The organism is Brevibacterium sp. MGP-B1 (assembly GCF_057766545.1).
Map to the genome: position 1 here is coordinate 1888467 of NZ_CM173407.1, position 230686 is coordinate 2119152.

Sequence of the window (230686 nt, forward strand, 5' to 3'; positions counted from 1 at the left end):
GCCTGCTGTTCCACTTCCGAGCGAGACGCTCAAGCCTGGGCTCACCGCAGTCACTGCTCCTTGCCGTGATCATCGCAGCGGCACTTGTACTCACGACCACTCCCCCAACGGCGAGCGCCGCCTCCGGGGCTGCGTCGACACGGACACAGGTCAGCCTTCAGAGGAGCGCACCGACGAACTGGGTCACCCCAGTGCCGGCGATGGAGATCATCGAAGCCTTTGATCCTCCGGACAAGCCGTGGCTCAAGGGGCATCGCGGAATCGACGTGCTCGCTGTCGTTGGCGAACCGCTGCGGGCACCGACGGAAGGGACGATCCGCTTTGCCGGCACGGTGGCGGGGACTGCGACCGTCAGCATCCTCACCGAGTCCGATCATGTGCTCACGTTCCAACCGGCCGCGACGTCGTTGAAGAAGGGTGAGGGATTTGCCGCCGGCGAGAAGATCGGCACGGTGGGCAGCGGTGGCCACTGTCAGCGTTCGTGCCTGCATATAGGAGCATGGCCGGCCGCGAGCGATCAGAGGTACGTCGATCCGGGCAAGTTCTTCGGCCAGGAGCAGTCGGCGCTTCTGCCTCTGTCACGGAAGCCCGCGAAGGAACCGAAAGGCGGCGGAGATTCGGCCACCTCCGGTGCCGGAGCGTGGGGCGGTCACAGCAATGGGCAGATTCCCGCCTCGGCGATGTGCCAGTTGGAGTCGGCCCCCGGGCAGATGCTGCGCTGCGATGCTCAAGCGGCTTTCGATCGGCTCTCGTCGGCGTTCGAGGCTCGGTTCGGCGCCCCGATCTCGGTCACCGATGCTTACCGGGACTACGCCACGCAGGTGATCCTCAAACGGCGAAAGGGGCGGATGGCGGCGACACCGGGAACGTCGAATCACGGGTGGGCGCTGGCCGTCGACCTCGGCAGCGGGATCAATTCCTTCGGCACCGCGCAGCATCAGTGGATGCGGGCGAATGCGCCGAAGTTCGGGTGGATTCATCCCGGTTGGGCACGGCAGACAGGGTCCCTGCCCGAGCCCTGGCACTGGGAATTCCGGAAGTAGGAGGCCTCGGCCAGGCCGACGCTTCCGCCATGACTCTGCCGGCCAAGTCCGTCTCTGTGAGTCTCAGGCTCGCGGGTGTGCTCGCCGGTAGGTGTCCTGCAGACGCTGCATGGATACCTGAGTGTAGATCTGGGTGCTGCTCATCGTGGAGTGGCCGAGCAGCTCTTGGATCTGACGCAGGTCGGCACCGCGGTCGAGCATGTGTGTGGCCGCAGAGTGTCGCAGTCCGTGTGGTCCGATGTCTGGCGCGCTGGGGTCGCCGGAGCCGTAGCGGTGAACGAGTTCGCGCACCTGCCTGGCGCCGATGCGTCCTCCACGAACGCCGAGGAACAGTGCGTCGCCGCTGTGGGGACCGGTGAACAGTTCGCGGGCGGCGAGCCAGTCGTCGAGGGCTCTGCGTGCCGGGGTCCCGAACGGGACGCGACGTTCTTTGTTGCCCTTGCCGAGCACGGTGATCATCGATGCGCGGTGATCGATATCGCTGCGGTCGAGTCCGGTCAGCTCCGAGACGCGCACCGCAGTGGCGTAGAGCATTTCCAGGATTGCGGCATCGCGGATGCGTTTGGCCGCATCGAGTGGATCGTTCTTGCCGTGCTGTGCGGAATCACCCCTCGTGGAGTCGTCTGCCGCCGGGTCGCTCGTCGAGGAGTCGTCTGCCATCAAGCCACTCGTATCCATGCCGTTGTCGGCGATTCCCCCTTTCCGTCTCCGCCCCACGCCGGTGACTCCGGTTCGGTGCTTCTCAGCTGCGGAGATGAGGTCGGCGGCCTGCTGAGGTTTGAGCACCGTGGGCAGGCGGGAGTCCTTCTTCGGAGTCCGCAGCCGCGCGGCCGGGTTGTTCGGCAGTCCCAGATTGCTCACACCGTAGGCGAAGAAGGAGCGCACAGCAGCGATCTTGCGAGCCACCGTCGATTTCGCGGCACCGGCATCGTCGAGGGCGATGAGCCAGGACCGCAGATCATCGAGTTCGACGGTTTCAATGTCGATGCGTGCGCCAGATGCCGTCGCGAGGTGCCCTTCTCCGCTCCCCCGTCGGAGCTTCGTCGAATGCACAGCGTGTTCGAGGAAGTCAGTGACGTCGGAGACGTAGGCTCGAGCAGTGTGTTCGGAGACGTCACGAGACCGCAGATGGCCGGCATAGCCGGACACCACCTCGGCGACGGTCGATGATGTGCTCACGTCCCCAGGATACGCGGCGCCGAAGGACGCCGCCGTTTTCCGTCGGCCATCAGGCGTCAGGCGTCGGCCGTCAGGCCTCAGCTGAGGATGAACGGCAGCCGGTCGCCTATGTCGTCGCCGAGGACCGTTCGGTGCGCCGCGTTCGGTGGTCGTCGTCCCGTGCCGATGAGCAGCGCTTCGGCATCGGTCAGTTCCGCGGGGATCGTCAACCCGATAGCGTCCTCGAACGTCGTCCGGCTTCGAGCGACGCAGCCTGTCGGCGGAGTCGGCGCATCCGGCAGGTGTGCGATGAGGTCGAAGTGGTGAAGGGTCCACTCGAGGACATACGCGTTGAGGAAGTCTCCGATCGTGAGCACCATGTGCTGGGTCTCCACCCGTCGTTCGGGATCGGCGAGCCGAGCGGCCCGGTCGGCGGCTGTGCCCACATCGTCGAGGTGGAACTTCAGCAGCTGCGGATCCTCGTAGGCTGCGGCCAGTCGCGGGATGAACGCGTCGAGGGGATCATCCCCGGTCGGCGGTGAGTCCGTGACAGTCCAGTAGCTCGCTGCGTCGTGGGTCGGTGCGCCCTCGCTCGGTGTCACGAGGGTGATGAGGACGTCCTGGGCATCGATGATGAGGTGGCACACGAGGTCTTGGACGCGCCACCCGGCACAGCCGGAGGCTCGTTCGAAGTCGCCGTCGGGCAGTTCGGCGATGGTTCTCAGCAATGCCGTCCAGCCCTGAGAGAAATGGTCGGCGGGAGAGTCTGTGCTCACGTTCTCAGGGTACGCGGCCTCCGCGGCGGACTAACGGTCGTCGCCGGCATCAGGGGCGCGGTCTGCGCAGCTTCACCCAACCGGTGTCACGGCGTGCGGCCAATCCGGCCAGGTCGAGCGCGGTGAGAGAGTTGAGCGCATCCGCGATCGTCAGCCCTGCCCGGGAGGCGATGGTGCCGACATCGAGCGGCTTCGACACGGTCAGCGCATTCAGACAGATCTTCTCCCTCTCGTCGAGCCCTTCGCGGGGATCGAGAGACGGCGGGCGTTCTCCACTCCCCGAGGCAGCACTGAGCACGGCCGTGTCGAAGAGTGCCGGGGTGTCATCGTCCATGAGCGCGATGACATCGTCACTGCAGGTGACGAGTTCCGCTTCGTGCTCGCGCAGGAGTTTGTGTGCTCCGGTCGAGGACGCCGAGTACACGGATCCGGGGAAGGCCGCTACCTGCCGGGAGAGTTCGAGAGCATGCCGGGCGGTGTTGAGCGCCCCGCTGCGCCACCCGGCTTCGACGATGACGCTCACCTGCGACGAGGCGGCGATGAGTCGGTTGCGCAGCAGGAACCGGTGGCGCATCGGCGTCATTCCGGGTGCAGTCTCGGACACGATGGCACCGGTGGCGAGGATCTGTTCGAACAGGTCGGCGTTCGCTGCCGGATAGAAGCGGTCGACTCCCCCGGCCATGAATGCCACGGTCGGTGCTTCTCGGGCGATGGCGGCACGGTGGGCGGCAGCGTCGATGCCGAACGCACCGCCGGATACGACGGTGATTCCGCGAGCGGCAAGATCCCACGCAAGGTCAGAGGCGCATTTGGTTCCGTAGTTGCTGGCTGCTCTGGCCCCGACCACGGCAACGGCACGAGTCAGTGCGGCACTGAGGGAAGCTGCTCCTCTCACCCATAGGCCCAGCGGTGCTTCAGGGCCGAGGTCGTCGAGCATTCGGGGCCACTCATCGTCATCGGGAATGACCAGTCGGCCGCCGATTCTCGCGATCTTGTCCAGATCGCTCCCGACCGCGTCGGTTTCCCCGGCTCGAACCGCCCACCGGTCGATGGCCGCTGGCATCTGACCGTGTTCGGCCGCCTCGGTGCCGGTGTCGGCCAGACCGTGGACGACATCGTGAGCGGTGGTCTCACCGCGACCGACGGCCGTGATGATCGCCAGCGCGGCGACCGGGCCGATTCCGTCGACGAGCCGTTTGAGCAGTCCGTCGCCGGGCTCGCCGATGCGCAGCAGTGAGGCGATGGCCATGCGTACGTCCTCATGTGTGTTCACGGTCATGACTCCTGTGTCCTCAGGGCGAGCGCCATTCTCATCGTGTCGGGATCGGGACCCTGCTTTCCCGCCAGGTCGGCCAGAGTGGTTGCGACACGCAGCACCCTGTCATAGCCGCGCATGGTGATCCGGCCGGTGTCGAGTGCCCGGTCCAGGTCCGTCAGGTCTGTCGGTGTGAGTGCGAAATGTTCGCGCAGCCAGGTTCCGGGCGCTTCGGCGTTGAGCCTCCAGTCGCATTCGGCGAAGCGTTCCGACTGTCGCTTCCGTGCGTCGAGTACGCGGGCGGCCACCGTGGTGCTGGTCTCCTGGTCCCCGCCGAGCCGAATGTCGGCGGGAGAGACCGGGAAGAGCTCTAGCTGCAGGTCGACGCGGTCGAGCAGCGGTCCGGAGAGCCGATTGCGATAGCGGCGTTTGTCCAGAGGGGTGCACCGACAATCCCCGCCGGCACCGGCCATCCCGACTCCGCAGGGGCAGGGGTTTGCGGCCATGATGAGCTGGAAGGATGCCGGAAGCACCATCGATCCCCACGCACGGTGGATGTGAACGCGACGGGATTCCATCGGCTGTCGCAGGGCTTCGAGCACATCGCGTGAGAATTCGGGTGCCTCATCCATGAACAGCACCCCTCGGTGGGCGCGGCTGAGGACTCCGACCGTTCCGGGGCGGCGTCCGCCGATGAGCGCCGAGGCGGTGCTGCGGTGATGAGGTGCCTCGAACGGTGGGCGGTGATCGAGTCCGTCGCTGCCGTCGAGTTCTCCGCGCAGGGAACGGACCGTGGCGACTTCGACGGCTTCGTCGTCGTTCAGCGGCGGCAGGATTCCGGGCAGGCATTGGGCCAGCAGGGTCTTGCCCGCTCCGGGTGTGCCGCGCATGAGCAGGTTGTGACCCCCTGCTGCGGCGACCTCGAGTCCGAAGCGCCCTTCGGCCTGGCCTTGGACTTCGCTGAGGTCGTGGAGTTCCGGGGTGACCGGGACGGGCCGATCCATCTCGAGGACCGCCGGCAGTGCCGGTACGGCCATCGATCCTCCGTAGGCATTGACCACTTCGGCCAGCGAGGCGACCGGGAGGACTCGTGCCTGTCCGATGAGTCCCGCTTCATCGGCATTGCCGATGGGGACGACGAATCGGTCGAACCCGGCTTGCAGCGCTGTGTGCAGGGACGGCAGCACCCCGGTGACGGGACGGATTCTGCCGTCGAGCCCGATCTCGCCGCAGTGGATGACGCTGCCGGTGTCGTCGTTGGTGATCAGCGAGAGTGCTCGGAGCACGGCGACGGCGATGCCGAGGTCGAATCCGGTGCCGATCTTCGGCACGGTTCCCGGGGTGAGGTTGATCGTCAGGTGTTCTGTGGCGACGGGTTTGCCGAGGTAGGACAGGGCCGCACGAAGCCGTTTCCGTGATTCGCTCACCGAGGCATCCGGCAATCCGACGATGTCGATTCCCGGCAGACCGGCGCTCACGCTGGCTTCGATCGACACGATCTTCCCGGTCAGTCCCCACAGAGCCACGGCGGAGGCCCGCCCGATGATGTGCGCCGAGGATGTCGGTTCGACGTCGTCGGCCTCGGCCGGCGCGACCAGCTCCGGCGGATCGACCGGCTCTGGCGGTTCGACCGGATCGCCCGGCGGTTCCTCCCGTCCCAGGGTCTCATCGTTCACGAGTCGACCTGGATGTTCGGGCAGTGGAAGTACTGGACGCGCGGTTCCATGATGATCCCGAGTGCGTCGATGCGCGTTGAGGGAAAATATTCGTCCTGTCCGCTCAGCCAGATCCCCGCAAGTGTGCGGATGCGGGCCAGTTTGGTTCGGGTCACGGCTTCCAGCGGTGAGCCCAGCATGGCGGTGCGACGCGTCTTGACCTCGACGAAGACCGCAGTGTGACCGTCGCGGGCGATGATGTCGAGCTCACCACGGGGGCACCGGAAGTTGCGTTCGAGAACGACGAGTCCAGCGTCTTCGAGGAACGCAGCAGCGAGGTCCTCTCCCCTGCTCCCGAGCGCCTGCTTGCGAAGGCCCTTCACGGTCCGCGTGCTCTTCGACGCTCGTGTCCGACCGGGTGTTGGTATTCGTCCCATACCGGTCAGATGACCATGCCGGCAATACTTCAGGGAAGAGCAGAAAAAGGGTCTGTGGACGAGGCTGCCTCATCCACAGGCCGAGGACGGTCGAGTCAGTGTCTCGTCAACAGCAATCGGTGCCGGAGTGAGTGAGCCCAGGGTTCGTCGGTGGCCCCGGCGCCCCGTCTCAGCCGCGGATCGCCGTCGGCGGCTCGAGATCGGACTTCGCGATCTCTTCGATATTGACGTCCTTGAACGTCAGCACGTGCACGGTCTTGATGAACCGCGCCGACCGGTAGCTGTCCCACACCCACGCGTCGCGCAGGGTGAGTTCGAAGTACACGTCGCCGGCATCGTTGTGAGCTTTGAGGTCGACGTGGTTGGCGAGGTAGAACCGGCGCTCGGTCTCGACGACATAGGCGAAGAGACCGACGACGTCCCGGTACTCCTTGTACAGCGCAAGCTCGAGTTGTGCTTCGTAGTCGTCAAGATCATCGGCGCTCATAACAGGCCCTCCTTCGCTCCTGAGTCCGCGGTCAGGCGGAAGCTTCTCCGGTGGTGGATGCTGGGTCCGAGTTCGATGATGCCCTGTCGGTGCTTCACCGTCCCGTATCCCACGTTCGATTCCCAACCATAGTGCGGATGGGCCTCCGCGAGCGCGATCATCGTCTCGTCGCGTGCCACTTTCGCCACGATGCTCGCCGCCGCGATCGCCGGAACGGAGCCGTCCCCCTTGATCACGGTGCGCACAGGCGGCAGTTCGAGGTCGACACAGTCACCGAATATCCCCAGGCAATCGAGGGTGAGTGGGGCCGAAAGCCAATCGTGTCGACCGTCGAGGAGCACCATCGTCCGGCCCGGGAAATCCCCCGCCGAGGCGGCCGTTCCGTTGACATCGACACCGACCGAACCGTTCCTTTCGGAACCGCCCGAACCGTGCCCATCGGAACGAGCGTCCGCCCATTCGCGCAGCATCGAGATCATGGCGCGACGTCCGGCGAGGTTGAGCGCCATCGTCATCCCCACCTCGTCGAGTTCGGCAGGCGTCGTCGACCCCACTGCCGTAGTAGTTGCCCACGACCGCACGCGGTCGGTGGCTTCCTGCCTCGACTGCGCACTCAGCTGCTTCGAATCATGGATGCCGGCGGGCACCTCGGCTGCGGTGAGTACACGCAGATCGAACAGGGCGACACCGACGCTGACGGGCCCGGCCAGGGCGCCACGGCCCACCTCGTCGACACCGATGACGTAGTCGAATCCCGCGCTCAGCAGTTCCCGTTCGACGCTGAGGTCGGTCAGTCCACGTGCGGCCATCAGTTCCCGCTGAGTCCCTCGGCGGTGTCCGGCACCTGCGCGAAGACTTCGTCGGGGGTGGAGACCCAGCTGAAATGCTTGAACGGCCAGTTGATGAGGAACACGGTGCCGACGACGTCGTCTTCGGACACGAACGGGTCGGTGTCCATGTGGTATCGCGAGTCAGCGGAGTTGCTGCGGTTGTCGCCCATCACCCAGTAGTGTCCTTCGGGCACGGTGACTTCGAATTCGACCTCCGAGGGGGCGGTGCCCTCATCGAGATAGGTTTCGTCGATCGGTTCGCCGTTGACCAGCAGGCGTCCTTCGGCGTCACAGCACTTGATCGTGTCGCCGCCGACGCCGATAACCCGTTTGATCAGCTGATTGCCCGAGTCCGCGGGGGCCAAGCCGATGAATTCGAGTACCGGGTTGGGCGTGTATTCGGCGGTCTCGGCGGCCGAGAGCCAATGGTCCGGGTCGTCGAAGACGATGATGTCGCCGCGGTCGGCGGGTCCGAAGCGGTGAGCCAGCTGGTTGACGAGCACCCGGTCATCGACCTGGAGGGTCGTCATCATGGATTCGGACGGGATGTAGAAAGAACGGACGACCCACGTCTTCAGGGCCGTCGAGATGAGCAGGGCGACGACGATGATCGCCAGGGTCTCCAGCAGACCGCGCGCGAACCGTTTCGAGGCGGGCGGCGGGGAAGCTTCGGATTCGCTTGTCATTCGTTCGCTTTCACATCGGACCAGGGCTGCGGCTGTGGACTGAACCGAGCGTATCAGCACGACTCTCGCCGCACACTCAGCCGCAGTGCAGTTCCGTGCGAACGCTCAGCCGTCCGTGCAAATACTCAGTCGACGACGATTGCCCGCACCGAGGCGGCATTCTGTGGACGACGGTTCCTCGCACCGAGGCGGCGCTCAGTCGATCGAGGAGCCGTGCCCGATCACGGGGCCGATGATCCGGTCGGTGGGGATGAATCCCCCACCTGGCCGTCCCAGCAGCGACCTGGAGTCAGCGGAGTCGTTGCGGTTGTCGCCCATCACCCACATGGTGCCCTCGGGGACCTCGACGGAGAATTCCACCGCCGAGGCGGGGGTCGGCGCATAGTCTTCGCTCAGAGGCTTGCCGTTAAGCAGCAGACGGCCCTTCGCGTCGCAGCATTCGAGGCTGTCACCGCCGACGGCGATGACGCGTTTGACGTAGTAGACGTCCCGAGGGCCGAGTCCGACCCAGGAACCGATCTTCTGCAGAGGAGTGGGCAACGCATCGTCGACGAACGATCCGCGGCCGTCGAAGACGACGATGTCTCCGCGTTGGAGGTCTCCGCGCAGGGCGTCGGGACGCCACACCGTGATCGAATCATCGACCTTGAGCGTCGGCTCCATCGAGGCACTCGGAATGGTGAAGCGCTGAATGACGAATCCGCGGATCGATCCGCCGAGCACGATGATGATGACGACGATCGCCGCGATCGCCTTCCAGAACCGTGCCGAAGACAGAAGACGCGACCCGAAGGTCGCGTCTTCATGTCTGTTCGTCACCGTGTGATCATCGCCCACAGTGCCGGGCAAATCAGGCCTTTTCGCGGATGCGAGCAGCCTTGCCGCGCAGTTCGCGCAGGTAGTACAGCTTCGCACGACGCACGGCGCCGCGGGTGAGGACCTCGATCTTGTCGACGTTGGGCGAGTGCACCGGGAAGGTACGCTCCACACCGACGCCGAAGCTGATCTTACGGACGGTGAAGGTCTCGCGAACGCCGTCGCCCTGGCGACGGATGACGATTCCCTTGAAGACCTGGATACGCGAGCGCGAACCTTCGATCACCTTGACGTGAACGTTGAGGGTGTCGCCCGGACGGAATTCGGGAACGTCAGACTTCAGCGAGGCTGCATCTACAACATCGAGCTTCTGCATTGTGGTTTCTCCTGTGGCCTCTGCTTCAGGTCGAGGACACGCATATCGGACCGGTGTTCCGGTAACTGGATCGTCTGTCGGGATCTCTCCCCGTCGACCCGCCGATTCGATGCGACGGGCCACCGTGGGCACTCATCCCCCTGAAGCAGGTGAGTGCCAACAAACGCGACGCTCTATTCTGTCACGGTTGAGCGCTCAGACTCAAACCGCTCGAGCGCCGCCAGGTCGTCTTTGCTCAGGTCATCGAGCTTCTCAAGCAGATCCGGTCTGACATCCGCGGTGCGTTCGAGACGTCGGTCACGTCGCCACCTGGCGATCGCGGCGTGGTTGCCGCTGAGCAGGATCTCGGGCACTTCGCGTCCGCGCCAGGACGCCGGCTTCGTATAGATCGGGTATTCGAGCAGTCCGTCTTCGTGGCTCTCCTCGGTCAGCGACTCGGGGTTTCCGATGACGCCGGGGATGAGGCGGGTGACCGCTTCGATCATCACCATCGAGGCGACTTCACCGCCGTTGAGGACGTAGTCGCCGATGCTCATGGGCAGCAGGTCGAAGTGCTCCCCGGCCCAATCGATGACGCGCTGGTCGATTCCTTCGTAGCGTCCGCAGGCGAAGACGAGGTGGTCGCGGGCGGCGAGATCCTCGGCGATGCGCTGGTCGAACACCTGCCCGGCGGGGCTGGGCACGATGAGCGTCGGCTTGCCTCCGGCTGTCGGACCGGCGGTCCGAGCACCGTCCGCACCTTCGCCCACCGCAGCGCTGCCGCGTTCCGCGAGGATGTGCTCGAGAGCCAACGCCCAGGGTTCGGCCTTCATGACCATTCCCGCTCCCCCGCCATAGGGTGAGTCGTCGACGGTGTTGTGCCGGTCGAAGGTGAAGTCCCGGAGGTCATGGACGCCGAGGCTCAGCTGACCACGATCGACGGCCTTGCCGATGAGCGAGAGCTGCAGTCCGGCGAGATATTCGGGGAAGATCGACACGACATCGATCGACATCTGCGGTCCGACCGCCTCGGCGGGTGGCGCACCCTGGGGCACCGAGTCCGTTCCGGTCGCCTCGGCGGGGGTGTCGCCGCCAATCATCAGGGACGATTCGGTCATCGGGAACGGTTCGCTCATTCGGCGTCGAAGAGGCCGGCGGGCGGGGTGACGGTGACGCGTCCTGAGTCGATGTCGACATCGGGCACGATCTCGGTGACGAAGGGGATGAGCACAACGTGACCGGCGGTGTGCTTCATGTGGAGCAGATCCTGAGCGGTCCCGTTCGTGACGTCGACGATCTCGCCGACGAGGGCGTCGTTCTCATAGACCTTGAGGCCGATGAGGTCGTCGAGGTACCAGGCGTCGGTTTCGTCTTCGTCCTCATCCGCCTCGGCGAGGATGAGGGTGTTGCGGATCTCCTCGGCGCGGTTGCGGTCGGGGACCTCATCGAAAGCCAGGAGCAGGCGATCGCGGTGCCACCTCGCCGACTTCAGCGTCAGCAGTCCGATATCGGGATCCGTGACGAAGGTCGCCCCTGGATTGAGCCGGTCCTCGGGTCGGTCGGTGCGCACCTCGACGGTGAATTCGCCCTTGATTCCGTGCGGCTTGCCCAGCCGGGCGATCACCGTGTCCATACTGCTCCTCGAAGTCTGCTGTCGCTGTCTGTTCGGCCGGCCCTGCACTGAGGTGACTGCGCTTCTGCGGTCGCACGGCGGGCCGCCGTGTTCAGGCACCAGTGTAGTCGGCGACGGTTAAGTGAATGCACGAGAGGGGATGCAGCGCACGTGCACTGCATCCCCTCTCGGATGTTGGAATTACGCCTCGATGAGGTCCACTCGCACCGACTCACGGCCGGCCAGCGAGTTCATCACGGTGCGCAGGGCCTTGGCGGTCCTGCCTGCACGGCCGATGACCCGGCCGAGGTCTTCGGGGTGAACCCGGACCTCGAGGGTCGTGCCGCGCTGCGAAGAACGCGAACGAACGGAGACGTCGTCGGGATGATCGACGATTCCGCGGACCAGATGTTCGAGCGAATCAGGCAACATCTCAGGCTTCAGCGCTTTCTTCAGCGGCCTCAGGTGCGGCTTCGGCTGCTTCCTCGGCCGGAGCCTCGGCAGCTTCAGCGGACTTGCCGCCCTTCTGCGTGATGGCTTCCTTGATCACCGATTCGGCGTTCGGGGCCACATAGGCTTCCTTCTCAGGCTGCGGCTTCACGGTGTTGACCGCTTCACCTTCGCCCTTGAACTTCTGCCAGTCGCCGGTGAGCTTGAGCAGAGCCTTGACCTGGTCGCTCGGCTGTGCGCCGACGCCGAGCCAGTACTGCGCGCGCTCGGAGTCGATCTCGATGACCGAAGGCTCACGGGTCGGGTGGTAGATGCCGATCTGTTCGATGGCCTTACCGTCACGACGGGTCTTCGAGTCAGCGACGACGACGCGGTAGAAGGGTGCACGGATCTTGCCCATGCGGGTCAGACGAATTTTGACTGCCACTTTAGTGGTGTCTCCTTTTGTGTTCTGTGTGCACAGCTGTACCAGAAGAATCGTGGGGTTGATCTGCTGGAAGCCGCGGCTCGGACTATCACTTCGGCGCGGATGAGAGGGCCCGGACCGAGAGCAAAAGTACAAGAGTCAATTGTGCCAGAAGGCTCTACTTCTTGCCACCTGGGAAGATTCCGCCGAAGCCCTTGGGCAGGTTCGCCGGATCGAATTCCTCGTCCTTGCCCAGATCGACTCCGCCGAAGGCCGAGCCGACCGGGTCCTGGGTCTTGCCCGCCTTCTTGTCCGCCAGCGCCTGCGCCTCCTGCGCACGCTTGGCCGGGTTGCCCGACTGACCGCCCTTGCGGCCCTTCTTCTTCCCTGCGGGTTTCTTCTTCTTACCACCGGCGGCACCAGGCATTCCGCCCATTCCGGGCATCTGCGGCATACCTCCGCCACCGGGCATGCCGGGCATTCCGCCGCCGCGGGTCATCGACCGCATCATCTTCTGAGCCTGGGTGAAGCGCTCCATGAGCTGGTTGACCGCGGTGACCGTGGTGCCGGCACCCTTGGCGATGCGGGCACGGCGGGAGCCGTTGAGGATCTTCGGGTTGGAGCGCTCCTGGGGTGTCATCGATCTCACAATCGCTTCGACCCGGTCGACCTCACGCTCGTCGAAGTTCGCCAGCTGCTCCTTGTACTGGCTCATGCCGGGCATCATGCCCAGCATCTTCTTCATCGAGCCCATCTTCTTCAGGCCCGCCATCTGCGTGAGGAAGTCGTTGAGGTCGAAGTCCTCGCCGGATTCGACCTTCTTCTTGAGCTTCTCGGTCTCTTTTTCGTCGAAGTTCTTCTCGGCCTGCTCGATGAGCGTCATGATGTCGCCCATGTCGAGGATCCGGTCGGCCATCCGGTCCGGGTGGAACTGCTCGAAGTCCTTCATCGATTCGCCCGTGGAGGCGAACATGATCGGCTTTCCGGTCACCTCGGCGACGGACAGCGCGGCACCGCCGCGGGAGTCACCGTCGAGCTTCGAGAGCACGACGCCGGTGAAGTCGACGCCGTCGAGGAACGCCTCGGCGGTCTTCACCGCGTCCTGACCGATCATCGCGTCGATGACGAAGAGGACCTCGTCGGGGTTGACCGCGCTGCGGATGTCCGCGGCCTGCCGCATGAGCTCCTCGTCGATGCCGAGACGCCCGGCCGTATCGACGATGACGACGTCGTGGAGTTTGGACTTCGCGACCTCGATCGAGTCGGTGGCGACCTGGATCGGATCACCGACACCATTGCCCGGTTCCGGGGCGTAGACCACGGCACCGGCACGCTCGCCGACGATCTGGAGCTGGTTGACGGCGTTGGGGCGCTGCAGGTCGGCCGCGACGAGCATCGGCCGGTGGCCCTCGGACTTCAGCCAGTGCGCGAGCTTTCCGGCCAAGGTGGTCTTACCTGCACCCTGGAGGCCGGCGAGCATGATGACCGTCGGCGGCCGCTTGGCGAAGTTGAGTCGACGGGTCTGACCGCCGAGGATGCCGACGAGTTCGTCGTTGACGATCTTGACGACCTGCTGGCCGGGATTGAGTGCGCCCGAGACTTCCTCGGACAGGGCGCGTTCACGGATCCGGCCGGTGAAGGCACGCACGACAGGCAGGGCGACGTCGGCGTCGAGCAGGGCACGTCTGATCTCACGGATGGTGGCATCGACGTCGGCTTCGGACAGCCGGCCCTTCCCGCGCAGATTCTTGAAAGTCGCGGTGAGCCTGTCGGACAGAGAGTTAAACACGTACAAGCCTTCTTCACGATGGTTTGGTCGACTCTCTAGACTAGCAACTCACCCGGGTCCGGCTGAAACCGCGCATGCTGGCAAACCCCGGTGAGCCCCGGTGAGTCACAGTGAGCCTGCCTCGGGGACAGGAGCCGCTCCGACCAGATCACTGGGTCGCCCGCAGGAATCCTGCGGAAACTTCTCAATTCCTTCGCCGAGGCGGCCCACCGTTCGCATTCTCCGCTGAGCATCGTTCGCCCTTCCTTTCACCCCCTACCCTTCTGCGCAAATGGCGCCGGTGGTCGCAAAACCTCTCGTTCCACCAGGGCGGGTTGCGAGGAGTGGTGAGGGGTGCCCGACTGGCTGTAGGAGATAGAACAAGCGGTGAGGGATGCTGCTCGCCGCAGAGGTGATCGCAATAAGGCGAAAAGTGGCTTCGAGGGGTGCCGTCGCGGCGAAGACTCGCCTGCGCGTGGGGTATTTCTGCGGCCAGAAACGGGCATCCCCCACCGGTAGTCACACACCACCCTGATGCAGCGGGGTGGTGTGTGAGGACCAGTGAGGGATGCGTCAGTACCTGTAGGAAGCGACCGCGTGGGGAAGAGTTGCCGCCAACGGTGCCAGGCGGCCAGCAGCGGTCGGGGAAGCGGCCACCTGCGAGGTAGTGGCCGAAATTCAGCAGCCGACCGGTGACCGGGGAAGCCAGCGCCGGCGGCCGCGATCACCGGAAGGAGTAAGCCTGCTCCGCGTGTTCGTAGGTGTCGATGCCCTCGAGTTCCTCGCGCGGGTCGATCCGCAGCCCCATCGTCCGCCGCAGCACCAGCGAGATGGCCAGGGTGACGAGTCCGGCGAAGACGATGGCCACGAGGCAGGCGAGCACCTGCGCGATGAGCAGTTCGAGTCCGCCGCCGTAGAAGAGACCGGCCGGTCCGTCCTCGTGCGGGAAGGCGAAGAAGCCGATCATCACGGTGCCGATGATTCCTGCGACTAGGTGGACGGCCACCACATCGAGCGCATCGTCGTAGCGCAGACGGTTCTTCGCTTCGACGGCGAAGATCGCTCCCGCTCCTGCGGCGATGCCGATGAGCACGGCGGCGTAGGGATCGACGTTGGCGCACGCCGGGGTGATGGCGACGAGGCCGGCGATCGCGCCCGAGACGCTGCCGATGCTGGACGGTCGCGAGGCCCGCAGCCGTTCGATCATGATCCAGGTGATCATGCCGGCGGCCGGTGCTGCCAGGGTGTTGATCCAGATGAGCCCACCCTGTTCGATCGTCGAGGCGGCACCGCCGTTGAAGCCGAACCAGCCGAACCACAGCAGGGCCGCTCCGAGCACGGTGATAGGAATGTTGTGCGGTTTGTGCGGGGTCGAGAAGCGGGCGCGGCGACCCATGACGACGACGAGGACGAGCGCCGAGATGCCGGCATTGATATGAACGACGGTGCCGCCGGCGAAGTCGATGGCGGGTCCGAACAAGCTGCCGATCGCACCGGATTCGCTGAGCAGTCCGTCGCCCCAGACCATGAACGCCAGCGGGCAGTACACGAGCGTCACCCAGGCGGCCGAGAAGACCAGCCAGGTGGAGAATTTCGCTCGGTCGGCGACGGCACCGGCGATGAGTGCGATCGCGATCATCGCGAACGTCGAACCGTAGCCGATCGAGATCAGCGAGGCGGGATCGTCGGCGACGGCACCGGTGAGTCCGAGCTGGGACAGCGGATTGCCGACGAGCCCGGCGATCGAATCACCCGAGCTCAGCCCGTATCCGTAGAGCACCCAGACGAGCCCGCCGACGGCCATTGCGGAGAAGACCATCATCATCATGTTGATGGCCGAGGTGATGCGCGTCATCCCGCCGTAGAAGAACGCCACCCCGGGGGTCATGAGCAGGACCAGCCCTGCCGCGACCATCATCCATACGTTCACTGCATCGAGTTCCATGTCGTCTCTCATCTGTCGAAGCCGGTTCCGGATCGAACCGCGCAGAGACAGTTTCCATGACGCATGTCACAGTGATGATTCGGCTATGTTTCGTGATTATGACAAGCCGGGTCTCTCCCAGCATTTACAAGGGTGAGACCCGGCAGAATCCATCCGCAGATTCGGTGTGCGAAATCAGTCGAGCAGTGCGTCGACGAACCCTTCGGCGGTGAATGGCGCCAGGTCGTCCGCGCCTTCGCCGAGGCCGATGAGCTTGACCGGCACCCCGAGTTCACGCTGGACGGCGACGACGATTCCGCCTTTCGCGGTGCCGTCGAGCTTGGTGAGAACGATTCCGGTGATGTCGACCGCCTCGGCGAAGACCTTCGCCTGCTGCATGCCGTTCTGTCCGGTGGTGGCGTCGAGGACGAGGAGCACCTCGTCGATCTCGTGGCCCTCCCCCAGCGGTCGGGTGGCCACACGCTTGACCTTGCCGAGTTCGTCCATGAGTCCGCGTTTGTTCTGCAGACGTCCGGCGGTGTCGATGAGGACGACGTCGGAACCGTCGGCCTGTCCCTTCTCGACGGCAGAGTAGGCCACCGAGGCGGGATCGGCGCCTTCTTCCTTGCGCACGGTTTCGACGCCGACGCGTTCACCCCATGTGGACAGCTGTTCGGCCGCGGCGGCGCGGAAGGTGTCCGCGGCGCCGAGCAGCACGGACTTGTCCTCGGCGACGAGCACGCGGGCGATCTTGCCCACCGTCGTCGTCTTCCCGGCACCGTTGACCCCGACGACGAGGATGACGGAGGGGTCACCGTCCTTGCCGGTATCGGCGAGCGAGCGGTCCATCGTCGGATCGACGAGTTTGATGAGCTCTTCTCGCAGCAGCCCGCGGACCTCTTCGGGATCCCGGGTGCCGAGCACCTTGACGCGTTCGCGCAGGCGGTCGACGAGCTCGGTCGTCGGTTCGACGCCGACGTCGGCGAGGATGAGCGTATCCTCGATCTCCTCCCAGGCGGACTCGTCGAGATTGTCACGGGAGAGGAGGTTGAGCAGTCCGCGTCCGAGCCCGCTGTTCGACTTCGCCAGGCGTTCACGCAGGCGGACGAGGCGGCTGGCCGGTTCGGTGGGGACCTCGGAACCGCGCGCTTCGGCTTTGTCCTTCTCGACCGCCTCGGCGACGTCATCGATGCTCAGCTCACCGGTGACCTCCGCATCGATGCCGCGCTTGTCGTCGAGGCCCTTCTTGCGCGCGTTGACGCGCAGCGAGATGCCCACGCCGACGACGAGAGCGAACACGATCGCCGCGACGATGAGCAAGATGATCGGCTGATCCATGGTTCTTCCGTCCTCCTTTGAGTGCCGCCGTTAGGGCCGCCGGCACTCGAGTTCCCGGACTCTTCCGGTGGTGTCAGTGTGTCGGTGAGCGCGCCGGAATCAGTCGGCGCGGTCTCCATTGTCGCGGGCCTCGACCGCTCGAGGCCGCATGAGTCTCAGGTCAGGATCCGCGGCTACCGAAGAGCAGCCCGGCGGTGGTCTTCCACCCGGTTCCCGACTCGGGGATCTTCCAGTGGCGGGTGCGCGGGCGGACCGTGATGAGTGAGGGCGCCGCATGGCGTCGGGGCTGGGGGCGGAGCACATAGGAGTGATCGCGGATCGCGGTCACCGCCGCCTGTTCCCTGGTCGCCAGGTGCGAGGTGCCGTCATCGTGCCCGAAGAATTCGTGGACTTCGTCGTCGTAGCCGGTCCACTCGGGCGGCAGACGGAATCGCTGCACGTCGGAGGAGTATCGCAGGCGTCCTTCGGCGCGCAGGCCGGGCAGAGCCACGAGGAGGACGACGACGAGTGCCAGGGCGAAGGAGATCGCGAGTCCGACGATGACGACAAGTACCGAGTTCATGCCCTCGAGCCACCTCGCAGTACAGCAGCCTCGGCCATGGACGTCCCGCTCCTCACATTCTTCGAATACCTGTGTCTCGGCCCAAGTCTATAGTCCCCGGCCACGACAATTGTGCTCGCCCGCCGTACGGCAGTTGCAAAATTCCCTGGGACTGTCCTGGGCATCACCGTCAAATGGCCTTGTGCCCCAGCGGCGGGCCTGTCACCTCGGGCGCGCCGGCCGAAGAGCGGACTGCCGATCACGGAATCCGCTGCGATATGACTTTCGACACCCCGTCGCCGTGCATCGTCACTCCGTAGAGGGCATCGGCGATCTCCATCGTCCGCTTCTGGTGTGTGATGACGATGAGCTGCGAGGAGTCCTGCAGTTCTTTGAACACCGTGAGCAGGCGCGAGAGGTTGAGATCGTCGAGGGCTGCTTCGACCTCGTCCATGACGTAGAACGGGCTCGGCCGGGCCTTGAAGATCGCGACCAGCATGGCCACGGCCACCAGCGACCGCTCCCCTCCGGAGAGCAGAGACAGACGTTTGACCTTCTTGCCGGCCGGGCGGGCGTGCACGTCGACGCCGGTGGTGAGCATGTCGTTCGGATCGGTCAGGCTCAGTGCGCCCTCACCGCCGGGGAAGAGGCGGGAGAAGATGTCCTCGAACTCCCGCGCCGTATCCGCATAGGCTTCGGCGAAGACGCGTTCGACGTGCCGGTCGACCTCCTCGACGAGCTGCATGAGGTCCTTGCGGGAGGATTCGATGTCCGCGATCTGCTTCTCGAGGAACTGATGCCGTTCCTTCAGCGCCTCATACTCCTCGAGCGCGAGCGGATTGACCGTGCCGATGCGCTTGAGCTGCGACGCCGCCTGCTTCTGCCGCTTCTCCATTTCGGCGCGCACATACGGCCGGTCCTCGACGTCCTCCTCGAACGACGGAACGGGCAGATGCGGCCCGAATTCGTCGATGAGGCGGTCGATTCCCAGCCCCGTCTCCTCCTCCGATCGGTGCGCGATCTCCTCGAGCCGAAGTCGGAAACGCTCCTTCGCCAGTTCGGCTTCGGCCGCGGCGTCCTTGAGCTTCTGCAGCTGGGTACGCGTCGATCCCAGTTCCTCGCCGAGGCGGCCCTTCTCTTCGCGCAGACCGCCGCGTTCATCGACGAGGACCTGGATCGCCTCACCGAGTTCGGCCACCGTCGAGGCGGCCAGCTCCGCGGCTTCGGCTGCGGTTTCGGCGATGAGCTGCACCGAGGCGGCCGCCCGCTTCTTCTTCGCGATCGTGCGCTGCGTCTGCTCCCGCGCCGCTTCTTCGGCCTTCGCCGCCCGCAGGAGGGAGTCCACCCGGTCGCTGAGGAACCGCGCCCGGTCGGCAGCCGACCGGTGGCTGATACGGGCTTCGACGAGGTCTTCCGAAGCTTGGGCGACCTGTGCGCTGAGTTCGTCCCGAGCGGCGGTATCGACGACTTCGTCGACCTCGGCGGCTCCGGCCAGTGCTGCCGCGGCCGACTGAGAGTCGCGTTCGGCGGCGGCGAGGCGGGATTCGAGTTCGGTCGCGTTCTCCTGCGCGCGCTGCAGGCGAGTGCGAGCCACACCGATCTCGCCGGTGATGCGCGAGACTTCTTCGGCCGCGGCCATGATCTTCGCGTCCGAGGAGTGGAGAGCATCGAGGGCTGCGGCTGATTCCTCACGTGCCGCGGTCAGGCGCGGTTCGAGTTCGGTCAAGGAGGCGTCGAGCTTCCCCGCCCGGTCGTCGAGGTCGGCAATGAGGGAATGGGTGTCCTCGAGCGCGGTCTGTGAGGCCAGCCGTGTGCCCGAGGCAGTGCGGGCCCGGCTGATGCGGGTCGCGGTGAGCACTTCACCGTGGACGGTGACGGCGGTGAGTTCGGGCCGGGCCACGGTGAGTTCGATTCCGGTGCGCGCATCGGGGACGCAGACGACACCGTGCAGGGCCCGGGCCAGCAGAGCGCGCAGTTCGGGGACGTCGCTGTCGACGACGTCGGAGAGCCATCGCAGGCCGTCCAGCGCAGGCAGCTCGGGAAGAGTCTCAAGGGCGCTCCCACCGCCCTTCCCGGCCGCTGGTTCGACCCCGGCGGGGATCGTCAGCGACACGTTCGTGTCCTCGCCGAGGTGGTCGAGCACTGCCAGCGCCGCTGCGCTGTCATCGACGATGACACCGGAGACCGTCGTCGACAGAGCCGCTGCCGCGGCCATTTCGAACCCATGGTCGACACTGAGCCGTTCGGTCACGGCCGTGCGCACTCCCGGCAGGTCCGCATTGACGATGTCTTCGAGGTCGGCTTCCAGGGCGGTGCCCAATGCCAGGGCCTCCGCGCGGGCTTTCGCCGATGACAGTTCGGACGCCACCTGCGCCCGCTGCTCCTGCAGCTCAGTGCGTTCGGTCTCCAGCTTCTCGAGGCTGGCCTGCGCCGCCTCGTACGCGGAGTCGAGTTCGGTCTCACCGGCTTCGACGTCCTCGACACCGGTCTCGGCCGATTCGAGTTCCCTGCTGCGTTCGGCGATGCGGGCGGTGACGGTGTCGATCTCCGCGCGGTTGGCTTCGATCCGGGACTTGAGGTCAGTGATCCGCTCGGCCGCCTGGGTCTGCTTCGACTGCAGCGCCGAGCGGTTCTTCACCGCTTCGGTGATGGCGATCTGTGCGGCCTTGACCTCGTCTTCGGCGGTGCGCAGGGCTTGGGTGAGCTCTTCCTTCCGCTCCTGGCTGGCCTCGAGTGCGTTCGTCTTCTCGGTCACGGCCGCCTCGGCGTCGCTGAGTTCGGAGCGGTTGCGTTCGGCCTGGGCGCGCAGCTCCTCGGGTGACTTCGCTTCCCTCTGCCCCAGGCTCGTGATCTCCGAGAGCAGGTGGGAGCGTTTGTCCTCGGCACGTTGGCTCAGACCCTGAGCACGCACGACCTGTGTCTGTGTCCGCGATTCGGCGGTGCGTTGGACTTCGAGTTCGCTGTCGAGTTCGGACAGCCGGGCTTCGATCTCCGACAGCCGCGCCTCGGTGCGGGTGCGGCGGTGGTCAAGTTCGGCGATGCGGTCGCTGTGGTCTTCGCCCTCGCTCGTCGATGCCAGGGAGGACTGCATCCTCACAGCGTCGTCAGCGAGCAGCCTGGCGGTGGCGTCACGCAGCGTCGCCTGCACGGTCGCTGCCTTCGCGGCCGCTTCGGCCTGCCGTCCCAAGGGCCCCAGCTGCCGGTTGAGTTCGGTGCGCAGATCGGTGAGCCGGTCGAGGTTCGTCTGCAGTCCGGTGAGTTTGCGGACCGCTTTGTCCTTGCGACGTCGGTGCTTGAGCACCCCGGCGGCCTCTTCGATGAAGCTGCGCCTCTCCAGCGGGTCGGCATGGAGGATCGCGTCGAGACGGCCCTGGCCGACGATAACGTGCATCTCCTTGCCCAGGCCGGAGTCGTTGAGCAGCTCTTGGATGTCGAGCAGCCTCGCCGGTGCCCCGTTGACGGCGTATTCGGATCCGCCGGTGCGGAACAGGGTCCGCGAGATGGTCACCTCGGTGTAGTCGACGGGGATGACTCCGTCGGTGTTGTCGATGGTCAGGGTCACCTCGGCGCGTCCCAGGGCCTGCCGTTTCGAGGTTCCGGCGAAGATGACGTCGTCCATCTTTCCGCCGCGCAGATTCTTCGCACCCTGTTCGCCCATCACCCAGGACAGAGCGTCGACGACGTTGGACTTGCCCGAGCCGTTGGGTCCGACGACGCAGGTGATTCCCGGCTCGAATCGGAGGGTCGTCGCCGAGGCGAAGGACTTGAATCCCCGCAGTGTCAGGCTTTTGAGATGCATATTGGGCACCAGCATATCCGCAGGCGGCGGCGAGATCCCGAATCTTTTGGTAGAGTTTCTCCTCGTGCGTAGACGACTGCGCCGTTTTCCTCCGTAGCTCAGTTGGCAGAGCATTCGACTGTTAATCGAAGGGTCGCTGGTTCGAGCCCAGCCGGGGGAGCTGGAAGGGGCCCTGTCGTGCGCGGCAGGGTCCCTCACTATTCACCGCACCTGTGTGACGGTGAAGCACAGCGAAAGGCGACCGATGGTGGTCCGAGATGAGGGAATTCCGACCATCATCGCCCGTGGTCTGTCATGATCATGTGTGAGAGGTGTTCGGGTGCACTCGGCTCGGATCCCTTCGGCCACCTGTCCGATGCAGTCCATTCAAGGAAGGAACGCCGAGGCGGCAGCTCGTTCTCATTCGTGTCACCGAGGACCCGCCCCCGATCGGCCCGATCACTATGAGCAGTGAACATACCAAGATTCAGGAGCTCATCGAGCACCTGAAGAATCCGACGACCGCGCTCCGGCCCTTCAAACGTGAGGGTCTGGACAAGGTGGTCTTCTTCGCGGCCGGCCTCCTTGCCGTCGCTTTCGTCGTCTGGGGCTTCGTCTCTCCCGACAGCCTCGGCAATGTGGCTGGCACGCTGCTGACCGGAGTGATGGACAACTTCGGCTGGCTCTTCGTCATCGCCGCCACGATCTTCACGATCTTCGTCATCGTCGTCGCCGTCAGCCGATTCGGCCGGATCCCGCTGGGCAAGGACGATGAGAAGCCGGAGTTCAAGACCTCCTCGTGGATCGCGATGATGTTCGCCACGGGCATGGGCATCGGACTCGTGTTCTCCGCGGTCGGCGAACCCCTGTTCTTCTATATGTCCCCTCCTCCGAACACCGTCGACGGCTCCACTGCCGAGGCGATGGGCACGTCCATGGGAACGACTCTGTTCCACTGGACGCTCTACCCGTGGGCGATGTACGCCATCGTCGGTCTCGGCGTGGCCTATGGTTCGTTCCGTCTGGGACGCTCGCAGCTGTTCTCGTCGATGTTCACTCCGCTGTTCGGTGAGCGCGCCGTCAACGGTTTCGGCGGCAAGGTCATCAACATCCTCGCGATCCTCGCGACCCTTTTCGGTTCGGCCTGCTCGCTGGGTCTGGGTGCCATCCAGATCGGCGGCGGCATCGAGTCCGCAGGCATCATGTCCGAGGTCACTTCACCGGTGCTCGTCATCATCATCGCGATCCTCACGGCCGCATTCGTCGCCTCCGCGGTCTCGGGCGTGGAGAAGGGCATCCAGTGGCTGTCGAACATCAACATGGTGCTCGCCGTCATCGTCGCCCTCATCGTCTTCATCGGCGGTCCGACGCTGTTCATCCTCAACGTCATCCCCTCCTCGGTGGGTGCGTTCATCCAGGATCTGCCGCAGCTGGCTTCGCGTACCGCTGCCGACGGGCAGGGTGTCAATGAATGGCTGTCGTCGTGGACTGTCTTCTACTGGGCATGGTGGGTGTCATGGTCGCCGTTCGTCGGCCTGTTCATCGCCCGCATCTCGCGCGGTCGCACCGTCCGTCAGTTCGTCACCGGCGTGCTCATCGTCCCATCCGTCGTCTCGACCATCTGGTTCGCGATCTTCGGCGGCGGTGCCATCGGCATCCAGGAACGCGCCGAACGCGGCGAAGGCACGGTCAAGGCATTGGCGAGCATCGTCGACGGAGAACCGGACATCAACATGGACACGGTTCTGTTCGACCTCCTCGGCGCTCTGCCGCTGCCGAACCTCATCGCGATCATCCTCATGATCGTCACGGTCATCCTCATCGCGATCTTCTTCGTCACCGGCGCGGATTCCGCGTCGATCGTCATGGGCACCCTGTCGGCCAACGGCATGCAGGAGCCGGGCAAGGGCCTCGTCATCTTCTGGGGCACCGCGACCGGTGCCGTGGCTGCGGTCATGCTGTTGGCGGGCGGTTCCGATCCCGCCGAGGCGCTCGACGGGCTGAAGAACATCACCATCGTCTCCGCCCTGCCGTTCGTCATCGTCATGCTGCTGCTGTGCGTGGCGGTGTGGAAGGACCTGTCGAAGGACCCGCTCATCATCCAGGAGCAGCTGGCCGCACACGTGCTCGAGACCTCGGTGGCCACCGCGGTCGACGAGTACGACGGCGAGATGTTCGGCCTCGAGACCTCGGAACTCCAGATCGAGGACGAACCGGCCGAGTCTTCGGAGGATGCCGCAAAGTCCACGGAAAAGGGCACCTCGGCAAAGAACTAACCCCAATTGCTACCTGACGGCGGCCCAGCAACCTCGCGCGAGGTTGCTGGGCCGCCGTCAGGTGGTTTGAAGGAAAGGAAGTCGAAAGATGAACAGAGTCATCAGACGCGAGGGAAACATCTCGACATTCGTCGGCTGGATGCTCGTCGTCATGGCGATTCTCGCGTTCATCACGGTGATCATCCTGGCGATCTTCGCCGAACCGTTTTTTCTTTTCTTCCTCTTCGGCCCGGTCATCCTCCTCATCGGCGCGTGGGTGAATTTCCACATGGGGTCACGGGCCCGGTTGGAGATCACTCCTGAGGAGTTCATCTGGTGCGGCTTCACCGGCAGACCTCATCGAATAGCCTGGCGGGATCTCGACCGCATTCTCATCCCGGCTCCCGGTTCACGTTATCGACTGGCTGCGGCAGCGCGCCTGAGAAACGGTCGGATCGTCGAAATCGACTCACTGTGGTTGTCTCCGACGAACCCCGCGAACATTCTCTCCCCGCCCGACCACACCCAGGCGCAAAGGGCCCTCATCGACGGCCACAAAGCGTATCTCGCGAGAGCATTCTGACACTGACGTCTTGATACTGTGTTCGCAGGCGGCACTGCTGAAGGCGAGAGACGGAGGGCGAGACTGGTGATCGTGGTCGACAGCATCGAGGCGCTGCGTGAGCACACTGCCGACAAACGCTGCGTTCTCGCCACCCCCGAAGACCGAGAGCTGACGGATGAGGCGTCGAAAGTCCTCGACCTGAAGCTGCACGGCACACATCATCCTGCGCCGAGGCGGCCGATGGCTGCGGTCGTCGACGACCAGATCAACCTCGTGCTGCAGGTCCTCGACAAGGATCGTGCCCACCATGCGCTGCAGCTCCACGCCCGTGAACGCGGCCTGCTCGTCATCGGCGAGAGGAAGGCCCTGGACTCCATAGCGGGAAAGCTTCCTGCCGATGCCGACGATACGTGGACAGCGCTCGTCGACCTCATTCTCATCGTGGCACGCCGCTGCGAAGAGGCGCTCGACGAGATCGATGATCGGTGCCAGGAACTCGAGTCACAAGCAGTCGGCTACGCGTCTTCACCGCGGCGGCGGACGATGGGGAGACTGCGAGCCGAGCTCTTCCGGATCGGTGAGACTCAGGCGGCCCAGCAGAGGCTGCTGTCGAACGAGGAAGAGCTCGCGCAGAGTCTCGGCGAGGACCATCAGCGGCTGCTCGCCCGTGCTGCAGCGGCGTTCGGGGCGAACCAGTCGATGACCACGCGTCTGTATGCGATGCTCGGCGACATCCTCAACGAGCAGGACTCCGTCGTGTCCGAACGGCTGACTCTGGTGGCGACGATCTTCCTGCCGCTGACTCTGGCGACGGGATTCTTCGGAATGAACTTCCAGTGGATGCTCGATCGTCTGGGCAGCCTGCCGGCGTTCATCGTCTTCGGCCTCGTCATCCCCGGCCTGCTCACGGTGGCGACCCTCGTCTTCATCCGCCGACTGACACGTTCGTCCTGAGCCGGCCGAACCCAGTCTCGGCTACATTCCGAACAGCGTCGGAATGGCGATCGGTCCGGTGCCGAATGCGGTGATGACGGCGGCCAGCACCAGCAGGAGCAGGTCGTATTCGGGACCGCCCGCCGAGGCCCAGTACTTCGAGTGCCATTTGAAGACGTGCAGGCTCGTCGTGATGAGCATGAGCACGACGACGCCGAGACCGGCCCATTGGGCGAGGACGCCGGTGGCGAATGAGACTGCGGCGGCGAGCTCGGCGATGGTGACGAACCATGCGGTCGGGACGTTGAGCCCATCCGCTTTGGCGAACTGCGGAATATCCTTGGCCTTGACCATGAACTCGCGGACGAAAGCCACCGTCAGAACCGCCCTGACGAGCAGGAGTACTATCGCTGCAGCGATCGTTGGAACCGTGAACATGAGCATTCCTCTCCGCCTGAGCGCCGAGTTGGCGATCTCTCGTCCGAGTCTACGCTTCACTGCATTGAGGCCAGAGGTCTCGACAGCCTCTCCTGCCCGGCATCCCTCACCCTGAGTTTCATCTCACCGCGTTGCAACGGTGCATAATGCCTCTGCCGATGACCGATGGACCGTTCACTGTAGGACTTGCGGCGAAGGCGAGGGACTGCGAGCAACGGTGCAGGATGCTCTCGGCAGCTGGAGTGCACCGTGCCGGAGACACGGAGGCCGGATCACCCCAGCGTCGTCACCGCAGACGGTACCGCGGGGGCTTCTGGCACACAAGACAGTAGTGAGTTCCGCGCCCGCTGACGGTGATCTTGACGATCTCGGTCCCGCAGCGCACGCATTCCTGTCCCCCGCGCCCGTAGACGAGCAGGGCGCGATCGAAGTATCCGGATTCGCCGTTGACGTTGACGTAGAGAGCGTCGAAGCTCGTCCCGCCCACGGCCAGGGCATCGCTCATGACTTTCGTCGCGGATTCGAGGACCGCGACGAGGCGGCTCTTCCGTGTCCGCGCGGGTGTCGCCAAGGGATGCACCCCGGCCCGAAACAGGGCCTCATCTGCGTAGATGTTCCCGATTCCGCTGACCAGCGTCTGGTCGAGCAACGCTGCCTTGATCGCCGTGCGCTTCCTCGCAAGGTCCGCAACCACCAGTTCCGGATCGAATGCGGGCTCCAGCGGATCCGGGGCGATGTGGATCGCCGAGGCGGGGACGAGCCGTCCGTACCCGTGGACGAGAGGTTGGACGCCGATATGGCCGAAGATCCGTTGGTCGACGAACCGCAGTTCGCGTGGCTGTCCTCCACCGTCCGAGAGATGCAGAATCGCCCGTGTGTGGCGGTGGATCTCATCGCCGGGCGAGTGGATGCGCAGCTGTCCGCTCATGCCCAGATGCACGAGGATGCCGAGTTCGGGCCTCGGCACAGATGAAGCGACCGAGTCCGAAGTGGAGAGATCAGTCCCGTCTCCCAGGCTCAGCCACATGAACTTCCCGCGCCGTTCGGCCCTAAGGATGTGCGCCCCGGTCACGGCCGAAGCGAACCCGGAGACCGCGGACGGATCGATGCGCCGCTGGGACGTCGTGCCCAGGATTCGGGGGTCGGCCACCTCGGCGCCGGTGATCGTGGTCCCGGCCGTCCATTCGTCGACGCCGCGACGGACGCTTTCGACCTCGGGAAGCTCAGGCATCAGTGACCCTCGATTCGATCAGGCATGCGCCCGTGAGCGCACAAAGAGAGCACGGTGAGGCTCAGCGCCGGTAGTCCGGGTAGATGGTGCGGATGGCTTTGACTGCCACCTCGGCGGCCGCGGCTTCTGCGGCCTTCTTCGAGGAACCGTCGCCGGCGCCCCAGTTGTTCGCCCCGAGCATCGCGGTGGCGGTGAAGACCATCGCGTGGTCGGGACCCGCCGAGGTGATCTCGTAGCTCACGGCACCGAGGTCGAGGTCGGCAGCCGCCTCCTGCAGGGTGGTCTTGAAGTCCATCCCGGCGCCGAGATTGACCGCGTCGTCGAGCATTCCGTCGATGAGACGGTGGACGAAGGCGAAGGCCTCTTCGCGTCCGCGGGAGACGAAGGTCGCGCCGATGAGCGCTTCGACCGTGTCGGCGAGGATCGAGTCCTTGTTCCGGCCTCCGGTCAGCTCCTCACCCTTGCCCAGCAGAATGTGCTCGCCGATGCCGTACCGGCGGGCGATCGACGCGAGGGCACGCGTGTTGACGACGGCCGAGCGCATCTTGGCCAGCTGGCCTTCGGGCAGGTCCGGGTTGTCGTAGAACAGCGACTCGGTGGCGACGAGGCCGAGAACGGAGTCGCCGAGGAACTCGAGGCGCTCGTTGGTGGGGATGCCACCGGCCTCGAAGGCGAAGGAGCGGTGCGTGAGCGCGAGACGAAAAGTCTCGGGATCAATATCGATCCCGAGACTCTTCTGCAGTGCTGCTGTGGTATCAGTGTCCACAGTCTCAGACGTCAGCGACTTTGCGGCCCTTGTACTCGAGGTACAGCGGGGTGCCGGCTGCGTCTTCGACGACCTTGGCCTGGTGGGGGCGCGAGTACACAACGCGACCGTTCTCCACAGTCTTGACCAGGTTCGGAGCCTTGGCCTTCCACTGCGAACGACGGTGGCGGGTGTTGCTGCGCGACAATTTACGCTTCGGAACAGCCACGTCTAGCTCTCTTTCTTCTCTTCCAACAGATTCTTCAATGATGCGAACGGCGATTCGGATTCGTCCTCGTCCACCTCGAGGTCCTCCCCCAAGGTGTAGCTGAACTCCTCGCTCTCATCCCGCGAGGGATTGAACGGCAGAGCCATCACGACGGCGTCTCTGATCGCGGGCTCGAGGTCGAGCTGATCCCGGTCGATGACGTAGGAGTCCTCGTCCCCTTCGGCCTGCTCATAGACGTACATCTCCTGGATGTCCACATCTATAGGCAGCTCGATGGGTTCGAGCGTCCTCGCGTCTTCGCCGCGGGCCGTCGCCGAGACTGTGCCCGACACGTAGATTCCCTCCGACACACTCTCGAACATGAGCTCGAGCGTCAGTGGTGAACCTTCCGCAACCCCGATCACTTCGATCTTGAGATCCGCTGGAGCCGACAAGGTGGTGTTCACCCGTTCCCACTCACCCGGATGACCGAGCAGTCCCATGGATCTGAGATCATAGACGAATTCAGATCTGTTCTTCATGCCCTGTCCTCCTGGTGCGTTTGAGGATGTCGCTCCTGCGTTCACACGCGACTCACCATTCTAATCATTGTCAGCGGCCATTACCAATCGGGCCCGTCCCGCCGCGCAGGTGTTCCTGCTCACCATTTCTCGTGTTGGTTGCGCCAGGTGACGCCGCCGGCCAGGAGGAGCAGTGCGCCGGAGATCGTGAACACGATCCCGGAACCGGCGATGACAGTGAGCGCCGAGGCGGCCGATGGGATCGCGACCTGGCTGAGTCGGTTGCCCGCCAGTCGGATCGACAGCACCGCGGCCCGGTTCGCCGGATCCGAGAGCGTCGACACCCAGGTCATCGTCAGCGGCTGGGTGAGACCGAAGCAGAAGCCTGCGATCGTGAGCAGGATCGCCAGCGTCCACGGTTGGCTGAGCACGGGGATGAGGACCACACAGAGCCCAGCCGCCGCCGAGGCGGTCCACAGCAGCGAGAGATTCCGCCACTTCCGTGTGAGGACACCGATGAAGAGCCGGGAGATCACCGAGGCGAAGGTCCGTGCCGCGAGCAGCCACGTCACCGTCGTCACCGACAGTCCGTTCTGCTGACCGATGAGCGGCAGGTAGGCGGTCATCAGGTCCACGGCGGCGAGCGTGGCCATGGAGGCGAAGATCGCGGGCTTCATCCCCCGCACCGACAGCAGAGCCAGCGGGGCGATGGCGCCTTCGGCCGCCTCGGCGCGGGAGACGTGGGGTGTGCGGCCCCGCAGCATGACGATGACGGCGGCGATGAGGGTGAGCGCGGACAGTGCGGTCATGAACCACAGCGCGTTCGTGATCGCGGCATCCCCCGAGGTGGCGTCGGCGACCATGCCGGCCAGGGGCAGTCCGATGGTCTGTCCGATCGAGACCCCGAGGGTGAGGTGGCCGAACTTCGCGGTGAGCTTCGAGGCGGGGAAGCTCTGCGGGATGAGCGCCTGGGAGGCGACCGTGGTGAGCAGCTGGCCGAAGCCCAGGCTCATCGTGGCGACGAGGAGCACGCCGAGGTTGGGTGCGGTGGCCGCGAGCGCGACGGGCAGGATCGACAGAGCGGTGCCGACCCACAGCACCGCTGTGGCGTACCCGCGGTCGACAAGACGGCCGACGAAGAGCGCGGTGAGCAGCGGGACGAGTGAGTACACCGCGGTCATGAGTCCGAGGACGACTCCTGATCCGCCGAGCTCCAGAGTGCGGTAGGAGATGAGGACGCGGACGCCGTTGTACGTCGCGTGCGCGATGACGGTGTGGATGACGAGGCCCGGGAACCAGGCCCGGTTGGCTGGAGTCGCTGCGCTCATCCCTCAGACGACGCTGTCGTCGATCGCGTCCGCGGGTCCGCGGCCGCCCAATGCCTCCAGCACCGAGGTGGGGACGAGGCCTTCGATGTTCCCGCCGCCTGCGTGGACTTCCTTGATGAGTGAGGAGGAGACATGCTCGAACTTCGGATCACCGGGGACGAAGATCGTCTCGAGTTCGGACAGGTGCTTGTTCATCAGCGCCATCGGCAGTTCGTAGGCGAAGTCGGTGCCCGACCGCAGGCCCTTGACGACGGCGGGAGCGCCGATGCTGGTGCAGTAGTCGACGAGGAGGCCCCCGGAGACGAGGTCGATCGTGATGTTCTGAGCATCCCGGGTGCGTTCGTCTTCGGCCAGGGACCGGCGGATGAGGTCGGCACGGACCTCCGGGTCGAAGCGACCGGACTTCGAAGGATTGTGGACCACTGCCACGACGACTTCTTCGAACATCCGAGAGCTGCGGGCGATGATATCGAGATGACCCATGGTGATCGGGTCATAGGAACCGGGACAGACGACCTTCATGCCCTCATCGTATCGTCTGCCCCGATCAGAGGCGGGCAGATCCGGGTGACGGACACTCGAGGGGCCACAACCGTCAGTGCGCCTGCTCACGCAGTCGCAGCCACTGGTCATCGGCGGCCGACTCATCGTCGTGGCCTCTGACGAGCTGGGCGTCGAAACCGTCGCCGGGCCCGTGCAGACGGGAGGCCGCCTCGGCCATGATCCGGGCGACGATGGCAAGGGAGCGGGGTTCGTCACCGGCGGCGACCGCCTCGGCCAGGTTCTTGTGACTGTCCAGGACATCGCAGCGGACCTCGTAGCCGCGCGTCTCCGACAGCGACAGCAGACGGGTGTGAACCATCGAGACCTTCATGAGGTCGGTCAGCCGTGCCGATCCGGAGCACGCGACGATCGAGTGATGGAAGTTGAGGTCGGCGTCGCCGATCGAGCGCGCGACGTTCTCCTCGATCGCACGCTCGAGCTCCCTCAGCGCGCGGCTGATCCGGGAGGTAGCGAAACCACGCCGAATGACGAGCTTGACCGCCTGCGATTCGATCGCCTCGCGCACGGCATAGACATCGTCGATATCGGCCGTGCGCATCCGTCTCACATGCACACCGCGTCCGGGAGCATGCGTCATCACTCCTTCGCTGATGAGACGCTGCAGGGCCTCCCGCAGAGACGGCCGTGAGACTTCAAGCAGCTCGGCCGTGCGCACTTCGCTGATCGACTGACCGGGCTCGAGCGAACCGGAGTAGATGGCGTTGCGGATCTGATCGACGATGAGGTCGATCGTCGAAGAGCGGACCACTTTGCGCAGCACCGGCAGCTCGGAAGTCGGAGGATTCGTCACGGTCACGATCATATAACGTTGTCAGACAGTGTGACATTCGGACAACATGAGTATTGAATACTGTTTCAGAGACGCACGTCACGATGATGTGTCGACGTTCAAGGAAGGAACAGCACATGAAACTCAAAGGACTGGCCGCCGCGACATCGATTCTCGCGCTGACGCTGACCCTCGGTGCCTGCGGTGGAAGCGACTCCGACAAGTCGACTCTGCAGAAGGCCATCGACGATGGAAAGATCTCCGTCGGCTTCGCCGGTGAAGCCCCGTACAGCTTCGAAGAGGGCGGTGAACTCCAGGGAGCGTCCGTGGCTCTGGCCAAGGCCGTGTTCAAGGAGCTCGGCGTCGACGACGTCGAAGGCGTCAACACTGAGTTCGGCTCCCTCATCCCAGGTCTCAACGCCGAGCGCTTCGACGCGATCTCTGCGGGCATGTCGATTCTTCCCGACCGTTGCGAACAGGCCGCCTTCGGCGACCCCGAGTTCATGTACACCACGGCTCTGATGACGAAGAAGGGCAAGCAGGAAGGGATGAAGACCCTCGACGACGTCAAGGAGAAGGGCCTCAAGCTCGCCACCATGACCGGTGCCATCGAGTCCGACTACGCGGAGAGCCTGGGCATCAAGGCTCAGCAGGTCGGCACCCCACAGGACGGCATGGACGCTGTGACGACCGGGCGCGCCGATGTCTTCGCCCTCACGGGGATCTCGCTCAACTGGATGGCGAAGAACAACAAGGACGCCGACGTCGAAGTCAGCGAATCCTTCGTCCAGGAGATCGATGGAGTCCCGCAGGTCGGAGCGGGTGCCACTGTGTTCCGTACCGGTGACGACGAGCTGCGCGACGAATGGAACAAGGCCCTGGAGAAGATCGTCTCCGACGAGAAGTCCTACCTCGACATCGTCGGGGACTACGGCTTCACTAAGGAGGAGCGTCCCGACGGTTCGATCACGACCGATCAGCTCTGCAAGGGCGAACTCCCCACCGCTGACTCCTGAGCCGACGCGAACTGAAGCACCATGACCGAAAACCTCACGACGTTGCTGAACTTCCTCCCACAATTGTGGGAGGGAGTTCGGGTGACGATCATCCTCACGGTCGTCGGAAGCCTCGGCGCCGTCATCATAGCGCTCGCTCTCGGGCTCGCGATGACGTCCACACACGCGTGGCTGCGAGTTCCTGCCCGGATCATCGTCGAATTCTTCCGCGGCACTTCCCTGCTCGTGCAGCTGTTCTGGCTGTTCTACGTCTTCCCGCTCCTCGGCGTCGAGCTCGATCCTATGATCTGCGGCATCGGGGCGCTGGCGCTCAACTACGGCGCCTATTCCGCCGAGGTGGTCCGTTCCTCGATCACCACCGTCGACAAAGGGCAGTGGGAGGCCGCCATCGCCCTGAGCCTCTCCCCCACCCGGCGGATGATCCGCGTGATCTTCCCGCAGGCCTGGGCCCTGATGATCCCGTCGCTGGCCACACTGCTCATTCAGCTGCTCAAGGGCACCGCGGTCGTCTCATTCATCACTCTCCAGGACCTCACCGACAAGATCACGCAGCTGCGTCAGTCCACGAACGACACGTACTTCGCCTTCACCGTCGGCCTCATCATCTATTTCGTCATCGCCTGGCTGATCCAGGAGTTCATGAACTTCCTCGAACGCAGAGCCACGGCCGCTCTGGGACGCAGGCGGCCGAACTCGCGCACCGATCGTCGTGAAGCCCGTCGCCTCGCTCGCGCAGATGCCGTGCGCAAGGACCGCTTGACCTCACACGCTGTCGCGGATGACGGCGGCGGCGACGGACTCGGGACAGGTCCGGAGTCTGGACCCGCTTCGGGACAAGGGGGCCGCCTGTGATCTGGAACTGGGAATTCGCCGCCGAAGCACTGCCGATCCTGCTCCGCGGCTTCGTCAACACGCTCATCGCGACCGTCGTGGGCACGATCATCGCCACGGTCCTCGGTCTCATCATCGCCGTGGCCATCCGCGGACTGCCGCGCTGGATCAATTGGATTGTCCGACTGCTCGTCGCCTTCGTCCGCAACACGCCGCTGGTCGTGCAGCTGATCTTCGTCTACTACATCTTCGCGGGCATACCGGGCCTGGTCGATGTTCCGGCGCTCGTCATCGGCTTCATCGTCATCGGCATCCACTATTCGACGTACATGTCCGAAAGCTACCGTGCCGGGATCGATTCGGTGCCGCCGGGCCAGTTCGAGGCTGCCACCGCACTGTCCCTGCCGCCGGTGAGGACCTTCACCGCGGTCGTGCTGCCGCAGGCTCTGCGTGCGACCATCCCCTCGCTGGGAAACTACGCAGTCGCGATGTTCAAGGACACACCGTTCCTGTTCGCGATTTCCGTGGTCGAGCTCGTCACCTCGGCGCAGCAGTTCGGAGCAGCGAAATTCGCCTATACCGAAGCCTTCACTCTGGCCGGAATCATCTTCCTCGTCGCCAGTTACCCGACCTCACTGCTCATTCAGAGATTGGACCGACGCCTTGCCCAGTACTGATAACACCCCAGCCAATTCCTCCACTCCCGGCGCAGGCACACCGGCGATCGAGTTCAAGGATGTGGAGAAGAGCTTCGGACCGACCACCGTGCTCAAGGACCTCAACTTCACGGTGGCTCCCGGCGAACGCGTCACCCTCATCGGGCCCAGCGGTTCGGGCAAGACGACGATCCTGCGCCTGGTGATGACGCTCGAAGAGCTCACCGGCGGATACATCTTCGTCGACGGTCAGCCGCTGACTCACGAGGACCGCGGCGGCAAACGCGTGGAACTGCCGAAGAAGCGCACGCGTGAGATGACCACGCGCATCGGGATGGTCTTCCAGCAATTCAACCTGTTCCCGAACATGACCGTGCTCGAGAACATCATCGAAGCTCCCGTCCATGTGCTCGGCAAGTCCAAGGCAGAAGCGACCAAGGAAGCCAAGGAACTGCTCGAACGGGTGGGATTGGCCGACAAGGCCGACGCTCACCCGACTCGTCTCTCCGGCGGTCAGCAACAGCGTGTGGCGATCGCCCGCGCGCTGGCGATGAACCCGGAGATCCTCCTCCTCGACGAGGTCACCTCCGCCCTTGACCCCGAGCTCGTCGGGGATGTGCTCGGGGTTCTGCGCGATATCGCCGAGACCACGGACATCACGATGCTGCTGGTCACCCACGAGATGCAGTTCGCCCGCGACGTCTCGCACCGGGTGATGATGTTCGACGGCGGTCAGGTGCTCGAAGAGGGCCCGCCGGATCAGATCTTCAACAACCCGCAGCACGAGCGCACGCGCAAATTCCTCTCCAGCGTGCTCTAGTCCTCTGCGGCTTCACGCCTCTTCTGAGTCGTCAGCAACGTCCTCCCCGACGAGCTGGACGAAGTGGATCGCGGTCTCGCCGAAGGTCTTCGCCCGAAATACCTCGAGCCCGTCGGGCATCGTCGGCTCCGGCGAACGCGCGGCACGTTCGACGACGACGATGGACTCCATGTCCAAGTGCGTTCGCAGACGCCTGAGGATCTGCGTGACAGCGTCCTCCCCCAACGGATAGGGCGGGTCCATGAACACGAGGTCGAAGACACGTGACTCCGGATTCTCCGGTCCCGGCAGTCCGCCGAGAAAGTGGAGCACGTCCCCAGTGTGGACTTCGGCCGAATGGTCGAGACCGAGCTTGTCCGCATTGGATTCCAGAGCACGGGTCGCCGCCAGGGAGGAATCGACGAAGTCGACTTGTGCTGCGCCCCGCGACATCGCCTCGAAGCCGAGTCCACCGGAACCGGCGAAGAGGTCGAGGACGTTCGCTGCGTGCAGCACCCCGTAGCCGTCGAGCATGGAGAACAGGGACTCCTTGACCCGGTCGGACGTCGGCCGGGTGTTCGCCCCCGAGGGGGAGGCCAGTTTGGCGCCTTTGTGTGCGCCGGCGATGATTCTCATATCTGCTCCCTCAGCCTGCCTCGATGAAGTGGGCGTCGTCCTCGGGCAGGACGCGCCTGATGAAGGCCTTGAGCGCGGGCACCGCCTCGAGAGTGGGGTCGATGGCGACGATCTGCTCAGCGATCGTCTTCGCTTCGGCGACCATCTCGGAGTCGCGGAGGATCGACAGATGCCGCAGCGACGACCCACCCCACTGGGAACCGCTGAGCACATCGCCTTCGCCTCGGGCGTCGAGGTCGTATTCGGCCAGAGCGAAACCGTCGAGCGTCTCGGCCACCGCCTGCAGCCGTCCATAGCTCTCGTCCTCAGCACTCATCTCGGTGAGCAGAAAGCACAGGGCCGAGCTGCCGTCACGGCCGACGCGTCCGCGCAGCTGGTGCAGCTGTGCGACACCGAAGTTCTCGGCTTCGATGATGACCATCATCGTCGCCCTCGCCACGTCGACGCCGACCTCGATGACCGTCGTCGAGACGAGGATCTCGATGTCGCCTCTGACGAAGTCCGCGAGCACCCGGTCCTTCTCCGCCGTCGACATCCGACCGTGCAGCAGACCGAACTTCAGACCAGCCAGTTCCGGGGTCTCAGACAGCTTCCGTGTGATGTCCTCGATACCCTGCTTCTGTCCGACGACGTCCCCGGATTCCGGATCTTCGATGTCCGTCGGTTCGATCCGCGGGAAGACGACGAAGACTCCCTTCCCAGCCTCGGCGGTCTGCCGCATGCGCTCCCGCACCCGGACGTACCACGCAGGATGGTCGACGATCGGCACCACATGAGTGGCGATGTCCTTCGGCCCGGCCGGCATTTCGTTCAAGGTCGAGATATCGAGGTCGGCGAAGACGGTCATCGCCACGGTGCGCGGGATCGGCGTCGCCGACATCACGAGAGTGTGCGGGGTGGTGTCCCCGCCCTTCGCGCGCAGCGCTTCCCGCTGTTCGACACCGAAGCGGTGCTGTTCATCGACGACGATGAGACCGAGATCTGAGAACATCGTCGACTCCGACAGCAGCGCATGCGTCCCGACGACGATGTCGATGTTGCCGGCGACGAGGTCGAGGGCGAGTTCGCGACGGTCCTTCGCCGGCATCGACCCGGTCATCAGCGCCACCGTCACCTGGTCGTCATCGGCCAGCAGCGGCGACAGCGCCATCTGCTCGTCGAGGAATGTCTGGATCGAATGGAAATGCTGAGTGGCGAGCACTTCGGTGGGGGCGAGCATGGCGGCCTGGGCACCGGAGTCGACCGCAGTGAGCATGGCCCGCAGTGCCACGAGGGTCTTACCGGAACCAACGTCACCGTGCAGGAGCCGGTGCATCGGCCGGTCTGCGGCCATGTCCTCGGCGATCTCCTCACCGACCCTGACCTGGGATGCGGTGAGGGTGAAGGGCAGGTCTTCGTCGAATCGGCGGCTCTTCGTCCCCTGCGTGAGCAGCGGCGTCGCCTTTTCGTCGGCCAGCTTCGCTTTGCGGGCGGCGAATTCGGTCTGCAGGGCGAGTGCCTCTTCCCATTTCCACCTCAGCCGGGCCCGTTCGACGTCCTCGATCTTCCGCGGCCGGTGCATGTCCTCCAGCGCTGTGCGCAGATCCGGCAGTTCATGTGCCTCCCGCAGTCCCTTCGGCAGCGGGTCCTCGAACTCCTCGGGCCCAGCGACGGTGAGCAGGGTCTTGATCGAACTCCACAGCCGGGACTGCGCGATCTTCTTCACAGCCGGGTAGATGGGGAACGGCGAGTTGAGGTCCTCGGGTGTCCACTCATGGTCATCCTCGGTGCGGTTGAGCCACACCGGAGACGCCAGCGTCAGCTGCCCGCGGAACGATTCCACCTTGCCGCCGAAGACGACGGTCAGTCCCGGCTTCAGCGCTTTCTCCAACCAGTGCTGGTTGAAGAAAGCGATCTTCATCGACTGTGTTCCGTCATGGACGATGACTTCGGTGATGGTGCCTTTCCGCTGCTTCATCCGCCGGGTCTCCACCCGAATGACTTCAGCCTGGATGATCGCGGTCTCCCCCAGGGGCAGATCCCCGAGTTCCGTGCGCTCCCCGGGGACGAGGTAGCGCCGAGGGAAGAAGCGAAAGAGGTCGGTGACCGAATGCACCCCGCGCTGGGCCAAGTTCTTCCGATCGGCCGGCCGGAAGTTGTCTTCGAGCCGGGTCGTCATTCGACCCCCATGATCACGAGCACCCCGGAGTCTCTGGCAGCGATGTCCTGGAAGTGGACGGTCTCATGTGACTTCTGGATCCAGTCACGCAGGTGGTCGAGCACCTCCGGTGCGCAGTCGGGTCCGTGGACGACGGTGAGCAGCTCTCCCCCGGCCCCGAGCAGCCGATCGGCGAGCTTCTCGACCAGGGTCCGCAGCTCCGTGCTCTGGGTCTTCGCGCGGCCTTCGATGAAGACCCGGTAGAACTGTGCCGGATGAGCCGCCACTGCCGTGCCCCCGCTCGGACGATCATCCGTGGCCACACCCGGAACGCCGCCCGCGGTCGATCCTTCGTCCTCGCGGATCACCGGCAGCATCCCCGTCGGCGGGTCGGTGGCGAGCTGATCGGCCGAATAGATGGTGCCCACCCTGGTCCCCGCGGCCGCTTCGGTCATATCCGCGAAGATCTCCCCCGCCGGAGCGAAGGGATCGTAGACGGCCAAGGCCGAGAGCAGGGTGCCGACGTTGCGAGAGCGCACGACGTGCGCCCCCAGCCCGGCCAGGGACTTCAGCGCCGAGGTGGAACTGGGGATGACGATGACCTCCCGGTCCTCGGCGGCGATGAGTTCGGTCATCGTCTCGAACAGGTCCCCCACCTCCGGAGTCAGCGCCGTGGCCCCGTTGAGCGCGGTGTGCATGAGCAGTCCCGTGCCCTTGACCAGGGCGATGAGCTTCGTCTCGCCCTCTTCCTCGTGCATCCGCAGGTCTTCCATATCGAGCCGGGCGATCCCATATTCGCCGAGGCGGTCGATGACGGTCGCGGCGGTCGTTTCGTCGGCGACGTGGACGTGGACCTTGGCCGCGTTGATGACGATCGAGGTCCCGCCGAGGCGGTCGAGATCCGCGGCGAGTGCATCCGCGGGGGTGTCGGAGAGGATGGCGACGATCTCGAGTTCGTCGGCGGTGGCTTCGTGGATGATCTTCGGGGCACGGGCCACCTCGGCGAGCATCGAATCCTGAGGAGTGCGGCCGGTGACGGTGGCGTAGAGGAGGTCGAAGAGTTCGACGATGCCCGTCGATCCGGCGTCGACGACCTCGGCTTCGCGCAGCACGGTGAGCTGTCCGGTGGTCTCACGCAGCGCCGACCGGGAGCGTTCCCGCACGGCCGCGATGACGTCGATCAGAGAGGCTCCGTCGTCGGCGCGTTCGCGGGCCTCGGTGGCCATGGCGTCGAGCACGGTGAGCATGGTGCCGTCGACGGGTCGGGCGACAGCGGCCCGCGCCCGGTCGGACGCGGTCTCCAGGGCGGTGGCCATGGCGTCGGCGGTGGCCACGGTGACTCCGGCCAAGGCATCGGCGACGCCCTGCAGAGCGACGGCGAGGATGAGTCCGGAGTTGCCGCGGGCACCGCGTCCGGCTCCGGCGGCCAGTGCGGCGACGACCTGTGGGAGGGTGACGGGGCCGGTGAGCTCTTCGACGGCGAGATAGGCGGCGCGCAGGGTGTGGTACATGTTCGTGCCGGTGTCGCCGTCGGGGACGGGGAAGACGTTGAGCTCGTCGATCTCGGTGCGTTCCTTGCGCAGCCGGTCGACCGCACGGCGGGCCCAGCGGGCGGCCAGACGACCGTTGAGGCTGATGGCGTTGCTCATGTCACTTCCCGAAATGGCTGAAACCGCTCGCCGGCACGGGTGTGCCGTCGAGGCTGACATCGTGTCCGGTGCGGATCTCACCGATTCTCCGCCAGCCTACTCCAGGCACGGCGGCAGGCGGCGCAGACGCGGCGAAGCCGTGGTCCTCTCCCCCGTCGAGCACCCAGGACAGCGCCAGATCCTCTGCCGTCGTGGCCACCTCGATTTCACCGACCCCGTCGCCTGACCCTCCAGTCGCTCGGGCATCGAGCACGAATTCGGCTGCGGGCAGCAGCGGGTCGATGAGGTCGCGCAACAGGGAAGGGTCAAGGTCGATGCCCACCCCCGAGGCGGTCGCCACCCGGGCGAGGTCGAGGCTGAGTCCGTCGGAGACGTCGATCATCGCAGAGGCCCCGACCGTGCGCAGCGCACCGTAGTCAGGCTGTGGCGCCAGCTGGATGTCGATGAGCGAGCGCAGTTCCGGTCCGGCGGTGTCAGGTCGCGCTCCGGCGAAGAGCAGGTCGAGCCCGGCGGCGGCTCGCCCGACCGTTCCGGCCAGAAAGAGCGAATCTCCTGGCCGGGCGCCGGAGCGCAGAATTGCGGACTCCTCCCCCACGGTCCCGAGTGCGGTGATGGCGATGACGATGAGACCCGAGGACGACAGATCCCCGCCGATGATCGGCACCGTGCAGTCCAAAGCCGTCCCTGCTCGTTCCGCTTCGTCGAAGAGCCCAGAGTAGAGGGCTTCGAGGCAGGCGATGTCCGTGTCATCCGGAACGGCGACGGAGACGAGCAATCCGTGCGGGGTCGCGCCCATGGCACAGACGTCGGCGAGGTTCTGAGCCGCCGCCTTGACTCCGAGCTTCTCCCAGTCCAACCACTCACGAGTGAAGTCCTCGTTCTCCACGAGCATGTCCGCGGTCGAGACGAGTCGCCCCTCCGGTGCGGTCACGGCCGCGTCGTCCCCGGGTCCGACGATCACATGCGTGCTGCTGGGGTTGCGGCCCAGCACGCGGGAGATGATGTGTGATTCGCCAAGTTCGGACAGTCGGGTCATGGCTCCAGGTTATCGGGCGATACGGTAGTCCTATGAGATCTCGCCCTGCTTCGACGCGCCGCAACGCCCGGCCCGCGCACCGTCGTCGTTCTCTCGCCTTCATCGCTCTGGCCACGGTGCTCACCGGTCTGGCAGTGACCGGGTGTTCGCGCACCGTCATCGTCGAACCGGCCAAGGATGCGGCGAATCCGAAGTGTGCCGACATCCTGCTCACCCTGCCCGATGAGATCTCGGGCGAGAAGGCACGCACCACCTCCTCGCAGGGCACGAAGGCCTGGGGAGATCCCAACGTCGCGGTGCTGCGCTGCGGAGTCACTCCTCCCGGCCCGACGACGGATCAGTGCGTGAGCGTGTCCGGGGTCGATTGGATCTCGAAGCCGGTCGAGGACGATGATTCGACGTGGAGGTTCACCAGCTACGGGCGCACCCCTGCTGTCGAGGTGCTCGTCAATCGCAAGGCCGAGTCCGGCAACGATGTGCTCGCCGCGATCTCACCGACCCTGTCGAAGTTCCCTCCGGAGAACGAGTGCGTCGGGGCCGAGGACATCGCCGGCTAGAGCGCCCGCCGAAGACGCGGCTGCTCCGCGGACGCGATAGCTCCGCGGCCCGAGTGCCTACTTTGCGCGGGCGTGGTCGATCAGGGCGATCGAGATGAGTTCGCCGATGAGTTCGGAGTATTCGAGTCCCGACTGTGCCCACATGAACGGGTACGCCGAGGTGGGGGTGAACCCGGGGAGGGTGTTGAGTTCGTTGATGACGACCTCGCCGGTCTCCGTGACGAAGGTGTCGACGCGGGCCAGACCGGTGCAGTCGAAGAGACGGAACACCGAAGCGGCCAACTCCTGAAGGCGGGCGGTCACCGTCTCGTCGAGATCGGCCGGACAGGTGACCTCTGCGGCGGCGAGGTCGAGGTACTTGGCGTCGAAATCGTAGAAGGAGTGGTCTCCGCTCACTCGGATCTCTCCGGGAGAGGACACTCGCAGCTCCGTGTCATAGACGGAACCGAGCACGGCGCATTCGACCTCACGACCGCTGACCTCGGGTTCGACGATGACCTTGGAGTCATGCTCGAAGGCGCCGAGCAGGGCGGCTTCGAGGTCGGCCGCCTCGGAGACCCGGCTGACTCCCATGGACGATCCGGCACGGGCGGGTTTGACGAACACGGGCAGGCCGAGCGCGGCCACTCGCCTCTCCGCCTCCGCGCGGTCTGCGGCCCACATCGTCTCGGTCACGAGCTCCCACGGGCAGGTGGGGATTCCGGCGTGGGCCATGAGTGACTTCGTATAGTGCTTGTCCATGCTCGCGGCGGAGGAGAACACTCCGGAGCCGACGAACGCGGTGTCGCTGAGTTCGAACAGTCCCTGCAGCGTTCCGTCCTCACCGAAGCGGCCGTGCAGGAGCGGGAAGAATACGTCGACCGCACCCAGTTCGGTGTAATTGCCCTCGGCATCACGGTGCAGCAGCGATGACCCGTCGGCGGAGACCGGGGGGATCACCTCGGTGTCGTTGTCCGCGACCTCGGGCATGTTCTCCGGGTCGAAGCGCATGCTCGCCCAGTCGTCGACGACCCGCCACACACCGGTCTTCGTGATGCCGATCGGCAGTACGTCGAAGGCATCGGCGTCGATGGCACCGATCACACCGGCCGCGGTGACGCAGCTGACGGAGTGCTCGCTCGAACGGCCTCCGAAGAGGACTGCGACAAGAGGCCGGTGATCGTTGTCTGCCATGAGTTTCCTTGCTGAAGTGGTACTCCCGTGCACTCGGACCGGACACGGGTGCGCACAGCGGGTCAGGTGTGCGCGGACTGAAAGACTTTAGCTCACTTGGCCTCGTACGTGCATTCCAGCCACGCCCGGCCGATGCCCTTGAAGAACATGTTGAAGCCGGCGAAGGCAGGTGTTGCGGATTCGTCGATGCCCAGCGGTTCGGCCAGAGCGGTGACGATGAAGAAATAGCGGTGCGGTCCGTGGCCCTCCGGTGGGGCGGCACCGACGAAGCGGGGTTCGCCGGCGTCGTTGCGCAGGGTCACGGCTCCGCTGGGCAGGAGGTCGGCGGCCGGGTCGCCGGCGTTGGCCTCCAGGCTCGTCACCGAGGCGTCGAGGTCCGTGACGACCCAGTGCCAGAAGCCCGAACCGGTGGGAGCGTCAGGATCGTAGCAGGTCACGGCGAAGGCCTTGGTCTCTTCGGGGAACCCGGACCAGGACAGCTGCGGTGAGACGTCCTCACCGCCGGGCACGCCCATGGCGCCGGAGAGCTGGGGGCCGGTGAGCACCCCACCGTCTTCGATGTCGGTGCTCGTCAGCGTGAAGGTGGGAAGTTCGGGAAGGTTGAAGAACGGTGAGTTGGCGCTCATGAGTGCTCCTAGTTTTCCAGCGGGTGACTGAGATTCGGTGTGAATCAGGCGGGTGGTCCTTCGTGCTTACGCTTCCGAGACAACAGCAATCCGGCGAGTTCGTCAACCTGCAGTTTTCCGGCGAGAACCGCACAGACCGCCTCGGTGATGGGCAGGTCGACGCCGTTGCGGCGACCCAGGGCGAGGACGGCAGGAGCCGATTTCACGCCTTCGGCCGTCTGTGAGGTGTGGGCGATGACGTCCTCGAGGCTCATCCCCTCACCGAGGTGGCGTCCGAAGGTGCGATTGCGCGACAGGGGCGAGGCGCAGGTGGCCACGAGGTCGCCGAGCCCGGCGAGTCCGGACAGAGTGTGCGCCTCGGCGCCCATGGCCGCGGCCAGGCGAGAGGTTTCGGCGAGCCCGCGGGTGATGATCGACGCCTTCGAGTTGTCGCCGAGCTTCTGCCCGTCGGCGATGCCCACGGACAGGGCGATGATGTTCTTGATCGCACCGCCGATCTCGACGCCGACGACGTCGGTGTTCGTATACGGGCGGAAGTACGCGTTCGCGCTGATCTCCGCGACCACCTCGGCGGTGGTGATGTCGGAGGATGCGACGACGGTGGCGGTGGGCTGCCGGTCGGCGATCTCACGCGCCAGATTGGGTCCGGAGACGACGGCGATCTGGGATTCGTCGACCTCGGCGACCTCGGCGATGACCTCGGACATGCGCTTGCCGGTGTCGACCTCGATGCCCTTCATCAGGCTCACGAGCTTCACACCCTCACGCAGATGCGGCTTCCACCTGGTGAGGTTCTCCCGCAGGGTCTGGGCGGGGACGGCGAGGACGATGACCTCGGCGTCGGTGACCGCAGCGATATCGTCAGAGGTCGCGCTCAGTCCCTCGGGCAGGACTCGCTCGCCCAGGTAGCGCTCATTGGTGTGCGTGGAGTTGATCTCTTCGGCGACCTCGGGACGGCGGGCCCACAGGGTGACGGGGAATCCGGCGTCGGCGATGACCGCGGCGTAGGTGGTTCCCCACGATCCGGCTCCGAGGACGGTGATCTTGTCGACGCTCATTCGCCTGTCTCCTTAGCTGTGAAACGCTGCGGCAGTTCGCGTTCGGACAGTTCGGCCACCATCGCCGCCACGGTGTTCTTCACACGTTGGGAGAGGTCTCCCATCGTCTTCTTCTCATCCCGGTGCTCCCACAGGTCCGAATAGTCGATGGCGGGGCCGAAGGCCACGACGGAGTCATGGCTGAAGGGGCGGAAGCGGACCTTCTTCTGCCCACGCGGGTAGACCGTGTCCAGTCCCCAGTGGGCGACGGGGATGATCGGGGCTCCGGTCTCCAGCGCCAGTCGGGCGGTGCCGGTCTTGAAGTGCTGGGGCCACAGCTCCGGATCCTTCGTCAGCGTGCCCTCGGGGTAGATGACGACGGTCTGGCCGTTCGCCAGGGCGTCCTTCGCGTATTCGAGGGAGTCGCCGGCCGAGGCCGAGGCGCGCAGCACGGGGATCTGGCCGATGGTCTTGAGGATCTTGCCGAGCACCCCGGTGAACAGCGTCGACTTCGCGAGGAAGTGCGGCATCCGGCCGTTGCGCTTGAGTGCCAGCCCCACGAGGATCGGGTCGAGATGGTTGGAATGGTAGGCGGCGGCGATGATGCCCGTGCCGGCCGGCGGCAGGTGCTCGGTCCCCCGCACGCTCATCTTCGTGGCCGTGCGCATGAGCCCGAAGGCCGCAGTGGCGGCGACGGTGCCAGCCCGGTTCTGGGAGCGCACCGAGGCGGGATCGAAGGAGACGAGATCGTGGTCGTTCGCGTCCGGTTCGGTGTCGGCGCTCATGCGGAGACCTCGGCACCGAGTCCGGTGAGTTTGTCGAGGAAGTTCTCGTAGCCGCGGTTGATGAGTTCGATGCCGTGGACTTCGCTCGTGCCCTGGGCCGCCAGTGCGGCGATGAGGTGGCTGAAGCCGCCGCGCAGGTCGGGAACGTCGATGCGGGTGCCCTTGAGGTCGGTGGGTCCGGAGATCACGGCCGAGTGCTGGTAGTTCCGTCGTCCGAAGCGGCAGGGAGTGCCGCCGAGGCATTCGCGGTAGAGCTGAATCTGTGCACCCATATCGCGCAGGGCGTCGGTGAAGCCGAACCGGTTCTCATACACGGTCTCATGGATGATCGACAGACCTTCGGCCTGAGTCATCGCGACGACCAGCGGCTGCTGCCAGTCGGTCATGAAGCCGGGGTGGACGTCGGTCTCGAGGGCGAAGGATCGGAGTTTGCCGCCGGGGTGGCGGAAGCGGATGCCGTTCTCCTGCACATCGAATTCGCCGCCGATCTTGCGGAACACGTTGAGGAACGTGATGAGCTCCGGCTGGCTGGCGCCTTCGACGAAGATGTCTCCGCCGGTGGCCAGTGCCGCCGAGGCCCAGGATGCGGTCTCGTTGCGGTCGGGCAGGGCGCGATGGATGAACCCGCGGAGGGTGTCGACGCCTTCGATGCGCACCACGCGGTCGGTGTCGACGGTGATGATCGCGCCCATCTTCTGCAGCAGCGCGATGAGGTCCATGATCTCCGGTTCGATGGCCGCACCCCGCAGCTCGGTCACGCCTTCGGCGCGGACCGCGGTCAGCAGCACCTGCTCGGTGGCCCCGACGGAGGGGTAGGGCAGTTCGACCTTGGTGCCCTGCAGGCGGCTGTGCGCCTTGAGCATGATCCCGCCGGGGGTCTTGTCGACCTCGGCTCCGAACTTGCGGAGCACATCGAGGTGGAAGTTGATGGGGCGGTCGCCGATATGGCAGCCGCCGAGGTCGGGGATGAACGCCTGACCGAGGCTGTGCAGGAGAGGTCCGCAGAAGAGGATCGGGATGCGGGAGGATCCGGCGTGGGCGTCGATGTCGACGATGGAGCCCTGAGCCACATCGGCCGGGTCGAGGTGGAGTTCGCCGTCGGGCTGGTCCCCGTCGGGGCCGGAGGTGACGCGGACTCCGTGGAGTTCGAGGAGTCCGGTGACGATCTCGACATCGCGGATGTTGGGCACGCCGCGCAGCACGGACGGGGTCTCACCGAGCAGAGAGGCCACCATCGCCTTGGGCACCAGGTTCTTGGCGCCGCGGACTCGGACGATGCCGTCCAGCGGATTTCCCCCACGTACTTCGAGCATGTTCCTCCCTGATTCCGATGATCGGATCCGGGCGGGATGCCACCCGGAGACGGTGCCCCACGATTGCCGCGGGCACCGTCCTAGACTAACCCAGCCGACGGTATCGCACCGATTCGCCGAGGCGGCCCCGAGGTCACGTTCGAACGTGACGGTGGGCCGCCTCGGCGAGGGTGGATCGGTGCAGGGTGCCGGCTTAGGTGAGGGTCAGACCTTGGCGGGCAGGGTCGTCGGTTTGAAGGCGAAGCGGGAGGATTCGTAGGCGACGATCTCGTCTTCCTTGGCCAGGGTGAGGCTGATGTCGTCGTGGCCTTCGAGCAGGCGCCAGCGCGTGTAGTCGTCGATCTGGAAGGACACGGTGACGGTGTCGCACGTCACGGTCTTCTCGTTCAGGTCGACGGTGATCGAGGTGCCGGGATGGTTCTCGAGGATCTTCCAGATCAGTTCGATATCGGCCTGTTCGAGCTGGGCGGCCAGCAGGCCCTCTTTGCCGGAGTTGCCGCGGAAGATATCGCCGAAGCGGGAGGACAGGACGACGCGGAAGCCATAGTCCTTGAGCGCCCAGACGGCGTGCTCGCGGGAGGAGCCGGTGCCGAAGTCGGGGCCGGCGACGAGGACGGAGCCGGATGCGAAATCGGGGTCGTTGAGGACGAAATCGTCGTTGGTCCGCCACCGGTAGAACAGGGCGTCCTCGAAGCCGGTGCGGGTGACCCGCTTGAGGAACTTCGCGGGGATGATCTGGTCGGTGTCGATATTGGATCGGCGCAGAGGAACGCCGATGCCGGTGTGGGTGGTGAAAGCTTCCATGGCTCGTCCTCCTTTGTCAGTCGTTCGCCGAGACGGGTGTCAGGTTGAGGGACAGGCGGTTGTCGGCCCATTCCACGGGTTCGGCATCCCGCGGCAGGTCGGCGACGTCGCCCGGTGAGGACAGCGTGCCGCGCACCGCGGTGGCCGCGGCCACGAGCGGTGAGACGAGGTGGGTGCGCCCGCCCTTGCCCTGGCGGCCTTCGAAGTTGCGGTTCGACGTCGAGGCGCAGCGTTCGCCTTCGGCCAGCTGGTCCGGGTTCATCCCTAAGCACATCGAGCAGCCGGCGAAGCGCCATTCGCCGCCGAAGTCCTTGAAGATGATGTCGAGGCCCTCTTCTTCGGCCTGGAGGCGGACCTTCGCGGAGCCGGGGACGACCATGAAGCGGACGTTGTCGGCCTTCTTGCGGCCGCGGACCACCTCGGCGGCGGCCCGGAGATCTTCGATCCGGGAGTTCGTGCAGGACCCGAGGAAGACGGTGTCGACGTCGATCTCGCGCAGCGGCGTGCCCGGGGTCAGGCCCATATAGGCCAGCGCATTGGCGGCCGCGGCCTTGTCGTTCTCGTCGGTGAAGTCGTCGGGGCTGGGCACGCTCGCCGACAGCGGCAGGCCCTGGCCGGGGTTCGTTCCCCAGGTGACGAAGGGTTCGATGTCTTCGGCCTTGAGGACCACCTCGGCGTCGAATTCCGCGCCTTCGTCGGTGTAGAGGGTCTTCCAGTACTCGACGGCCGCGTCCCAGTCTTCGCCTTCGGGGGCGTGGGGACGGCCCTTGACGTATTCGAAGGTCGTCTCGTCGGGGGCGACCATTCCGGCGCGGGCGCCGGCTTCGATCGACATATTGCAGATCGTCATCCGGGCTTCCATCGACAGCTGGCGGATGGCCGAGCCGCGGTATTCGAGCACGTAGCCCTGTCCCCCGCCGGTGCCGATCTTCGCGATGATGGCGAGGATGATGTCCTTGGCGCTCGAGCCTTCGGGCAGGTCGCCGTCGACGGTGATCGACATCGTCTTGAAGGGTTTGAGGCTGAGCGTCTGCGTGGCGAGCACGTGCTCGACCTCGGAGGTGCCGATGCCGAAGGCGAGCGCTCCGAAGGCGCCGTGGGTGGAGGTGTGCGAGTCGCCGCAGACCACCGTGGTGCCCGGCTGGGTCAAGCCCAGCTGCGGTCCCACGACGTGGACGATGCCCTGATCGGCGTCGCCGAGGCTGTGCAGGCGGATGCCGAATTCCTCGGCATTCTTGCGCAGGGTGTTGATCTGCGTGGCCGAGGTCGGTTCGGCGATCGGCTTGTCGATGTCCCACGTCGGGGTGTTGTGGTCCTCGGTGGCGATGGTGAGGTCGGGGCGGCGCACGGGGCGCCCGGCGAGTCGGAGTCCGTCGAAGGCCTGCGGGCTGGTCACCTCGTGGACGAGGTGGAGGTCGATGTAGATAAGGTCCGGCGCACCGTCAACACCTCGTGAGACGACGTGATCGGCCCAGACCTTCTCGGCCAATGTGCGTGGCATGGTTCCTCCCGCCGGTGCAGGGATCTCTGCACCCGATGTAGACCTGACGGGCCGAGGTACGGCGCGTCGATGAACTGCGATGTGCGCACTGGAGTGAGTGCGTATTCGAAATCTACTCGCCCGTATCGCAATGCGAACTTGCATCTCGCCCACTGAGACGCGCACAATGGTGCCTATGACAAGCAATGGTAGCGGCGTCGGGGTCATCGACAAGGCCGCAATGGTTCTCTCCGCACTTGAGGCCGGACCCGCCTCTCTCGCCGAATTGGTGACGCTGACCGGACTGGCACGCCCCACTGCCCACCGCCTGGCTGTTGCCCTCGAATTCCACCGCATCGTCGGTCGCGACCTGCAGGGACGTTTCGTCCTCGGGCCGCGTCTGGCCGAGCTGTCGTCGGCCGCCGGCGAGGACCGCCTGTTGGCCGCGGCCGGGCCGGTGCTCGGTCAGCTGCGCGATCAGACGGGTGAGTCCGCTCAGCTCTTCCGCCGTCAGGGCGATCTGCGCCTGTGCGTGGCCGCGGCCGAGCGCCCCGTGGGTCTGCGCGACTCCGTGCCGATCGGCGCGACACTGTCGATGCGCGCCGGTTCTGCGGCTCAGGTGCTGCTGGCTTGGGAGGAGCCGGACCGTCTGCACACGGGTCTGCGCGGTGCCCGATTCTCCGCAACCATGCTCTCCGGGGTCCGCCGCCGAGGCTGGGCCCAGTCCATCGCCGAACGCGAACGGGGGGTCGCCTCGGTGTCGGCTCCCGTGCGCGGTCCGAGCAATCGGGTGGTCGCAGCCGTCTCGATCTCCGGACCGGTCGACCGGCTCACCCGCCAGCCCGGCCGCCTGCACGCGAAGTCGGTCATCGACGCCGCGCGTGCGCTGACCGAAGCACTCGTGCGCGGCTGAGTCCGACTCTGCTCCCATCGCACCCCGCCCGGCTGCGAACGGTCTGACCGCGGGCCCTGAGGATCATCCCTCCGGGCCCGCGGTCGTGCATCGTCCTTGAAGTCGGCCCGGCCTCCGGGCTTGTACTATGGCCCCATGATCGCCGCTCAGAGACGCAACATCATCGTCGATACGATCGAGAGAGACGGCGCCGTCTCCATCACCTCCCTGTCGGAGAAGCTCGATACTTCGGCCGTGACCATCCGCCGTGACCTCGATCAGCTCGCCGAGGAGGGCAGGCTCATCCGCACCCACGGCGGCGCCGTTCTCGCCTCGAGCGCGCGGGAGTCGAGCTATGCGGAGAAGCTCGAGCAGGCTCTGGCCGAGAAGACGGCGATCGCGCGTGCTGCAGCGACCCAGGTGCGCAACGGCGACGTCGTGGCCCTGGGGCCGGGAACGACGACCGAACTGTTGGCCAAGGAGCTCGTGACGCGTTCGGGTCTGCGCGTGGTGACGAATTCGCTGCTCGTCGCCGAGGCCATGGTCTCCTCCCCCGACAATGAAGTCATCGTCGTCGGCGGTCTGCTGCGCCATTCGATCCGGGCCTTCGTCGGCGGCGGCACGGTGTCTCAGCTGCTCGGCCTGCGCGCCGACACCGTCTTCCTCTCCGGGAACGGACTGGCCGCGGACTTCGGGCTCTCGACTCCCGCCTTTCCTGTCGCCGATACAGATCGGGCCATGGCCGCCGGGGCAGGGCGCGTCACTGCACTCGTCGATCACACGAAGGTCGGTCTCCGCTCGTCGGTGCTCACTGTTCCGACCGAGCAGATCCAGCAGCTCATCACCGATTCGAAGAGCGAGGAATCCGAACTCGCTTCCCTGCGCGAGGCGGGGGTTGAGGTCGAGGTCGTCTGACTCCCGCCAGCAAACGATCAAAACTGTTCAGGTTCGATCACTAGCGATCAGGCTCACAATCCTCTAAAGTGTCCACTCGGGTGTCATACACCACACGCAGCCATGCACTGACGCATTACGAAGCGATGCACTGACGCATATGGAGGAACCTTGGAAGCAATCCGCTTGGACGCACAGTGGATCGACTATCTGCTGATAGCGATCTACTTCATCTTCGTCCTCGGCATCGGGTGGTTCGCCAAGCGCGGGATCTCCTCGAGCATCGAGTTCCTCCTCTCCGGACGGAACCTGCCTGCTTGGGTCACGGCTCTCGCGTTCGTCTCGGCCAACCTCGGCGCCGTGGAGATCATGGGCATGTCCGCCACGGGCGCCCAGTACGGCATGCCGACGATGCACTACTTCTGGATCGGCGCGGTCCCGGCGATGCTGTTCCTCGGCGTCGTGATGATGCCGTTCTACTACGGATCGAAGGTCCGGTCGGTTCCGGAGTTCATGCGCAAGCGCTTCGGCACGGGCGCCCACCTCGTCAACGCGCTGTCCTTCGCGGTCGCACAGCTGCTCATCGCCGGCGTCAATCTGTTCCTGCTCGGCACGATCGTCAATCGACTGCTCGGCTGGCCGCTGTGGATCACCCTCATCGTCGCCGCCGCCATCGTCCTGTCCTACATCACCCTCGGCGGGTTGAGCGCGGCCATCTACAACGAGGTGCTGCAGTTCTTCGTCATCGTCGCAGCCCTCCTGCCGCTCACCCTCATCGGCCTCAACCGCGTCGGCGGCTGGGACGGGCTGGTCGACCGAGTGAGCAATGACGGAATGCTCGGCGCCGAACAGCTGAGCAGCTGGCCCGGCGAGCAGCTCTCCGGCTTCTCCAACCCCGTGCTCTCGGTCGTCGGCATCGTCTTCGGCCTCGGCTTCGTCCTCTCCTTCGGCTACTGGACGACGAACTTCGTCGAGGTCCAGCGCGCCATGGCGTCGAAGTCGATCAATGCCGCGCGCCTGACGCCGATCATCGGCGCATTCCCGAAGATGCTCATCCCCTTCATCGTCGTCGTCCCCGGCATGATCGCCGCGGTCCTCGTACCGCAGATGACGCAGTTCAAGGAGATCTCGGCCTCCATCGACGAGGCGACCGCGCTGGAGCAGACGGGCGTGACGTACAACGATGCGCTCCTGCTGCTCATGCGCGAGGTCCTGCCCAACGGTCTCCTCGGTGTGGCGATCGCCGGCCTCCTCGCCGCGTTCATGGCCGGTATGGCCGCGAACATCTCCGCGTTCAACACGGTCTTCAGCTATGACCTGTGGCAGCAGTACGTGGTCAAGGACCGCGAGGACGACTACTACCTGAAGATCGGCCGCTGGGCGACGATCGGTGCCTGTGTCGTCGCGATCTTCACGGCGCTCATCGCGGGCAACTTCTCCAACCTCATGGATTACCTGCAGACGCTGTTCGGCTTCTTCAACGCCCCGCTGTTCGCCACGTTCATCCTCGGTATGTTCTGGAAGCGGATGTCGGCGACCGCCGGTTGGGTCGGCCTCGTCGGCGGCACGCTCTCGGCCGTGTTCGTGTTCATCCTCGCCGAGACCGGAGGCCTCGATCTGCCCGGTCAGGGTGCCGCGTTCCTCGCGGCCAGCACGGCGTTCGTCGTCGACATCGTCCTGTCGGTGATCGTCACCCTGTTCACCACCCCGAAGCCCGCCGCGGAGCTGCGCGGACTCGTCTACTCGGAGACACCGAAGTCCGATTTCGAGGACCTCAGCGAACCGAAGGCACCGTTCTGGAAGCGCCCCGTGCCCGTCGCGGGTGTCGCTCTGGTGCTCGTCATCATCCTCAACGTGACATTCGGCTGAAGGAGCCAGTGAGACCCATGAGCAATTCCAACGAACTGACCAAGACCGCAGGCGCCTTCGACGTCCGCAACTTCATCGGTGCGCTGCTGGCGATCTTCGGCGTCATCCTCACGATCGCCGGAATCGTCGGCTTCACTCCCGACGAAGCCGAGCGCACCGGCGGGGTGGATGCGAACCTGTGGACCGGGATCGGCCTCATCATCGCCGCGGCCGTCTTCCTCATCTGGGCGAAGCTGCGCCCGATCCGCATCGTCGAAACTCCCGACGACGCCGCAGGCGCGGCCGGCACCGACTGATCGCCTCAGTCTGCGTCGATCCGCTCAGAGCGCTGCCATCGCCGCCGCAACCTCGGGGAAGTCCGCGACCGGTACGGCCGTCGAGGCCTCCTCGAGGGTCAGCAGCCGGGCACCGGGAATCTCCCGGGCGAGCGCCTCCGCATTGCCCACGGGGAAGAACGGGTCACGCCTGCCGTGCACGACGAGAGTCGGCACCGTCAGCTGCGGCAGTCGTTCTCGCCAGCGTGGCCGGCAGTCGAGGCGGGAGAACACCATTCCCAGCTGATCGGCCAGGTAAGCTTCCGGATCTGAGTTCTGTGTCGGATCTGGGGCCTGTTCTGAATCAGAGCTCTGCGTACGTGCCCAGATCCGCGCGGCGACTGCCCGTGCCTCTTCAGGGTCGTCGCCGAGGATCCGTGCACCTTCGGCCATATAGTCGGCCACCGAGCCGACGTCCGTCCAGTCCGGCTGCGGACGGGAGAACAACGCACCCATCGTCGCCTGATCATGATCCGGCAGGTCATCGTCGACGGGTCCGGGAGCGACCGGTCGGGTGCCGACGAGAGTGAGTGCCGAAAACGCCTCCGGATGGTCAAGAGCCGCGACCTGCGCGACCATCCCGCTGATACCGATTCCCGCGAGATGAGTAGGCAGACCGTCGAAGGTCCGTGCGAGTTCGGCGGCGTCAGCTGCGAGGTCTCGCAGAGTGTAGTCCGGTGATTCGAGATCACCGTGGCTCGAGGCTCCGGCATCGCGGAGATCGCAGCGCACAACGTGACGTCCCTGCTCTGCCAGCTGCTCGCACAGGGCATCGGGCCAGGACAGCATCGTCGGGGCGCCGAGGCAGAGAACCAGCGGCGCGCCCGTCTCACCGAACTCGTCGACACCGAGGCTCACTCCATTGACGCAGATACCCATGCCGCTCCCCCGCTCCGAGTTCGTCGTCATCTGAGGTTCAAGCATGAACTGCGAAGGCTCGGGAGGTCAACGCCAGCCTAGCCGGCCGAATCAGGAGCTCAGTCGAACCGAGCAGCGCCCCTGCCCGCGCTGACGGCGAAGATGTCCGGCTCCCCGTAGCCGTGCTCGGCGAATGCCGAGGTGACGGCGTCGCCAACTTGAACAACCTGGTCTGCGTGGATGAGGGCGATCGCGGAACCGCCGAAGCCGCCGCCGATCATCCGCGCGCCGAGCGCCCCGGCGCCCATCGCGGCAGCCACCGCCACATCGAGTTCGACACAGGAGACCTCGTAGTCGTGCTGCAGCGATTCGTGGGAAGCCACCAACAGGTCGCCGATTGCTCTGATACGCGCGTCATGGTCGTCGCCGGTTGATCGTTCATTGTCCTCGAGCAGTTCGACGGTGGCGCGGACCCGGGCGTTTTCGGCGATGACATGGCGCACCCGCTTGCGCTGCTCCTCTGTCAGACCGCTCAGGTCGACGTCGTCGGCGAGTTCCCGCAGACTGTCGACTCCGAAGATCGCAGCGGATTCCTCACAGGTCCTCCGCCGGGCGCCGTACCCGCTTTCGCTGTGCGAGTGAGAGACTTTCGAGTCGATGACGAGGAGTCTGAGCCCCTCGGCGTCGAGGTCGAAGGGAATCTGGCGGGCGCTGAGGTCGCGGCAGTCGAGGAAGAGCGCATGCCCGGCCTCGGTCATGATCGACGCGGCCTGGTCGACGATTCCTGTCGGTGCACCGACGAAGTCGTTCTCGGCTCGCTGAGTCAGCAGGACTTTCTCCCGGTCGTCGAGACCGAGGCCATACACCTCGTCGAGGGCGATGAGCACCGCGACTTCGAGTGCGTGCGATGAGGACAGTCCGGCACCGACGGGCACGGTGGATTCGATATAGAGGTCGACTCCGCCGACCACCGTGCCGGTGGTCTTCGCGATCTCATCGACGACTCCGGCAGGATGGCTCAGCCATCCGGGCAGGGTTCCGGGCACGAGGTCCGCGGCCGCGAACTGGCCGGACATTCTCTGGCCGGTGTCATCGCGATGGTCGGAGACGATGCGAATGCTCTCCCCACGCCGAGGCGGCTGCACAGTCCCCGGGTTCTCTGCGTCATCGACCTGCCGCTCTGCGGCGTCCCCGCCTCGCCCGGCAGCGCCGTTGTCGGGTCGCCGACCGATGGCGACGTACACCGCCCGATCAATGGCGATCGGCAGGACGAAGCCGGCGTTGTAGTCGGTGTGTTCGCCGATGAAGTTCACCCTGCCTGGAGCACGGAAGGAACCGATCGGACGGTATCCGAACAGGGACTCGAACTCCTCGGCGAGGTGTTCGGGGGTCGGTGTGGATACGGCCTCGGGGGTCTCTGTGGTCATGGACGATCGTCTTCCGGGTCGAACGCCGAAGCCGTGCTCGCGTTCGCGCTCACGGGTACGGCCTCCTCGGCGAGGGGTTCCAGGGTCACGGCACGCAGTCTGGCTGCAGTCTCCTCGGCGGAGACGTCGCCGACGAAGGCACCCATGGCGGCCTCCGAACCGGCGAGGAACTTCAGCTTGTTCTCCGCACGACGGGGGCTCGTGATCTCGAGGTGGAGCCAGTCGGCGCGGCGGTCGGCACTGTTGACCGGTGCCTGGTGCCAGGCCGCGATATACGGGGTGGGGCTCGGGTAGAGGCCGTCGATGCGGCGCAGCACCTCCGGATAGACGCGGGCCAGGTCGTCACGTTCGGACTCGTCGAGCTCGTCGACGCTTCCCACCTGGCGGTGCGGAACGAGGTGGACCTCGATCGGCCAGCGGGCCGCGAAGGGCACGAAAGCGGAGAAGTGGTCGGTCTCAAGAATCATTCGCTCTCCTGCCTCGCGTTCGAAGGCGAGCACATCGCCGAGCAGCGGCCGACCGGTCCGGCGCAGGTGTTCATGCGCCCGGGCCGAGGTGATCGCGGTGTGCGGGGTGACATAGGGGTAAGCATAAATCTGACCGTGCGGGTGGTTCATCGTCACACCGATCTCCTCCCCGCGGTTCTCGAAAATGAATACCTGTTCGATGCCCGGCAGGGCAGAGAGTTCGGCGGTCCGATTGGCCCAGGCGTCGATGACGGTGCGGGCGCGGGCGGTGCCGAGGCATGCGAAGGAGCCGGTGTGCTCCGAGGAGAAGACGACGACTTCGCAGCGGCCGTATCCCGGTCCCGACAGCGCGGAGGTCACGGTTTCGGCGGAGTCGGCGGCCGTCTCGGCGAAGGTGGTGTCCACGCTCTGAGCGGACGGAACATCACCGAGGCCGGGGCCGAGGGAGGGGAAGCGGTTCTCGAAGACGGCGACGTCGAAGTCCACTGCCGGGATCTCTGTAGGACGGTCCGTCGTCGACGGGCACAGCGGGCACTCGGCGGCGGCGGGCAGGTGGGTGCGGGTCTGTCGGTGAGTGGCCACGGCGACCCATTCGCCGGTGAGGACGTCGAAGCGCAGGGTTCCGCTGTCGGGGCGCGAATCGTGTGGCCGGGGGTCGGCGGCGATCGTCGGTGCAGGTGAGTCGGGGTCCTGGAAGAATAGGATCTCACGACCATCGGACAGGTTCGCCCGGCGATGCGACGCTGGCATCAGACCTCCCAAAAGTTATCATTTTCGATCATAATGCTAACATCTGGCGGCCCGGATGCGTGCGGACAGCGTAGAATATCTGCAACTGTTCTTCCCGCGCTCGAGCACCCTGGAGACCCATGACCGCCACCATCGAACTCGCCTGTGACGAGTCAGCGGCGGTCATCTCCCCCATCGGCGCGAGCCTGGTTCGCTTCAGCGTCGGCGATCGTCCGGTCGTGGTGCCGATGAACGCCTTCGACGGAGCCGTGCTCGCCCCCTGGCCGAATCGGATCGATGGGGGTCGTTACGACTTCGCCGGAGACAGCCACCGGCTGCCGATCACCGAGCCCGAGCGGGATACTGCACTGCATGGCCTCGTCGCCGATGTGCCGTGGTCCGTGGTCGAGCGCACCGAGTCGACGGTCAGTCTCGAATACACGTTGGAGCCGACCGAGGGATATCCGTTCGCGTTCGATCTGCAGGTGGATTTCGAACTCGCCGAGGCGGAGCTGCGCATGCGCGCACGTGCCCTGAACACGGGGTCGGCTCCTGCACCGTTCGGTTTCGGATTTCATCCGTGGCTCTCCCCGGGCGCCGCCGCATCGGGTGCAACCGACCCCGTTGACGGTGCCCTTGTCGATGAGGCACAGCTCGTCATTCCCGCTGCGCGCTGGTACGAGACCGATGAGCGGCTCATCCCCACGGCTGTTCGTCCCTTCGATGACGGCACTGCCGTCCCGGCCGATCATGCCTCCGATGATTCCGCATGCATGGTGTGCAAGGACTTCCGGGCGCTGCGCCTCATCGGCGGCACGATCCTCGATGATGCGTACGGCTCGCCTCGGTGCGGTGACGACGGTTGGTCGCGGGCACGGCTGAAGGGTGCAGATCTGCGCGAGGTCATCGTCGGGATGGGGCCCGGGTTCCGCACCTGGCAGGCGTGTACGGGCGACGGGCTCGATGAGGATCTGGCTCGGCGGGCGATTGCGATCGAGCCGATGACGTGTCCCCCGAACGCGTTCGCAGCGGGCGAGGCAGGCGAGGACTTCGACGTCGTCGCCCCGGGTGACGAGCTTGTCGTCGAGTGGAGCATCGCTCTGACCGGGGTCGACGGCGGCGGGATTGCCGATTCGGGCTCGTCCGTCTCCGACAATGCTTCCGCTGACTCCGAAGAGGCTTCGTCTGACCCTGACGATGCTTCCGTTGACTCCGACGCCTAGCATCTCCCGCCTCAGCCTGGACCTGCGGGCTGCGGGCTGCGGGCTGCGGGCTGCGGGCTGCGAGCCAAGTCAACACTTCGCTGTTCCTTCCACAATGACAGTCGCCCTGCCGCGAGTCGGCGCATCCTGATAGGTTGCGACTACAGGCAGATATCAGGCGAGCGTGCCCTGCCCTGGGTACGTTCCATTCTCGAAGGGGACACCATGTCGACACCGCAGAACCCGAACGACCCGAACAGCAGCTCGGCTGAGCAGAATCTCGACGGCCAGAACCCCGGCGCGAGCGACCAGCCGGAGAGTGCCCAGTCAGCCTCGGACCAGTCAGCGCAGAACCCTCAGGACACCCAGTTCCAGCCCAGCCAGGATGCACCGGCATCGCAGCACGGCCAGGACGCACAGTTCCAGCCCGATCAGCCCACCTATCAGCAGGGCACCTACGATCCCAATGCCTACCAGGCACAGGGACAGCAGTACCAGCAGGGCGGATATTCGCAGCCCGGCGCTTATCAGCAGGATCCCTATCAGCAGGGCGCATACTCGCAGGGTGCAGCCCAGCAGCAGGCGTACGGCCAGCCCGCCTACGGTCAGCCTGCGTATGGTCAGGCTCCGCAGTCGGCGCCTCAGCAAGCCGGGTTCTTCAAGTCGCTGTTCGACATCCGCTTCGACAACTTCATCGCAGTGAAGTGGGCGGGCTTCATCTACATCATCGCGATCGTGGTCGCGGTCCTGTCCTACCTCGGGACCATCGTGGCAGGCATCACCACGGGAATCGCCGCGGGTTCGGCGTCGAGCTACCTCAACGGCGGCCCGAGCTTCAGCGTGCTGCCGCTGATCCTGTCGATCATCTTCGGCTGGATCATCCCGGCTCTGTGGGTCATCGGCGTGCGTCTCGTGCTCGAACTCATCGTCTCCAACATCAAAACGGCCGAACATACGAAGCGCATCGCCGATTCCGTCGGCCGCTGACTCACTGCATCAGAAGAATAGGTCGCTATCGGATACTTTTCGCGCAAGAAAGTATCCGATGGCGACCTAAAGTTTGGCGGAAGCATCCGATAGTGACCTACGTTTTGGCGGAAGCATCCGATAGTGACCACTATTTGGGGCGAGTGAGTCCCGCCACCTACAGCCTCCCCACACCCGTGCTTCCCATGGGCTCTATGATCGGATCCGCGGACTGGCGAACGAGGGAAAACGCCCGTGAATTAGAGTGAGCCCCGCACCGAAATTCGATGCGGGGCTCAACCGTACCCCCGAGCAGATTCGAACTGCCGTTACCGCCTTGAGAGGGCGGCGTCCTAGGCCACTAGACGACGGGGGCTAGAACAACACTCCTGGACTGATCCAGACTGTGTCCGCTGGGCTACCAGGACTTGAACCTAGACTAAATGAACCAGAATCACTCGTGCTGCCAATTACACCATAGCCCAATGTTTTTCAAGGATATCCCCGAGGAGATTTCCCTGAGCAACGAGATATAACTCTACACAAGCACCCCGCCTCCCGACAAATCCGAGAGGCTCCTTTTCAGTGTGACCTTCTTAACACAACGGGCTCCCCGCACCTGTCCCGCCGACAGGCCAGTAGTCCCGCGCGCGCAGGCTCGGTCTGCCTGCCCCGACAGGCCCTGGCCTCACCCGCGGGCGAGGCCGATGAGCCGGTCGAAGACCCGGTAGCCGTCGGCGCGCAGACCGTTGTGTTCGTACTCGTTCGTCACCCACGGCTGCACCCCGGAAAGATGCTCGGCCGTGGCCAGCGAATACTCCACCGGCACGTAGGCGTCTTCGAAGTACACTGCCGCCGCACCGCGCACCGAGGCGGCCCGCAGAGCGTCGACATCGTAGAGACCGGGCCACTGACGTGCGGCGACGAGCTCGGCCACCTCGGCGAAGGGCGTGAGTTCGGGATCCTCATGCAGCGACTCCGGACCGGCATGCTCGCCGGCCAGCAGCGTCGGATCCTTGACCACGGCATCGGGCATCGCCCGCCTGGCCGCCCAGTTCGTCACCGTGCCGTCGGCCCAGCAGGATTCGTGGATGACGGCATAGAGCGGATTGCGCCCCGAGAACGGCAGGGACGCGGCAAGGTCATGCCGGAATGCCCCCGAAGAGAAGTCGAGGTCGAGCAGATAATGCAGCTTCTCCGGACCATCCGAGGCGCCGAGGAAGTGCCCGAGCAGACGGATCCGCTCCGGCGTCGCCCGCGCGCCCCCGGGCAGGGCGAGACCGTCACCGACAGACGCAAGGTCGACGAGGCGCCGCATCTTCTCACGGTCGCCGGGGAACGCTGCGTAATACTGCTCGGACTTGCGGATCATGCCCTCCCACGTGCGTCCGTAGACGGTCACCGGGTCGAGGCCGATCGCCGGCAGACCGCCGGTGAAGTAGACCTCGTGAAGGGCATTCGAATGCGCGGAGATGTAGCGCAGAGTCGTGAAGCCGCCGAAGGACTGCCCCAGCAGGGACCAGGTCTCCGCGCCGAGGTGGCGGCGCAGGATCTCCGCGTCCTCGACGATCGAATCGGCACGGAAGAAGGACAGCGCCTCGGCGATCGCGGCCGGGTCGCCCCCTACCGTCTTCAGTCCGGTGATGGCCCCATCAACAGAGCCGATCGGATTCGATCTTCCGGTTCCACGCTGATCGAGCATGACGACCTGGAATTCCTCGAGGGCACGCTTCACCCAGCCGCCGGGACCGCCGACGATGCCCGGGCGCGGGGCTCCCACGCCGGGCCCGCCCTGCAGGTACACGAGGTAGGGCTTCTGACTGTCCGCCTCGGTGGCGATGATCCGGGCGAACACGTCCATCGTGTCCGGCAGATTCACCTTCCCCGAGGCGGCAGACGCGGCGTTCTCCCCCGCCGAGGCGACATCCCCCGACCGTCCGAAATGGTCGAAGGGCACGGTGACCGTCACGTCACGGAAGTGCAGTCCCCCACGGGTCCAGTTCTTCTGCTCGACCATGGTCACAGCTGCGCCGCGAGTGCCTTGAGGCGCTTCAGCGAGGAGTCCTTGCCGAGGATCTCCATCGACTCGAACAGCGGTGGTGAGACCTTGCGGCCGGACACGGCAACACGCAGGGGTCCGTAGGCCAGGCGCGGTTTGATCTCCATCTCGTCGACGAGTTTCGCCGACAGCACCTCTTCGAGCTTCGCCGTGGTCCAGTCGTCGAGCCCTTCGAGGACCTCGATGGAGGCGGCGAGCACCTCGGGTGCAGAGTCCTTGAGCGTCTTCAGTCCGTCTTCGGCCATGACGAGGTCGTCGTCGGAGGTGAAGAGGAACGCGAGCAGGTCGGGAGCCTCTCCGAGCAGCTTCATGCGGGTCTGCACGAGCGGAGCCGCCTCGTCGAGGATCTGCAGCTGAGCTTCGGTCGGGGACTCCGGGAGCACCTCGGCGGCCTGGAGATACGGCACCAGACGGTCACGGAAGTCATCCGGCTCGAGGAGGCGGATGTGGTCGGCGTTGATGGCGGTGGCCTTCTTCACGTCGAAGCGGGCCGGGTTGGGCAGGACATCGTGGATGTCGAATGCCTCGGTGAATTCCTTGACGCTGAACACGTCGCGGTCGGGTCCGATGGACCAGCCGAGCAGGGCGAGGTAGTTGATGAGTCCCTCGGGGATGAATCCGTTCTCGCGGTGGAGGAACAGGTTCGATTCGGGGTCGCGCTTCGAAAGCTTCTTGTTGCCTTCGCCCATGACGTAGGGCAGGTGGCCGAACTCGGGGGTCGCCTCGGCGATGCCGATGGCCTTGAGGTGTTCGTAGAGAGCGATCTGACGCGGGGTCGAGGACAGGATGTCCTCGCCGCGGAGCACATGGGTTATGCCCATGAGCGCGTCGTCGACGGGGTTGACCAGGGTGTACAGCGGCTGGCCATTGGCACGGACGACGACGAAGTCGGGAACGGTGCCGGCCTTGAAGGTGATGTCGCCGCGCACGAGGTCAGTGAAGGTGATGTCCTCATCGGGCATGCGCACGCGCCATACGGGTTCGCGGCCCTCGGCGCGGAAGGCGGCCTTCTGCTCGTCGGTGAGGTCGCGGTCGTAGCCGTCGTAGCCGAGCTTCGGATCACGGCCTGCGGCCTTGTGCCGGGCTTCGACTTCCTCGTTGGTCGAGTAGGACTCGTAGATGTGGCCGCCGGCCTTGAGCTTCTCGATGACGTCGGCGTAGATCTCGCCGCGCTGCGACTGGCGGTAGGGTCCGTTGTCGCCGCCGACCTCGATGCCTTCGTCCCAGTCCAGGCCCAGCCATTTCAGCGCCTCGACGACCTGGCCGAAGCTCTCCTCGGAGTCACGTGCCGCGTCGGTGTCCTCGATGCGGAAGACGAATTTGCCGCCGGTGTGCTTGGCGTAGGCCCAGTTGAACAGGGCTGTGCGGACCATACCGACGTGCGGGGTGCCGGTGGGTGATGGGCAGAAACGAACTTTGACGCTCACGATTGTCCTTTGCGTGATCTTCTCGGGTGTGAGTCTGTGGTGTGCGCGGTGGCGCTGGTGGTGTGGCGGCTCAGGCGTCCATGACCGGGTTCGACAGGACACCGAGTCCTTCGATGGCGATGTCGACGCGGTTGCCGGACACGATCTGGCCGACCCCCTCCGGGGTTCCGGTGAGGATGACATCGCCGGGCAGCAGGGTGATCGTCTCCGACAGGTGTTCGATGATGGTCGGGATATCGAAGATGAAGTCGGCGGTGGTGCCGTCCTGCTTGAGATCCCCGTCGACCCAGGACCGGATGCCGAGGTCGTCGACGTCGAGTTCGGTTTCGATCCAGGGACCCAGCGGGGCCGAGGTGTCGAAGCCCTTCGCCCGAGTCCACTGCTTGTCGGACTTCTGGAGGTCGCGCAGGGTGACATCGTTGCTCGCGGTATAGCCGAGGACATGGTCGAAGGCGTTCTCCGCCTTCACACCCTTGGCCACACGGCCGATGACGACGGCGAGTTCGGCCTCATAGGAGACGTATTCGCTGATGGCGGGCAGGCGGATGGGGTCGCCGGGGCCGATGACCGCGGTGTTCGGCTTGAAGAAGGTCACCGGGGTCACGGGAACCTCATTGCCGAGTTCGGCTGCGTGTGCAGCGAAGTTGCGGCCCACGCCGATGACCTTCGAACGCGGCAGGATGGGGCTGACCAGACGCACATCGTCGATCTTCAGCCTCTCCCCCGTCGATTGGGCCGGAGAGAAGAATGGGTCCGAGTCGAGAACGGCGAGTTCGAGTCCCGATGTGTCCCAGCTTCCGTCGGTGATCGGCGGCACTTCACCCTCGACGACTCCGTATTTGGGTTCGTCCTGATGTACAAATCTGGCGATACGCATGTGTCACAGTCTAGTCAGTGCCTGGTGCCTTCCGCGCGTCGGTGCTCATCGATCCGCGATCGGGTCTCCACAGATCCCCCGCTGTGTCCCGTGTGCGGGCGGGGCCGCCCTGCTGAGAGACTGGTGGCATGCCCGATCCGCACCTCCCGCACACCTTCGATCTCGCCCGTATCGGGGCCGGCTTGCCTGCCGCCGCGCTCATCGATGAGCTGGGCCTCGCCGAGGCGACCCCCGCCCCGAGAGTGGTCGTGGAGGCTCCTCCCGGAACCGGTAAGACCACCGTGGTGCCGCCGATGATCGCTGAGCACCTGACTGGTCCGGGACGCATCATCGTCACCCAGCCCCGGCGGATGGCGGCCCGCGCCGCGGCCAGGCGGCTCGCGTCGTTGACGGGGACCCGCCTCGGCGAGGTGGTGGGGTTCACCGTCCGCGGTGAATCGCGGACTTCGCAGGCCACACGGATCGAGTTCGTCACCACGGGTGTGCTGCTGTCCCGGCTGCTGCGCGATCCGGAGCTGACCGGTGTCGACGGCGTCATTCTCGACGAGGTGCATGAGCGGCAGCTGGATACGGATCTCGCGTTCGCGATGTGCCGGGAATTGGCGGATCTGCGCGAGGATCTGTCCGTCGTCGTCATGTCGGCGACCTTGGATGCGCAGCTGTGGGCCGCGCGCCTCGGCGACGGGCCGCAGGCACCGGCGACCCTGGTGTCGGTGGCTGCAGATACTCATCCTCTGGAGGTCCGGTGGGCACCGGCCAAGGAGCGGCCGCTCGATGCGCGGGGTGTGACCTGGGATTTCCTTGATCATCTGGCGGCGACGACGGTGCGTGCGCTGACTGAGACCGGCGAGGGCGACGTCCTCGTCTTCGCTCCCGGTGCACGCGAAGTCGACGAGGTGGCCTCCCGCGTGCGGCGCCGTGTGGAATCAGATGGCGGTTCGGGAGCCAGTGGTGGACCGATCGGCTCTGGTGGTTCGGGGACCGGTGGCACGATCGAGGTGCACACTCTCACGGGGCGGACCCCCGCGAAGGAGCAGGACGCGATCCTGCGCCCACGCACCGACCAGGGTCGGAACCGACGTGTCATCGTCTCGACCTCGGTGGCGGAGTCGGCGCTGACGATCGACGGGGTCCGCATCGTCGTCGACTCCGGGCTCTCCCGGGGACCACGGCTGGATACGCGGCGGCGCATGTCCGGGCTGGTCACGATGCGGGAGTCGAAGGCTTCGGGAACACAGCGTTCCGGTCGTGCCGCCCGGCAGGGACCGGGTGTTGCGTATCGGTGCATGTCAGAGGCGGATTGGGCGAGCCTGCCCGAGCACACTCCTCCCGAGGTCGCGACCTCCGATCTCACCTCGGCAGTGCTCGCGCTGGCCGTGTGGGGCGGCGACGATACCCTGCTGCCTGATCCGCTGCAGGCCGGACCGAAACGGCAGGCGGTCGACAACCTGGTCGCCTTGGGAGCCGTGGAGATCTCGGCGGCGGCAATGGACGGTGCAGGAGGCGAGCGCTCCGCCGATGGGCGCCAAACCGGTGAGCGCCCCGACACTGCCGAGTTCCCGACATCAGCACTGCACGTCACCCAGACAGGGCGGGCGATCGCGGCGGTTCCCGCCTCGGTGTGGTCGGCACGTGGTCTCCTCGACGGGGCCGCCCTGCTCTCACCCGCGCGTGCGGCAGAAGCGGTCGCCGTCATCGAATCCGATCAGAGGGCTCCCGGCGCCGATCTCTCCGCGCTGCTGCGGCAGCTGCAACGCAGCAGGGATACCCGCTTCGCTCAGGACCGCAAACGGTTGGCGTCGATCGCACGCGAATTCGCCTCGGACCGCGATGGCGGCGACACGGGAGACGACACCGGGAACGGTGGAATCGGCGACCGCACTGAAGTCACCGGCGGTTCCGGCACTGCGCTGACTCCCGAGGACCTCGGGCTCGTCACGGCGCTGTCGTATCCTCTGCAGATCGCGCGTCTGCGCAGCGCCTCCGATTCCGAATACCTGCTCGCCTCAGGCACGGCGGCGAGCCTGCCCCGAGACTCCTCATTGCAGGGCAGCCCATGGTTGGCCATCGCCGAGGTGAGCCTGGCCGGATCGCGGGCGATCATCCGATCTGCTGTGCCCATCGACGTCGACACCGCGGAACTCGCCGGAGCCGGGCTGCTGCACACGGAGGAGACGGCGACGTTCGAGTCCGGGAAGGTCCGTGCGGTACGGCGCAGCCGCCTCGGCGGAATCGAACTGACCTCCACCCCGATCCAGGCCGGTCGCGAACTCGCCCGCCGTGCCATCGCCGAATCGGTGCGCGAACGAGGAGCCCGCGAGGTTCTGCGTCCCTCCGAGGCTTTCGAATCTCTGTGCGCCAGGCTGGGACTGCTCCGCGCGGTCTTCGGGGACCCATGGCCGGACGTCACGTGGGAGCACCTCTCTGAGACGCTCGATCAGTGGTGTCCTGATGCGCTCGACCGGATCGCGAAGGGCTCCGATCCAGCTCGCGTGGACCTCGTCTCCGCGCTGCGCGGCCTGCTGCCGTGGCCCGAGGCGGCTCGGCTCGATGAGCTTGTGCCGACCCACATCACAGTCCCCAGCGGATCACACGTCCGCCTCGAGTATCCGGATCCCGATCTCCTCGAGCCGACCCCGATCCTCGCGGTCAAACTCCAGGAGTGCTTCGGCTGGACCGATGTGCCTCGCATCTGTGACGGCCGGGTGGCGGTCACCGTGCATCTGCTCTCCCCCGCCAGGCGGCCCCTGGCGGTGACCAGTGATCTCGCGTCGTTCTGGGCGAACGCGTATGCCCATGTGAGGGCCGAGAACCGGGGCCGTTACCCGAAGCATCCGTGGCCTGAGGATCCACTCACCGCACCTGCTGCGAAGGGCACGAAGCGCTCGGGTCGCTGAGCTGGAGCCCGACTCGACCGTCTGGGACAATGGTGCGGTGACTTCCGCACCCTCGACCACGACTCTCGCCCCAGCGATGGCGGCGACCGAGCATGCCGACGCATCGTCGGGCCGCCTCGGTGACGGTGTCATCCCTGCCGAGATCTGGCGCGAGCTGCGTGACGAACACGAGCATCGGATCGCCGAGCGCACCGATGCGCATATCGAACGGCGGATGCGACAGGAGACCCACCCGGTCGAGGACTTCCTCTTCACCTACTACCCGTTCAAGGTCGGGCAGCTGAAGAAGTGGCATCCCGGGCCGGGTGTGCGCGTCACGCTTGAGACGGCCGCTGATCGTCGGTATTTCGACCGTCGATGGTATCGCATCGACGATGCGAAGAATGTCGCCGAGGTGGACCTCGAGTCCTGGCACACCGACCGTGGGGACGGGGCGAAGTTCATCGCCTCCCTGCTGTCGTCGACCTTGGGTCGGGAAGCGAACTTCGGGTGCTTCGGCATCCACGAATGGGCAATGGTCTACCGTCTCACCGACGAGCAGCGCCGCCATCAGCAGGTGCCGCTGCGGCTGAGCCCCGCCGAGACCGACGCTGTGGTCGAAGGCCACCGCATCCAGTGTTCGCATCATGACGCGTTCCGCTTCTTCACCGAACCCGCGCGGCCCCTCAACACCTTGCAGCCGAGCCGCGAGGGCATGATCGCCAACGAGCAGCCCGGGTGCCTGCACGCGGGGATGGATCTGTACAAATGGGCGATGAAGATCTCGCCGATCGCTGATTCGGATCTCGTCGTCGACTGCTTCGACCTCGCCCTCGACATCCGCACCCTGGACATGGAGGCCTCCCCCTATGACCTGCGCGGATGGGGCTACGGGGTCGTCGCCATCGAGACCGCAACGGGCAAGGCCGAGTACATGGAGCGACAGAAGTCGTTCTCGGCGCGGGCACAGGCACTGCGGGGTCGACTGCTCGATGCTTTGGCGTCCGCCGGAGTTCATCCGCGCTGAGTCGCCTGGGGGCTGCGCTGGCTAGCCGCTGCGGCTGCGCCGGGCCCGCTGCACTGGCGAACCGCTGCGGCTGCGCCATTTCGTGGACGTCTTCGCGGTCGCGGCACTGCCGAGCCTACGATCGGCGGTATGCGCGCCGTCCTCTTCGACCAGTTCTCCGTCCGTCCCGAACTCACGGACATTCCCGCCCCGACCGCACCTGGTGCGGGAGTCGTCATCGATGTCGAAGCCACCGGAGTGTGCCGCAGCGACCATCACGCGTGGGCCGGCCACGATTCGACGATCACTCTGCCCCACGTGCCCGGGCATGAGCTGGTCGGTCGGGTCGCCTCGGCGGGTGTGGGCATACAGGACTTCCGTGTCGGCCAGCGTGTGACCGTTCCTTTTGTGTGCGGGTGCGGCAGCTGCCGGTGGTGCGTCTCCGGCAATGCGCAGGTGTGCCCCGATCAGACGCAGCCGGGATTCACACATTTCGGATCGTGGGCGGATCAGGTCGTCATCCACAATGCCGATGCCAACCTCGTGGCCGTGCCCGAGGATCTGCCGGCCGCGGCCATCGTCGGGCTCGGGTGTCGATTCGCCACGGCCTTCCATGGTCTGCGAGTGCGGGCTCGCCTTGCCGCGGACGAGACTGTCGCCGTCTTCGGCTGCGGCGGGGTGGGGCTGTCGACGATCATGATCGCGAGGGCCCTCGGCGCGAAGGTGGTCGCCATCGACGTCAGCGATGCGGCCTTGGAATCCGCCCGTGAGTTCGGTGCCGCACGGACCGTCAACGCTCGCGATCTCGGCCCTGAGGAGCTGAGCGCAGAGGTGGTCGCGCAGTTCGCGTCGACCGATCCGGACGGGGTGGCTGTGACCGTCGATGCTCTGGGCAGGGAGGACACGATCCGGGCGGCGATCGGTGCTCTGGCACCCCTGGGTCGGCATGTGCAGATCGGGCTGCTGCCTGCCGATCCGGTCGTCGATCTGCCGCGGGTGATCGCTCTCGAACTCAGTGTGCTCGGCTCTCACGGAATGGCTGCAGCCGAGTACCCAGAGCTCGTCGATCTTGTCGTTCAGGGACGGCTGCGACCGCAGGACCTCGTCAGCACTGTCATCGGCTTCGACGAGGCACCCGCGGCGATGGAGGCGATGGGGGCGCCCTCCGCCTCGGCGGGGATGACGATCATCGACCTGACCAGGTGAGACGGCCGACGGCCCGGGCACTGTACCTCACCTCGGCGAGGTCGAGCACAACGGCGGCGATCACGGCAATGCCTCACTCGTCGCCGAGTGACTCCCGCATGCTCGCGGCCAGCGATCCGATGAGCTCCTGATCTCCGCGGATACCGGGTTCGAACGGCAGCCGCAGGCGGTCCTTGTCCTTGTCCCGGTAGCGCGGAATGACATGCATATGGAAGTGGAAGACCGTCTGCCAGGCATCGGCACCACAGCAGTTGAGGAGATTGACGCCGTCGGCGCCCCACACGTCGAAAACGTGCTTGGCGATGCGCTGGGATTCGAGCACCACGGCAGACAGATCCTCGGCCGGGATGTCCCGCAGGTCCGTGCTGTGCCGTTTCGGCACGACGAGCAGATGCCCGTCCGACCCGGGCTGGATGTCCATGAACGCGAAGGTCGATTCGGTCCCGGCGATCGGCGCACTCGGCGCGTCACCTGCGACGATCTGGCAGAAGATGCAGTCGCTGCTCATGAGTTCCGATTCCTCCCCTGCTGTCAGTCAATTGTCCAGTTCGGTGCTGGGTCGAGTCCCTCAGATCGTGCCGGCAAGTCCCTCAGACCATGATGGCGAGGGCGACGTTCGTGTCCTGACCGTCCCAGCGGCCCAACAGCAGACCGGCGTCGGACTTCTCCGCCGGAGACTCGGGTGACAGACGGTAGAGGATCTCGACGTCGCCGGCGCCCGGGAGAGGTCCCGTCCCGAAGGCGTGGGCCACCTCGGTGATCTCTTCGACCCGGTTGCCCTCAGCGTCGACGCGGTACTGCTTCGCCGCGGTCGATGCGGTGGCGATGGTGTGGTCGAGGCGCTGCCGGAACAGAGGATCACCCATGCCGGCGTAGACCCACCGCTTGCCGAGCACCGAATGCTCCATATTCGCCACGAATGCTTCGTCGGCGCCCTCGAGCGGTGCTCCGCGGTAGGTCAGAGGCACCTGCAGCAGCTGGTCGCCGCTCTTCACGATGTGGATCTCGATGCCCACTTCGCCGGCGGGGTCGTCGAAGCGGTACGCGGTGACTGCCTCGAGCGGGTTCGCCGCGAGGTCGAGCTCGGCGGCCCAGTCCTGCTTGGCTACCCAGTCGGTGACGACGTCGAGCTTGCCGGGGTTGAGCTGAGCTGCGTAGATATCTGCCATGACGGTTCCTCCTGAAATCTGTCTGACATCGGCGTCAGGTGTGGCTGGGCGTGTCAGGTGTCTGTAGGTGCGAGGCGCTCGAAGGTCTCCGAAAGCTTCGCATCAGGCCTTGCGCGGTCTCAGGCCTTGCGTGGTCTCAGGCCTTACGGGTGCCGGGGATCCATTCTCCGTCAACGACTTCGTAGTCGGCGAAGACTGCCGGGGCCTCTTCGCGCATGACCTCGCCGATCTTGTTGAAGATGAGGCGGATCTCCTCTTCAGCGCCCTTTGCAGTGCGCATTTCGATGACGTGGCGCAGAGAACGCAGGTTCGCGGTGTAGACGATGCCGGTGGCCAGGCCCTCGGGCGCGAAGCGGCGCATGAACGAGGTCATGTGCTTCTTGTGGGAGAACTTCGTGCCCTCCTCGTCAAGCTCGAAATGATCGGCCATCCACTGCTGGTGCTCCTCGAGGGTGTCGAGGACCTTGAGGCTGCGTTCCATGAGTTCGGGATCTTCGCGTGCCCACTCGGGGAACCAGAACGGGATGTCCGTGAGGCGGACGTAGCGCAGCGATTCCTGCGAGAACGCCGATCCCGCGCGGTGGCGGATCAGTTCGTGGGTGAGCACGCGCGAGACGTTGTGGAGGACGAAGGTGAAGTTCGCGTGTTCGAGCACGGATCCGTGCTGGGACTTCACGACGTTGCCGAGGTACTGCGCGGAGTCGGTGCGCACGCGCGAGACGTTCGGGTTGAGTCCCGGCTCCCACGAGCGGTAGCACATACGTCCGGAGAACTCGAGGAGATCCTCGGCGTCGGGAGATTCCGCATCTTCGACCCGGTCCGCCCAGGAGGTACCGCCCACCTCGTCGAGGTAAGTCCTCATCGCTTCCCAATCGATATTGGGCTTGGCGAGCAGTTCAACGGACGGTTCGACCTGGCGCATGGCTCTCCTAGTGAAGGGGACGTGATTGATTCCCAATCCTACAGACAGCCCGGCTGGTTTCAGCGACCGGTCCGCACCGAAATTCTCCTCGCCTCAACCGTCTTGGCTGACAGGTGCGACGGGGCCCTGTACGTCGAGGTTGTGCAGGCGACCGCCCGCATCGACGACGAACGCCTGCGCCCCTGCGGATTCCACCATCACCGAGGTGGCCGCACCGTCGACGTATACGGCCGCGGCATGATCATCGATGGCGATTCCGGGGCCGGGAAGCCGGCCCTGTGCGATCCATTCCCGGAAGGATTCCTTCCGTCCGGGTTCTCCATGGAAGTGCGGGCAGGCACTCCCCCGCAGGAATCCGAGCCCGTCGTTCAGCGGTGCCAGCGGACCGAACGAGTCCGTCGAGGATGCTTCGAACCAGCAGTTCGCACCGGCGCTGATGCCGGCGAGGATCGTTCCTCCGGCGGCTGCTTCTCTCATCCGTTGGTCGACGCCATGCCTCCGCCAGAGGCTGAGCAGGTTCGCCGTGGAGCCGCCGCCGACGTAGATGAGGTCCATGTCGAGCAGCATCGCCGGATCCTGGTAGTCCCACGGACTCTGCCCGAACAGGGAGAGGACATGGGTTCGTGCCCGCGCCGCGAATGCCGCTTCGAACCTCTCGATGTAATCGCGGCTGTCACCGGATGCCGTCGGGACGAAGCAGACGTGTGGGATGCGGAGGGCTGTGCCTGTGCCTTCCCGATGGGCGGCATGGGCTCGTCGAGTCGCCATCTGCAGAAGCTCGTCGTCAATGGCCGATTCCCCGGTGTCGGACATCGAGAATCCACCACCGCCGAGGGCCACGATCGTGCCCCGGAAAGCGGTGGATTCAGAGGTGCTCACGGCACTCGGTGCGTCCACTTCTCGGTCCCGAACTTCTCATCGACGAGTTCCTGCGCCCGCTTGAGCTCCTCATCTGTGTAGGTGCCGTAAGTGGCCCCGTAGCGGGTGGCGAAGGTGTCCGCCATGACATCGATGATGTCCTTGCGCGCCTCACCGGTCTGACTCCGCAGCGGATCGACGCGTTTCTTCGCGCTCGCCACTCCCTTGTCGGAGATCTTCGCTTCGCCGATGCGCAGAACTTCGACCATCTTGTCCGCGTCGATGTCGTAGCTCATCGTCGCGTGGTGGAGCAGTGTGCCGTCGCGATTGCGCTTCTGTGCGGCACCGCCGATTTTGCCTCCGGTCGAGGAGATGTCGTTGATCGGCTTGTAGAACGCTTCCACGCCGAGAGTCTTCAGAGCCGCGAGCACCCACTGGTCGAGGAACACATATGACTCCTCATAGTCGAGGCCGGCGACGAGAGCAGGCGGGACGAACATCGAATAGGTGATGCAGTTGCCGCCTTCCATGAACATCGCACCTCCGCCCGAGATGCGACGCACGACCTGAACGTCGTACTTCTCCACGCCTTCGGGCCGCAGCTCGTTGACGTAGGATTGGAAGGCCCCGATGACGGTGGCCGTGTCCTCCCATTCCCAGAACCGCAGGGTCGGCTGCCTGCGACCTGCTGCGACTTCTTCGAGCAGGACCTGATCGAGGGCGACATTGAGCTGAGTGGGCAGCACCTCGCCGCGAATGACCTGCCAGTCGAAGTCAGTGAAGTTCGCCGCCGATCCCAACGCCCGACGCACGACGGTGGCGATATCGGCGGTGGAGAAGCCGTGCATCGCCAGTTCCGAACCGTAGCCGGCCAGTGCCTCGTCGAGGCGGTTGCGCAGCGCCGCATTATCGGCAGTGACGCTGGCGCCGACGAGGGCCGGTGCAAGGTCGAAATAGGCTTCCTCGGGTTCGAGGAAGAAGTCCCCGGAGATCTTCACCTCGGTGATGGTCTGACCGTCGGTGGTGACATCGGCGACGACGAGTTTGCCGCCGATGACCTTGTACTCGCCGTGGAAGTGCTGCGTCTCGTTCGTCATGTCTCCCAACCTACTCCCCTGTCAGTGCGTTCCACATGAACCGGTAGCTCAGCGCCCGGGTGAACGCGGTCTGTTCATTGTCCGAAGCGGCGGAATGTCCGCCTTCGGTGTCTTCGAAGAACCACACGTTCTCGATTCCGTGCGCCTGCATCCGGGCGGCCATCTTCCGGGCCTGCACCGGCCCCACCCGATCATCCGACGTGGCCGTCCAGAACAGCACCGGCGGATAGGCCTGTCCGTCCTCGAGGAGGTGGTAGGGAGAGAACTCTCTGATGAACGCCCAGTCCTCGGCCACGTCCGGGTCTCCGTACTCGGCCTTCCACGAATAGCCGGCGCTGAGCTTCGTGTATCGGGCCATGTCCAGCAGCGGCACTCCGCAGGACACAGCACCGAAGAGCTCGGGATATTGGGTGAGCATATTGCCCACCAGCAGGCCCCCGTTGGATCCGCCGGCGCAGGCGAGAGTCTGCGGGCTCGTCACGCCGCGGGCGATGAGATCGCGTGCCACGGCCGAGTGGTCCTCATAGCAGCGCATGCGGTTCTCCCGCATCGCCGAGGTGTGCCATTCGGGTCCGTATTCGCCTCCGCCGCGGATGTTCGCGAGGACATAGACGCCTCGGCGACCTGCCGGGAGGGTGTTGCCGGTGGTGCTGCGGCTGAGCCAGCCGATGCCGACGACGGGTGAGTATCCGGGAGTGCGGCTGACTTCGAAGCCGCCGTAGCCGTCGAGCAGGGTGGGATTCTCTCCGTCGAGTGCGAGGTCGTCGGCTCCGATCTGGAAGTACGGGATCTTCGTTCCGTCGGCGCTGGTGGCGAAGTGCTGCTCGACGCTCAGCCCTTCGGCACCGAACATCGCCGGTGCTGACTTGATCACCTCGATGGTGGACTCGTTCGTTCCCGCAGCTTCGTCCGAGGGGCCCAGGGTGCCGTACGACAATGTCGAGGGCGTGAGGAAGCCGGTGCTGACCATCCAGAAGTCGTTGGCGGTGGCCGGATCGTACTTGTCGACCGCGCCGAGGCCGACCATATGGTTGGCCGGGACTCCGGGCAGAGCGGATTCGGCGAAGTCGTTATTCAGGTCGAGGACCGTGAGCTTCGACTGCACGTCGGCGAGCAGCTCGAGCACGAGGTAGTCCCGGGTGAAGGTGAAGGACTGCAGGGAGGTGCGGGCGTCGGGGGTGAAGATCACGCGCGGAGCGATCTCGCCTGCCTTGACCACATCGATATCGGCGATGGCGAGGCCGCCGGCGGCCACCTCGGTGGTGGCGGACGTCCACGTCGACTGGGGTCGGAAGAGCACGAGGTCGCGCTCGAAGCCGACCTCGACGTCGGTGGGGACGTCGACCCTGTTGAGCGCGTCGGCCCATGCCGTCGGTTCGACTGACAGCGAACCGTCTGCGCCCGTGATGTCGGCGAGGTCGAGGAAGCTCATCGTCGAGTTGAAGAAGTCGATGGCGTCGATGATGACGGCGCGGTCGGTGGCCTCGGTGTCGGGGCGGATGTCGCTGCCGACGAAGATCGCCACATGGTCGCGCGGCACTTCGGCGACGATCGGGGCGTCGTCGAGGCTCTGACCGCGGCGGAGCGCTCGGGCTTGGCGTGGGTAGGACGAGGTCGTCAGTGAGTCGGCGTCGGTTTCGGTGGCGACGAGCACGGTGTCGTCGTCGAGCCAGGCCAACCGCGTCTTGGCGGCGGGGATGTCGAAGCCGCCGTCGACGAAGGCGCGGTCGTCGAGGTCGAATTCGCGGACTCGGTGTGAGTCGCCTCCGTCCGGGGACAGGAGGACGAGTGCGCGGCGGTTGTCGCTGCGGCGCACTATCGCTCCTGACCAGACCCAGGCGGTGTCTTCCTCTGCGGCCAGTTCGTCGAGGTCGAGCAGCACCTCCCAGTCGGGGGTGGCCGTGCGGTAGCTGTCCCAGAAGGTGCGTCGCCACAAGCCCTTCGGGTTCGTCTTGTCCCGCCAGAAGTTATAGAAGTGATCCCCGCGTTTGGCGACCATCGGGATGCGGTCGTCGGAGTCCAGCGCAGTGCGCAGATCATCGGAGATATCGTCGAAGAGTCCATCGTGAAAACGTTCGAGGGTCTTCGCGTTCTGGTCCTTCACCCAGGCGATCTGCTCCTCGCCGTAGATGTCTTCGAGCCAGATGTTTTCGTCGTCGGGCAGTTCGGCGTTCACCGTCGAGGCCGTCTTTGAGGAGTCTTCTTCACGCATGACCCCATCCTAGTGACCGCCGCTGACTCAGCCGCTCGGTGCCGCTGACGAGGAACTGTTCAGACGAGGATTTCTCACCGCGGGCTGCGGAACATGACCAAGCCGGGGTGCCCGTTGGGAGCCTCAGGCCCGTGGCCGAGTTCGATGAAGCCGAGTTCCTCGTAGAGCCGTCGTGCCGGGCTGTCGATATCGTCAGTCTGCAGCCAGCAGCCGAAGCGTCCGGCCTCCCCGATCCACGCTTCGAGAGTGCGCCGTCCCAGTCCTCGTTCGCGCCGGTTCGGATCACGGGCGAGCAGGTTGAGAGCGAAGGTCGCTTCGAGTTCGGTCGAAGCCTCGCCGAGGCGGCGCTGCAGTTCGAATGCCCACGGATATTTCTGTTCTTCCCATTTCCAATGGTGTCCGTAGGCGAATGAGCTCAGCCGTCCGTCGGGCTGGGTCCGCGTCAATGTCATGAGGACCTGTCCGTTGCGGACGGAGACTTCGTAGACGTCGGCGAACACTGCCGCGAACCTCGGGTCCTCGTTCAGCGGCGGCTCGGCGGCAGCGGCCCCATAGACTGCTTCGACCTCGTTGCGGGGCGGGAGGACTCCGGCGATTCCCGGCTCCGAGGGCATGCCCTGCCACAACGGGCCCATTCCCGTCGGCATCCCCCACACGATTTCGACCGCGGGATCGTCTGCGTGGCCGGAGGGCGCGATGTAGTCAGCGGGCGACGGCTGCCCGTTGAGGTCGTTCATGACTATCACCATAGTCCCGTGATGGAGCGGGCAGTTGAACTTTCGGTGACCACTTGTCATCGCTTCGGCAGACTCGGTTCACAGCCTGCCTCGGTGTTCGAGGATTGCGGCGCACAGGAGTTCTTCGGTGGGGCTCATCGGGCGTTCGTCGGCATCGAAGATGTCGATTCCGATGGTCGACCCGCCGACTTCGACGGTTGCCGAGTGCGAGGTCCGGCGAACGTACCGCCATGGGATCAGCACCGAAAACGCGTGTTCGGCTTCATCTGGTGAAGCACCGTCACGGTCGCTTGGAGAAATGGCACGAGCTCTGTCGCCCGGCGGCGCGGCACGGGTTCCGTCGCCGGGCGGCGCGGCACGGGTTCCGTCGCCGGGCGGCGCGGCACGATCTCCGTCATCGGTCGACGCCGTCGCCTCCGCTGCTTGAGCGTGCCCGCGTCCTGTTTCGGCGCCATGGCCTCGTCCGGTTCCTGCGCCATGGCCTCGTCCCGGTTCGGGGCCATGCTGTCGGCCGGGAAGTTGCTGCCGTTCCCGATCGTGCTGCTGATCAGGAGAATCCTGTTGGCCGGGGCCATGCCTCGCACCGAGTCCCCCGTCCTGAACGGAGGCGAATCCGGGATCGGGGTCGCTGAGTGGTCTGGTGCGGGTTTTGTAGTGGTGACCGGTCGGTGTGACGACCTCGAGGGCGTCGGCAGTTGCCTTGTGGCGCCAACCGCCGAGTTCTTTGAGATAGTTGCAGGCCGCGCACAGTCCAGAGGCGTTGTCCCAATCGGTTTCGCCGCCGCCGGCGGCCGCGTCGGCATGATCGGCGTGCTGGATGGGGGCCTCGCACCAGGGCGAGCGGCAGACGTCGTCGCGGAAGACGACCATGCGTCGAAGCAGCCCGGAGAATTCCCTGCGGCGCGAGTCCATCCTCACGAGCTGCCCGTCTTCGGGCCGCGTGTAGAGCCTGCGGATGAAGGTGGCGGCTTCGTTCTCGGCAACGACGGCCCTGGCGGCTTGCGCCGGGATCGGGCCGACTCCGGGGAACCACGCCGATTCTTCCCCGGGCCCGAACAGACTGCTGTCCTGCATGATGAGGTGGACTTCGGTGGGCACTGCCGCAGCAGCAGCCTGCCCGGTCAGTCGCTCGACCAAGAGATCCGCAGCGATCTGATTCTGACCTCGACCGTCGGCTCTGCCGGTGGCGATGACAGTCTGCGCCGACTTCTTGAGGTTGGCGAATGCGGCGACAGCCTGCGGCATCGGCAGCAGAGCGGTCAGATAAGCCATATTTCCCGGTGCCGGACGCACACTCACCGAGCGCTCTTCGACACAGCGCTCGAGGTGGTCGACTGCAGCCTTCTGATCGAGTCTCTGCGCGAGAGCCCTCACTTCGTTGCCCAGTCGCCTCACACCCACCTCGGCCAGGCGTCCGGCCATCCGCTCGTCGAGCTCGTGCTTCTTCTCCCGGGGAAGCCAGTCGGATTCCTTTGCGACTGTGCGGGCCTTCTCCTCCGAGATGTCGCCGCCCTTCATCGCCGTGTAGACATTGGGCAGATCCAAGAGCAGGGTCCGAGAGAATTTGAGCAGCGCGTTGCCACGGTGCCGGGAGACCTTTCTGGCCAAGCCGATCTCCGCACCGACTCCGAGGCCCTGCTTCTTGCTCGGGACTCCGTCTTCGGCTTCCCGATTCCTGCGGTGCATATCGAACGTCAGGGTTTCGCGGGCCTGCGCGGCGGCGCAGGCGGAGGTCAGCTCCTCGAGAGCCGTGATGCGATCGATCGCTTCTTCCTCGGTCGCGGCAGGAGGCATATCGGCCAGGCTCTCACACCACCGAGCGATCTCGGTGGGTACGTCTGGAACCTGCTTTGCCTCCATGTCCAGAACACTATCGTTCGCCACTGACACGAGACTTCGCGCGACCATCTGTGCAGGTCACCGCCTCATGGAACCAATTCCGTTGCCAAGCGACCCGAAGCGGAATTGCCCCGCTGCTTTCGCGACTGCCTCAGCTCAGTTCTTCACCGGTCGTCTCTCGGGCGAGGAAGCCCATGAGCAGCACGGCGACAACGACGAGCGCTCCGGTGAGGACGAACGTCAGCGTCAGTCCGAGCACGGGCCACATGAACGCACCGAAGACGATCGGAGCGATTCCTGTCGCCAGTCGAGACGCTGCCGAAGCCCACCCGAAACCGGATCCGCGCAGTCGGGTGGGATAGAGCTCGGAGACGTAGGTGTAGAGCGTCGGGATGGCGATCTGGATGACGAAGCCGAAACCGATGATTGCGGCCTTCGCGGTCCAGGTGAGGTCGGCGCCGGAGGCTTCGATGAATACGGCCGATCCGACGAGGAGGATGGCGGCCACGATCGACGAGACCCCGAGCACCCGTTTGCGACCGAATCGTTCGACGATGAGCGCGGAGACGATCACGCCGAGGATGCCCACCGCGGTCATCGACCCGGTGACGAGGAATGCCGCCTGATCGGCCAGCCCCTGCTTCTTGAGGATCCCTGGCAGCCATGTCAGTGCCGCGTAGTAGACAAGAAGGACGGAGACGAACAGCGACCAGGCGACGAGAGTCGTCCTCGCGGAATGCTGCCACAGCTGCACCAGCTGACCACTGGCCGCACGCAGCTGCCCACTGACCTTCGGTCCTGTGCCCGAGGTCGGCGTCGCAGCAGTCCCGCTGACTGGTTCGTGGGTCCATTCGGTGACGTCGGCGCCGGTGCGCTCGACCAGTCGCTTGATGATCGCATCGGCCTCTGCGTAGCGTCCGACCGAGGCCAGATAGAGAGGTGATTCAGGAATCCCGAAACGCACCGCCACCGTCAACAGAGCCGGCACGATCATGACGAGCATGATCAGGCGCCAGTCCCCGAAGCCGAGGAGGTAAGCCGACACGAACGCACAGAGCGAGGCACCGATCGGCCACCAGCCGTCCATAGCCGTGAGCACGCGTCCGCGGTGACGGCTGGGAGTGAACTCCCCGACGAGGGCGTAGTCGACGGGGATGCATCCGCCGAGCCCGAATCCGGCGAGGAAGCGGAAGAGGATGAACCATCCAAATGCGGGCGCGAAGGCTCCGGCGACGGTGAAGACCGAGAACACGAGGAGCGTGAGAGTGAATGCCTTCTTCCGCCCGATGACGTCGGCGATGCCGCCCCAGATGAAGGCACCAAGTGCCATGCCGATGAGGTTGGCGGTCGCGATCCAGGCTGCCTGGCCGACGGAGAGACTCCAATAGTCGCTGAGCAGCGGAATGAGGAATCCATTGAGCGCGACGTCCCATGCGTCGAACATGAAACCGAGCCCTCCGATGATGAAGATGGCACCTTGAGTGCGCCACTTCCATGGCAGGTGAGCGATGACTTCGGAGGCTGTCGGTACCGACGCCGAGGTGGTCGTGTGCACGAGGCCACAGTACCCCATTTAACGCACGGCTGAGTAAAATAACTGCCGACCGGTCACCCCGAAATCAACGGCTCCGCAACAGTAGACGGACAGACACAAAGGGCCGGACTCCGCGATCATCGCGACGCCCGGCCCTCCAGAGCCCCGACCCTCAGGCCAGTCGCACGAGCCAGTTGTTCTTGTCCTCGACGCGTCCGTACTGGATGCCGAGCAGCGTCTTGCGCAGCTCCATGGTCGTCTCACCGGCCTCTTCACCGTGGTCGATGGTGAAGTCTTCGCTGACGAGCTTGCTGATCGGCGTGATGACCGCAGCGGTGCCGCAGGCGAACGCCTCGACGATTTCGCCGCTGGCCGCGCCCTCGCGCCACTCCTCGATGGAGATCTGACGCTCTTCGGCCTCGAGTCCGAGCTGAGGAGCCAGTTCGAGCAGCGAACGGCGGGTGACGCCGTCGAGGATCGAATCGCTCAGCGCCGGGGTGAGCAGCTTGCCGCTCTTCGTCACGAGCATGAGGTTCATGCCGCCGAGCTCGTCGATGTACTTGTTCTCCACCGAGTCGGTGAATAGCACCTGCTGGCATCCCTTTGCTGCAGCTTCGTTGGTCGCCACCAGCGACGATGCATAGTTGCCGCCGCACTTGGCGAATCCCGTGCCGCCCGCGCCGGCGCGCTTGAGCTTCGGCGAGAGCCAGATCGACACCGGTTTGATGCCGCCGGAGAAGTAAGGTCCGGCCGGTGAGGCGATGGCGTAGTAGTCGACTTCGTGGCTGGCCCGCACGCCGAGGAACCGCTCCGTGGCGATCATGAACGGTCGCAGGTAGAGACTCGACTCATCGGCGTCCGACTCCGGCGTCGGAACCCATGCCTGGTCGAGGCTGACCAGGTGCTTGAGCGAGTTGATGAAGTCCTCTTCGGGCAGCTGCGGCAGCGCGAGACGCTCGGCGGACTTGTTGATGCGCGCGGCATTGCGCTCGGGTCGGAACGTCCATACCGATCCGTCGGCATGACGGTAGGCCTTGAGCCCCTCGAAGATCTCCTGGGCGTAGTGGAGGACGGCGGCTGCCGGGTCGAGCAGCAGCGGACCATACGGCCGGACCTCGTGTCCCTGCCAACCGTCATCGATCGTATAGCGGATGTGCGCCATGTGGTCGGTGAAGTACTGGCCGAAGCCGGGATCCTTCTTGATGTTCTCGCGCACCAGCTCGGGTTGCGGCTGGAGGTTCTTAAGAACGGTGAAATCTGTCATGAAAACTCTTTTCTCACTTGTGATGAGTGACACTTTCAGGGTAGTCCATCACCCCGGCGCTCGTCGCACCGGGGTGATGTCGTCAATCCTGAGATCGGGCGTCGCTCGGTTGGGTTCATCCTCGCAGAGGTGACCTTATGGCTACCCACCCGCCCCTCCGCCGAGGCGGTCGGTCCGGTCAGCCGAGGCGCGCCGCGATCGCGTCGCCCACCTCGGCGGTGGACCGCTTCGTTCCGTCGCGCTCGGCGAGGTCGGCCTCCACGGCCGTCTCGATCGCCTTGGCCACTGTCTCGAGCCCCAGCTGGGAGGCCATGAGCGCCCCCGAGAGGATCGAGGCGGTCGGGTCGGCGATCTGCTGCCCGGCGATGTCCGGAGCGGATCCGTGGATCGGTTCGAACAGGCTCGGCGCCGTTCCTTCGACGTTGAGGTTCCCCGAGGCGGCCAGACCGATTCCGCCGGTGACCGCGGCTGCGAGGTCGGTGAGGATGTCACCGAAGAGGTTGTCGGTGACGATGACGTCGTAGCGCTCGGGATTCGTGACCATGTAGATCGTGCACGCATCGGTGTGCTCGTAGTTGACGGCCACCTCGGGGAATTCCTGCCCGACCTTCTCGACCACGCGACGCCACAGGTGACCGGCGTGGACCATGACATTGTGCTTGTGCACGTAGGTGAGCTTCTTGTTCCGCGCCTGAGCGCGGGCGAAGGCATCGCGGACGGCGCGCTCGACGCCGTACCAGGTGTTGACCGAGACCTCGGTCGCAACTTCCTGCGGAGTGTCCGTGCGCACGGAACCGCCGGATCCGGTGTACGAGCCCTCGGTGCCCTCACGGACGACGACGAAGTCGATCTTCCCGGGCTCGGCCAGCGGGCTGGTGACTCCGGCGAACAGCTTCGAGGGACGCAGATTCACCGCGTGGCCCAGCCCGAAGCGCATCTTGAGGATGACCCCGCGCTCGAGCACGCCGGAAGGCACGGACGGATCTCCGCAGGCGCCGAAGAAGATGGCATCATGTTCACGCAGCGATTCGAGCTCTTCGTCGGTGAGCGTCTCACCGGTCTCGTGATAGCGCTGAGCACCGACCTTGTAATCGGTGAGTTCGAGCTCGACGGGTTCGCCTGACACCTCGATGGCGCGCTTGAGGACTTTGAGGCCTTCAGGGACGACCTCGTTGCCGATTCCATCTCCGGGCATGACTGCGATTGAGAACTTCATGCTCACAGAATAAGACTCAATCTCACGATACAACTACAGCGTCTTACAATGTGAACCGTCGTCTGCGCCGTCACAGAGGCGCGGAGGCGCAGCGACGTCGGCGCAACAGCGGCGCGAACACATCGGACGATGACCGCCGCACCCGCCGCTGCCCCGCGCTCCGTGTGCCGACATGAACAAATTCACGTCTCAATCACTGTTCTCGGCTACACATCCGACGCCGCAGGGACGAAAATGGAGACAGCACCCCAAACCCCGTGGGGGCCGCACGCAATCAGCCCCGAGAGAAAGTCGATCATTGACCGAAATCATCCGCAACGCCCGCGCCGCAGCTCTGCCCGCCAAACTCTCCCGGTCCTGGCTGCTCGTCAATGCTGCGAGGGAGGAGCTTTTCACTCCCGCGCAGACCTCGGAAGCGGATTCCGTCATCTTCGACCTCGAGGCCTCTGTCGCCGATGACAAGAAGATCGACGCCCGCGACAATGTCGTGCGCGCCCTCGATTCGGGAATGTCCGCCTGGGTGCGGATCAACAAGATGGAATCCGAGTTCTGGGCCGACGACCTCGCCGCTGTCGCCATGCTTCCGGGCCTGCGCGGAGTCATGCTGCCCGAGACCGAACGCCCCGAGCAGGTGTCCTACACCGCGATGCGTGCGAAGGCCGGCCTGCCCGTCCTCGCCCTCCTGGAATCGGCCCGCGGAGTGGAGAACGCCACCCGCATCGCCGAGGCGCCCGGCACCTTCCGCCTCGCCTTCGGCACCAATGACTTCCGCAAGGACACCGGCTTCTCCGGCGATCCGATGGCTCTGGCCTATGCCCGCTCACGTCTGACGATCGCCTCCCGCATGGGCGGCCTGCCCGGACCCATCGACGGCCCTTCGGCCGCCGATGCCGATGATGAGAAGGTCTGGGCCGATGCCGAAATCACGCACATGATGGGCATGACCGGAAAGCTCGTCCTCACCGTCGACCAGGTCAACACCCTCAACGAGGCTATGAGCCCGAGCGAAGACGAACGCGATTGGGCCCGCCAGATGCTCGAAGCCGCCGAAGGCGGATCCGAGATCACCGACGGCTCCTACCTGCCGCGCCTGGCCCGCGCCAAGAAGATCGCGTCCATGGCCGACGCCTACGGTCTCTGGAACGCTTGAGCCGACAGCCGCCTTGGCTGCTGTGGGCAACACTGCCCGCCGTCCTGCTCGTCATCGCCTTCGGGCTGTGGCTGCACCTCGACCGCATCGGCCCCACGCCGGTCGATCAATCCTGGTTGGAGTTCGTCGGCCTCGATAGGGGCTCGGTGCCGTATTGGATCGCCGTCGTCCTCGCCGAGGTCGGCGGCGGTACCGGTGTGGTCATCTGCACCGCACTGCTCACGGGCATCTTCGTGTTGCGCAGACGCCTGCGCTCGGCGCTCTTCCTCGTCACCACGATGCTCGCCGGCATCGCCGCCTCGGAGATCCTCAAGGCCATCGTCACCCGGCTGCGCCCCGGCGACCAGCTCTACGAATCCTTGGGATTCTCCTATCCCTCGGGACATTCGATGGGCGCGGCCGCACTGGCCATGAGTCTGGCCATCATCGCCTGCCGCCGTCATCAGCTGCGCGGATCGGCAGCCCAGGCAGAAGAAGTAGCAGAAGAAGTACAAGCACAAGCACCGAGGATGGGCTTCCATTGGTCGTTCATCCTCGCCGGGATCTGGATCCTCGGCATGATGTGGTCGCGGACCGCACTTCAGGTCCATTGGCTCACCGACACGATCGCCGGTGCCTTCATCGGCATCGCCGTCGCCGTTCTCGTCGACGAATTCTGGACCCTGACAGCGCAGAGGACCCGTTCACCCCGCTTCGCTCTGTGGCTTGCGGGGTGAACGGGTCCAGCTGCTGAGGGGCTCAGTCCTCCTGGAGTGAGACGCCGGTGAAGGCCGAGGCGTTTACGGCACCGGCCACAGCCTTGACGACCTCGTCCGAGACGACCGAATCCACGGCGAGCACGGACAGCGCCTCGTTGCTCGTCGACGCGGGCGAAACCTGCATTCCGGCGATGTTGACGTTGTTCGCACCGAGCGCCAGACCCAGCTGACCGATGATTCCCGGACGGTCCTCATAGCGGAAGATCAGCAGGTTGTCGGTCAGTTCGATCTCGAGGGAGTACCCGTCGACCTCGGTGAGCTTCTGCACGAGCTTCGGACCGGTCACGGTGCCGGACACGGAGATGCGCTGCCCGGTGCTCGTCGTCGCGGTCAGACGGGTGATGTTGCGGAACGATTCGCAGTACGGATCGGTGACGAGCTCGACGCCGATTCCGCGCTCTTCGGCCAGCAGCGGAGCGTTGACATAGGAGACCTGATCGGACACGACGTCCTTGAACAGGCCCTTGAGCGCGGAGAGCTTGAGGACGGAGACGTCCTTGTCGGCGATCTCGCCGTTGACCTCGACCTTGAAGTGCGTGACCGAGGAGTCGGCCAGAGCGTTGACGACCCTGCCCAGACGCTCGGCCAGCGGAATGCCCGGACGCACATCCTCGTGGATGGCGCCGCCTGCGACGTTGACCGCATCGGGGACGAGTTCCCCGGCCAGGGCCTTGCGCACGGACTTCGCCACGGCGACGCCGGCCTTCTCCTGGGCCTCATGAGTCGAGGCGCCCAGATGCGGGGTGACATTGACGGCATCGAGGTCCATGAGTGCCGAGTGCTCCGGCGGTTCGACGTTCCAGACATCGATTCCGGCACCGCCGACCTCGCCGTTGGCCACGGCCTCGGCCAGGGCCGCCTCGTCGATGATGCCGCCGCGGGCGACGTTGATGAACCGCGCTCCGGGCTTGGCCGCCTTGAGCTCCTCGGTGCTGATCATGCCGACCGTCTCCGGCGTCTTGGGCATGTGCACGGTGACGAAGTCGGACACGGCGAGCAGGCCGGGCAGGTCGAGGACCTCGACGCCCATCTGAGCCGCTCGGGCCTGAGTGATGTAGGGGTCGTAGCCGACGAGTCGCATGCCGAAGGCCTTCGCGCGTTCGGCGACGAGTCCGCCGATGCGGCCGAGGCCGACGATGCCCAGGGTCTTCTCGTAGAGTTCGACGCCGGTGTACTTCTTCCGGTTCCACTCCCCCGCCTTCAGCGAGGTGTTTCCGGCTCCGAAGTAGCGAGCCGAACCGAGGATGTGTGCCATCGTCAGCTCGGCTGCGGAGATAATGTTCGACGTGGGTGCGTTGACGACCATGACACCCGCCGAGGTGGCTGCGGGGACATCGACATTGTCGAGTCCGACTCCGGCGCGGGCGATCACCTTGAGGTTCTTCGCAGCGTTGATGGCTTCGGCGTCGACCTGCGTGGCAGACCGGACGAGGATCGCATCGGCGTCGGCGATGGCGGGCAGGAGCTGGGATCGGTCGGCGCCCTCGGTGTGACGGATCTCGAAGTCTCCTCCGAGAGCTTCGATGGTGGCCGGTGACAGTTCTTCGGCGATGAGCACGACGGGCTTGGGCACTGATTTCCTCCTGTTGCGTCCGGGACGCGTCCACCTTATGAGACTTTCAGGATTCCTTCACAAGGTCTCAGATTCTGGGAAGAATCGCTCAACAGACCGTGCTGCAGGCTCAGAATCCGTGGCGTGCTCAGAATCCGTTCGGCGAATACGGCGCGCGCCCCAGGCTGAACATTGCGCTGGCGAGTACGGCGGATCCCGGCGTCTGCTCATCGATGCGTCCGGCCCGCGCGAGGATGACGGGATCGGCCCCGCCGAGGTACAGGGACCCGAGCTCAGCGATGCCGAGCCCCAGGTCTGCCGGCGTCGAGTCGGAGGCAGGGGTCACCTCGGCGCTCTCACCATCAGAGGTGATCGTGAAGCGCCCCCCGGCGAGGTCGAGGGAATCGTCGATGTCGATCGTCAGCGTTCCGGGCACGTACCAGGGCCGGGCTTCGAGTGCGGCCTTGACGTCGAGGATGCGGATCCAGATATTGTCCTCGCTCGCGACGGTCTTCACACGCCTGGAATCGGTGAGCAGCCACGGCAGCGGGGAGTATTCGGCGGACTCGCCGAAGGTCACGCGGGTCGACAGATCGATGGCGGCGAGGAACGACCACAGGGAGGCGTAGGCCGCATCGGTGACGGCCACGAAGTCGATGATGTCGACGGTCGGCGGGGTCTTCGACCAGCCGGCGAACTTGTAGGACACATAGCCGTCGGGCTCGCCCTGTTCGTCGAAGTGCAGGGCCGCGCGGACGCCGCGGTCCTCTTCACCGGTCTCAGTGTTGAGGGCGCCGGTGGCGCGTTCGATGTAGGTCTGCTGACGCTCCATCGCTCCGGGCGAGGTGCGCATGAAACGGTCGTAGATCTTCGGAGCCAGTTCGCGCAGCTCGCTGGGCAGGCACATCTCGACCCGGCGATCGGGTTCGCGGACCATTTTGAACCCGGGCGAGGTGTCGACCTCGATCGAACGCAGCCAGGTGGCCACGCCGAAGCCGAAGCGCGAGTAGATTCCGCCTTCGGTCGCGGTCAGCGCGGCGAACGGGTAGCCGCTCGCCTTCGCCTCGGCGAGGTCCGTTGTCATCAGCAACCGCAGCAGACCGCGCCGGCGGTGGGTCGGTCGCACCGTGATCCAGGTGATGAGGTGACCCGGGACCAGCCGACCGCCGCCGACGTTGACGAGTTTTTCGAACCAGGCGAAGGTCGCGACCGGGATCGACGAATCCAATCCGTGGCCGAACTCCTGGTCGGCGTAGACGGCAGTGAGCTTGCGCCCATCGGCGATCGCCCGCTTCACCCTGCCCACCAGGGCCGCATCCGTCGAACGCGGGTCGTGGAAGCCCACACTCGTCGAGGCGAAGTACGCCTTGGTGCGCTCATCCGGCTCGCCGGTGGCTTCGTCGATGGTGGGCTCGAAGTCTTCGAATCTGTAATTCGTCACACATCCACAGTAGTCCAGATCGGTGCCGCCGTCGGTAGATTCTCCCGATCGATCGAAGTCTGGTGCCTTGGGATTGCTGAGTGAAGGAGCCCTGGACACCGAATGGTGTCCAGGGCTCCTTCTCTCAGCTCTCCCGGCTGGGGCGGTCACAGCATCGCAGCGTTGGGGCCGCCTCGGCGAGGTTGAGACTCAGCCGATGATTCAGACTCAGCGAGCGGCAGTGCCCTCGGTGTAGTCGTCGTCGGAGTCCTTGAGCCATGCGAACATCTTTCGCAGCTCGCGACCGGTGGACTCGATCGGGTGCTGCTCTTCCTTGGCGCGCAGCTCCTTGAACTCCGGTGCGCCGTTCTTTTGGTCGTTCATGAAGCGCTCGGCGAACTTTCCGTTCTGGATGTCGTCGAGGACGCCCTTCATGTTCTCCTTCACCTCGGGGGTGATGACCCGCGGGCCGGAGACGTAGTCGCCGTACTCAGCGGTGTCGGAGCAGGACCAACGCTGCTTGGCGATGCCGCCCTCGACCATGAGGTCGACGATGAGCTTGAGCTCGTGGAGGACCTCGAAGTAGGCGATCTCGGGCTGGTAGCCGGCCTCGGTCAGGGTCTCGAAGCCGTACTGGACGAGGTGCGAGACACCGCCGCAGAGCACGGTCTGCTCACCGAACAGATCGGTCTCGGTCTCCTCGGTGAAGGTGGTCTTGATGCCGCCGGCGCGCAGGCCGCCGATGCCCTTGGCGTAGGACAGCACGGTGTCCCAGGCCTTGCCGGAGGCGTCGACCTCGACGGCGACGAGCACGGGCACACCGCGGCCGTCGACGAACTCACGACGAACCACGTGGCCGGGGCCCTTCGGGGCGACCATGATGACGTCGACGCCCTCGGGAGCCTTGATGTAGTCGTAGCGGATGTTGAAGCCGTGGATGAACACGAGGGTCTTGCCGGGAGCCAGCTGATCCTTGATCTCGTTGTTGAAGATCTCGGCCTGAACCTGGTCGGGAGCGGCGATCGTGATGACATCGGCCCATGCGGCCACCTCGGCGGGGGTGCCGACCTCGAGGCCCTCGGCCGTGGCCTTGTCGCGGCTGGCCGAGCCTTCCTTGAGGCCGATGCGGACTTCGGCGCCGGAGTCGCGCAGGCTCAGCGAGTGGGCGTGGCCCTGGCTGCCGTAGCCGATGACGGCGACCTTCTTGCCCTGGATGATCGACAGGTCTGCATTGTCGTCGTAATAGCGTTCTGCTGCCATAGTTCTAGCTCCTTCAGATTACGGGGTGATGTCCCCATTGTTTCACAGTTCGGTACTGCTGTTCACGTATTGAGATGAGCGGGGTTCCACAAGTTGGAACGCGAAATCAGCCACGCAGTGCGCGGTCAGTGATCGACTTCGCCCCGCGGCCGATGGCCACGGTTCCCGACTGCACGATCTCCTTGATCCCGAAGGGTTCGAGGACCTCGCGCAGGGCTTCGACCTTGCCGAGCTCACCGGTGGCCTCGATGCTCACGGAGTCGGGTCCGACGTCGACGATCTTCGCCCGGAACATCTCCACCGCCGAGGCGACCTGCGGCCGTGTCGCCGCGTTCGCCTTGACCTTGTAGATGATGTGCGCTCGGCGCACCGAGGACTCGGGTTCGAGTTCGACGATCTTGATGACGTTGACGAGCTTGTTCAGCTGCTTCGTCACCTGTTCCAGCGGAACGTCGTTGACGTCGACGACGACGGTGATCCGGCTCAGCTCCTCATGCTCGGTCACACCGACGGCGAGGCTGTGGATGTTGAAGCCGCGGCGGGCGATGAGCCCGGTGAACCGAGTGAGCACGCCGGGTTTGTTCTCGACCAGGACAGAGAGTGTGTGTCGGCTGCTGTTCATTCCAGGCCTCCTTCGATCTGAGCCACGGAACGCACCGTGCCGTCTTCGTTCGCTCCGGCCTCGGCGATGGCGGCCTCGGCCTCCTCTTCGCCCTCTCCGTCGAACTCGGGACGGATGCCGCGGGCATACTCGATCTCATCGTTCGACACGCCTGCCGCGACCATCGGCCACACCATCGCATCCGGTGGGACCGTGAAGTCGAGGACGACCGGTCGGTCATTGATCGACAGCGCCTTCTCGATCGCGGCGTCGACATCCTCGTTGCGGTCCACGCGGATCGCCTCACAGCCGTAGGCTTCGGCCAGTTTGGCGAAGTCGGGGATGCGGATCGTCTCGTGACCGGTGTTGAGGTCGGTGTTCGAGTAGCGGCCGTCGTAGAACAGGGTCTGCCACTGGCGGACCATGCCCAGCGACGAGTTGTTGATGATCGCGACCTTGATCGGAATGTTGTTGAGCGCGCAGGTGGCCAGTTCCTGATTCGTCATCTGGAAGCAGCCGTCACCGTCGATCGCCCACACCACACGGTCGGGCTGGCTGACCTTCGCACCCATGGCCGCGGGCACGGAGTAGCCCATGGTGCCGAGTCCGCCGGAGTTCAGCCAGGACTTGGGGCGTTCGAATTCGATGAACTGAGCCGCCCACATCTGGTGCTGCCCCACGCCTGCGGCATAGACCGCCTCGGGGCCGGTGAGCGCGGAGATCCGGGAGATGACGTACTGCGGATCGCACAGTTCGCCGTGCGTCTCATAGCCGAGCGGGTAGGTCTGCTTGAGACGGTTGAGGAAGCGCCACCACGGTTCGCGCTGGCGCTCCAGAGCCTTGGGGAACTTGCTGCGCATCTCTGCGAGCATCTCGGCGAGCACTTCGCGGGCATCGCCGACGATGGCGACATCGACCTCTCGGTTCTTGCCGATCTCGGCCGGGTCGATATCGGCGTGGATGACTTGGGCGTTCGGGGCGAACGAGTCCAGCTTGCCCGTCACGCGGTCGTCGAAGCGGGCACCGATGGCGATGAGCAGGTCGGCCTTCTGGAATGCAGTGACGGCAGGTACGCTGCCGTGCATTCCGGGCATGCCCAGGTGCAGCTGGTGCGAGTCGGGGAAGGCTCCGCGCGCCATGAGCGTGGTGACCACGGGGATGTTCGTGGCCTCTGCCAGGCGGAGCAGCTCCTTCTCGGCTTCCGAGCGGATGACTCCGCCGCCGATGTAGAACACCGGGCGCTGAGCCTCGGACATCAGGCGTGCGGCCTCGCGGATCTGCTTGGCGTGCGGCTTGAGGATGGGGCGGTAGCCGGGCAGCACCGGCTCTTCCGGCCAGACGAACGGGGCGGTGCCGGTCTGCGCATCCTTGGTGATGTCGACGAGCACGGGGCCGGGACGGCCGGTGGTCGCGATGTGGTGGGCGTTGACGAGCGCCGCCGGAATGTCCTCGGCACGGGTGACGAGGAAGCTGTGCTTGGTCACCGGCATCGTCATGCCGACGATATCGGCTTCCTGGAAGGCGTCGGTGCCGAGCAGCGATGAGGCCTGCTGACCGGTGATTGCGAGCATCGGCACGGAGTCCATGTGCGCATCGGCCAGGGCCGTGATGAGGTTCGTCGCCCCCGGGCCCGAGGTGGCGATGCACACGCCGAGCTTGCCCGATGCGGCCGCATAGCCTTCGGCCGCGTGGCCGGCGCCCTGCTCGTGACGGACGAGGATGTGACGGATCTTGTCCGTCTCGAACAGCGGGTCGTAGGTGGGAAGGATGGTGCCGCCGGGAAGCCCGAATACCGTGTCGACCTCGAGCTTCTCGAGGCTGCGGACGATCGCCTGTGCGCCGGTGAGGATTTCCGGCCCGGTGTTGCGGCGAATGCTGGACGGTGTGGCTGTGACCGGTGCGGACGCGGGTTGAGTGCCCGTGTCCTTCGCGGTCGAGGGCTTGGCTGCCATCGATTCCTATCCTTCCTGGGTTTCCTTCTCATCTCCGCATTAAAAAAGCCCCTCCGGATTCGGTAGGGGCGCGCGGAACGTGTCGTCTCGACAGGCTACGGAAGATCCGCGCGCTGGGTAATAACGACGACAAGAAGGTGAGTCATGCCTCAATAGTTCCCCGCAGCACTCGAGGGTGTCAAACCTCGCAAACGTTCGTCCCGACATTCGAGACCGATGATGGTTGCCAGGCGAGACTCGCCGAGGCGGCCGAGCGTCCCCATTCCCCACCGCCGTTCCGCACGACCTCGATATTCAGCGCACAGAGAAAAGGGAAGCCTGTTTGCCGGATTCGTGGAATAGATCACAGTCTGCGACTAGGCTGGATTCTCGTGCGCCCCCTCCTCCGTTTCTGGCCTGACCTCCGCTCCCGCATCGGCGTGTACGTCCTCGTGCTCGTCCTCACTCTCCTGGCCAACGGAATCCAGCTCATCGTCCCCGTGATCACCGGTTACATCGTCGACGGGCCCATCGCCCACCGCGATCTGTCGGGCTTGTGGCTGCCCGTCCTCGGGGTGCTGCTCATCGGCATCGCCGAGGCGGTCGGAATGTGGGCCAGGCGCATGGTCGTCGCTCCCGTCGTCTCCCATTGGGAAGTGACGTGGCGGTCGCGCCTGTTCGATCGTCTGCAGTACACCTCAGTGGCGATCCACGATTCGTGGGAGTCCGGCCAGCTCCTCTCCCGCGCGGTGAATGATCTGTCTCAGCTGCGTCGCTTCTTCGCGTTCGGGCTGCCGTTCCTCCTCTCCACCCCGATCGTGCTCGCCGTCGGGACGGTGATGCTCGTGATCATGCAGCCCGTGTTCGGTCTCATCATGATCATCATGGCGGTGCCGGCGATCATCGCGGTCGCCGTCTTCGAGAAGCACTATCGGGAGACCTCCCGCCGGTCGCAGGACACCATGGGCGAACTGACCACCGACGTCGAGGAGTCCATCCAGGGCATCCGGATCCTCAAGTCCTTCGGCCGCTCCCCCTGGGCCGCCGAGCGCTTCTCCCAGATCTCGTCCCGGCTGAAATCCTTGGAGATCCGCAAAGCGAAGCTCGACTCGTGGCTGTGGAGTGTGCTCCTGCTGCTGCCGACCCTGGCTCAGGCCGCGATCGTCGCCGTCGGCACGTTGGGTGTCATCGAGGGCTGGACGACGATCGGCACGGTCGTGGCGGCCGTGACGATCTCGATGGTGCTGCGGATGCCCATCGAGATGCTCGGCTTCCTGCTCGCCGATGCGCTCATGGCGCTGACCGCCGCAGGACGGTACTGGGAGGTCATCGACATCCGCCATGACATCACCGATACCGACGGCGGTGTCGACGATGCTCCCGAAGTCGGGCACTACCGCGGGAAGCTGTGCTTCGACAACGTCGATTTCCATTTCTCTGATACCGAGCGACTGACCCTGCGCGGTCTCGATCTCACCATCGAGCCCGGTCAGACTCTCGCTCTCGTCGGGGCAACCGGCTCGGGGAAGACGACTCTGGCGTCTCTGGTGCCCAGGCTTCAGGACGTCTCCGCCGGCACGGTGAGCATCGACGACGTCGATATCCGAGACATGCCGGTCAACGAGCTGCGTCACCTCGTGTCCGTATCCTTCGAGGATCCGATCCTGTTCTCGACTTCCGTGGCCGAGAACGTCGAGATGGGTTCCCCGGGCGCGGGCGAGGAAGAGATCTGGGAGGCACTCGAGATCGCGGCGGCGAAGGATTTCGTCTCCCGACTGCCCGATGGTCTGGACACGCAGGTCGGCGAACAGGGACTGTCTCTGTCCGGCGGTCAGCGTCAGCGCCTCGCTCTGGCTCGTGCTGTCATCGGGCGTCCGCGCATCCTCGTCTTCGACGATCCGCTCTCGGCCGTCGACGTCGACACCGAGGATCGGGTGCAGCGGGCCCTGCGGGAGATCCTGCCGGATTCGACGACACTCATCATCGCCCACCGCCCGTCCACAGCGGCATTGGCCGATGTGGTGGCGGTGCTCGACGAGGGCCGGATCGCAGCGCTCGGCACCCACGAAGAGCTGCTCGAGTCCTCGAAGCTCTACCGCGAACTCATGGGGGCGAGCGCGAAAGCCGATGCGCACACGTATCCGGGGGCGGCCGCCCCGGCGAAGGAAGGAGGGACACCATGAGCATGCCGCGTCTCGACAGCGACGACGAGATCGAGTCGCTGCCGCCGGACATTGCGAAGAAGGCCCGCGCCCTGCTGATGTCGCTGGTCAGGCCGCATCTGGCGATGGCCGTCTTCCTCGCCGTCATCGTCGTACTCACGGCTGCGCTGATGGTCATCGGGCCGGTGTTCATCGCTGATGCCCTCGATCGAGGTGTGCCCGCAGCCATCGACGGCGATATGGATCCCCTGATCCGGGCGGTCACGCTCTTCGTGGTCTCCGCTATCGCCTCGGCGATCTTGGCGTTCACGTCGACCAGGCTCGTCGGGATCACCGCTCAGCGGATCCTCTTCACCCTGCGCGAGCGGGTCTTCACCCATGTGCAGCGTCTTGACCTGGGTTATCACGAGAAGTCGACCTCGGGTCGGCTCGTGTCCCGGCAGACCTCGGACATGGAATCGGTGCAGCAGTTCCTGTCGTATTCGCTCTTCGACACGGCGCTGGCGGTGCTGCAGATGCTCTTCATCGCCGTCACGCTCGTCGTCCTCGATGTGCCGCTGGCGATCGTCGTCTTCGCTGGATTCGTGCCGCTGTTCTTCATCACGAAGGCCGCGCATTCGACTCAGCGCAGCGCCTACCGGCGCACGCGGACATCGATCGCGAAGGTCATCGTCCACTTCGTCGAGACGATGGGCGGCATCCGGGCTGTGCAGGCGTACCGGCGTCAGCCCGAGCGGCGCGGGACGCTGAGCGATCAGGATTCCCGCTACCGGGATGCGAACACGGATGCCCTGCGCGGGGTGGCCTGGTTCGCCGGGTGGACGCGGCTGATCGGCAACGTCACGCAGACGGTGATCATCGTCATCGGTGCGTGGCTCGTCATCGAGGGGTGGACGCAGATCGGCGTGCTCGCGGCGTTCATCCTCTACCTGCGTCGTTTCTACGGCCCTCTTGATGAACTCGTACAGGCGTTCAATCTCTACCAGTCCGCCTCGGCGGCGTTGGAGAAGATCGCGGCGGTGCTCGACACCGACCCCGAGGTGGTCGAACCGACCCAGCCGCAGGCTCTGCCTGCGCACGCGAACGGTGACGCGGCTGCCAGCGGTCGCGCCCTCGACCTCGACGAGGTCCGCTTCGCCTACGCCGACGGTCCCGACGTCCTCCCCCGCTTCGATCTCCGCATCCCCGCGGGGCAGATCGTCGCGCTCGTCGGTGCCACTGGCGCGGGCAAGTCGACCCTGGTCAAGCTCGTCACCCGCTTCTACGATCCAAGCGTTGGACGAATCACCCTCGACGAGGTGGATCTGCGTGACCTCGACGATGCACAGCTGCGATCGTCGGTCGTCATGGTCACCCAGGAGGCGTTCCTCTTCGCCGGCACCATCGCCGACAACATCCGCATCGGCAATCCAAGTGCCGGCGATGACGAAGTCGTGGCGGCTGCGACCGCAGTCGGCTTGGATGCGTACATCCGCCGACTGCCCGAGGGCTATGCCACGGATGTGAAGAAGCGCGGCGGCCGCTTGAGTTCGGGCCAGCGTCAGCTCGTGTCCTTCGCACGGGTATTCCTCGCCGATCCGGACGTCGTCGTCCTCGACGAGGCGACTGCGCACCTCGACATCCCGTCCGAGCGGCTGGTGCAGAACGCTCTGGCCACGGTGCTCGAGGGCCGGACAGCGATCATCATCGCCCACCGCCTGTCCACTGTCGAGATCGCCGATCGCGTGCTCGTCATGGAATCCGGTCGGATCATCGAGGACGGCACACCCGACGAACTCATCTCCGGCACAGGGAAGTTCGCACAGCTGCATCAGGCCTGGCGCGACTCACTCGTGTGAGGTCCTCCCGTCCTCCTGCCGCTCGTCGTCACCAGCTTGGTCGACTCAGCAGTTCCAGCAAAGTATGTTGCTGTATATAAGACGAGTCGAATCGACGAGGAGGACACCCGTGAACTCCGAGGCACAGAACGAGACCGAAGCAGCGGCCGACATCGACGATGTGGTCGGGATCGACAGCGATGCCGAGATGAGCAGCCGAACGGAGGAGCGTCGGATCATCGGCGACGCCATTGCCCGTGGCGGTCAGGTGACGAGGTGGACCGCGGCGATCATCGCCCTGCTCTTGATTGCCTCGGGACTGTGGTGGGCAGGAATGCTTGTGATGGTCGCAACGACATTCGATCTGCCACGCCACGCGGTCCAAGGCTATGCGCGCAAGCGTGGAATCGAGCTGGACGTTCCTTCCATTGATGAGACCGAGAAGACGTCCTGGTTCGGGTTGATCATCGGAGTGGTCTTCTTCCCCGCCCTCTGCGGACTCATCGTGGCCGAGGCGAAAATCGGCCACCCCCTGCTGCCGTGGTCGTGGAGGACTCCCCTCTACGACTCGGAGGACTTGTACATGGTTATGCCGATGGCCTTTGCCGGCTTGGCCATCACTGTCTCCTGGCTCATTCGCCGACGACGAGCGGCACGAACCGGTACCGGCCGTGACGAGTGATCGTCAGCTCGTCGGAGTCAGGACCGTCTCGAACGACGCGGAGCATCTCCCCTGCGACGGGAATGACCATGGTGGCGCCGACGGTCAGCTGATCGACGAGCTGGTCGGGCAGTGATTCTGCCCCGGCGGAGACGAGGATCCGGTCGAACGGTGATTCAGCCGGGAGGCCGAGGGCACCTGTAACGGCTTCGTGGATGGCCACCTCGGCGAGGGTTTCCCGGTTTTCGAACTCAGCGGTGACGGATTTCAGTGCCGCCCGCGAGGATTCGACGAGCTCGGAATGCCGTTCGACCCCGAGCACCTGCCCGGTCGGCCCGACGAGGACGGCGAGCAGCATCGAGGTCCATCCGGATCCTGATCCGAGGTCGAGGACGGTGTCCCCCGGCTGCGGATCGAGGAGTCGGAGCATGTCAGCGACGGTGCTCGGCTGCGAATTCGTCTGCCCGCGCCCGATCGACAGGGGCACGTTGTCGGAGGCATTCTGTCGTTCCGCCACCGGCAGGAAGGGTTCGCGCGGAACCCGGGCGAACGCCTCGGCGATTCGGTCGTGCGTCGCATCCGATGTCATTGCTCCTCCGTTCTACCACGGTCTTCGTTACCTTCCCATTGTGCCGATCCGCGCTGAGGGCACAATGGCGCCACCGAGTATCGTTGTGCCGTGACTCAATCTGATCTCAGCCGCGCCCAGGGCCTCATCACTTCGATTCCCGACTATCCCGAACCGGGAGTCGTCTTCCGCGATATCTCCCCGCTGCTCGCCGATGGTCCGGCGATGCGGGCAGTCACCGAGGCGCTCATCGAACCTTTCGCGGGTCAGTTCGATATCGTCGGCGGGCTCGAGGCCCGTGGCTTCCTCTTCGCGGGTGCCATCTCAGCGATGACGGGAGTCGGAATCCTGCCGATCCGCAAGGCCGGAAAGCTCCCTCGGCCGGCGGCTGCTGTGTCGTACACGCTCGAATACGGCACTGCCACGATCGAAGGGCCTGATGTCCTGGAGAAGGGCGAGCGCGTCCTCCTCATCGATGACATCCTCGCCACCGGCGGGACGCTCACCGCCGCTCAGTCCCTGGTCGCGGATCTCGGCGCCGAAGTCATCGGCTCAGCCGTCGTCCTTGAGCTCACCGCGCTCGGCGGACGCGAGCATACGGGCGAGGTTCATACTCTCTTCACGGAGTGAGGCGCCTCAGCCGATTCGGATGAGAGCGTCGCCGGCATCGATCGGCCCCGCCTCGGTGAGGGTCAGGTTTTCGGCGTCGGCTTCGAGGACGACGACCGGAACGACCACGGACTTCTCCGCCTCCCGGGCGGCGGCCAAGTCCCAGACGACGATCTCTTCGCCGGCCTCGACCTGCTGCCCGGCCTCGGCACGGAGCGTGAAACCCGCTCCCTTCAGGTGAACGGTGTCGATGCCCAGGTGAACGAGCACACCCTGATCGGGTCGGTGGGAGATGACGAAGGCGTGGGGCTTGAGACTCGTCAACTTTCCCGCGACAGGAGCCGTGACCGTCAGGGTCGCGGCCTCGCCGGGGTCGATGGCCGCTCCGGGGCCGACGAGCGCTTTTGCGAAGACGGGGTCGGGAACCTCCGTCAATGGGATCACCGTGCCGGTGATGGGTGCAGCGATCGTGACTGCCATAGTCAGCAGGCCGCCTTTCTCCACAATCAGTTGTACTTCGCCTAGACTGACCTCAGACTACAGACAAGGATCACTGTCGACCAGCAGATGCTCATCGGCGAGCAGAGGAGACGAAGACGTGACTCAGCCCATGAGGTCTTCGATGTCATCGACGAGGTTGTCGGCCTCCGGACCGACGACGACCTGGACCGCGCTTCCCTGCACCACCACGCCGAAGGCACCGGCTGCCGTGAGCGCCTGTTCGTTGACGAGAGAGTCATCGTCGACCTCGACGCGCAGGCGAGTGATGCACGCTTCGATGTCGTCGATGTTGTCGGCACCGCCCAGTCCGGCGAGGATCTGTGCTGCTTTGTCCATGTCTGTCACCTTCATCTCCGGCGACCACGCGCCGGCGTCGATTTCACGTTCTGCGATCTGCGTCACAAGTCTACGGCGACTCGTGACCGACAGCCCCATTTCCGAGGAGGAAACCGATGACCACCGCATCCGCTGAGGCACCGAAGAAGCGCAAGAAGGCGATACCAGGGTTCGCCCAGCTCCAACGCGTCGGACGCTCCCTCATGCTCCCGATCGCCGTGCTTCCGGCCGCGGCCCTGCTCATGCGCTTCGGCCAGCCGGACATGCTCGGCGCCGACGGACTCGGCCAGTTCGCGGACTGGCTGCTGCCGGTGGCGACGGTCTTCGCGGCCGCAGGTTCGGCTCTGTTCGACAACTTACCGCTGATCTTCGCCGTCGGTGTGGCCATCGGCTTCGCGAAGAAGGCCGACGGCTCCACGGCACTGGCAGCCGTCGTCGGCTATATGGTCCTCACCGGAGTCTTCACCGCCATGGCTCCGGGCTTCGGCTCGGACAACGGTGAGGGCGAGAACGTCATCAACTTCGGAGTGCTCGGCGGAATCGTCGTCGGCATCATCACCGCGCTGCTCTATCAGCGCTATCACCGGATCAAGCTGCCGACCTACCTGGGCTTCTTCGGCGGTCGCCGTTTCGTCCCGATCGTGACTGCGGTCGCGTCGATGGTCATCGCCGTGATCATGGCTCTCATCTACCCCGTCTTCGACGCCCTCATCAACAAGGGCGTGGGCGGCTTCCTCATGGAGCACGGAGCCAACCCGGGCACAGGCTTCGTCTTCGGCACCATCAACCGTCTCCTCATCCCCTTCGGACTGCACCATCTGCTGAACAACCTGCCCTGGTTCCAACTGGGTTCGTGCACCACCTCCTCGGGGGACACCGCACACGGCGACATCACCTGCTTCTTCTCCGGTGTGGACGGCACGGCCAACTGGACGGGGTCATTCATGACCGGCTTCTTCCCGATCATGATGTTCGCGCTGCCGGCCGCGGCCCTGGCGATCTATCGCACCGCCCACCCGAAGCGCCGCAAGGTCGTCGGCGGCATCATGCTCTCAGTGGCGCTGACCGCCTTCATCACCGGAATCACGGAACCGCTCGAATACGCCTTCGCCTATGTCGCATTCCCGCTCTACGCGGTCCACGCCGTGCTCACCGGCACATCACTGGCGTTGGTGAATGCGCTCGGCATCAAATCCGGATTCGGCTTCTCGGCCGGTGCGCTGGACTATCTGCTCAACCTCGGACGAGCGTCGGAACTGTCCGGCGGCATCGGGCCGGTCCTGCTTCTGCTGGTCATCGGCCTGGCCTATGCCGTCATCTACTACTTCCTGTTCCGGTGGGCGATCATCAAGTTCAATCTGCACACCCCGGGCCGCGAGGACGAGACCGACACCGGCACCGGTGCTCCTTCGGTCTTCGACGAAGCCCAGATCGCCGCCGAGGAATCCACGGGCAAGAAGCGCGCACAGGACGAAGGGCGGAGCTGACACTCACTGGCACGTGTCGTACAGAGCTCGCAGCTGATCCTCAACCGTCTGCGCCCCTGTGGTGGACTGCGAGTCTGGTTCATCGCCATAGTCGCATCCGCCCACATTGACCCACCCTGGATTCCACTGATTGTTCGGCCCCGCGTTGAGAGTCCAGTGGAAATCCCAAGACTGAGTGTTGACAACGTCAATGCGTTCGATTTTGCCTCTCAGCTGACTGACCGCTTCTGGTCCGTCAGGGATTTCAACAAAATAGCTCGACACCTGGTCGTCTTCGATCCTGATCTCATCATTCTGGTCAAGGATCGGGCTGATTGCAGTCTCCAGACGATTCTGCGCCTGCTCTGAGAACGGGAAGTCCACATTCCACTCAGCCTGGGACGGAGCTCTGGTCCTCAGCTGGAAGTCCTCGGCGCCGAGCTCTGTCCGTACCGCACTGAACGTCCGGAAGGGGTCAGCCTGCGCATCTCTCAGTTCCAACGAGTCTTCGAAGGTACTCTGCTCCGACTGTTCAATCCATTCGATTCGATCGGCGGACAGTAATGTAGCGAGCATAAGAAGATGCGACGTTCGCTCCGCCATGATGTCACTACTCGTGTTATCTCTGATATCAAGTTCCTGATCCGAAACCAGGAGCGTGAGCTCCTGGTCATAACGATCGAATTCCGGGCCGGTCTCCTGATCGAACGTGGCGGCCACCTCGAGGGCTTGATTGTGTGTCGCATCGGTGGACATTGTGACGGTGTGCGCCAGCAACCGACCCGAATCGAAGCCGTTCTGGTAAACAGTGCTGACATCTTCGACCCCCGCCTTCGTCGACAGCACCGCGCCGATGTCATGCGCACGGTCGCTGAGATCTGGTCCGAAACACCCAGACAGCCCGACCGCCGCAACAATGACGGCAGCGACAGACGCGATCCGGCGGCGATAATGCGCTCTTCGTTCCCCCATGCCTCGAACCTATCGGTCACACGCTCGCTTCCACGGTCACAACGTGTGCCAGTCTCGACACCGATCGCTCGTGGCGGCATCGAAAAATGAAGAAACAGAGAGAAATAGGGAATGATCGCCAACGACCCTGTCGTTATAGAGTCGCTCGGGGATCACCTTCAGATTCCCGACTTCGCGGAGACATCCAACAAGGACGTCCCGCAGATCATTCCAGCCCCGTGACGAAAGGCGGCACCATGACGGTTCCCACACTCACTCTCAACGACGGCAAGACGATCCCGCAGCTGGGATTCGGCGTCTTCAAGGTCGATCCCGACGAGACCGAACGCATCGTCACCGACGCCCTCGAGGTCGGCTACCGCCACATCGACACCGCTGCCGTCTACGGCAATGAGGAAGGCGTGGGACGGGCCATCGCGAAGTCCGGGATCGCCCGCGATGAACTCTTCGTGACGACCAAGCTGTGGAACGATCGCCACGGTGCGGAAGAATCCAAGCGGGCCCTCGGCGAATCCCTGGAGAAGCTCGGCCTCGACCGCGTCGACCTCTACCTCATCCATTGGCCGACCCCTGCGAACAGGAACTCGGTCGAGACCTGGGAGGCCTTCCCCGGCTACCGCGATCAGGGCCTGACCACCTCGATCGGCGTGTCGAACTTCGACCACCGCTTCCTGCCGGAGATCCTCGACACGGGCATCATCCCGGCCGTCGACCAGATCGAGGTCCACCCGCAGTTCCAGCAGGTCGAGACCCGTCCGCTGCTCGCCGAGCACGACATCAAGATCGAAGCCTGGGGTCCGCTGGGCCAGGGCAAGGTCGACTACGCGAACACCGTCATCGGTGAGATCGCCGCCGCCCATGAGAAGTCCTGGGCTCAGGCGATCATCCGCTGGCACCTGCAGAAGGGTCACGTCGTCTTCCCGAAGTCGAACAACCGCGACCGCATGGAGCAGAACTTCGACGTCTTCGACTTCGAACTCACCGACGCCGAGGTGGCAGCCATCGACGCGCTCGAAAACGGCGGCCGCGTCTCGGCCGATCCCGCCGAGGTGAACTGACCCGTTCAGGTTCGACCAAAACCTCGCCGAGGCGGCCCACCCCGACCAACGATCGTGACCGACGTGGCCGGTTGGGCAGTCAGGTCGACCAATGACGAAGCCGCCGGAGAGTTCCGACTCTCCGGCGGCTTCGTCGTTCTGTCACGCCACCGTCCGGCCGTCGACGCCGAGGACGACGGCGTCGATGAGCACCGGTCCGCCGGCCTGCAGCGCTTCACGGTAGGCGGTCTCGAACTCCTCTCGGGTCGTGGTCCGGCTGGCCGGGACTCCGTACCCCTGCGCCAGCGACACGAAGTCGATCGTGCCCAGAGTCAGCCCCGGGGTGTCAGGGACGCCCATCCGTTCGGCGAATCCGGAGAGCGCACCGTAGCCGGAGTTGTTGACGATGACGAAGATCGTCTTCGTGCCCAACTGGGCGGCCGTGTACAGAGCGGTGAGTCCGTAGTTCGCGGAGCCGTCGCCGACGGTGGCGACAATGGTCTTCTCCGGATCGCCGATCGCCAAACCCAGCGCGACCGGCAGCCCGAAGCCGAGCCCTCCCGAAGCCGGGAAGTGGTACATTCCTGGCCTGTCGATGACGATCCGCTCGAGGTAGTCGAGGTCGAGGGTGGTCGTCTCATTGACGTACACGACGCTGTCGTCGACATGATCGTTGAGCACGGCGAGCACCTCGGTGCCGGTCATTCCCTGCTCTGACCGCGGCGGGGAGGTGACGATTCGAGACCCACGGTCGCCTCGGCGAGTTCCTCGATCCGTCGTCGCTGCCGCGAGGTCGGCGAGCGCGGTCGCGACGTCCGCGACGACGGCGCGGCCGAACGGTGCCCGTGTCGCCTCCCGCGGGTCCTGGGTGATCTGGATGACCTCGGTGCCCGGCTCCAGATAGTTCGCCGGCTCCCAGCGGTGGTACCGGAACGTGGCGGCTCCCATGACGAGCACGACGTCGTGGCCGGAGAGCCGGTCGCGCACCGATCGGATGCCCGGAACCAGGACGCCTTCGAAGTTCGGATGAGTCGTCGGGAACGGGCACCGCGTCGGTGAGGGTGCGACGTAGACGGAGGCGTTCAGGCGTTCGGCCAGCACCATTGCGTCCTCGTAGACCGTCGGATCACCCACTGCGGCGGCATCGACCTGCGGGCCGAGGACGAGGGCAGGGTTCTGTGCCCCGTCGAGGACGCCCGTGAGTTCGCGGCGCAGCGACTCCGGCATGGTTCCCGCCGTCGTCACCGAACGCTTCGCCAACAGTGCGTCGTCGGGTAGTGCCGGTTCGTCCCAGTCATCGAGCGGAACGGACACATAGACGGGACCACTCGGCTGGGTGGTTGCCTCGAGTGCCGCCTGCGACAGCGTGCGCGGCACGTCGGTGGCCGACAGCGGCTCGTGTGAGTACTTCACCAGCGGGGCGGGCAGCGTCGAGGCATCGACGCTGGCGAGCATCGTCTCCTGACCGACGGTGCGGCGCACCTGCTGACCTGCGAGGACGACCAGCGGAACGTGGCCGTAGTGGGCGTTCGTCAACGCACCCATGCCATTGCCCGACCCCGAGGCGGCGTGCAGATTCACCAGCGCCGGCCCTCCCGTGGCCCGTGCAAATCCTTCGGCCATACCGACGACGACCTGCTCGTGCAGACCGAGGACGAACCGGAAGTCGGTGCCCAGTCCTGCGAGGAACGGCAGTTCGTTCGAGCCCGGATTTCCGAAGATCGTCGTCATCCCGTGGGCGCGGAAGACTTCCAGACTCGCGTCGAGGACTGTCTTCTCTCCGTCGTCTCTGTCGGATTGGTCGGCCATTGTGCCTCTGCTTTCGTTCGTGGTGCGCTCGCGGAGGGGCCGGGTTGTGTGGCGCCTCTCTCGCCTCACCATATCCGTTGGCGCATCAGCCCAGCACGCGGATCGGCTCTCCCGCGATCCAGGCTGCGATGTCCTCGACTGCCTGGGTGAAGAAGACCCGATAGGTGTCTTCGGTGACGTATCCCAGGTGCGGGGTGAGCACGGTGCGCGGTGTGCTGCGCAGGCGATGGTCGACCGGCAGCGGCTCTTCGTCGTGGACGTCGAGTCCCGCGCCCCGGATCCCACCTGCTTCCAGCACGGTGATGAGTGCGTCGGTGTCGACGAGTCCGGCGCGCGAGGTGTTGACGAGGATGCTGTCGGGCTTCATCGTCTCAAGTTCGGCGGCTCCCACGAGTCCTCGGCTGCGGTCGCTGAGTTTGTAGTGGATCGTCACCACGTCCGCGGTGGAGAACAGCTCGTCCTTGCTCACCGCGCGCACGCCCAGGCCGTCTGCCCGTTCCGCGTCGAGGTTCTGGCTCCACGCCACGACGTCCATGCCGAAGGCAGCACCGACCCGCGCGACCTTCGTTCCCAGACGTCCCAGACCGACCACGCCGAGGCGGTGCCCATCGAGGTCTCCCCCGACGGTCGACTGCCAGCCGCCGCCTCGGACAGCGGCGTCCTCGGCCGGGATGCTGCGCAGAACGGAAAGGATGAGTCCCCAGGTCAGCTCCGGTGTCGCCGAGGTGGTCGACTCGGTTCCGCAGACCACGATCCCCTGCGCACGCGCCGCCTCCACGTCGATGGAGGCGTTGACCCGTCCCGTGGTCACGAGCAGACGGAGGTCCGGCAGCCGTTCCAGCCGGCCGGCGGTGAAGGCGGTTCGCTCCCGCATCGCCACAGCCACCTCGGCGCCGGAGAGGACCTGCACCAGGTCATCGTCGTCGACGATGTGACGATCGATGAACTCGACCTCGGCGTCGAGACCGCTCCAGTCCGCGAACTTGCCTGCCACCTGCTGATAGTCATCGAGAACGACGATGCGCATTGTGTTCCTCTCCTGAAGTCGTGTGACCTACATCCTAGAGCCGATAGGCTGGGCTGGTGAGTGCACCGATCATCCTGAGACAACGCAGCGGCCCCATCATCACGGTCATCGTGTGGGCGTTCCTCGCTTTCCTCCTCGGCGACGCGCTGCTGCGCGGGGCGTGGGACACCGTCGGCCGTTTCGGTCCAGGACTCGTACTCATCGGCTGGCTCGCGTTCATCGTCCTCTGGCGGCCGGCTCTCGTCGTCGGAACCGACGAGGTGGAGGTCAGGGAGATCCTGCGTACGACGACGGTGCCGTTCACCCGAATCCGTGATATTCGGCTGGGTTCTGTCGTGACGATCGAAACCGACTCGGCGGATGGGGTCGAACGCACCATTCGACCGTGGAACGCCCCCGGAATGCCGCGACGGAAGATCGATTCCGGACTGACCGGCGGAACGCGACCGGAGTCTCTGGACAATCACCCCGCGTTCGAGCTGCTTCGTCGATGGGAGCATGCTCAGGCCCATGCCCCTGGAACGGCTGTGCGAAGAGGTCCGTCCGGCGTTGCCGAGGACGTCAGCACTCGATGGAGCCGGGGCGTCATCAGGGTGACTCTGGTGCTGGTGCTCCTGGTGGCAGTCGGACTCGTCTGAACACAGAAGGACCGGCCCCGTGGGGAACGTGATCCCACGGGGCCGGCAGTCTCGGAAGGCTTCAATCGATCAGTGCATCACTTCTTGAAGCCGATCTCGGTCCAGTCGGGTGTTTCGAGCTGTCGCGGTCCGAGGTTGAGGACGTCATTCCTGACGCCCCACACATATGGTGTCGGGTAGAAGGGAATGAGCGGCTTGAGCTTCAGCACCTCGGCATCGCCCTCGTTCGCCAGCTTCTTCGCCTCGGCCGGATCGAGTGTCTTCGTCGCAGCCTTGAACTTCTCGCCGATCGCATCGCTGGAGATCTTCGAGTGGTTCTGCGCGGAGTCCGCCGGGTAGAACAGGTTCGATCCCGAGGAGATCGGGAAGGCCGTGCCCTGCCAGGTGAACGTCGCCATCTCGAAGTTGCCGTTGAGCACGTGGTCGGCGAAGTACGCGGCGACCGGAACGGTTTCGATTTCGACCTTGAAGCCGATCTCGTTGAGGTCCTTCATCACCTGTTCGGCACGCTGGGCATTCGAAGCGGTATCGGCGGGAACGACGATCTTGAACTGGAGCTTCTCTCCGTCCTTCTCGCGGACACCCCCATCGCCTTCATTCCAGCCGGCGTCGTCGAGGATCTTCTTCGCCTTCTCCTGGTCGAAGTCGAGGCTGCCGTCGGTGTTGTCCTGGTAGCCTTCCTGGCCGGGCATGAATGTGACGTTGTTGATGAGAGTCACCGGTGCTTCGACGGGGCCGATCGCAGCCTGGGCGATGGCTTCGCGGTTGATCGCATGACCGATCGCGTCACGGACTTCCTGCTCCTTGAGCGCACCCTTCTTCGCATTCATCGTCAGGTGTGTGTATTCCATGCCCTGCGACTTGTACATCTTTCCGTCTTCGCGCTTGCCGGCGGTCTTGTAGGAGTCGCCATCGGTGCCGACATCGACAAGGTCGATCTCCTTGTTGGCATAGGCCTGAGCCTGCTGTGCCTGAGAGACGACCTTGAAGATCACCTTGTCGAGCTTGGGTTCCTGTCCCCACCATTTGTCGTTCTTGACCATGGTGATGACGCCGGACTTCGTGTCGACCTTGTCGGCCTTGTAGGGACCGTTCGAAGGCAGGACTTTCTTCGTGTAGTCCTTGTTGAAGGAGTCGGCATCCTCGGTGATCTCATTGGGCAGGAAGGCGCCGATGTAGTTCGGCCAGTCGATGTTCGGAGTCTTGAAGGTGACCTTGACGTCGTGCTTGTCCTCGCCGGATTCGATCTTCTCGATGTCCTCGTAGCCCTTGGTCGAAGCGACCTCGAACTCGTCGTGTTTGCCGTCGCGAGTCTGCCAGAACGCCTTGTAGTCGTCGACGTCGATCGGTGTGCCGTCCTCCCAGACGGCGTCCTTGTTGAGCTTGACGTCGATGACCAGGGGATCCTCACTGGCGATCTCGACGCTCTCGGCGTAGTTCTTGTCGACTTCCCAGGTGCCGTCGTCCTTGATCTTGACCGGTCCGCCCAAGGTGGTGCCGTAGATGTTGTTGTTGTCCACATGGGCGCCGTCGGCGTGGTAGTAGTTGAGGCTCGCGGGGATCTCGGTGATCGGGTAGGTCAGCGTGCCGCCGTCCTTGACCTCGTCGTATCCGGCCTTCTGGTAGTCGGTGGTGGGGAGCCCGGAGATCTCCTTGTCCGCCTTGTCGCTGTCGACTCCGCCGGAGTCCTTGTTCGCCTGCTGGCAGCCGGACAGTGCCAGACCCAGCGCAGCGGTCGCGGCGACGACCATTGTCGCCTTCTTCCTCATTCTCATGAGTTCCTCATTTCTAGTGTGGTGTTCCTCGAGGTGGGCTATGGGTGCGGCTTCAGGTCGCGGTGTCGAGGTCCGTGATCCGCTCCGCATGGTGGCAGGCGACGAGGTCGCCGTCCAGTGACCGCGGACGGGGGTCATCGGTCAGGCACATCTGCCTGTTCCCGTCCGGCAGCAGGTTGAACAGCGGGCACCTGGTGCGGAAGTTGCAGCCGGAGATCTCATCGGTCGGGCTCGGCAGATCTCCGGTGAGCAGCACCCGTTCCCGAGACCGTTCGACTTCTGGGTCGGGGACGGGGATCGCTGACATCAGTGCACGTGTATAGGGGTGCCGCGGCTGCCGATAGAGCGCGTCGGACTCGCCGTACTCGACGATCCGGCCGAGATACATCACGGCGACATAGTCCGAAATCTGTCGGACGACTGCGAGGTCGTGAGCGACGAACAGATAGGACAGTCCCAAGGTGTCACGCAGGTCTTCGAGCAGATTGATGACACCTGCTTGGACTGAGACGTCGAGAGCCGAGACGGGTTCGTCGAGGACGAGCAGCTTCGGGTTCGTCACCAAGGCCCGAGCGATGCCGATGCGCTGACGCTGCCCACCGGAGAACTCATGCGGATAGCGTTCGGCCATCGACGCGTCGAGGCCGACGAGTTCGAGCATCTCGGCAACCTTGTCGTTGCGCTCCTGAGCCGGCACTTTGTGCACGGTCAGCGGTTCGGCGATCACTTCACCGACCGGCAGCCGGGGGTCGATTGCGGCCATCGGATCCTGGAAGACGACCTGGACGTCTTTGCGCATGGCCAGACGTTCACGCTTGTTCAGGTCCGCGACGTCGATGCCGTTGATGACCAGCCGCCCCTTCTGCGGAGCGACCATCTCCAGGACTTCGCCGATCGTCGTCGACTTCCCGCAGCCCGATTCGCCCACCAGTCCGAGGGTCTGGCCGGCCTTGATCTCGAGATCGATTCCGTCGACGGCTTTCACCGTGCCGATCTGTCGCTTGAACACGGCACCTTTGAGCAGAGGGAAGTGCTTCTGCAGACCGGTGACTTCAAGGATGTTCGGGGCTGCGTCGTCTTTCACCCGAGTCGCCACCGGGTCGGGGCGCGGGTAGATGTCCTTGGCTTCCAGATCGCCGCGGGCGATCTCGTCGGCACGATGGCAGGCGGCCTGCACGCCGGCGATTCCGTGTTCGACGAGTTCGGGCTCGACCTCGCGGCATCTGTCGACCGCGATCGGACAACGCGGTGCGAATGGGCACCCCGGCGCAAGATTCGACAGCGACGGCGGTTTGCCCTCGAGCGGAACGAGTCTCTGGGTTCCCGCTGTGGCAAGGTTGGGCACCGAACGCAGCAGTCCTGTCGTATAGGGCATCTGCGGGCTGTGGAAGACCTGCTCCACTCCCCCGGTCTCGACGAGGCGGCCGGCGTACATGACAGCGATTCGGTCGGCGTTTCCGGCCACTACACCGAGGTCGTGAGTGATCAGCACGATCGCGGCACCGGTGATCTCGCGTGCCTTCTGCAGCACGTCGAGGATCTGAGCCTGAATCGTCACGTCCAATGCCGTCGTCGGCTCGTCGGCGATGATGAGGTCCGGATCGTTGGCGATCGCAATAGCGATCATGGCTCGCTGCCGCATGCCTCCGGAGAACTCGTGCGGGTATGACTTCACCCGCCGTTCCGCCCCTGGGATGCCGACGATTCTGAGCAGTTCGATCGCCCGGTCGTTCGCCGCCTCTTTCGACAGGCTCGGGTCATGGATGATCAGACCCTCGGAGATCTGTTCTCCGATCGTATAGACGGGCGTCAGTGCCGACAGCGGATCTTGGAAGACCATGGCGATCTCGCGGCCACGCAGCTTCGACATCTGGTGGTCGTTCATGTCGAGAAGAGACTGCCCGCGATACAGGATGGAGCCGGCGATCTGAGCGGTGGAGGGAAGCAGACCCATCACAGCCATCGAGGACACGGATTTGCCTGACCCGGATTCGCCGACGATGCCGAGGAACTCGCCCGGTCTGACCTCGTAGTTGACCCCGCGCACTGCTTGAACGTCGCCCTTGGGGTTGGGAAAGGTCACCGTCAGGTCTCTGACCTCAAGGATGGGTTCTGCCGCGGCGACGGGGGCGAGGTCGATATCGAGGGTTTCAGTCACGGTTGACTCCTGAGGTCGGATCGATCGCATCCCGCAGGGCATCGGCCATGAGACTGATCGCGAAGAGCATGAGCACGAGCACTCCTGCGGGGAAGACGAACAGCCAGGGACGCGTGGCCGCCGCTCCGGAGCCTTCAGCCAGCAGTGTGCCGATCGACACGTCGGGTTTCTGAATGCCCAGGTTGAAGTAGCTCAGGGACGTCTCGGCAAGGATCGCGGAGACGACGCCGAGCGTCGCATCGACGATGAGGATCGAGGCCACGTTGGGAATGATGTGACGGCTGAGGATCTTCGGTGTCGAAACCCCCATGTAGCGGGCGGCTCGGACGAAGTCGCGATCCTTGATCGCCTTGGTCTGGTTGCGCACGACTTGAGCCATGATCATCCAGCCGAAGAGCACGAGGAAGACGACGATGGCCGTCCACGACAGCTGCCTCAGGAGAGGCGCCATGAGCACAAGGATGAAGAAGGACGGCAGCACGAGCAGCAGGTTGATGAACCAGACGATGATCGTCTCGACTCGACCACCGAAATAGCCTGCCGTCGATCCGATGATGGCGGCCAGAATGCTCGCACACGGCCCGGCGATGATGCCGATGAGCAGGGATTTCTGCAGTCCCACGACGGTCTGAGCGTAGATGTCCTGGCCGATCGTGTTCGTACCGAACCAGTGCTGGGCGCTCGGGCCCTCATTGAGTGCGAAGACATCCTGGTCGGTCGGCGAGTAGATGTTGATGGTATTGCCGAACAGAGCGAAGAGAACGAAGAATGCGAGCAGGATCCCGCCGACCCAGAAACGTGGGGTCGAGCGCAGGCGGCGCCAGATGAGCATCGCCCGGGAGGTCGGCTTCGAACGCTTCGTCACCATCTCGGTGTCGGGCTCTGTGGAGATCGGAATATCTGTTGCCATGTCAGATCCTCACTCTCGGGTCGAGTGCGGCATAGAGAACCTCGGACAGGGTCGAGGCCAGAAGCGTGAGCACAGCGACGAAGAGAACGGAGCCTGCGGCCGCGTTGATATCGGACTGCAGGATCGAGTTGATGGTGAACTGGCCCATGCCGTTCCACGAGAAGACGACCTCGAGCATCGAGGAGCCGGCGACCAGGGTGCCGAACGCGTAGGCGAAGTATGTCGACATCGGAATGAGTGCGACGCGCACGCCGTGCTTGACCAACGCGGTTCTGCGGGTGCGCCCTTTGGACCTGGCGGTGCGGATGAAATCCGATGCAAGCACGTCGAGCATGACCGAACGCTGGTAGCGCGAGTACGTCGCGGCGCCCATGAGCACGAGCGCCAGGGTCGGCAGCAGCATATGTGACACCTGGTCGGTGAACCACGGGATGAAGCCAGGGTCGATATTCGCCGAGTAGTCACCCGAGAAGCGGATGAGGGTCGTGCCGAGGGCATTGTTGAATCCGGTGGCGATGATCATGAGGATCACGCCGATGACGAACGTCGGAGTGGCGATGATGAGATAGGACGCGTAGGTCACGACCTGGTCGGATGCCTTGTACTGCTTGACGGCTCCCCAGACGCCGAGGATCACACCGAGAATGGCTCCGATGATCGATCCGATGAGCAGGAGCTTGAGGCTGACACCTGCCCGAACGAGGATCTCCTGCAGCACAGGCGAGTTGTGGACCGTCGTGCCGAAATCTCCGTGGAGGAAGATGTTCGTCAGCCAGTGCCAGGTCCTCTCGAGGATCGGGACTTCGGGGTTCGTGCCGTGGCCGTTGAGGATGGACCGAATCGAATCTTCTGACAGCGGCGGATTCTGGCCACGGTATCGGGAGGCCGGATCCATGAATGAGCTGGAAGTGATGTAGGCGGTGACCGTCGCTATGAACGCGAGGATGAAGTAGTTGATGAACCGCCGCAGGACGTACTTTCCCATGGCGCCGACTACGACACAGGGATCAGCCGGGCCTCACTGGACGTCGAGGAATGGTGCATGGGACCCGGCAGCTGGGAGTAGATCTCACGGCGAATCGGGTAAGCGGTGCGAATCATCAACGATCAAGGTTCCTTTGCGCGAATTTTCCTCTGATCAGCCACTATGAGTGAATCATCAATGGTTCATCACAGAAGACTGAACGTAATTCGCACTGTATCCCCATGTGACCTGCTGCACAAACTTCCCTTGCAGTATTGATTGCGACAAGGCTCCGTGTCCCCCGGAAATCCGCGCGACACGCCGAAGTAACTTTTCGGTAACTGTAGTCTCGTGTCGCCGGGTCGGAACGGTCCGTGCTGCGTTCAGGAACGTTGCCCACCGAAATCGCCGAGGCGGTGCAGACTCAGGTCTGCACCGCCTCGGCGATGGTGGAACCGGACCGTATCGCTGAGCGTCACCCGAAGGTGTGCCGAATCAGCAACGGAACTTGAGGTGGATCAGAAGCACACCGCGCCCTTCGATGCCGACTGCACGAGCTTTGCGTACTTGCCGAGCACACCGGTGAGGCGGTGGTTCTCGGGCAGCGTCCAGGACTTGCGACGCTCGGCCAGCACCTCTTCGTCGACGTGGAGCTCGATCGAGCGAGCCGCGATGTCGACTGTGATCTTGTCCCCGTCTTCGACGAGCGCGATCGGACCGCCGTCGACCGCCTCGGGGGCGATGTGGCCGATGCACAGCCCGGTCGAACCTCCGGAGAAGCGACCGTCGGTGAGCAGCAGGACGTCCTTGCCGATGCCCGCGCCCTTGATGGCGCCGGTGATCGCGAGCATCTCGCGCATTCCGGGTCCGCCCTTGGGTCCTTCGTAGCGGATGACGACGACGTCGCCCTTCTTCAGTTCTCCATTGAGCACGGCGTCCATGGCCGGCTGCTCCTGGTTGAACACACGAGCCGTGCCCTCGAAGACATCGGCATCGAAGCCCGCGGACTTCACGACCGCACCTTCGGGTGCCAAAGATCCCTGCAGCACGGTGAGGCCGCCGGTGGCGTGGATCGGGTTGTTGAGCGCGCGCAGGATCTTCCCGTCCGGGTCCGGCGGGTTGATCGACTCGAGGTTCTCGGCCACGGTCTTGCCGGTCACGGTCAGGCAGTCGCCGTTGAGCAGACCCGCATCGAGGAGAGCCTTCATGATCACGGGCACGCCGCCGATCTTGAAGACGTCGTTCATCACGTACTGGCCGAATGGCTTGACGTTGCCCAGGTGCGGAACCTTGTCGCCGATGCGGTTGAAGTCATCGAGCTGCAGCTCGACGCCGGCTTCGTGGGCGATCGCGAGCAGATGGAGCACCGCGTTCGTCGAACCGCCGAAGGCCATGACCACGGCGATCGCATTGTGCAGCGATTCGCGGGTGATGATGTCCTTCGTGGTGATGCCCTGGCGCAGCATATTGACAACTGCCTCGCCGGACTTGCGGGCGAACATCGTGCGGTTGCGGTGGATGGCCGGCGGAGCGGCCGAACCCGGCAGGGACATGCCCATGGCCTCGGCGGCCGAAGCCATCGTGTTCGCGGTGTACATTCCGCCGCAGGCACCCTCACCGGGGCAGACGGCGCGCTCGATGGCGTCGACGTCCTTCTGGGACATGGTGCCCGCGCGGCAGGCGCCGACGGCTTCGAAGGCGTCGATGAGGGTGACTTCCCTCTCCGAGCCGTCCTCCATCTTCGCGGTTCCGGGCATGATCGAACCGTTGTAGAGGAAGACGCTCGAGAGCCCGAGGCGGGCGGAGGCCATGAGCATTCCGGGGATCGACTTGTCGCAGCCGGCCATGAGCACGGAGCCGTCGAGCCGTTCGGCACTCATCACGGTCTCCACGGAGTCCGTGATGACCTCACGGGAGACCAGCGAGTAGTGCATTCCCTCGTGGCCCATCGAGATCCCGTCCGAGACGGAGATGGTGCCGAATTCCAGCGGGAAGCCACCGGCCTCGTGGACGCCTTCCTTGGCGGCCGAACCGAGACGCTGCAGCGACATGTTGCAGGGAGTGATCTCATTCCACGAGGTCGCGATCGCGACCTGCGGCTTCACCCAGTCGTCGTCGCCCATGCCGACGGCGCGCAGCATTCCGCGTGCGGCGGTGGCCTCGAGGCCGTCCGTGACATCGCGCGAACGGGGTTTGATGTCGGGAGTGGTGTTGTCTGTATCGATGCTCATGCAGGCATGCTACGCCCGATTTCAGCATCCGCATGCCGGACTCTCGCATGGTGGAACCTCTTGTGGGAACCATGCGAGAGTCCGACCGCGGGGCCATGTTCCGGCCCTGCTTAGGTCAGATTCGCGTGACCTATTGCCGGCGGATCTACTGCGTCCCAAGCCGGCCGTTCACGGCATCTCAGGTCTTGATGAGATTGACCGGCTGCTCACCGTCGTTGATCCGCCTGACCTGCTCGGCGAGGATCTTCACGACCCGTGGTTCGAACGCCGAGGTGTCGCCTCCGACGTGGGGCGTGATGAGGGTGTTCGGGGTGCCCCACAGCGCGTGGTTGCGCGGCAGCGGCTCCGGATCGGTGACGTCGAGGGCGGCATGGAGCCGGCCCGTGGCGAGCTCCGCCACAAGCGCATCCGTGTCGACGACCTTGCCGCGGGCGACGTTGACGATGAGCGCATTGTCGGGAAGCCGGCTGAGGAACTTCTCGTCGACGAGGCGGTGGGTCCCCTCGTTGAGCGGAGTGATGAGCACGACGACCTCGGTGTGGGGCAGAAGTTCCGGCAGCTCGTCGACGCCGTGGATCTTCCCGCGCTCGTCCTCACGTGCGGTCGAGGCCACTCGGGTGAGCTGGACTTCGAAGGGGTCGAAGCGGTCGGCGATGGCCGAGCCGATCTCACCGACGCCGATGATCATCACGCGCCGGTCCTGCAGTGAGCGGTAGCGCTGGTGCTCCCACACCCGCGAAACCTGCGAGCGCACGGCGTCGTCGATTCCGCGCAGGCTGGCCAGGGTCAGCGCCAGGGCGAGCTCGGCAGTGCCTCCGGTGTGCACGCCGGAGGCGGTCGCCACCTGGATTCCGCGTTCGGGCAGGTGGGCGACGGGATCGAATCCGGTCGTCTGGGTGATGACCATGCGCAGGTTGGGCAGCTCGTCGAGCAGCTCGATCGTCGGCCCGGAATCCATGTACGGCAGGATGACGACGTCGACATCGTCACGACTGAGCTTGGCCGATCGTTCGGCATCGGAGAAGACGACGAGGTCGACGTTCGCGCGCTGGTGAGCGGGGATCCGAGCGATCACACGGTTGCGGAGCTCGGAGTTCGGGAAGGCGATTGTGGTGATGGACATGCCCTCATTGTGGCACGCGGCCCGGCCCGGTGCCGAGGGCTTCGTCACTCTGAGATGACGGGCCTCGTCACTCGGGCAGCTCTTTCCCGATCCGCGTGAACACGGCCTCGAGCACCTCGAGTTCGGCATCGCTGACATGGTCGAAGAAGATCTCGTCGACATAGCTCTTGTGCTGGGACCCGGCGGACAGGAATGCCCGCGCCCCCGCCTCGGTGAGAGCGACATTGTGGGCACGCCCGTCATCGAGACACTGGGTCTTCGTCACCAGTCCCGCGTCGACGAGGACCTTGATCCGATAGTTCAGCCGCGACGGCGAGAAGACGAGCTTCTTCGCCAGGGCGCTCATCGTCAGCGTCCGCTCCGGCGCTTCCCACAGCAGGAGCAGCGTGTTGTAGTCGCTGACGTCGAGCCCTGCGTCGTCCTTGAGCTGGACCTCGAGGGCCTGACGGATGCGCTGCGAGGTCTCGAAATAGGTCCGCCACGCGTTCTGCGCCAGCGCCTCCCTTCCGAGCCCGAATCTGATCTCCGTCATCTCAGCCCTCGAGCAGCTGCGCGAACGGAGTGACGTTCGCCGGGTCGAATTCGTCGGCGATTCCGCGATTCGCCGAGGAGGTGCCCCGGGTCGCGCCCGCCCCTGCACCTGCGTGCGAATCGGGGTTGGCCACCTCGGCGAGGTCGTCATTTCCGGCGCCGATGATCGTTGCGGTCAGGGACACGAGTTCCTCCCCCGCCTGGCGGATGCGGGCGGTCAGCGCGCGGCCGCCTTCAACGGTTCCCCAGTCGTCGGTCGCGGCGAACACCGTGGTGGGCACGACGATGCCCTTGAGGTAGGACAGCATCGGCCGCAGCACCGCGTCCCCGGCCAGCGAATGGCGGGCGGTGCCGCCGGTGGAGGCGATGAGCACGGGCTTGCGGCTCAGCGCCTTGTCGTCGATGAGCTGCCAGAACAGGGTGTGCAGGCCGACGGGGGCTGCCTTGTACACCGGTGCGACGGTGACGATCGCATCGGCGGCGGCGATGGTCGCGAAGGCCGCCTCTAGTGCTTCGGAGCGGAATCCGGTCAGGGTCATATCGGTGAGCGCGGTGGCGAGACTGCGGACGTTGATGACGTCCGTGGTCACGTCGATGCCCACCGATTCCCCCGCCGAGGCGGCCTGGCCGAGGATCCGGTTCGTGAGCTTGAGCGTGGTCGAGTCCTCGCTCAGCGAGGTGGTCACGGCCACGATGTTCATCGTGTTCGTGCTCATCAGCGGTCGGCTCCTTCCTGTGTCGTATTCTGGGCCGCTTCGGCGGCGCGTGCCTGGCGGTCCTCGTAGGCGCGTGATCCTTCTCCGCCGCCGGGGATCGGGTCGCGGCCTTCGCGGTGCCGGATGACGAGGGATTCGTGGGTCGGGGCGCCGGGGACATCGGCCGGGCGGCCCTTCGCGAACTCCTCGCGGAGAACGGGGATGACCTCTTCGCCGAGGAGGTCGAGCTGTTCGAGCACCGTCTTCTGCGGCAGTCCCGCATGATCGATGAGGAAGAGCTGGCGCTGGTAGTCCCCGGCCCAGTCACGGAAGCTCAGGGTCCGCTCGATGACCTGCTGCGGCGAGCCGACGGTCAGCGGAGTCTGCGTCGAGAAGTCCTCGAGGCTGGGTCCGTGGCCGTAGACCGGGGCGTTGTCGAAGTAGGGACGGAACTCGCGGACGGCGTCCTGCGAGTTCTTGCGCATGAATACCTGACCGCCGAGGCCGACGACCGCCTGGCTGGCCGTGCCGTGGCCGTAGTACTCATAGCGCTGACGGTAGAGCTGAACCATCCGCGCGGTGTGCGAGGTCGGCCAGAAGATGTTGTTGTGGAAGAACCCGTCGCCGTAGTAGGCGGCCTGTTCGGCGATCTCGGGGCTGCGGATCGATCCGTGCCAGACGAACGGCGGCACCTCGTCCAGCGGGGTCGGGGTGACGGTGAAGCCGTTGAGCGGTGTGCGGAACTTGCCTTCCCAGTCGAGGTTCTTCTCACGCCACAGACGGTAGAGCAGGTTGTAGTTCTCCACGGCCAGCGGGATGCCGGCACGGATGTCCTTGCCGAACCACGGGTAGACGGGGCCGGTGTTGCCGCGGCCCATGATCAGGCTGATGCGACCGTCGGAGAGGTGCTGCGCGTACGAGTAGTCCTCGGCGATGCGCACGGGATCGGTCGTGGTGATGAGCGTGGTCGCCGTGGAGAGTTCGAGCTTCTCCGTCTGTGCGGCGATGTTGGCCAGCAGGACCGGCGGGTTCGCCGGGGCCACGAAGGGCGGGTTGTGGTGCTGCCCGGTGGCGAAGACGTCGAGTCCGACCTCCTCGGCCTTCTTGGCGATCTCGACGGTGTTCTTGATCCGCTGGTGTTCGCTGACGGTGGTCCCGTCGGTGGGGTCGGTGGTGACATCGCCGATGGTGAAGATTCCGAATTCCATGACGCCTCCTGCATCTGGGCTGCTGCGGTTCTCGCGTCCGCCCTGCTGATTGGACTAACTTCAATTTTGAAGTAATTAGTTGAAATCTTAACAGAAGTGGTCGCGAAAGTATTCCCGGCCCCAGAGCAGGCGTCTGGGTGGGACGCGAGGCCATGACCGCAAACGGTCGATTGCTGGGTCGATCCACGGTGTTTCCAGCCCGATTCTCACCGTGGATCGCCCCAACAATGCACGAAAAGCGGCTCCCGCCCGTAGGCAGGAACCGCTTTTCGTGTCTGTTCGCCGGGACTGGTTCGCTGAGCACAGCAGCGAATCGGAGCATGGCCGCGGCGGTGAGCTCAGATCCAGAGGGCCGGGTCCTCGAGGACGAAGTCCGGGTGCATCGTCGACGACTCGGCTCCCGCCTTCGCCGAGGCGGCGCCGTCCTTCTGCTTCGAGCGCACGGTCGCGGGGATGCCGACAGCGCTCGAGTCGGCCGGCACGTCCTTGACGACGACGGCATTGGCCCCGACCGCGGAGTTGTCGCCGACGACGACCGGGCCGAGGATCTTCGCCCCGGCTCCGACGAGCACGTGGTTGCCGATCGTCGGGTGGCGCTTCGTCTGCGCCATCGACGTACCGCCGAGGGTGACCTGATGGTAGAGCATGACATCGTCGCCGACTTCCGAGGTCTCCCCGATCACGACGCCGTTGGCGTGGTCAATGAAGAACCGCCGCCCGATCCGAGCTCCCGGGTGGATCTCCACCCCGGTCAGCGTCCGCACGAGCTGGGACATCAGTCGCGCCGGAACCTTTCCGGCGTCATGCTGCCACAGCCGGTGGAGTCCGCGGTGCGCCCAGATGGCATGCATCCCGGGGTAGGAGACCAGGGAGACGAAATCATTGCGCGCCGCCGGATCGCGTCGCTTCACCGTCTCGAGGTCTTCTCTCAACGTCTCGCGCACACCGGGTCGGCTCAGCCCATAGGCGGCCGCCCCCACAGCCGCCGTGGCCGCTGCCCACAGTGCCTTCATCATTGACTCCCTTGCTCAGTAGTCTCGGTCTATCTCGTGCAAGTCGGATCCGGTCGGAAGAATTCCCGCGACCATCCGACAGGGAACTTCTCAGACAGCGAGGGCGCCAAACCGAAGTCTGACGCCCTCACGCTGTTCACTCGCGCTCAGTCGAGGTATTCCGAGAACAGCGGTGTCGACAGGTAGCGCTCACCGAAGTCGGGGAGGATGACGACGACGCGTTTGCCGGCGTTCTCGGGACGCGAAGCGACCTGCTCAGCCGCAACAAGGGCAGCACCCGAAGAGATTCCAACGAGCAGACCCTCTTCCTTGGCGACCTCGCGGGCCCGCTCGATGGCGACCTCGTTGTCGATGTCGACGACCTCGTCGTAGATCTCAGTGTTGAGGATGCCCGGCACGAAGTTCGCACCCAGACCCTGGATCGCATGCGGTCCGGCAGTGCCCTCGGTCAGCAGCGGCGAGGCGGAGGGTTCGACGGCGACGATCTTGACCTCAGGCAGCGCCTCACGCAGAGCGGCGCCTGCGCCGGAGATGGTGCCGCCGGTGCCGATGCCGGCAACGAAGATGTCGACCTTGTTATCGGTGTCGGCGAGGATCTCGGGGCCGGTCGTGGCCTGATGGATCTCAGCATTCGCTTTGTTCTCGAACTGACGGACGAGCACGGCACCCTCGGCGGCGACCTCTTCCGCCTTCGCCACGGCACCCTTCATACCCGCAGCCTTGTCGGTCAGAACGAGCTCGGCTCCGAAGGCGCGCAGCAGAGCACGGCGCTCCTTCGACATCGATTCGGGCATCGTGAGGACGACCTTGTAGCCGCGGGAGGTGCCGACCATGGCCAGCGCAATGCCGGTATTGCCCGAAGTCGCCTCGACGATGGTTCCGCCGGGCTTGAGTTCGCCGGATTTTTCGGCGGCGTCGATCATCGCCACGCCGATGCGATCCTTGACGGAGTTGCCGGGGTTCGAGGATTCGAGCTTCGCCACGATCTCGGCGCCTGACCGGTCACTGGCCTTGTTGATGCGGACCAGCGGCGTGCGGCCGACGAGTTCGGAGACATTGTTGAAGATGGTCAAAGTAAGTCCTTTCACGATTCTTTGTGCACCGCCGTCGACGGCCACTCGCCGTTCGGCGGACGTGCACCTGAACGGGTGGAGCGACAGCTTGCATCTCGTGGTCCGAGACGGCTTGCCCTCATCATAACCACGCCGACCCTGAACGTGCTCCCAGATATGTTGCTCAACAATCTGTGTTCGCTGGGGGCGAAACTTTATGACGGCCCCTATCACATACCCGAGATGGCCGCATATCCATCCACCTGATCGAGCGCGGGATACGAACAACCGCTGAGCAATCAGTGGACACGATCACCGAGGCGGCCCTCCCCCGAGATCGCGCCCGAGCGCTGCGATCGGGCGGAGTCTGAGACGGTCTCAGGTGACCGATACGATTGTCCTCATGGCTATTCATCCCATCGTCGTCTACGGCGAGCCCGTTCTGCATCGTCGTGCCGAGAAGATCACGGAGTTCGACGAGGACCTTGCCGAACTCGTCGCAGACATGCACGAGACGCTCGACGCCAGCAACGGTGTCGGACTGGCCGCACCGCAGATCGGTGTCGGCAAGTCCATCTTCGTGTTCAACGCCGACGATGACTATGGTGTGCGTCGTCGCGGCACCTTCGTCAATCCCGTGCTCATTGCCTCGAAGGTTCCCGATACCCGTCCCGATCCCGACGATGAGACCGAAGGTTGCCTGTCGGTGCCGAGTCTCGATTTCCCCCTCAAACGTGCCGACAGGGTCACCGTCAACGGCTTCGATGAGAAAGGCGAACCGGTGACGCTGAGCGCTGACGGGTGGTTCGCGCGCATCATGCAGCACGAATACGACCACCTGCAGGGAACCCTCTACGTCGACCGTCTCGACAAGCGGTGGTCGAAGAAGTGGAAGAAAGCCCAGGAGGCTCACGGCTATAATCAGCCGGGCCTGTCATGGATGCCGGGAGTCGACCCCGACCCCTTCGGTCACTGAGCCGGGGTCGAGCTCAGGCTTCGAGTTCGTCCACGGACTTCTGAGCCGCAGCCAGGCGGGAGTCGAAGTCGTCGAAATCATCGGCAGTCTGGTCGAGTTCGGCGACGAGCCCGGAGATGATCGACGACTGCGAATCCGCATCGATGCGCAGCTCCCTGAACTGCCAATCGGCGGAATCGTCCGCGGCGGTGCGAGACAGCACATCGAGCACTCGATCGCCGAGCTCACGGGAGCGTTCGGAGTTGTGCAGCAGCATCAGCTGCTGGTCGAGTTCGAGCAGCCGCTCGTAGTATTCGTGCATCGACTCCACGCGGCGCGCCATCGACGAGAATGCGACGGCCAGCTTCGACAGATAGGTCTCCACCGACTTCGCGGTTCCCGCATCGCGGATGCCTTCGATCTCCTCGCGCAGGCTGACGAGTTCCTGCAGCCGCACTCCGATGGAGGCCACTGCATGGTCGAGGTCGACGCGGGAGACGTGGTCTTTGAGTATCGGGTGTGTCCAGGCACGGGTGCGCACGATCTTGCGAGCGATCGTGACAGCGAGATGGAACAGACGCTGCTCGTCGGTGTCCCGGCCTTCCTTGCGCCCCGGCAGATAGCCGAGACTGGCCGGAGTCACCCACTGGGCGCCGGCGACCTTGCGCCGATTCTTGCGGCTCAGTCGCTTCGGATCACGCAGGTATTTGGGGCCGGTGACGGCGGCGAAGATTCCGGTGCCCAGGGCGGTGGCCGCACCCATTCCGCCGAAGGTCAGTGCGGCATCGGCGAATCCCGAGACCAGAGCAAGTCCTCCGGGGGCCGCGAATCCCGCGGTCACGGCGGTGCCGGCGGCCGTGCCGCCCTTGAACAGGACGCTGGAGCGGAAGAAGTTCCGGCTCATCCCGCCGGTGAGCATGATCGCGCTCGGAGATCCGGCCGTGTAGCGGTATCCGCGGGCACTCCAGGCTCGCAGCACCGCCTCGTTGACGCTGTCGGGCACGAGCACCCGATAGATCGGCGCGGACTTCCCGCATTCGCTCTTCCACAGCGATTTCCACTCAGACACCGCTTCACCTCCACGCGTGTGGGTCACGCACTCGGCCCTGTCCCTGCGGGCCATCGGCTGCGGGAATGCGAACAGCCACACCCTCCGCTGTGCTCGGGAAACCGGTCGGCTCCCTTGGACGCACAGTCTAGAGGGTGTGGCTGGATCAATCCTGAGTCCTGCTCGGCACTGTCAGGCGTCGGCGTCGACCAGGATCGGTTCGGACCTGTACTCAGCCATTGATCTTGGCGAGGATGAGGTCTTTGGCCTTTCCGGCATCGGCCTGTCCGCGGGTGGCCTTCATGATCGGGCCCATGAGCGCGCCGATGGCCTGCATCTTCCCGCCCTTGATCTTCTCGACCACATCGGGGTTGGCCGCGATGGCCTCCTCGACGGCGGCTTCGAGTGCACCGGTGTCCTCGACGATTTCGAGGTCGCGGGCCTTCATCACCTCGGCGGGCTCGCCTTCGCCGGCGACGACTCCGGTGAGCACATCCTTGGCCAGCTTGTCATTGAGCTTGCCCTCGCTGATGAGATCGACGAGTCCTGCCACCTGGGCGGGTGTGACGATCTCGGTGGGGTGCTTGTCCTCCTGGTTGGCCAGGCGGGCGACCTCACCGGTCCACCACTTGCGTGCCGCTGCCGGCTTCGCACCGGCGGTGACCGTGTCCTCGATGGCTTCGAGGAGTCCGGCGTTGACGATGTCGCGCATCTCCAGGTCGGAGAACTTCCATTCCCCGAGGAGGCGGCGCCGCTTCTGCGCCGGAAGCTCGGGCAAGCTCGCCCGCAGCTCCTCGACCCATTCGCGGGACGGCTGCAGCGGGACGAGGTCGGGCTCGGGGAAGTAGCGGTAGTCGTCGGCGTCGGACTTCGGACGCCCCGAGGAGGTCTCTCCGGTCTCCTCGTGGAAGTGACGGGTCTCCTGGACGACCTTCTCCCCCGCCTCGAGAAGGGTCGCCTGGCGGGCGATCTCGAAGCGCACGGCGCGTTCGATCGATCGGAAGGAGTTGACGTTCTTCGTCTCCGTGCGGGTGCCCAGCGGTGCCTCGGGGCTCTCCCGCAGGGACACGTTGACGTCGGCGCGGACGTTGCCCTGTTCCATGCGGGCTTCGGAGACGTCGAGAGCGCGGAAGATGTCACGAAGCGTCCGCACATAGGCGGCGGCCACCTCGGCGGCCCGTTCCCCTGTCCCGGTGATCGGGTGGGTGACGATCTCCACGAGCGGCACACCGGCGCGGTTGTAGTCGACGAGAGAATGGTCGGCGCCCTGGATGCGGCCGGTGGCCCCTCCCACGTGCGTGTTCTTGCCGGCGTCTTCCTCCATGTGGGCCCGCTCGACGGGGACGGTCACGATGGTGCCGTCCTCGAGCTCGACCTCGACCTGGCCTTCGGCCGCGATCGGCTCATCGGACTGGCTGGTCTGGAAGTCCTTGGGCACGTCCGGGTAGAAGTAGTTCTTGCGGGCGAACCGGCAGGTTTCGGCGATCTCGCAGCCGAGCGCCAGACCGATCTTGATCGCGTACTCCACACCCTTCTCGTTGACCACGGGCAGGGACCCGGGCAGCCCGAGGGAGGTGGGGGTCACGTTGGTGTTCGGTCCCCCGCCGAAGGTGTTGGGGGCGGCGTCGAACATCTTGGTCGCGGTGCCGAGTTCGACGTGGACCTCGATGCCGATGACCGGATCGTATTTCTTGATCGCGTCTTCGTATTTCACTTGGCGTTCAGTCCTTCCGCGAGAGTGTCGAGCACGCGTCCGCCGGCGGATTCGAGTGCGGCTTCCAGGGGTCCGGCCACCTCGTAGAGCTTGATGTCCTCACGGGCCGGAGCCAGGATCTGGAAGCCGACGGGCAGACCATCGGCCAGGCCCGCGGGCAGGGACAGTCCGGGGATGCCGGCGAGGTTCGCCGGGATCGTCGCCACGTCACCGAGGTAGAGGGCCATCGGGTCAGCGGCCTTCTCCGCACCGAACTTCAGCGCGGTCGTCGGGGTCGTCGGGGACACGAGGACGTCGCAGGCCGCGAAGGCCTTCGCGAAGTCGTTCTGGACCAGGGTGCGGATCTTCTGCGCCGAACCGTAGTAGGCATCGTAGTAGCCGGCCGACAGAGCGTAGGTGCCGAGGATGATGCGGCGCTTGACCTCCGATCCGAAGCCTGCGGCACGAGTGGCCGACATGACGGTCTCGGCGGTGACGGGACCGGATTCCGGTTCGACGCGCAGGCCGTAGCGCATGCCGTCATAGCGAGCGAGGTTCGAAGACACCTCGGAGGGCATGATGAGGTAGTAGGCGTCGAGGGCGTAGGAGATCGACGGGCAGTCGACTTCGACGATCTCGGCTCCGGCAGCGGCAGCGGTTTCCAGCGCTGCTGTGAACGCGGTGCGGACTCCGTCCTGGTATCCCTCACCGGTCAGCTGCTTGATGACGCCGAGCTTCTTGCCCTTGAGCTCGCTGGTCTGGACGGCGCTCAGGAATCCGCCGACCTCATCGGGCAGCGAGGTCGAGTCGAGCGGATCGTGTCCGGCCAGCAGTTCGTGCAGGGCTGCGGCGTCGGCGACGTTGCGGCCCATCGGTCCGACCTGGTCGAGGCTCGAGGCCATGGCGATGATGCCGAAGCGCGAGATCGACCCGTAGGTCGGCTTGACGCCGACGGTGCCGGTGAACGCGGCGGGCTGGCGGACGGATCCGCCGGTGTCGGTGCCCACGGACAGCGGGGCCTGGAATCCGGCCAGCACTGCGGCCGCGCCTCCCGACGATCCTCCGGGCACGTGGTCGAGGTTCCACGGATTGCGGGTGTTGCCGAAGGCCGAGTGCTCGGTCGTCGAGCCCATGGCGAATTCGTCGAGGTTGGTCTTGCCGAGCACCGGCAGTCCTGCGGCCTTGACCTTGTTGTGCACGGTCGATTCGTAGGGCGGAACCCAGTTCTCCAGCATCTTCGACCCGGCGGTCGTACGCGTGCCCTCGGTGACGACGAGGTCTTTCAGCGCCACGGGAACACCGGCCAGGGCGTGGAGGTCCTCACCGGCGGAGCGCTTGGCGTCGATGGCCTTCGCGGTCTCCAGGGCGAGTTCGTCGGTGACGGTGATGAAGGAGTTGAAGTCATCCTCGGTGGCGGAGATGCGGTCGAGGTGCGCCTGTGTGACGTCGACGGAGGAGAACTCGCCGGATTTCAGTCCTGCGGCGAGTTCGAGGGCGCTCTTGTTCGTCAGTTCGGTCATCTCATTCCTCCCCGAGGATCTGCGGGACGAGGAACTTGTCGTCCTCGGCGGCCGGGGCCGAGGCCAGTGCCTGTTCGCTGGAGAGCGTCTCGCCCACGACGTCGGGGCGCATGACGTTCGTCAGCGGGATGGGGTGGCTGGTTGCGGGCACATCGTCGCCGGCCACTTCGTTGACCCTGGCGACGTTTCCCAGAATTGTGCTCAGATCACCGGCGAGCGATTTCAGCTCATCTTCGCTCATGGCGATCCGAGACAGTGAAGCCAGATGCTCCACCTGTTCGGGGGTGATTGCGGAAGACTCCGTCATTCCCTGCCTTTCATCGTCGTTTTCACTCGCCACCAGTCTAGTCTCTTCAGCCGACCCGCCCCCGCCGTTGCACTGTGACCTTCCCCCAGAACTACCTGACGGCGGCCCAGCAACCTCGCGCGAGGTTGCTGGGCCGCCGTCAGGTAGTAATTACTAGGCGGGGAGGCGTTCGGGCCAGGTGCGGGTGCCGTGGATGTATCCGGCCATGTCGGCCACGACGCGGTCGGCGTCGGCCTGGGTGAACTCTCCGGCCGAGACTCCGGCCTGGAGGTCGGCGGCGAGATCGGCGATGCGGGTCCGGGCGTCGGCCGCGGTGGCGGCGACGAGTTCCGTGCCGGCTGAGAATGCGCCGACTGCAGAATCGTCGACGATGGTGCCTTCGATGACCTCGTGCGCGTCCGTCGAGACGCCGTCGGACGTATTCGTCGTCTCCTCGGTCCGCGCGGTGACCGGAGTGGCCGGAGTGCGCATCGAGGTCAGTGCCGGCTGCGCATTGCGTTTGGTGCTGTTCGGTCCCGGCCCCAGCACCAGGTCCGCCAGGCCTGCCGTCACCGGCACCGCTGTCAGGGCCGCGGCGACAACCACGCAGGTACCGGCGAGGACTTTGGGGATCCATCTCATGTCCCACACTCTTCCACTCGAAGCTGTCTCTGAGCTTGGCTGAGTCTGAACCCCGACTTCGAGTTCGGTCACGAACGAATCACAGCCGCACCATGGAACCTCCCGGAACCGGGATGTATTCCCTCCGCCAGCGAGGCACCAGGGACCAGGCACGAGGCCCGGGCACACCTCAGTCGAGGCTGCCGGTCTCCAGCAGAACCCTGAACTGGTCCTCGTCGAGGACGGGCACGCCCAGCGACTCCGCCTTCTCCAACTTCGACCCGGCATTCTCACCGGCGACGACGTAGTCGGTCTTCTTCGACACCGATCCCGCCGCCTTGCCGCCGGCACCGAGGATGGCCTCCTTGATGCCATCGCGGGTGAACGAGCTCAGCGAACCGGTCGCCACGATCGTCAGCCCCTCGAGGGTCTGCGCGGCGGCCTCGACCTCGTCGTCTTCCATTCGCACCCCGGCGGCCGCCCAGGTCTCGACGATCTCGACGTGCCAGTCGATCTCGAACCAATCGCGGATGCTCTGTGCGATCGTCGGACCGATGCTCTCGACGGCCGACAGCTCCTCAAGGCTTGCCTCACGGATGGCCTCAAGGGTGCGGAACTTCGCGGCAAGGGTCCGTGCCGCGGTCGGTCCGACATGGCGGATCGACAAGGCGACGAGCACCCGCCACAGATCCTGATCCTTCGCCTTCTCCAGCTCGTCGAAGAGCTTCTTCGTGTTCGCGCTCGGAGCGCTCGGCTTCTTCGCGGTTCCACGGGTGTAGAAATACGGCACAAGCTCTCGCTCACCGGTCTCCACTCCCTTGGACTTCTTGTTCCGCCAGATCTTGACATCACCCAGATCCTCCGGGGTGAGGTCGAAGAGGAAGGCCTCCGAGGTCAGCGGGGGCGTGTCCGGTTCGGCCGGCGCCGTCAGCGCCAGTGCAGCCTCCTCGCCGAGGGCTTCGATGTCGAAGGCCGCACGGGAGGCCAAGTAGAAGATGCGGTTGGCCAGCTGCGCCGGGCACGATCGAGAATTCGGGCACCGCAGGTCCTTGTCGCCCTCCTTCTGCTCACCGAGCTCGGTCCCGCAGGACGGGCAGTGGGTGGGCATGACGAAGTCGTGCTCGGTTCCGTCCCGCAGCGCCGCGACCGGGCCGAGCACCTCGGGGATGACGTCGCCGGCCTTGCGCAGGGTGACGGTGTCGCCGATGAGCACGCCCTTGCGTTTGACCTCGTACCCGTTATGCAGGGTCGCCCGCTCGACGGTCGATCCGGCCACGGTGACCGGTTCCATCACGGCGAATGGGGTCACGCGCCCGGTCCGACCCACCTGCACCTGGATGTCGATGAGCTTCGTCGTGACTTCCTCGGGCGGGTATTTGAAGGCGGTCGCCCACCTCGGTGCGCGAGACGTGTAGCCCATCGTCTCCTGCACGGCGATATCGTCGATCTTGATGACGATTCCGTCGATCTCGTGGGTGACATCGTGACGGTGTTCGCCGTAGTAGGAGATGAAGTCTTCGATCTCGTCGACGGTGTCGAGGACCTTGAAGTAGTCGCTGATCGGCAGACCCCACGACCGGAACTGCTCGTAGACCTCGGACTGGTGGGCAGGCTCCGGATGCGAATCATCGGTCGGGGTCCACACGGCGATTCCGTGGACGAGCATGTGCAGGGGCCGACGCGCTGTGACGGCCGGATCCTTCTGCCGCAGCGAACCGGCAGCGGAGTTCCGCGGGTTCGCGAACGGGGCCTTGCCCTCGGCGACGAGGGAGGCGTTGAGTTCGGCGAAGTCCTCGACGGGGAAGAACACCTCACCGCGGATCTCGACCTCGGCCGGCGGGTGCTCGGTGTCGAGGCGGTGCGGGATATCGGAGATCGTGCGCACATTCGCGGTGATGTCCTCACCGATGCGTCCGTCGCCGCGGGTCGCGGCCCGCACGAGTTCGCCGTTCCGGTAGAGCAGATTGACGGCAAGTCCGTCGATCTTGAGTTCGCACAGGAACTTCGACTTCACCGAGGTGGCCGACCGCACCCGTTCGTACCAGGCACGTAATTCGTCGTAGTCGAAGACGTTGTCGAGGCTGTACATCGGACCGATGTGTTCGACCGGGTCGAAGGTCGAGGTGTCGACGACGCCGCCGACGGTCTGCGTCGGCGAGGAGTCGGTGACGAGTTCGGGGAACTGCGCTTCGAGGTCTTCGAGGCGATGGACGAGTTCGTCGTATTCCGCATCGGAGACGAGCAGGGAGTCCTGATAGTAGGCGGCCCGCAGCTCCTCGATCCTCTCGGTCAGCTGAGCATGGGCCTGAGCGCGAGCGGTCGCGTCGGTGAGGTCGACGCCCTGCAGGTCGGGTGTGGTCGAATCCGAGGTCTGCTGCTCGGGCGTCGACGAGTCGGCGTTCTCCGGTGTCGTGGTCATTCGATCTCCTCAAGAGCCCGCCGCAGACCGGCGGCGATGGTCATGGTTCCCCGATTGTGCTCGGGTCCGATCCCCGGCTGGTCTGCCAGCAGCGGCGGGTAGGTCAGCGGCAGTTCGGGTCCGGCGATGATCCCGAATTCGCGCAGACTCGCGACCCCCATGCCGATGCGCGACCAGGGGGTGCGGATCCGCTCGCACCAGTGGTTGACCGCGTCCGATCGCCCACCGGCCGTTGGCGGCAGGTGGATCCAGGTGCCGAGCCCCGCCTCGGCGAGGATCGCCAGCTGCTCCCAGCTGTGTGGTCTCAGGCTAGCCAACGGCACTGACACGGATCGGGCGCCGGTGCGGCGGACCGCCTCGGCGGCGGGAATCTCCTTGCCCTGCAGGTGCAGAGAATCGAGGTCCGGCAGGGCGAGCACGGTGGGCGGGAGGTGGCGCAGCGTGGATTCGAGCGCCGCCCACACCTGGGTTTCGCTGATGGCGGGCAGGCTCGCCCACCCGGACACAGTCGGCCAGGTGCCGGTGAGGACCGGGTTCAGACGGGATTCGACGAGGCGGACGGTCGGCTGCATACCCAGGCTCGCGATGCGGTCGGTGAAGGCGGCGATGCCGAAGGCGTAGGCCTGGACGACGTCGCGGCGTGCCCCATAATCGCCGAGCACACGAGCGCCGGAGCTCAGGCTCAGCGCGGTCACGAGCGTCCACGGTCCCGGCAGGCTGATCTGGACCTGCCCGGGCCGGGACCCACCGTATTCGGCGATCGCGTCGAAGGCTTCGATCAATGCCGAGTCCTCGAGCCGTTCGTCTTTGCCCGCCGAGGCGGTCAGCCGCCATCCGTAGGATGTGCGGTCGACGTGGAGTTCGGTGAGCAGGCCGACGGCGCGACCGATGGCGTCGGCACCCCATCTGCCCTCTGCCTGGTGAGCGGTCAGTGGCACCGGCGGAAGCTGGTCGGCGAGGAGATCGAAGCCGGAGGCCGCGGCCTCCCGGACCGGACTTGTCGCGATATAGCCGCGGCGCGGATCGCGGGCTCCGGGCAGCCAGATTCCCGTAGTCGTGGCGGCGGGCAGAACGGACGTCGGGACGTCGGGGACGGCCGCCTCGGTGGGGGTGGCACCGGGACGGTCACGGTCGGAGCTTTCGCGGTCGGAAGTTCGGGGTTCAGCCATGCTGGTGGGCGCGGGGGATTCCGAAGACGTCGACATAGAATCCGAACTCGCTTTCCAGGGAATCGATGATGGTTTCGGCGCGGACGAAGCCGTGGGATTCGCCCTTGTACAGACGGTAAATGTACTCCACTCCGGCCAGTTCGAGTGTATCGACGAATTCCTGGGCCTGTGAGGGTGGGACGATCGGGTCGCGATCGCCTTGCATGACGGCCACGGGCACCGTGATATCGCTGGTCCGGCGGATCGGCGACCGAGTGATGTATTCGTCCTGGGCTGCGGGCCAGGGACCGACGAGGCCGTCGATGTAGTGGGATTCGAAGTCGTGGGTGTCGACGACGAAGCGCATGAGGTCGGTGACTCCGAAATACGAGGTGCCGCAGGCGAACACGTTCGTCGAGGCCAGGGCGGACAGCACCGTCCATCCGCCCGAGGAGGCTCCGGAGATGGCGATGCGATTCGGATCGGCGAGTCCGGCTGCGACGAGTCCGTGGACAGCGGCGACGGTGTCCTGGACGTCGACGACTCCCCACCCGCCGCGCAGCCGGTCACGCCAGGCGCGACCGAATCCGGTCGACCCGCCGTAGTTGACCTCGAGGACGCCGATGCCCTGGGAGGTGAAGAAGCTCGTGCGGGCCGTCATCTCCGGGGTCGCCTGTCCCGTCGGTCCGCCGTGGATCGAGACCACGAAGGGCGGGAGTTCGTCGACGGGAGCTGCGAAGCGCGGGTTGTGGGGCGGGTGGATGACGACGGGCACTCCCCCGAGCTCGCTGACCTGCGGGCGGGAGTAGTAGCCCTGGTGGGTGTCGAGGCGTTCGCCGGCGATCTCGGTGAACAGTCCGGTCACCCGGTCGACGGCATAGAGGACTCCGGGGCGCCTGGTCGACTTCGCCGTCAGCAGCAGGTGGGTGCGTCCGAGGTCGAGGAGTTCGATCGTGCCGAAGGTCTCCCCCGTCGTGTCGATGGTCTCCCAGGTCGGGGAGGAAGGGCTCAGCGTTGTGTCGGAAAGTCTCAGCCGACGGCGCACGAGCGTCGCGGTGGCCGCCTGCGAATGCGCCCACACCTCATCTCCGTCGTTGAGGTGCCACCTTGTGCCCAGCTGCCAGAGGGCGCCGCCGATCTCCTCGCCGGTGTCGATGACCGGTCGCAGCCGGTCGAATCCGATTCCTTCGGGCGCCGGCGCCTGACGGTCGTCGGTGACCAGGGGACGCGAGGCGACGGGGTCGATGTCGAGCCCGTATAACGACCAGTGCCCGTGATGGTCGGAGATGACGTGAAGGGAGGAATCGGAGGTGAACTCAGGCTGGAGCAGGGAGATGCCCGGATCGGCAGGGCTCGGCATTCCCGGATCGGATCTGCGTGGTCGTTCGACGCCGTCGCCGCTGAGCACGGCGACCGCAGGTGTGGCCGGCGTGCGCACATCGACCAGCCACAGGGTGGTTCCGTCCCAGGGCATGTTCGGGTGCTCCCAGCCGATGAACGCCAAGGTGCTGCCGTCGGGTGAGAGTCTTGGCCAGGCCATGAAATGAGAGTGCGTCGAGAGCACATTCGTCGTCCCGTGCTTGGTCAGCAGCACGATCGCGCGTTCACGACGGGTGGACCGGCAGTCCTCGCGCACGCACAGCAGTCCCCACGGACTCATGCGCAGATCTCCGTAGCGGATCCGCCCCGAGGTGTCCGGGGTCAGGGCATGCGGGGCTCGCCCGGGAATGATCTGCCAGACGCGCTGATCAGCGGCGTTGACGAAGTAGATGACCTCGCTGTTCTGGTCGAGAGCCCACGAGGCTCCCCCGTATTCGTGGACGGCGGAGCGGATGTTGAACCCGGTCGGAATGACCTGCTCACGCTCTCCCGGACGCGACAGTGAGGTGCGAACGAGTCCGGTGCGGGCTTTCTCGGCGGGGATCTTCGTCGAATAGAAGATCTCGTCTCCCCTGAAGGCGGCGTCGAAGATCGGAGCGGCACCGGCGGCCACCTCGGCTGCGCCCAGAGGTGAGGACCAGGTTCCATAAGGTGCCGTGACGACATCTTGGGGACTTTCCTTCATGCCCCCAGAGTATCGTCAGTGGCAGACATCGGGCCCGAATCCGTCACCTCGGTTAGGTGCGGCGCCTCAGGCCCCTGCGTCGAGACTGCTCAGGCGCCAGCAAATTCGGGTGCCGGGGTGATGCGGTCCTTGGCCGTGGAGTCGATGGTGGCCTGGCCGAGGACACGGGTGCCGCGGTAGATGACCATGGTCTGCCCCGGGGCCACTCCGGACAGCTCCTCATCGACGTCGACGTGCATGAGCTGCCCGGCCGGACGTGCGGCAGGCACCTCGACCTCGTCGACGATGGGGTTGACTTCGTGTTCGGGCGCCTCGGCGACGAATTCGCCGAGCCACGCACGGGCCGGCACCGGATCGGCGTGGGCACGGATCTGCACTTCGCAGTCGATCCCGGTCTCCGGAGTCGAACCCATGTCCGAGGGTGCGGCTCCGGCCCAGGAGGTGCGGATTCCGGTCAGATGCGAGACCGCGAGGTCGGCGCGCGACCCGACGGTGACGGTGTTCGTGGCCGGGTCGAGGCCGGTGACGAAACGCGGCTTGCCATCACGAGCGGGCTTCTCGATACCGAGGCCCTTGCGCTGACCGATCGTGTACGTCATCGCCCCGTCGTGACGCCCAAGCACCTCACCCTCGGAGTCCTTGATGAGTCCGGGTCGCATCGGGATCTTATCGGCCAGCCAGGCCTTCGTGTCCCCGTCGGGGATGAAGCAGACGTCGTAGGAGTCGGGCTTGTTCGCTACGGAGAATCCGCGCTCGGCCGCCTCGGCGCGCACTTCGGCCTTCGACGCCGTCGCACCGATCGGGAAGTAGCAGTGCTCGAGCTGGTCAGAGGTGAGCACACCGAGGACGTAGGACTGGTCCTTGGCCAGATCCTCACCGCGGTGCAGTTCGGGCCGGCCCTCGTCGTCACGCAACACTTCGGCGTAGTGGCCGGTGGCGATGGCGTCGAAGCCGAGCGCCAGGGCCCGGTCGAGGAGGGCGGCGAACTTGATGCGCTCATTGCAGCGCATGCACGGGTTCGGGGTGCGTCCGGCGGCGTATTCGGCGATGAAGTCATCGACGATGTCTTCCTTGAACCTCTCGGAGAAGTCCCAGACGTAGAAGGGGATGTCGAGCATTCCCGCCACGCGGTGGGCGTCGCGGGAATCTTCGATCGTGCAGCAGCCGCGCGATCCGGTGCGCAGGGTCCCGGGCATCCGGGACAGGGCGAGGTGAACGCCGACGACTTCGTGTCCGGCGTCGACGGCACGGGCGGCTGCGACGGAGGAATCGACTCCGCCGGACATGGCGACGAGTACTCTCATGATGCTCCTTGCATCCATCGGGGTGTTGCCGAGACCATCCCGGCTCGGCGTGCCTGGTCGACGACCGCGGGAAGGGCCGTGAGCAGGGCATCGACATCGGATTCGGTCGTGTCGTGACCGAGCGTGAAGCGTTGGGTGGTGCGGGCGCTGTCCTCATCCAGTCCGCAGGCCAAGAGCACATGGGAGGGACGGGAGACACCGGCAGAGCAGGCCGATCCCGTCGAGGTGGCCAATCCCCTGGCGTCGAGGCCGAACAGCAGCGAGTCCCCTTCGCAGCCCGGGAACGTGAAGTGGGCGTTGGCCGGCAGGCGGTCCGCTCCGCGCGGACCGGAGAGCACGGCACCGTCGATGCTCGATTCGATTCCCGCGATAAGGCGGTCGCGCAGCCCCGACAGTCGGGTCGACCGGGACTCAAGGTCTGTCGTGACGAGGTCGACGGCGGCGGCGAAGGCCACGGCACCGGCGACGTCGAGGGTGCCCGAGCGCACGCTGCGCTCCTGTCCCCCGCCGTGAAGGATGGGCGTCGGGCTCGCTGCGCGGTCGAGCAGGAGTGCGCCGATGCCGACGGGACCGCCGATCTTGTGCGCGGTGATCGTCATGGCCGTCGCCTTGAGTGCCGCGAAGTCGAGCGGAATCTGTCCGAGCGCCTGCACGGCGTCGACGTGGAAGGGAATGCCGAGTTCGGCGGCGATCTCACCGATCTCGGCGATCGGCTGCAGAGTGCCGATCTCGTTGTTCGCGGCCATCACGCTGATGAGCGCGGTGCGTTCGGGTTCGCGGCGCAGTTCGGCGGTCGCCGCGTCCAGATCGAGACGTCCTGCCGAGTCGACGTCCAGGTAGACGGCTTCGGCGCCGAGGCTCTCCAGCCACTCCACGGTCTCGAGGATCGCAGGATGTTCGATCGTCGTCGTCAGCACCCGTGGGCGCGCAGGCTCCGTGAACGTTCCGTTGTTGCGGGAAAGGTAGAGGCCCTTGAGAGCGAAATTGTCCGCCTCGGTGCCTCCGGAGGTGAAGATCACCTCCGACGAGGTGGCCGCACCAACCGCGCGGGCAATTCCTTCGCGTGCTTCTTCGATGCGCATCCGCGCCGCCTGTCCGACCGCGTGCAGGGCCGAGGGATTGGCCCGACGGGCCAGCTCCTTCGTGTACACCTCGAGCACCTCGGCGGGCATCGGCGAGGTGGCTGCGTGATCGAGATAGATGGGCACCCTGCAATTTTAGGGCGTGAGCCAGGCTACGGCCAGGATCCGTGCGGCATCTCACCTGCGCAGCGGCACATCCGGACGAGTTGCCCGCCGGTGTGGCCGACTAAACTGGTCTCCGTGTTCACCGTTTTCACCATCGTCCTCTATGCCGCCACCGGCATCCTGACCCTGTGGTCGATCATCGAGACCATCCGCAACCGTCCGGCCGGCAAGGCCCTGCTCGGCGGTGCCGCTCTGCTTCTGCTGCTGCTCATCGTGCAGCTGATCATCTCGATTGCGACCTTCGGCTCCACGCATGATGTCGACCCGCTGCTCTACTTCGGCTACATCATCACGGCGATCATGGTCATGGCGCTGGCCGGGTTCTGGGCGTTTGCGGAACTGAGCCGCTGGGGGCCGGGTGTGCTGGCCGCGGCAGGACTGACGGTGATCGTGATGATCGAGAGATTGGACCAGATTTGGCAGTGACCAGGCGCAATCGGTTCGGCGGAGATTCCGCCGACGATGCGAACTCAGCAGACAGCGCGAACACGGCAGGCAATGCGAAGTCAGTGGGCGACGCGGACTCCTCGGCCGCCTCGGCGAGGGGAAAGACGGGACGGTCGCCGTTCTCGGCGATGCATACCGGACCGGGACGGGCGCTGACGGCGGTGTACGGGGTCTTCGCTCTCTCGGCCACGGCCCGGGCGGGCTACCAGCTCATCCGCGAATTCGATGTCGCGCCGATCGCGTACTCGCTGTCGGCGCTGGCCGCGGTGATCTACATCCTCGCCACGGTCTGCCTGGTCATCGGCAATCGCGTCTCACACCGGATCGCCGTCGCGGCCTGTGCGATCGAGTTCGTCGGCGTCATCGTCGTCGGCGTCCTCAGCCACACCCACCCCGAGGACTTCGCGAAGCCGTCCGTGTGGTCGAACTTCGGCAGCGGATACGGCTATATTCCGCTGCTCCTGCCGCTCATCGGCCTGTGGTGGCTGCTGCGCGTCGGCCGCCGCGCCAGCCGCGGATGACAAACAACGCGAACCGCGGCTGAGCGCGAGTCACTCCACCTTGGAGGACAGGACGTTCCAGTCGGTGGCGACGGCGGTGAGTTCGTCACCGGTCTTCATGAGCACATAGGGGTGCGCGGTGTCGACCTTGATGGTGTCGCCCTCTTTGTCGTTCGTCTTCACGGCTTCGACGGTGTCGCCGAGGTCGAGTGCGTAGTCCGACGGTGCCTTGATCGTCAGGGTGCAGCGCACCTCGCCCATTCCGATCGCGCCGTTCTCGGTGCTCAGGGTCATGTCCTCGAACTTGAGGTCCTCATAGGGCTTGCAGTCGACGTCGACCTTGTCGAAGCCGGAGTCCTTGTCCCGCAGGTCACCCAGATAGTCGCGGAATCCCTTGAATCCGCCTTCCTTGAGGCCCTCGGGACCCCCGGACTTCGCCTTGCCGTCGACGAGGAACGACGAGACGTCACCCGACGCGGTCGTCAGATCCTCGGAGAAGTCCTCCGGTCCCTTCTCCACGGCGCCGCTGTCATCGGCCATGAGGGTGGGCATCTGGTCGGTGGGGATATAGGACGCCGAACGCACGAGCGGATCGGTCGACGCCGATTCCCGCGTCACCAGCATCACCTGGGTCAGCTGCTTGTCCCCATCCGTGGACTTCTTGTCCGCGGTTCCGAAGGCGTAGAACCACATCGGATATTCGGTGAAGTTCGGGCTGCCGGCGACGACCTCGGTGAAGTTCGGTGCGCGCAGCTTCTGCTTCGCCTTGTCCGCGATCTGGATCTGCGCGCGGGTGTGGTCGATGAGCGGTGCCGCCTGGATCTTGTCGAGGTCGGAGCCCTTGTCGCCGAGGGTCTTGTCCAGCGATTCCGTGTAGTTCGTCATGAACTTCCCGGCCTCTCCGGCACGCACCGCCGTGCGCTCGTACGGAGTGGTGTCCGGGCTGCTGGGTTTGGCGATCGGCATGTTCGCACAGCCGCTGAGCACGAGTCCGGTGCCCAAGACGGAGGCCGTCACCGCGCGGAAGGACCGCCGGTTCCGCAGATCCCGTCGCCGAGGCGGCGCCTGGCCGGCCGTGTCCGGCTGCACTGTCGAGATCGGCTGGGTCGCCGGCCCCGGCTCGCCTTTGACCGTGCGGTCTGCGGCCGGTTCCCGGCCGCCGCGGCCAGAGCCGCTGCCGGGTCCGGGTCCGCTGTCGTTGCTGTCCGGTCCGCTGCCGCTGCTGTCGGGCCCGCTGCCGTTCGGGCGTCCGACGTCCTTCTTCGGCGGGCGGATGCGCGAGGCCCACCAGCGCATGAAGAAGAACACCGAGAATCCGGCGAGGATGATCGTGCCGGCAATGCCGAGCAGGCTGAGTGCGAATACGCCCTTGACGCGCATCTGGAGACTCACCGTCGTTCCGTCGAGACTGTCATCGGAGTTCGCAGGAGCGATGACGAGCACCTGCGGTTCGGCATCGAGGTCAAAGGTCTTCGCGACCGTCTTTCCCGTGTCCTGGCTGATCCACCAGTCGCGATCGGTGATATCGGCCTCCGGCTTCGCATCACCGGGAGTGAACCGGTGGGAGGCGGAGTTCGGGAACGACACATCACTGATCTGCTCCTGCGCCACCCCGTCGAGGTAGCTGTCGGCGTCGACCCCGCTGGCGGTGCCGACGAACAGCTCCGTGCCCTTCGAGTTCTTCGCCGTCACGGTCACGCTCGAACCCGAATAGGGCACGATCGCCTCGTCGAGAACGACGGCGTAGGCACCGTCCTTGACCTTGAAGGCCGGCGTCTCGGTGATCTCGTCGGTCCCGACGACCGAGAGCGCAGAGATGACCAGTCCGGCGAGCGTGAGTGCCGCTACGCCGAAGAGGATGGCGGTGATGAGTCGGATTCGCTGGATCAGAACAGTGCCCTCATGAGTGCGGTCCGTGCCTTGGTCACGGCTGGGTCGTCGGCGCCGAGGACTTCGAAGAGATCGAGGACCCGCAGGCGCAGGGATTCCTTCTCATCGCCGGCGGTGGTGCGGATGAGAGAGATGAGTCGGTTGAAGGCGCTGCCGGCATTGCCGCTGACCACTTCGGCGTCGGCCGCGGCCTTCGCCGCCTCGACGTCTTTGGGGTCCGCATCGGCGGCGGCGATGAGATCGGCCGGTTCCTGGTCGATGAGGCGGCGGCCGAGGCCTGCCCGGGCGAGGCCGAACTTCGCCTCTTCATCGGCAGGAGAGTTCGCCAGCGCGGCCTTGAACAGGTTCTCGGCGGTGTCGAAGTCGCCCTTGGCGAGTGCCTCTTCGGCCTCCGGGTGGGCGGGGCCGGCCGGTTCGGGCTCGGCTCCCCCGACGGCTGCATGACCGGTCACACCGTTCTCACCGGCGAGCTTGAGCAGCTCGTCGAAGTACGCCTGGACCTGCGGCTCGGGCAGAGCAGTCTGGAACAGCGGCACGGGCTGCCCCTTGATGAGGGCGACGACCGTCGGGATCGACTGAACGCCGAAGGCCTGCTGCAGACGCGGGTTCGCATCGACGTCGACCTTGGCCAGGACCAGACGTCCCCCGTAGGAGGTGACGACGCGTTCGAGGATCGGCGAGAGCTGTTTGCAGGGTTCGCACCATTCGGCCCACAGGTCGATGACGACGGGCACGCGGTCGGAGATCGCCACCAGGCTGGTGAAGGTCGATTCGTCGACGTCGAAGACCAGTCCCGGAACGGCGACCGCATTCGGGTCCCCACCGGCCTGGCCGCCGGCAGCACCGGCAGCTCCGGCTCCCGCACCGGCGGCGTGACCGCCCTGACCGGTCTGACCGGCCTGTTCGGCGGGCATGTTCTTGCTGCGCACCGCCGACAGGTCGAGTCCCTGATTGGGCTGCGTGCTCTCCTGCGAGGGATCCATTGACACGTGGTCTCCTTTGTGACGCGGTCGGTGGGCTCGGCGCAAACCGTGACGCACCTGGTCCTTGCTTATCCAACAGAACGTATCAACACCGGTGCGCCCACGACTATTTCCTCAGCCGTCAGGGAAGGAACACCACGGTGCCGACCCTTCCGCCTCAGCCTGCTTCGGCTCCGGCGAGAGTCTCGAGACCGCCGATGAGCTTGACCTTGCCGTCCTTGGGAACGAGGAAGGTGAGCACCTGGGTGGTCTTCGTCGTCACCGGTTCCTTGGTCGTCGCGGAACCGACGAGTTCCTTCTGCGGCGACGACAGCGACAGGGTGCCGGTGCGACCTTCCTTCGACTCGGGGCTGATCGTCGACTCGGCGTCGATGACTCCGGTGACGATAGCGGCGTCCCCGGCGGTGCCCTGGGCGACGAGCTCCTTGCCCGGAGTGTACTTGTACTTCACCTCGGCCTTGCCTTCTTCGGCACTGGCCTTCTGGTCCTTCTGGTTCTTCCAGATGGACTTCGAGAAGTCATCGGACTCGAACTTCTTCGCCTCCTTCGAGTCCGCTCCGCTGCCGAGGGCCTTCGCATAGTCGGCGACGGCCTTCTCCGGAGTGGTGACGAAGTCCTTGGATCCGGGTTCGAGCATCTTCGCGCCCTGACGTGAGTCGGGCAGCTCAGGCAGCTTCGTGCCGGCCGTCAGCTGGGTCTGCGACCACAGCTTGTAATTGCTGCGCGGATCCTCCTGGGTCAGCACGAGCAGCTGCGAATTCCCTCCGGCGGAGGTGATCAGGCTGGTCACGCGCGGCCAGGCATCGGTGGCCGAGGTGTAGTTGGCGACGATCTCTTCGCTGGCCACCTCCGGCGCCATCTTCTGGTCTTCGACGTCGTCTTTCACCTTGTACAGGTCTTCACGCTGTTTGAGCGCGGGACCGGCGGCACGTTCGGCCAGTGCCTTCTTGTCGGTCTTCTTGTCCGCGGCCTTGACGTCGGCGGCCACGGAGTCGAGGATCCGCTTGGCCTGGTCGTCGGTGACTCCCGCGGCCGCGGAGCTCGGAGCTTCGGAGGGCTCGGGCTTCGGCAGCTCTTCAGGCCCGCAGGCGCTCAGGGCGAGCACGGGGACGACGGCGAAGGCGGTGCCGTATTCGGCGAGCTTGCGGCGGCGCTCCTGGCGCGCCTTGCGGCGGTTCGCTTCCTTCTTCGAATTGTTCGCGCCGAGGAAGAGGAGGACGACGCCGCCGATGAAGAGGACACCGCCGATGATCATCAGCGGGAGCGCCCAGGGAGTCTCGGCATGGTTGGGCCAGGTGAGGGTCACGGATTTGACGGCTCCGGCTTCGCCGTCACCGGCGATGAGGAATCCGGTGCGGTTGGCATCGTCGTTCCACTCCAGTTCCACCGAATCGGTGCCAGTGACTTCCGACTGCCACAGATCGGCCCCGGCGGGATTGGGAACCTTGCCCTCACCATCGGTCGCCTTGGTCGTGAGCTTGCCGCCTTCGGCGAGTCCGGTGACGCGGTCATAGGCGGACTGTCCCGCCCAGGCTTCGACGTTCTCGATCGGAGCTTGGGCGATCGTGAGGTCACCGCTGCCCTTGACCGTGAGTGTGGTCGGGGTTTCGTAGAGGTTGAGCATTCCGGGGTCGACGATGACCGCCGGTTTGTCGGCGTCGATCTGTGCGGTGGCAGTGATCGTATCCTCCGGCGCCCACAGGGTCTTCTGCAGGATGCCGAGGCCACCGACGACGACACCCACCACCATGAGAATCACAGCGAATGTGTAACGCACGTGCGAACCTTCCCTCAGCCGAGCAAAAATGGCACCCCTGGTACGGGGACTCTCCAAGTTTAAGTCACATCCCGGACATCGCCTTTGTGCGCACGCTCAGTGTGTGTCGACGTTCACACGTCCAAGCCGCGCAGCGGCGCCGATTGCACCCCGGAATGTCCCGTTCCCTGCCGTCTGCCCTAAGCTGGGCGGGTGAGCAACAACAGAATTGTGTGGATCGACTGCGAAATGACCGGCCTCGACGAGGTGCGGGACGAACTCATCGAGGTGGCTGCGATCGTCACCGACTTCGAGCTCAACCCCCTCGACGACGGAATCGACATCGTCATCAAGCCCTCGGCGGATGCACGGGCGAACATGAATGAATTCGTCACGAACATGCACACCACCTCGGGTCTGATCACCGAACTCGATGCGGGCGCCACCGTCGCCGAGGCGCAGACCCGGGTCCTCGAATACGTGAAGAAACATGTCCCCGAGGCCGGCAAGGCACCGCTGGGAGGGAACTCGGTCGGCACCGACAAGGTGTTCCTCACCAAACAGATGCCCGAACTCGTCGAGCACCTGCACTACCGGATCATCGACGTCTCCTCGATCAAGGAACTGTCCAAGCAGTGGTTCCCACGCGCCTACTTCCAGGCACCGGCCAAGCACGGCGGCCACCGCGCGCTCGGAGACATCATCGACTCGATCATCGAGCTCCAGTACTACCGGAAGGCCGTGTTCTCCGCCGAGGGGCCGAGTTCCGATGAGGCGAAATCGATTGCCGCCGAGGTGGCCGAGGCCTACCCGAAGGCGACCGACGAGGACTGACCGCCGCCTGCCGAGGCGATCGTGAGCACAGCCCGGTTCCGCAGCTGCGGAACCGGGCTGTTCATTCTCTGAGACCAGCCGGGTCTGAACCCGAGCAATCGATATGATGGTTTCATCATGCCATTGAATCAGCTTCAGCGACCCCTGTACGAAGTCAAGGCGAACCTCTTCAAGGGCCTCGCCCACCCCTTCCGCATCCGCATCCTCGAGCTGCTGTCCGGCAACGACGAGGTCAGTGTGGCCGATCTGCAGGCCGAGACTGCGCTCGAGGCCTCGCACCTCTCGCAGCATCTCGCGGTGCTGCGGCGCCACCGTCTCGTCGAATCCGAACGTCGGGCCAGCCATGTCTACTACCGCCTCGCCGACCGGCGCACCGCCGAGCTGCTCGCGGTGGCCAGGAGCCTGCTGCTGACGATGCTCGAAGACGATGAGCAGCGACTCGCCGAAGCCCGTTCGCTGCCGAAGATCCCGGGCGCGGATACCGCATGAGCCCGACATCGCTGCTGCGCCGCACCCGGTCTCTGCTGCCGTCGGTCGCCGACTACCGTGAGACCCGCCGCTCCTGGCCGAAGGACCTCCTCGCCGGTGCCACCGTCGGCATCGTCGCCCTGCCCCTCGCTCTGGGCTTCGGAGTCAGCTCCGGGCTCACTGCCGAACAGGGACTCATCACCGCAATCGTCGCGGGCTTCCTCGCCGCGGTCTTCGGCGGATCCCACCTGCAGATCTCCGGTCCCACCGGTGCCATGGCCGTCGTCCTCGTGCCGATCGTCGCCAGCCACGGCGCCGAGGCCGTCATCGCCGTCACCCTCATCGCCGGACTCATCGTCGTCGTGGCCGGACTGCTGCGGCTCGGCCGGACGGTGTCCTTCATCCCCTGGCCGGTCATCGAAGGCTTCACCGTCGGCATCGCTGCGATCATCTTCCTCCAACAGGCGCCGTTCGTAACGACCCCCGATGATCTGGCTCCGGGCGAGGTGAGCACGAATGCCTTGGCCGCCGCCGTGCAGCTCGTTTCGTCGGCGGACTGGTCGTATCTGCCGTATTCGCTGGGCGCGGTCGCGATCGTCGCCGTCTGCATGCTGCTGGCTCCGAAGATCCATGAGTCGATTCCCGGATCCCTCGTCGGCATCATCGTCGTCACCGTGCTCGCCGGAATCGTGCCCAATCCCCTGGCCACGATCGAAGAGATCCCGCAGTCGCTTCCGACCCCCAGTCTGCCGGCCATCGACCCGGCCGTCCTGCCGACCCTGCTGCCGGCGGCGGGCACGATCGCCGCGCTCGCGGCCATCGAGTCGCTGCTTTCGGCCAGGGTCGCCTCGTCGATGTCCGATGCCGGCGCCTACCAGCCCGACCGTGAGCTCGTCGGTCAGGGCGTCGCCTCGATCGGTTCGTCGCTCTTCGGCGGCATCCCTGCCACCGGTGCCATCGCGCGCACCTCCGTGAACATCCGTGCCGGCGGGCGCACGCGCCTGGCCTCGATCGTCCACGCGGCCGTGCTGCTGCTCATCGTGCTGGTGGCTGCGGGACCGGTGAGTCGGATTCCGTTGGCGGCCCTCGGCGGAGTCCTCTTCGTCACGGCGGTGCGGATGATCGATCTCAAGACGATGCGGTCGATTCTGCGCTCGACGAAGTCCGACGCCTTCGGGTTCGTCATCACCGCGCTCATCACCGTCTCCTTCGACCTCATCGTCGCCGTGGGCATCGGTGTCGTCGCTGCTGCGGTCTTCGCTCTGCGGAAGCTGTCCTCGACCACCTCGGTGCGCATCGAAAGACTCTCGGAATCAGAGTCCGCGGATCCAGATGATGAGAGGATCGCGATCGTCCACTTCCACGGACCGCTGTTCTTCGCCTCCGCCGATCGCATCTCCGATGAGGTCCTGGGGCTGCGGGGAGTCGAGGTCGTCGTGCTGCGGATGTCCCAGCTCGAACTCGTCGACGCCACCGGAGCCCACATCCTCACCGATATGGTCACAGCCTTCGAACGCCGCGGGATCACGGTGCTCATCAAGGGCGTCAGAGACAGCCAGGCCGGGCTGTTCGAACAGGTCGGGGTGCTCGCCGCGCTGCGTCACCACAAGCATCTCTTCGATGAGCTTCCGGCTGCCCTCGCCCATGCCCGCTCGCATGTGGAGCGGGCACGGCAGAGCTGAGCGTTCCTCAGCCGGCCTTCTTCTCGGGACGGGCGAAGATGTTCGACGGGAAGGCACCTGACTTCGCGATGACGCGCAGCAGGTCCCGGCTCGGCGAGAGCAGCGATTCGATCGTCTGGTCGTCAAGGACCGACCACGCGGCCGCAACGGTGCCGTCGGTGAGGGCTTCGACCTGTTCCTTCAGGTCACGTCCCGCCTCGGTGATGGTGGGGAGGTCGTGTCCGCGGTCGTCCTTGTCCACGGTGATCAGCCCCGCCTCGGCGAGCCTGGACTGCGCGGTCCGCCATTCCTCATCCGTGTAGCCGCGGGTCTTCTGTGCCGCTCGCGGGCGGAATCCGGCACCGGTCGCAACGTCGAGCATAAGGGCGTCGATTCCGGGCACACCGGCGGTGACGAGGGAGGCGACATGGCCGTCGCCGCGGAATTCGCGGGCCACGGTCGCCACGTCCCACATCTTCTCGAATGCGGTGGCCGCCTCATGGCCGCCGATGACGTCGGCGGTGGCCGCGGCCAGGGTGCGGCCGGAGAAGTCCATGGCGGCGAGCACGGGTGCCAGCGTCTCCGTCATCTGGGTGGCCGCCTCGGTGAGCAGGGCGATGTCGTCACGGTCACCGAAGAGTTCGGCCATGTACGCGCTCACGGCGTCGAAGCGGGCCTGGACCATCTGCTCCGGACTCACCGTCTCCCACAGGCGCGGCAGCATTCCGGCGACGAAATTCGGGGAGTAGTTGTAGTACGCGGCGGACACGACTCCGGGATTCACCCGTCCCAGCGGGGCCGAACGGGCGGCCATATTGCCTTCGACTCCGGGTTCGAGTCCGTACTCGGCGTACTCGGCGCCGACCGTCTGTGAGAAGTAGATCGACGAGTGGAAGGAGTTGATGCGGGCCGAGACAGTTCTGATGTTCTGTGTGCGCTGGGATTCCATATCGTCATCCTATGGGCGGTCCCGCCCCAGGTAAATGGTTCTGCGCGTGCATCGTCGCCGCTCTGATCGGCGCAGGAGATTAGCGCAGTCCCATAGGACCTAAATCGCTTGCCCCTCCCCCGAGGCGGCCGGACTTCCGCGTCGATCCGCGCACCGGCGCGCCCCTCCGGTCGTGTCCATTTGCCGCGTCAGGACCCGGTGCTACGGTCTGAGCATTGAGTGAAACGGACCGTTTGCGACCACGGCATCGTCCCGGTCGGAAGCCGATCCCGCCAACCGCATCAGCACAGCATCCGGCTTGGAGGTCAGATGAGGATCGCACTGTTCGCCACCTGCATCGTCGATGCGATGTATCCCGAGGTTGCGCAGGCAACCGTGAGAATTCTGCGCCGACTCGGCCATGAGGTGATCTTCCCCGAAGGCCAGTCGTGCTGCGGGCAGATGCACATCAACTCCGGCAAGTTCGCGCAGGCCGAACCGGTCATCGCCAATCACGTCCGCGCCTTCACGAGCACCGAATGGGATGTCGCCGTCGCCCCGTCCGCTTCCTGCGTGGCCTCGCTCGGCCACCAGCAGCCGATGGTCGCCACCCGAGTGGGCAATGATGCCTTGGCTTCCGAGGCCGCCGAGGTGGCCGGCCGCACCTATGAGCTCACCCAGTTCCTCACCGACGTCCAAGGCGTCACGGATGCTGCGGCCGATCTCGGTTCCTATTTCCCGCACCGTGTGACGTATCACCCGTCGTGCCACGGAATGCGGCTGCTGCGCCTCGGCGATCGGCAGTCCTCCCTCGTCCGGTCCGTCGAGGGCATCGACTTCGTCGAACTGCCTCTGGCCGATTCCTGCTGCGGCTTCGGCGGCACTTTCTCCGTGAAGAACCCGGAGGTGTCCTCGGCGATGCTCGCCGACAAGGTGCGCACGATCCAGGCGACCGAAGCCGATGTCTGCACCGGCGGCGATGCCTCCTGTCTGCTGCACATCGGCGGGGGCATGTCGCGGTTCGAACGCACCGGAAGCTTCGACGGCGCCCCGGACGTCACCGCCGTCCACGTCAAGGAGACGAGTTCGACCGATGAGCGGGGGCACACGACCGAGACGCTGACGACGGTCGTCGGTGCCGACGATGACGACCACCTCACCCCAGGCCATCGGGGCACCTCTCCGGCCGAACCGAGCCGCACCCAATCCGGGTTCCGCGTCGGTCAGGCCGCGGTCCATCTGGCCCGGATCCTCGCGTCGACGAAGGAGGACCCGCTGCGGGTGCCGAGCGAAGGAGCAGAAGTGAGCGGAGGGAGCCTGCGATGACCTTTCTGGGAATGCCGCTGCTGCCGTCGAAGCGACGCAGCGATCTGCCCGGCGGGCAGGGCAACATCATCGAAGCCGAGGCCTTTCCCGAGGTCTCGCACGAACATCTGAGCAACCAGCAGCTGCGCAACAACATCGGCCACGCCACCTCGACGATTCGGTCCAAGCGCGCCGAGGTCGTCTCCGAGCTCGACGACTGGGAAGCCCTGCGCGACGCCGGTGAGGCCACGAAGAACGAAGTGATGGCGAACCTGCCCGAGTACCTCGCACAGTTCGAAGAGGCATTCACCGCCGCCGGCGGCATCATCCACTGGGCCCGCGATGCCGATGAAGCCAATGCCATCGTCACCGAACTCGTCGAGGACAATGCGCCGGTGCTCGAGACCGGTCGTCGCGAGGTCATCAAGGTCAAGTCGATGGCCACCCAGGAGATCGGTCTCAACGAGCACCTCGAGGCCGAAGGCATCGATGCGTTCGAGACGGATCTGGCCGAACTCATCGTCCAGCTCGGCGAGGACAAACCCAGCCACATCCTCGTTCCCGCCATCCACCGCAACAGGGATGAGATCCGTGAGATCTTCATGGACAAGATGCCCGACGCAGGGGAGCTGACGAATGAACCGGCCGTCCTCGCCGAGGCGGCCCGTCGACACCTGCGCCACAAATTCCTCACCACGAAGGTCGCGATCTCCGGAGCGAACTTCGGCATCGCGGAGACCGGCACCCTCGGTGTGGTGGAGTCCGAGGGCAACGGACGCATGTGCCTGACCCTGCCGGAGACGCTCATCACCGTCATGGGCATCGAGAAGCTGCTGCCGCGGTTCGCCGATCTCGAGGTGTTCCTGCAGCTGCTGCCGCGGTCGTCCACCGGTGAGCGGATGAACCCGTACACCTCGTTCTGGACGGGTCGGTCCGAAGGCGACGGTCCGCAGAACGTCCACCTCGTCCTCCTCGACAACGGACGCACCAGGGCCCTGGCCGATGAACACGGGCGCACCGCGCTCAACTGCATCCGCTGCTCGGCCTGCATGAATGTCTGCCCCGTCTACGAACGCACCGGCGGCCACGCCTACGGCTCGACGTACCCGGGGCCGATCGGAGCGATCCTGTCCCCGCTGCTCACGGGAGTCGAAGAGCAGGGCAACGGTTCGCTGCCGTACGCGTCGAGCCTGTGCGGCGCCTGCTACGACGTGTGCCCGGTGAAGATCAACATCCCGGAGATCCTCGTCCATCTGCGGAGCGAAGACGTCAAGGCCAACCACTCCCCCGTGTCCTCCCAGCTCGACGCCGCCCTCACCGGTGCGTCGTGGATGATGGGCGACGGGAAGCGGATGGCCGCGGCGGAGAAGGGACTGCCTCTCGCGCACAAGGTCACCGGCGGTGAGCAGATCAACGCCCTGCCCGGAATCGCCGGCGCCTGGACCTCGAGCCGGGACATCCCGGCCCTGCCCGAGAAGAGCTTCCGACAGCTGTGGGCCGAAGAGGAAGCAGACAACCGCGACGAGGAGGGACAGTGATGACCGATACTGCCCGCGAGGAGATCCTCGCCCGCATCAGCGAAGCACTCGGTCGCCGCGGCGGCGGGGAATACGTGTCGTCGTCACCGCGGACGGCGGTACCGGGCACCGGCGGCACGGCACATGCAGTATCCGGTGGGGTCGCCTCGGCGAACACTGCCGCCACGGCCGCCGACGCCGGATACCACCATGAGGGCACGCACACGGGAGAGGACCTCGTCGAGCTGCTCATCGACCGCCTCGTCGACTACAAAGCCAACGTCCACCGCGCCGACGGCGACCCGAGCGCGACGATCGCCGAACTCATCGGCGACCATTCCTCGGTCGTCGTCCCCCGCGGTCTCGACTCGTCCTGGCTGGCGGGGTACTCCGGTGAGGTGCGGGTCGATGTACCGGGTGAGGAGCTCAGCGTCGACGAACTGGACGCTCAGGGGGCGGTGGTGACCGCCTCGGCGGTGGCGATCGCACAGACGGGCACCATCGTCCTCGACGGATCGGAGGAGTGCGGGCGGAGGGCGATCACGCTGGTGCCCGACCATCATGTGTGCATCGTCCGGACGGACGACATCGTCGACATCGTCCCCGAGGGAATCGCCCGGCTCGACGCGCACGCGCCGCTGACGTTCATCTCCGGGCCCTCGGCCACGAGCGATATCGAGCTCAGCCGGGTCGAAGGAGTGCACGGACCGCGCACCCTCGACGTCATCATCCTCAACGGATGAGCGCAGCGAGGTCCTTCGACTCTGCCGAGCCGGCGAGCGCACTCGGACCGGCGAATGCGCACGGACCGTCGAGTGCGGAACAATGGAACCCATGACCACGGCGCAGACCCTTCAGTACCCGCGGCCGGATGACCGGCCTCGTCGTCGCAGTCGGCGGACGACGTTCATCGTCTCCGCGGTCGTCATCGTCCTCACCCTCATCGTCGGCAGTGTCGCGGCCGACCGCATCGTCGACTACACCACGGAGCAGCGCATCGCCGACGGGCTTGCCGACTACGGTGAAGCCGAGGTCTCCGTCGAAGGCTTCCCCATCCTCACGCAGCTGGCTTCCAGAGAGCTGAACTCGGTGCACGTCACCGCCGATGAGGCCACCTATGAGGGCGTCGACTTCACCGATGTCGATGCGAAGCTCTATGACGTTCCCACCGGCGGGTCGAAGCCGATCGGCACCGTCGACGGCACTGCGGTGCTCCCCCACTCGACCCTCGACGAGCTCGCCGCCGAACACGCGAACCTGCCCGAGGGGATGTCGTTCACAACCGTCGACGGTGAGCTCTTCCTCAAGGGATCGATGCTCGGTCAGGATCTGCTTGTGGGCATCGACCCGAAGGCCGACAGCAGGCGGGCCGTCGTCGACGCGACGACGATCAAACTGGGTTCGACGGAGTTCTCCCTCGATCGCCTGCCTGGCTTCCTCACCTCGGAGATCTCCGATATCGTCATCGATCTCGACTTCCTGCCCGCCGGACTCGAGCTCACCGACATCACCGCCACCGACTCGGGACTGCAGGTCCGCCTCCACGGATCCGGAGTCAGCCTGCTATAGACGAACCCAACAGAACCTGCGTGAAGATTCGGGTTCGCGGAAGCTCCGGCACCGACTTATGAGAGGACTCAATGATGAGCATGATCACTCCCGCACGCGAACGCGTCGCCTCCGAACTCACCGAGCTGTCGACATTGACCGACTCCGATCGTCCTGGTTGGACGAGGCGCGCCCTGAGCGAATTCGACGTTTCGGGTCGCGAATTCGCCCGCAGACTCATGCGACAGTCCGGGATGGACACCCGCATCGACGGCGCCGGCAATGTCATCGGAGTGCTGCCCGGCCGCCTCGGTGGTCGTCAGATCATGCTCGGATCGCATACCGACACCGTCGACGGAGGCGGGCGTTTCGATGGGATCATCGGAGTGCTCGGCGCAATCGAGGCAGTGCGGCTCATTCGGGAGCACGACATCCGCGTCGATCACGATCTTGTGGTCGTGGTGTTCTTCAACGAGGAGCCCAATGACTTCGGCCTCTTCTGCGTCGGTTCCCGAGCGATGACCGGTCAGGTCGACCGTCAGACCTTAGCCATGACGGATCCCACCGGACGTTCTCTGGCAGACGCACTGCCTGATTCCCGCATCGACCCCGACGATTTCCTCTCCGCCGCCTACGATTTCAATCCGGTCACGGCCTTCCTCGAACTCCACGTCGAGCAGGGCCCAGAGCTCGAACGGGCGGGTCGGCAGATCGGCGTCGTCGAGACCATCACTGGGATCAACCACTTCCGGGCCCTCTTCACCGGCCGCCAGGACCATGCGGGTACGACTCCGATGGACGTGCGGGCCGATGCCGGCTGCGCGGCGGCTGGAACGGTGCTCGCCGTAGAATCGATCGCCGAGTCCGGATTGAATACTCGAGGCACCAGCGGACAGATCAGCTTCACTCCCGAGGCAGTCAACGTCGTTTCGCAGATCGCAAGCTTCGAAGGAGAGTTCCGAGGCCCCGAAGGCTCCTGGCTCAACGAAGCTCAGCGCCGCCTCACTGCGGCGGCGGGGAACGAGGCCGAGAAGCGCGGAGTCGAGGTCGAAATCGAATGGACCACCGATGATGCGCCGGTCCCCCTGCATGAGCCGATCACTTCCACAATCACCGAGGTGGCCGACGATTTCGGTCTCACGCGCGCAACCATGTTCTCGGGTGCCGGTCATGATGCTGGAATCATCGCCGCAAAGACCCAGGTGGGAATGATCTTCGTTCCGTCTGCCGACGGCCGCAGCCATTGTCCCGAAGAGTTCACCGACTATGCCGACATCATGCCCGGCATCTCTGTCCTGCTCGAAACCATTCTGCGCATCGACCGCCGCAGTCGCGGCTGACCGCGGGGGCGGGTAATGTTCCGGTCGTGACGACTCCCATTCCCGCCGAGACCGCCGACGATGCCCGCCGCTACCGCCCCGATCCGACCGTCCTCACCGCACTGACCTCACCGAGGCTGCTCACCCGTGAGGTCCTGGCCGGGCTCGTCGTGGGGCTGGCCCTCATTCCCGAGGCGATCGCGTTCTCGATCATCGCCGGGGTCGATCCGAAGGTCGGGCTGTTCTCCGCGTTCATCATGGCTACCTCGATCGCGTTCCTCGGCGGGCGCCCGGCCATGATCTCCGCGGCGACGGGAGCGGTGGCGCTTGTCATCGCCCCCGTCGCCCGTGAGCACGGGATGGACATGTTCATCGCCACAGTCATGCTCGCCGGTGTGTTCCAGATCCTGCTGGCCGTGGCCGGAGTCGCGAAGCTCATCCGGTTCATCCCCCGCAGCGTTATGGTCGGCTTCGTCAACGCCCTGTCGATCCTCGTCTTCGCAGCACAGGTCCCGCACGTCATCGGAGTGCCGTGGATGGTCTACCCGCTGCTGGCCATCGCCATCGTCGTGCTCGTGTTCATGCCGAAGCTGACGAAGATCGTGCCGGCACCGCTGATCACGATCGTGATCATCACCGGCATCGTCGTCGTGTTCGCCATCGATGTCCCCACCGTCAGCGACCAGGGCGAACTGCCGCGCAGCCTGCCCGAACTCTTCATCCCGCACGTGCCGCTGACCTGGCAGACCTTCACGACGATCGCACCCTACTCGCTGGCCATGGCACTGGTCGGGCTGATGGAGTCGCTCATGACGGCCAAGCTCGTCGACGAGCTCACCGACACGCACTCGAACAAGACCCGTGAGTCCTGGGGTCAAGGGGCTGCGAACATGATCTCCGGACTCTTCGGCGGGATGGGCGGCTGCGCGATGATCGGACAGACGATGATCAATGTCCGCGCCTCGGGGGCGAGGACTCGGATCTCGACGTTCATGGCCGGAGCGTTCCTGCTCATCCTCGTCGTCGTGCTCGGCGATATCGTCGGCATGATCCCGATGGTCGCACTCGCTGCAATCATGATGATGGTCTGCGTCGACACCTTCGACTGGCATTCGATCCGCCCGTCGACGCTTAAGATGCTGCCGAAGTCCGAGAGCTTCGTCATGATCGCCACCGTCGCCGTCGTCGTCGCCACCGGCAACCTGGCCATCGGCGTCGTCGTCGGAGTGTTCGTGGCCAGTGTGCTCTTCGTTCGGAGGGTCGCCCACTTCGTCACCGTCGAGCGCACGGTCACCGAGGCGGTCGCCCGGTATGTGGTCCGCGGCGAGCTCTTCTTCGCCTCCTCGAATGACCTCACCACTCAGTTCCGATACACACATGATCCCGATCAGGTCGTCATCGATATGACGGAATCGCATGTCTGGGATGCGTCGACAGTGGCCGCCCTCGATGCGATCGTGACGAAGTACGAAGCACTGGGCACGAGTGTGGAGATCACCGGAATGAACGCGTACACCGAGACTCTGCATACGCGGCTCTCCGGCGGGCTGGGATAACTGCCCGGTGAAGTCGGGCAGACGCGCGATCCGCTGAGGTAGACTGTCCGCAATGTCACAGTCAGCCCCGGATGCCGCCTTCTGCCCGAAAGTGTGGGTTCTTCCGCACTCGGGCACCAACGGCTACATCACCACTTGGGGCGAAATGCAGTCAGGCACACAGCCGTTCACGCGCGGAGATCATCCGCTCCGACCCCTGGTGTGATTCTCCGACAGATTTCATCGGCCGAGCCGGCGACGTCCGCTCGAATCACGCGCGGACGCTCAGCGTCGACGAACTGAGCACTGTCTGCACATCCACTCTTCGGGTCGAGCCATCTTCTCTGCCGACCACGAACAGGATCACTGTGACCATCACTTCTGCAATCGCTTCGCCATCCGCCTCACCGACCCCTCTGGGACAGCGCTTGTTCCAGGCGCTCCGCAGCGACACCGTCGGCGGCGCCCTTCTCCTCATCGCCGCATCTGCCGCTCTGATCTGGGCGAACTCACCGGCATCGGCCGGATACTTCGCACTTCGCGATATCGAGTTCGGTTTTGAACCCTGGCATCTGCAGCTGAGCATCGGGCAATGGGCCGCCGACGGACTGCTCGCAATCTTCTTCTTCCTCGTCGGCATCGAGCTCAAGGCCGAATTCACCCGCGGTGACCTGCGTCGGCTCCGCACCGCCGTCGTCCCGATCACCGCGGCGGCCGGCGGCGTCCTCGTCCCCGCCCTCCTCTGCGCGGCCTTCCTGCTCACCCGCCCGGAGCTGCTGCGCGGCTGGGCCATCCCCACGGCAACCGACATCGCCTTCGCCGTCGCCGTCCTCGCGATCGTCGGCTCCCACCTGCCGAAAGCGCTGCGCCTCTTCCTGCTGACCCTGGCCGCGGTCGACGACCTGTTGGCGATCACCATCATCGCGATCTTCTATACCGAGTCCATCGCGGTTCTCCCCCTTGTCGCGGCGCTCGGAATCGTCATCGTCTACGGGCTCATCGCGAGCCGTTTCCGTCGCTTCTTCGTCGACCGTACCTGGGCCGCGTGGGTCATCCTCCTCCCCCTCGGACTCGCCGCCTGGGCGTTCATGCACGCTTCCGGCGTCCACGCGACCATCGCCGGAGTGCTGCTGGGCTTCACGATTCCCGCCGTCGTCGGTCGTGGTTCGAACCGCGCGATCGGCACCGACCACTGTGCCTCCAGCGACCTCGATCCGGATGCCGACAGTAGGTCCGGAATCGACCTTGCCGAGGCGCTCGAACACCGCCTTCGACCGGTGTCGGCCGGTTTCGCCGTCCCGGTCTTCGCGTTCTTCGCCGCCGGTGTCGATATCGGCGGAACCCACGGTCTGGCCTCGGCGTTCTCCCACCCGTTGACCTACGGGATCGTGACGGCACTGATCGTGGGCAAGCCTGTCGGCATCCTCGTCTCCACCTGGTTGGTCACCCGGTTCACCGGTGGGTTGAATCCTGGTCTGCGTTGGGCCGACCTCACCGGCATCGGGCTGCTTGCCGGCATCGGCTTCACCGTCTCGCTCCTCGTCGCCGAGCTCAGCTTCACCGCCGGTTCGGTCGAACACGATGTGGCGAAGGTCGCCGTTCTCAGTGCCTCTCTGTTCTCGGCCGTATTCGCCGCGCTCATCCTCGCTGTGAGGAATGCCCACTATCGTCGACTGCTTCAGGAGCGAAAGCAGTCCGCCTCAGGCGTATAAGGAAGACGGTCACGGGCATGTGGTCCGTCGGTGACCAGCGAATCCGCACCGGGCGATTGCCAGTTCCGTCACAGACAGCCGCACTAGGCTTCGAATCGTCCGTGTTCATCCCCACGATCAGCATCGACAGTGTATTCGACCAACTGAGAAGGACCGTGCCATGGCATTCGACAAATTCCTCGACAAGGCCAAGAACCTCGCCAACGATCCCAAGATCAAGGACAAGCTCAATTCTGACAAAGCTGAGAAGGTCACCGACTCGGTCCTCGACAAGGCCGCCGGTGTCGCTGACTCCCTGACCGGAGGCAAGCACTCGGACAAGATCAAGAAGGCCCGGGACGCCGCCGACAATGCCATCGGCAATGACCGTGATCAGACCGGTGGAGCGAATCGCAGCGACGATCAGCCCGGCGGTGCGAACCGCGGCGACGACGTTCGTGGGAACGATGTCCGCGGAGATGATCGTGGCGACAACGGTCTCGACGGCGGCAACGGACCTGCCGGAAACCGCTGATCATCTGCGTCACCTGATCGAGCCCCTGCCGACTGCGGCAGGGGCTCGATCTCTGTTCGGCGGTCTTAAGCGGACGCAGCGGTGCGGCTGACGGTGCGGCCAGCAGGGTCAGATATGCGACTGTGCAGACAATCCTGGCTCAGGAATCGATGTCCGGGGCCGGCACACCCTTCGGATCGGCGTCGATCGTGATCCGCACTGCGTCGATGACAGCACGATCGTGCAGGAGATCCTCGGCCGGTACAGTCCACGAGTCCCCCGTCTTCTCTCCGCATGACTCGCCACGGGGAGAGAAGACCTCACAGTCGACGGCAGAGATCGGTGCCGCGGACTCGATGACGAGGTCTCCTCGGTCCAAGGGACGGACATACACGACGACGCCATTGTCCTGATCGCCGTTCATGTCTGCTGCAGGCACCGCTGCCCCCGCCACCTCGTAGTTGAGGACCCCTCGATGAGCTCCTGCAGTGAGCCTGTCTGTGGAGAATCCGATATCGACGGAATGCAGCTCTTCCTCGATAGTCGCCTCGGCGGGAGCCGAATCGATGGTTCCCTGCGGATTCGAATAGCGCGCACGCAGGTACGGCGGCAGCAGAGACTCGGAGTCGGGCAGGCGGAATCCGTCATGGATGTCACCACCGAATCCCCATGCTGTCTCCAGCGCCAGCTCGAGTTTCGTATCCATCCGCACCGAGTAGCTGCCATCGGCGGCGATGCTGACCGTGTGCTCAGCAGTCTTGTCTCGCAGCGGGTTCGGCGCTGCATCCACTCCGCCGGGCGCTGCGATCACAGTCGTGATCACCGCAGTCACGGCGATCGCCGCCATAATGGAGAACGCTCCCCGGGTTCCGAATCCTCTCTTCGTCTCGCTCATCACTGCCTCTCCTCTGCAGGGATCGGGGATACTGTCATTCCCGTGGGAGGAGTGAAGGCGATGATTTCATGACTGTCCGTCAGGGACTCCCGCCAGAGCATATGGGTTCCGTCTTCGGCCGCGTCGCCGCTGTTGATCGCATCGCTGTCATCGACTCGCGAGAATGCCTCAGCGTCACACCCGTCACCAAGATCGAAGTCGACGTTGTCGGCCGGACAGTACACCGGCCCGTCGGTGTCGATGTCCAAAGTGTGCGTCGTCTGTGTGCGCTGACCATTCCCGATCACGGGGACGGGCACGGCGAAGAATTCCTCGCCGGCCACGGTGATGAACACATCGTCGAGGACGTATTCGAGCTCGACGACATGACGGCCTTCGCTCCACGGCACGGCCTTTCCGTCGGAATCCTGCGGGGTGAACTCGAAGAGAACCCGCGGGTGGTCGAAGCCCTCCTGCTTCGTCTCTTCGACGTCGATGTGCAGCTCTCCGAGGGACTTCGGTGAGTCCTGAGTCGAGCCGTCGGCTGTGCTCAGCTCGACCGCGCTCAACGACGACAGCTTCGGCATCATCGCCAGCCTGTTGCCGGTCCGTGGATCTCTGCCCACGCCGACATCACTGATCCACAGACCGACCGGTTTTCCGCCTTCAGGCGGGCTCTCGAAGATCAGCCTTTGGCGGATCTGCACGGTCCCGTCTCTGTTCGGGTCCACCTCGGTGATGGTCTCCTGCGGGGTCAGCGCATGCTCGGGCAGACTGTTGGTCTCAGGGTGGGGAGCCGAGTACCGCAGCACCAGCGCGGTCATGATCACGCCGATGACGGCGACAGTGAACGCGATGCCGATGAGGAGGAGCAGCTTGGGGCGGGTCATGACTTCACACTATGGCCGGGTCCCGTCACAGGAGCTGCACTTCCGGTGCCAGACCTGGAACAATCGCTGGGTGCGGCGCTGGGGCTGTGCCGCTGAGTGCGTCATCGAAGTACCGCCGCACCGGCCCCGTTCGGCCGACCCGGTGGCTCTGCTGCCGACGAACGGCAGCCGGCGGGAGAGTGTGTGAGAATGGCAGTCTGCGTCAAGCTACGCTGTGCCCACCGACCACGACTGCAGCAGGAGGTGCCATGCGATCGCCTATCCCGGATTTCCTCGATGAGACGCTCGACCGATTCCGACCGGATCGGTCCGGCGAGAATGCGGACTACATCCCGGACCTCGCCTCAGCGGATCCGGAGAAGCTCGCGATCTGCATCTCCACCCTCGACGGGGTCGAATATACCTCCGGCGATGCCGACTTCGAGTTCTCGATCCAGTCGATGTCGAAGCCCTTCATCTACGGCCTCGCCCTCGAACAGGAAGGCCTGGCCGGGGTCCTCGAGATGGTCGGCGTCGAACCCAGCGGTGAGAAGTTCAACGAACTCTCCCTGGACAAGAAGTCGGGACGGCCGCTCAACCCGATGATCAACGCCGGGGCCATGACCATTCACTCCATCCTCGGCGATCCGGGTGCAAGCTTGGCCGAACGCACGGAGATCGTGCGCGCCGGGCTCTCCCGCTTCGCCGGCCGAGAGCTGTCGATCGACGAATCGGTGGCCGACGGCGAATGGCGGGAGGCCTACCGCAACGTCGCCATCGCGAACATGCTCCGGTCCTACGACATCTTCTATGACGACCCCGACGAGGTGGTCCGCGGCTATATCGAACAGTGCGCGATCACCGTCACCGTCAAAGACCTCGCCATCATGGCCTCGACGCTGGCCGGCGGCGGCATCAACCCGCTGACCGGCGAACAGGTGCTCTCCCCCAGGGTCAATCGGCAGGTGCTCGCAGTCATGATGACCTGCGGCATGTACGACGCGGCCGGCGACTGGATGACAGAGATCGGGATCCCCGCCAAGAGCGGAGTCTCCGGCGGTGTCTTCGGTGTCATGCCCGGTCAGGTCGGCATCGCCACGTTCTCTCCGCGGCTGGACAGGCACGGCACGAGCGTCCGCGGAGCGAAGATCTTCCAGGACCTCTCAGATCGGCTGAGCCTGCACATCATGGATGCTCCGGAACCGGCCCGCTCGATCATCCGCCGTGACCGTCGCTTCGTCGACTCGGAGGGCAAGATGGTCCGCATCTGCAGCCTGCAGGGACTCATCCAGTGGAGCGGTTCGGAGAACGTCCTGCGCACGATGGACGAACCCGGTTCCACCACGAACACCTTCGTCCTCGACCTGCGCCGCGTCAACGAGATCAACTCCGTCGCCCGGAGTATGCTCACCGAGGCGCTGTCACGAATGAAGGACGATGGGATCCGCGTGGTCCTGCTCGACCCCGACGACATGATGCAGTGCAAGGGGCCGAACTCCGCGCTTCCGGGCGTGCAGATCCTCGATTCGCTCAAATCGGTCAAAGGACTCAAACGCATCCGCGACGATCGTCGTCGGGAGATGGCCGACCGCTCCAACTGACGGGGGCCGGTGGGCCCGCCCTCTGGGCTTGGGGCCGGTGGGTGGTCGACAGAGATTTGATAAGGTGAGCCTTACTGAACCCCTGCGCCGAGGCGGCTCCACACTTCAAGGCCGACCGTGAGCTTCCAGGGGCGCCCCGTTTGAGAAAGGCCGCCTGTGACGACCGCACCCAACACCCCCGAACGCACCACACGACCCGCCCGCCAGCAGGCTGTTCTCACCGTGCTCGAGACGACCGAAGTCAGCCCGCACCTGGTGCGGATCCGCCTCGGCGGGGACACCTTCGACAACATCGATTCGAACGACGCGACCGACAAGTACGTCAAGCTCCTCTTCGCCGATCCGGCACACGGGCTCGTCCCACCCTACGATCTGATGGAGCTGCGCGAGCAATCCCCCGAGAAGCTGCCGAGTCGACGTACCTACACGGTGCGCGAGATCAACCTGGACGAGAAGTGGCTGAGCATCGACTTCGTCATCCACGACGATGACGGAATCGCCGGACCGTGGGCGAAGAGCGCGAAGCCGGGAGACACGCTGGTCCTCTCCGGCGCGGGCGGCAAGTACGCCCCTGCCGCCGAGTCCGACTGGCACCTGCTCATCGCCGACCATTCCGCGATCCCCGCGGTGAGTTCGGCCATCGAGGCCATGCCCACCGGAGCCACCGGGGTCGTCCTGGCCTATGTCGCCGACGACGCCGATCGCGTTCTGCCCGAGGCGCCGGAAGGCGTCGAGGTGAGATGGGTGGACTCGGACGACGAGCTCATTGCCGCAGTTGAGGGGCTCGAGTGGCGTGCGGGCACTCCGCAGGTCTTCGCCCACGGCGAGCGCGAGACGATCAAGGCGATCCGCAAGATCCTCAAGGACCGCGAAGTGCCGCGGGAGTCGCTGTCGATCTCGGCGTATTGGGCCCGCGGCCGTGCCGAGGACCAGTTCCAGGCCGAGAAGCGCGAGCCCATCGGCCAGATCGACTGATTTCCCTGCCTGGTCACAGCGACCGCTCACGCCATAGGGTGAGCGGTCGGCGGTCGCGTGCGGCTGGGTGTCAGCTGCGGCGGCGGGCGAGGAAGAAGGCCGCAGTGCCGATGGCGATGAGACCGACAGCGATGCCGCCGAGGATGAGGTATTGACCGAGGTCGGCACCGGTGCGCGGCAGCGGGTCACCGTCACCGTCGGCGTCGTTGGAAGATTCGGAACCGTCTGCACTCGAGCCAGCTTCGCTATCCGACTCCGCCCCGTCAGCAACCGCACCGTCAGCGCGCGAGTCCGCTTCGCTGCCCGCATCGGCCCGAGCGTTGTTGTTCGCACCGGCCTCGGAGTCGGACTCACTGCCGGCCGCGTCAGCCTGAGCATCCTCGTTCGCGTTGTCGTCGGCACCCGTGTTGTCGTCGACTCCGGCGTCCTCGTCACTGCCGGCATCCTCGTCACTGCCGGCGTTCTCATCGTCGCCGTCGTCTCCACCGTTCGCGAGATCGGCCACCGAGTAGAGGCTCGTCGTGCCCGAGACCTCATTGCCGACGACGAGCGCAGCCTCACCCGTCGGCGACTCATCGGAGCCGAGGAACGTAATGCCCTCCGGTCCGAGGTCTCCGGCGCTCGCGAGCAGCGCAGCAGGATCCGAGGCATCTTCGATCTCGTCCTCGACGGAGACCGAGAAGGCCCGATTGTTGAAGTAGGTCGCGAACTTCGGGGCGCTCGGGTCGCTGAGGTCGAAGGCCGCGATTCCGCCGATGCGTTCGAAGCCGACGAACGCGTAGGTCGTCTCCCCCACCTCGCCGATGGTCAGCGCCTCGGGCTCTGGGCCCTTGTCGTCGCTGCGTCCTTCGAGGTTCGACTCGGAATGGTTGGAGTTGAAGAACTCGGGCACCGCCTCGGCGGTCAGCTTCTCGAACTCGTCCCCGGAATCGGCGACGAGCTTCCCGTCGGTGGTCCACACGGAGAATGAGCGGGCGCCGAAAGCCACGAGCTCCTCGTAGCAGTCGCCGGCGTCGTTGAGACCCATGTCGGTGATGATGTTCAGCCGTCCGAGGTCCGCGTCGCCGAGTCTGTCAGCCAGCGGCGAGGTCTCGCACACTGGAGCCAGATCGTCCTCGCCGAGGTCCTTGACTCGCGCCGCATCGACGAAGTCGCCCCATTCGCGGGAGTCGCCCTCGTTCGCGGTGACCAGGTAGTCGGTGCCGCCGGAGGTGAACGTCGAAATCGTATCCGGCATATAGGCGCCCTTGAGCCCCTCGTATTCCGTGATGTTCACGGTCGGAGCATCCTCGGGATCCCGGTCCGACGCGTCGAGTCCGTTGCCGGCCTGGCCATGATCTTTGAGACCCAACGGGAGGATCTTCTCGACCGACGCCGAGGCGATGTCGACGACCGCGATCGCGTTCGCTTCCTGCAGGGTCGCGTAGGCCCTGTCCCCGGCGACAGTGATGTACTCGGGTTCGAGATTGCGCGAGATCGGCAGGTCCTCTTCGGGTGTCGGTCCGAAGATCCGCACATCCTCGGGCAGTGTCTTCGCTCCGCCATCCTCGAACTCGTGGAAGTCCGCAGTGTGCACGTCCGAGTCCGACGGCGCGGCCACCTCGGCGGGGAGGTCGATGACGGACACCGACCCTTCGGGATCGGTCGAGAAATCATCGGCCGGTTCGCCCTCGTTCGCGACCAGGGCATGGCTGCCGTCCGGGGTGACGGTGACCATGTCGGTCAGGGACCCGACGGGAACCTCGCCGAGGATGTCCGCCTCGGGGTCGTTCGCGTCGAAGAACATCACGGTTCCCGGTTGCGTCTTGTCCTCGTCCTCGAGGGCGATGACGCCGAGGCCGTCCTCACGGATGGAGATCGAGTTCGCGACCCCGGTGCCGGTGATCTCGGAGACCTTCTGCGGGTTGGTCGGGCCGGAGGCGTCGATGACGTCGACGGTGGCCGCCTGGGCGTTGACGGTGAAGACCGTGTCGCCGTGGACGGCGGTGATCTCGGCGGCGGATTCGTCGAACTGTCCGGTCTCGTGGGATCCGAGGAAGCCCATCTCGATCTGTGCGTCCGAAGCCGAGGAACTGATGGGATCGTCCACTTCCGCGGCGTGAGCGGGACTCGTGCTCGGCGCCGTGCCGCCGACGGTGAAACCGGTGGCCAACAGGAGGGCGGCCGCCGAGGCCGTGAGCGTCTTCGCGGACAGTGGGATCGTCATCGGTTCTCCGGGATCGATTGGGCGTCGCGGGCCGACTGAACCCGCAAACACCTATTCATAGGCACCCGGAATGGACCGGTTCCGAACCGCAGATGGACGGATGGTGAACACACTCAGCGACTGCTTCAGTTAACGGCGACCCCTCACGTTATATGTTATACAGTGAGCGCTCGGCGCTGAGGCGAGCGGTCGGTGACGTCGCCAGGGAAAACTCAGCCGAGATCGAGGTTGTCGGCCACCTCGACGACCTTGCGCTTCGCCGCGTCATCGAGATCGCGGACCGGCAGAGGCAGGCTGTCTGCACCCACGAGCCCGAGATGTTCGGCGATGGCGGCGGTGACGCGCAGGCTTCCGCCGAATTCGGTGAACAGATCCCACAGCGGCTGCAGCTCGGCCGAGAGTTCGCGGGCGAGCTGCGCATTGCCGAGTTCCGCAGCCCGCGTGATCGCGAGCATCGGCTCGGGGATGGTGCCGCCGACTGCCGTGTACCAGGCATCACAGCCGGCGATGAGGCCCTCGGCACCGTGAGCATCGCCGGAGATGCCGATCGTCACCTCACTGCCGATGGCCGCACGGATCTCTCCGATGCGCTCGTCCCATCCGGCGGGCGAGGCCGGTGTTCCGGGGATCTTGATCGAGGCCACACCGTCGAGCCCGGCCAGGCGCGAGTAGAGCTCGGTGGTGAACGTGAAGTGCGTGGTGCCGGGGTTGTCGTAGACGACGACGGGCAGGTCGGTGGACTCGGTGACGGTGCTGAAGAGTGCGAACACCTCATCCTCGGTCAACGGCTGATAGCTCACCGGTGCCAGCAGCAGCCCCTGCGCTCCGGCAGCTTCGGCGGAGGCGACATTGGCCAGAACGTCTCTCGTCCGCAGTGCCCCGACTCCGATGAAGACGGGGATGTCCAGGGCAGATTCGACGCTCAGCTGCGCCACCCGGGCGCGTTCGTCGGTGTCGAGATAAGCGTACGAACCGGTCGATCCGAGGGCCGTGATCGAGTCGACTCCGGCAAGGACGAGACGTTCGATGAGCCCGACGAAGGCATCCTCGTCGAGGGAATCGTCCTTCAGCGGGGTCAGCGGAAAGGCACTCAGCCCGGTGAACAGGGACGGGTCGGGGGTGTTCGTCAATGATCCTCCTCGGGTGGACGTGGGCCACCGATGGCGCGAACCTCGGGTGGCCGCGACGAAACGCGGTCGGCAGCAGCGGATGGGTCCGCTTGCGTTCAGTCTGCCAGGTCAATCGAGAGTAGGCAGGTACGTCTCGAACGGATCGAACTCCGGTTGCGCCGAGGCGACTTCCACAGCCGCCGCACCGACGGCGTTGGCCGCCCGCAGTGCGCGTTCCGGTTCGAGTCCGCTGGTCAGGCCGATGGTCAGCGCCGCGCAGTAGGCGTCTCCGGCACCGACGGTGCTCACGGGGTTCGCGGGGACCGCCTCGGCGAAGGCGATCTGCTCACCTCTCTGCAGCAGTGCCGACCCTTCCGCCCCGTAGGTGACGGCCACGAGCTGCGCGGTCTGCAGCTGCGGCAGCTGGGAGTACTCGTATTCGTTGACGATGATGAGGTCGGCACGGTCGACCACCTCGGCGGGCAGCTGAAGGGCGGGAGCCGCATTGACGGCGAGGAACCCGGGCACGCGGTCGGCGAGCTCGACGATGAGATCGAGGGAGATCTCGAGTTGGGTGAGCACGGCCTCGTCGGCCCGGAATTCGATTCCATCGAGGCTGACCTCGGCATTCGCTCCTTCGCAGACGGCGATCTGATTCTCACCGTGCGCGTCGACCATGATGAGCGCGGTCCCGGTCTCGGCGGTCGCCTCGGCGATGTCATCGGTCCGGACTCCGGCAATCCGGAGGGCCTCGAGCATTGCCCTGCCGTCGGAGTCTGGGCCGACCGCACCGATCATGCGGGTCCGCTCACCGAGGCGGGCAGCAGCGGCGGCCTGGTTCGCCCCCTTTCCGCCGGGAGAACGGGACAGTCTGCCTCCTCCTACGGTCTCGCCGGCGGCGGGAAGTCGGGAAGTGGTGGCGGTGATATCGGCGTTGATGCTGCCGACGACCGTCAGGGAGCAGTCGATGGTCATGGCCCCATTATCGACGATCGAATGAGGGCAAATCGACGACGATTGTCGGCGATCGGGGTCGGGCGGGTGTGGGCAAAACGTGGGCACGCAGCGGACATGAGAGAAGCCCCGTGATCCATCTGCACAGATCACGGGGCTTCCCGATCGGGGTGAGTAACGGGACTTGAACCCGCGACATCCGCGACCACAACGCGGCGCTCTACCAGCTGAGCTATACCCACCACATGCGCTGCACCTTCAGGCGCAGACAGCAAGATACATCTTAACCGCACCCGCCTGACCCGGGCAAACCAGAACCGCCCCTCGAGCCCGATGAGACGCAGATCTCATTACATGCAACGATTCAGTAGCGATCTATAACGGTTTCGGAAAACTGGTAGGAGCGACCCTCGACATTCATTAGTATTGACTCGGCCCTGTCCTCGATAGCTGTCAAGGAACCCTGTACATGCCTCGTGCGTTGATCTCCGTCTCCGATGACGGGTTCACCTACACCACCCTAAACGGGGCGACGAGTCGCTACTCGGACACCGGACAGGCCATCTCCTACCTCGGCGACTATGCCAAGGAGACCGCGACTCCCCTGACCGTGACGATCAACGACGGTACGAAGACGACCGAGATCGGCATCGATGAGAATGGCCGAGTCGGGGCGGTTCCCAAATATGACACCGGCGCCGAGGAGGTCGCGGACGATTCGTCGACCGCGTCGTCCGCGCATGGTTCGGCTGAGACGGCCGGACAACCGGACGACGCCGACCAGAACACGGGCGGCGAGAACACGAACGGCCAGTCCGCCAACGGGCAGAACGGCTTCGCGGCCCAAGACGACTCATCAGGGTCGAACGGCGACAGCTACCCGATGGGCACGCCGTTCTCCGGACCGGCTGCGCCGGCCGCGCCGACGGTGAAGAAGACACCGGTGCGCAAGCGGTCGGCACGCAACCGCCCGCAGCGGCTGAAGAAGATCACCATCCCAGGACTCGTGCTCATCGGTCTGGCGATCCTTATGATCGGCGCTTTCGTCGTTCCCAACATCGTCCCCGTCGACTCCCCCGATACCCCGCAGACGATCGGTTCGGAGCAGCAGGTCAACCCCGCTTCCGAACTCTCCGTCGACAAGACCCAGGACATTGTTCCCAGCTACGACAATTCCCCCACATGGGAAGCCGAGGTGCCCAAGCGCGCCTCGGTGACGGCATCCGATCGTGGTGTCCTGCTCGTCAACGACAACCGCCTCGAAGTCCTCGACGCCGACACCGGCAAGTCCCGGTACAAAGCCAAGATCGATCAGTCCCCGACCTTTGCCGTCGATACCGTCATCGACGGGCGGCCCGCCCTGCTGTGGCAGTCGGGCAACACCGCCGAGGCGCTCTTCGACGGGGAATCGAAGCCGAAGACCTACCAGCTGCCGGAGAAGGCACGCATCACCTCTGCCGGTAAGAGCGTGCTCATCAAGTCGGGCAACAAGCTCTCGACCTTCGGCGCCGAAGGCCTGGAAGACGTGCCCACCCCGCAGGCCGGTTCGACGCCGATGGCCATCGATGACGATGAGATCTTCAGCTCGGACTGGAACGGGCCGGTCAAAGCGAAGAACATCAAGTCCGGCGACGAACGCAGCATCAAGCTCGAAAGTCCCGGCGACGAACTGAAGATCATCGACTGGATCTCCGCCGGCCACGGCAAGGCGATCACGCTGTGGGGCGAACAGGGCGCTTCGACGAACTCCGGTCACAGGATCCAGCTCGTCGTCCATTCCCTCGACGACGGGTCGATCCTCTCGACCGTGACGACGACGACCGACATCGTCGGCGAGAAGTCCTGGGTGCGCGGGCAGGCGGGAGAACGCGCCTATATCGGTCCGTATCTCTTCGATTTGGAGTCGGGTCTGCTGCTGATGGACGTCTCCAGCCGTGACATCCATCTCTCCGAGCCGCGCGGATCCATCGTGCCCTGCACGATGGACACGAACACGTCGTGCCTGCTTGCCGGCAAACATGCGTTCAAGACCGATACCGATCTGCTGGCGGTCGTCGACAAGGGCAACGAGGCCCTGGTGCTGGGCGACGACTCGACAGTGCGGGCATATCCGAAGAAGTCAGAGACGCAGGATCGCTGATTCCGCGCCACGGCGAAACACGCCTATGGCTTTAACACATCTGGCCGAGACATTAAGATAGTGCCCGATGTGTCTGAACGTCATGTCCCCTTGACCCAATGAAGTCGGAATCCCCACCGCGAAGGAACGTAGTGCCAGTCTCACACAGGTTCAGCCGCAGAGCCGCCGCAATCGGCGCCGCGCTTGCCCTGGCAGCACTACCTATCTCGGCGACGTTTACACCTGCATTCGCGCAGCCGAGCCCCACCCCCACAGCCGAAGCCGATTCGAACGCGGAGGCCAGCGCTTCCGCCGGGGCCGACTCCACTTCCGGCGATGACGCAGATTCGACAGCAGACGGCACAGACGGTGCCGGCGGTGCCGACGCGGATTCGAGCAGCGCCGATAACGGCGTAACCGAAGTCGAAGCCGGAAAAGAGGGCGACACCGATCCGGATCCCGATGAGGACGGTGACAAGGCCTGCAAGGATCAGGAGTGGACCTCGGACGAACCGTGCGCGATCGAGGGTGAACTCACCGCCAAGTGGCAGAGGATCGGCAAGCAACTGGCTGTTCCGCCGAACGATCAGAAAAAAGGTTCCGGGACACTGCCGGAGAGCTGGGTCGGAAAGCCGTTCAAAGCCCCGAAACAGGCAATGAAGCGCATTCCGGCACAGGCGTCCGCCGACCACGACACTGGTTCGGTCGAGAACGGTTCGGGCACCGATGACAGCGGTCAGTCCGTTGCCGAAGCGACCGAACAGGCCTCTATCCCGGATACTGTTGAGTTCAACGAAGACGGGGTGATCGTCGACGCCGACGGTTCCGGTCCAGTCAAGTTCGAGAACTTTGATGCCCTTGAAGGGCCCGACCCTGCCTGGACGTTCGCGCTCAACGACGATGGCCAGATCGCCGTGGCCGATGGGCAGCCTTACCCCGATGACGACGCGGGAGATGACGCCGAAGCTTCCAGCGGCTCGGACGGATCCACTTCTAACGATTCAGAAACCGACACCGAACAGGACGGGACGGCAGACAGCGATCCCTCCGCATCAGCAGATGGGTCGGACTCGTCTGACGGCGCCACCGCCGACAGTGACCCGGACGGCGGCAAGACCGCCAGCAAGGACGGCGCCACCACCGATGACGGCTCCGGAAGCGACCGCGAGGCCGGCAAGGACGGCTCTTCCTCGGCCAGCGAAGCCTCTGACGACAGCACCACTTCGACCGATGGCTCCACCTCGTCGGATTCGGGATCGAAGGATCGTGCGAACACCTCGGGTGACAAGGACTCCGACGGCCGAGAATCTGACGCCGACACCGGCTCAGGTTCGGACGGCTCACGCGGCAGCGATTCCGACAGCTCAGGCTCCGACTCGGATTCCGGCGAGGATGACGAGAAGGATTCGGACAAGGATGGTTCCGGTTCGCCGATCGGCGCCTCTGACGCCGACGGCACCACCCCGGACCCGTCGAACGGCAACGGCTCCCCCGATGACGAACGCGAGACCATTCCCGGCAATGCTGGTGATGAATGGCTGCCCGGAGATGACGAGGATACCGAAACCCCCGACTACTCGGACCCGGTGCCTCGCAACCCCGACGAGCCTGCGCCCAAAGACGATACGGACCTCATCACGGGTGGCGATCAGCCGTCCCCGCGGGCCAATCAGAATCCGGCGACCTCGTTCGGCGAATCCATCATCTCCACGATCGTCAGCTCCTGGCCCATCTTCGTCCTCGCCGCCTCCGGTATGGCCGCGGTCGGGTTCATCATCTATCTCATGGGACGCCGCGGAAAACAGGAGTGAGGCCGCGTGGACCTCTTCGACTCCGAACTGCGTGTCATCGACGCCGCCGAGCAGCTCGTCAGCGGACTCGGCAGCGATGACAACCACACCGTTGCCGCTGCCGCGATGGACACCTCCGGTCGCATCCACACCGGCGTCAACGTCTTTCACTTCACTGGCGGACCCTGCGCGGAACTCGCCGTGATCGGTGCCGCCGCGGCCGCGAACGCCGGACCCTTGGTCACGATCGCTGCGGTCGGCGACCGGAACCGGGGTGTGCTGGCCCCGTGCGGACGCTGCCGTCAGGTCATCCTCGACCTCCATCCTGATGCGCTCGTCGTCGTACCGGATGCAACCACGGGCCGGACGTCGATCGCCCCGATCCCCGCCCTGCTCCCCCACTCCTATCGGCATCCGGATTCTGCTCCCAAACGGCTGCTGAGGTTCCACGCTCGCTACTTCGACGCAATCGCGGATGAGACGAAGACGCTGACGGTGCGGTGGAACGAAGGCCACCGCACGGGTCCGGCTCTGGCGTACTTCGAGAACACCGCGCATGGCACGCTTCCCGTGGAAGTCGCCTCGGTGATGGTGAAGCGAATCGACGAACTAGCGCCCGAGGATCTCGGCCTCACCCGCCCGTGCGGATTGGATCGGTATATCACCAATGTCCGCAGTCACTACCCGAACATGCCCGCGGACGCGAACGTCGAGATCGTAAGATTCCGTCGAACCGCGGCCGATATCTGACACTCGCAGTGCCCAGCCGCTAAGCTGGACAGCGAAGCACTGTGGCACAAGGTCACAGACGCAGCAATGCATTCTCGACCGGGAGGACTCGACCCGATGACTGACAACGTCTACACCTCAGATGTGACCGTCGACCAGGCGACAACCGCACAGCTTGCGGAGTCGATCCGACTGCGCGAGGAGCGCATCGCCGAGAACATCGACGAGCTCGTCGGCCGCATCCACCCGAAGGTGCTGGCGACGCGGGCAGTCAACAAGGCGAAGTCCGAGGTCGTCGAGGAAGACGGCTCTCCCAAGCCCGAGATCATCGCACTCGGTGCCGGTGCCGTCCTCGGTGTGGCCGCCCTCATCGTCGGACTCTCCGGTCGCAAGCGTGGCTGATGCCGCACTACCGATCCGGATGCTCCATGACCGGATCCTGCTCGAACCCAGCGCGGAAGCCGGGGAACGCAAATCCTCGGCGGGCATCGTCATTCCCGCCACCGCCAGCATGGGCAGACGCCTCGTGTGGGGCAAGGTCGTAGCGGCGGGCCCGCATGTGAGGCAGGCCAACCTCGGCGATACCGTCCTCTACGATCCCGAGGAACTCGCCGAGGTGGAGCTCGAGGGACGTGCGTATGTGCTGCTGCGCGAGCGCGACGTCCACGCGATCTCCGAACCGGCCGAACAGTCGAGTTCCGGAATGTATCTCTGAGGTTCCGCCGGGCATCGGGGACGAAAACGGTGCGGTGGCCTGACTCTTATACAGTGGGTTCCGGGTCGCCGGAATCGCCGGCATGGGGACTCTGACCAGGGGCTTGCGACCTTCATCACAAAACTGAATATGGGCCGATCTCGGTTTGCATGATCGGTCGACACCTGAGTAATATTAATTCTCGTTGCACAGCATGTGCGGCAAGCACCTCTAGCTCAATTGGCAGAGCAACTGACTCTTAATCAGTGGGTTCCGGGTTCAAGTCCCGGGGGGTGCACAGCACAGAGAGAACCGCTTCCGACTTCGGTCGGAGGCGGTTCTTTCGCATTCACCCCTGCCGGCCCGCTGTTTCGGCTCACCTTGTTCTCAAGTCATCAGGTTCCTCCCTGTGCAATCCAGAACAAGGTGTACCGAATCACCGGTTTGGACCTGTTGCGGCGGCGTCTCAGTTGGGGACTGCTCGCAGGCGGCACTGGGAACCGCTCGCAGGCGGCGTCCTGGTTGGGGACCGCTCGCAGGCGGCGTCTTGGTCGGGAACCACTCGCAGGCTGTACCGGGGACCACTCGCGGGCCGCAAAGTCCGGCCCTAGGATGGCGGCGACACCGTTTGAGTCGAAAAGCCCACGTTTGAAACAGTGCTTTCTGACTCAGAGTGGGCTGCCAGCAGATTCGGCACCGGTCAGAGGCAGGACGAGCGGCTCTCGGCCCGGGCCGGCCCGAGTACGGCTCAATCCTGTCCGGCGCGGGCGTAGGCGCCGAGCACCTGACGCTCGGAATCACCGAGGTAGGCGCCGAGGATCTTCGCCGCAGCCACCGGCCCCTCCGTGCGATAGACCTCGACGACTTCCTTGTTGCGGCCGATGAACGGCGCATGGAGGAAGTCGAGGACCTCGACCTTGAGGAAAGCCAGCCGCAGCTCGGCGAGCACATTGGAGAACGACTGCATCAGCCGCCTGCTGTCCGAGAGCGAGACGACGGCATTGTGGAACTCCATGTTCGCCGTGCCGACCTCCAGCCAGTTCTCTTCGGCAGCGAACTTCTCCGCGGCTTCGACGGCCGCCTCCATCCTCACGGCGTTCGGGTGATTGCGCGGAGCGTGCTCGAGCACCGAGCACTCGACATGATGGCGCACCCGGTAGATGTCGACGACATCGGCGGTGCTCGGTGACGCCACGGAGACGCCTCGGTGCGGGATATGTGTGACCAGGCCCTGCTCCCCGAGGACCCGGAACGCCTCACGCAGAGTATTGCGCGAAACATCGAATTCCTTCGCCAGCGCAGTTTCGGACAGCCGCTCACCGGGGCGCAGCTCTCCAGCGATGAGACGGTCGGTGAGCCTGTTGACCAGGGACGAATCGTGATTCACCTCTCCATCCTACTGAATCAGCTCCCCGAACTCCCATCCGTCCGTCGACAAAGCGACGAAGAAAAGTGTGACCCCCATCTATGTTTGTTGAACAATGAGTGCTAGATTGTTTACCACTTCACGTGTGCCAGGACACAGACGTCGCTGTCCTCACCCCATCGGCGCACACGAAGGAACAATTGACCACCAGACAGTCGGAGACTCCCATGTCACACGCACCGGAATCCCAACCGCCGGAATCCTCTTCTACGGATGGGGCCGCCACGGGCCTTGACAATGCCAAGAGCGAAATCGGATCCAAGATCAGCCGCAGCGCCATCATCGGCGCCATCTTCCTCATGGCCACCTCGGCGATCGGTCCGGGCTTCATCACCCAGACAGCCACATTCACGGCTCAGATGGGTGCGGCCTTCGCCTTCGCGATCTTCGCGTCGATCCTCATCGACATCGCCATCCAGCTCAATATCTGGCGGATGGTGACGTCCTCGGGCAAACGCGCAGCCCAGCTGGCCTCCTCGGCCGTGCCGGGTTCGGGCATCCTCCTGTCCGTCCTCATCGTCGTCGGCGGACTGGCCTTCAACATCGGCAATATCGCCGGTGGCGGCCTCGGCCTCAATGCGCTGCTGGGCATCGACCCGAAGCTCGGCGGACTGCTCACCGGCGTCCTGGCGATCGGCATCTTCCTGTTCAAACGCGCCGGAAAGGTCGTCGACGCCGTCGTCCTCGTCCTCGGCGTCGGAATGATCATCCTCACCTGTATCGTCGCCATCGTCTCGAACCCGCCGGTCGGTGAGGCGATCAGACAGTCGTTCGTGCCCGACACCATCAACTTCGCCACCGTGACGACGATCGTCGGCGGCACCGTCGGCGGCTACATCACCTACTCCGGTGCCCACCGCTATCTCGACTCGGGCAAGACCGGCCCGGAGAATGCCGGCTCGGTCATGCGCTCGGCTCTGTCGGGGATCCTCGTCACCGGTGTCATGCGCTACGTCCTCTTCCTCGCCATCCTCGGCGTCGTCGCCTCCGGCGTCGCTCTCGATCTCGACTCGAGCGTGGCCAACCCCGCCGGTCAGGCCTTCGCCGCCGTCCTCGGCGATGCGGGAATGCGCATCTTCGGTGCGATCTTCTGGGCCGCGGCTCTGAGCTCGGTCATCGGTGCCGCCTACACCTCGGCGACGTTCCTCTCGGCGTTCTCCAAACGCCTCGAAGGCGGCTGGCCGCTGCAGCTGGCGACCGTGACCTTCATCGTCGTCTCGCTCGTCGTCTACCTCGTCCTCGGCACGGCGCCTGCCACGCTGCTCGTCTTCGTCGGCGGCTTCAACGGCCTCATCCTGCCGATCGGTCTGACGATCTTCATGTACATCGGCTGGTTCAGACCGCGCCTGCTGCGCACTGATTCGTACCCGAAGTGGTTGCTCATCATCGGCACCGCGGCAACACTGGTCACGTGGTACACGGCCACACAGTCCATCGGCCCCATCTTCGCCATGATCGGAATCGGAGGGTGACATTGTCTGTCAACAGCGAACTGAGAATCGACCTCAACTCTGACCTCGGGGAGAACGTCCCCGACCGTGTCGTCAGCGACGATGCCGCCATGCTCGGCCTCGTCACCAGCGCCAACGTCTCCTGCGGGTTCCATGCGGGCAATCCGGAAGGCATCCGCGCCACCGTCGACGCCGCCACGAAGGGCGGAGTCGTCATCGGGGCCCACCCCGGATACGACGACTACGAGGGCTTCGGCCGCCGCGCCCTCGACGTGCCCGCCGCCACTCTGCAAGCCCAGGTCGAATACCAGATCGGCGCGCTCATCGGCCTGACCACTGCCGTCGGCGGAATCGTCTCCTACGTCAAACCCCACGGCGGTCTCTACAACGCGATCGTCCATGATGAGGCGCAGGCGAAGGTCGTCGTCGACGCCGTCAGGGCCGTCGACGACTCGTTGGTCTTCCTCGGACTCGCCGGCAGCGTGGCCAACCGCGTCGCCGCCGACGCCGGACTGACCGTCGCCGCCGAGGCCTTCGCCGACCGGTCCTACAACCCCGACGGCTCCCTGGTCTCCCGGTCGGAACCGAATGCTGTCCTCCACGACCCCGAAGCCGTGGCTGCGCGCGTCCTGCGCCTCGTCCAGACCGGACAGGTCGAAGCCGTCGACGGCAGCCTCGTGGACGTCGACGCCCAGTCGATCTGCTTCCACGGCGACAGCCAGGGATCCATCGACATGGCCCGGGCCGCCCGTGATCTACTCGAATCCGAAGGCGTCACGATCGCCGCCTTCGCCGGAGCCGGACGATGAACACTGTCACCCCCACCGGCACATCCGCCATGGACACGATGCGGGCTGCGGGTGCGGAAGCCCGTGCACGCATCCGGGCAGGATTCGACGGTCCCACCTCGGGGATGGCACCGGGACTCGTCCAGGCGAACCTCATCTCCGTCCCCGCGGACTGGGCCTTCGACGTTCTCCTGTTCACCCAGCGGAACCCGAAGCCGTGCCCGGTCGTCGACGTCCTCGAACCCGGACAGCTGGCATCCGCACTGGCCCCCGGCAGCGATATCCGAACGGACATTCCCGGATACCGGATCTGGGAGAACGGCGCCCTGATCGACGAGGTCACCGACGCCACCGAGGCGTGGAAGCAGCATCCGGATCTCGTGTCCTTCCTCATCGGCTGCTCGTTCACCTTCGAGAACGGCCTGACCGAAGCGGGCATCCCGATCCGCCACCAGGAGACCGGTCACAACGTGCCGATGTACCGCACGTCGACGGCCTGCCGTCCCGCCGGCCGGATCAGCGGAGACATGGTCGTGTCCATGCGCCCGATCCCGGCCTCCCAGGTCGCTGAGGCGGTGCGCATCACCGACCGCTTCCCCGCCGTCCACGGTGCCCCGATCCACATCGGCGAGCCCTCCCAGATCGGCATCGACGACCTCGGCGCCCCGGATTTCGGTGATGCCCCGGCCATCGAAGACGGCGACATTCCCGTCTTCTGGGCCTGCGGAGTCACCCCGCAGGCAGCCATCCAGGCGTCGGGAATCCCCTTCGCGATCACGCACTCACCTGGGAAGATGTTCATCACTGACGAACCGGAAGACACCTACCGCCAATGACCTCGACACCGCGGGCCGACTCCCTGACCTTCCACACCGCCTCCAGGCGCCACCTCCTCGTCGAATGCGCCGACCTGGGCGCGACGATGGCCCTGCACCACAGTCTCGAAGCCGCCGATCTGCCCGGCGTCACCGAACTCATCCCTGCCGCACGCACAGTGCTGATCAGTTTCGATCCGGCACGCACGAACGCCGAGATCCTCGCCGAGGCAGTTCGCGGGCTCGGTCACACCGAGTCGGTCTCGGATGCGGCCAGGGAGGTGACGATCGATGTCCACTACGACGGGGACGACCTCGCCGAGGTGGCCGACCTCCTCTCCGTCTCCCCCGCCGAGGTGGTCAAACGCCACCAGGCCGCGACCTGGCAGGTCGCGTTCGCCGGGTTCGCCCCCGGCTTCGGCTACCTCGCCGGCGACGACGAACTCTTCAACGTTCCCCGCCGCTCGTCCCCACGCACGCGTGTGCCCGTGGGGTCGGTGGCTCTGGCCGGCGAGTTCACCGGCGTCTACCCTCGCTCCTCCCCCGGCGGCTGGCAGCTCATCGGACGCACCGATGCGAAGCTGTGGGACCTGGACCGGGAACCGCCGGCCCTGTTCGTACCCGGCACGATCGTGAAATTCGCCGAGGCGGGGCGCGAGACCGTGGAGGTCGCGAGCTCGAGTGCGGCGTCAGGTTCGGCAGGTTTCTCGGGTTCGTCAGATTTCTCAGGTTCGCCAGGTGCGGCGTCTGATTCTGCGGTGGAATCAGCAGCGGATCCGGCATCCGATTCGGCGACAGCGGCCTCCCCCTTCCTCGAGGTGCTGCGTCCCGGGCTGCAGCTTCTCGTCCAGGATCTCGGGCGGCCCGGTTTCGCTTCGATGGGAGTCTCCGCCGCCGGTGCCGCCGACCGCACCGCGTTGACCACCGCCAACCGTCTTGTCGGAAACGCCGAAAGCGCTGCCGGGTTGGAGAGCTTCGGGGGCGCAGTGCTCCTGCGCTCCACGGGTGACGGCGTGGCCGCCGTTACCGGGGCCACCGGAGCGATCACCGTGACCGCTGCCGATGGCACGGTCCTCACGCCCCGCCTCGGCGAGGCCTTCGCCCTGGCCGACGGGGACGAACTCGAGCTCGGACCAACCGAGCGCGGAGTCCGCCGCTACCTCGCCGTGCGCGGTGGAATCGCTGTCGAGACGGCTCTCGACAGCAGCTCCGCCGACACCCTGGCCGGGCTCGGTCCGGCCGCTGTGGACAAAGGCACCACGGTGGGAGTGCACGATCCGCGGACGGCGCCCCACCTCGTCGATCCCAATCCCACGCAGCCAAGGGATCTTCCGCAGGCGGGTGAGACCGTGATGCTGAGCGTGACGCTGGGACCGCGCGAGGACTGGTTCACCGAGGCCGGGATCGAGACTCTGCTGTCACAGGAGTGGACGGTCACCCACGAATCCGACCGGGTCGGACTGCGCCTGAACGGTGAGGTTCCGCTCGAACGTGCCCGCACGGGCGAGCTGCCCAGCGAAGGCGCGGTCACCGGTGCCCTGCAGGTTCCGCCGAACGGTCAGCCGGTGCTCTTCGGGCCCGACCATCCGCTCACCGGCGGCTATCCGATCATCGCCAGCGTCGATGATGTCGACCTCGCCGCGCAGCTGCCTCCCGGCGTGAAGCTGCGCTTCACCACCTCTGCCCGACCGACGTCGAACGCCCACCCGGCCGAGGCGTCCCGTACCGCAGCAGGATCCCGCACCAACGAGAACGAAGGCTGAACAATGTCGAGAATCCTCATCGCCAACCGCGGCGAGATCGCCGTCCGCATCATCCGTGCCTGCGCCCAGCACGGACACACCTCGGTGGCTGTCTACGCTGATCAGGACGCCGACGCCCTGCATGCCCGGCTCGCCGACGAAGCGTTCGCTCTGCCTGGGACGACAGCGGGTGACACGTACCTCAACATCGATGCGATCCTCTCCGCAGCGAAGTCCTCCGGTGCCGATGCCGTCCACCCCGGTTACGGATTCCTGTCCGAAAACGCCGATTTCGCCGCCGCCGTCGAAGCCGCCGGCCTCATCTGGATCGGTCCGAACGCGGACACGATCACGGCCCTCGGCGACAAGGTCACGGCCCGTCAGCTCGCGCAGAAGGTCGGCGCTCCCCTGGCACCGGGCATCGACCGTCCCCTGGAGAACGCGGTCGAGGTCGAGTCCTTCGCCGCCGAGGCGGGACTGCCGATCATCATCAAAGCCGCCCACGGTGGCGGCGGACGCGGAATGAAGATCGTCCACGAGCTGACCGAGGTCGCCGGTGCCTTCGAATCGGCGACCCGTGAGGCCGTCGAGGCGTTCGGTCGGCCCGAGTGCTTCGTCGAGAAGTTCCTCGAACGTCCCCGCCATGTCGAGGTCCAGATCGTCGGCGACGGTCGGGGCCGGGTCGTGGCCGTCGGTGACCGCGACTGCTCCGCTCAGCGGCGCAATCAGAAGCTCATCGAGGAAGCACCCGCCCCGGGACTGACGGCAGAGCAGCGTGAGCGCCTGCACCGTTCGGCCGAAGCCATCTGCGCCGAGGTGGACTACCGCGGTGCCGGCACCGTCGAGTTCCTGCTCGCCGCCGATGGCACCATGACGTTCCTCGAGGTCAACACCCGACTGCAGGTCGAGCATCCCGTCACCGAGGTGACCTCCGGGGTCGATCTCGTCGCCGAGCAGTTCCGCATCGCCTTCGGACAGGGACTGTCGCTGGAGTCGACCCCGCAGCCGATCGGTCACGCGATCGAGCTGCGCATCAACGCCGAGGATCCCGGCCGCGGCTTCCTGCCGACTCCGGGACGCATCGATGTCCTCGACGTGCCCGGGGGTCTCGGCGTGCGCTGGGATTCCGGTGTGCGTGCAGGTGACACCGTGCAGCCGGCCTTCGATTCCCTCTTCGCGAAGCTCATCGTCCACGGTCCCGACCGTGAGCAGGCGATCGCGCGCACCGTGACAGCGGCGAAGGAGCTCCATGTCGAGGGTCCGGCCACAGTGGTGCCGTGCTCCCTGGCGATCCTCACCGATGAGGCGTTCACCGGTCTCGGCGTCGACGGTGTCGACGGCATCCACACGCAGTGGATCGAAGCCGAGCTGCTGCCGCGCTTCGAGACTCAGGACCGCCCGGCCCCGGTCGCCGATGGCGAGATGCAGCGCATGTCGATCGAGATCGACGGGAAGCTCACCACGATCGGACTGCCCGCCGGACTGCTCGCGAGCCTCGGCTCGGTCGGTGGGGCCGGTCAGGACGGCGAGGCCGGTGGCGCCGGGAACGGTGGAGCCGCCTCGGCGAGTGCCGGGGATGTCACCGCACCTGTGCCGGGCAGCCTTGTTGACTTCCTCGTCGAGGACGGTGCGCAGGTGGCGGCCGGCGACGAGGTCGCGGTGCTCTCGGCGATGAAGATGGAGACCCGGGTCGAAGCCCCGGTCGCGGGAACGCTGCGCCAGGTCGCAGCGGTGGGCGACGTCGTGGCGGTCGGGCAGGCCATCGCACGGATCGGCTGAGACGGCGGGCCGCCTCGGCGAAAGGATCGGTCGAGGTGACTGTGTGCATCGCTCGAGGCATCGGGCTCGGCAACGGAATAGAGTGGTAGTCAGCAATGGTTGTCCATCATGGAGACCACCCCAATCAGGAGGAGCATTCATGTCACGTCTGTCGGTCGGCGACACCGCCCCGGAGTTCACCCTCGTCAATCAGGACGGGAAGTCCGTCAGCCTCAGCGATTTCCGAGGTCAGCGGGTCGTCGTGTACTTCTACCCCGCCGCTATGACCCCGGGCTGCACGACCGAGGCCTGCGATTTCCGGGACTCGCTGTCGGCACTCAAGGCCGCCGGAATCGCCGTCGTCGGCATCTCCCCGGACAAGCCGGAGAAGCTGCAGCAGTTCATCGAGAAGGAAGGTCTCAACTTCGACCTCCTCTCCGATGAGGACAAGACGATGATGACCGAGTGGGGTGCCTTCGGCGAGAAGAAGAACTACGGCAAGGTCGTTCAGGGCGTCATCCGCTCGACCGTCGTCGTCGATGCCGAGGGCAAGGTCGAACTCGCCCAGTACAACGTCAAGGCCACCGGGCACGTCGCCCGCGTGCGCAAGGAGCTCGGCATCGACGCTGCCTGAGCCTGCCGCAACTTGAGCGTCGGGCGGGCTGAACTGCCCGCGCTCAACGTGAACACCGGGGCGGTCCGAGTTTTCAACAACTCGGGCCGCCCCTGCTAATCTTGAGGACGTTGTGGCCGCGAGGGTGGCCGCTTCAGCGCGAGTGGCGGAATTGGTAGACGCGCTGGATTTAGGTTCCAGTGTCTTCGGACGTAGGGGTTCAAGTCCCCTCTCGCGTACCACGGTCCCCGGCGCGGAAGTCGACAGGCTTCCGCACCGGGGACTTTTTCGTCCTCACATCTGTACACGGAACAGATGCGGAGAACGTAATGTGGTCATTGGTGTACCGAACCTAGTGAGAGGACTGCCGATGACGACGTCCCCGGCCCCGTTGATCCGCCCCACCGCTCCTGCCGACGAGGCCCGGTGGAAAGAGCTCTTCCGCGCCTACCGCGAGTTCTACCGACTGGAGCCCTCCGAGGAGATCGTCTCCCGCGTGTGGTCGTGGCTGACCGACCCCGCACACGAGTGCCAGGGACTCGTCGCCGAGGCGAACGGAACGATCGTCGGAATCGCCGACTACCGTCGTTTCTCCCGTCCCTCGACAGGCAGCGTCGGCATCTGGCTCGACGATCTCTTCACCGATCCCGAGGCACGCGGTCGAGGTGTCGGTCGTGCATTGATCTCCCGGCTGCAGTCGATCGCCGCGGCCGAAGGCTGTTCGGTGGTCCGGTGGATCACCGCCGATGACAACGCTCAGGCTCAGGTGCTCTATGACGATGTCGCAGCGAAGACGAACTGGCTCACCTACGACGCGAAGCCGACGGAGTCGTGAGCACTGAGTTGCCGAATGAGGAGAGGCCGAGCTCGGTGGAGCCGGAAGAACAGGCAAGCTCAGCGAACGCCGGTGCTGACCGCGAGGTGCTGTTGTGCTGCCTGCTGTGGGCGCGCGAAGGACAGGCCGAGGCACTGACAGCCTACGAGAACGGTGTTCTCGCGCTCATCTCCGAGCACGGAGGGCGCGTCGTCAATCGTGCCAAGAGCGACGGGGCACAGGGGCATCCCGACGAGGTGCAGTTCTATCGGTTCGAATCCACGGAAGCGCTCGATTCCTACCTGGCAGATCCGCAACGTCAGGCGCAGGCCGCCGAACGCGATCGCGTCATCGCCAGGACGGAGCTGTTCCCGGTCAGCTTTCTTCCGAGCGAGTGAGGTCCTGTGCGAAGTGCTGCTGTGCGAGCAGGACCAGCGCCTCGAGCAGCGGTCGGCGCAGCACGCTGCCGAGGACGACTCCGCGGATCCGCTCCTCCAGGCTGACTGCGTCGCCGATCGCGTCGAGGTCGGTGCGACCGACGTCTTCAGCGGCCTCGACATAGGCGTCGAGCCGGTCGAGGATCGGAGTCAGGTTCTCCGTGGTCAACATGGCAACCGCGTTCACAGCAGCCCGATAGGCCGGTGACGAGGTCGCGCAGCGCCACCCCCGCGCCGTGATCGCGCGGTCGAGTATCGCCGAGGCGGCTGTATCGTCCGTCTCGGCCTCGTCGATGAGCGCGTCCTGGACGACGCCCATCGCTTCGACTTCCGAGGCCTGCCCGTCCACCGCATCAACGACGGCTCGCACCTTCGCCAACGGCAGTCCGGCCACCGACGTCAGCGCTCCGATGAGGCGCAGCCGCTCGAGATGAGTGCGATCGTAGACGGCTTGATTCACGCTTGTCCGTCGTCCCGGCTGCAGCAGTCCTTCGCGCAGGTAGTACTTGATGGTCGGCACGCTGAGCTCCGAACGACGGGACAGCTCCGCCATCCTCATCCCCGACTTCTCCGCTGATTCCTGCATCGTCATCTCCTCCCGGCACTGTCAGCAATGTTCGGTGACTGATCTTGCTCGACCCTAGCAGATACCTCTACTATCTATTATGGATAGTTGAACTACCTATTGGGAGCAGGAATCATGGATACCCTCGCGTTAGCTGCGGTCCTCGTCACCGGCTTCGTCGGCTCAGCGGAATTCGGATCGGCCGCCTTGGTTCATCCGGTGATCCGTCAGCTGAGGACGGACGATCAGCTGATCATGGAGAGGGGCCTACTGAAGACGTTCGGCCGGGTGATGCCGGTGGGAATGACCGCGGCGACAGCGCTGGCCATCATCATTGCCATCGATGAGCCCAACGCATGGTTGGTCTCGGCAGCAATCAGCCTCGGCGTCGCTCTGGTCGTGACGATCGTCGGGAACGTGCCGATCAACTCCCGGACGGGACGAATCACCGAGGCGACCGCCCCCGAGGGATTCATCGCCATGCGCAGACGATGGGACGTCTTCCAGATCGTGCGCGCTTCGCTGCAGCTGCTCGGATTCGTTCTTATCGCGGTCGGAGTCGTCGGATTCGGCTGAGCACCCGTCATCGTTCATCTCGTCGTCAGGGATGTTCCGGCACGCGCGTCACAGCACTCCGACCGCTGAGGCTTCAGTCCATCCGCTGCCGAAGTTCGGCGACTCCGCTCCCGGTCAGATCTGTCAGTGCTTCCGGTCGGCCGGCCATGGCCAGGACGAGGTCGAGGACACGACCGGTCACCTCCGGCCCGCTTCCGGATTCGAAGTCGGCATCGACAGCACTGAGCTTCAGCCCTTTGACCAGTGTCTTCGAGTTCACCGCGAAGTCCTTGGAGGCGAAGTATCGGGCCACCTCGACTGTCGCCTCGGCGTCGGGGGTCAGGTCGCGTTCCAGTGGTCGTGCGATGTCCTGTCCGTGGACGATGACTTCGCCGAGGAAGGCCGGGAGGTCTTTGGTCGGGGCGACAGTCAGTGGGATCGAGCCGTGGAACTTCGCAAGGGTCTCCTCTGGTGAGTCACCGAGGCGGCGCTCGAGCAGTCGCGCGTTGTGTTTGGCAGGGTCGAATTTCGCTCGGATAATGCTGCGGATCCAGGCCCATTTCCCGGTGTCGGCCGCGGCGGTCAGGTGGGCGACGACCTGCTCGACCGTCCAGTCTGCGCACAGAGTGGCGAGCGCCCACTGCTCTGGTTCGAGTGTGGTGAGCAGATCGGCCAGGCGCGCGCGTTCCGTGTGGATGAGGTCCCAGTATTCGGTCTCGTTCATCTGCTCGTCCCCCGTGATTCGTCGCCGGAGACGCTGACGCGCGCTTCTTCGACGTCGAACAGCAATCGGAAGCGTTCGCAGACGACCGGCATCTCGGGCGCGAATCCACGTTGACCATGTTCTTGCCAAAAGCGCTCATGGATCTCGCGCCAGGCGGCCAGGGTCTGGTCGCCCTCCCCTTCCGCATGGGCATGCTCGGCGGTCACCTCGGAGAACGGGACGATGTCGATCGCCGTGGTTTCGATGAGGGCTCTCGGCCGGCCTCGCCCGTCGAGGATGATGCTCAGTTCGCCCACCTCGGGGACGGATTCGCCGTCGGCTTGGATGTCCCACAGCGCCGAGGCGGTGCCCGTCTTCGTCCCAGCCAGCACGAGAGCGAGGAGGTCGTCCGCATGCCCGGGAGTCGCGCCGAAGGCCCATGCTTCAGGAATCACCTCTGGCAGGTCTGGGATGCAGCTTCTCGCCGTCGACCAAAAGGCGCCGAGGTCGCCGCTGCCGGGATCTGCGCCGCTCATCCGTCATTCTCCTCAAGTCCGACGAACATCTCACGCCGCAAGGCATCGACATGAACACGCGTCACCTCGATGGCGGCGAGAGGGTCCTGATTCCGCAAAGCCGCCACGAGCCGACGGTGATGATCACGCCCCTCCTCGAGCTGCTCCTGCGGGTAGGGCACGAAGTACTTCGTCAGACCGCCATAGCAGGCCAGGTAAGTCTGAGCCTCGGGCAAACCGCTGATCTCTGCGATGAATCGGTGGAAACGAGTGTCAGGAATATGGTGCTCATGCCAGTCCTCGGCATCGGCCGACGCTTGGATGAGAGCATCGAGCTCATCACACTGCTCGGGAGTGGCACGCATCGCCGCCTCAGCCACAATGGCCGATTCCATCAGACTGCGCTGGTCGATGAGCCGATGGATCGCGTCGGAGTCTGCCCGGTAGGCGGTGACGGCGGAGTCATTGAGATGCGGCGGGTCGTCGGCAACGAACGTTCCACCTCCACGGCCCCGCCTGCGCACGAGGACTCCGTCCTCGACAAGGCTTTCGAGTCCCCGACGGGCGGTGATGACGCTGACCTCGAGGCCCGCCGCCAACAGTTCGGTCTTCGGCAACCTGCTGCCCGGCGCGAGGAGAGCGTGCTCGATGGAGAGCAGAACTCGGGCTCGGACGGTATCGACAGCAGAAAGCCGGGTGAGTTCTGCGGCTCCGGGGGCAGCGAACAGCGTTCGATCGACTTCGCGTGCCTGCGCAGAGTCCATCCCGCTCCGCTCAGAATCCACGCCCGCAGGATCGGGTGTCGAAGAATTTCTCACTGCCATGTGTTGAGTCTAACGTCACATCGACCTATAGTGATCAAACTGATCAATTAAAGCGACGGCGGGAAGAACCGCTGTCGACGGCGGCGAAGGGACCGAAGTGGACACCAGCGAAATGGCAGTCGGGCTGGCCCAGCGTGCACCCCTGACCGGACCGGACCCGTTATCCGGCTTCCGCACGGACGTCGCGGCCACCTCGGCGAGGTTTCCCGAACTCGGAATGATCATCTATCCCGAGCTTCACCTGCACAGCACCGACGACCTGCCGATCGACGACCGCCCCGCCGCGCTGCGCGAGAAGGCTGAGCGACTCGACTCGGAGTTCGTTGCCGAGATCGGCCGCATCGCCGCCGAGCACAACATCTGGCTGTGCCCGGGCAGCATCGGTGAGATCGCCGACGACGGGAGCTTCTTCAACACTCAGCTGCTCTTCTCCCCCACCGGCGAACTCGTCTCCACCTACCGCAAGATGTTCCCATGGCGACCATTCGAACCACACCGCCCGGGCACCGAATTCGTCGTCGCCCAGACTCCCGATCACGGCGCCTTCGGCCTCTCGATCTGCTACGACGCCTGGTTTCCCGAACATTCACGGCACCTGAGCTGGATGGGCGCAGACGCGATCCTCAATATCGTCAAGACGACCAGCCAGGACCGCGAACAGGAACTGGTCCTGGCGCGGGCAAACGCAATCGTCAACCAGGTCTACGTGCTCAGCGTCAACTGCGCCGAACCCATCGGCCGCGGTCGGTCCATCGCCGTCGATCCCGAAGGCCTCGTCCTCGGCGAGGCTGGGCTGGGCGAAGACACGATCATCGTGCGGGTCGACCCCCAGCGGGTCGCTCGAGTCCGCAAGGTCGGGACCGCGGGAACGAACCGAGTGTGGTCGCAGTTCAACCGCGACGACGACCCTATTCCCCTCCCGCTCTACGGAGGCTGTCTCGATCCGAGCCGCTGGTCACCTGGCCACGACACCCGCTGACGCGACCGTCGATTCCGAGCCACCACCGGCTGCCGGCGACAGCCGCACCACAATCAATCAGAGCAGGCACTTCTGCCATCCGGAAATCTGAATCAACAATGACATCGACAATGGAGTGATCATGTCAGACACCGTCACACTCAATCGCACCCTGAAACTGCCGTCCCTGGTCATCTTCGGCCTCGCCTACCTCACCCCGCTCATCGTCCTCGGCATCTTCGGCGTCATCGCCTCCCAGACGAACGGTGCGAGCGCGAGCGCCTATCTGATCGCGCTCGGGGCGATGCTCTTCACTGCCAACAGCTACGGTCGCATGGCCGCGGCCTATCCGGTCGCCGGATCGGCCTACACCTATGTGCGCAGAACGATCGACGGTCGCATCGGATTCCTTGTCGGGTGGGCGACGATGCTCGACTACCTGTTTCTGCCCATGGTCATCTGGCTCATCGGCGGCTCCTACCTGCAGGCGCAGTTCCCAGCGGTGCCGATGGCCGTGTGGATCATCGGCTTCATCGTCCTCACCACGGTGCTCAATATCTTGGGCATCAAGGTCGCCGATCGGGTCAACCTCATCCTGATGTCGTTCCAGATCCTTGTCATCGTCTTCTTCGTCGCCCTGTCGCTGGCCGATGTGTTCGGCTCGGAAGGCGGTGCCGGACTGATCAGCGCGGCCCCGTTCACCGGTATCGACTCGACTCTCGTGGCCATCGGCGGCGGTGCCGCGGTCGCCGCGTATTCGTTCCTCGGATTCGATGCCGTCACAACCTTCACCGAGGAGACCATCGATCCCCGTCGCACCGTGCCGAAGGCCATTATGCTCATCGCCCTCATCGGCGGCGGCATCTTCGTCGTCGTGGCCTACGCGGTTCAGCTCGTCCACCCCGGTGGAGTGTTCGAGAATTCCGACGCCGCGGCGTTCGAGATCGCCAAGAGCATCGGCGGGCACTTCTTCGGCGCGATCTTCCTCGCCGCCCTTGTCATCGCTCAGTTCACGTCCGGCATCGCGGCCCAGGCCGCAGGCAGCCGTCTGCTCTATGCGATGGGACGCGACGGAGTGTTGCCGCGCGGCTTCTTCGGCAAGCTCAGCCCCCGCTTCCACACTCCGGTGCTGTCCCTGCTGGCCATTGCCGTCATCGGGCTCATCGCGATCTTCATGAACGTGGCCACCTCGACGTCGTTCATCAATTTCGGCGCGTTCCTCGCCTTCATCATGGTCAACGTCTCGGTCATCGTCTATTGGGTGCGCGAGCGCCGAGGCGGCCGTTCACTCAACGTGTTCCTCTACTTGGTCTGCCCGATCATCGGAGTCATCGTCATCGGTTTCCTGCTCACCCAGCTCGACGTGCACGCGATCACCCTCGGCACGATCTGGCTTGTCATCGGCGCAGTCATCCTCGCGGTGACAACGAAGGGCTTCCGCACCCAACCGTCCGAGCTCGCCGTTGACTCGGCCGACTCAGATCAGCCGGGATCCGTGGCAAAAGCCTGAAGAGGATGCGCTTCGATCATCGCCCGCGGGCTCGAGACAATACCGTCCCGAGCGCGCAGGCGATGGCACATCCGGCAGCCATCCAAGCTACCCACACCTGCCATGCCTCAGGCCCTTCAAGAAGCCCAGGAATCAACAGCATCAACACCCCAGCAGACACTGCCAGCCCGAGGATGAAACCAGCCAAAGCACTGTTGTTCGCCATTTCATTCACTCCTGTTCAGTCAAGCCGCCTAAAGAAGAAACTGCTCTATCTCATCAATCGTCGACCGATTGTCACGGTGCACGATCGCATCCATGCCGACGGCACGGGCGCCTTCAGCACAGACTTCGTGGTCATCAATGAAGAACACGTCTCCGGCGTCAGCAGCCATCCGCTCAATCGCATTCTCATAGGCCTCCGGTTCCGGCTTGAGCAGACCGGTCTCGTGACTGTAGAGAATCGGGTCAAAGACTTCACTGAACCCGAACCGCCGTTCTTCCTCGCGCCGCGCCCCGTCCACTGAGTTCGACAGAATCGCCACACCGGCGCGTGGCCTCAGCGCAGCTGCAAACTCAAACAACTCTGCATTGAGACTCCCGCAGCACTCGCCCCACATGTTGGCCTGCATAGCCTCGATCAGGTTCGAATCCATCTCGAGCGCTCGACCCAGCTTCGACCAGTACACGTCCCGCGTGTCCGCTCTACGGTCGATGACCGGCAAGTCCGCCGCCAGAATGCGCGCCCGATACTCCTCCGCTGAGAATCCAGAGCGCTCCTGCCACCGGCGAACGAAAAGCTGTCCCCAGGTGTCATCATCAACGACCTCCAGCACTCCCCCGATATCGAAGAGCACCCACTTCCTCAAACTCATGAGGCAAGACTACCTACCGATGCTCGCGCTACGCGTGTGCCGGAAAGCCCAGGTTGAGGCGAATAGCCCATGTTCCAACGTGGGCTGCTCACCCTAAACCGTGCCGCGCACCGTGCCGCAACAAAAATACCCCGCCTCTTGTAATAGTGTGTGACACACACTATCGTGTGATGCATGAACGAGGATGAAGACAAGGCACTGGCCACCCACGAGCAGGAGCTGCGACGCGGCACCGTGGTCTTCGCCAGCCTCGTCGCCTGTCGACGGCCGCAGTACGGCTACTCGCTGCTGACGACGCTGACCGAAGCAGGCATCGCCACCGAGGCCAACACCCTCTACCCCCTGCTGCGACGGCTCGAGAAGCAGGGCCTGCTCACGGCGGAGTGGAATACCGAACAAGCCCGCCCGCGCAAGTACTACACACTCACCGACAGCGGCGCCGAAGTCGCCGCCGCACTGCACAGCCACTGGCTCGAACTCAACTCCAGCATCACCAAGCTCTGGAAGGACGGCACACCATGAGTGCGCTCACAGAAATCTACGTCGACAACGTCACCCGCCACCTCCCCGAAGACTCCCGGCCCGACATCGCCGCCGAGATCACCGCCACGATCGACGACATGGTCGACGCCCGCCTCGGCGAGGATGCGGACGCGTCCCCGGATCACACGGCGACCGTCGAACGCGAAGTCCTCGAAGAGCTCGGCGATCCCGTCGCGCTGTCGCGGGAGTACTCGAACTCTCCGCAGCACCTCATCGGCCCGAATTCCTACCCGCTCTATATCTGGGCGCTGCGTTGGGTCCTGCCCATCGTGGGTCTGCTCGCCGTGCTCACAAACATCGTGACCACCGTCGCCGTCTCCCCCGGAGTCCAGATCGGAGAGATCATCGGCAAGACGGCCGGCAACACGGTCATCGCCCTGCTGACCGCATTCGCCGTTATCACGATCATCATCGGTCTCGGCGATCGTGGAATGGACGGCGGCGCATCCGATTCGCTCCGGAAGCGGAAACCGGGCACGTGGACGGTCGATGATCTCGACCGACGTGATTCCCACGGCAAGCAGATCCGCGCCGAGGCGGGGCTCGGGCTGGTCTTCATCGTCGCCCTGGCAACGGTCCCGCTCATCCCGACGACCCTGCTCTACGTCGGCCACCTCAACGATGGGGAGACGTTCGTCAACCCCGACCTCGGCGTCGGCTGGCTGCTCGGCTACTGGGCCTTCCTCGCGCTCATGGCCGCAGTCGAGATCATCAAGTTCACGACCGCCTCGGCGAAACCGACCGTGGCCATCATCGGCGGGATCGTCGACATCGCCATGGCCGTCTTCCTCACCATCGCGCTGCTGACTCAGCCGGTCCTCCACCCCGAGCTCACGAACACCGGGAACGCCGACTTCCAGCAGATCATCACGGTCATCGCGATCTGGATCATCACCGTCTGGGATCAGGTGAGCACCTGGCGGATCTATCGCCGCAATCGTCGGTGAAGTTGTGCGATCGGGACGGCCACCAGCCGACCCGATCGCACAGCTGCTGAGAGATCTCAGTCGCGGCGGCTGGCGATGACCGTGAACTTCTTGTTCCGGGCCAGCTGCCGACTCGGTCCGATGATCGATTCGAGACGATCCCGGTAGCGCAGGTGCGAGTTGAACACCGTGAGCACCTGCCCGCCCGGCGCCAGATGCTCGGCGGCCGTGGCCATGAGCGCCGCGGCCGTCTCGGTCTCGATGGCCGTTCCCTGATGGAACGGCGGATTGAGCAGGATGACATCGAATTCGCCCAGGTTCGCGAGCGCCGGCTCTCCCGGATCTGCGGCATCACCGAGGATGATGTCGACTCCGACTCCGTTCGCCTCCGCTGTGGCCCTCGCCGAGGCGACCGCCGCCTTTGACACATCGACGCCGAGCCCCGTATTCGCCCCCGAGCCTCGCATGGCCGCGGTGAGCAGCCAGCCGTTGCCGCAGCCGAGGTCGAGCACAGATTCCGGCGCCCCGCCTGGGAGCAGTCCCAGCAGTGAGTCGATGAGCAGCTCCGCGCCCTCATCGCTCTTCGTCCCGGAGAAGCAGGCCCCATGAGCGCGGACTTCGAGCTCACCGACACCGCCTTGGGTGATCACCCCACGGCGCGGGAATTCCGGCAGGCTCGGCGAGGACAGGGGGCGGCTGCCGATGATCATCCGGTGCTTGCCGACCCCGGGAGAGACATCGACTCGGCCGAATCCGCGGGCGAGCTCCTTGTTGACGCCCCGGCTCATCGCATCGCTGCGGCCGATGACGATGATGGTGCTCGCCAACGGCTGCAGCACCGCGATCGTCTCGGTGAGCGCATTCATCGCCTTCGGAGCGTTGACGACTGCCCACATCTCCCCCACACCGAGTTCGGCCAGCCCCGCGATCTCATTGAGCTCGCTCACCGCCAGTACGGGGGCCGCTTCGGCACCGGCCTCTCCGGCGACTCCGGCGGATTCGCCGGCTCCGGCCAGGGACTCGACCGCTGCGGCCAAGGTCCGCGCCTCGTCGAGCCGGTCGTTGTATGTGCATACCTGCGTCAGCCGGCTGAGCAGGGTCGCCTGCAGACCGTGCGCATCGTCGACGAGGATGAGGTTCTCGGGGACCTCGGCGGAGAGTTCGGCGGTGACGAAGGTGCCTTCGGTGTCTCGGCCCGAGACGTCGAGGGCTCCGAGCCGGCGTCCGATGACGTAGTCGATGAGCATGCGCGCCTGGGGCAGGCCGGGCAAGTCGCTCAGCTGGGGCAATTCCGCCAGCAGATCCCGGCTGCGGTGGGCGGCGGCAGAGTCAGAGGGCAGCAGGGAGGCGGACATTCGATCAGTCTAATCCGAGCGGACCGGTCGCCGCCTCCTCGAGGGTGTGCCGCTCAGCCTTCGGCGTCGTGGTCGGTCTCGATGAGCTGCTTGAGGTTGGCCAATGCTTCGTCGGCTCCGTCACCCTCGGCGCGCAGAACGACCTTCTGACCGTATTCCGCGCCGAGGCCCATGAGGGAGAGCACGCTGGCCGCGTCGAGGGCATCCTCGGCCGGTTCGCCCTCCAGGGCGATGGTGATCTCGAGGTCATAGTCTGCGGCGGCCTCGGCCAGCAGTGCTGCTGGACGGGCGTGCAGGCCGACGGTGCTTCCGACTGTTGCGATGGTCTCTGCCATGAGTTGTCCTTCCTGATCAGACCGGCCGTGGTTCGACCTGCCCGGTGTTTCGACATTTCCTGTTGGTGGAGTCTGTGGTGGTGCTGAGTATGTCACGGGGTCACTCGCCCGACGGCCGGGCTCAGAGGCCGAGCTCGTCGAGGATCGGCAGCTCGGCTCGGACCGCGGCCTTCGCCTCACTCGGGCTGCGCGCCGCAATTGCACTGCGGGCGATCTGCTGTGCCCGCTCCAGGGAGACACCGGACAGCACCTCGGCGACGGCAGGCAGAGCTCGGGGCGCCATGGACAGGCTGGTGACTCCGAGGCCGACCAGCACGACGGCCAATGCCGGATCGGCCGCAGACTCTCCGCACACGCCCACCGACTTCTCCGCCTCAGCACCCTGGGCGGCGGCCATGCCGATGAGCTGCAGGACTGCCGGCTGCCACGAGTCGCTGAGTTCGGCCAGGCCGCCGAGCATGCGGTCGGAGGCCATGACGTACTGGGTGAGATCATTCGTGCCGAGGGACGCGAACTCGACTTCCTCGAGGATCGTGGCCGCCTGCAGCGCCGCCGAGGGGACCTCGACCATGACACCGGCGGTGGGGAGTCCTGCCGCACGGACGAGGTCTGCGAACTGTCGGGCCTCCTCGGCGGTGGCGATCATCGGAGCCATGACGTGGACGGTCACCGCATGCCTTGAGGTGGCGAGCGCGATCGCCTCGAGCTGACGTTCGAGGACTCCCTGAGCCCTGCGGCTGGTCCGGAATCCGCGTACGCCCAGGGCCGGGTTCGGTTCATCGGCGTCGGTGAGGAACGGCAGAGGCTTGTCGGCTCCGGCATCGAGGGTGCGCACGACAACCTTGTGATCATCGAAGGCTGCGAACACCTGCCCATAGGCCTCCGCCTGCTCCTCGACGCTGGGTTCGGTATCACGATCGAGGAAGCAGAACTCGGTGCGCAGCAGACCGACGCCTTCGGCACCGGCGGCTGCCGCTGCCCGTGCCTGAGCGCCGTCGCCGACATTCGCACGCAGCGGAATCCGGGTGCCGTCGCTCAGGAGACAGGGTCCGGTGAACGACTGCAGACGGCCAGCCGTCTCCGCCCATGCCTTGACGAGGCCGGTCTCCAACGCACCAGGTTCGGTGCGCAGGACTCCGGCACCGCCGTCGACGAAGACGGGTGTGCCGTCAGTGATCTCGCGGACGCCGGCGGCTGCGACCACGGCGGGAATGCCCAACGACCGGGCGAGGATGGCCGTATGGCTCTGCGGTCCACCCTCTGCGCAGACGAGTCCGACGACAAGCTCAGGATCCAGAGTTGCGGTGTCGGCGGGAGCGAGATCCGTGGCGATGAGCACGAAGGGCTCGGCCGCGTGTCGAATGCCGGGGGCCGGCACTCCACGCAGATGGGCGACGAGGCGGGCGCGGACATCGAGGACGTCGGCCGCGCGTTCGGCCATATAGCCGCCGAGCTTCTCGAACTGTGCAGCGGTCTCCGCGGCCACCGTCCAGATCGCGGTCTCCGCATCGGTCTCAGGCAGGCGTTTGATCGCCGTCTTCACCAGAGTGGGGTCCTTGGCCATGAGGGCGGTGGCCTTGAGCACGTCGCGGGCGTCCCCGGTGACGGATTCGGCGCGCTCACGCAGTTCGGCGTGGACGGCGGCCGAGGCCTCCCGGATCCTGTTCGCCTCCGCCTCGGGATCAACCGGGGCGGGCTTCGCCACGGGTGCGGACACGGGGTCGGGCATAGTCAGCGCCGGGGCGATGACCCGTCCGGGTACGACTCCGATGCCTGAGAATTCTGCGGACATCCCCATTCCTTCCTGTCTTGCCTCTTCGGTGAGAGCGTTCAGACTCGTGTGGCGTCAGCGTTCGACGATACCGGTTCGTCCCGCTGAGCCTCACCGGCCGGACCGGATCCGGTGGTCGAACCGGTCGACGCGGCTGCGGTTGTCGCCGGTGCGGACCGGTCGGCCGCCTCGGCGAGGCCTGCCGCTCCGCCCTTGCGGACAAGGATCTTGAGCGCGAGCACCAGCACGGCGCTGATGATCGTGCCGACGACGACGGAGAACAGGAACAGCAGGAACGAGTCGATGGCGAAGAAGACGAACACTCCGCCGTGCGGGGCCTGGCTGGTGACGGAGAAGGCCATCGTCATGCCGCCCGTGACGCCGGCACCGATAACCGAGGCAGGGATCACGCGCAGCGGATCGGAGGCGGCGAAGGGAATCGCGCCTTCGGAGATGAACGCGGCGCCGAGCAGCCAGGCGGCTTTTCCATTCTCCTTCTCCGCCTGGGAGAAGATGCGGGGGCGGACGGCGGTGGCCAGTGCCATGGCCAGGGGCGGAACCATTCCGGCGGCCATCACCGTAGCCATGATCTCCCACGGCACGGGGTTGTCGACGGAGCCGGCGGCGAGGCCGGCGACGGCGAACGAGTACGCGACCTTGTTGACGGGGCCGCCCAGATCGACGGCCATCATGGCGCCGAGGATGAGCCCGAGGACGACAGCGGCGGTTCCGGTCATCGAGCTTAGCCAGCTGTCGAGACCCTTGGTCAGGGCACTGATCGGTCCGCCGAGGACCATGAGCATCAGGCCCGAGGAGACGAGGGAGGCCACCAGCGGGATGATGACGACGGGCATGAGTCCGCGCAGCCACCTCGGTGCGGCGAAGGAGCCGATCCAGTGCGCGATATAGCCGGCGAGGAGTCCGCCGATGATGCCGCCGATGAACCCGGCGCCCATGAGCACGGCGACGGCGCCGACGGTGAAGCCGGGAGCGATTCCGGGGCGGTCGGCGATGCCGTAGGCGATGTATCCGGCCAGGGCGGCGACGAGGAAGCTCATCGACAGGTTGCCGATCTGGAAGGCCACGGCGCCCAGGTAGGCGCCGACAGGCCCGAGTGCCAGGTCACCGTATTCGGTGGGCAGGTTCCACAGGGAACTGCCGAGGACGATGTCCTCGGCGTAGTCGGGGATGTCGAATCCGCCGAGGAGGAACCCCAGTGCCATGAGCAGACCGCCGGCGGCGACGAAGGGGATCATGTAGCTGACACCGGTCAGCAGCACGCGCTTGAGGTGGGCGCCGATGCTTTCGCGAGAGCCGGACTGTGTTTCGGAGGAGTCGTCGGCGGCGTGAGCGGCGGCCAGCCTGCGGCCGTTGGGGGCGTCCGCCTCGGCGAGGGCGTTGCGAATGAGGCCCTGCGGATCATCGATTCCGGCCTTCACCGGCACCTGCACATAGGGTTTGCCGGCGAACCGCGGCTTGTCGCGGACGTCGACGTCGACAGCGAAGACGACAGCATCGGCGGCATCGATGACGGACTGGTCGATCGGAGTCGTGCCGCTCGATCCCTGGGTCTCGGTGACGACGTCGACGCCCATCTCGGCTCCGGCCTGGGCGAGGGCGTCGGCAGCCATATAGGTGTGAGCGATTCCCGTCGGGCAGGCCGTGACGGCGACGACGCGGCGGGGGTGGTCGGTCGAGGAGGCGGCTGCTGCGGTGGGGGTCGAAGCGGCACCGGCGGTGGTTGCGCCGGTGGGGGCCGCCTCGGTGCTGGTCTGCTCTTCGGGCGTCTCACGTAGGCCGAGTGCGGTCTCGACGAGGTCGACGACTTCCTGCTCGGTCGACGCCGCACGCAGGGAGGCGACGAAGTCCTTCTTCACCAGCGACCGCGCGAGTTTCGACAGGAGCTTGAGGTGGTCCTTCCCGGCGCCCTCGGTGGCGGCGATCATGAACACGAGGTCGGCGGGGCCGTCCTTGGCACCGAAGTCGACAGGCGGGTTCAGACGAGCCATTGCGAGGCTCGGTTCGGTGACCGCCTCGGTGCGGGCGTGCGGGATGGCGATGCCGCCGGGAACGCCGGTCGGGGTCTTCTCTTCGCGGGCGATCGCCGCGGCCGCCAATCCGTCTGCGGAGTTCGCGCGGCCCTGTTCGGCGATCGTGGCGGCCAGAGCGCGGATGACAGCGGACGACTCCGTCCCCTGATCCGCGTCGAGGATCACCAGTTCTGTTGTGATGAGCGAAGTCATCGTGCCTCCTCGGCTTCGGGGGCTGTGCCCTCATGTCGGTGGGAAGTGTCGTCGGTGTACGTGTCTGTATGTGCTGAGGGACTACCTGTCAGCGGTGCTGCGGGTGTCTCAAGCAGCGTCACGGTCACCGCGTCGGTCCGGGCGTCCGCCGGGCTCGGCACCCCGGTGCCGCGCAGCCGGGCGGCTGCGGCTCCGTAGGCGACGGCTCGGGCCAGGGCCGCAACAGGTTCACGGCCGCCGGTCAGACCCAGCAGGTACCCGGCAAGGGTGGAGTCGCCCGCGCCCACGGTGCTCACGACGTCCATCGGCGGATGCTGGGCATGCCAGGCAGCGTCCGGCTGGGCGAGCACTGCGCCGCCGGCGCCCAGGGTCGCAAGGATCGATCGTGGGCGGGGGCCGCGCGCGTTGAGCAGGGTCGATGTGGCGCGAGCCGTGAGCTGCGGTGAGGATTCCAGTCGGTCGGCGATCGTGTGCAGTTCGGCGGTGTCGAGGGGTTCTGCGGTCCCAAGAGCTTCGGTGGCGTCGCGAAGGCCGGCGGGTTGGTGCGGCTCGGCGGCCTCGCTTGGATCAGAATCGTCGCGGAGGCCGGAGCTGTGCAGGAGGCCGGCGGCGCAGAGGAGCTCGGCGAGCTCTTCGGCGTTGGGTTTGATGAGATCCGGTGAGGCTCTCAGGGCTGCAGCCAGAGGAGCACCGGAGGTGTCGACGGCGATCAGCGGCGGACGATCAAGCTGGCGGATACGTTCGATCGCGCGGGCGTAGAAGTCATCGTCGACTCCTGGAGGCAGCGAACCGGCCAGGACGACCCAGCTCGCACCGACTGCCTGTTCGGCCACGAGGTCGAGCAGTTCGTCCTGAGTCCGCGGGCTCAGAGGCGAGCCTGGTTCGTTGATCTTCGTCGTCGTGCCGTCGGGTTCGGTAACGGTGATATTGGACCGCAGCGGTGTGCCGGTGGGAACCGAGCGATGAGCCAGTCCGATCGCGTCGAGTCCGGTGAGCACCGGGTCATCGACGTCTCCGGGCAGGACCGCAAGGGTGTCACGGTCGGCGGCCGCCACGGCGCGGGAGACGTTGACTCCCTTGCCGCCGGGCTGCTGTCCGGCCCAGACGGCGCGCTGCACCTGTCCTCGGAGTACCGGACCGGACAATTCGATGGTGCGGTCGAGGCTGGGGTTGGCTGTAAGGGTGAGGATCATGGAGTGACGACCTCGACTTCCGCAGTCTCCAGATCGGCCGACAACGGCTGTTCCGGCGCGTCGTCGGTGATGAGGATGTCGATCTGGTCGAGTTCGGCGAATCGCACCAGGGAGACGGCATCGAACTTCGCGGAGTCGGCGAGCACGGCAACTCTGCGTCCCGAGTGCACGAACGCTGACTTCGTCGCCGCCTCGTCATGGTCGGGCGTGGAGACACCGTCGCCACTGAGACCGTTGGTGCCGAGCACCGCGAGATCGACCCGGTGGCCCTCGATTGCCGTGATCGTCTGTGGTCCGACCATGGCCCGGGTGACCGGGCGGAATCGGCCCGGAAGGACGAAGATCTCGATGCCGGGCGCACCGGCCAGGCTGTCGATGGCGGACAGGGAGTTCGTGATGACGCGCAGCTGTCGCGGGGTCTGTCCGGCGACGAGGCGGTCATGGGCTTCGTCGGCGATCGCGCGGGCGAAGGCCGCACAGGTCGTGCCGCCGTCCACGGAGATGCTCATCGTCTCCTCCAGCAGGCTCAGCGCGGACCGGGCGATCGATGTCTTCTCATCGAGGTTGTGGATCTCGCGGTCGTCGAAGGCCGGCTCTTCGAGGCTGTGGGGACGGCACGGCACTGCTCCCCCGTGGACGCGCTGGAGGGCTCCGGCCTTTTCGAGGGCGGCGAGGTCGCGTCGAACGGTTTCCGTCGTGATGTCGAAATCGGCGGCCAGATCGGTGACATTGACCCGGCCCGCTTCGCTGACGAGCTCAGCGATGCGTCGTTGCCGTTCTTCAGCGAACACGTCCGGCCCTTTCCTTCGCGCGGCTCATCGTCGATACAGACGAACAGTCGCGTGGCTATCTGTTGGTTTGACCGATCTTAGGACTCCATTCACATATCGTCAATCACATTCCAACATATATCCACTAATTCCCACATCGAGGTGTGGTCGACCGAGCAAGGCGGCTCAACCGAGGCGGCGGGGCCGATGAATGACGAGTGCCCCAAAACTCAGCGTTCTGGGGCACTCGTCATTCGCGGTCGGGGTGGGCCACCTCGGCGAAGGGATCAGCGGACCGGGTAAGCCGCCTCGGTGATGGGATCAGCCGTCGGTCATTCAGCTGCCGATGCGTTTGTACGCCGAGGAATCGGCGTTGTCGATCGTCGAGTGTTTGCGGTTGTCGTGCATGAAGGCCACGGCGACGAAGCCGACGATCGCGATGACGACGACGTAGACGGCGAACCAGGTGCCGATTCCGGCGCTGCGGAACCACAGGGCGACGTATTCGGCGGAGCCGCCGAACAGCGAGTTGCCGATCGCGTAGGTGAAGCCGACGCCGATTCCGCGGATGTGGGCGGGGAACATCTCGGCCTTCACGATTCCGGAGATCGAGGTGTACATGCTGATGAACGCCATGGCGATGACGATGAGAATGCCGGCCGTGACGACGGAATCGGCCCTGCCGATCATGCCCAGCAGCGGAATGGGCAGCGCGATCATGCCGATGACGAAGATGAGCATGTTGTTCTTGCGGCCGATCTTGTCCGAGATCTTGCCGGCGATGGGCTGCATGACGACGAAGATGAGCAGGCAGATGGTCATGAGGTCAGCGATGGAGCCCTTGTTGAACACGGCTTCGCCCGGGGTGCCTTCGTTCTGCAGCAGCAGGAACTTCTGCATGTAAGTGGTGAAGACGTAGAAGACGAGCGATCCGACGCTGGTGATGCCGAGGACGACGAAGAAGGCGCGCGGGTGGCGCAGCACTTCGCGGAAGCTGCCGGAATTCTCGTCCTTGCGGGTGTCCGCCGAGGTGGTCTCCTCGAGTCCGCGACGCAGCCACAGGGAGACGATAGCGGCGGCGGCGCCGATGACGAAGGGCAGTCGCCACCAGCCGGCTTCGATCTGGTCGGTGCCCAGAGTGTGGGTCATGACGACGGCCAGCAGGCTGGCCAGCAATTGGCCGCCGATGAGGGTGACGTACTGGAAGGAGGAGTAGAAGCCGCGTTTGCCTTCGGTGGCGACCTCGGACATGTAGGTGGCGGTGGCGCCGTATTCGCCGCCGACGGCCAGGCCCTGGATCATGCGCACGATGAGCAGCAGAATCGCGGCCCAAGAGCCGACGACCGCGCTCGTGGGCAGCAGCGCCATCATCAGCGAGCCGGCGCACATGAGCAGAATGGAGATGAGCATCGAGTTCTTGCGCCCGAGGCGGTCGGCGGCGCGGCCGAAGATGTAGCCGCCGATGGGACGCATGAGGAAGCCGACGAAGAAGACTCCGGCGGCCTGCATGAGGGACAGTGCTTGGTTGTCAGCGACGAAGAACTGGTCGGCGAAGTAGACGCTGAAGAAGGCGTAGATGTAGAAGTCGAACCATTCGACGAGGTTGCCCGACGATGCCGCCATGATGGCCTTGACCGTCTTCCATTCCGACTTCTTCTGCGTGTGGCTCTCACCGGCTTCCGCCTGGCCGAGGTGCGTGTTCTGATCTGTCAATGCTTCTTCTTTCTCACTCTTACGCGGCGCCGGGAGCGCCCAGGTCACCTTACTGCCGCATCGACGGAACCGACGATTCGGTCGGTAATTGAGATCTGGGGTCGGAGGCCCGATTCCGCGCGGTTCCCGGGCAGTTCTCGCGCGGATACGGAGCAGAAATCGTTCGATGGTGACGGTCCCGCTTCTGGCGAAGTGAGGAAGATCTCAGCCGAAGCTCCCCGTTTCCCTCGTCGCAGAGTGAGCTGCCGCCCGTCCGAACAGGGCGGATATGCTACTAATTGAGAGAGCTTCGTCCAATGTCGCACCAGGAGAGATCATGACAATCCTCGTCGGTTATTCCCCCTCGCCCGAAGGCAAGGCCGCTGTCGAATTCGGCATCGAGCAGGCCCGCGCATTCGACGATGTCCTCGTCGTGCTCAATGCCGGAATCGGTGAGACCCCCGACGAGCGCGGCGTCGCCACCAGCAAAGACATCGAGGAGCTCAAGGAGACGCTGAAGTCTTCCGAGGTCTCCCACGAGATCCTTCAGTTCCTCCGCGGCAATGATCCCGTCGAAGAGCTCCTGGCCCTCGCCGAGGCAACCGCCGACACACGCATGATCGTCATCGGTTCGCGTCGCCGCTCCCCCGTCGGCAAGCTCATCATGGGGTCGACGGCGCAGCGCATCATCCTCGACTCCGACGTCCCCGTCGTCTCCGTCAAGGTCGATCGACGGAAGAAGAAGTAACCGCGGCGAAGGACTCCCGGTACTGCGAGGGGCTCGTCCCGACGAGGCGATGGAAGTGCTCGCGCAGTTGGGTCGCCGAAGAGTAGCCGACTTTCCGACCGATCGTCTCGATCGACAGATCGCTGACCTCCAGCAGCTCCTGCGCCGCACGGGTCCGCTCCTGAGTGATCCACTGCAGCGGGGTCGTTCCGAGCTCCTGCCTGAAGCGACGTCCCAGCTGCCGCACGGAGACGTTCGCGTGGCGGGCCAGGGCCGCCGCGTCGATGTTGTCTCCGAGGCGGCTCGCCGCCCACTCGAGCGTGGCCGACAATCCCGTCGCCCCCGCTTCCGGCAGCGGCCGGTCGACGAACTGCAGCTGGTTTCCATGACGTGTGGGAGCCGCGACCATCCTCCGCGAAATCAATCGCGCGGTCGTCGCTCCGATCTCACGTCGGACGATGTGCAGACAGGTGTCGATGGCGGCGGCGGTGCCTGCGGCGGTGACGATCTGTCCCGCGTCGGTGAACAGGTTGGCTTCGACGACGTCGATGCGGGGGAACTCGTGTGCCAGTTGGTCGGCGAACAGCCAGTGGGTGCTCGCCTGACGCCCGTCGAGCAGGCCCGCGCCGGCAAGCAGGAAAGCACCGCTGCACAGTGAGACGATGACTGCTCCCTCCGTATGGGCTCGACGGAGGGCTGCCCGTTCCGCCTCGGTGCCGGTGTGAGGCAGACTGGCGCTGACGATGACGACATCGGCTCCGATGAGGCCGTCGAGTCCGTGCGTGGATTCGATCCGCACTGCGGAGACGTGCTTCGTCTCCAGCCAGCGAGGTCCGTCCGCCGAACACACACGGAAGTCGATCGGCGGCGCCCCGACCTCCGTGCGATCGATCCCGAAGACCTCAGCCGTGACGCCGAATTCGAAGAGGGAGAGACCGTCCCGGACGAACACTGCTGCAGTGAACATCTGTCCAGTATGGCCGAAAACCGGTGAAATGTGTCGTTTCAGCCACTCGTGGTTTTCGGTAATCGGCGGTTGAGTGGACTCATGACTTCACGACGCCCCTCTTCGACCTCGGTCGCAGCATCGCAATCGTCTGCGTCGCGGTCCCCCGGCGGGCAGCCGACGGGATGGGCCAGAATCCGGTCGCTCGGGCCGGGCGTTGCCGCAGGTCTGGCATCCGTCGTCGGCGCCGGTCTCATTGCTGTGCCGGCCGCTGTCCTTCATGAGTCGGGGGCCGCGGCCGCTCTCACCTGGATCATCGCGGCACTCGTCTGCCTGCCCATGCTCATGCTCTTCCGCGACACCGTCGTCGTCTCCGGGCACAGCGCCGACCCTCTTCGCGAGACGATCAGGACCGGGCTGGGACGTCATCCCGCGGCGATGGTCCCCCTCATGTTCTCGATGGTTGTGGTCGTCGGACTGCCCTCGGGGTCCGTGATGGCGGCGCGGAACCTCGCAGCCATCATCGACGTCGACGTTCCAGAGATCGCGATCGCCTCCAGCCTCATGGCCTTTGCCGTCGTCGTCAATCTGCGTAGTCGGTCGCTCGGCAGCACTGTCGAGCGCGTCGGGGCGGTGGTCCTCGTCATCGCCATCGTCACAGTCGTCGCCTGGTCTCTCATCCACCCGAGCAGAACGCCGGACGTCGTCCCCGACGTGTCCGAACTGGCGCTCATCCCTGCCGGTGCGCTCATAGCGTTCTGGGCGTTCATCGGTTTCGAGAATCTCACCTTCCTCGCCCGAGAGTTGCCGGATCCACGGCGTGACTTCGCCCCGGTGGCGATCATCTCGCTGGCACTTCTGCTGGTGCTCGTGCTCGCGCTGACCTTCGCCGTTCAGGCTCAGTCGGGCCAGGTCGATCCGGTCACCGGAATCGTCGACGCTCTGGAGTCGACGCCGTGGGGAGCAGCGGCCGCAGGCATCCTGGCGGTCATGGGGATCCTGGCGATTGCGCTCAATGCCGTCGCCTGGACCAGGGGCGTGGCCACCATCATCTCTGCGGCGGCGAACGAGCGGATTCTGTCGCAGTCCTTGGCCGTCAGCTCCGGTGAGACACCGCGTCGCGCCATTCTGGTGCTCAGCGCCGGATTCACGGTGTCGCTGGTGATTCTCCTGGTGAGGCCGGATCTCGTCGTCGATATGATCGTTGCGGCCAGCGGCGTCTTCGTCATTATCTACATCATGTGCATCGTCGCCTACATCCGCACCGTCGGACCGCGGGTGTGGAGTGTGGCCAATCTGGCGCTTGTCCCGCTCATGGCGTGGTCCCTCATCTCATCAGGTCCTCGCGCGATCTTTCCGGTCGCGGTCTTCCTCGTCGCCGGTGCGATCACGCTCGCCCGGGTCCGGCGCCGCGTTTGAGGTCGGACCGGGGCCCGACCGAGCGTCCGGTTCCGGGCTTGATTCCGCTTCGTGGCGACGCTCGTCCTCGGCCCTCCGTGCGGATCGGCGCGTCCTCAACCGTCCGAACGTACCGGGGCGTCCCATTCGTCGAGGTCGGATTCGCTCCAGTCGCCGTAGGTCGGGTTCGGCAGGATGATCCATTCGGTCCCGAACTTCGCACGATTCTTCTCGATAAGATCACGCTGCTCGTCGACCGACGTGTCTTCGAAGGCACCGTCGAAATCGTGGAGGGTGTCTCCGAGCTGCATGAGCAGCGTGTGGTTCGATTCCACCTTCGCGCGGCGTTCGTCCTTCGGTGGCCCCAGCAGCATCACATGCTCGTCGTCGATCTGCGGGAGTCCGAGCTCTTCAAGAGCCGCGACGTTCTCGGCACGATTGTCTTCTGTCCGGTCCGACACGTAGTAGATGTCGACGTCGAGCTCATCGGCGTGCTGGAAGAATTCCAGAGCCCCGGGGATCATGTGCGGCTCCCCGTTTTTCTCCCAGTCGTCCCAGGTGTCCCATCCGCTGAAGTCGTGGCACTTGGCGATGTCGCGAGCCAGCAGTTTCGAATTGTCGATGGCAGTCTCGTCGAGATCGGTCATGATGGCCAGATCCTCATCATCTGAAGCAGCAGCGACCGCTCTGTCGAGCTGGCGTGTTGCCATCTCGTAGGTCTGCCCCTGCAGAGCTATGGCTTCGGCGCTCTGCTGCTGCCATTTCACACCCATGGTGTATTTCGAGACGTCGCAGTCGTCCGAAGACTCAGCAGTATTCTCCCCGGTGCTCGGACCCGAATTGAGAATGTATCCGACGACTCCGATGATGAGCACGAGCAGAACTGTCAGGGCAGGAACGAGCGCCTTCTTCATCCATCTTCTTTCTTCAGTGGTGTCAGTTATTCAGCAGAAATCTGTTCTTCAACGGCTGTCCTCGCTGGCCGGCGGCAGCTCTCTCAGTCACCGACGATGGCGGCAACGAGGGCGTCGACGTCCTCTCGTGTCGTGTCGAAGGCGCACATAAGGCGGACGATGTCCTTCTCCAAGGGCCAGCCCGCGAAGGCGAATTTCTGCCGAGCACGAGCGGCCACCTCGGCGGGCATCCGGACGAACACGACATTCGATTCGACCTTCTGCACGATTTCGAGTCCGGGGACACGCCCCCGCCCGGCCGCCTCGGCGAGAGTGTCGGCAAGGTACCGGGCCATCTCATTGGACCGGGTGGCGGAGTTCCGCCACAGGTCGCCCTCGTACAGGGCGTTCAGCTGGGCGGAGAGGAAGCGCATCTTCGAGGCCAGCTGCAGGTTCATCTTGCGCAGGAACCGCAGTCCCTGGCCGATCTCCGGGTTGAGGACGACGACCGCCTCGGCGCCGAGCAAGCCGTTCTTCGTTCCGCCGAGGCTGACGATGTCGACTCCGGCCGCGGTGGTGATGTCGCCGAGGCCGACGGCGAGGTGGGCGGCCGCATTGCCGAGTCGGGACCCGTCGACGTGGAGGATCATGTCGTTCTCGTGCGCGGTGGACGCGATCGCCGCGATCTCGTCGGGAGTGTAGGTCGTGCCCCATTCGGTGGACTGTGAGATGCTCACGGCCAGCGGCTGCGCATTGTGTTCGCTGCCGCGGCCGATGATCGCACCCGTGATGGCCTCGGGAGTGAGTTTGCCATTCTCGGTGGCAGCACCGATGATCTTGAGTCCGCCGACCTTCTCCGGGGCGCCGGTTTCGTCGTAGTTGATATGCGCCGAGGCGGCCGTGATCACCGCTGCCCACCGCGGCAGCGCCGACTGCAGGGCGAGCACGTTCGCGCCGGTGCCGTTGAAGACAGGAAACGCCTGAGCCTCGGGCCCGAAGTGGTGGGCCATGATGTCTTGGAAACGCTGTGTCCACGGATCTCCGCCATAGCCGGGCGTATGGCCGACGTTGGCCTCGGCGATGGCGGCGATGGCCTCGGGGTGGACCCCGGCCCAGTTGTCGGACCCGAAGTTGCGCGGGTGCGCCTCGGGGCTGGTGTCGACGGGTGGGGCAGCGGTGCCGGTGTCGGAGAGTATGTCCGCGGGGTTCGTCGACTGCGCTGTCTGATCAGTTTTCTGAGAGTTCACATTCTCAGATTAGACCCTCCTCAGTGAACGTACTCAACATTGGGGTCCGGGACCTGCGGCCCTGTGCCACTGGCAGTCGTACTCAACACCGGGGATTGCACTCGTCACCGTCGGTCGTCGTCATCATCCGCTGTCTCTCGACCTGGGCGATGACTTCGGCCCGGTGGAACCCGTGGCCCCCGTTGTCGACGTGCACCACCGTCGCACCGGTCCACCGGCAGTCGACCGCCGATGCTCGAGTCCAGAATTCGTCCCAGTTCTCGAGCTTCCAACGATCACGCGAGAGTCCGCGGGCCTCCACCCGCCGGCGCACAGACTCTCCGTCGACGGCGACTCGCACGACGATCCACTCCGCGTCCGGCCACCCGTGTGCACTGGCGTTGGCCGTGAGGAAGTCAGCCTCGGGCAGGTAGCGGCCGAAAGGAGCATCCAGGACGACGCTGCGCCCCAGACGCAGATTGTCCCCGGCAATCGCCAGCAGCGTCTGGTATTCGAGGTCCATCACCCGGTCTTGATAGACAGGGTTGTCGTCGCGTCCTGCCGGATCAGTGCCTGCGATCTCGAGCAGCGCCTCGGTCAGTGGCCCGCAGACCACGTCCTTATCAAGGAAGACCGCCCCGAATTCGGCGGCAAGCGCCTTGCTCACGCTCGACTTCCCACTGCCGGCGGGACCGATGACGATGAAGACCTGCGGCCGCTGTGCCTGTCTCAATGCGCCTCCCGGCTGCGATCCTTGACGAAGAAGCCATAGGAGATCGCACCGACGATGAGCAGAATCGCGCCGACGAGGAAGACCGAGTTGAAGTTCCCCGTCGTGTCGACTAGCCAACCGGTGACGACCGGGGCAAGAGCGGCGCCGATGAAGCCGCCGAAGTTCTGGATCGCACCGAGGGAGGCGACCTGTTCGCTCGGAGCCACATCCGAGGCCAGCGTCCACAGGCAGCCGATGGGCACCTGGGAGAAGAAGTAGCCGAGGCTGAGGAGCGCGATGATCAGCGGCACGTTGTCGACGTAGGCCGTTGGGAACACCGAGGCGGCCGCGAGGACCGCTCCGCCGACGATCGGCACCTTCCTGGCCACGATTGCGGGACGGCCCCGACGGATGAGGACGCCGGAGAACCACCCGCCGGTGAGCACGCCGAGGACACCCATGAGGAAAGGCAGTGCGGCGAGCCATCCGGTCTCCTGCAAGCTGAATCCGAGGTCGGTCTCGATGTAGCTCGGCAACCAGGTGAGGTAGACCCAAACCGTGTAGAAGATGCCGAAGGCGCCGATGATCATGAAGTAGGTGTTCGGTTTGGTGAACAGCGTTCCCCAACCGACTTTCTCGGCTCCTTCAACGACTGTGTCCGCCTCGGCTGTTGTGGCCTCGTCGAGCTGTTCGGCGATCTCATCGGCGGAGGCGTCTGCGGAGTCGTCGCCCTTGAGGATGTGCTCCTCACGAAGTGTCGGATCCCGGTAGATGCGCAGCCAGATGAGCATGACGATGATGCCCAGGGCACCGACGACGATGAACATTCCGCGCCAAGACATGGTGAGCAGCAGGAAGGTCAGCAGCGGCGGAGCCAGGGCATTGGCGATCTGGGAACCGGTGTTGACGAGGGCGATGGGGAATGCGCGTTCCTTGGCAGAGAACCACCGTTCGTTGACCTTGAGGCCGGCAGTGAAGAACGGAGACTCGGCGACGCCGAGCGCGACTCGAAGTGCGTAGAGCAGGCCGAAGGAGTTCGCGGCCGCAGTGACCATACCGACGAGCGACCAGGCCCCGGAGGCGAAGGCGAACATTCTCTTCGCCCCGAACTTGTCCACGAGGTAGCCGGCCGGAAGATTGGCGATCGCATACGGCCAAGAGAACGCCGAGAGCAGCAGACCCATCTGGGTGGCACTGAGATCGAACTCCTCGGCGATGGTGGAGTTGCCGATGCTCAGCGTCGACCGGTCGAGATAGTTGACGATTCCGCCGATGACGAGGAGGGCGACGAAGATCCACCTGATTCTGCGTGGGTTGGTCGACTTCGCAGCACCCGTCGTTTTTGCAGTCGTGCTCATCCTTGAGCTCCTTTTTCACGTGCATCGGCGATCGCCTCGAGCATTGTCCGCGCGGCTTGGGTAACGTCTCGGTAGTCACCGCCGGACTTGGCCGCCTTGGTGACATAGCTGCCGATGCCGATCGCGGCAGCACCCGCGTCAATCCACTCACCGACGTTGTCCGGATTGGCACTGCCGGCCGGCAGGATCGGTGCCTGGGCCAGCGGCGCCCGGACAGTCTTGAGGTACCCGGGGCCGGAGATCTCCGTGGGGAAGAGTTTGACGATGTCAGCACCTGCGCTCAGCGAATCGACCACCTCGGTGGGGGTGAACGCCCCACTGATACTCACGGCCTGGTAGCGGTTGGCGACCTCGAGCATTCCGCGGTCGAGGTTGGGACTCACGAGCAGCTGCGCGCCTGCCTCGATGCAGGAGTAGGCAGCCTGCGCATCAAGCACGGTACCGGCTCCGATGACGACTCCCTGGGAGGCAAACTCCTCGCTCAGCGCACTGATGACGCGCTTTGCGCCCGGCACGGACAGAGTGATTTCGAGGGCGCGGATGCCTCCGGCGATTGCGGCGCGGGAGACCGCGAGGGCGTCGTCCTCCGAGTCGAGACGGACGATGAGGACTGCACCGGTGTCGTGGATGGCTCTGAGAGCCTCGAACTTCGTTAACATATTCACGCACCGTATCACACGGATTCACATTCTGTGATCTTCGATGTGAATCCGTGTGCACCATTGGTACGCTGGTCTCGTGCCCCCACTTTCGAAGCCCGCCACTCCGCTCATCCCTGACCAGAGACAGCAGGAGATCGTCGAACTGCTCCGCGCTTCGCGGGTGCTCAGCGTTCGAGAGCTCACCGACAGGCTGCAGGTCTCGCATATGACGGTGCGCCGAGACATCAGTGCGCTCGAAGAGGCCGGTCAGGTCGAGTCCGTTCACGGCGGGGTGCGACTGCTCGGCACGCGTGGCCAGGAGACCCCTGTCGAACGCGCTCCCCGCACAGAGCTGGAAACCCGGGCCAAGCGGGCGATCGCACGCGCCTCGGCCGCTCATGTCCGTTCGGGTTCGACCGTCTTCCTCGACGCGGGCACCACCTGCGAGGCGATCGTCGAACACCTCACGACCATCGCCGACATCACCGTGGTGACCAATGACTTCCTCTCGGCGACGAGGCTCATGGACGAGAAGATTCCGGCGATCCACACCGGCGGAACAGTCGACATCAACAGCGGGTCCTCGAGCGGGCCTCTTGCCGCGGCGACCCTGGCCTCGCTTTCGATCGACACTGCGTTCCTCAGCGCCGGTGCTTGGGATCTGGACCACGGCCTGACCACCTCGGAGACCGACAAGCTCACGCTCAAACGCGCAGCGCGGCAGGCCGCCCAACGCACGATCCTCGTGGCCGACTCGACGAAGTTCGACACCCATGCTCGGTTCAAGGCAGTGGCGCTCGACGAGCTCGATCTCATCATCACCGACGACCGTCTGTCCGAGCCTGACCGGAAGCGCCTCGAGGATTCGGGCGTGCGCATCGACTGCGCGAGGCTCTGAGCACCATCCCACACCTTTAGCTTCACACTGCACCTTTGCACCGGTGTGTTTTGCCACTGACGGTGATGGATAGTGCAGCACCTGTAGGAGAAGCCAGAGAGGGTGCCTGATGCCGAAGCACCTATAGAAGCAGCCGGCAACAGTACGTCGTGGCTGAAAAACAGAAAGACGTCGGGCCAGGACTGTTTGAACAGTCCCGGCCCGACGCCAGAGTCTCAGAAACCCAGAGTCTCAGCGGCTCCACGAATCAGCGACTCAGATACTCAGCACCTTCAGCCGAGGAGTCCGCGCATGAGCTCGGCGGTCTCGGTCGGGGTCTTGCCGACCTTGACGCCTGCAGCCTCGAGGGCTTCCTTCTTGGCCTGAGCGGTTCCCGAGGAGCCGGAGACGATGGCACCGGCGTGGCCCATTGTCTTGCCCTCGGGAGCGGTGAAGCCTGCGACGTAGCCGACGACCGGCTTCGTCACGTTCTCCTTGATGAAGGCGGCTGCGCGCTCTTCGGCGTCTCCGCCGATCTCGCCGATCATGACGATGGCTTCGGTCTCCGGATCGGCCTCGAATGCTTCGAGCGCATCGATGTGTGTGGTGCCGATGACCGGGTCTCCGCCGATGCCGATGGCGGTCGAGAAGCCGAGGTCACGCAGTTCGTACATCATCTGATAGGTCAGGGTGCCGGACTTCGAGACGAGGCCCAGCTTGCCCTTCTTCGTGATGTTGGCCGGGATGATGCCGGCCAGCGACTCACCGGGGGTGATGATGCCGGGGCAGTTGGGTCCGATGATGTGGGTGGCGTTTCCGGCCGCCTGCGCACGGGCCCAGACCTCTGCCGAGTCCTGCACCGGGATGCCCTCGGTGATGATGACGAGCAGACCGATCTTGGCGTCGATGGCCTCGATCGCGGCGTCCTTGGAGAACGCCGGCGGCACGAAGGCCACGGACACGTCGGCACCGGTGGCTTCCATCGCCTCGGCGACGGACCCGAAGACGGGGAGTTCGACCTCGTTGCCGGCCTGGTCGTTGTGCTTCACAGTGGTGCCGGCCTTGCGGGCGTTGACACCGCCGACGACGTTCGATCCGGCGGCGAGCATGCGGGCGGTGTGCTTCGAGCCCTCTCCGCCGGTGATGCCCTGGACGATAATCTTCGAATCGGAATTCAGGAAGATAGACATTGTTGTAAAGACCTTTCCTTACTTGGCAGCAGCCAGTTCGGCGGCCTTGTCGGCTCCACCGTCCATCGTGTCAGTGAGCGTGACGAGCGGGTGCGCGGCCTTCTGCAGGATGGCGCGTCCCTCTTCCACGTTGTTGCCGTCGAGGCGGACGACGAGCGGCTTGGTGGCCTGGTCGCCGAGGATCTCGAGGGCCTTGACGATGCCGTCGGCCACGGCGTCACAGGCGGTGATTCCGCCGAAGACGTTGACGAAGACGGACTTCACCTGATCATCGCCGAGGATGACGTCGAGTCCGTTGGCCATGACCTCAGCCGAGGCGCCGCCTCCGATGTCGAGGAAGTTCGCGGGCTTGACGCCGTTGTGGTTCTCACCTGCGTAGGCGACGACGTCGAGGGTCGACATGACCAGTCCTGCGCCGTTGCCGATGATTCCGACCTCACCGTCGAGCTTGACGTAGTTGAGGTCGAGCTTCTTGGCCTTGAGCTCGAGCGGGTTCTCTGCGCTGATGTCGCGCAGCTCCTCGTGCTCCTTCTGGCGGAAGTCGGCGTTGTCGTCGAGCGAGACCTTGCCGTCGAGGGCGATGATGTCGCCGGCACCGGTCTTGACCAGTGGGTTGACCTCGACCAGGGTGGCGTCTTCCTTCTCGAAGACGGTCCACAGGCTGGTCAGCACGGGGGCGACCTTCGCGGCGGTGTCGGCATCGAAGCCGGCCGCCTCGGCGATCTCTGCTGCCTTGGCAGCGTTGATGCCGTCGATGGCGGAGACGGGGATCTTGGCGAGCGCTTCCGGACGTTCCACGGCCAGCTGCTCGATCTCCATGCCGCCTTCCTTCGAGCACATGGCCAGATAGGTGCGGTTGGACCGATCGAGGAGGACGGAGAAGTAGTACTCCTCAGCAATGTCGGCACCCTCGGCGATCATCACCTTTTCGGTGATGTGGCCCTTGATGTCGAGTCCCAGGATGTCCTTGGCGCGAGCCTCGGCCTCATCGGGGTTCTTGGCGACCTTGACGCCGCCGGCCTTTCCACGGCCGCCGATCTTGACCTGCGACTTGACGACGACGACACCGCCGCCAAGATCTTCGGCTGCCTTCTTCGCTGCTTCTGGCGTCGTCGCGACCTGGGCCTTGAGCACGGGCACTCCGTGCTTCTCGAACAGGTCACGTGCTTGATACTCGAAAAGATCCACGTGTTTTCCTTCGTTTCTGCTGCCGGGTGGTTGGCCCCTGCAGGTTCGTTGACGGATGCAACAACCAAGGACAACCATATTCCCAAACGCACCCGTCCATCCAAACCTGCAGGTTAAACGGACCCTGAGAGTAAGGAATCTCTCGTCAAAAAGTATCTTTGCGCTCAAGATTCTTGATATGGACGTAAAATCGATTCATGGACGAAGTGGATCGAATAGTCGCAGCCTGGCGACGTGAGCGTCCGGATCTCGACGTCTCCCCGATGGAGATCCTCTCCCGAGTCTCGCGGCTGGCCAGGCAGTTGGACCTGGCACGGAAGTCGAGCTTCTCCGATTACGGAATCGAGGGATGGGCCTTCGACGTGCTCTCCGCCCTCCGCCGAGCCGGTGAGCCCTATCAGCTCTCTCCCTCGACCCTGCTGCAGGAGACGCTTGTCACGAGCGGCACCATGACCAATCGCATCGACCGTCTCGTCGCCCGCGGATGGGTGGAGCGTCGCCCCGATCCGGGTGATCGCCGCGGAGTGCTCGTCCACCTCACCGACAGCGGCCGCGCCACCGTCGACTCCGCTCTGGCGGACCTGCTCGTGAAGGAGCGCGAGATCCTCAGCGGCCTCACCCCCGCCGGCAGCCGCAAGCTCGCCGGACTTCTGCGCGAGCTGTCCACCGGCTTCGACGGCAGCGAAGACTGAACCCACCCCGAGCACAGTCACACCTGCCCAACCACAGGCACGGACGCACGAACCCCACCCGAACCCCGACGACGAGGACCCAGCCATGAACGACGACCTCACGAATTTCACCGGCGCACAGCCGCCTCGGCGCGAGCCCATCCACGGTCATTACGTCGATCTCGAACCCCTCGATCCTGCCGTCCACAGCGATGATCTGTTCGCTGCGGTCTCAGTTGCTGACGGGATCGAGGAGCGGTTCCGCTACCTGCCGCAGTCCCCGCAGACCGAACGCAGCGACTTCGACACCTGGATCGCCGAGGCGGCCGCCTCTTCCGATCCCCTCTTCTTCGCCGTCGTGGACCGATCCACCGGTCGAGCCGAGGGGCGGCAGGCACTGATGCGCATCGACACCGCCAACGGGGTCATGGAGATCGGGCACATCCTCTGGGGTCCGGCGCTGCGGCGGACGCGAGCAGCCACCGAGGCGCTCTTCCTCTGCGCCGATCTCGCCTTCGCCTCCGGTTTCCGCCGGTTCGAGTGGAAGTGCGATGACGCGAACGCCCCATCGAAAGCGGCCGCCGAACGCTTCGGGTTCACCTTCGAAGGAGTGTTCCGACAGCACGTCGTGTACAAGGGCCGCAACCGCGACACCGCGTGGTTCTCGATCATCGACAGCGAATGGCCGGCGCTGCGATCGGCGTATGAGCAGTGGCTCGACGAAGCGAACTTCGATGCCGCGGGCGGCCAGCGGCAGAGCCTGCGCGAACTCATCGCCGCACCACGCCGCGGCTGAGGCAGCAGGGTCGGGCGCCGCGGTTGGGCGGCCGGCCTGTGACGTCAGGGCCAGTGCCCGCCACCCGGGCGCAGAAGTCTCGCACCCGCGCTGCTTTCACCGCCTCGCCGCGCGTCCACCCGGGCTCGGACCGTCCCGCGCATTACGCTGGAAGCGACACCATTTGGACGCTGAGACACCTCGAGGAACCATGCGACTTCGCCCCCTTGCCCTGCTGTCCGCCGCAGCACTGCTGGCCACGACGACGGCCTGCGTGTCGACTCCCGATGAGACCCGACCCCAGCCGCGCCCCTCGGTGAGCAAGGAGGAGGTCACCCCGATCGAGACGCCAGACGATGCACCGAAGGTGTCCATCGTCGATTCCTCGCCGGGTGGGGCGAAGGACACCGACCCGCTGTGGCAGGGCCTCGCCGAGGCGGCCGAGAAGAAGACCGAGGCCTACCTCAAGGTCTACGTGCACACCGGCAACCCGGAAGTCCCCGACTCCGGCGAGACGACCGTGACCGCCGACAGCCCCGACAGCGTCAGCGTCACCGTCGACTCGAAGAACGTCGACGACGGTGCCTCCCCGTTCCTGCTCATCCACGGCACCTTCGAGGTCGAAGAGATCGGCAACTCGGCTTACACCCTCAAGACCGTCGATGACGAAGACATCCCCGAGCTCGACCCGAAGGGCCCGGATGACGAGAAGCGCTGCACCGCCGATGATGCCCAGGACCGCATCGGCCTGGCCGCCGACGACCTCGCCGAAGATCCCGGTCGTCGCGAGGAGTTCCGCCAACAGTGGGGCGGTTCGCCGCGCGTGTGGTGGGGCATCCAGATGACCGCTATCAGCCTCGGCGAAGAGGGCGGAGTCGCCGGCGACTACCTCACCGAAGCCTGCGGAGAGTTCCTCCAGTAGTCTCTGGGCACTCCTCGCCTCGCCTCGGTGCGTGTTAAGTGTGCGCAGATTGCCACTCTGAAGCCCGTTTTGGGCAATCTGCGCACACTTAACGCGTACCAACGGTCAACCGGCGGCGTCGCCACCCGGCGTTCTGCGTGCGACGATGAGTTCATGAAGATCGCTGTCATCGGAGCTGGGATCGGCGGACTCTCGACGGCCGTGGGACTGCAGAGGGCCGGCGCCGAGGTCACCGTGTTCGAACGTGCCCCCGAAGTGAGGGCCGGTGGTTCGGGACTGTCGATCTTCGCCAACGGGCTTGCCGCACTGGAGTCGCTCGGTCTGCGCGAGGCGTTCGACGCCGTGACCGACTCCAGCGTCGAAGGCTTCGCCGCAGGTCAGCGCCGCGCAGACGGGCACTGGATCGCTCAGGTGCCCGATGATTCGGTCGGTGCGCTGCGCATCGTCGACCGGGCTGACCTCCACCGCATCCTCCTCGATGCTCTGGCTCCTGGGACAGTGCGCACCGGCACCGAGGCGACGGCGACCGGCACCGACGGGACGCTGACTATCAGGGTCGGGTCCGCCGACGATTCGAGCACGATGGAGTCGATCGCAGAGCGTTTCGACCTCATCACCGGCGCTGACGGTCTGCGCAGCCGGGTCCGCACCGTCATCGACGGTGAACCGGTGGCACCGCGTTACTCCGGGTATTCCGCGTGGCGGGGCATCACCTCGGTGCCTGTGGATCTGTCCGGCGAGGCCGGGGAGTCTGTCGGGCACGGACGCCGCTTCGGCATCGCTCCCCTGGCCGACGGCCGCGTCTACTGGTTCGCTGTGGCGAATATGCCGCAGAACGCGGTCTTCGCCGATGAGAAGGCGACGATCGAGCAGATGTTCACAGGCTGGCACTCCCCCATCGCCGAGCTCATTGCCGCCACCCCCGCCGAGGAGGTCCGCCGCACCGCGATCTCCGACCTCTCCCGCCGGTTGCGTCGTTATCACCGCGGCCGAGTCGTCCTCCTCGGCGATGCCGCGCACGCGATGACGCCGAACCTCGGTCAGGGTGGCGGTCAGGCCCTCGAAGACGCAGCGACGCTCACCGTCCTGCTTGCCCCGCTGATCAGTGAGTCTCCGGGGCCCGAGGCGAATCGACCGGGGCGGATGGTGGACCAAGCCGAGATACCAGTCTCCGCTGCAGGTGCGGGAGCGGGCGCAGGTGCCAGAGCGGGCGCAGGTGCGAACTCTGCCGACGATGTGGGCACACGCGCCGGTGTGAACCCGGCCCACGACGCGGGCCCGCGCGCCTCAGCACCGGCAGACCTCGCTGCGGCACTCAGCCGCTATGACTCGCTGCGGCGTCCGCGGACGCAGTCGCTCGCACAGAAGTCTCGGCTGATGGGGCAGGTGTTCCAACTCGAATCGCAGCTGCTGGCGCGGCTGCGCAATGCCGTCTTCTCAGCGGTTCCGTCGCGACTCATCGCCGCTCAGGCCGCGAGCGTCCAGAAATGGTCACCACCGACGATGTGATGCCGCCTGTCGGCAGCCACTGGCGCACTGCGGACGGCGCTGTCGGTCGGAATCTGCCCAACCAGCACCGCTGACATGAATTAAGTGTGCGCAGATTGCCCATCAGACGCCGGATTTTGGCAATCTGCGCACAGTTAACGCGTTCTCCCAGCGGTGGCGGGTGGTTGCAACGGCTCGAATTCGAAAGAACGCAGGTCGCTATCGGATACCCAGCGCAGAACTCAGGTCGCTATCGGATACTTCTCTCGCTCGAAAGTATTCGATTGCGACCTACATTCGGACGAGTACCCGCTTAAACCTGCCTAGTCAGCCAGGGCTCGGTTGTAGGCGTCGACGACGGCGGGCAGGAAGAAGCCCAAGAGCACGGCGATGGCAGTGACCAGGCAGGCCAGCCCCAGCCACAGGGAACCGCCGATGACGCTGAAGGCGAAGACGATGACGAGCAGCTCGAAGGCGATCGCCGCCGGACGCGCCCACCGATGCAGACGCCAGGCGCCCCGGGCCGCGGCGCCGACACCGGCCGCGAAGATGAGGAACATGACGGCCAGACCGATCAGCGAAGCCGCCAAGGGACCGGCGGTGATCGCGGTGATGACGAACGACACCGCCGCACCGACCAGGGCCAGCGCCTGGATGCCGAGGACGGTCACGGGCAGCAGCATCGCCCGCGGGGTCGGAACGCCGTGCCCCTCAGGCTCCGGTGACGCACCGGACGCTGCGGCCCGGTCATTGTGTGAGCTCAAATGGTCACCCGGGCGAATCCGGGGATGAGGATCTCGTCGAGCATGCGCTCGCGCACATCCAGCGGCAGGAAGGCAGCGGTGATGGCATTGACCGTCGCCCATTCGAGGTCGGTCTGGTTCCAGCCGGCCTCGTCGACGAGGAGACGCATCTCACGCGACACCGAAGTGCCGGACATGAGTCGGTTGTCCGGGTTGATAGTGACAGCGAATCCGAGGTCTTTCAGCCCCGTGATCGGGTGACTGGCGATGGTGCCGCCGATGTCGGTCTGCAGATTGGAGCTCGGGCACAGCTCGAGCGGGATCTGCTGGTCGAGGACCCAGGCGGCGAGGCTGCCGAGCTGCCCCTGGCCGTCGACGATGTCCATGTCCTCGACGATGCGCGCACCATGGCCCAGACGCTGGGCGTGGCAGATGGTGACCGCCTCGTGGATGGATTCTTTGCCGGCAGCCTCACCGGCATGGATCGTCACCGGCACATAGGCCTGGTGCAGAGCGTTGAAGGCGGAGAGGTGCGCAGACGGCGGGAAGCCGTTCTCGGGTCCGGCGATGTCGAAGCCGACGACACCGGAATCCGCGCCCTTCTCACGATGGCGAATGGCCAGTTCGGCGATCGCCAGCGAGTTGTCGGCCTGGCGCATGGCCGTGATGAGCTGTCCGACGCGGATGTACTTGCCCTCGGCCGCGGCCTCGGAGACGCCGGCTTCCAGACCGTCCTGGACGGCTTCGACGACGGCGTCGAGTTCGAGTCCGCCTTCGAGGTGCTGTTCGGGAGCCCATCGGGCCTCGGCGTAGAAGACTCCGTCGGCCACCTGGTCGAGGACCCATTCCTTGGCCACGCGGCGCAGGTTGTCCTCGCTCTGCATGACCGCCACGGTGTGCGAGAACGTCTCGAGGTAGCGGACCAGGTCACCGGAGTTCGCGGATTCCGAGTACCACCGGCGCAGCGATTCGGCGTCGGAGGCGGGCAGAGTGTGACCGATCGAGTCGGCCAGTTCGAGCATCGTCGACGGGCGCAGACCGCCGTCGAGGTGATCGTGGAGGGAGACTTTGGGCAGCTGCAGGATGGGGTCGTCCGATGCGACGCCGGCGGGTACATTCATCACCGTCTCAGCTTATCCGATGCGGCGCGCGCCCCTCATCCTTTCTCCGGGTCGATCTCCCCGCTCTTGATCCGCTCACGCAGGTCCGTGATTCCGCGTCCGGCGTCGGAGACACGGGAGAGGAATCCGTCCTCGGCGACGATGCGCACTCCCCCGTTGTCGAGGGTGCCCCAGTAGTGGCGGTCGGCGACGCGGAACCCGCCGATCTCCTCGGGCCCGGTCTTCGGGGCGGGGGCCACCTCGTCGGGGTTCTTGCTCTGCGGCCAGTCGGGGAACATCGTGCGCAGTCCGCGGCGCACGTTCGGCTCCACTGTGGCCACGATCGCCTTGGAGAACCCGCCCGCGGTGCCGTACCAGACGACCTTCGGCAGGCTCGGTCCCTCGTCGTCGCCTTCGGGGCCCTGTGTGGCCGCGGTCAGGTCGGTCCGCTTCTCATCCGCCGAGGTGACCACCCCCATCGCGGCCGCCGATCCGAAGGGAACGAGCACATCGACATCGGCATCGAAGGACCGTTCGAAGTAGTCCTTCCCGGCATCGCGGGTATCGTCGATCACCCGAGGCGAACCGTTCGCCGAGGCGGCCCCACCCGAGGAGGGACGGTACGACTCCGCCTTCGGCAGGTCCTCGTCCTTCTCCTTGTTGTACAGGCCGACCCCGGCGTCGAAGGCGGCCAGGATGCGGTCGGACTGCGGGAACCCGTGCGCGACGACGACCCCGACCTTCCCCGTCTCCGAGGCTGTGGCCGCGGTGTATCCGGCGATGAACGCCGGCGGGACGAGGTCGAAATCCATGCTCAGCACGTTCTTCGGCAGGTCATCGGTGCCGCTGGAGACCCCGAGGAACAGATCGTCGGGGTGGGCGGCAGCGAAGTCCGCGAGCTCGTCCGCTCCCCCGGGGCCGATGACCGTGGTCAGAGCGCAGTCGTTTCTGTGCATCCGATCCAATGCCGCCGAGGTGGCCGACCCACCCGAGACACGTTGACTCGAGGTGCCCGAGAAGACCCCGGCCCCACGAGCCAGTTCCGCCTCCTCGAGGGTGAGGGCACCGGCGGAATGATCGTCGAAGCCGGCCGGAGCCGAGACGAGACAGCCCAGCCGTTCCTCTTCGAGGGCTTCGGGAGTCGTGACGGAGCAGCCGGCCAGCACCACGGTGCCCGCCGCGGCGACGACGGCAATGGAGGTGCTGCGGGCTCGGAGACTCATGACATCAAGATTATCGGCCCGGCATCTCGGCCGGGTAATCAGCGTGGACAGCCGGCGCAGCCGAGCAGCCACCGATCGCTGTCGAGTGGTCGCCGACCGTGACTGGTCGATCAGCGGTCGCGGTCGAGGACCTTGAGCGCGGTGGCGGTGAACACGCGGGCGGCGATCTCCACGGCGCGTTCGTCGATGAGCAGATCACCCTGGTGGATGTCGTAGGTGATGCCGCCGGGTGTGCGGGTGCCCAGGCGGATGAGCGCACCCGGGCAGTGGGTGAGGTACCACGCGAAGTCCTCCCCTCCCATGGACTGCGGGGTCAGCTGCACGGAGTTCTCGCCGAGCTCACCGCGGACGGCGGATTCGATGAGGGTGACCTGGTCTTCGGTGTTGACCACCGGTGGGACGCCTCGGCGGTGTTCGAGGTCGACCTCGACTCCGTAGGGTCCGGCGATGCGGTCGACGAGCTCGGGCAGCACCTCGGCGACCTGGTTCCAGCCGTCCACGTCGAGGCAGCGCAGGGTTCCGCGCAGAATCCCCTCGCTGGGAACGACGTTCGCTGCGTGACCGGCGCTGATCTCGCCCCACACCAGGGAGATCGCGTGCCGCGGATCGATCAGCCGACCCAGCGTCGAGGGCAGGTCGGTGGCGAGCTTGCCGAGCGCATAGACGAGGTCTTCGGTCAGATGAGGACGGGAGGTGTGCCCGCCATGACCGGAGAGGCGGATGATGACGGTGTCGCCAGCTGCGGTGATGGCGCCGATGCGCGAACCGACCTTGCCGATGTCGACGTTCGGGTCGCAGTGGACGGCATAGACCTCGGGCACATCGTCGAGGACGCCCTGTGAGATCACGCGCAGCGCGCCACCCGGGGTGACTTCCTCACCGGGCTGGAAGATCAGCCGCACGCGACCGCCGAGGCCGCCGGGCCGTGATTCGTGGATCTTCTGCAGGGCGATGCCGGCACCGATGAGGGAGGTCAGGTGAACGTCGTGGCCGCAGGCATGGGCGACGCCGGGAACAGTGGAACGGAATTCCTCGTCGATGAGGTCATCGACGGGCAGGGCGTCGATATCGGCGCGCAGCCCCACGGCCACCGGCCCCTCGCCGACCTCGCAGACGACGCCGGTGCCTTCGAGGCGCTGGGGACCCAGACCTGCGGCCTCGAGGCGGGCGACGATCTTGTCGGTGGTCTCGAACTCCTGGAAGGACAGTTCCGGATGGGCATGGATGTCGCGGCGGAAATCGATGAGTTCTGCACCGATCTCAGCGATTGTCGAGCTGATCACGTCGGGTCCTTCAGTGCGGGGAGGTCGGGGATGGGCGATGTCGAACATTTCAAGCAATGCTAGGCACTCGATGTCATAAATGTGCCCATTGCGACCAATTTCGACATACTTCGCATCCTGCTTCCCACCCTCGCCGAGGCGGCCGCCCCCTTCAGATCCGCCCACCCCTGGCGCGCACGACCAGGTTCAGGTCCGTCCGCACTTGCCGTGCCCGGCCAGGTTCAGGTCCGTCCACTCCCAGAGGCGGGCGGACGGGATCAGAGCAGTTCGTCGAGTCCGCGCTCACCGGCGACGGACACTGCCTTCTTCACATCCTGGGCGTGTGAACGGGAGGTGATGAGCAGGACATCGTCGGTGTCGACGACGACGAGGTCTTCGAGTCCGACGATCGCCACCGTCCTCGGTCCTTCGGAGAACACGACTCCCGATGCATCGACTTCGAGCAGATCGGTGTTCCCACCGATCGAGATCACTCCGCGCGGCTCCCCTGGAACCGGCTGGCGCAGTCGGGCCACCGAGTCGAAGTCGCCGACGTCGTCCCAGCCGAAGTCACCGGGGATGACGATGACACGACCGGCCGCGGCCGCGGGCTCGGCCACCACATAGTCGATGGCTCGCTTCTCCAGTCCGGGCCACACAGCACTGAGGACCTCGTCATGGTCAGGAGTGTCCCAGGCCTCGGCGATCCGGGCCAGTCCCGAATAGAGGAGCGGGTCCTCCTCGGCGAGGATGTCGAGAAGGGAGGACGCCTTGGCGATGAACATGCCCGCGTTCCAGCGGTAGCGTCCGGAATTCACATACCGACGGGCGGTGCTCGCCTCCGGCTTCTCCGCGAATGCCAGCGCCCGCCTGGCCGTGGGCGCCCCGTCGAGTCCGAGCAGGTCACCGGTCTCGATATAACCGTAGGCGGTGGCGGGATTTCGGGGCATGATGCCGATCGTGACGATGTCACCGGTCTCCGCGGCAGCGACGGCCTGGTCGATGACGAGACGGAATTCGTCGACGTTCGTGATCGAATGGTCGGCGGAGAACGAGCCGACGACGGCGTCGGGGTCCTCGCGGGCGATGATCATGGCCGCCAACCCGATGGCGGCGGCAGAGTCCTTCGGGGAGGGTTCGGTGATGATCTGGGCGCGGGCGATATGCGGCAGCTGCTCGGCGACCTGATCGAAATGGCTCTCACCGGTGACCACCCAGACCCTGTCTTCGCCGACGATCGGCGCGACCCGGTCCCAGGTGGCCTGGATGAGGCTGCGACCGAGGCCGAGGACATCGTGGAGGAACTTCGGCGTCGCCCGGCGAGACAGCGGCCACAGGCGCGTTCCGGATCCGCCGGCGGGGATGATGGCGTGGAAGTGCGTGTTCACGAATTCAGTGTCTCAGAGTTCGGGCACACCTTCCCCGAGGTTGCCCGCCGTGTCGGATGAGCCGATCCTCAAGGCTCCGGTGGGGATCTCCCCACCTCAGGACCGCCTCGGTGATGGTGTGCCCAAGTTCCTGGGCCGCCCAGGTCAGGACGGGACCGCAGCACTTTAGAGCACACCACTGTGATGTAATTGAAATTTCGTGAGACGGTGAATCCCAGTTTTGAGGGAATTGCCAGGGTTGCGGTGTGATCCCGGACGCTCAGCCGTGTCTCGACTGGCACGGAAGCGGTCTTCGGCGTAGTTTCTAGACGTACACACCCGAATATTCAAGATGGAGGATGCTCCGTGGCCAAAGCGTCTACGGGCACTCTGTACCGAGGAAACGAAGGAATGTGGTCCTGGGTCGCGCATCGCGTCACAGGCGTCGGAATCTTCTTCTTCCTTCTGGTCCACGTGCTCGATACTGCACTCGTCCGCGTCTCGCCCGAGGCCTACAACGCAGTGATCGGAACCTACAAGACACCGGTCATGGCATTCGGTGAGATCGCGCTCGTCGCCGCCATCGCATTCCATGCGTTCAACGGTCTGCGCGTCATTCTCGTCGATTTCTCGAAGAGTGGCCCGAAAAATCAGAAGAAGCTGTTCTGGGGAGTCATGGTTGTGTGGCTCATCATCATGATCGCCTTCATTCCCCGCCAGCTGATGCACACCTTCGGAGGCTGACATGAGCACAACATCCATTCCGGCTCCGCGGACCGGTTACTCCCGGCACAAGTCGACGCGTTCGAAGTTCGAGATGTTCGCATGGCTGTTCATGCGCATCTCCGGCGTCGTGCTCGTCATCCTCATCTTCGGCCACCTGTTCGTGAACCTGTGGGCCGGCGACGGCGTCCAGGCCATCGACTTCGGCTTCGTCGCAGGCAAGTGGGCCAGCCCGTTCTGGCAGATCTGGGATCTGCTCATGCTGTGGCTGGCGATGCTGCACGGCACCAACGGTCTGCGCACCATCATCATGGACTACTCCGAGAAGCCCGGCACACGCATGTCCCTGCAGGTGATCCTCTACATCGCCTCGGTCATCGTCATCGTGCTCGGCACGCTCGTCATCTTCACGTTCGATCCCTGCCCGGCCGGAGCGGACCCCTCGGTCCTGGCTGAGTTCTGCAAGGCCTAAAGGAGAAACATGCAGGTACATCATTACGACGTCGTCATCGTCGGTGCCGGCGGCGCCGGCATGCGTGCGGCGATCGAGTCGGGCCAGCGTGCCCGCACCGCCGTTCTCACCAAGCTCTACCCCACCCGTTCGCACACCGGTGCCGCCCAGGGCGGAATGTGCGCCGCACTGGCGAACGTGGAAGAGGACAACTGGGAATGGCACACCTTCGACACCGTCAAGGGCGGTGACTACCTGGTCGACCAGGACGCCGCCGAGGTGATGGCCAAGGAAGCCATCGACGCCGTCCTCGATCTCGAGAAGATGGGGCTGCCGTTCAACCGCACCCCCGAAGGCAAGATCGACCAGCGTCGTTTCGGCGGTCACACCCGCGACCACGGCAAGTCCGCCGTGCGCCGCTCCTGCTACGCCGCCGACCGCACCGGTCACATGATCCTCCAGACCCTGTACCAACAGTGCGTCAAGCACGGCGTGGAGTTCTACAACGAGTTCTACGTCCTCGACCTCCTCATGACCGAGGTCGACGGGGTCAAGCGCCCCGCAGGCGTCGTGTCCTACGAACTGGCCACCGGTGAGATCCACGTCTTCCAGGCCAAGTCGGTCGTCTTCGCCACCGGCGGTGTCGGCAAGGTCTTCAAGACCACCTCGAATGCACACACCCTGACCGGTGACGGCATGGCCGTGACCTACAACCGCGGAATCCCGCTGGAGGACATGGAGTTCTTCCAGTTCCACCCGACGGGCCTCGCCGGCCTGGGCATCCTGCTGTCCGAGGCGGCTCGCGGTGAGGGCGGAATCCTCCGTAACTCCGAGGGTGAGCGCTTCATGGAGCGCTACGCCCCGACGATCAAGGACCTCGCCCCGCGTGACATCGTGGCCCGTTCGATGGCCAACGAGGTGCGCGAAGGCCGTGGCTGCGGACCGAACAAGGACTACGTCCTGCTCGACCTCACTCACCTCGAGCCCTCACACATCGACGAGAAGCTGCCGGACATCACCGAGTTCGCCCGCACCTACCTCGGTGTGGAGCCCTACACGGAGCCGGTGCCGGTCTTCCCGACGGCACACTACGCGATGGGCGGCATCCCGACGAACATCGAAGCCGAAGTCCTCGCCGACAACGACACCGTCATCCCCGGCCTCTACGCCGCCGGTGAATGCGCCTGCGTGTCGGTGCACGGTTCGAACCGTCTGGGCACGAACTCGCTGCTCGACATCAACGTCTTCGGCAAGCGCGCCGGCATCGCCGCTGCGGAATACGCGAAGACCGCCGAGTCCGTCGAACTGCCCGAGAACCCGGCGAACGACGTCGTCGAGATGCTCGAGAAGATGCGCACCTCGGACGGCACCGAACGCATCGCGGCGATCCGCAAGGATCTGCAGGACATCATGGACGCCAACGTGCAGGTGTTCCGCACCGACGAGACTCTGCGTGACGCTCTCGACGAGATCGCAAAACTGCGCGAGCGCTACAACAACGTGGGCATCCAGGACCGCGGCAAGCGCTACAACCTCGATCTGCTCGAGGCCGTCGAGCTCGGCTTCCTGCTCGAGCTCGCCGAGGTCATCTCTGTCGCCGCCATCCACCGCAAGGAATCGCGTGGAGGACACTTCCGCGAAGACTTCCCGGATCGTGACGACGAGAACTTCATGCACCACACGATGACCTACCTCGATCCCGAAGCGGAGACCGACGGCATCAAGGGCATGCGTCTTGAGACGAAGCCCGTCATCGTCACCCGTTACCAGCCGATGGAGCGTAAGTACTGATGAGCACCGATACCACCCCAGAGCCAGCGTCGAAGATCGACCTGCCGACACACGTGTCAGGCGAAGGCGGGTCCATCCCGTCCTTCGACTGCACCTTCCGGATCGCTCGCTTCGACCCCGAGGTCGATTCCGAGCCGCACTGGGAGGAATACAGCATCACGATGTACGGCACCGACCGTGTGCTGGATGCTCTCCACAAGATCAAGTGGGAGATCGACGGTTCGCTGTCCTTCCGCCGGTCATGCGCCCACGGCGTCTGCGGTTCCGATGCGATGCGCATCAACGGCCGCAACCGTCTGGCCTGCAAGACTCTGCTCAAGGACCTCGACACGTCCAAGCCGATCACCGTCGAGGCGATCAAGGGCCTTCCGCTCGAGAAGGACATGATCGTCGACATGGAGCCCTTCTTCCAGTCGTACCGCGAGGTCATGCCGTTCCTCGTCACCTCGGGACACGAGCCCACGCGTGAGCGTCTGCAGTCGGCCGAACAGCGTGCGGCCTTCGACGACACCACGAAGTGCATCCTCTGCGCTGCGTGCACCTCGTCGTGCCCCGTGTTCTGGACCGACGGCCAGTACTTCGGTCCGGCCGCGATCGTCAACGCGCACCGCTTCATCTTCGATTCGCGTGACGAAGGCGGAGACATGCGTCTCGAGGTCCTCAACGACAAGGAAGGCGTGTGGCGCTGCCGCACCACCTTCAACTGCACCGAGGCCTGCCCTCGCGGCATCGAGATCACCAAGGCCATCGCCGAGGTGAAGCAGGCGATCCTGCAGCGCGCCTTCTGATCGCGCCAGCCTGATCCGGACTGCAGCGGCCCCGCACCACACGGTGCGGGGCCGCTTTCGTCTGTCCCGCCTCGGTGGGTGGGGCGCTGCTTCGGTGGGTGGAGTGCCACCTCGGTCGGGATGCGGCCTCGGTGGGTGGGGTGCAGCCTCGGTGGAGGTGCGGCCTCGGTGGGGTGCAGCCTCTGTGGAGGTGCGGCCTCGGGGAGGCGGGGACAACTCCCTCACATACACGGTTGAAGTCGGAGAGCACTGATTTGAACATGTGCCACTCGACTTCAACCGTGCTTTTACGGAAGTGGCCCCGCCGCTTCGACAGCGCTCCAGCCGGATTTCGGTACACAGTTCTCTCAAATGCACAGTGAGGCACCTGAGCAGTCCGAAAGAATCTGTACCAAAAGCTCACTCGAGCCGCAGGGAGGGCACCTCTACCAGTGGGGACGCCTCGGTGAGTGCCGCGCCGGTGGGTGCCGCACCGGTGGAGATGCATCGGAGCGAGGTGTCACCACGGTGGGGACGACTCAGTAGGGACGCCTCGGTGATTGTTCGTCCCGGTGAGGGAATCCTGAAGACGAGCTGCTCGCGGCGAAAGTAGACTGGTGCGCATGCGTTTCACCCGCTCGACTGCTTCCTCACTACACAGCCTGCCCCTGAGCATCCTCGGCTTCGCCGCCGCACTGCTGATGCTCGCCGCGCAGCTCGTCCACTCCCCCGCCCCCGCACACGCGGTGCCGCAGCCGGCGGAGTCGACAGCACCGGCATATGTCAGTCCAGAGGACCTCGGTGACGGCGCGAAGCCCCCGAAGCCGACGGGCACGTCCTGGTTGGTGGGCGACCTCGACTCCGGAGAACTGCACGTGGCGAAGAATGTGGAGAAGCGGCACGCTCCGGCGTCGACGATCAAGCTGCTCACGGCTCTGGCGCTCGTGGACGAGTTCGACGACAAGAAGAAGAAAGTGACCGCCGAGTTCGAGGACATGGAAGTCGATGGGACGAAGGTCGGTCTCATGCAGACGAACAAGTACTCCATCGATCTGCTCTTCCACGCGATGCTGATGTCGAGCGCCAACGATGCGGCGAATGCTCTGGGTCGTGCAGCCGGTGGGCAAGACAAGGCAGTGAAGCTGATGAACGAGAAGGCCGCCGAGCTGGGCATGTCGAATACGCAGGCGAAGAACACCTCGGGACTCGATGCAAAGGGCCAGTACACGACCGCTGAGGACCTCATGAAGCTCGCGTGGGCGGTGTGCGAAGACGAATACCTCATGAAGGTCATCGGCACGGAGACGTTCAAATTCCCGGGCGGAAAGAACCCGCAGACGAAAGAGAAGTTCAAGGGCTACGAGATCCAGAACCATACGAAGATCGTCGGCCAGGTCGACGGCGGGCTGGGCCTGAAGAACGGGTTCACTCGGGCGGCGAAGGGCTCGTACGTGGCCGTGGCCGAGCGCGACGGGCACCGTGTGGTCGCGACGATGCTCGGCATCGACAACAACTCTCGCCAGGTCGCCGTGGACCTGCTCGACTGGGATTTCGCCCAGAAGGACCCGAAATCGCTGCAGACCGTGCCCGTCGGGGTTCAGGCCACCGCCGAGGCGGCCCCCACCGCCACTGGCAGCTCGAGTGATGCCGGGGGCGCCGAATCGGATTCGAGCGGAACGACGGAGTCCCAGAAGTCCGATGAATCGGAGTCATCCATGGCGTCCCAGACCGTCGGTGCAGCACTGGACAATCCCCTGGCGCTCGTCCTCTTGGCGGGTGGGGTCGTGCTCTTCATCGCCACGGTGATCCTGTGGCTGCGACTCCGGGCACGGTTGCAGGGCCGACGATAGGGGCATTCAGAGCCTCCTCGGCCAGAGGCCGGCAAAAACGATTTGCAGGTCCACCACGGCGAGAGGATCAACGGTAAGGTTCGGTGCCGCCTCGGCGAGATGGCCGGAGGTAAGGTCGGCCTGAGCCTAGGGTTCTGACCTCAATTAGACAACGTCGACATAGACGCGTTACGCTTACAACTTGCGTTCGAAGTTGTCCGCATTCATCGAACTGATCGTTGCGTTGCTCCTGACGACAAGCTTTTGAAGTCGTAGGCCCCGATCATGGTTCGACTTTGCAGATGAATGTTCCGGACACTGTGTCTCTTCGAATCGCAGATCCCCATGGCGATCACCCAATCGCCGTATTGAGAACCTGAAGAATAGCGCGCGTCGTTGCCTGCTATTCACAACTGAAGAAAGGAGGGAACCATGTCTGAGTTCCCACAGTGGGTCCAGCGCGGACTCGCACACGCAGGATTGATCGATCCCCGGATCAGCCGTCAGGCTCCTGGTGAGATCACGATCAAGGATGCGACCGGTCGAGTTGTGCTGTTCACCGGCACCTCGCTGCGTGAGATCACGCCGATGGCCGCCGCCTGACCGAACCTCGGTCGCCCTGATCTGCAGGGATCGGCATGGCCCGACCGGGCCGGACTGATCCTCACTGATTGAGAAGACGCCCACTTGCTGCCGGGTTTTACGCAGCAGGTGGGCGTCTGTCGTTCACCCATGCGCGTCAACGAGGCTGTGGATCTCTGCAGGTTCCTCGTCATCGGTGCGTGGCTCGAACCGCACCATAACGGCTTTGAATCCCGGAGTGTTCGACTCTCTGGCCACGAGGTCCCGGTGAACCAACGCGTTCGCCTCCGGATAGTAGGCAGCGACACAGCCGCGGGCCGTCGGATAGGCGACCATCCGGAATTTCTCCGCCCGTCGCTCTTCCCCGTTGAAGACCGAGACGACATCGACGAGCTGACCGTCGTCGACACCGGCAGGGCCGAGATCGGCAGGATTGATGAGAATCACCCTGCGCCCGCCCGAGATTCCCCGATAGCGATCGTCGAGCCCGTAGAAGGTCGTGTTGTATTGATCGTGCGAGCGCATCGTCTGCAGCACCAGGTGTCCCTCCGGCGGCAGCAGATATTCGAGTTCGCGCGTGCTGAACTGCGCCCGTCCTTCGGCTGTCGCGAAAGTCCGTGTATCACGGGGCGGATTGGGCAGAACGAAGCCGTATTTGTCCCGCACGCGGCGGTTGAAGTCCTCGGTGCCTTCCACGACCCGTGAGATGCGGTCGCGGATGACGTCATAGTCTTCGGCCATCGCCCTCCAGTCGATAACGTGATCGGGTCCGAAGACCGCCTCGGCGATCCGGGCCAGCAGCACCGGTTCGGCAAGGAGGTGGTCGGAGACCGGCTCGAGCCGACCTTGGGTGCGGCTGACGACCGACATGGAGTTCTCGACCGAGAGGAACTGTGCTCCTCCGGGGTGCTTGTCATCCTTGTCGGTGCGTCCGAGCGTCGGGAGGATGATCGACGTCTTGCCGTGGACGACATGGGAACGGTTGGGCTTCGTGGAAATATGCACGGTGAGGCCTGTGCGTTTGAGTCCGGCCTCCATTGCGGCGGTGTCGGAGTTGGCCATGGCCAAGTTCCCGCCCAAGGACATGAACACGTCGACGTCTCCGCGGGCCATGGCATGCATCGCCTCTGTGGAGTCATAGCCGTGCCTCCGGGGCGCATTGATGCCGAATTCGGCATCCAGGCGCTGTAGGAAGTCCTCCTTCGGCTTCTCCCAGATCCCGAAGGTGCGGTCGCCCTGGACATTCGAGTGCCCCCGCACCGGGCAGGCCCCTGCCCCGGGCTTACCGAAATTGCCCTGGAGCAAGAGCAGGTTGATGATCTCTTTGATCGTGTCGACCGAATGAGGCTGCTGCGTGATGCCCAATGCCCAGCAGAAGATCGTTGCCCTCGACTTCGCCAGCAGATCCGCGACGTGTTCGATCTCGGCTCGTTCGAGACCGGTGGCGAGCTCTGTCTCCGCCCAGTTGAGCTCCTGCCTGGCTTCCGAGTAGGCGGCGAAACCGTCAGTGGAGGATTCGATGAAGTCCCGGTCGACGACCGTTCCCGGAGTCTCTGCTTCCTTCTTCAACAGCAGGTGTCCGAGCGCTTGGAAGAGCGCTTGGTCTCCCCCGACCCGGATCTGGAGGATTTCGTCACTGGTCCGCTCCCCGTCGGCCAGCAGGCCCTTTGGCGTCTGCGGATCCTTGAAGCGGAGAAGCCCCGCCTCGGGCAGCGGATTGACCGCGACGACCTTGCCGCCGTTGCGCCGGCACTCGGCGAGCGTGCCGAGCATACGCGGATGATTCGTCCCCGGGTTCTGCCCGACGACGAAGATCAGTTCGGCTTTCTCGAGATCCTGAAGTGAGACGGTTCCTTTGCCGATGCCGATCGTCGGAGACAGTGCCGTGCCGGAGGATTCGTGGCACATGTTCGAACAGTCGGGAAGATTGTTCGTTCCCAGGCTGCGGGCAAACAGCTGGTAGAGGAACGCTGTCTCATTGGGAGTGCGACCGGAGGTGTAGAAGACCGACCGGTCGGGTTCGGTGGCGCGGAGGTGCTCGGCGATGGTCTCGAAGGCCTCGGCCCAGGAGATTGGTGAGTAGTGCGACTCCCCTTCGCGGATGATCATCGGATGGGTGATGCGGCCGGATTGGCCGAGCCAGTACTCCGTCTTCTGCTCGAGCACGGAGATGGGGTGCTGCTCCCACCAGCCGGGGGTCGCCACCCGGGTCGTGTTCTCCTCAGCGAGCGCCTTCGCCCCGTTTTCGCAGAACTCGATCTTCTTCCGATCACCGGTGATCGATTCCGGCCACGCACAGCCTGGGCAGTCGACGCCGTCAGGCTGATTGACGCGGAACATCGACCGTACGGTCCGGCTCGCGCCGCCCTGTTTGAGTCCGCGTTCGAAGGCAACCTCGACAGCTTTGAGTCCCGCTGCCGCGGTCTTCGGTTCGCTGATGACAAGATCGTTCTCGTCGATATCATCGAATTCGACTCGGCGTCCACGTACGTTCGACACTGACGATCACCTCTGACCTCGGCGGACTTGATTCCGATGATCGTATCTGAGCCGAGTCATAGTACCCGAACCACGAGGAAAGAATCTCGCATTCCGAACATTCCGCCTGACGCTCATCGAACAACCGCCCCGGTCCACGAACAGCGAGGCGGCCCATCCAAACATTTTCCGTCTGGATGGGCCGCCTCGATGCTGAAAAGTCAGGTCAGGGCTGAGGACTCAGAAGTCCCAGTCGTCGTCTTCGGTGTTCTCGGCCTTGCCGATGACGTAGGACGATCCCGAACCTGAGAAGAAGTCGTGGTTCTCGTCGCTGCCGGGCGAGAGAGCCGCGAGGATGGCCGGGTTGACCTTCGTGACCTCCTTGGGGAACATCGCTTCGTAACCGAGGTTCATCAGCGCCTTGTTGGCGTTGTAGTGGAGGAACATCTTGCAGTCCTCGGACAGTCCCACGGGATCGTAGAGATCGTGGGTGTAGGCGACCTCGTTCTCGTAGAGCTCGAACATGAGGTTCATCGTGTAGTCCTTGAGCTCCTGCTTGCGCTCTTCGGACTGCGATTCCAGACCCTTCTGGTACTTGTAGCCGATGTAGTAGCCGTGCACAGCCTCATCGCGGATGATCAGACGGATGAGGTCAGCGGTGTTCGTCAGTTTGGCGTGTGCCGACCAGTACATGGGCAAGTAGAAGCCGGAGTAGAAGAGGAAGGACTCGAGCAGCGTCGAGGCGACCTTGCGCTTGAGCGGATCGTCACCCCGGTAGTAGCTGAGGATGATATCCGCCTTCGACTGCAGGTACTTGTTCTCACGCGACCAGCGGAAGGCCTCGTCGATCTCCTTCGTCGAGCACAGGGTCGAGAAGATCGAAGAGTACGACTTCGCGTGCACGCTCTCCATGAACGCGATGTTCGTCAGCACCGCCTCTTCGTGCGGGGTGACCGCATCCGGGATGAGCGAGATCGCACCGACGGTGCCCTGGATCGTGTCGAGCAGGGTCAGACCGGTGAAGACGCGCATCGTCAGCGTCTTCTCATCGTCGGTGAGAGTCGCCCAGGACTGGATGTCGTTGCTCAGCGGGACCTTCTCCGGCAGCCAGAAGTTGCCGGTCAGGCGATCCCAGACCTCGTCATCGATCGGATCGACGACGCGGTTCCAGTTGATGGCATCGACATGCGATGCCAGAGTCAGATTCTCCAACGCTTTCTCTCTTCCCAAAGTGCTGTTCGTCGTAAGTACGTGCTGTCTGCGCGGCAGACGAAAGTCATGTGTTCGGGCCCAGCCGGCGGCTTGGGGCCCGCACGAGGCCGGCGGACCGATTCACATCGGTCCGCCCATTCCATCATCAGAGCATGCAGGAGACGCAGCCATCGACTTCAGTGCCCTGCAGAGCGAGCTGCCGGAGCCGGATGTAGTAGATGGTCTTGATGCCCTTGCGCCACGCGTAGATCTGCGCCTTGTTGATGTCACGAGTGGTGGCGGTGTCCATGAAGAACAGTGTCAGCGACAGCCCCTGGTCCACGTGCTTCGTGGCCTCGGCATACGTGTCGATGATCTTCTCGTAGCCGATCTCGTAGGCATCCTGGTAGTACTCGAGATTGTCATTGTCCATGAAGGGAGCCGGGTAGTACACACGGCCGACCTTGCCCTCCTTGCGGATTTCGATCTTCGAGGCCACCGGGTGGATCGACGAGGTCGAGTTGTTGATGTACGAGATCGAACCGGTCGGCGGCACGGCCTGGAGATTCTGGTTGTAAATGCCGTGCTCGGCAACTTGAGCCTTGAGCTCGCGCCAGTCGTCCTGGGTCGGGATGTGCACGCCTGCTTCGGAGAACAGCTCGGTCACGCGAGCGGTCCGCGGCTGCCAGACCTCATCGGTGTACTTGTCGAAGTATTCGCCGGTGGCGTACTTCGACCGCTCGAAGCCGGCGAAGGTCTCACCGCGCTCCTTCGCGATTTCCATCGACGCCCGCACACAGTGGTAGGCGACGGTGTAGAAGTACATGTTCGTGAAGTCCAGGCCCTCATCGGAACCGTAGTAGATGTGCTCACGAGCGAGGTAGCCGTGGAGGTTCATCTGCCCCAGGCCGATGGCATGCGACATGTCGTTGCCGCGGGCGATCGAAGGCACGGACTGGATGTTCGAGGTCTCGGCGACCGCGGTGAGTCCGCGGATCGCGGTCTCGATGGTCTGCCCGAAGTTGCTCGAGTCCATCGTCAGAGCGATGTTGAGCGAACCGAGGTTGCAGGAGATGTCCTTGCCGACGACGTCATAGCCGAGATCGTCGTCGTACTTGCTCGGTTCGGAGACCTGGAGGATCTCCGAGCACAGGTTGGACATGATGATCTTGCCGTCGATCGGGTTCGCCTTGTTGACGGTGTCCTCGAACATCACGTACGGGTAGCCGGACTCGAACTGGATCTCGGCCAGAGTCTGGAAGAACTCGCGGGCGTTGATCTTCTTCTTCTTGATCGCCGCGTTGTCGACGAGCTCGGTGTACTTCTCGGTGACGTTGATGTCGGAGAAGGGCACACCGTAGACGCGCTCGACGTCATAGGGGCTGAAGAGGTACATGTCCTCGTTGCGCTTGGCCAGTTCGAAGGTGATGTCCGGGATCACGACACCCAGGGACAGGGTCTTGATCCTGATCTTCTCATCGGCGTTCTCGCGCTTGGTGTCGAGGAACTTGTAGATGTCGGGGTGGTGGGCGTGCAGGTACACAGCACCGGCACCCTGGCGGGCTCCGAGCTGGTTGGCGTAGGAGAACGAGTCCTCGAGCAGCTTCATGACGGGGATGACGCCCGAGGACTGGTTCTCGATCTTCTTGATCGGGGCACCGGACTCACGGATGTTCGTCAGCGCGAAGGCCACACCGCCGCCGCGCTTGGACAGCTGCAGAGCGGAGTTGATGGACCGGCCGATCGACTCCATATTGTCTTCGATGCGCAGCAGGAAGCAGGAGACGAGCTCACCGCGCTGCCTCTTGCCGGCGTTGAGGAACGTCGGGGTGGCCGGCTGGAAGCGACCGGAGATGATCTCGTCGACGAGCTGGGTGGCCAGAGTCTCGTCTCCGCGTGCCAGGAAGAGGGCAACCATGACGACGCGGTCCTCGAAGCGTTCGAGGTAGCGCTTTCCGTCGAAGGTTTTCAGCGTGTAGGAGGTGTAGAACTTGAACGCGCCGAGGAAGGTCTGGAAGCGGAACTTCTGATCGTAGGCGCGCGTCGAGAGCTGCTCGATGAACTCGAACGAGTACTGCTCCAGGACCTCGGGCTCGTAGTAGTCCTTCTCGACGAGGTAGTCGAGCTTCTCCTTGAGGTTGTGGAAGAAGACGGTGTTGTTGTTCACGTGCTGCAGGAAGTACTGCCGGGCAGCCTGCTTGTCCCGCTCGAACTGGATCCTGCCGTCTTCGTCGTACAGGTTCAGCATCGCGTTGAGCGCGTGGTAATCCAGATCCGTCTCTTCGCGGATGATGTCCTCTACATTGCGGTCTTCAGCGAGCTCGCGCACAGTTTGTCCAATCCTAGGTTGACAGCGTCGACATCTTCCTGAGTGCCCAGGAGTTCGACTCGATACATGAGGGGTACTTGACACTTTTCCGCGACCTTGAAGGCCGCGCGGCAGTAGTCCATGCCGAAGTTCGTGTTTCCGGCGCCGATGACACCGACCAGATGGCGCCGGTTCTCTTCGACATTGAGGAACTTGATGACTTGTTTGGGAACAGCCCCACGATTGCGACCGGCCCCATAGGTGGGGGTGACGAGAACGAATGGCTCATCCACTCGCAACGTCGGCTCCTTGGTCAACGTCGGCAACCGCACTGCCGGGTGACGCAGCTTCGCGACGAAGCGGTGCGTGTACTCGGAGTTGGCGGAGAAGTAGACCAGCAGCATTGTCAGGCCACGACGGACGCAGACTGTTCGCCGCTCAGGGTGGCGATCTTGTCCGGACGGAAGCCCGACCAGTGATCGTTGTCGGTGACGACGACCGGAGCCTGCATGTAGCCCATGGCCTTGACGACATCGAGGGCGTTCTCGTCGACGCTGAGATCCACCGACTTGTACTTCAGGCCCTTGGCGTCGAGAGCACGGTAGGTGGCGTTGCACTGGACGCAAGCTGGCTTGGTGTACACGGTGATCATGACGACTCCTTCATTCTGCTGTGCAGTTCGGCATTCTGATGGCTGTGACCGTGTCCCGTCAACTGCTCGATCATGATGAATATCACGAGGCGCAGGCTCAGGGGTGACCACTAGATGTTGTGTTCGGGTTAGACCTTACCCCTATATCCAGTGTTACACCAGTGTCATTTGCAGGTTCCACACCCTGTGTCATCACCGTCCACAATCGTCCACAGGCTGTGAACGACAGTCATGTAGTTCGATCACCTGCGCGGACGCTGGGATCGGCGGCTTCAGGACCGATTTTCGACCCGTTCTCCATCTCCGTTTTCCACCGCTTTCCACAGGAAAAATTTTTGCCTGTGGGCATGTCGCGGAGTCCACGACCGGTGATTCCGAACTCCTTCGTGCGGCACCGATCACGTCGGCGCGGCGGCAATCATCACAGCGCCTCCTCACATTCGTCCGTCGGTTCCATCGACGCTACAGCCCGGTCCTGACACGAGATGGCCGCGCTGTGAATGGCAGGTGGCGGACGGACGCAAGTCGGGCATGGCACTGCTCTGTGTGTCAACACTGCAACGTTCTCGGCTGTTGCGTGTCAGTGCCAGCCAATATGCTGGAGACCACAGAAACGCATCAGACGGCGTGGCTGAACGACCACAGTGACACCGGAAGACACGTGACACCGAGCGACCAGTGACACCGAGAGACTGAGGGACCATGACGGCAACGGCACCGGCGAACACGCAGGAGATCGCGCACGCACAGACGATCCTCAATGCTCTGGAGTCCTACCTCGACCATTTCGTCGTCGGTCAGCAGCGGTTGCGCGAATCCCTGCTCATCGGACTTCTCTCCAGCGGTCACCTGCTGCTGGAGAGCGTGCCGGGACTGGCGAAGACCACGGCGGCCGCGGCTCTGGCCAATGCCGTGGACGGCCAGTTCTCTCGCATCCAATGCACCCCGGATCTGCTGCCGGCCGACATCATCGGTTCGCAGATCTACAACGCACACGAGGGGTCGTTCAACACCGTGCTCGGTCCCGTACATGCGAACATCGTCCTCCTCGATGAGATCAACCGGTCGTCGGCGAAGACCCAGTCCGCGATGCTCGAGGCCATGCAGGAGAAGCAGACGACGATCGGCGGCAAACGCTTCGAACTCCCCCGTCCCTTCCTCGTCATGGCCACGCAGAACCCGATCGAGCAGGAGGGCACCTACCAGCTGCCCGAAGCCCAGCTCGATCGGTTCATGATCAAGGACCTGCTCACCCACCCGAACCCCAGCGAAGAGGTCGAGATCCTCTCCCGACTCGATTCCGGGGTCTTCGACAAGGACTCGGTGCCCGATCCGGCCTGCTCGCTCGACGATGTCGTGACCATGCAGAGCTACGCCCGCACCGTCTACATCGACCCTGCCATCACCCGCTACCTCGTCGAACTCGTCCACGCCACCCGCAATACGACGAAGTACCTCGGCCGATTCGCCCCGTTCATCGAATACGGAGCCAGCCCACGTGCCTCCATCGCGTTCACGAACGCCGGCCGGGCACTGGCGATGATCCGCGGCCGCAACTACGTCATCCCCGAAGACATCAAGGACCTCGCCCACCGAGTGCTGGCCCACCGCGTCCAACTCAACTTCGAAGCCGCCGCCGAGAACATCACGAGCGCCCAGATCGTCGATGCCCTCCTCATGGCAGTGCCCACTCCCTGATCGGCCGCCGCGATGACTGTCCTGCTCAACCGAATCAAGGCGCGGATGACCATCCACGCCCATCGGCGGACCCGGCGCCTCCTCGACGGCGACTACTCCTCGGTCTTCCACGGTCACAGCCTCGACTTCGACGATCTGCGCGACTACATCCCCGGTGACGAGATCCGCGATATCGACTGGAAAGCCACCGCCAGGCACACAGAGCCCCTGGTCAAACGCTATGTAGCTCACCGTCGGCACATCCTCGGCCTCGTCGTCGACACCTCCCGGAACTTCGACGCCGTCACCTCCGCCGGAGCCGACAAACGCCACCTGGCCATCCTCATGGCCGGGATGGTCGGCTACCTCGCCGTCCGCCACGCCGACGACGTCATGCTCATCCACGGACATGCCGGACACACCACCGCCTCCCCGCGGAAAGGCAGCGAGGCCCACCTCGAGCACCTCCTGCAGCAGATCCTCGCCGAGACCGGCAGCGACTCCCCCGGGTCGATCAACACCCAGCTGCAGTGGATCACCAGCCATATCAACCATCGGATGCTGCTGGTCGTCATCTCCGATCAGGCTCCGCTGGGACCGGAGGCCGAAGCGACGATCCGTCGGCTGCGCGCCCAACATGAGGTCCTGTGGATCACGATCACCGACGCGGACCTCGCAGGACTGCCGTCCGCCTCGGCGCCGTTCGACGTCGCCCGACCCGACCATGGACTGCCGACCTCGGTGATGGCGAAACCCGAGGTCCGACAGGAATTCGCCCTCGCCGAGGCGGCCCGACGTCAGCAGCGCATCGACCTTCTCGCCAAGCTGGGCATCGCCCACATCGAAATCGACCATCCGAAGTCGGCCCTCGGCCGACTGCACACTCTTCTGCTGAGGCACCGCCGTGGGCCCCGCTGAACTCATCGGGCCCCTGGAGGTCTCACCGGCGTGGTACGTGGCAGCCTGCTTCGTGCTGCTGCTGGTGTGCGGAAACCTCTTCGCCCCGCTCTTCCGCGCCGCCGCCGGAGTCACCGCAGCGGACGGACCGCGCATCCCGATTCCCGTGCGCAGCACCTACCTCTCCCGCATCAGCGCCGTGGAGACGGGGCTGACCGCAGAATCGGCAGACGTGCGCGAATCGGCACAGCAGCTGGCGACGATCGTCCGCGAATTCGCCCATGACGCGTGGGGCGTCAAAGCCGAACACCTCACATACCGCGATGCGGCAGTCGCCGGTCTCGACGATCTCGCGCAGTGCCTGCTCGGCCTCTATGAGGCGGAGTTCGCCGAAGCCGAACCGCCCGGTCTGCAGCCGCAGATCGCCGAGGCCCGGAAGTTGGTGGCGCGATGGTCCTGATGTTCTGGTGGCTGGCGCTCATCCTGCTGGCCCTCGCCGCAGCCGCCGTCTTCTGGTTCCGCCGTCCGAAATCGACGGAGTCCTCATTGGCCGTGGCCCACAGCGGACGGATGACGAGCCTGCCGAGTTTCCGCAGGGCCATGCGCAGACGATTGGTGACCACGGTCGCCCTCTTAGGCGTCATCGTCCTCACCGGGCTGTCCGCGCTGGCGGGAGTGGCACGTCCGGCCTGGGTGGAGACGGTCAACCCGGAGCGGAAGATGCGCGATGTCATGCTCTGCCTCGATGTGTCCGGGTCGATGCTCGGCTACGATGCCGATCTGCTCGAGTCCTATCAGGAGCTCGTCGACCGCTTCGACGGCGAACGCATCGGTCTGACCGTGTTCAATGCCACCGCGGTCTCCGCATTCCCGCTCACAGACGACTACGACATGGTCCAGAACTACCTCGCCGAGGCCGAGGAGGGGTTCCGCACCTGGGGCGCAGAGGGCACCGACTACTCGTGGTCGACGTCGCCCCCGAACATCGGCGGCTCCTCACTCATCGGCGACGGACTCGTCAGCTGCGTCGACAACTTCGACCGGCAGGACGAGGACCGGTCCCGGTCGATCATCTTCGCCACGGACAATATGCTCGCCGGTGAGCCGCTCTTCGAGCTCAACGAAGCCGCCGATATCGCCGTCGACGCGAAGGTCCGCGTCTACAGCCTCTCCCCTCCCTCGGTACTGACGACCACTCAGACGAAAGAGCTGCGATCCGTGTCCGACCGTACCGGCGGCGAACAGTTCGACATGGGTTCGGCCTCGACGATCGACCGCATCGTCGAGGAGATCCAGAGCCAGGAAGCGGCGAACACCCCCGGCCGTTCGTACACGATCGTCCACGATATGCCGGTGGTTCCGCTCGCACTCGCCGTCTTCGGCCTCGCCGGAGTGTTCGTACTGGCGTGGAGGACGAAATCATGATCTTCGATCCCGTCTTCACCTGGTTCGGCTGGGGCTTCATCGTCCTCGCCCTGCTCACCGTGTGCATCATCCCCGCCATCCGCGGCGACGGAGCACGCTGGAAGTGGTTCGCCCGCATGGGTGTCGTCGCCGTGCTCGCAATCGCACTGGCACGCCCCGGGATCCCCATCAAATCCTCGACCGAGGAGTACGAGGCACGAGCCGATGTGTACTTCGTCGTCGACGTCACGACGTCGATGGCCGCCGAGGATTTCGACGGGGACGACACCCGCCTCGAGGGGGTCAAGAAGGACATGCTCGAACTCGCCGACGCCTTCCCCGGCACCCGGCTGAGCATCATCACCTTCGCTTCGACCGCAGCCACCGTGATGCCGCTGACGACCGACCACGCCGCCTTCGCCTCCGCCGTCGACGTCCTCGAACCCGAATCATCCGTGAATTCCAGAGGCTCATCGATCACCGAGGCCGGTGAGGAGCTCGATAAGCGGATGACCTCGAACGATGAGGACCGTCCGGAGAACAAGAACGTCGTGTTCTACTTCGGCGACGGTGAGCAGACCGTATCGGAGAATCCGGAGTCGTGGTCGCCCTTCGCCTCCCGCATCGACAGCGGCGCCGTCTTCGGATACGGCACCGATCAAGGCGGGAAGATGCGCGACAGCCAGCCTTTCGGCTACGGGTCCGGTGTCGGTGATCCCGGCAATGCGCCCGGCATCGGCGACCCCGATGACCCAGATGACGATCAGGCACCTCCCGAGTACATCCAGGACCGCAACGGCAATCCGGGGATCTCGAAGATCGACGAGGGCAACCTGCGCCAGATCGCCTCGGACCTCGGCGTCGATTACCACCACCGGGACGGAAACGGCGCGATCTCCAGCGTCTACACCGCCCCGAAGTACGATCAAGCCCTGGTGAAGAAGGACGGCCGGGTCACCGTCGACGAATACTATTGGGTCCCGCTCATCCTCGTCTTCGCGTGGATCGCCGTGGAACTCGTCTTCGGAGTCCGCGAATACCTTCGCCTCAAGGCGATCACCCCCCAACGACCTCGCCGAGGCGGCCCACCCGGTCCCGGAGGTCCGTTTGGTCCCGGAGGCCCACCCGGTCCCAGCGGATCGGTTCCCTACCAGCCGGTGCCCTACGAGGGAGGTCAGCGATGAACCGCCTGCAGAAACTGTGGTCACGGCTGCGTCGGATCACGAAGATCAACCTCATCCTCGGCACGATATTCGCCCTGGTGTTCGGCTATATCGCCATGGCCACATACTTCGGAACCGCCTCGCAGGTCAGATACACCTCGGATGACTTCCCCGGTGCCAAGAAGGCGGCGACGGCGTTCCTTCGGGTCAGCCCGTTCCAACGTCATATCGGCTACTTCAACCGCGGCACTGCCGAGGCGGCCGTCGGCGACTACGACGCTGCCCAGACCGATCTCGAAGCCGCTCTGGAGATCGCTCCGACCTCGGCCGAATGTGCGGTGCGGATCAACCTGTCCTACGTCTATGAGAAGCAGGCAGATCAGATCGCCTCCCAGGACCCCGACCAGTCGCAGGAACTCTACGACCGGTCGCTGAAGACTCTCGAAGACGCGCCTGCGGAATGCCAGCCGAAGAAAAGCGAAGAGAAGCAGAAGAGCCGCCAGGCGAAGGAACGCGTCGAGGACAAAAAGCAGGGCGAGAAGGCCAAGGACGAGGGAACCGACGACAGCGAGTCCGAGGACGAGGATTCGCAGGAGAAGGACTCCGGGGACGAGAAATCCTCCGGAGATGAGAGTCAGGACCCCGGGGAAGATGAGGAGAAGCCGGACGATTCCTCAGGCAAGTCCGAACGTGAGAAGAAGCGGGACGAGCTTGAGAAGCGCCGCGAGGACTCCGAACGGCAGCAGCAACAGCAGGGTCCCGGCGGCGACGGGGGCCGGTCGACCCCGGAGAAACCCTGGTGATCGTCGTCGAGGCCATCTGACCACTCCGGCGACTAGCGGCAGCGCTGATCCGCTGTGACATCATGAGTCCATGAACGTCTCCGACCCCGCTGCTTCAGATTCTGCTTCCTCCTCCGCGCCCGGGACGTCGTCCTCGAGCGCATCCGGCTCCGCCGCTTCGGCGTCTGCACCCTCGGCACCGTCACCGCGACTGCGGGCAGCTCTGGAGACCTTCCCGCCCTATATTCCGGGCAAACCTCCTCGCCAGGTCGAAGGACTCGAGTCGTTCAAACTCTCCTCGAACGAGAACTTCCTGCCGCCCCTGCCGGCAGTCCTCGAGACCATGATCGCTCACGCGACGAACCCCGCGCTCTACCCCGACGACGCGGCACTGGCGCTGCGTCAGGGACTGGCCGACCGCCTCGGTGTCGGACTGGATCAGCTCGTCGTCACCACCGGTGCCAGCGAACTGCTCGTCGCGCTGACCCAGATCTCCTCGGACGTCACCACCGAGGCGATCTATCCGTGGCCGTCGTTCGAGATGTATCCGCAGACCACCGGGCTCGTCGGGTCCACCCGCCGCGAAGTACCGCTGACGGCAGAAGGCCGCCACGACCTCGACGCGATGGCGGCGGCGATCACGGAGGCCACCAGCCTCATCATCCTGTGCTCACCGAACAACCCGACCGGCCCGGTGCTGCGCGACGACGAGGTCCGCACCTTCCTCGACAAGGTGCCTGAGCACGTCCTCGTCGCCCTCGACGAAGCGTACTGGGAGTTCGCCACCGTGCCCGGACGAGCCGATGGACTCGGTCTTGTCCGCGACTATCCGAATCTCGTTCTGCTCCGCACCTTCTCCAAGGCACACGGACTCGCCGGGCTGCGTGTCGGCTACGCCGTCGCCCACCCGCCTGTCATCGCGGGGCTGCTCAAGGCCGTCATCCCCTTCGGCGTCACCGACCTCAGTCAGGCCGCCGCGCTCGAATCCCTCAAGCACTGGGACGAGGTCATCGAGCGGGCCGGCGAGATCGCACAGACCCGCGATGCCTTCGCAGCTGCACTGCGCGAACAGGGCTGGGATGTGCCCGAAGCACAGGCGAACTACGTCTGGCTGCCGCTGGGCGAGAAATCAGCTGCCTTCGAAGATGCCTGCGTCGAACAGGCCGTGGCAGTGCGCAACCTCGGCGCCGGTGTGCGCATCAGCATCGGCGAAGACGAAGCCCTCGCCCGAGTGCTTGAGATCGCCGAACGCTTCCGCATCGAACACTTCGAGGAGTAGTCAGAGGGCACCGCCGCGCGGAGCACCGTGCCGAGCGGCCGGTGAGAGGTGTGCCTAGAGTTCAGCGAGTTCGAGTGCCAACGACACCGCCTGCAACGTTTCGGCACGGGAGAGGTCCCGGCCGAGCAGCTTCTCGATCTTCGCCAACCGCGCCCGCACAGTATGCCGGTGGACTCCCAATTCGGCGGCAATGCGCTCGCGTGCCCCGGACGCGGCGATGAAGGCCCGGAGAGTCTCCAACAGCTCCTGACCGCCGCGTGCCCGAAAGAGTTCGCCGAGAACCCGATCGACGAACCGGTCGGCCGCCTCCTCATCGACCGCCGACAGCAGCGCCCTGACCTCGGAGGCCTCGGACTCGTGCTGGGTCCGCCACAGCATCCACGTGTGATGGAGCTGACCCAACGGCAGCCTCTTCTCCGCGAGCATGTCCAAGCCGGTGACCTCGGCGGCCCTCGTCACCAGCTCATC

Annotated in this window: 209 protein-coding genes and 6 tRNA genes (2 of these 215 only partly in view); 84 read left to right on the top strand and 131 right to left on the bottom strand. The window is 65.1% G+C overall.

Annotated elements, in window-relative coordinates; translation table 11 throughout:
- Nucleotides 1-1043, top strand: partial view of a D-alanyl-D-alanine carboxypeptidase family protein gene (locus AC3CD9_RS08610; protein WP_488367245.1) — the 3' portion only. 28 nt of this gene lie to the left of the window's left edge; only the last 1043 of its 1071 coding nucleotides appear in the window; the start codon falls outside the window, past its left edge; its stop codon occupies nt 1041-1043.
- Nucleotides 1044-1106: 63 nt separating this feature from the next.
- Here AC3CD9_RS08610 and AC3CD9_RS08615 read toward each other — a convergent pair whose 3' ends face one another.
- The 19 genes from AC3CD9_RS08615 to smc form a co-directional block, all read right to left on the bottom strand.
- The gene (locus AC3CD9_RS08615) at nt 1107-2222 is read right to left on the bottom strand and encodes a tyrosine recombinase XerC (RefSeq protein WP_488367246.1); all 1116 of its coding nucleotides are present in this window, start codon (nt 2220-2222) and stop codon (nt 1107-1109) included.
- A 77-nt stretch (nt 2223-2299) separates the two neighbouring features.
- On the bottom strand, nt 2300-2977 hold the full coding sequence (locus AC3CD9_RS08620) for a maleylpyruvate isomerase N-terminal domain-containing protein (RefSeq protein WP_488367247.1): 678 nt from the start codon (nt 2975-2977) through the stop codon (nt 2300-2302).
- Nucleotides 2978-3026: 49 nt separating this feature from the next.
- Nucleotides 3027-4256 (bottom strand): DNA-processing protein DprA, encoded by a 1230-nt coding sequence (gene dprA, locus AC3CD9_RS08625; protein WP_488367248.1) that lies wholly within the window; start codon nt 4254-4256, stop codon nt 3027-3029.
- Nucleotides 4253-5830, bottom strand: a complete 1578-nt coding sequence (locus AC3CD9_RS08630) for a YifB family Mg chelatase-like AAA ATPase (protein WP_488367530.1) — start codon at nt 5828-5830, stop codon at nt 4253-4255. Before AC3CD9_RS08630 ends, dprA begins: the two co-directional genes overlap by 4 nt.
- Before the next feature lie 74 nt (nt 5831-5904).
- On the bottom strand, nt 5905-6270 hold the full coding sequence (locus tag AC3CD9_RS08635; protein WP_488367249.1) for a YraN family protein: 366 nt from the start codon (nt 6268-6270) through the stop codon (nt 5905-5907).
- Nucleotides 6271-6493: 223 nt separating this feature from the next.
- On the bottom strand, nt 6494-6811 hold the full coding sequence (locus AC3CD9_RS08640; RefSeq protein ID WP_025777313.1) for a DUF2469 domain-containing protein: 318 nt from the start codon (nt 6809-6811) through the stop codon (nt 6494-6496).
- On the bottom strand, nt 6808-7620 hold the full coding sequence (rnhB, locus tag AC3CD9_RS08645; protein ID WP_488367250.1) for a ribonuclease HII: 813 nt from the start codon (nt 7618-7620) through the stop codon (nt 6808-6810). Before rnhB ends, AC3CD9_RS08640 begins: the two co-directional genes overlap by 4 nt.
- A complete protein-coding gene (gene lepB, locus AC3CD9_RS08650) occupies nt 7620-8327 on the bottom strand; it encodes a signal peptidase I (protein ID WP_488367251.1) in 708 nt (235 codons plus the stop codon). Before lepB (AC3CD9_RS08650) ends, rnhB begins: the two co-directional genes overlap by 1 nt.
- Before the next feature lie 195 nt (nt 8328-8522).
- On the bottom strand, nt 8523-9146 hold the full coding sequence (lepB, locus tag AC3CD9_RS08655) for a signal peptidase I (protein ID WP_488367252.1): 624 nt from the start codon (nt 9144-9146) through the stop codon (nt 8523-8525).
- A gap of 31 nt (nt 9147-9177) precedes the next feature.
- On the bottom strand, nt 9178-9519 hold the full coding sequence (gene rplS / locus AC3CD9_RS08660; protein WP_025777317.1) for a 50S ribosomal protein L19: 342 nt from the start codon (nt 9517-9519) through the stop codon (nt 9178-9180).
- A 173-nt stretch (nt 9520-9692) separates the two neighbouring features.
- Entirely contained in the window at nt 9693-10511 is an 819-nt protein-coding gene (trmD, locus tag AC3CD9_RS08665) for a tRNA (guanosine(37)-N1)-methyltransferase TrmD (RefSeq protein WP_488367531.1), read from the bottom strand.
- 119 nt (nt 10512-10630) lie between these two features.
- On the bottom strand, nt 10631-11131 hold the full coding sequence (gene rimM, locus AC3CD9_RS08670; RefSeq protein ID WP_488367253.1) for a ribosome maturation factor RimM: 501 nt from the start codon (nt 11129-11131) through the stop codon (nt 10631-10633).
- A 180-nt stretch (nt 11132-11311) separates the two neighbouring features.
- Nucleotides 11312-11542, bottom strand: coding sequence for an RNA-binding protein (locus tag AC3CD9_RS08675; RefSeq protein ID WP_039210974.1), 231 nt, complete (start codon nt 11540-11542; stop codon nt 11312-11314).
- A 1-nt stretch (nt 11543) separates the two neighbouring features.
- Nucleotides 11544-11987, bottom strand: a complete 444-nt coding sequence (rpsP, locus tag AC3CD9_RS08680; RefSeq protein ID WP_488367254.1) for a 30S ribosomal protein S16 — start codon at nt 11985-11987, stop codon at nt 11544-11546.
- A 157-nt stretch (nt 11988-12144) separates the two neighbouring features.
- A complete protein-coding gene (ffh, locus tag AC3CD9_RS08685) occupies nt 12145-13755 on the bottom strand; it encodes a signal recognition particle protein (protein WP_488367255.1) in 1611 nt (536 codons plus the stop codon).
- A 703-nt stretch (nt 13756-14458) separates the two neighbouring features.
- Nucleotides 14459-15679: an ammonium transporter gene (locus AC3CD9_RS08690; protein ID WP_259357898.1), complete on the bottom strand. Its 1221-nt coding sequence runs from the start codon at nt 15677-15679 to the stop codon at nt 14459-14461.
- A gap of 174 nt (nt 15680-15853) precedes the next feature.
- Nucleotides 15854-16996, bottom strand: a complete 1143-nt coding sequence (gene ftsY, locus AC3CD9_RS08695) for a signal recognition particle-docking protein FtsY (RefSeq protein WP_488367256.1) — start codon at nt 16994-16996, stop codon at nt 15854-15856.
- A gap of 160 nt (nt 16997-17156) precedes the next feature.
- Nucleotides 17157-17558, bottom strand: a complete 402-nt coding sequence (locus AC3CD9_RS08700; protein WP_025777325.1) for a hypothetical protein — start codon at nt 17556-17558, stop codon at nt 17157-17159.
- Nucleotides 17559-17796: 238 nt separating this feature from the next.
- A complete protein-coding gene (smc, locus tag AC3CD9_RS08705; protein ID WP_488367257.1) occupies nt 17797-21336 on the bottom strand; it encodes a chromosome segregation protein SMC in 3540 nt (1179 codons plus the stop codon).
- An 87-nt stretch (nt 21337-21423) separates the two neighbouring features.
- Here smc and AC3CD9_RS08710 point away from each other — a divergent pair.
- The 4 genes from AC3CD9_RS08710 (at nt 21424) to AC3CD9_RS08725 (ending at nt 25089) form a co-directional block, all read left to right on the top strand.
- Nucleotides 21424-21496: transfer RNA gene (locus tag AC3CD9_RS08710), tRNA-Asn, on the top strand.
- Nucleotides 21497-21779: 283 nt separating this feature from the next.
- Entirely contained in the window at nt 21780-23591 is a 1812-nt protein-coding gene (locus AC3CD9_RS08715) for a BCCT family transporter (RefSeq protein WP_488367258.1), read from the top strand.
- 88 nt (nt 23592-23679) lie between these two features.
- Nucleotides 23680-24153 (top strand): hypothetical protein, encoded by a 474-nt coding sequence (locus AC3CD9_RS08720; protein ID WP_488367259.1) that lies wholly within the window; start codon nt 23680-23682, stop codon nt 24151-24153.
- Nucleotides 24154-24225: 72 nt separating this feature from the next.
- Nucleotides 24226-25089: a CorA family divalent cation transporter gene (locus AC3CD9_RS08725; RefSeq protein ID WP_488367260.1), complete on the top strand. Its 864-nt coding sequence runs from the start codon at nt 24226-24228 to the stop codon at nt 25087-25089.
- 21 nt (nt 25090-25110) lie between these two features.
- Here AC3CD9_RS08725 and AC3CD9_RS08730 read toward each other — a convergent pair whose 3' ends face one another.
- The 8 genes from AC3CD9_RS08730 to AC3CD9_RS08765 all read right to left on the bottom strand — a co-directional run bounded on the left by AC3CD9_RS08730 (nt 25111) and on the right by AC3CD9_RS08765 (nt 30893).
- Nucleotides 25111-25506, bottom strand: coding sequence for a DoxX family protein (locus AC3CD9_RS08730; protein WP_488367261.1), 396 nt, complete (start codon nt 25504-25506; stop codon nt 25111-25113).
- A gap of 286 nt (nt 25507-25792) precedes the next feature.
- On the bottom strand, nt 25793-26737 hold the full coding sequence (gene mutM, locus AC3CD9_RS08735; protein WP_488367263.1) for a bifunctional DNA-formamidopyrimidine glycosylase/DNA-(apurinic or apyrimidinic site) lyase: 945 nt from the start codon (nt 26735-26737) through the stop codon (nt 25793-25795).
- Between the two features lie 61 nt (nt 26738-26798).
- Nucleotides 26799-27503 (bottom strand): ribonuclease III, encoded by a 705-nt coding sequence (gene rnc, locus AC3CD9_RS08740; RefSeq protein WP_488367264.1) that lies wholly within the window; start codon nt 27501-27503, stop codon nt 26799-26801.
- A 4-nt stretch (nt 27504-27507) separates the two neighbouring features.
- Nucleotides 27508-27711, bottom strand: a complete 204-nt coding sequence (gene rpmF / locus AC3CD9_RS08745) for a 50S ribosomal protein L32 (RefSeq protein WP_025777330.1) — start codon at nt 27709-27711, stop codon at nt 27508-27510.
- A gap of 2 nt (nt 27712-27713) precedes the next feature.
- Nucleotides 27714-28277 carry a YceD family protein gene (locus tag AC3CD9_RS08750; RefSeq protein WP_227492764.1) on the bottom strand — a complete coding sequence of 188 codons (564 nt, stop codon included), beginning with the start codon at nt 28275-28277 and terminating at the stop codon, nt 27714-27716.
- A 74-nt stretch (nt 28278-28351) separates the two neighbouring features.
- Nucleotides 28352-29539 carry an MFS transporter gene (locus tag AC3CD9_RS08755; protein WP_488367265.1) on the bottom strand — a complete coding sequence of 396 codons (1188 nt, stop codon included), beginning with the start codon at nt 29537-29539 and terminating at the stop codon, nt 28352-28354.
- Between the two features lie 3 nt (nt 29540-29542).
- Nucleotides 29543-30061, bottom strand: a complete 519-nt coding sequence (gene coaD, locus AC3CD9_RS08760; RefSeq protein ID WP_488367266.1) for a pantetheine-phosphate adenylyltransferase — start codon at nt 30059-30061, stop codon at nt 29543-29545.
- 73 nt (nt 30062-30134) lie between these two features.
- On the bottom strand, nt 30135-30893 hold the full coding sequence (locus AC3CD9_RS08765; RefSeq protein WP_488367267.1) for a GntR family transcriptional regulator: 759 nt from the start codon (nt 30891-30893) through the stop codon (nt 30135-30137).
- Between the two features lie 116 nt (nt 30894-31009).
- Here AC3CD9_RS08765 and ehuB point away from each other — a divergent pair, with 116 nt between their 5' ends.
- The 4 genes from ehuB to ehuA are packed head-to-tail and all read left to right on the top strand — an operon-like array spanning nt 31010 to nt 34195.
- On the top strand, nt 31010-31888 hold the full coding sequence (ehuB, locus tag AC3CD9_RS08770) for an ectoine/hydroxyectoine ABC transporter substrate-binding protein EhuB (RefSeq protein WP_262776481.1): 879 nt from the start codon (nt 31010-31012) through the stop codon (nt 31886-31888).
- 21 nt (nt 31889-31909) lie between these two features.
- Complete coding sequence (ehuC, locus tag AC3CD9_RS08775) at nt 31910-32740, top strand: ectoine/hydroxyectoine ABC transporter permease subunit EhuC (protein WP_488367268.1); 831 nt, start codon at nt 31910-31912, stop codon at nt 32738-32740.
- Nucleotides 32737-33396 carry an ectoine/hydroxyectoine ABC transporter permease subunit EhuD gene (gene ehuD, locus AC3CD9_RS08780; RefSeq protein WP_488367269.1) on the top strand — a complete coding sequence of 220 codons (660 nt, stop codon included), beginning with the start codon at nt 32737-32739 and terminating at the stop codon, nt 33394-33396. The genes ehuC and ehuD overlap by 4 nt, the downstream gene beginning before the upstream one ends.
- A complete protein-coding gene (gene ehuA, locus AC3CD9_RS08785; protein WP_488367270.1) occupies nt 33383-34195 on the top strand; it encodes an ectoine/hydroxyectoine ABC transporter ATP-binding protein EhuA in 813 nt (270 codons plus the stop codon). Before ehuD ends, ehuA begins: the two co-directional genes overlap by 14 nt.
- 12 nt (nt 34196-34207) lie before the next feature.
- Here ehuA and rsmD read toward each other — a convergent pair whose 3' ends face one another.
- Genes rsmD through thiL form a run of 4 tightly spaced genes read right to left on the bottom strand, consistent with a single transcriptional unit; the run spans nt 34208 to nt 39632 of the window.
- Nucleotides 34208-34810 carry a 16S rRNA (guanine(966)-N(2))-methyltransferase RsmD gene (gene rsmD, locus AC3CD9_RS08790; RefSeq protein WP_488367272.1) on the bottom strand — a complete coding sequence of 201 codons (603 nt, stop codon included), beginning with the start codon at nt 34808-34810 and terminating at the stop codon, nt 34208-34210.
- A gap of 10 nt (nt 34811-34820) precedes the next feature.
- A complete protein-coding gene (locus tag AC3CD9_RS08795; protein ID WP_488367273.1) occupies nt 34821-36968 on the bottom strand; it encodes an ATP-dependent DNA helicase RecG in 2148 nt (715 codons plus the stop codon).
- Nucleotides 36965-38596 (bottom strand): DAK2 domain-containing protein, encoded by a 1632-nt coding sequence (locus tag AC3CD9_RS08800; protein ID WP_488367274.1) that lies wholly within the window; start codon nt 38594-38596, stop codon nt 36965-36967. The genes AC3CD9_RS08795 and AC3CD9_RS08800 overlap by 4 nt, the downstream gene beginning before the upstream one ends.
- A 1-nt stretch (nt 38597) precedes the next feature.
- Entirely contained in the window at nt 38598-39632 is a 1035-nt protein-coding gene (gene thiL / locus AC3CD9_RS08805) for a thiamine-phosphate kinase (protein WP_488367275.1), read from the bottom strand.
- A gap of 32 nt (nt 39633-39664) precedes the next feature.
- Between thiL and AC3CD9_RS08810 the strand changes: the two genes are divergently transcribed.
- Nucleotides 39665-40189, top strand: coding sequence for a DUF3515 domain-containing protein (locus AC3CD9_RS08810; protein WP_488367276.1), 525 nt, complete (start codon nt 39665-39667; stop codon nt 40187-40189).
- A 57-nt stretch (nt 40190-40246) separates the two neighbouring features.
- On the opposite strand, the gene AC3CD9_RS08815 is transcribed toward AC3CD9_RS08810, so the two are convergent.
- The 7 genes from AC3CD9_RS08815 to leuC form a co-directional block, all read right to left on the bottom strand.
- Nucleotides 40247-41362, bottom strand: a complete 1116-nt coding sequence (locus AC3CD9_RS08815) for a D-alanine--D-alanine ligase family protein (RefSeq protein ID WP_488367277.1) — start codon at nt 41360-41362, stop codon at nt 40247-40249.
- Nucleotides 41363-41454: 92 nt separating this feature from the next.
- Nucleotides 41455-41988 (bottom strand): YbhB/YbcL family Raf kinase inhibitor-like protein, encoded by a 534-nt coding sequence (locus AC3CD9_RS08820; protein WP_181271671.1) that lies wholly within the window; start codon nt 41986-41988, stop codon nt 41455-41457.
- 44 nt (nt 41989-42032) lie between these two features.
- The gene (locus tag AC3CD9_RS08825) at nt 42033-43046 is read right to left on the bottom strand and encodes an NAD(P)H-dependent glycerol-3-phosphate dehydrogenase (protein WP_488367278.1); all 1014 of its coding nucleotides are present in this window, start codon (nt 43044-43046) and stop codon (nt 42033-42035) included.
- Nucleotides 43043-43810, bottom strand: a complete 768-nt coding sequence (locus tag AC3CD9_RS08830; protein WP_488367279.1) for a lysophospholipid acyltransferase family protein — start codon at nt 43808-43810, stop codon at nt 43043-43045. The genes AC3CD9_RS08825 and AC3CD9_RS08830 overlap by 4 nt, the downstream gene beginning before the upstream one ends.
- Nucleotides 43807-45123 carry a UDP-N-acetylglucosamine 1-carboxyvinyltransferase gene (gene murA / locus AC3CD9_RS08835; protein WP_488367280.1) on the bottom strand — a complete coding sequence of 439 codons (1317 nt, stop codon included), beginning with the start codon at nt 45121-45123 and terminating at the stop codon, nt 43807-43809. The genes AC3CD9_RS08830 and murA overlap by 4 nt, the downstream gene beginning before the upstream one ends.
- Nucleotides 45124-45327: 204 nt before the next feature.
- A complete protein-coding gene (gene leuD / locus AC3CD9_RS08840) occupies nt 45328-45927 on the bottom strand; it encodes a 3-isopropylmalate dehydratase small subunit (RefSeq protein WP_139908461.1) in 600 nt (199 codons plus the stop codon).
- A 16-nt stretch (nt 45928-45943) separates the two neighbouring features.
- Entirely contained in the window at nt 45944-47428 is a 1485-nt protein-coding gene (gene leuC, locus AC3CD9_RS08845) for a 3-isopropylmalate dehydratase large subunit (protein ID WP_488367281.1), read from the bottom strand.
- A 175-nt stretch (nt 47429-47603) separates the two neighbouring features.
- Here leuC and AC3CD9_RS08850 point away from each other — a divergent pair, with 175 nt between their 5' ends.
- The 4 genes from AC3CD9_RS08850 (at nt 47604) to AC3CD9_RS08865 (ending at nt 51358) form a co-directional block, all read left to right on the top strand.
- Nucleotides 47604-48320: an IclR family transcriptional regulator gene (locus AC3CD9_RS08850; protein ID WP_025777351.1), complete on the top strand. Its 717-nt coding sequence runs from the start codon at nt 47604-47606 to the stop codon at nt 48318-48320.
- 135 nt (nt 48321-48455) lie between these two features.
- Entirely contained in the window at nt 48456-49214 is a 759-nt protein-coding gene (locus AC3CD9_RS08855; protein ID WP_488367282.1) for a DeoR/GlpR family DNA-binding transcription regulator, read from the top strand.
- A gap of 150 nt (nt 49215-49364) precedes the next feature.
- Nucleotides 49365-51062 carry a sodium:solute symporter family protein gene (locus tag AC3CD9_RS08860; RefSeq protein ID WP_488367283.1) on the top strand — a complete coding sequence of 566 codons (1698 nt, stop codon included), beginning with the start codon at nt 49365-49367 and terminating at the stop codon, nt 51060-51062.
- A gap of 17 nt (nt 51063-51079) precedes the next feature.
- The gene (locus tag AC3CD9_RS08865; protein ID WP_488367284.1) at nt 51080-51358 is read left to right on the top strand and encodes a hypothetical protein; all 279 of its coding nucleotides are present in this window, start codon (nt 51080-51082) and stop codon (nt 51356-51358) included.
- A 24-nt stretch (nt 51359-51382) separates the two neighbouring features.
- On the opposite strand, the gene AC3CD9_RS08870 is transcribed toward AC3CD9_RS08865, so the two are convergent.
- The 3 genes from AC3CD9_RS08870 to galT are packed head-to-tail and all read right to left on the bottom strand — an operon-like array spanning nt 51383 to nt 54878.
- The gene (locus AC3CD9_RS08870; protein ID WP_488367285.1) at nt 51383-52300 is read right to left on the bottom strand and encodes an alpha/beta fold hydrolase; all 918 of its coding nucleotides are present in this window, start codon (nt 52298-52300) and stop codon (nt 51383-51385) included.
- 53 nt (nt 52301-52353) lie between these two features.
- A complete protein-coding gene (gene galK / locus AC3CD9_RS08875; RefSeq protein WP_488367286.1) occupies nt 52354-53661 on the bottom strand; it encodes a galactokinase in 1308 nt (435 codons plus the stop codon).
- Complete coding sequence (galT, locus tag AC3CD9_RS08880) at nt 53658-54878, bottom strand: galactose-1-phosphate uridylyltransferase (protein WP_488367287.1); 1221 nt, start codon at nt 54876-54878, stop codon at nt 53658-53660. The genes galK and galT overlap by 4 nt, the downstream gene beginning before the upstream one ends.
- A gap of 119 nt (nt 54879-54997) precedes the next feature.
- Between galT and AC3CD9_RS08885 the strand changes: the two genes are divergently transcribed.
- Both AC3CD9_RS08885 and AC3CD9_RS08890 read left to right on the top strand, forming a co-directional pair.
- Nucleotides 54998-56080: an aldose 1-epimerase family protein gene (locus AC3CD9_RS08885; protein ID WP_488367288.1), complete on the top strand. Its 1083-nt coding sequence runs from the start codon at nt 54998-55000 to the stop codon at nt 56078-56080.
- A 204-nt stretch (nt 56081-56284) separates the two neighbouring features.
- A complete protein-coding gene (locus AC3CD9_RS08890) occupies nt 56285-57046 on the top strand; it encodes a DUF4282 domain-containing protein (RefSeq protein ID WP_488367289.1) in 762 nt (253 codons plus the stop codon).
- A gap of 282 nt (nt 57047-57328) precedes the next feature.
- Here the strand turns inward: AC3CD9_RS08890 and AC3CD9_RS08895 are convergent.
- The 5 genes from AC3CD9_RS08895 to AC3CD9_RS08915 all read right to left on the bottom strand — a co-directional run bounded on the left by AC3CD9_RS08895 (nt 57329) and on the right by AC3CD9_RS08915 (nt 61388).
- Nucleotides 57329-57401, bottom strand: a tRNA-Glu gene (locus AC3CD9_RS08895).
- Nucleotides 57402-57438: 37 nt separating this feature from the next.
- Nucleotides 57439-57510, bottom strand: a tRNA-Gln gene (locus AC3CD9_RS08900).
- Between the two features lie 203 nt (nt 57511-57713).
- The gene (locus tag AC3CD9_RS08905) at nt 57714-59042 is read right to left on the bottom strand and encodes an alpha/beta fold hydrolase (protein WP_488367290.1); all 1329 of its coding nucleotides are present in this window, start codon (nt 59040-59042) and stop codon (nt 57714-57716) included.
- Between the two features lie 2 nt (nt 59043-59044).
- The gene (gltX, locus tag AC3CD9_RS08910; protein ID WP_488367291.1) at nt 59045-60511 is read right to left on the bottom strand and encodes a glutamate--tRNA ligase; all 1467 of its coding nucleotides are present in this window, start codon (nt 60509-60511) and stop codon (nt 59045-59047) included.
- Between the two features lie 70 nt (nt 60512-60581).
- The gene (locus AC3CD9_RS08915; protein ID WP_139468848.1) at nt 60582-61388 is read right to left on the bottom strand and encodes a fumarylacetoacetate hydrolase family protein; all 807 of its coding nucleotides are present in this window, start codon (nt 61386-61388) and stop codon (nt 60582-60584) included.
- Nucleotides 61389-61516: 128 nt separating this feature from the next.
- Here AC3CD9_RS08915 and AC3CD9_RS08920 point away from each other — a divergent pair, with 128 nt between their 5' ends.
- From AC3CD9_RS08920 to AC3CD9_RS08930, 3 genes are all read left to right on the top strand, one after another.
- On the top strand, nt 61517-64285 hold the full coding sequence (locus AC3CD9_RS08920) for an ATP-dependent RNA helicase (protein ID WP_488367292.1): 2769 nt from the start codon (nt 61517-61519) through the stop codon (nt 64283-64285).
- A gap of 37 nt (nt 64286-64322) precedes the next feature.
- On the top strand, nt 64323-65291 hold the full coding sequence (locus AC3CD9_RS08925; RefSeq protein ID WP_488367293.1) for a 3-methyladenine DNA glycosylase: 969 nt from the start codon (nt 64323-64325) through the stop codon (nt 65289-65291).
- Between the two features lie 129 nt (nt 65292-65420).
- A complete protein-coding gene (locus AC3CD9_RS08930; protein WP_488367294.1) occupies nt 65421-66476 on the top strand; it encodes a zinc-binding dehydrogenase in 1056 nt (351 codons plus the stop codon).
- A gap of 73 nt (nt 66477-66549) precedes the next feature.
- Here AC3CD9_RS08930 and AC3CD9_RS08935 read toward each other — a convergent pair whose 3' ends face one another.
- The 11 genes from AC3CD9_RS08935 to AC3CD9_RS08985 all read right to left on the bottom strand — a co-directional run bounded on the left by AC3CD9_RS08935 (nt 66550) and on the right by AC3CD9_RS08985 (nt 79324).
- Complete coding sequence (locus AC3CD9_RS08935) at nt 66550-66984, bottom strand: HIT family protein (RefSeq protein WP_488367295.1); 435 nt, start codon at nt 66982-66984, stop codon at nt 66550-66552.
- Between the two features lie 82 nt (nt 66985-67066).
- Nucleotides 67067-67645, bottom strand: coding sequence for a maltokinase N-terminal cap-like domain-containing protein (locus AC3CD9_RS08940; protein ID WP_488367296.1), 579 nt, complete (start codon nt 67643-67645; stop codon nt 67067-67069).
- Nucleotides 67646-67781: 136 nt separating this feature from the next.
- Nucleotides 67782-68567 (bottom strand): FAD-dependent thymidylate synthase, encoded by a 786-nt coding sequence (gene thyX / locus AC3CD9_RS08945; RefSeq protein ID WP_139468853.1) that lies wholly within the window; start codon nt 68565-68567, stop codon nt 67782-67784.
- Between the two features lie 93 nt (nt 68568-68660).
- Nucleotides 68661-69446, bottom strand: coding sequence for a Type 1 glutamine amidotransferase-like domain-containing protein (locus tag AC3CD9_RS08950; protein WP_488367297.1), 786 nt, complete (start codon nt 69444-69446; stop codon nt 68661-68663).
- Nucleotides 69443-70522, bottom strand: a complete 1080-nt coding sequence (lplB, locus tag AC3CD9_RS08955) for a lipoate-protein ligase small subunit (protein WP_488367298.1) — start codon at nt 70520-70522, stop codon at nt 69443-69445. The genes AC3CD9_RS08950 and lplB overlap by 4 nt, the downstream gene beginning before the upstream one ends.
- Before the next feature lie 10 nt (nt 70523-70532).
- The gene (locus tag AC3CD9_RS08960; protein WP_488367299.1) at nt 70533-72734 is read right to left on the bottom strand and encodes a prolyl oligopeptidase family serine peptidase; all 2202 of its coding nucleotides are present in this window, start codon (nt 72732-72734) and stop codon (nt 70533-70535) included.
- 74 nt (nt 72735-72808) lie between these two features.
- A complete protein-coding gene (locus tag AC3CD9_RS08965) occupies nt 72809-73471 on the bottom strand; it encodes a GNAT family N-acetyltransferase (RefSeq protein ID WP_488367300.1) in 663 nt (220 codons plus the stop codon).
- Between the two features lie 78 nt (nt 73472-73549).
- On the bottom strand, nt 73550-75331 hold the full coding sequence (locus tag AC3CD9_RS08970; RefSeq protein WP_488367301.1) for a DUF222 domain-containing protein: 1782 nt from the start codon (nt 75329-75331) through the stop codon (nt 73550-73552).
- Nucleotides 75332-75461: 130 nt separating this feature from the next.
- Nucleotides 75462-76865, bottom strand: coding sequence for an MFS transporter (locus AC3CD9_RS08975; RefSeq protein WP_488367302.1), 1404 nt, complete (start codon nt 76863-76865; stop codon nt 75462-75464).
- 151 nt (nt 76866-77016) lie between these two features.
- The gene (locus AC3CD9_RS08980; RefSeq protein WP_488367303.1) at nt 77017-78108 is read right to left on the bottom strand and encodes a branched-chain amino acid aminotransferase; all 1092 of its coding nucleotides are present in this window, start codon (nt 78106-78108) and stop codon (nt 77017-77019) included.
- 178 nt (nt 78109-78286) lie between these two features.
- Complete coding sequence (locus AC3CD9_RS08985; RefSeq protein ID WP_488367304.1) at nt 78287-79324, bottom strand: 3-isopropylmalate dehydrogenase; 1038 nt, start codon at nt 79322-79324, stop codon at nt 78287-78289.
- 298 nt (nt 79325-79622) lie between these two features.
- On the opposite strand from AC3CD9_RS08985, the gene AC3CD9_RS08990 reads away from it, so the two are divergent.
- Both AC3CD9_RS08990 and AC3CD9_RS08995 read left to right on the top strand, forming a co-directional pair.
- On the top strand, nt 79623-80474 hold the full coding sequence (locus tag AC3CD9_RS08990) for an HpcH/HpaI aldolase/citrate lyase family protein (protein ID WP_488367305.1): 852 nt from the start codon (nt 79623-79625) through the stop codon (nt 80472-80474).
- Nucleotides 80471-81190 (top strand): phosphatase PAP2 family protein, encoded by a 720-nt coding sequence (locus AC3CD9_RS08995; RefSeq protein WP_488367306.1) that lies wholly within the window; start codon nt 80471-80473, stop codon nt 81188-81190. Before AC3CD9_RS08990 ends, AC3CD9_RS08995 begins: the two co-directional genes overlap by 4 nt.
- A 22-nt stretch (nt 81191-81212) precedes the next feature.
- Here AC3CD9_RS08995 and serA read toward each other — a convergent pair whose 3' ends face one another.
- The 5 genes from serA to AC3CD9_RS09020 all read right to left on the bottom strand — a co-directional run bounded on the left by serA (nt 81213) and on the right by AC3CD9_RS09020 (nt 88017).
- On the bottom strand, nt 81213-82805 hold the full coding sequence (gene serA / locus AC3CD9_RS09000) for a phosphoglycerate dehydrogenase (protein ID WP_262775202.1): 1593 nt from the start codon (nt 82803-82805) through the stop codon (nt 81213-81215).
- 127 nt (nt 82806-82932) lie between these two features.
- On the bottom strand, nt 82933-84225 hold the full coding sequence (locus tag AC3CD9_RS09005; RefSeq protein WP_488367307.1) for a GNAT family N-acetyltransferase: 1293 nt from the start codon (nt 84223-84225) through the stop codon (nt 82933-82935).
- A 207-nt stretch (nt 84226-84432) separates the two neighbouring features.
- On the bottom strand, nt 84433-85464 hold the full coding sequence (gene ilvC / locus AC3CD9_RS09010; protein ID WP_101544534.1) for a ketol-acid reductoisomerase: 1032 nt from the start codon (nt 85462-85464) through the stop codon (nt 84433-84435).
- A 106-nt stretch (nt 85465-85570) separates the two neighbouring features.
- Entirely contained in the window at nt 85571-86086 is a 516-nt protein-coding gene (gene ilvN / locus AC3CD9_RS09015; protein ID WP_139468869.1) for an acetolactate synthase small subunit, read from the bottom strand.
- Nucleotides 86083-88017 carry an acetolactate synthase large subunit gene (locus tag AC3CD9_RS09020; protein ID WP_488367308.1) on the bottom strand — a complete coding sequence of 645 codons (1935 nt, stop codon included), beginning with the start codon at nt 88015-88017 and terminating at the stop codon, nt 86083-86085. Before AC3CD9_RS09020 ends, ilvN begins: the two co-directional genes overlap by 4 nt.
- Nucleotides 88018-88388: 371 nt before the next feature.
- On the opposite strand from AC3CD9_RS09020, the gene AC3CD9_RS09025 reads away from it, so the two are divergent.
- The 3 genes from AC3CD9_RS09025 to AC3CD9_RS09035 all read left to right on the top strand — a co-directional run bounded on the left by AC3CD9_RS09025 (nt 88389) and on the right by AC3CD9_RS09035 (nt 92657).
- Nucleotides 88389-90179: an ABC transporter ATP-binding protein gene (locus AC3CD9_RS09025; RefSeq protein WP_488367309.1), complete on the top strand. Its 1791-nt coding sequence runs from the start codon at nt 88389-88391 to the stop codon at nt 90177-90179.
- The gene (locus AC3CD9_RS09030) at nt 90176-91996 is read left to right on the top strand and encodes an ABC transporter ATP-binding protein (RefSeq protein WP_488367310.1); all 1821 of its coding nucleotides are present in this window, start codon (nt 90176-90178) and stop codon (nt 91994-91996) included. The genes AC3CD9_RS09025 and AC3CD9_RS09030 overlap by 4 nt, the downstream gene beginning before the upstream one ends.
- 109 nt (nt 91997-92105) lie before the next feature.
- A complete protein-coding gene (locus AC3CD9_RS09035; protein WP_488367311.1) occupies nt 92106-92657 on the top strand; it encodes a hypothetical protein in 552 nt (183 codons plus the stop codon).
- On the opposite strand, the gene AC3CD9_RS09040 is transcribed toward AC3CD9_RS09035, so the two are convergent.
- On the bottom strand, nt 92608-93225 hold the full coding sequence (locus AC3CD9_RS09040) for a protein-L-isoaspartate O-methyltransferase family protein (RefSeq protein ID WP_488367312.1): 618 nt from the start codon (nt 93223-93225) through the stop codon (nt 92608-92610). The two genes, AC3CD9_RS09035 and AC3CD9_RS09040, sit on opposite strands and share 50 nt — an antisense overlap.
- Before the next feature lie 90 nt (nt 93226-93315).
- Here AC3CD9_RS09040 and AC3CD9_RS09045 point away from each other — a divergent pair, with 90 nt between their 5' ends.
- The gene (locus AC3CD9_RS09045; RefSeq protein ID WP_488367313.1) at nt 93316-93834 is read left to right on the top strand and encodes an adenine phosphoribosyltransferase; all 519 of its coding nucleotides are present in this window, start codon (nt 93316-93318) and stop codon (nt 93832-93834) included.
- A gap of 6 nt (nt 93835-93840) precedes the next feature.
- Here the strand turns inward: AC3CD9_RS09045 and AC3CD9_RS09050 are convergent, their stop codons facing one another.
- Both AC3CD9_RS09050 and AC3CD9_RS09055 read right to left on the bottom strand, forming a co-directional pair.
- The gene (locus AC3CD9_RS09050; RefSeq protein ID WP_488367314.1) at nt 93841-94293 is read right to left on the bottom strand and encodes a PTS sugar transporter subunit IIA; all 453 of its coding nucleotides are present in this window, start codon (nt 94291-94293) and stop codon (nt 93841-93843) included.
- Between the two features lie 123 nt (nt 94294-94416).
- On the bottom strand, nt 94417-94665 hold the full coding sequence (locus AC3CD9_RS09055; RefSeq protein WP_082019017.1) for a PTS sugar transporter subunit IIB: 249 nt from the start codon (nt 94663-94665) through the stop codon (nt 94417-94419).
- A 101-nt stretch (nt 94666-94766) separates the two neighbouring features.
- Here AC3CD9_RS09055 and AC3CD9_RS09060 point away from each other — a divergent pair, with 101 nt between their 5' ends.
- On the top strand, nt 94767-96137 hold the full coding sequence (locus AC3CD9_RS09060) for a PTS transporter subunit EIIC (RefSeq protein WP_488367315.1): 1371 nt from the start codon (nt 94767-94769) through the stop codon (nt 96135-96137).
- Between the two features lie 3 nt (nt 96138-96140).
- On the opposite strand, the gene AC3CD9_RS09065 is transcribed toward AC3CD9_RS09060, so the two are convergent.
- On the bottom strand, nt 96141-97088 hold the full coding sequence (locus AC3CD9_RS09065; RefSeq protein ID WP_488367316.1) for a hypothetical protein: 948 nt from the start codon (nt 97086-97088) through the stop codon (nt 96141-96143).
- A gap of 236 nt (nt 97089-97324) precedes the next feature.
- Between AC3CD9_RS09065 and AC3CD9_RS09070 the strand changes: the two genes are divergently transcribed.
- On the top strand, nt 97325-98146 hold the full coding sequence (locus AC3CD9_RS09070) for an aldo/keto reductase (RefSeq protein ID WP_488367317.1): 822 nt from the start codon (nt 97325-97327) through the stop codon (nt 98144-98146).
- A gap of 141 nt (nt 98147-98287) precedes the next feature.
- Here the strand turns inward: AC3CD9_RS09070 and mdlC are convergent, their stop codons facing one another.
- Entirely contained in the window at nt 98288-99934 is a 1647-nt protein-coding gene (mdlC, locus tag AC3CD9_RS09075) for a benzoylformate decarboxylase (RefSeq protein ID WP_488367318.1), read from the bottom strand.
- A gap of 85 nt (nt 99935-100019) precedes the next feature.
- Nucleotides 100020-100961, bottom strand: a complete 942-nt coding sequence (locus tag AC3CD9_RS09080) for a D-2-hydroxyacid dehydrogenase family protein (RefSeq protein WP_488367319.1) — start codon at nt 100959-100961, stop codon at nt 100020-100022.
- Between the two features lie 56 nt (nt 100962-101017).
- On the opposite strand from AC3CD9_RS09080, the gene AC3CD9_RS09085 reads away from it, so the two are divergent.
- Nucleotides 101018-101599, top strand: a complete 582-nt coding sequence (locus AC3CD9_RS09085; RefSeq protein WP_488367320.1) for a hypothetical protein — start codon at nt 101018-101020, stop codon at nt 101597-101599.
- A gap of 77 nt (nt 101600-101676) precedes the next feature.
- Here the strand turns inward: AC3CD9_RS09085 and AC3CD9_RS09090 are convergent, their stop codons facing one another.
- The 11 genes from AC3CD9_RS09090 to cysK form a co-directional block, all read right to left on the bottom strand.
- Entirely contained in the window at nt 101677-103374 is a 1698-nt protein-coding gene (locus AC3CD9_RS09090; protein ID WP_488367322.1) for an ABC transporter family substrate-binding protein, read from the bottom strand.
- A 52-nt stretch (nt 103375-103426) separates the two neighbouring features.
- Nucleotides 103427-105532 (bottom strand): ABC transporter ATP-binding protein, encoded by a 2106-nt coding sequence (locus AC3CD9_RS09095; RefSeq protein ID WP_488367324.1) that lies wholly within the window; start codon nt 105530-105532, stop codon nt 103427-103429.
- Entirely contained in the window at nt 105525-106442 is a 918-nt protein-coding gene (locus AC3CD9_RS09100; RefSeq protein ID WP_488367325.1) for an ABC transporter permease, read from the bottom strand. Before AC3CD9_RS09100 ends, AC3CD9_RS09095 begins: the two co-directional genes overlap by 8 nt.
- A 1-nt stretch (nt 106443) precedes the next feature.
- A complete protein-coding gene (locus tag AC3CD9_RS09105; protein ID WP_139468885.1) occupies nt 106444-107427 on the bottom strand; it encodes an ABC transporter permease in 984 nt (327 codons plus the stop codon).
- A gap of 497 nt (nt 107428-107924) precedes the next feature.
- Complete coding sequence (gene ilvD, locus AC3CD9_RS09110) at nt 107925-109637, bottom strand: dihydroxy-acid dehydratase (protein WP_488367326.1); 1713 nt, start codon at nt 109635-109637, stop codon at nt 107925-107927.
- A 178-nt stretch (nt 109638-109815) separates the two neighbouring features.
- Nucleotides 109816-110760, bottom strand: a complete 945-nt coding sequence (locus AC3CD9_RS09115; RefSeq protein ID WP_488367327.1) for a 2-hydroxyacid dehydrogenase — start codon at nt 110758-110760, stop codon at nt 109816-109818.
- A gap of 67 nt (nt 110761-110827) precedes the next feature.
- Entirely contained in the window at nt 110828-111292 is a 465-nt protein-coding gene (locus AC3CD9_RS09120; protein WP_488367328.1) for a MarR family winged helix-turn-helix transcriptional regulator, read from the bottom strand.
- Between the two features lies 1 nt (nt 111293).
- Nucleotides 111294-112007: an NAD(P)H-dependent oxidoreductase gene (locus AC3CD9_RS09125; RefSeq protein ID WP_488367329.1), complete on the bottom strand. Its 714-nt coding sequence runs from the start codon at nt 112005-112007 to the stop codon at nt 111294-111296.
- On the bottom strand, nt 112007-113194 hold the full coding sequence (locus AC3CD9_RS09130) for an LLM class flavin-dependent oxidoreductase (RefSeq protein ID WP_488367330.1): 1188 nt from the start codon (nt 113192-113194) through the stop codon (nt 112007-112009). The genes AC3CD9_RS09125 and AC3CD9_RS09130 overlap by 1 nt, the downstream gene beginning before the upstream one ends.
- Nucleotides 113195-113532: 338 nt before the next feature.
- Nucleotides 113533-114207, bottom strand: a complete 675-nt coding sequence (epsC, locus tag AC3CD9_RS09135; RefSeq protein ID WP_488367532.1) for a serine O-acetyltransferase EpsC — start codon at nt 114205-114207, stop codon at nt 113533-113535.
- A gap of 146 nt (nt 114208-114353) precedes the next feature.
- Entirely contained in the window at nt 114354-115280 is a 927-nt protein-coding gene (cysK, locus tag AC3CD9_RS09140) for a cysteine synthase A (protein WP_488367331.1), read from the bottom strand.
- Between the two features lie 382 nt (nt 115281-115662).
- On the opposite strand from cysK, the gene def reads away from it, so the two are divergent.
- Nucleotides 115663-116235 (top strand): peptide deformylase, encoded by a 573-nt coding sequence (gene def / locus AC3CD9_RS09145; RefSeq protein ID WP_488367332.1) that lies wholly within the window; start codon nt 115663-115665, stop codon nt 116233-116235.
- Nucleotides 116236-116248: 13 nt separating this feature from the next.
- Here def and AC3CD9_RS09150 read toward each other — a convergent pair whose 3' ends face one another.
- The 10 genes from AC3CD9_RS09150 to AC3CD9_RS09195 all read right to left on the bottom strand — a co-directional run bounded on the left by AC3CD9_RS09150 (nt 116249) and on the right by AC3CD9_RS09195 (nt 129526).
- Nucleotides 116249-117283: a hypothetical protein gene (locus AC3CD9_RS09150; RefSeq protein ID WP_488367333.1), complete on the bottom strand. Its 1035-nt coding sequence runs from the start codon at nt 117281-117283 to the stop codon at nt 116249-116251.
- Nucleotides 117284-117494: 211 nt separating this feature from the next.
- Nucleotides 117495-118976 carry an Asp-tRNA(Asn)/Glu-tRNA(Gln) amidotransferase subunit GatB gene (gene gatB, locus AC3CD9_RS09155; RefSeq protein WP_488367334.1) on the bottom strand — a complete coding sequence of 494 codons (1482 nt, stop codon included), beginning with the start codon at nt 118974-118976 and terminating at the stop codon, nt 117495-117497.
- Complete coding sequence (gatA, locus tag AC3CD9_RS09160) at nt 118973-120475, bottom strand: Asp-tRNA(Asn)/Glu-tRNA(Gln) amidotransferase subunit GatA (RefSeq protein WP_488367335.1); 1503 nt, start codon at nt 120473-120475, stop codon at nt 118973-118975. The genes gatB and gatA overlap by 4 nt, the downstream gene beginning before the upstream one ends.
- A 1-nt stretch (nt 120476) precedes the next feature.
- On the bottom strand, nt 120477-120782 hold the full coding sequence (gatC, locus tag AC3CD9_RS09165; RefSeq protein ID WP_062862017.1) for an Asp-tRNA(Asn)/Glu-tRNA(Gln) amidotransferase subunit GatC: 306 nt from the start codon (nt 120780-120782) through the stop codon (nt 120477-120479).
- A 153-nt stretch (nt 120783-120935) separates the two neighbouring features.
- Nucleotides 120936-121403, bottom strand: a complete 468-nt coding sequence (locus tag AC3CD9_RS09170; RefSeq protein ID WP_488367336.1) for a hypothetical protein — start codon at nt 121401-121403, stop codon at nt 120936-120938.
- A gap of 169 nt (nt 121404-121572) precedes the next feature.
- Nucleotides 121573-123801 (bottom strand): NAD-dependent DNA ligase LigA, encoded by a 2229-nt coding sequence (gene ligA / locus AC3CD9_RS09175; RefSeq protein ID WP_488367337.1) that lies wholly within the window; start codon nt 123799-123801, stop codon nt 121573-121575.
- Complete coding sequence (locus tag AC3CD9_RS09180) at nt 123798-124970, bottom strand: uroporphyrinogen decarboxylase/cobalamine-independent methonine synthase family protein (protein ID WP_488367338.1); 1173 nt, start codon at nt 124968-124970, stop codon at nt 123798-123800. Before AC3CD9_RS09180 ends, ligA begins: the two co-directional genes overlap by 4 nt.
- On the bottom strand, nt 124963-127014 hold the full coding sequence (locus AC3CD9_RS09185; protein WP_488367339.1) for a S9 family peptidase: 2052 nt from the start codon (nt 127012-127014) through the stop codon (nt 124963-124965). The genes AC3CD9_RS09180 and AC3CD9_RS09185 overlap by 8 nt, the downstream gene beginning before the upstream one ends.
- An 89-nt stretch (nt 127015-127103) precedes the next feature.
- Nucleotides 127104-128318 (bottom strand): tRNA 2-thiouridine(34) synthase MnmA, encoded by a 1215-nt coding sequence (gene mnmA / locus AC3CD9_RS09190; protein ID WP_488367340.1) that lies wholly within the window; start codon nt 128316-128318, stop codon nt 127104-127106.
- Nucleotides 128315-129526 carry a cysteine desulfurase family protein gene (locus AC3CD9_RS09195; protein ID WP_488367341.1) on the bottom strand — a complete coding sequence of 404 codons (1212 nt, stop codon included), beginning with the start codon at nt 129524-129526 and terminating at the stop codon, nt 128315-128317. Before AC3CD9_RS09195 ends, mnmA begins: the two co-directional genes overlap by 4 nt.
- Nucleotides 129527-129640: 114 nt before the next feature.
- Between AC3CD9_RS09195 and AC3CD9_RS09200 the strand changes: the two genes are divergently transcribed.
- Nucleotides 129641-129991 (top strand): hypothetical protein, encoded by a 351-nt coding sequence (locus tag AC3CD9_RS09200; RefSeq protein ID WP_025778593.1) that lies wholly within the window; start codon nt 129641-129643, stop codon nt 129989-129991.
- Between the two features lie 149 nt (nt 129992-130140).
- Nucleotides 130141-130533, top strand: a complete 393-nt coding sequence (locus AC3CD9_RS09205) for a hypothetical protein (protein WP_488367534.1) — start codon at nt 130141-130143, stop codon at nt 130531-130533.
- Nucleotides 130534-130563: 30 nt separating this feature from the next.
- On the opposite strand, the gene AC3CD9_RS09210 is transcribed toward AC3CD9_RS09205, so the two are convergent.
- The 3 genes from AC3CD9_RS09210 to AC3CD9_RS09220 all read right to left on the bottom strand — a co-directional run bounded on the left by AC3CD9_RS09210 (nt 130564) and on the right by AC3CD9_RS09220 (nt 135162).
- Nucleotides 130564-132210, bottom strand: a complete 1647-nt coding sequence (locus AC3CD9_RS09210; protein WP_488367342.1) for a hypothetical protein — start codon at nt 132208-132210, stop codon at nt 130564-130566.
- Nucleotides 132211-132398: 188 nt separating this feature from the next.
- On the bottom strand, nt 132399-133385 hold the full coding sequence (locus tag AC3CD9_RS09215) for a tetratricopeptide repeat protein (protein WP_488367535.1): 987 nt from the start codon (nt 133383-133385) through the stop codon (nt 132399-132401).
- A gap of 157 nt (nt 133386-133542) precedes the next feature.
- Complete coding sequence (locus AC3CD9_RS09220; protein ID WP_488367343.1) at nt 133543-135162, bottom strand: DUF8094 domain-containing protein; 1620 nt, start codon at nt 135160-135162, stop codon at nt 133543-133545.
- A gap of 228 nt (nt 135163-135390) precedes the next feature.
- Here AC3CD9_RS09220 and orn point away from each other — a divergent pair, with 228 nt between their 5' ends.
- The 3 genes from orn to AC3CD9_RS09235 all read left to right on the top strand — a co-directional run bounded on the left by orn (nt 135391) and on the right by AC3CD9_RS09235 (nt 138125).
- Complete coding sequence (gene orn / locus AC3CD9_RS09225) at nt 135391-135975, top strand: oligoribonuclease (protein ID WP_488367536.1); 585 nt, start codon at nt 135391-135393, stop codon at nt 135973-135975.
- A gap of 117 nt (nt 135976-136092) precedes the next feature.
- Nucleotides 136093-136464, top strand: a complete 372-nt coding sequence (locus AC3CD9_RS09230; RefSeq protein ID WP_062862026.1) for an ArsR/SmtB family transcription factor — start codon at nt 136093-136095, stop codon at nt 136462-136464.
- Nucleotides 136461-138125, top strand: a complete 1665-nt coding sequence (locus AC3CD9_RS09235; RefSeq protein WP_488367345.1) for a SulP family inorganic anion transporter — start codon at nt 136461-136463, stop codon at nt 138123-138125. Before AC3CD9_RS09230 ends, AC3CD9_RS09235 begins: the two co-directional genes overlap by 4 nt.
- Nucleotides 138126-138132: 7 nt before the next feature.
- On the opposite strand, the gene AC3CD9_RS09240 is transcribed toward AC3CD9_RS09235, so the two are convergent.
- Complete coding sequence (locus tag AC3CD9_RS09240) at nt 138133-139053, bottom strand: SCO6745 family protein (protein ID WP_488367346.1); 921 nt, start codon at nt 139051-139053, stop codon at nt 138133-138135.
- A gap of 309 nt (nt 139054-139362) precedes the next feature.
- Here AC3CD9_RS09240 and AC3CD9_RS09245 point away from each other — a divergent pair, with 309 nt between their 5' ends.
- The 8 genes from AC3CD9_RS09245 to AC3CD9_RS09280 all read left to right on the top strand — a co-directional run bounded on the left by AC3CD9_RS09245 (nt 139363) and on the right by AC3CD9_RS09280 (nt 148482).
- Nucleotides 139363-140358: a (Fe-S)-binding protein gene (locus AC3CD9_RS09245; RefSeq protein WP_434590608.1), complete on the top strand. Its 996-nt coding sequence runs from the start codon at nt 139363-139365 to the stop codon at nt 140356-140358.
- Entirely contained in the window at nt 140355-141875 is a 1521-nt protein-coding gene (locus AC3CD9_RS09250; RefSeq protein WP_488367347.1) for a lactate utilization protein B, read from the top strand. The genes AC3CD9_RS09245 and AC3CD9_RS09250 overlap by 4 nt, the downstream gene beginning before the upstream one ends.
- On the top strand, nt 141875-142597 hold the full coding sequence (locus tag AC3CD9_RS09255; RefSeq protein ID WP_488367348.1) for a LutC/YkgG family protein: 723 nt from the start codon (nt 141875-141877) through the stop codon (nt 142595-142597). The genes AC3CD9_RS09250 and AC3CD9_RS09255 overlap by 1 nt, the downstream gene beginning before the upstream one ends.
- Before the next feature lie 91 nt (nt 142598-142688).
- The gene (locus tag AC3CD9_RS09260; protein ID WP_488367349.1) at nt 142689-143423 is read left to right on the top strand and encodes an LmeA family phospholipid-binding protein; all 735 of its coding nucleotides are present in this window, start codon (nt 142689-142691) and stop codon (nt 143421-143423) included.
- Nucleotides 143424-143503: 80 nt separating this feature from the next.
- Complete coding sequence (locus tag AC3CD9_RS09265; protein ID WP_488367350.1) at nt 143504-144742, top strand: M20 family metallo-hydrolase; 1239 nt, start codon at nt 143504-143506, stop codon at nt 144740-144742.
- Between the two features lie 26 nt (nt 144743-144768).
- Nucleotides 144769-146277 (top strand): SulP family inorganic anion transporter, encoded by a 1509-nt coding sequence (locus AC3CD9_RS09270; RefSeq protein ID WP_488367351.1) that lies wholly within the window; start codon nt 144769-144771, stop codon nt 146275-146277.
- Nucleotides 146278-146624: 347 nt separating this feature from the next.
- Nucleotides 146625-147968: a Na+/H+ antiporter NhaA gene (nhaA, locus tag AC3CD9_RS09275; RefSeq protein ID WP_488367352.1), complete on the top strand. Its 1344-nt coding sequence runs from the start codon at nt 146625-146627 to the stop codon at nt 147966-147968.
- Nucleotides 147969-148128: 160 nt separating this feature from the next.
- On the top strand, nt 148129-148482 hold the full coding sequence (locus AC3CD9_RS09280; RefSeq protein ID WP_172171146.1) for an antitoxin: 354 nt from the start codon (nt 148129-148131) through the stop codon (nt 148480-148482).
- A 139-nt stretch (nt 148483-148621) separates the two neighbouring features.
- Here the strand turns inward: AC3CD9_RS09280 and AC3CD9_RS09285 are convergent, their stop codons facing one another.
- Both AC3CD9_RS09285 and AC3CD9_RS09290 read right to left on the bottom strand, forming a co-directional pair.
- The gene (locus tag AC3CD9_RS09285; protein ID WP_488367353.1) at nt 148622-149356 is read right to left on the bottom strand and encodes a hypothetical protein; all 735 of its coding nucleotides are present in this window, start codon (nt 149354-149356) and stop codon (nt 148622-148624) included.
- On the bottom strand, nt 149356-150225 hold the full coding sequence (locus tag AC3CD9_RS09290; RefSeq protein ID WP_488367354.1) for a hypothetical protein: 870 nt from the start codon (nt 150223-150225) through the stop codon (nt 149356-149358). The genes AC3CD9_RS09285 and AC3CD9_RS09290 overlap by 1 nt, the downstream gene beginning before the upstream one ends.
- A 248-nt stretch (nt 150226-150473) precedes the next feature.
- On the opposite strand from AC3CD9_RS09290, the gene AC3CD9_RS09295 reads away from it, so the two are divergent.
- Nucleotides 150474-151805 (top strand): glutaminase, encoded by a 1332-nt coding sequence (locus AC3CD9_RS09295; RefSeq protein WP_488367355.1) that lies wholly within the window; start codon nt 150474-150476, stop codon nt 151803-151805.
- Nucleotides 151806-151961: 156 nt separating this feature from the next.
- Complete coding sequence (locus AC3CD9_RS09300) at nt 151962-152780, top strand: siderophore-interacting protein (RefSeq protein WP_488367357.1); 819 nt, start codon at nt 151962-151964, stop codon at nt 152778-152780.
- A gap of 70 nt (nt 152781-152850) precedes the next feature.
- Here AC3CD9_RS09300 and AC3CD9_RS09305 read toward each other — a convergent pair whose 3' ends face one another.
- The 4 genes from AC3CD9_RS09305 to AC3CD9_RS09320 form a co-directional block, all read right to left on the bottom strand.
- Entirely contained in the window at nt 152851-154986 is a 2136-nt protein-coding gene (locus tag AC3CD9_RS09305; protein WP_488367358.1) for a choice-of-anchor I family protein, read from the bottom strand.
- 212 nt (nt 154987-155198) lie between these two features.
- Nucleotides 155199-156116, bottom strand: coding sequence for a dihydrodipicolinate synthase family protein (locus AC3CD9_RS09310; RefSeq protein WP_488367359.1), 918 nt, complete (start codon nt 156114-156116; stop codon nt 155199-155201).
- Between the two features lie 108 nt (nt 156117-156224).
- Complete coding sequence (locus AC3CD9_RS09315) at nt 156225-157070, bottom strand: PfkB family carbohydrate kinase (RefSeq protein ID WP_488367360.1); 846 nt, start codon at nt 157068-157070, stop codon at nt 156225-156227.
- 148 nt (nt 157071-157218) lie between these two features.
- A tRNA-His gene (locus AC3CD9_RS09320) sits at nt 157219-157291 on the bottom strand.
- A gap of 227 nt (nt 157292-157518) precedes the next feature.
- On the opposite strand from AC3CD9_RS09320, the gene AC3CD9_RS09325 reads away from it, so the two are divergent.
- The 6 genes from AC3CD9_RS09325 to AC3CD9_RS09350 all read left to right on the top strand — a co-directional run bounded on the left by AC3CD9_RS09325 (nt 157519) and on the right by AC3CD9_RS09350 (nt 162679).
- On the top strand, nt 157519-159189 hold the full coding sequence (locus tag AC3CD9_RS09325; protein WP_488367361.1) for a hypothetical protein: 1671 nt from the start codon (nt 157519-157521) through the stop codon (nt 159187-159189).
- A 131-nt stretch (nt 159190-159320) separates the two neighbouring features.
- A complete protein-coding gene (locus AC3CD9_RS09330) occupies nt 159321-160979 on the top strand; it encodes a hypothetical protein (protein WP_488367363.1) in 1659 nt (552 codons plus the stop codon).
- A gap of 6 nt (nt 160980-160985) precedes the next feature.
- Nucleotides 160986-161708: a hypothetical protein gene (locus AC3CD9_RS09335; protein WP_488367364.1), complete on the top strand. Its 723-nt coding sequence runs from the start codon at nt 160986-160988 to the stop codon at nt 161706-161708.
- Between the two features lie 96 nt (nt 161709-161804).
- The gene (locus AC3CD9_RS09340) at nt 161805-162089 is read left to right on the top strand and encodes a DUF3618 domain-containing protein (protein ID WP_062862037.1); all 285 of its coding nucleotides are present in this window, start codon (nt 161805-161807) and stop codon (nt 162087-162089) included.
- Nucleotides 162082-162402 (top strand): GroES family chaperonin, encoded by a 321-nt coding sequence (locus AC3CD9_RS09345; protein ID WP_039209700.1) that lies wholly within the window; start codon nt 162082-162084, stop codon nt 162400-162402. Before AC3CD9_RS09340 ends, AC3CD9_RS09345 begins: the two co-directional genes overlap by 8 nt.
- A gap of 204 nt (nt 162403-162606) precedes the next feature.
- A tRNA-Lys gene (locus tag AC3CD9_RS09350) sits at nt 162607-162679 on the top strand.
- 450 nt (nt 162680-163129) lie between these two features.
- Here the strand turns inward: AC3CD9_RS09350 and AC3CD9_RS09355 are convergent.
- Nucleotides 163130-163768, bottom strand: a complete 639-nt coding sequence (locus AC3CD9_RS09355) for a GntR family transcriptional regulator (RefSeq protein WP_488367365.1) — start codon at nt 163766-163768, stop codon at nt 163130-163132.
- 206 nt (nt 163769-163974) lie between these two features.
- Between AC3CD9_RS09355 and AC3CD9_RS09360 the strand changes: the two genes are divergently transcribed.
- The 9 genes from AC3CD9_RS09360 to AC3CD9_RS09400 all read left to right on the top strand — a co-directional run bounded on the left by AC3CD9_RS09360 (nt 163975) and on the right by AC3CD9_RS09400 (nt 172186).
- On the top strand, nt 163975-165279 hold the full coding sequence (locus tag AC3CD9_RS09360) for an NRAMP family divalent metal transporter (protein ID WP_488367367.1): 1305 nt from the start codon (nt 163975-163977) through the stop codon (nt 165277-165279).
- The gene (locus AC3CD9_RS09365) at nt 165276-166067 is read left to right on the top strand and encodes a LamB/YcsF family protein (protein WP_488367368.1); all 792 of its coding nucleotides are present in this window, start codon (nt 165276-165278) and stop codon (nt 166065-166067) included. The genes AC3CD9_RS09360 and AC3CD9_RS09365 overlap by 4 nt, the downstream gene beginning before the upstream one ends.
- Nucleotides 166064-166882: a putative hydro-lyase gene (locus AC3CD9_RS09370; RefSeq protein WP_488367369.1), complete on the top strand. Its 819-nt coding sequence runs from the start codon at nt 166064-166066 to the stop codon at nt 166880-166882. The genes AC3CD9_RS09365 and AC3CD9_RS09370 overlap by 4 nt, the downstream gene beginning before the upstream one ends.
- Nucleotides 166879-168624, top strand: coding sequence for a 5-oxoprolinase subunit B/C family protein (locus AC3CD9_RS09375; protein ID WP_488367370.1), 1746 nt, complete (start codon nt 166879-166881; stop codon nt 168622-168624). Before AC3CD9_RS09370 ends, AC3CD9_RS09375 begins: the two co-directional genes overlap by 4 nt.
- A 3-nt stretch (nt 168625-168627) precedes the next feature.
- Complete coding sequence (locus AC3CD9_RS09380) at nt 168628-170382, top strand: acetyl/propionyl/methylcrotonyl-CoA carboxylase subunit alpha (RefSeq protein WP_488367371.1); 1755 nt, start codon at nt 168628-168630, stop codon at nt 170380-170382.
- A 139-nt stretch (nt 170383-170521) separates the two neighbouring features.
- Nucleotides 170522-170995: a thioredoxin-dependent thiol peroxidase gene (bcp, locus tag AC3CD9_RS09385; protein WP_101553572.1), complete on the top strand. Its 474-nt coding sequence runs from the start codon at nt 170522-170524 to the stop codon at nt 170993-170995.
- 136 nt (nt 170996-171131) lie between these two features.
- A tRNA-Leu gene (locus AC3CD9_RS09390) sits at nt 171132-171216 on the top strand.
- A 128-nt stretch (nt 171217-171344) separates the two neighbouring features.
- A complete protein-coding gene (locus AC3CD9_RS09395; RefSeq protein WP_488367372.1) occupies nt 171345-171809 on the top strand; it encodes a GNAT family N-acetyltransferase in 465 nt (154 codons plus the stop codon).
- Nucleotides 171806-172186, top strand: coding sequence for a DUF1330 domain-containing protein (locus AC3CD9_RS09400; protein ID WP_488367374.1), 381 nt, complete (start codon nt 171806-171808; stop codon nt 172184-172186). Before AC3CD9_RS09395 ends, AC3CD9_RS09400 begins: the two co-directional genes overlap by 4 nt.
- Here AC3CD9_RS09400 and AC3CD9_RS09405 read toward each other — a convergent pair.
- Nucleotides 172164-172811 (bottom strand): MerR family transcriptional regulator, encoded by a 648-nt coding sequence (locus AC3CD9_RS09405; protein WP_488367375.1) that lies wholly within the window; start codon nt 172809-172811, stop codon nt 172164-172166. The genes AC3CD9_RS09400 and AC3CD9_RS09405 overlap by 23 nt on opposite strands.
- Before the next feature lie 114 nt (nt 172812-172925).
- On the opposite strand from AC3CD9_RS09405, the gene AC3CD9_RS09410 reads away from it, so the two are divergent.
- Complete coding sequence (locus AC3CD9_RS09410; RefSeq protein ID WP_488367376.1) at nt 172926-173366, top strand: anthrone oxygenase family protein; 441 nt, start codon at nt 172926-172928, stop codon at nt 173364-173366.
- 73 nt (nt 173367-173439) lie between these two features.
- On the opposite strand, the gene AC3CD9_RS09415 is transcribed toward AC3CD9_RS09410, so the two are convergent.
- Genes AC3CD9_RS09415 through AC3CD9_RS09425 form a run of 3 tightly spaced genes read right to left on the bottom strand, consistent with a single transcriptional unit; the run spans nt 173440 to nt 175327 of the window.
- Nucleotides 173440-174069: a maleylpyruvate isomerase family mycothiol-dependent enzyme gene (locus tag AC3CD9_RS09415; RefSeq protein ID WP_488367377.1), complete on the bottom strand. Its 630-nt coding sequence runs from the start codon at nt 174067-174069 to the stop codon at nt 173440-173442.
- On the bottom strand, nt 174066-174584 hold the full coding sequence (locus AC3CD9_RS09420; protein ID WP_488367379.1) for an ASCH domain-containing protein: 519 nt from the start codon (nt 174582-174584) through the stop codon (nt 174066-174068). The genes AC3CD9_RS09415 and AC3CD9_RS09420 overlap by 4 nt, the downstream gene beginning before the upstream one ends.
- The gene (locus AC3CD9_RS09425; RefSeq protein ID WP_488367380.1) at nt 174581-175327 is read right to left on the bottom strand and encodes a FadR/GntR family transcriptional regulator; all 747 of its coding nucleotides are present in this window, start codon (nt 175325-175327) and stop codon (nt 174581-174583) included. Before AC3CD9_RS09425 ends, AC3CD9_RS09420 begins: the two co-directional genes overlap by 4 nt.
- Before the next feature lie 157 nt (nt 175328-175484).
- Between AC3CD9_RS09425 and AC3CD9_RS09430 the strand changes: the two genes are divergently transcribed.
- Together AC3CD9_RS09430 and AC3CD9_RS09435 are read left to right on the top strand one after the other, a co-directional pair.
- The gene (locus AC3CD9_RS09430; RefSeq protein WP_488367381.1) at nt 175485-176366 is read left to right on the top strand and encodes a carbon-nitrogen hydrolase family protein; all 882 of its coding nucleotides are present in this window, start codon (nt 175485-175487) and stop codon (nt 176364-176366) included.
- Between the two features lie 121 nt (nt 176367-176487).
- Nucleotides 176488-177855 carry an APC family permease gene (locus AC3CD9_RS09435; RefSeq protein ID WP_488367382.1) on the top strand — a complete coding sequence of 456 codons (1368 nt, stop codon included), beginning with the start codon at nt 176488-176490 and terminating at the stop codon, nt 177853-177855.
- A 233-nt stretch (nt 177856-178088) separates the two neighbouring features.
- On the opposite strand, the gene AC3CD9_RS09440 is transcribed toward AC3CD9_RS09435, so the two are convergent.
- Nucleotides 178089-178709 (bottom strand): HAD family hydrolase, encoded by a 621-nt coding sequence (locus AC3CD9_RS09440; RefSeq protein ID WP_488367383.1) that lies wholly within the window; start codon nt 178707-178709, stop codon nt 178089-178091.
- Between the two features lie 174 nt (nt 178710-178883).
- Between AC3CD9_RS09440 and AC3CD9_RS09445 the strand changes: the two genes are divergently transcribed.
- Together AC3CD9_RS09445 and AC3CD9_RS09450 are read left to right on the top strand one after the other, a co-directional pair.
- Nucleotides 178884-179231: a PadR family transcriptional regulator gene (locus AC3CD9_RS09445; RefSeq protein ID WP_488367384.1), complete on the top strand. Its 348-nt coding sequence runs from the start codon at nt 178884-178886 to the stop codon at nt 179229-179231.
- Complete coding sequence (locus AC3CD9_RS09450) at nt 179228-180199, top strand: HAAS signaling domain-containing protein (RefSeq protein WP_488367385.1); 972 nt, start codon at nt 179228-179230, stop codon at nt 180197-180199. Before AC3CD9_RS09445 ends, AC3CD9_RS09450 begins: the two co-directional genes overlap by 4 nt.
- Before the next feature lie 56 nt (nt 180200-180255).
- On the opposite strand, the gene AC3CD9_RS09455 is transcribed toward AC3CD9_RS09450, so the two are convergent.
- The 7 genes from AC3CD9_RS09455 to AC3CD9_RS09485 form a co-directional block, all read right to left on the bottom strand.
- Complete coding sequence (locus AC3CD9_RS09455) at nt 180256-181533, bottom strand: class I SAM-dependent methyltransferase (RefSeq protein WP_488367386.1); 1278 nt, start codon at nt 181531-181533, stop codon at nt 180256-180258.
- A gap of 53 nt (nt 181534-181586) precedes the next feature.
- On the bottom strand, nt 181587-181868 hold the full coding sequence (locus AC3CD9_RS09460) for an HPr family phosphocarrier protein (RefSeq protein WP_135808719.1): 282 nt from the start codon (nt 181866-181868) through the stop codon (nt 181587-181589).
- 121 nt (nt 181869-181989) lie between these two features.
- Nucleotides 181990-183660 (bottom strand): phosphoenolpyruvate--protein phosphotransferase, encoded by a 1671-nt coding sequence (ptsP, locus tag AC3CD9_RS09465; protein ID WP_488367387.1) that lies wholly within the window; start codon nt 183658-183660, stop codon nt 181990-181992.
- A 38-nt stretch (nt 183661-183698) separates the two neighbouring features.
- On the bottom strand, nt 183699-185882 hold the full coding sequence (locus AC3CD9_RS09470; protein WP_488367388.1) for a PTS fructose transporter subunit IIABC: 2184 nt from the start codon (nt 185880-185882) through the stop codon (nt 183699-183701).
- Nucleotides 185879-187075, bottom strand: coding sequence for a 1-phosphofructokinase family hexose kinase (locus tag AC3CD9_RS09475; protein WP_488367389.1), 1197 nt, complete (start codon nt 187073-187075; stop codon nt 185879-185881). Before AC3CD9_RS09475 ends, AC3CD9_RS09470 begins: the two co-directional genes overlap by 4 nt.
- Nucleotides 187072-187866, bottom strand: coding sequence for a DeoR/GlpR family DNA-binding transcription regulator (locus AC3CD9_RS09480; RefSeq protein ID WP_488367390.1), 795 nt, complete (start codon nt 187864-187866; stop codon nt 187072-187074). The genes AC3CD9_RS09475 and AC3CD9_RS09480 overlap by 4 nt, the downstream gene beginning before the upstream one ends.
- A 315-nt stretch (nt 187867-188181) precedes the next feature.
- On the bottom strand, nt 188182-189558 hold the full coding sequence (locus AC3CD9_RS09485; RefSeq protein WP_488367391.1) for an MFS transporter: 1377 nt from the start codon (nt 189556-189558) through the stop codon (nt 188182-188184).
- 316 nt (nt 189559-189874) lie between these two features.
- Between AC3CD9_RS09485 and AC3CD9_RS09490 the strand changes: the two genes are divergently transcribed.
- Entirely contained in the window at nt 189875-190285 is a 411-nt protein-coding gene (locus AC3CD9_RS09490; RefSeq protein WP_139468937.1) for a universal stress protein, read from the top strand.
- Here AC3CD9_RS09490 and AC3CD9_RS09495 read toward each other — a convergent pair.
- Nucleotides 190257-191231 carry a GlxA family transcriptional regulator gene (locus AC3CD9_RS09495; RefSeq protein ID WP_488367392.1) on the bottom strand — a complete coding sequence of 325 codons (975 nt, stop codon included), beginning with the start codon at nt 191229-191231 and terminating at the stop codon, nt 190257-190259. The two genes, AC3CD9_RS09490 and AC3CD9_RS09495, sit on opposite strands and share 29 nt — an antisense overlap.
- 81 nt (nt 191232-191312) lie before the next feature.
- Here AC3CD9_RS09495 and AC3CD9_RS09500 point away from each other — a divergent pair, with 81 nt between their 5' ends.
- On the top strand, nt 191313-192629 hold the full coding sequence (locus tag AC3CD9_RS09500; protein WP_488367393.1) for an APC family permease: 1317 nt from the start codon (nt 191313-191315) through the stop codon (nt 192627-192629).
- Between the two features lie 95 nt (nt 192630-192724).
- Here AC3CD9_RS09500 and AC3CD9_RS09505 read toward each other — a convergent pair whose 3' ends face one another.
- From AC3CD9_RS09505 to AC3CD9_RS09525, 5 genes are all read right to left on the bottom strand, one after another.
- Complete coding sequence (locus AC3CD9_RS09505; RefSeq protein ID WP_488367394.1) at nt 192725-193522, bottom strand: 5'-nucleotidase, lipoprotein e(P4) family; 798 nt, start codon at nt 193520-193522, stop codon at nt 192725-192727.
- An 83-nt stretch (nt 193523-193605) separates the two neighbouring features.
- The gene (locus tag AC3CD9_RS09510; protein ID WP_488367537.1) at nt 193606-194697 is read right to left on the bottom strand and encodes a threonine aldolase family protein; all 1092 of its coding nucleotides are present in this window, start codon (nt 194695-194697) and stop codon (nt 193606-193608) included.
- Nucleotides 194698-194830: 133 nt separating this feature from the next.
- Nucleotides 194831-195460, bottom strand: coding sequence for a P-loop nucleotide/nucleoside kinase family protein (locus AC3CD9_RS09515; protein ID WP_488367395.1), 630 nt, complete (start codon nt 195458-195460; stop codon nt 194831-194833).
- Nucleotides 195457-196797 (bottom strand): MFS transporter, encoded by a 1341-nt coding sequence (locus tag AC3CD9_RS09520; protein ID WP_488367396.1) that lies wholly within the window; start codon nt 196795-196797, stop codon nt 195457-195459. Before AC3CD9_RS09520 ends, AC3CD9_RS09515 begins: the two co-directional genes overlap by 4 nt.
- Nucleotides 196794-197456, bottom strand: a complete 663-nt coding sequence (locus AC3CD9_RS09525; RefSeq protein ID WP_488367397.1) for a bifunctional 4-hydroxy-2-oxoglutarate aldolase/2-dehydro-3-deoxy-phosphogluconate aldolase — start codon at nt 197454-197456, stop codon at nt 196794-196796. The genes AC3CD9_RS09520 and AC3CD9_RS09525 overlap by 4 nt, the downstream gene beginning before the upstream one ends.
- 79 nt (nt 197457-197535) lie before the next feature.
- Between AC3CD9_RS09525 and AC3CD9_RS09530 the strand changes: the two genes are divergently transcribed.
- Complete coding sequence (locus AC3CD9_RS09530; protein ID WP_488367398.1) at nt 197536-198336, top strand: DeoR/GlpR family DNA-binding transcription regulator; 801 nt, start codon at nt 197536-197538, stop codon at nt 198334-198336.
- A gap of 272 nt (nt 198337-198608) precedes the next feature.
- On the opposite strand, the gene sucD is transcribed toward AC3CD9_RS09530, so the two are convergent.
- Together sucD and sucC are read right to left on the bottom strand one after the other, a co-directional pair.
- Nucleotides 198609-199505, bottom strand: coding sequence for a succinate--CoA ligase subunit alpha (gene sucD / locus AC3CD9_RS09535; RefSeq protein ID WP_488367399.1), 897 nt, complete (start codon nt 199503-199505; stop codon nt 198609-198611).
- Between the two features lie 18 nt (nt 199506-199523).
- Complete coding sequence (gene sucC / locus AC3CD9_RS09540) at nt 199524-200693, bottom strand: ADP-forming succinate--CoA ligase subunit beta (RefSeq protein WP_488367400.1); 1170 nt, start codon at nt 200691-200693, stop codon at nt 199524-199526.
- Between the two features lie 197 nt (nt 200694-200890).
- Between sucC and AC3CD9_RS09545 the strand changes: the two genes are divergently transcribed.
- The 4 genes from AC3CD9_RS09545 to AC3CD9_RS09560 all read left to right on the top strand — a co-directional run bounded on the left by AC3CD9_RS09545 (nt 200891) and on the right by AC3CD9_RS09560 (nt 204570).
- Nucleotides 200891-201385 (top strand): MarR family winged helix-turn-helix transcriptional regulator, encoded by a 495-nt coding sequence (locus tag AC3CD9_RS09545; RefSeq protein WP_101594132.1) that lies wholly within the window; start codon nt 200891-200893, stop codon nt 201383-201385.
- Nucleotides 201386-201470: 85 nt separating this feature from the next.
- Entirely contained in the window at nt 201471-202160 is a 690-nt protein-coding gene (locus AC3CD9_RS09550; RefSeq protein WP_488367401.1) for a GNAT family N-acetyltransferase, read from the top strand.
- Nucleotides 202161-202350: 190 nt separating this feature from the next.
- The gene (locus AC3CD9_RS09555) at nt 202351-203061 is read left to right on the top strand and encodes a hypothetical protein (RefSeq protein WP_172171087.1); all 711 of its coding nucleotides are present in this window, start codon (nt 202351-202353) and stop codon (nt 203059-203061) included.
- 153 nt (nt 203062-203214) lie between these two features.
- The gene (locus AC3CD9_RS09560) at nt 203215-204570 is read left to right on the top strand and encodes an FAD-dependent oxidoreductase (RefSeq protein ID WP_488367402.1); all 1356 of its coding nucleotides are present in this window, start codon (nt 203215-203217) and stop codon (nt 204568-204570) included.
- A gap of 302 nt (nt 204571-204872) precedes the next feature.
- Here AC3CD9_RS09560 and AC3CD9_RS09565 read toward each other — a convergent pair whose 3' ends face one another.
- The 5 genes from AC3CD9_RS09565 to AC3CD9_RS09585 form a co-directional block, all read right to left on the bottom strand.
- The gene (locus AC3CD9_RS09565) at nt 204873-205313 is read right to left on the bottom strand and encodes a hypothetical protein (protein ID WP_488367403.1); all 441 of its coding nucleotides are present in this window, start codon (nt 205311-205313) and stop codon (nt 204873-204875) included.
- Nucleotides 205310-206413: an adenosine deaminase gene (locus AC3CD9_RS09570; protein ID WP_488367538.1), complete on the bottom strand. Its 1104-nt coding sequence runs from the start codon at nt 206411-206413 to the stop codon at nt 205310-205312. The genes AC3CD9_RS09565 and AC3CD9_RS09570 overlap by 4 nt, the downstream gene beginning before the upstream one ends.
- A gap of 35 nt (nt 206414-206448) precedes the next feature.
- Nucleotides 206449-207615, bottom strand: coding sequence for a BMP family ABC transporter substrate-binding protein (locus tag AC3CD9_RS09575; RefSeq protein WP_488367404.1), 1167 nt, complete (start codon nt 207613-207615; stop codon nt 206449-206451).
- Nucleotides 207616-207725: 110 nt separating this feature from the next.
- Nucleotides 207726-208898 (bottom strand): amidohydrolase, encoded by a 1173-nt coding sequence (locus tag AC3CD9_RS09580; RefSeq protein WP_139470356.1) that lies wholly within the window; start codon nt 208896-208898, stop codon nt 207726-207728.
- 257 nt (nt 208899-209155) lie between these two features.
- Nucleotides 209156-210265, bottom strand: coding sequence for a mannose-1-phosphate guanylyltransferase (locus AC3CD9_RS09585; protein ID WP_488367405.1), 1110 nt, complete (start codon nt 210263-210265; stop codon nt 209156-209158).
- Between the two features lie 345 nt (nt 210266-210610).
- Here AC3CD9_RS09585 and sdhC point away from each other — a divergent pair, with 345 nt between their 5' ends.
- From sdhC to AC3CD9_RS09615, 6 genes are all read left to right on the top strand, one after another.
- Nucleotides 210611-210988 carry a succinate dehydrogenase, cytochrome b556 subunit gene (gene sdhC / locus AC3CD9_RS09590; RefSeq protein WP_081770431.1) on the top strand — a complete coding sequence of 126 codons (378 nt, stop codon included), beginning with the start codon at nt 210611-210613 and terminating at the stop codon, nt 210986-210988.
- A gap of 1 nt (nt 210989) precedes the next feature.
- On the top strand, nt 210990-211439 hold the full coding sequence (locus AC3CD9_RS09595) for a succinate dehydrogenase hydrophobic membrane anchor subunit (RefSeq protein WP_025778711.1): 450 nt from the start codon (nt 210990-210992) through the stop codon (nt 211437-211439).
- A gap of 9 nt (nt 211440-211448) precedes the next feature.
- Nucleotides 211449-213209 carry a succinate dehydrogenase flavoprotein subunit gene (gene sdhA, locus AC3CD9_RS09600; RefSeq protein WP_139470358.1) on the top strand — a complete coding sequence of 587 codons (1761 nt, stop codon included), beginning with the start codon at nt 211449-211451 and terminating at the stop codon, nt 213207-213209.
- The gene (locus tag AC3CD9_RS09605) at nt 213209-213997 is read left to right on the top strand and encodes a succinate dehydrogenase iron-sulfur subunit (RefSeq protein ID WP_101546859.1); all 789 of its coding nucleotides are present in this window, start codon (nt 213209-213211) and stop codon (nt 213995-213997) included. Before sdhA ends, AC3CD9_RS09605 begins: the two co-directional genes overlap by 1 nt.
- Nucleotides 213998-214599: 602 nt before the next feature.
- Nucleotides 214600-215826 carry a D-alanyl-D-alanine carboxypeptidase family protein gene (locus tag AC3CD9_RS09610; protein ID WP_488367406.1) on the top strand — a complete coding sequence of 409 codons (1227 nt, stop codon included), beginning with the start codon at nt 214600-214602 and terminating at the stop codon, nt 215824-215826.
- Nucleotides 215827-216237: 411 nt separating this feature from the next.
- Entirely contained in the window at nt 216238-216408 is a 171-nt protein-coding gene (locus tag AC3CD9_RS09615) for a hypothetical protein (RefSeq protein ID WP_172171077.1), read from the top strand.
- Nucleotides 216409-216531: 123 nt separating this feature from the next.
- On the opposite strand, the gene AC3CD9_RS09620 is transcribed toward AC3CD9_RS09615, so the two are convergent.
- The 5 genes from AC3CD9_RS09620 to nrdH form a co-directional block, all read right to left on the bottom strand.
- Nucleotides 216532-218886 (bottom strand): FdhF/YdeP family oxidoreductase, encoded by a 2355-nt coding sequence (locus tag AC3CD9_RS09620; protein WP_488367407.1) that lies wholly within the window; start codon nt 218884-218886, stop codon nt 216532-216534.
- Between the two features lie 219 nt (nt 218887-219105).
- Nucleotides 219106-220077 (bottom strand): class 1b ribonucleoside-diphosphate reductase subunit beta, encoded by a 972-nt coding sequence (gene nrdF, locus AC3CD9_RS09625; RefSeq protein ID WP_139908554.1) that lies wholly within the window; start codon nt 220075-220077, stop codon nt 219106-219108.
- A 145-nt stretch (nt 220078-220222) separates the two neighbouring features.
- A complete protein-coding gene (gene nrdE / locus AC3CD9_RS09630; protein WP_488367540.1) occupies nt 220223-222349 on the bottom strand; it encodes a class 1b ribonucleoside-diphosphate reductase subunit alpha in 2127 nt (708 codons plus the stop codon).
- A gap of 5 nt (nt 222350-222354) precedes the next feature.
- Nucleotides 222355-222768: a class Ib ribonucleoside-diphosphate reductase assembly flavoprotein NrdI gene (nrdI, locus tag AC3CD9_RS09635; protein WP_488367408.1), complete on the bottom strand. Its 414-nt coding sequence runs from the start codon at nt 222766-222768 to the stop codon at nt 222355-222357.
- A gap of 2 nt (nt 222769-222770) precedes the next feature.
- The gene (gene nrdH / locus AC3CD9_RS09640; protein WP_139470362.1) at nt 222771-223016 is read right to left on the bottom strand and encodes a glutaredoxin-like protein NrdH; all 246 of its coding nucleotides are present in this window, start codon (nt 223014-223016) and stop codon (nt 222771-222773) included.
- A gap of 702 nt (nt 223017-223718) precedes the next feature.
- Here nrdH and AC3CD9_RS09645 point away from each other — a divergent pair.
- The 7 genes from AC3CD9_RS09645 to AC3CD9_RS09675 all read left to right on the top strand — a co-directional run bounded on the left by AC3CD9_RS09645 (nt 223719) and on the right by AC3CD9_RS09675 (nt 230218).
- Nucleotides 223719-224714, top strand: coding sequence for an AAA family ATPase (locus AC3CD9_RS09645; RefSeq protein ID WP_488367409.1), 996 nt, complete (start codon nt 223719-223721; stop codon nt 224712-224714).
- 12 nt (nt 224715-224726) lie between these two features.
- Nucleotides 224727-225611, top strand: a complete 885-nt coding sequence (locus AC3CD9_RS09650; RefSeq protein ID WP_488367410.1) for a DUF58 domain-containing protein — start codon at nt 224727-224729, stop codon at nt 225609-225611.
- Complete coding sequence (locus AC3CD9_RS09655; protein WP_488367411.1) at nt 225598-226050, top strand: hypothetical protein; 453 nt, start codon at nt 225598-225600, stop codon at nt 226048-226050. Before AC3CD9_RS09650 ends, AC3CD9_RS09655 begins: the two co-directional genes overlap by 14 nt.
- A complete protein-coding gene (locus tag AC3CD9_RS09660; RefSeq protein WP_139470366.1) occupies nt 226041-227015 on the top strand; it encodes a vWA domain-containing protein in 975 nt (324 codons plus the stop codon). The genes AC3CD9_RS09655 and AC3CD9_RS09660 overlap by 10 nt, the downstream gene beginning before the upstream one ends.
- On the top strand, nt 227012-228178 hold the full coding sequence (locus tag AC3CD9_RS09665; RefSeq protein WP_488367412.1) for a vWA domain-containing protein: 1167 nt from the start codon (nt 227012-227014) through the stop codon (nt 228176-228178). The genes AC3CD9_RS09660 and AC3CD9_RS09665 overlap by 4 nt, the downstream gene beginning before the upstream one ends.
- The gene (locus AC3CD9_RS09670) at nt 228175-228960 is read left to right on the top strand and encodes a hypothetical protein (RefSeq protein ID WP_488367414.1); all 786 of its coding nucleotides are present in this window, start codon (nt 228175-228177) and stop codon (nt 228958-228960) included. Before AC3CD9_RS09665 ends, AC3CD9_RS09670 begins: the two co-directional genes overlap by 4 nt.
- A 70-nt stretch (nt 228961-229030) precedes the next feature.
- Nucleotides 229031-230218 carry a histidinol-phosphate transaminase gene (locus AC3CD9_RS09675; RefSeq protein ID WP_488367415.1) on the top strand — a complete coding sequence of 396 codons (1188 nt, stop codon included), beginning with the start codon at nt 229031-229033 and terminating at the stop codon, nt 230216-230218.
- Between the two features lie 54 nt (nt 230219-230272).
- On the opposite strand, the gene AC3CD9_RS09680 is transcribed toward AC3CD9_RS09675, so the two are convergent.
- Nucleotides 230273-230686, bottom strand: the 3' end of a protein-coding gene (locus AC3CD9_RS09680) for a PucR family transcriptional regulator (RefSeq protein ID WP_488367416.1). Its footprint extends 1008 nt past the window's final position; 414 of the gene's 1422 nt are visible here — the last part of the coding sequence; the start codon falls outside the window, past its right edge; it ends in the stop codon at nt 230273-230275.

Excerpts from the sequence above, each read along its gene's own strand:
- dprA (WP_488367248.1), bottom strand. The coding sequence starts at position 4,256 with ATGACCGTGAACACACATGAGGACGTACGCATGGCCATCGCCTCACTG.
- AC3CD9_RS08640 (WP_025777313.1), bottom strand. The coding sequence starts at position 6,811 with ATGAGCGCCGATGATCTTGACGACTACGAAGCACAACTCGAGCTTGCG.
- rnhB (WP_488367250.1), bottom strand. The coding sequence starts at position 7,620 with ATGGCCGCACGTGGACTGACCGACCTCAGCGTCGAACGGGAACTGCTG.
- lepB (WP_488367251.1), bottom strand. The coding sequence starts at position 8,327 with ATGACAAGCGAATCCGAAGCTTCCCCGCCGCCCGCCTCGAAACGGTTC.
- rplS (WP_025777317.1), bottom strand. The coding sequence starts at position 9,519 with ATGCAGAAGCTCGATGTTGTAGATGCAGCCTCGCTGAAGTCTGACGTT.
- trmD (WP_488367531.1), bottom strand. The coding sequence starts at position 10,511 with ATGTCGATCGATGTCGTGTCGATCTTCCCCGAATATCTCGCCGGACTG.
- rimM (WP_488367253.1), bottom strand. The coding sequence starts at position 11,131 with ATGGACACGGTGATCGCCCGGCTGGGCAAGCCGCACGGAATCAAGGGC.
- AC3CD9_RS08675 (WP_039210974.1), bottom strand. The coding sequence starts at position 11,542 with ATGTTGCCTGATTCGCTCGAACATCTGGTCCGCGGAATCGTCGATCAT.
- AC3CD9_RS08690 (WP_259357898.1), bottom strand. The coding sequence starts at position 15,679 with ATGGAACTCGATGCAGTGAACGTATGGATGATGGTCGCGGCAGGGCTG.
- ftsY (WP_488367256.1), bottom strand. The coding sequence starts at position 16,996 with ATGGATCAGCCGATCATCTTGCTCATCGTCGCGGCGATCGTGTTCGCT.
- AC3CD9_RS08700 (WP_025777325.1), bottom strand. The coding sequence starts at position 17,558 with ATGAACTCGGTACTTGTCGTCATCGTCGGACTCGCGATCTCCTTCGCC.
- smc (WP_488367257.1), bottom strand. The coding sequence starts at position 21,336 with ATGCATCTCAAAAGCCTGACACTGCGGGGATTCAAGTCCTTCGCCTCG.
- AC3CD9_RS08715 (WP_488367258.1), top strand. The coding sequence starts at position 21,780 with ATGAGCAGTGAACATACCAAGATTCAGGAGCTCATCGAGCACCTGAAG.
- AC3CD9_RS08720 (WP_488367259.1), top strand. The coding sequence starts at position 23,680 with ATGAACAGAGTCATCAGACGCGAGGGAAACATCTCGACATTCGTCGGC.
- AC3CD9_RS08730 (WP_488367261.1), bottom strand. The coding sequence starts at position 25,506 with ATGTTCACGGTTCCAACGATCGCTGCAGCGATAGTACTCCTGCTCGTC.
- mutM (WP_488367263.1), bottom strand. The coding sequence starts at position 26,737 with ATGCCTGAGCTTCCCGAGGTCGAAAGCGTCCGTCGCGGCGTCGACGAA.
- AC3CD9_RS08755 (WP_488367265.1), bottom strand. The coding sequence starts at position 29,539 with ATGAGCGCAGCGACTCCAGCCAACCGGGCCTGGTTCCCGGGCCTCGTC.
- coaD (WP_488367266.1), bottom strand. The coding sequence starts at position 30,061 with ATGAAGGTCGTCTGTCCCGGTTCCTATGACCCGATCACCATGGGTCAT.
- ehuB (WP_262776481.1), top strand. The coding sequence starts at position 31,010 with ATGAAACTCAAAGGACTGGCCGCCGCGACATCGATTCTCGCGCTGACG.
- ehuC (WP_488367268.1), top strand. The coding sequence starts at position 31,910 with ATGACCGAAAACCTCACGACGTTGCTGAACTTCCTCCCACAATTGTGG.
- rsmD (WP_488367272.1), bottom strand. The coding sequence starts at position 34,810 with ATGAGAATCATCGCCGGCGCACACAAAGGCGCCAAACTGGCCTCCCCC.
- AC3CD9_RS08795 (WP_488367273.1), bottom strand. The coding sequence starts at position 36,968 with ATGACGACCCGGCTCGAAGACAACTTCCGGCCGGCCGATCGGAAGAAC.
- AC3CD9_RS08800 (WP_488367274.1), bottom strand. The coding sequence starts at position 38,596 with ATGAGCAACGCCATCAGCCTCAACGGTCGTCTGGCCGCCCGCTGGGCC.
- thiL (WP_488367275.1), bottom strand. The coding sequence starts at position 39,632 with ATGACCCGACTGTCCGAACTTGGCGAATCACACATCATCTCCCGCGTG.
- AC3CD9_RS08810 (WP_488367276.1), top strand. The coding sequence starts at position 39,665 with ATGAGATCTCGCCCTGCTTCGACGCGCCGCAACGCCCGGCCCGCGCAC.
- AC3CD9_RS08815 (WP_488367277.1), bottom strand. The coding sequence starts at position 41,362 with ATGGCAGACAACGATCACCGGCCTCTTGTCGCAGTCCTCTTCGGAGGC.
- AC3CD9_RS08820 (WP_181271671.1), bottom strand. The coding sequence starts at position 41,988 with ATGAGCGCCAACTCACCGTTCTTCAACCTTCCCGAACTTCCCACCTTC.
- AC3CD9_RS08825 (WP_488367278.1), bottom strand. The coding sequence starts at position 43,046 with ATGAGCGTCGACAAGATCACCGTCCTCGGAGCCGGATCGTGGGGAACC.
- AC3CD9_RS08830 (WP_488367279.1), bottom strand. The coding sequence starts at position 43,810 with ATGAGCGCCGACACCGAACCGGACGCGAACGACCACGATCTCGTCTCC.
- murA (WP_488367280.1), bottom strand. The coding sequence starts at position 45,123 with ATGCTCGAAGTACGTGGGGGAAATCCGCTGGACGGCATCGTCCGAGTC.
- leuD (WP_139908461.1), bottom strand. The coding sequence starts at position 45,927 with ATGGAAGCTTTCACCACCCACACCGGCATCGGCGTTCCTCTGCGCCGA.
- leuC (WP_488367281.1), bottom strand. The coding sequence starts at position 47,428 with ATGCCACGCACATTGGCCGAGAAGGTCTGGGCCGATCACGTCGTCTCA.
- AC3CD9_RS08850 (WP_025777351.1), top strand. The coding sequence starts at position 47,604 with ATGACAAGCAATGGTAGCGGCGTCGGGGTCATCGACAAGGCCGCAATG.
- AC3CD9_RS08855 (WP_488367282.1), top strand. The coding sequence starts at position 48,456 with ATGATCGCCGCTCAGAGACGCAACATCATCGTCGATACGATCGAGAGA.
- AC3CD9_RS08865 (WP_488367284.1), top strand. The coding sequence starts at position 51,080 with ATGAGCAATTCCAACGAACTGACCAAGACCGCAGGCGCCTTCGACGTC.
- AC3CD9_RS08870 (WP_488367285.1), bottom strand. The coding sequence starts at position 52,300 with ATGCTTGAACCTCAGATGACGACGAACTCGGAGCGGGGGAGCGGCATG.
- galK (WP_488367286.1), bottom strand. The coding sequence starts at position 53,661 with ATGACCACAGAGACCCCCGAGGCCGTATCCACACCGACCCCCGAACAC.
- galT (WP_488367287.1), bottom strand. The coding sequence starts at position 54,878 with ATGCCAGCGTCGCATCGCCGGGCGAACCTGTCCGATGGTCGTGAGATC.
- AC3CD9_RS08885 (WP_488367288.1), top strand. The coding sequence starts at position 54,998 with ATGACCGCCACCATCGAACTCGCCTGTGACGAGTCAGCGGCGGTCATC.
- AC3CD9_RS08890 (WP_488367289.1), top strand. The coding sequence starts at position 56,285 with ATGTCGACACCGCAGAACCCGAACGACCCGAACAGCAGCTCGGCTGAG.
- AC3CD9_RS08905 (WP_488367290.1), bottom strand. The coding sequence starts at position 59,042 with ATGGTCGAGCAGAAGAACTGGACCCGTGGGGGACTGCACTTCCGTGAC.
- AC3CD9_RS08915 (WP_139468848.1), bottom strand. The coding sequence starts at position 61,388 with ATGCGTATCGCCAGATTTGTACATCAGGACGAACCCAAATACGGAGTC.
- AC3CD9_RS08920 (WP_488367292.1), top strand. The coding sequence starts at position 61,517 with ATGCCCGATCCGCACCTCCCGCACACCTTCGATCTCGCCCGTATCGGG.
- AC3CD9_RS08930 (WP_488367294.1), top strand. The coding sequence starts at position 65,421 with ATGCGCGCCGTCCTCTTCGACCAGTTCTCCGTCCGTCCCGAACTCACG.
- AC3CD9_RS08935 (WP_488367295.1), bottom strand. The coding sequence starts at position 66,984 with ATGAGCAGCGACTGCATCTTCTGCCAGATCGTCGCAGGTGACGCGCCG.
- AC3CD9_RS08940 (WP_488367296.1), bottom strand. The coding sequence starts at position 67,645 with ATGGCAGATATCTACGCAGCTCAGCTCAACCCCGGCAAGCTCGACGTC.
- thyX (WP_139468853.1), bottom strand. The coding sequence starts at position 68,567 with ATGCGCCAGGTCGAACCGTCCGTTGAACTGCTCGCCAAGCCCAATATC.
- lplB (WP_488367298.1), bottom strand. The coding sequence starts at position 70,522 with ATGACGAACGAGACGCAGCACTTCCACGGCGAGTACAAGGTCATCGGC.
- AC3CD9_RS08960 (WP_488367299.1), bottom strand. The coding sequence starts at position 72,734 with ATGCGTGAAGAAGACTCCTCAAAGACGGCCTCGACGGTGAACGCCGAA.
- AC3CD9_RS08965 (WP_488367300.1), bottom strand. The coding sequence starts at position 73,471 with ATGAACGACCTCAACGGGCAGCCGTCGCCCGCTGACTACATCGCGCCC.
- AC3CD9_RS08970 (WP_488367301.1), bottom strand. The coding sequence starts at position 75,331 with ATGGAGGCAAAGCAGGTTCCAGACGTACCCACCGAGATCGCTCGGTGG.
- AC3CD9_RS08980 (WP_488367303.1), bottom strand. The coding sequence starts at position 78,108 with ATGACAGATTTCACCGTTCTTAAGAACCTCCAGCCGCAACCCGAGCTG.
- AC3CD9_RS08985 (WP_488367304.1), bottom strand. The coding sequence starts at position 79,324 with ATGAAGTTCTCAATCGCAGTCATGCCCGGAGATGGAATCGGCAACGAG.
- ilvC (WP_101544534.1), bottom strand. The coding sequence starts at position 85,464 with ATGGCAGCAGAACGCTATTACGACGACAATGCAGACCTGTCGATCATC.
- ilvN (WP_139468869.1), bottom strand. The coding sequence starts at position 86,086 with ATGAACAGCAGCCGACACACACTCTCTGTCCTGGTCGAGAACAAACCC.
- AC3CD9_RS09020 (WP_488367308.1), bottom strand. The coding sequence starts at position 88,017 with ATGGCAGCCAAGCCCTCGACCGCGAAGGACACGGGCACTCAACCCGCG.
- AC3CD9_RS09030 (WP_488367310.1), top strand. The coding sequence starts at position 90,176 with ATGAGCATGCCGCGTCTCGACAGCGACGACGAGATCGAGTCGCTGCCG.
- AC3CD9_RS09040 (WP_488367312.1), bottom strand. The coding sequence starts at position 93,225 with ATGACATCGGATGCGACGCACGACCGAATCGCCGAGGCGTTCGCCCGG.
- AC3CD9_RS09050 (WP_488367314.1), bottom strand. The coding sequence starts at position 94,293 with ATGGCAGTCACGATCGCTGCACCCATCACCGGCACGGTGATCCCATTG.
- AC3CD9_RS09055 (WP_082019017.1), bottom strand. The coding sequence starts at position 94,665 with ATGAAGGTGACAGACATGGACAAAGCAGCACAGATCCTCGCCGGACTG.
- AC3CD9_RS09060 (WP_488367315.1), top strand. The coding sequence starts at position 94,767 with ATGACCACCGCATCCGCTGAGGCACCGAAGAAGCGCAAGAAGGCGATA.
- AC3CD9_RS09065 (WP_488367316.1), bottom strand. The coding sequence starts at position 97,088 with ATGGGGGAACGAAGAGCGCATTATCGCCGCCGGATCGCGTCTGTCGCT.
- AC3CD9_RS09070 (WP_488367317.1), top strand. The coding sequence starts at position 97,325 with ATGACGGTTCCCACACTCACTCTCAACGACGGCAAGACGATCCCGCAG.
- mdlC (WP_488367318.1), bottom strand. The coding sequence starts at position 99,934 with ATGGCCGACCAATCCGACAGAGACGACGGAGAGAAGACAGTCCTCGAC.
- AC3CD9_RS09080 (WP_488367319.1), bottom strand. The coding sequence starts at position 100,961 with ATGCGCATCGTCGTTCTCGATGACTATCAGCAGGTGGCAGGCAAGTTC.
- AC3CD9_RS09090 (WP_488367322.1), bottom strand. The coding sequence starts at position 103,374 with ATGAGAATGAGGAAGAAGGCGACAATGGTCGTCGCCGCGACCGCTGCG.
- AC3CD9_RS09100 (WP_488367325.1), bottom strand. The coding sequence starts at position 106,442 with ATGGCAACAGATATTCCGATCTCCACAGAGCCCGACACCGAGATGGTG.
- AC3CD9_RS09105 (WP_139468885.1), bottom strand. The coding sequence starts at position 107,427 with ATGGGAAAGTACGTCCTGCGGCGGTTCATCAACTACTTCATCCTCGCG.
- ilvD (WP_488367326.1), bottom strand. The coding sequence starts at position 109,637 with ATGAGCATCGATACAGACAACACCACTCCCGACATCAAACCCCGTTCG.
- AC3CD9_RS09115 (WP_488367327.1), bottom strand. The coding sequence starts at position 110,760 with ATGTCCATCACCACAATCGCCTTCCCGAACTCCGAGCTCCGCAACCGT.
- AC3CD9_RS09120 (WP_488367328.1), bottom strand. The coding sequence starts at position 111,292 with ATGACGGAGATCAGATTCGGGCTCGGAAGGGAGGCGCTGGCGCAGAAC.
- AC3CD9_RS09125 (WP_488367329.1), bottom strand. The coding sequence starts at position 112,007 with ATGAGCACGAACACGATGAACATCGTGGCCGTGACCACCTCGCTGAGC.
- AC3CD9_RS09130 (WP_488367330.1), bottom strand. The coding sequence starts at position 113,194 with ATGGAATTCGGAATCTTCACCATCGGCGATGTCACCACCGACCCCACC.
- epsC (WP_488367532.1), bottom strand. The coding sequence starts at position 114,207 with ATGAAGGCACTGTGGGCAGCGGCCACGGCGGCTGTGGGGGCGGCCGCC.
- def (WP_488367332.1), top strand. The coding sequence starts at position 115,663 with ATGGCTATTCATCCCATCGTCGTCTACGGCGAGCCCGTTCTGCATCGT.
- gatA (WP_488367335.1), bottom strand. The coding sequence starts at position 120,475 with ATGACCGAACTGACGAACAAGAGCGCCCTCGAACTCGCCGCAGGACTG.
- gatC (WP_062862017.1), bottom strand. The coding sequence starts at position 120,782 with ATGACGGAGTCTTCCGCAATCACCCCCGAACAGGTGGAGCATCTGGCT.
- AC3CD9_RS09170 (WP_488367336.1), bottom strand. The coding sequence starts at position 121,403 with ATGAGATGGATCCCCAAAGTCCTCGCCGGTACCTGCGTGGTTGTCGCC.
- ligA (WP_488367337.1), bottom strand. The coding sequence starts at position 123,801 with ATGACCACGACACCGGAGAACGCCGACTCGTCGACGCCCGAGCAGCAG.
- AC3CD9_RS09180 (WP_488367338.1), bottom strand. The coding sequence starts at position 124,970 with ATGGCTGAACCCCGAACTTCCGACCGCGAAAGCTCCGACCGTGACCGT.
- AC3CD9_RS09185 (WP_488367339.1), bottom strand. The coding sequence starts at position 127,014 with ATGAAGGAAAGTCCCCAAGATGTCGTCACGGCACCTTATGGAACCTGG.
- mnmA (WP_488367340.1), bottom strand. The coding sequence starts at position 128,318 with ATGAGAGTACTCGTCGCCATGTCCGGCGGAGTCGATTCCTCCGTCGCA.
- AC3CD9_RS09205 (WP_488367534.1), top strand. The coding sequence starts at position 130,141 with ATGCATACCGGACCGGGACGGGCGCTGACGGCGGTGTACGGGGTCTTC.
- AC3CD9_RS09215 (WP_488367535.1), bottom strand. The coding sequence starts at position 133,385 with ATGGATCCCTCGCAGGAGAGCACGCAGCCCAATCAGGGACTCGACCTG.
- orn (WP_488367536.1), top strand. The coding sequence starts at position 135,391 with ATGACCGGCCTCGACGAGGTGCGGGACGAACTCATCGAGGTGGCTGCG.
- AC3CD9_RS09230 (WP_062862026.1), top strand. The coding sequence starts at position 136,093 with ATGCCATTGAATCAGCTTCAGCGACCCCTGTACGAAGTCAAGGCGAAC.
- AC3CD9_RS09235 (WP_488367345.1), top strand. The coding sequence starts at position 136,461 with ATGAGCCCGACATCGCTGCTGCGCCGCACCCGGTCTCTGCTGCCGTCG.
- AC3CD9_RS09240 (WP_488367346.1), bottom strand. The coding sequence starts at position 139,053 with ATGGAATCCCAGCGCACACAGAACATCAGAACTGTCTCGGCCCGCATC.
- AC3CD9_RS09245 (WP_434590608.1), top strand. The coding sequence starts at position 139,363 with ATGAGGATCGCACTGTTCGCCACCTGCATCGTCGATGCGATGTATCCC.
- AC3CD9_RS09250 (WP_488367347.1), top strand. The coding sequence starts at position 140,355 with ATGACCTTTCTGGGAATGCCGCTGCTGCCGTCGAAGCGACGCAGCGAT.
- AC3CD9_RS09255 (WP_488367348.1), top strand. The coding sequence starts at position 141,875 with ATGACCGATACTGCCCGCGAGGAGATCCTCGCCCGCATCAGCGAAGCA.
- AC3CD9_RS09260 (WP_488367349.1), top strand. The coding sequence starts at position 142,689 with ATGACCACGGCGCAGACCCTTCAGTACCCGCGGCCGGATGACCGGCCT.
- AC3CD9_RS09265 (WP_488367350.1), top strand. The coding sequence starts at position 143,504 with ATGATCACTCCCGCACGCGAACGCGTCGCCTCCGAACTCACCGAGCTG.
- AC3CD9_RS09280 (WP_172171146.1), top strand. The coding sequence starts at position 148,129 with ATGGCATTCGACAAATTCCTCGACAAGGCCAAGAACCTCGCCAACGAT.
- AC3CD9_RS09285 (WP_488367353.1), bottom strand. The coding sequence starts at position 149,356 with ATGAGCGAGACGAAGAGAGGATTCGGAACCCGGGGAGCGTTCTCCATT.
- AC3CD9_RS09290 (WP_488367354.1), bottom strand. The coding sequence starts at position 150,225 with ATGACCCGCCCCAAGCTGCTCCTCCTCATCGGCATCGCGTTCACTGTC.
- AC3CD9_RS09295 (WP_488367355.1), top strand. The coding sequence starts at position 150,474 with ATGCGATCGCCTATCCCGGATTTCCTCGATGAGACGCTCGACCGATTC.
- AC3CD9_RS09305 (WP_488367358.1), bottom strand. The coding sequence starts at position 154,986 with ATGACGATCCCACTGTCCGCGAAGACGCTCACGGCCTCGGCGGCCGCC.
- AC3CD9_RS09315 (WP_488367360.1), bottom strand. The coding sequence starts at position 157,070 with ATGACCATCGACTGCTCCCTGACGGTCGTCGGCAGCATCAACGCCGAT.
- AC3CD9_RS09325 (WP_488367361.1), top strand. The coding sequence starts at position 157,519 with ATGCCTCGTGCGTTGATCTCCGTCTCCGATGACGGGTTCACCTACACC.
- AC3CD9_RS09340 (WP_062862037.1), top strand. The coding sequence starts at position 161,805 with ATGACTGACAACGTCTACACCTCAGATGTGACCGTCGACCAGGCGACA.
- AC3CD9_RS09360 (WP_488367367.1), top strand. The coding sequence starts at position 163,975 with ATGTCACACGCACCGGAATCCCAACCGCCGGAATCCTCTTCTACGGAT.
- AC3CD9_RS09370 (WP_488367369.1), top strand. The coding sequence starts at position 166,064 with ATGAACACTGTCACCCCCACCGGCACATCCGCCATGGACACGATGCGG.
- AC3CD9_RS09375 (WP_488367370.1), top strand. The coding sequence starts at position 166,879 with ATGACCTCGACACCGCGGGCCGACTCCCTGACCTTCCACACCGCCTCC.
- AC3CD9_RS09380 (WP_488367371.1), top strand. The coding sequence starts at position 168,628 with ATGTCGAGAATCCTCATCGCCAACCGCGGCGAGATCGCCGTCCGCATC.
- bcp (WP_101553572.1), top strand. The coding sequence starts at position 170,522 with ATGTCACGTCTGTCGGTCGGCGACACCGCCCCGGAGTTCACCCTCGTC.
- AC3CD9_RS09395 (WP_488367372.1), top strand. The coding sequence starts at position 171,345 with ATGACGACGTCCCCGGCCCCGTTGATCCGCCCCACCGCTCCTGCCGAC.
- AC3CD9_RS09405 (WP_488367375.1), bottom strand. The coding sequence starts at position 172,811 with ATGCAGGAATCAGCGGAGAAGTCGGGGATGAGGATGGCGGAGCTGTCC.
- AC3CD9_RS09410 (WP_488367376.1), top strand. The coding sequence starts at position 172,926 with ATGGATACCCTCGCGTTAGCTGCGGTCCTCGTCACCGGCTTCGTCGGC.
- AC3CD9_RS09415 (WP_488367377.1), bottom strand. The coding sequence starts at position 174,069 with ATGAACGAGACCGAATACTGGGACCTCATCCACACGGAACGCGCGCGC.
- AC3CD9_RS09420 (WP_488367379.1), bottom strand. The coding sequence starts at position 174,584 with ATGAGCGGCGCAGATCCCGGCAGCGGCGACCTCGGCGCCTTTTGGTCG.
- AC3CD9_RS09425 (WP_488367380.1), bottom strand. The coding sequence starts at position 175,327 with ATGGACTCTGCGCAGGCACGCGAAGTCGATCGAACGCTGTTCGCTGCC.
- AC3CD9_RS09435 (WP_488367382.1), top strand. The coding sequence starts at position 176,488 with ATGTCAGACACCGTCACACTCAATCGCACCCTGAAACTGCCGTCCCTG.
- AC3CD9_RS09440 (WP_488367383.1), bottom strand. The coding sequence starts at position 178,709 with ATGAGTTTGAGGAAGTGGGTGCTCTTCGATATCGGGGGAGTGCTGGAG.
- AC3CD9_RS09445 (WP_488367384.1), top strand. The coding sequence starts at position 178,884 with ATGAACGAGGATGAAGACAAGGCACTGGCCACCCACGAGCAGGAGCTG.
- AC3CD9_RS09450 (WP_488367385.1), top strand. The coding sequence starts at position 179,228 with ATGAGTGCGCTCACAGAAATCTACGTCGACAACGTCACCCGCCACCTC.
- AC3CD9_RS09455 (WP_488367386.1), bottom strand. The coding sequence starts at position 181,533 with ATGTCCGCCTCCCTGCTGCCCTCTGACTCTGCCGCCGCCCACCGCAGC.
- AC3CD9_RS09460 (WP_135808719.1), bottom strand. The coding sequence starts at position 181,868 with ATGGCAGAGACCATCGCAACAGTCGGAAGCACCGTCGGCCTGCACGCC.
- ptsP (WP_488367387.1), bottom strand. The coding sequence starts at position 183,660 with ATGTCCGCAGAATTCTCAGGCATCGGAGTCGTACCCGGACGGGTCATC.
- AC3CD9_RS09470 (WP_488367388.1), bottom strand. The coding sequence starts at position 185,882 with ATGACTTCGCTCATCACAACAGAACTGGTGATCCTCGACGCGGATCAG.
- AC3CD9_RS09475 (WP_488367389.1), bottom strand. The coding sequence starts at position 187,075 with ATGATCCTCACCCTTACAGCCAACCCCAGCCTCGACCGCACCATCGAA.
- AC3CD9_RS09490 (WP_139468937.1), top strand. The coding sequence starts at position 189,875 with ATGACAATCCTCGTCGGTTATTCCCCCTCGCCCGAAGGCAAGGCCGCT.
- AC3CD9_RS09495 (WP_488367392.1), bottom strand. The coding sequence starts at position 191,231 with ATGTTCACTGCAGCAGTGTTCGTCCGGGACGGTCTCTCCCTCTTCGAA.
- AC3CD9_RS09500 (WP_488367393.1), top strand. The coding sequence starts at position 191,313 with ATGACTTCACGACGCCCCTCTTCGACCTCGGTCGCAGCATCGCAATCG.
- AC3CD9_RS09505 (WP_488367394.1), bottom strand. The coding sequence starts at position 193,522 with ATGAAGAAGGCGCTCGTTCCTGCCCTGACAGTTCTGCTCGTGCTCATC.
- AC3CD9_RS09520 (WP_488367396.1), bottom strand. The coding sequence starts at position 196,797 with ATGAGCACGACTGCAAAAACGACGGGTGCTGCGAAGTCGACCAACCCA.
- AC3CD9_RS09525 (WP_488367397.1), bottom strand. The coding sequence starts at position 197,456 with ATGTTAACGAAGTTCGAGGCTCTCAGAGCCATCCACGACACCGGTGCA.
- sucD (WP_488367399.1), bottom strand. The coding sequence starts at position 199,505 with ATGTCTATCTTCCTGAATTCCGATTCGAAGATTATCGTCCAGGGCATC.
- AC3CD9_RS09545 (WP_101594132.1), top strand. The coding sequence starts at position 200,891 with ATGGACGAAGTGGATCGAATAGTCGCAGCCTGGCGACGTGAGCGTCCG.
- AC3CD9_RS09550 (WP_488367401.1), top strand. The coding sequence starts at position 201,471 with ATGAACGACGACCTCACGAATTTCACCGGCGCACAGCCGCCTCGGCGC.
- AC3CD9_RS09555 (WP_172171087.1), top strand. The coding sequence starts at position 202,351 with ATGCGACTTCGCCCCCTTGCCCTGCTGTCCGCCGCAGCACTGCTGGCC.
- AC3CD9_RS09560 (WP_488367402.1), top strand. The coding sequence starts at position 203,215 with ATGAAGATCGCTGTCATCGGAGCTGGGATCGGCGGACTCTCGACGGCC.
- AC3CD9_RS09570 (WP_488367538.1), bottom strand. The coding sequence starts at position 206,413 with ATGAATGTACCCGCCGGCGTCGCATCGGACGACCCCATCCTGCAGCTG.
- AC3CD9_RS09575 (WP_488367404.1), bottom strand. The coding sequence starts at position 207,615 with ATGAGTCTCCGAGCCCGCAGCACCTCCATTGCCGTCGTCGCCGCGGCG.
- AC3CD9_RS09595 (WP_025778711.1), top strand. The coding sequence starts at position 210,990 with ATGAGCACAACATCCATTCCGGCTCCGCGGACCGGTTACTCCCGGCAC.
- sdhA (WP_139470358.1), top strand. The coding sequence starts at position 211,449 with ATGCAGGTACATCATTACGACGTCGTCATCGTCGGTGCCGGCGGCGCC.
- AC3CD9_RS09605 (WP_101546859.1), top strand. The coding sequence starts at position 213,209 with ATGAGCACCGATACCACCCCAGAGCCAGCGTCGAAGATCGACCTGCCG.
- AC3CD9_RS09610 (WP_488367406.1), top strand. The coding sequence starts at position 214,600 with ATGCGTTTCACCCGCTCGACTGCTTCCTCACTACACAGCCTGCCCCTG.
- AC3CD9_RS09615 (WP_172171077.1), top strand. The coding sequence starts at position 216,238 with ATGTCTGAGTTCCCACAGTGGGTCCAGCGCGGACTCGCACACGCAGGA.
- nrdI (WP_488367408.1), bottom strand. The coding sequence starts at position 222,768 with ATGCTGCTGGTCTACTTCTCCGCCAACTCCGAGTACACGCACCGCTTC.
- nrdH (WP_139470362.1), bottom strand. The coding sequence starts at position 223,016 with ATGATCACCGTGTACACCAAGCCAGCTTGCGTCCAGTGCAACGCCACC.
- AC3CD9_RS09645 (WP_488367409.1), top strand. The coding sequence starts at position 223,719 with ATGACGGCAACGGCACCGGCGAACACGCAGGAGATCGCGCACGCACAG.
- AC3CD9_RS09650 (WP_488367410.1), top strand. The coding sequence starts at position 224,727 with ATGACTGTCCTGCTCAACCGAATCAAGGCGCGGATGACCATCCACGCC.
- AC3CD9_RS09660 (WP_139470366.1), top strand. The coding sequence starts at position 226,041 with ATGGTCCTGATGTTCTGGTGGCTGGCGCTCATCCTGCTGGCCCTCGCC.
- AC3CD9_RS09665 (WP_488367412.1), top strand. The coding sequence starts at position 227,012 with ATGATCTTCGATCCCGTCTTCACCTGGTTCGGCTGGGGCTTCATCGTC.
- AC3CD9_RS09670 (WP_488367414.1), top strand. The coding sequence starts at position 228,175 with ATGAACCGCCTGCAGAAACTGTGGTCACGGCTGCGTCGGATCACGAAG.
- AC3CD9_RS09675 (WP_488367415.1), top strand. The coding sequence starts at position 229,031 with ATGAACGTCTCCGACCCCGCTGCTTCAGATTCTGCTTCCTCCTCCGCG.